Below are 225,525 nucleotides of genomic sequence, written 5' to 3' on the forward strand. Positions count from 1 at the left end.
CGCCGCGGCCGGCCCGGGAACATCCGCCACCAGGGCCGCAAACGCTGAGTCGCCGTTCGCCGATGGCGTGAGTGCGTTCGTCGCTGGTCGAAGCCACAGAACTGCAAAGGCAGTTCGTCGATCCGCGGCCTTCGACGGGGACGTTTCCCTGCTCGTCAGGTGGTCAGGCGGCTGATGGCCCGCGCTAGGCGCCACCCCTAGGATTCTCCTTGTTCAACAGGAGATGGATCGTGGTCAGCAAGTTCGCAATCGTCGCTATTTTCGGCGCCACCATGGCGGCCGCCCAGCCGGCTACCCAGGCCCCGGCGCAGGACGCGCCAAACACGTCCGCCAAGCCTGATGCCGCCGAAAAGAAGATCTGCCGCAAGCTGGTGACGACCGGCACGCGGCTTCAGAAACGCGCCTGCCTGACCCAGAAAGAGTGGGAAGAACTGGATCAGGAGAACCGCTGAACGCGGCGATGGCGCCGGGCCCTGACCGCGGATCGAGCGCTCATGCTTGGTTATGCGGTCAGGGCTCGAACCTTTCGCAATGGCTCGCGGCAACAACCGATTTTTGCTAGTTGCACCCCTCCCGAAGGGGAAACAGGGGTGAACTGATCATGGTCAAAGCATTACGGTGGGCCGGGTACGGCCTTGCCGGCGTGGCGGGCCTTGCTGTGCTGGCGGCGGCAGGCGTGTGGGGGATGTCGGCCTATGCGCTGTCCCGGACGGTCGAGCCACGGCCGGAGCATATCGTCATGGCGGGCGCCAGTGCCGCGCGCGGTCAGCACCTTGCGCAGACCGCCACCTGCCTCGATTGCCACGGCCAGGATTTGCGGGGGAGCAAGTTCCTCGAAGAACCCGGGCTCGCCACGCTCAACGCCCCCAATCTCACCCTGGTCGCCGCAAAGGCCAGCGACGAGCAACTGGCCCAAGCCATCCGCCAGGGCATCGGCCATGACGGGCGGTCGCTGTTCATCATGCCATCGTCCACTTACGCGGCCTTCACCGACCAGGAAGTGTCCGACCTGATCGCCTTCATCCGCTCGCTTCCACGCGGCGGGAGCGAACTGCCGAAGATGACCCTCGGGCCGATCGGGCACATTGGCGTCGCCCTCGGCAAGTTTCAGACCCAACCCGCGCTGATGGCCCGCTACCGGGAGCATCCGGCGCTCGACGTCGGGCCCCAGCATGTTGCGGGACGCCACCTCGCGATGACCATCTGCGCCGATTGTCACGCGTCCGACCTCACCGGCCAGGAGGTCAAGCCCGGGACCGTGTCGCCCGACCTCACGGTGGTCGGCAGCTACGACAAGGCGCAGTTCGCCGCCCTGATGAAGACCGGCCTCCCGCCCGGCGGCCGCCACCTCCAGATGATGAAGGACACCAGCCGGAATAGTTTCAGTCACTTCACCGACCAGGAGGTGGAGCAGCTATTCGGCTACCTTCAGGCCCGCGCCGCCAGGCTTCAGGCGCGAAGCGCAAGCACGAGCTGAACGCAGGCGGTCACAACCGCGTGCCCTCTACCGCAGGCCAGCTGTCGGCTGCTACGGCCGCCCGGCAAAGCGAGCAATCGCGACCAGCTGCAGAGGAGCCTCCATGCCCAAGACCATCGCCGTCCTTCGCGGTAGCCCGCGCGCCGAGAGCCTGACCGAGAAGCTTGCCCGCGGGATCGAGCTTGCGGTCGGCGATCGCCTCAGCTTCCGCGACATTCCGGTACACGGCCTGCCGCTCTACAATCCCGACCTCGAAAAGGACGCCGACCACCCCGAGTGGACCGCCTTCCGGCAAGCGGTGAAGTCTTGCGACGGCCTGCTGTTCGTGACGCCCGAATGGAACCGCTCGGTCCCCGGCGGGCTCAAGAACGCGATCGACATCGGCTCGCGGCCCTATGGCCAGGGCGTGTTCCAGAAGAAGCCTGCGGCGGTGGTCACGCAGTCGACGGGCGGCACCGGCGGCTTCGGCAGCAACCATGCCCTGAGGCAGAGCCTCGTCCACCTCGATGCTCACGTCCTGGGGCAGCCCGAAATGTATGTCGGCAACCTTTCCGCCGACAAGTTCGGCGACGACGGGCGGATCAGCGACGAGGGGCTGGCCAAGCTCATCGACGGCTTTGCCGACAGCTTCGTCGCCTGGGTCGAGCGTTTCTAGGGAGCGGCTGCGAGCCGTCGTCGTTCCTCGGCGACATTGATCCTGCTACAATGATCTTCTCTCACGGGCAGGGCAGCAGATGGCGCACAAGTTCGTGATCAAGAAATCCTCGAACGGCGAATATGTCGCCAGCTTCGAATATAATGGCGAAAAGGTCTTCTGGACCGAGACCTACAAATCAAAGGCCTCGGCTCAGAACGCCATCGACTCGATCAAGAAGAACGGCCCCATGGCCGAGGTTCACGACGCGACCTGACACTGCCGCGCCCTTGCGCACCGCTCCTCTTCTCGTCACGTTGCGGGTGATAAGAGGAGAGCGCGGGATATGGCGACGGCAGCAGCGGCACTGACGGCAAGGGCGCGCCGCCACATCCAGCATGTTTTCTTTTCAGCGGACGCGGTTCGCCCCGATCGTGCGGTCGCGTTCGAGCCGCAAAACGGCTTCGAGCGGCGGCAATTCGAGGAGCTGAGGAGCGGCGGCGCGATCCACGAGAGCCAACCCGGCCGATATTGGCTCGATCTTCCGGCCTTTGACCGGCTGACCCAGCAACGCTTTGGACGACTCAGGATCGCCTTGGCACTGGTCGCCCTGATCGCGCTTGCCGTCGGCCTGCTCGGCATCAACGGCGCCTTTCCCTGATCAAAGGCGCGGCAGGGTGACGCCCTTCTGCCGCTGATACTTGCCGGCGCGGTCGGCATAGCTGACCTCGCACGGCTCGTTGCCCTTCAGGAACAGGAACTGACACGCGCCCTCGTTGGCGTAGATCTTGGCCGGAAGCGGCGTGGTGTTCGAAAATTCGAGCGTGACGTGCCCCTCCCACCCGGGCTCGAGCGGGGTCACGTTCACGATGATCCCGCAGCGCGCATAGGTCGACTTGCCAAGGCAGATCACCAGCACGTCGCGCGGCACCCGGAAATATTCCACCGTCCGCGCCAGCGCGAAGCTGTTGGGCGGGATGATGCAGACGTCGGTCTTCCGGTCGACGAAGCTGTTGGCGGCAAAGTCCTTGGGGTCGACCACCGCCGAATCGACGTTGGTGAAAATCTTGAATTCGTCGGCGACCCGCGCGTCATAGCCGTAGCTCGACAGGCCATAGCTGATGCAGCCGTCGCGCCGCTGCGCCTCGACGAACGGTTCAATCATGCCCTGCGTCTGGGCCTGTTCGCGGATCCAGCGGTCGGAAAGAATGCTCATGAGCGCTGGCTTAGCCTTGCGCCGAACGGTTCGTCGAATCTCGGCTCGCGGAATTCCGGGAAGCCCACGTTATCCTCGTTATCCACAGCTTGGCGTCCTCGCGGAAAGGCGTATCAGCCATGCCCATGGCCGAAATCCTCCTTCATCCGGGCGCCGGGCCCAGCGAGCCCCCGGTCCAGCAGCTGCCCCACAACGTTGAGGCCGAGGCCGCGCTGCTTGGCGCCTTGCTGCTCGACAACCGGCTAGTCGAGGACGTTCAGCTAAAGCTCCGCTCGGACCATTTCTTCGAGCCGCTGCACGGCCGCATCTACGAGGCGATCCTCCGCCTCACCGATCGCAGCATGATTGCCAACCCGGTCACGCTCAAACCCTTGTTCGAAGCCGACGAGGCGATGAAGCAGGTCGGCGGCCCGTCCTATCTCGCCCAGCTCACCGGTTCGGGCGCCGCGCTGATCGCCGCGCGCGACTTTGCGTCGCAGATCTACGACCTCGCGCTTCTGCGCAGCCTGATCGGTGTCGGCCGCGACCTCGTCACCAGCGCGCTCGACACCAGCGAGGATGTCAAGCCGCTCGAGCAGATCGAGCGCGCGGAAACCGAACTCTACAAGGTCGCCGAGCAGGGCGGGGGCGAAGGCAAGGTCAAGACCTTCGCCGACGCCTCCAAGGAAGCGCTGCTGATCGCGGAAGCCGCCCTGACCAACGGCGGAAAGCTGTCGGGCATCACCACCGGCTTTACCGAAGTGAATGCGCGGATGGGCGGCATGCACCGCTCCGATCTCATCATCCTCGCCGGTCGTCCGGGCATGGGCAAGACCTCGCTTGCCACCAACATCGCCTTCAACGCTGCCCAGCGGATGCTTCGCGACATCAGCGACGGGATCGATCCTGCTCGCTCGGCCGGCGCCGCAGTCGCCTTCTTCAGCCTCGAAATGTCGGCCGACCAGCTGGCCACGCGTGTCCTTGCCGAACAGAGCAACATCCCCGGCTCGCAGATCCGCAGCGGCAGCATGAACCTCAACGAATTCCGCGAATTCGCGCGGGTCGCGGGCGAACTGAACAGTCTGCCGCTCTACATCGACGACACGCCGGGCCTGACCATCGCCGCGCTTCGCACCCGCGCGCGCCGCCTCAAGCGCCAGAAGAATATCGGCCTTATCATCGTCGATTATCTCCAGCTGCTGTCCGGCAGTTCCAAGGGCGGCGATGCCAACCGCGTGCAGGAGATTTCCGAGATCAGCCGCGGCCTCAAAAGCCTCGCAAAGGAACTCCATTTGCCGGTCGTCGCGCTTTCGCAGCTCAGCCGTGCGGTTGAGCAGCGCGAGGACAAGCGCCCGCAGCTCAGCGACCTTCGCGAATCCGGCTCGATCGAGCAGGACGCCGACATGGTCTGGTTCATCTATCGCGGCGATTATTACCTGCAGGCGAAGGAGCCGCCCGTCGACCACGCCGACTTCGCCGCCTGGCAGGAGGAGATGGGCCGCATCTACGGCAAGGCGGAACTGATCATCGCCAAGCAGCGCCACGGCGCGACTGGCAAGGTCCCGCTGCGCTTCGATGCGCGCATCACCAAGTTCAGCGATCTCGTGGAAGAAGGCCAGACGCCCGACTTCCACTGACCGGGGCCCGGGAGGGGGCTGCGGGCCGGAGCGCTTTCAACAGCTGCTCCGGCCCGCTTTGCCCCTTCAGTCGCCCAACATATTCGGATCGCGCAGGCCTTCGTTGATCGAAGCCCGCGCGATTTCCGCTTCACTGCTGGTGACCGGATAGGCGCAATAATCGGCCGCATAGGCCGCGCTCGGCCGGTGATTGCCGCTGAGGCCCACACCGCCAAAGGGAGCGTTCGACGGCGCGCCGTTGGTCGGCTTGTTCCAGTTGATGACGCCGGCCCGGACTTCGCTCCAGAAGCGGTCGAACTGCTGGGGCGATCCGCCGACCAGGCTCGCCGCGAGGCCGAAGCGCGTGGCATTGGCCTCGGCGATGGCGGCGTCGAAGTCGGGCACCCGGATCAACTGCAGCGCGGGTCCGAAAATCTCCTCGTCGGGCCGGCTCGCGACCTCGGTCACGTCGATCAGGGCCGGCGTCAGGAACGGCCGACCCTCCTGCGGGCGGTCGAGCCGGCGGATCACCCGCCCGCCGCTGATCATGAGGTCGAGGAATTGCGATTGCACCTGGTCCGCCGCGGCATTGTCGATGACCGGCCCGAGGAACGGCTGCGGCCTGGCGAGAGGTTCATCAAGGATCAGCCGGTCCATCAGCTTCAGCATGGCGCGGACGAGCTGGTCTGCGGTCTTGCCGTCCCGCACGATCAGCCGCCGTGCGGCGGTGCAGCGCTGACCCGCCGAAAGATAGGCCGACTGAACCGCGATGGTCGCCGCCGCGCCGACATCGGCCGCATCCCAGACGACCAGGGGGTTGTTGCCGCCCAGTTCAAGCGCAAGGATCTTGTGCGGCATCTCCGCGAACTGGCGGTGCAAGGCCTGACCGGCGCGCGCCGAGCCGGTGAACAGCAGGCCGTCGATGCCGTCCTGACCGGCCAGGGCACGGCCTTCCTCGGGACCGCCCACCAGCAGCCGGATCGCGCCTTCCGGCACGCCAGCCTCATGATAGAGCCGGACCAGCATTTCCCCGACGGCCGGGGTCTTCTCCGAAGGCTTGAACACCACGCAATTGCCGGCCAGCAGCGCCGGAACGATGTGCCCGTTCGGCAGGTGCGCGGGAAAATTATAGGGACCGAGCACCGCCAGCACGCCGTGCGGCTTGTGCCGGACCGCGATCTTCGATCCCAGCGCCGCTTCCTGCCGCGTGGTTCCGGTCCGCTCCATATAGGCGCTGATCGAAATCTCGACCTTGTTCACGACCGCGCCGACTTCGGTAATCGCCTCCCACAGGGGCTTGCCTGTTTCCCGCGCGATCAGCTCTGCAAATTGCGCCTCGTTTGAACGGACGACATTGGCGAACCGGCGGAGGGTTTCTGCGCGGTATGTGACCGGCTGGGCAGCCCAGGCGGGAAACGCATCACGGGCACGCGCGACTTCGGCGGCGGCGTCGCCGACCTCCCCCGACCAGAGCGTGGCGCCGGTCGCGGGTTCGTAGGAATAAAGGGACATGGGGCTCCTTCGACTTGCGGCCAACAAGACCAGCGCGGCAGCCTCGTCAACCCTCGCCCATCGCCTCGCCCATGCGGCGGATCGCCGCCACCTTGGCCTCGAACGGAGCCCAGTCGTCGCGCTCGGCAATCGCCGACCAGATCGCCTCGACCTCGTCGATCAGCATGGAACAGGGCTCGGTGTCCGACCAATATGGGTGGTCCCGCGTCCCGCGCCGGTCGCCGATCGCGTCGGCCAGCGCAGCAAAGGTGGGATCGGCATAGCTTTCGCCCGTCGGCTTCTCGCCCCCGCGCCAGTCGAAGAAGAAGCGGTCGATGCCGCACGCTTTGGTCGAGAGCGCCTTCACGGCGGCCCTTGCGACCAACCTGTCCTCATCGCCGCCGCGCGCGGGAAGGCCAAGCCGTCGTACCATCCCGGAAGCCAACGCCGCGTGGAATTGCCCGGCAAAACCTTCGAGTATTTCCTGCAGCCGCTCATGACCCTCGGTCAGCAGGGCGAGGCAGCCGGCCAGCTGCGCCAGGTTCCACTGGATCGCTTCCGGTTGCCGTCCGAAGGCGTACAGCCCCATGTGATCAAAATAGGCGGCGGTGAATGCCGGATCCCACTCCGGCGCCCACCGCCACGGGCCATAATCGAAGCTCTCGCCGGTGATGTTGATATTGTCGGTGTTGAGCACGCCATGGACGAACCCCGCGACCATGTAGGATGCCGCGAGAACTGCCGTCCGCTCGGTCGCAAGCGCGAACAAGCGCTCCGCACCGCTGTCGGGGGCCTCTCCGTACAGATGCTCGAGGCAATAGCGGACCAGCCTGTCCAGCCCCTCCACATCCTCGTGGAAGGCAAGCCGCTGGAAGCTGCCGATGCGGATGTGGCCATGGCTCAGCCGCGTCATCACCGCGGCCCGGGTGGGGGAGGGCTCGTCGTTGCGCTCCAGCTCCTCGCCCGTCTCGAACAGGGCGAAGGTGCGGCTGGTCGGCACGCCCAGCGCCTCAAGCATTTCGGTCGCCAGTACTTCGCGAACTCCGCCCTGCAGCGTCAGCCGCCCATCACCGACACGGCTCCACGGGGTCTGGCCCGACCCCTTGGTACCAAGGTCCATCAACCGGTCGGCCTGGTCCCGCAGCTGCGCAAACAGGAACCCGCGCCCGTCGCCAAGGTCGGGATTGTACGAGCGGAACTGATGCCCGTGGTAGCGCAGCGCAAGCGGAGCGGGGAGATTGCCGTCCAGCGGCTCGAACCGGCAGAAATGCCGGGCCCAGTCGACATCCTGAAGCCCCACTTCCTGCGCCGCCCGAAGGTTCAGGAACCGCGGCGTGCAGCCGGGAAAGACCGCCGCTGCCACGGGGTCGTAGAAGCTGTCCCCAAGCTCGAGGATGCGCGGATCGGGGCGATAGGGTTGCGGAAGCGTCATCTTCACCGGATAGAGGGCATGGCACTAGCAAGGAGTAGCCGAGTGGGGCGGTACGAGGACCGACATTACAACAGCACGGACGGCCTTCGGCTCCATTATCGCGATTATGCGGGCGGAGACCATGACCAGCCTCCGATCCTCTGCCTTCCGGGCCTGACCCGCAACGCGCGCGATTTCGAGCCGGTGGCCGAGCGCTTCGCCGGCGATTGGCGGGTGATCGCGCTCGACTTCCGCGGCCGCGGTGGCAGCGCCGCCGATCCCGACCCGTCCCGCTACATGCCGCCGACCTATGCGCGCGACGTGATCAAGCTGCTCGACCAGCTCGGCATTGCCGAAGCGGTGTTCGTCGGCACCTCGCTCGGCGGCCTCGTCACCATGCTGATCGCGGTGATGGAGAATGAGCGGATCGCCGGAGCGTGCCTGAACGACATCGGTCCCGAAGTCGCGCCGGGCGGCATCGAGCGTATCCGGACCTATGTCGGAAAGCCGATCGCCTGGGTCAGCTTTGCCGAAGCCGCGGCGACCATGATGGAACGCGCCGGAGACGTTTATCCCAATTGGGGTCCGGCCGAATGGGAGCGCTTCGCCCGTCGCTGCTGCCGCGACGAAGGCGGCCATGTGGTCTACGATTATGACATGCGGATCGCCGAGCCCTTCGCGGAAGCGAACGAGGCGACGCAGCCCAACCTGTGGCCGTGGCTCGACTATCTGAAGGGTCGCCCGGTCACGATCCTTCGCGGCGCCCTCAGCGACCTCTTCACCGAGGCGACCGCCGACCGCATGGTGAAGGAACTCGGCGGCGATGCCGAACTCGTCACCATCGAGGACGTGGGTCACGCGCCAAGCTTTGACGAACCCGAAAGCATCGCGGCGGTCGAACGGCTGCTTGCACGGGTCAAGAACTGAAAAGTTTTGCGGTGCCAGCGGGGGTCAGGCGCCGTGCTGACCCCACATCTCAGGCCTGAACCAGGAGCAGACGAGGCCTGGCTTTGCCGCCTTCAGTCCCTCGAATTGCTCTTTCGACGCGACCTGCGCAATTCCCAGGAATTCGAGTTTGAGACAGGTCGCAAGCGGCTGCAAATCCTGGTCCGCCAATGCGGTGGACACGCCCAGAAATGCCTTCAGCTCTGAAAGGCCTGCAAGGGGCGCAAGGCTGGGGATTTTCTGCGTAGCGAAGGTGCCGCCTTCGATGCCGACAACCTCCAGCGCATGTGCGTCGCTCAGCCAGCGAAGATCCTCCATCAATTTCGCATCGGTGAGGATAAGGGTTCGAAGCGAGGGCAGCTCGAGCAGCGAAGCGAAACTGGAGATGTGACGCGGGCTATCGATGCTGAGGAAGCGAAGCTTCGGCAGCGCGAGCAAGGGCGACAAATCCCTGGCGACCATCGGCCATTCGAGCTCGAGCCGCTCAAGCTGGGTCAGGCATCCGATCTCTTCGAGAAAAGACTGGTCGACATTGCCAGCGATGAGATGGGTGAGCGACTTCCTGTCTCGAATGCCGCGATAATTGAGTTTCTTGCGGCCGATCCATGCCTTGGTCGCGGCCGCGGATATATCGCTTGCCTGTTGATAGGCGTGCTCGTCGGCCCAAACCATGAAGTCGCGATCGTCATGGCCGCGGAAGCGGTCGTTCATCGCGCGCTCAAGATCCGCATTGGCTTCGATCACTGGCAGGCCTCGGTCGACAACATCTCTGACGCGGATGGCAGCTTGACCTTAATATTCGATCACAAGTTGCGGCAGACCGCCGCTTTCCGTCGCCTCAGGCCGTGATCCGCCGCAGCTTGTCCAGCGCGGGTGCTTCGCTTTCTTCCTGCGCGATAGTTGACACGAACTTGCCGTCGCGGCCGAATAGCAGGACCTGGCTTCCGTGATCGACCGTATAACCGCCCTCGGCCTCCTTGTTGGGGACCTTGGCCGAATAGATGGCATGCTGCCTGGCCACCGCCGCGACCTCGGCCTCGCTTCCGGTCAGGCCGATGATCGGGGTGCCGAACAGGCCGACATAGTCGCCGACGACCTTGGGGGTGTCACGTGCCGGATCGACCGAGACGAAGACGATGTCGAACGCTCTGTCGCCCTTGCCAAGCTCGCGGCGCAGCTTGGCCAGCTTGCCGAGCGTGTTGGGGCAGACGTCCGGGCAATGGGTGAAGCCAAAGAACATCGCATAGGGCCGGCCCTTCAGCGCCTTGTCGCTCACAAACGGCTTGCCGTCGCTGCCGGTCAGCGTGAATGGGCCGCCGAGGCTGAAGCCGGGCATTCCGGGGTCGGCGCGGCTGGTGACGGTCGGGGCATCAGGACGGACGAGCAGCAGCCAGGCGAAAGCAATCGCGGCAAGCCCGACCAGCGACCACAGGGTCAGCCGAAGGACCTTGAGCTTGGGCGAAGGGGAGGGCGAGGGCGGCTCAATGGCCATGATGGGCCTCCGCCGCCGCAGGACCCTGCGCACCGGGCGGCAGGACCGGAAGGCTGGCCCGAACCAAACCCGCCTTTTCAAAGCGCAGCACCAGGGGCAATCTGGCGCCCGGCCGCAGCGGGGACTTGAGGCCCATCACCATCAGATGCAGGCCGCCCGGCTTCATCGCGATCATCGCGCCTGGGGCCAGGGTCTGCGGCCCCGCGGCCCGCATCCGCATCACGCCGCCGGCATTGCTCGCCTGGTGGATGGTGACGCTCGATGCAGCCGGGCTGCTGGCGCCGAGCAGGCGGTCGGCCTTGCTCCCGCCATTGTGGACAGTGACATAGGCGGCGCTGCCGCTGATCCCGGCATTGGCATAGCCCTGGACGTGAAGGTCGCCCGGGCTTGCCATGGCGGGCGTCGCCAGCAGGGCAGCGATGAAAAGGGTCGCGGTTCGCATCGGCGGGCATTTAGGGGTGGCGCCGGCGCCGGTCCAGCCGTCCTCGTGGCCGTGCTTGCCAGCAATCGGGTGCGGCCGCATAGCTTGCACGGGGGTGCCGCCATGACCGCAAGTCTCGACCGGCCGAAGATCACCCGCGGCGGGATCATCGCCGTCGGGCTCGGCAATGCACTGGCCTTTTACGACCTTATCATTTTCTCGGTCTTCGCGGTCCAGATCAGCAAGACCATATATCCGACCGGCGACCCGTCGACAGAACTGTTGCTGACCCTCGGCACCTTTGCGATCGGCTTCCTGACCCGGCCGATCGGGGCGCTGGTGATCGGCCGCTACGGGGACCGCCGCGGCCGCAAGCCGGCGATGTTATTGTCTTTCAGCCTCGCCGGGCTTGCCGTCTTCGGCCAGGCATTGGTCCCGTCCTATGCTGCCATCGGCATGGCAGCGCCGATACTCATGCTGCTGTTCCGGCTGATCCTCGGGTTCGCCATGGGCGGGGAGGTCGGTCCGACCACCGCCTATCTCGTCGAATGCGCACCGCCCCGCCATCGCGGCACGGTGGTGTCGGTGCAATATGCGACGCAGGAACTGGCCTCGCTGGTCGCGGGCATCGTCGGCTTCACGCTGGCCGCCCTGCTGACCGCCACCGCGCTCGAAAGCTGGGGCTGGCGCGCGGCGATGCTGCTCGGGGCGCTGATCGTTCCGTTCGGCCTGTTCGCCCGCTCGAAGCTCGAGGAGACACTGGAGTTCGCCCATGACGAACCCGACAGCGTCGCCGTGCACGGCCGCTCGCCGCGACGTCTCGCCATCCTCGGTTTCGTGATGATCGCCAGTGCCACCATCCCGACCTATGGCCTGCAGTATCTCAATGTCTACGCGCAGCGGAACCTCGGGCTTCCCGCGCAGGAGGCGTTCACCGCGACGATTTTCTACGGGATCGCGGCGGTGATCTTCAATCTTGCGGGCGGCTGGATGTCGGACCGGCTCGGGCGCAAGCCGGTGATGATCGGCGGCATGGCAATCCTCGCTTTGTCGCTGCTGCCGGGTTTCATGCTGCTTCAGGCCTCGCCCACCACCATGACGCTGATGGTGGTCAGTTTCTGGCTGTCGCTGTTCAACGCCATCGGTCCCGCTGCCGGCGTGGTGTGCCTGACCGAGGCTTTGCCGCCACGGGTGCGCTCGGGAAGCCTGGCGATTTCCTACGCTTTGGCGGTGGCGGTGTTCGGCGGCACCGCGCAATTCGCCATCACCTGGCTGCTCAAGGTGACCGCGGACCCGCTGGTCCCGGCTTACTACGTGCTGGTGGCGGTGGTCATCGGGATAGTCGCCATGGCGATGCTTCCCGAGACCGCGCCGATCAAGGCGCGGCGGCCGGCGGCCGAGCCTCCGCTCAGTCCTCCGGAGCCACGGTGACCTCGATTTCGTCGAGGGTGGCGGCGAAGGGGATCTGGCAGGACAGTCGGCTGTTGGCCTGGCGTACGCCGCTGGTCGACAGAAGATCGTCCTCGTCGTCGCTCATCGGCGGCAGAGCGGACAGCCAGTCGTCCGCGACGAAGACGTGACAGGTCGCGCAGGAACAGCATCCGCCACACAAGGCGAGAATCTCCTCGATCCCGCCGCCCCGTAGGTTCTCCATGAGCGAGTCGCCCTCGCGGCCTTCGATCGCCTTGGTCAGTCCGTCGCGGGTCGTCACGTTGATGATCGGCATTGTCACTCCACCAGGCTCTTGAGCGGCCGGCCCGGATCGGTCAGCACCTTCGCCGCAACCACGGTATCGCGCTCGATCAGCAGCCGCCCCTGGACATAGTCGCGCACCATGTTGACGCAGTCGAGGGCAATCACCTTGCCCTGTCGGCGATAAAGGACGCTGAAGCTTCCCGACGCAGGGTCGCCCCGCACCAGTTCCTCGTCATGGTCGTGGCTGAGGCCAACCGTCTGAAGCTTGAGCGCATATTGGTTGGACCAGAACCAAGGCATCGCGCCGTACGACTTGGGGGCGCCGGCGATTGCGCGGGCGACGGTGGCGGCATGGTCGGTCGCATGCTGGACGCTCTCGATGCGGATCGGGCGATCGGGGCCGAAGCGATTGCGGTGCAGCGCCACATCCCCCGCTGCCCAGACGTGGGGCAGGGACGTGCGGCCAAGTTCGTCCACCAGCACGCCGTCACCGCCCTCGGCCCCAGCCTCGAGGAGCGGCACGGTTTCCGGCTCGATGCCGATGCCGGCGATTATCAGGTCGAACCCGGCAGGGTCGGGGGACGGGCTGCCCACGAACACCTCGACCCCGTGCCGCTCGTGCTCGTCCTTGAGGAAATCGGACAAAGCGCGCCCCGAACAGCGGGCAAGCAGGCGCGGCTCGCGCTCGGACAGGGTGACGGACTTGCCGAGCTTGGTCAGCGCGGCCGCCGCCTCGAGCCCGATCCAGCCGCCGCCGATCACCAGCACGCGACTGGCGCTTTCCAGCTGTTCCTTCAGCCGATCGACATCGGAAAGCGTGCGGATCGCATGCGCACCCGAAAGCCGCCGCGCCCGCCCGCCGGCACACCATACCAGATCGCCATAAGTGATGGGACGACCAGACGCGCAAAGCACCTCGTGAGCCGCCGGATCGACCGCCACGACCCGCTCGCCAGCGATCAGCGCAATGCCTTTCTCCGCCCAGAAGGCTGCAGGGCGGAAACGGAAGCTTTCGCGTTCGCGTGCTCCCGCGAGATAGTCCTTGCTGAGCGGCGGCCGCTCGTAGGGAAGCTCGTTCTCCTCACCCAGCAGGGCAATACTGCCGGCAAATCCCGCCTGCCGCAGATGCACCGCCGCGGACACGCCCGCGTGGCCGGTGCCGACGATGAGAACGTCGAAGCGGTCCAGTTACAGCGCCTCGACGATGGTCACGTTGGCAATGCCGCCGCCCTCGCACATGGTCTGCAGGCCGAAGCGCTTGCCGCGCTTGCGAAGCGCATGGACCAGCGTCGCCATGAGCTTGGTGCCGCTGGCGCCCAGCGGATGGCCAAGGCTGATCGCGCCGCCATTGACGTTCATTCGCTCAGGATCGCCGCCAATTTCGCGCAGCCAGGCCAGCGGGACCGGCGCAAAGGCCTCATTCACCTCGTACAGGTCGATATCCTCGATCCGCCGGCCCGAACGCTCCAGCGCTCGGCGGGTGGCGGGGATTGGCTCCATCAGCATGATCACCGGGTCGCCGCCGGTGACCGTCAGATGATCGATCCGGGCGAGCGGGGTCAGGCCATGCTCCTTGAGCGCGCGTTCGCTGACGACCATCACGCCGCTCGCGCCGTCGCAGATCTGGCTGGCGTTGCCGGCGGTGATCACGCCATCGGGCTTGAGCGTCTTGAGCGCGCCCAGTCCTTCGAGCGACGCATCGTAGCGGATGCCTTCGTCGCGGACATGCTGCTGCTCGTTGCCATCGGCATCGACGATGGTCAGGGGCACGATCTCGTCCGCAAAGTCGCCGCGTTCGGTGGCCGCCGCCGCGCGGCGGTGGCTTTCGAGCGCAAAGGCGTCCAACTCACCGCGGGTCATCTGGTAATTGTGCGCGATCATCTCGGCGCCGGTGAACTGGCTGAATTCAGTGACGCCGTAGCGGTCCTTGATCGACTGCGGCCAGGGACCGATTCCGATACCCGCCTGCAGCGGCAACAGCACCGGGAGGCCCATCGGCACCCGGGTCATGCTCTCGACGCCCGCGGCGATGACCACATCCTGCGTCCCGCTCATCACCGCCTGCGCCGCGAAGTGGACCGACTGCTGCGAGGAACCGCACTGGCGGTCGATCGACACCGCCGGCACGCTGTCGGGCAGCGAGGAGGCGAGGACCATGTTGCGGCCGATGTGGAAACTCTGCTCGCCGATCTGGCCAACGCAGCCGGCGATGACGTCTTCGACCGCGGCAGGGTCGATTCCGGTGCGTTCGACGAGGCTGTCGAGCACCTTCGCGCCAAGGTCGGCCGGGTGCCAGTCCTTCAGCGCTCCGCCCCTCTTGCCCCCGGCGGTGCGGGCGGCGGCAACGATATAGGCTTGCGGCATGAGCGACCTCGTGACTGTGCACCACCGTCATTGCGAGGAGCGCGGCGACGACGCAACCTCTTCGTCACGGGTTGGAGAATTCGGCTTCGCCCGCCCGTCACTCGGGGATCGGCTTCACCCCGGTCGGCACGCTCTCAAAACCCGAAGGCCGCGAAATCCCTAGACGGCCTCGACCGTCTCGACCTCGGGCACGTAATGCTTGATGAGGTTCTCGACACCGCGCTTCAGCGTGATGGCTGAACTGGGGCAACCGGCACAGGCGCCCTGCATCGCAAGGAACAGGGTCCCCGCCTTGTAGCCGCGATAGACGATGTCGCCGCCGTCCTGCGCGACCGCCGGCCGCACCCGCGTCTCGAGCAGCTCCTTGATTTGCGAAACGATCTCGGCGTCGGCCGGATCGTCATCATATCCCGCCTCGTCGTCCGCCGCGACGTGGATGCCGCCCGCGCTTCCCGCTGCGAACAGCGGCGCGCCCGAGACGAAATGGTCGAGCAGGATCTGCACCACGTCGATGTCGAGCCCGGCCCAGTCGACGTCGGGTGCCGCCGTCACCGATACGAAGTCGCGCCCGAAGAACACGCCTTCAACTTCGCCCGTCTGGAACAGGGCAGCGGCGAGCGGGCTCGCCTCGGCACTCTGCGCATCGGGAAAGTCGCGGCTCCCGGCTTCCATCACCGGCTTGCCGGGCAGGAACTTGCGGGTCGACGGGTTGGGGGTCAGTTCGGTGGTGATCAGCATGGCGCCCATGTGGCCCGCTTTGCCTGCTCCTTCAACCGTGCGCGCTCAGCGCATGCTCCGCTTGAGCAGCGACCAGTAGCCGACCGGCGCGATCCGCTCGATCAGCGCCGCGATGCGCGCGTCCTTGCCGACGAGGATGCGGGCGCGCTCTTTCTCGATGCCGCTGACGATGATCTCGCCGGCGTCGAACGGCGACAGGCTGAGGAGCTTCTCGAACCGCGCCTTGTCCGCCAGCATCGCCTTCGCCTCCTCGCTGCTGATATACCGCGGCGGGCGGGCGTTGCGGGCGATGCTGGTGGCGACGCCGCCGGGATGAACGATACTGACCCCGACGCTCGACCGAGCTTCCTCGAGCTCGCGGCGAAGCGATTCCGAAAAGCCGCGCACCGCGAACTTGGCGGCACAATAGGCGCTCTGTCCGGGCGGGGCGATCAGTCCGAACAGGCTCGACATATTGACGATCCGCGCCTTGTCGCTCTGCTTGAGGTGGGGCAGGAAAGCGCGGGTCAGCCGCACCACGGCGTGAAAGTTGACCTGCATCAGCCAGTCGAAATCAGCCTCGTCGACCTGCTCGAAGGTGCCGCCGATCGCGACCCCGGCATTGTTGACTAGGAGATCGACGCGTCCATGACCCGCAAGCACCGCGGCCGGCAGCGCAAGGCAGGCCTCACGGTCCGTCACGTTGAGCACGTGCGTCGTGACATGGACGCCCTTCAGCAGCGCCGCCGTCTCGGCGAGGCCTGCCGCATCGACGTCGGCGATCGCCAGGTGGCAGCTGCGGCGGGCGAGGGCGAGCGTGATCCCCCGGCCGATTCCGCTCGCCGCGCCCGTCACCACCGCCACGCGCTCGCACAGGTTCATGACATTCCTCCCGCAAGCGCAGGGGAGGGCGGCTCACGCCCCGCCGCCCCCGAAAAGCGCATCGCCCCGTCCTCGAGTCTGCCATATTTGAGAGCCGCGAGATCGAGCGCATAATTCTGGTGCAGCTTCCACGGGGCGCGATCGCCTTGCGTGGGCAGGACGTCCTTGGCGCGCTGCACGTAGCCCGAGCTGAAATCGAGAAACGCAACCGGCTTCACCTCCGCGTCGGGCTTGGCGACGGCGGTCGTCTGTCCCGTCGCCGCCAGTCGATTGAGCAGCCGGCAAAGGTAGAAGGAAGTAAGATCGGCCTTCAGCGTCCACGACGCGTTGGTGTAACCGAAGCTGTAGCTGAGGTTCGGCACGTCGGCGAACATCATCCCCTTGTAGGTCATCTTCCCGTTGAGGCGCACCGCCCGCCCATCGATGCTGAAGGCGACGTCCGCCAGCAGCTTCACCTTCAGTCCCGTCGCAGCCACGACGATGTCCGCGGGCAGATCCCGGCCGCTCTTCAGGCGAATTCCCTGGGGGGTGAAGCGCTCGATTTCGTCGGTCACCATTTCAGCCCTTCCCGACCGGATCGCGGTGAACAGGTCGGCATCGGGCACCAGGCAGAGCCGCTGATCCCACGGATCGTAGGCAGGGTTGAAGTGCGTCTCGACCTCGTAATCGGGCGGAAGCGCCTTCATCACGCCCTTGCGGATCATCTTCCGGACCAGCAGCGGCCGCCGCCGCGCAAGCTGGAAGAACAGCTGCTGGAACAACACGCTGCGGGCACGGATGACGCGGTACACAAGTTTCGGGCCAAGCGCCCGCCGAAGCGCATTGGCGACCTTGTCCACGGCCGGCAGGCTCATGACGTAGGTCGGCGATCGCTGCAGCAGGGTGACGTGCGCGGCACCGCGCTTCGCGAGTTCCGGGACCAAAGTCATCGCGGTCGCGCCGCTGCCGATGACGACCACACGCTTGCCGCGATACTGCAGGTCTTCCGGCCAGAATTGCGCATGGAAGAAGGCGCCGGCAAACTCCTCCTGTCCTGCAAAGCGGGGCAGGTGGGCCTCGTCATAATCGTAATAACCGGTGCCCATGTGCAGCCAGCGGCAGGTCATGACCTGCCGTCCCGCCGCCGTCTCCAGCGTCACCGTCCAGCGTGCCGTCGCCCGGTCGAAATCCGCGCTGACGACCTTGTGCCCGAAGCGGATGTGCGGGCGGATCGCATATTTGTCCGCGACCCGGTTCAGATAGGCGAGGATCGTCGCCCCGTCCGCAATCGACCTCTCGTCGGTCCACGGCTCGAAACTGTAGCCGAGCGTATACATGTCGCTGTCGGAGCGGATGCCGGGATAACGAAACAGGTCCCACGTTCCGCCGATCGCCGCCCGCATCTCGACCAGCGCGAAAGTCCGCTCCGGACAATAGCGCTGCAGGTGCCAGGCCGTGCCGATGCCCGACAGGCCGGCGCCGACGATCAGGACGTCGAAATGCTGGGGTGCCGTGCTGTCCATTCCGCTCGCCCGCTTGTGCGGCGGGGCAAGCGGAATGTCACTCCTACCTCCTGGGCGCGACGTTCAGCCCGATGTCGCGGATGAATGGCGCGTCATGACCGTGCGGCTTGGCATGGCCGCCACCCCGCAAATAGTGCTGGTCGAGCTTGGCGATTACTTCCTGCGCCTTCTCGCCGCCGATCATGCGCATCATCGCATCGACCTTCGCTTCGAGCCGGTCGCCGCCTTCCTTCGACGAAGGCGATCCGACGTAGAGAAAATAGGCCAGGCCAACGACCTGCCAAAGCAACTGCAGGAAATCGGACTGCCAGTTTTCAAAGGTGTCGCGCAGCATCTCGTGGAGATAGGCCGAGGTCTGAAGCGCCTCGCCGTGGCTCTTCGCGTCATCTGCCGCGGCCTGGTACCCGAACCACCAGTGAAGGATCAGGCTGACCAGGAAGAACCCCAACGTCAGCCAGGCGTAATTGTATTTGCGCATGAATCATGCACTCCCACCTTGTTGCTTCCCTGCCGTTGCGAACGGCAAAAAGGGCGGGCGGGTTGCGTCGATTTCAACGATCGGGGCTGATATCCACCCGGCGGTTCTGGATTTCGCGCACCCCGTCGGCAGTGGGGAGGAAGGGGTTGTCCTCGCCTTGGCCCTCGACCGTCAGCGTGGCCACCGCGACGCCGCGAGCGACAAGGGCGTCGGCGACCACGCGCGCCCGCTCGAGCGACGTGCGGCGGTTGCCCGAGGCGCTTCCCGAACGATCGCTATGGCCTACGATCCTCAGCCGCGACCCCGCCGCCGCGGCCTTCGCCGCTTCGTCGAGCACAGGCTCCCATTCCTTGCGGATTTCCTTCCCGCCGCTGTCGAAGAAGATCATCATCGGGGCGGGCGTCGGCGCCGTGACGGGCGCGGGCTGTACGGCGGCGGAGGCAGCGAGAAGCAGGCTCAACATGCGGCCACTATGTCAGAGCAGGCGAACCAACGCCATGGCGGACCGATAGCGGTCCGAAACGATGCCTGTTTCAGGCGGCCGAAGCGGTGAGATTAGTCTCGCAGTCGGCCGCACGGGCGGCGAACTGGTGCGCAAGCTTGGCATGCCATTCACGGGCCGCGGTGGTGATCGCACGCGCTGCGGCCATCCGCTCTTCGGCGGCGCGACGGGCGTAATAGCGCTGGTTCGACTCCATCGTTTCGGCTCCACAAACGCAAACGAGTGGCACTGTTCGACGCTTGGTGTGCGGGCGAAAAATGGAGGAAGGGTTAATATCCACATTCGTCCCGCCCCGGCACAAGGCGTTGCAGATGGGTGACACGAACGCGGTGAAAGCAGATCGTCGCTGAAACCGAACGACTCGCCGCTCGTTACTGACCTGAACCTAATCACTGGAGCGAGGGGACAGCCCATGCTGACTTCGAGCATTACGACGATGAAAAGCTACAATCCGGCCCTTCGCGGCTACCACGCGGTGTACCGCGAAAATGCGGTAAACCATTGCCCCGGCTGCGGTCGCACGCACTGGCTGATCGGACGCATGCTGGCCGAATGCGGCTTCTGCGGAACTGCCTTGCCCTTGTCCGAAAGCTATTCGCGCGGCGCCGCCGCGCCGCTGTTCCGTCACGGGACCGGAGGCCTCAAGAGCGCTGCCTGATCGCTCGCGAACCCGGCCGTTTTCTGCTACAAGGCAGGGATGGTCGGGGTCGCACTCCTGCTTGCCTTTGCGCTCAGCACGCCGGGACCGTTCACGCTGGTCAACCGGGCTGGCGTCACTCTCGAAAATCTGTCGATCCGCCCGTCGGACGGGAGCAGCGCCTGGCGCGCGCTCGGCTCCGGGACGGTGGCTGCCAATGGCCGCGCGGACATGCCGTCGCCCGGCGGTTTCCTGTGCGCCTTCGACCTTCGCGCCCGGCTGAACGGGACCCAGGCCACCTGGACCTCGGTCAATCTGTGTGACGTGAAGACCGTGACCCTGAACCGGCGCCCGGACGGGACGCTGTGGGTCGATTACGACTGAGCGGCTGACGCAGCCGGCGTGACGACGCTCGGACGAGGGCAGGGCGGCGGACCCGCGCCAGCTCGGGCTCGAGGCGAGTCGCGTCGAGCAGCTTGGCGCCGGCGACGAATACCACTGCACAGCAGATGGCGAAGAACATCCACCCGATCGCGCCCGGATAGATGGCGAGGTAATGCTTGCCCCGCTCGGCGGCGCCGAGCGCGATCGCCCAGGTCACGGCCCACGCCTCCCAACGCGTCTTGATCACGAACAGGCGGCCAAGCCGCTGCGCTGCAGTCCTGAGTTTCATCGACATTGGTTAAGCAACGGCCGTGCCAATGGCCGTGTTCCGCGCTTTATTCCTTAACGGCGATGGTTATCTGTCAATTAAACCGACTCCTTTGGCCCGAGGTCACTTTCGCATGGACCCCACAGCGCCTAAGTGCTCGCTCGAAGCCCATGTCCAAATCCGCGCCCCCCTCACCTGAATTTGAAAAGAAGAAGGTCGTGGCCGAAAACCGGCGCGCCCGCTTCGACTATTTCGTCGAGGACCGGTTCGAAGCGGGGATCGCGCTGCAGGGCACTGAGGTGAAGGCGCTTCGCAACGGCGAAGGCTCGATCGCGGAAAGCTATGCCACGGTCGAGGATGAGGAAGTGGTCCTCATCAACAGCCACATTCCCGAATATAAAAACGGCAGCTGGATGAACCACGAGCCGCGCCGCAAGCGCCGGCTGCTGCTCAAGAAGCGCGAGATCGGGCGGCTGATGGGCGCCATCAATCGCCAGGGCCTGACGCTCGTCCCGCTCTCCATCTACTTCAATGGCAAGGGGAAGGCGAAGGTCGAACTGGCCCTCGCCCGCGGCAAGAAGGTCCACGACAAGCGCGAGACGATCAAGGAGCGTGACTGGAAACGCGAGCAGCAGCGACTGCTCAAGGATCGCGGCTGAGGTGCAGCAGCCCTCCTTCTTCCGCCGCCTGGCCGACAAGGCCACGCCATCGCGCGAGGAGGTGCTGGCGAGCCGCTGGCTGAAGCCGTTCGGCAAGCGCGTCCGCCAGTCCGACCTGTGGCGCTTCACCCGCCGCTCGGTCCCGCGGGGGGTCGCCGCCGGGTTGTTCGTCGGCATCTTCCTGATGGTGCCCGGGCTTCAGATCGTTGGCGCGGCGGCGCTTTGCATTCCGCTTCGGGGCAATATCCCGATCGCAGCGGCGATGACCTTTCTCAGCAATCCCGCGACCACGCCCTTCTTCCTGATCGCCGCCATCGCACTCGGCAACAAGCTCGGCTTTCATGCCGATCTCGCGGCTTTCGACCAGCTCTACGCCAGCGGTGCCGGGGCCGGTCGCTGGATCCAGTGGCTGCTCAGCGATGCGGCCCCGGCAATGGTCAGCGGGCTGTTCCTGATCGCCCTTGCCTGTGCGTTCGTCGGATATGCAGTGTCGATTGTCGTCTGGCGCTGGTGGATCGGCGCGAAGTGGCGCAGGCGCGCGCGACCGGAGCTTTTCCGCCGCAATCCGTGAACAGGAAGCCTAACTTCATGAATCGATTGATGATCTGCCTTGCAGCCTCGACCATTCTGGCCGGCTGCGCGACGACTGACGACCGGGTTGCGGCGACCGATGCCGCTCCGGTCGCGAACGTCCCCATGACGCACGCCGCCGCCCCCGCGCCCAAGCCCGAGCTTGGCACCTATGGCTTCGATGCCGCCGGCATGGATGCCGCCGTGCAGCCGGGCGACAATTTCTTCGAATATGCCAACGGCACCTGGCTCCGGAACACCGCCATCCCCGCCGACAAGAGCGGCTACGGCATGTTCACCGTCCTCGACGATCTTTCCAAGCAGCGCACCCGTACGCTGATCGAGGAGTCCGCCAAGGATCCCAACAGCCGCATCGGCGCCGTCTATGCCAGCTTCACCGACCAGGCCGCGATCGACGCCAAGGGCCTTGCGCCCATCACGCCGTGGCTCAACCAGATCAAGGCCCTGAACAGCCGCGCCGCGCTTCCCTCGCTCTATGCCGAAGCTTACAAGAACGGCGTCGGACTGCCCTTCTCGAGCGGCGTCCGCCAGGACAGCAAGAATCCCGACGCTTACATCTTCGGCCTGTCGCAGAGCGGCCTCGGGATGCCCGACCGCGACTATTATCTGTCGAACGACGCGCGGCTGACCGAAATTCGCGCCAAGTACTTGCAGCACCTCACCAACATGCTGACGCTGGCGGGTGAACCGAACGCCGCCGCCCGGGCCCAGGCGCTGCTCGCCTTCGAGACGGAGATCGCCAAGGTCCACTGGACCCGGGTCGACAGCCGCGACGCGACCAAGACCTACAACAAGCTGACGCTTGCTGACCTCAAGAAGTCCGCTCCCGGCTTCGACTTCGCACGCATGTTCCGCGACCTCGGCGTCACCAACGTCGACACGCTGCTCGTCTCGCAGCCGAGCGCGCTGACCGGTACCGCCAAGCTCCTCGCAAGCGCCCCCCTCGGCGTTCTTCGCGACCAGCTGATGGTCCGCTCGCTCAACAGCTTCGCCTCCGTCCTGCCGAGCCAATTCGATCGCGAGCAGTTCGCTTTCTACGGCACCACGCTGAACGGCACGCCGCAGCAGGAAGCCCGCTGGAAGCGCGGCGTCGATTTCACCGTCGGCACGCTCCAGGACGACGTCAGCAAGCTTTATGTCGAGCGTTACTTCCCGCCGGAAACCAAGGCGGCCGCCGACGAGCTGGTGAAGAATGTCGTCCAGGCCATGGGCCGCCGCATCGACGGTCTGACCTGGATGGCCCCCGAAACCAAGCAGCGCGCCCGCGCCAAGCTTGCCAACTTCACCACCAAGATCGGCTTCCCCGACCAGTGGCGCGACATGAGCGGCCTCGAAGTCGCGGGCGACGACGCCTTCGGCAATGCGCTTCGCTCGCGCCGGTTCGAGCGTGCCTACAATCTCAACAAGCTCGGCAAGCCGATCTACCGTTGGGAATGGGGCATGACCCCGATGACGATCAACGCTTATGCGAATTTCTCGATGAGCGAGATCGTCTTCCCGGCCGCGATCCTCCAGCCGCCCTTCTTCGATCCGCACGCCGATCCGGCGGTCAATTATGGCGGCATCGGTGCGGTGATCGGCCACGAGATAAGCCACCACTTCGACGACCAGGGTTCCAAGTATGACGAGACCGGTCGCCTGGCCGACTGGTGGACGCCCTCCGACGTGACGGCGTTCAAGGCTGCGACCGACAAGCTGGCGGCGCAGTATGACGCGTACGAACCGTTCCCGGGCACCAAGGTCAACGGCCGGCTGACGCTGGGTGAGAATATCGGCGATCTCGCCGGTCTCACGGTCGCCTACGACGCCTACAAGCACTCGCTGAATGGCGCCGAGGCACCGGTCATCGACGGCACCACCGCCGACCAGCGCTTCTATCTCGGCTGGGCCCAGGTGTGGCGGGCCAAGTATCGCGAAGCGGCGGCCCGCCAGCGGCTCCTGACCGATCCGCACAGCCCGTCTGAGCAGCGCGTCTCGGTCGTTCGCAACCTCGACCCCTGGTATCAGGCCTACAAGGTGCAGCCGGGCCAGAAGCTTTATCTGGCGCCCGAGCAGCGCGTTCGCGTATGGTAGGCTGATGCTCCACGCCAGGCTCGCCGCGATCGACGCTCAACCCGTCCCTCGCGGCGAGCCGTGGCTGGTGCCGCTGCTGCTTGCGGCGACTTTTTCCGGACTGACCTTGATCGCGGCGGTCGCGGGTTTGTGGGTGGCTGCATTGCCGCTCGCGATCCTCGCGGTCGCCGCTGCCTTGCTCGGATGGTTCAGGCGCGCTCCACGGCTTGTGGCGGAAGCCGGTCCGGTTGCGGCGATCCCCGATTTCGCGGTGGTCGCTGCCGGGCTCAACCTCTGCAACGATCCCGCGGTGCTGACTGACAGCCAGGGCCGCCTGCTCAGCGTCAACCGCGCCTATCAACTTCGCTTCCCGCAGCTTCCCCATCCCCTGGCGCTCGGCCTCGGAAGCGAGGCCGACGCCGCGCTTCAGGAGGCGCAGGCGCTCGCCTATCGCGACGGCCAGGGCTGTGCTTCGGCGTCGCCTTCCACAGACGAGCCGCTCTCGGTCTCGATCGATCGGGTCGGGCAGGGCCGCGACCTGCTGCTGTGGCGCTTTCCCCGCCCGCGCCAGTCGCCGCTTGGCGTGATGGCCTCGCGCATGGCGGGGATCGAGGGTGAATTGCTTGGCGGGGCCGGCGTCCTAGCCGCGGCCGTCGATGGCGATGGCGCGCTCATCTCCGCCAACCACCTGTTCCTGCGCCGCACGGACCTCGAATCCTACGCCGGCGTCCGCCTCGACAGTCTCCTCGAAAATGCCGGCGAGGGCAGGGTGCGGCTCGCTGCCGAAGGGACCGATGGCCCGCTGCTCCGCCTGCTGCACGTCCCGGTCGAGCCCGGCTCCGGCGTGCCCGCGGGACTGGCCTTGCTGTTCGCCACTGGCGAAACACCCAGCCTGTCCGAGCCTGCCAGCCTTCAGGCGCTGCTCGACCTGCTTCCGCTCGGTCTCGCGCTGGTCGATCGCGATGGCCGCTTCCTCACCAGCAACCGCGCCTTCCGCAACGCCGCCGCCCTCGGCGAGGCAGCGCTTCCCGCCTTTCCGAGCGATCTCGTGGTCAAGGAGGACAAGGCCGCGGTCGCCGATGCCGTCCGCCGCAACAGTCGCGGTCCGGCGATGTCGGGCGACCTTGCGGTGCGTCTCTCGCACCAGCCGGCCGAACCGGTCGCGCTGACAATCGCCGGGCTTCGCAACCTTGGCGAAGCCAGCGTCCTCCTCCTTCTCAAGGACAATAGCGAGGAAGCCAAGCTCAAGCGCCAGGTCGCGCAGGCGACCAAGATGCAGGCGGTGGGGCAGCTCGCCGGCGGCGTCGCGCACGACTTCAACAACATCCTCACCGCCATCATCGGCCATTGCGACCTCATGCTGATGCGGCACACGCCGGGCGACAGCGACTACGACGACATCCAGCAGATCAAGTCGAACTCCAACCGCGCCGCGGGCCTGACCCGCCAGCTGCTCGCCTTCTCACGCCAGCAGACGCTGCGCCCGCAGGTGCTTCAGCTTCCCGACGTCGTCAGCGAAGTCAGCCACCTTCTGAAACGCCTGCTCGGCGAAACCGTGGTGCTGCAGGTCAAGCATGGCCGCGAACTGGGGGCCGTCCGCGCCGATCCGGGCCAGCTCGAACAGGTGATCGTCAACCTTGCCGTCAACGCCCGCGACGCGATGCTCGGAAGCGGAGGGGGCAAGCTCACCATTCAGACTTATGCCGTGCGCGCCGATCAGGTGGCCGAACTCGGTTCCGACATCCTGCCGACCGCCGACTATACTGCGCTCAGCATCTCGGACACCGGCTGCGGCATCCCCCCGTCGGTGCTCGGCAAGATCTTCGAACCCTTCTTCACCACCAAGGAAGTGGGCAAGGGCACCGGCCTTGGCCTCTCCACCGTCTACGGCATCGTCAAGCAGTCGGGGGGCTTCATCTTCGCCGACAGCAAGGTTGGCGAGGGGACCAGCTTCGTCATCTATCTTCCGGTCCACCAGGAAGATCGCCCGGCCGCCGTCCGCGCCGTCGCTCCGCCGCCCAAGGCCGAAGAGACCTGGGGCACCGGCACCGTCCTGCTGGTCGAGGACGAGGCGATGGTCCGCACCGTCGCCGAACGCGCGCTCACCCGGCAGGGCTATACGGTGCTGACCGCGTCCAACGGCGAGGAAGCGCTCGAAATCGTCGGGCGCGGCGATCCGATCGATCTCCTCATCACCGACGTCGTCATGCCGATCATGGACGGCCCGACCATGGTCCGCGAGGCGCGCCAGACCCGTCCCGACCTGCCGATCCTCTTCATGTCGGGCTATGCCGAGGAACAGCTGCGCCGCTCGATCGACTTCGAAAATGTCGCGTTCCTGCCTAAGCCATTCTCCGTGCAGCAACTTTCCGAAGCCGCCAGCCGGATCCTTGCAAGCCGCTGATAAGTATTGCCTTACCCGTTACGACCTGCGATTGCGGCCAGTGTGAGCAAGGGGCGTAACATTCTCGTCGTCGAAGACGAACCGCTGATCGCGATGATGCTGGAGGATTTCCTCGAAACGCTGGGTCACCGCATCCACGCCAGCTGCGATAATCTTTCCGATGCCCTCGAGGCATGTGCGGGGGGCGGCTTCGATCTCGCCATCCTCGACGTGAACCTGAAGGGCGAACTGGTCTGGCCGGTCGCCCAGGCACTGCGCGACCGCGGCGTTCCGTTTGTCATCGCCAGCGGTGGCCATGTCGAACCGCCGCCCGCCAGCTTTGCCGAAGCACCCCTGCTCGAAAAGCCCTATACCATCGACCGCATCGGCCCGGTGCTGGAGGAAGCGGCAGGCTGAGGACCCGTTTGCGGCGGATTGTGACAACGGTTCACTTGCCGGACAGTCCATCACCGGTAAAAGACTTCCGAAACCATTGGTTAACGGGGATCTCCGGGTGAACAAGCTCCTGCTTTCGACGACTATCATGGCGCTCTTGGCGGTGCCCGGCGCTGCCGAGGCGCGCAAGAAGCCCAAGCCCGTGCCGGCGCCTGCACCGATCGTACGGGTGGCCCCGACCGATCCGGTCGAACTCTTTTATTTCCAGCGCAGCGACAGCCCCATCTGGCTCCGCAACGAAGCGACCCGCGCGGCGGCCGGGCGGCTGTCGGCGATCCTCCGCCGCGCTCCGATCGACGGCTTTGCCGCTGGTCCGGCGCTTGCTGCCGATGTCGATGCGGCGCTTGCGGCTGCGACGCCCGGGAATGTCCAGGCCGCCTGCGCCGCGGAACTCCGCCTCAGCAAGGCGTGGGTCGCCTACATGCAATATCTGCGGACCCCGCCCAAGGGCATGGTCTACGGCTATGAGATGCTCGCGCCGCACAGCCGGCCCGACCAGATCCTGCTGACCACGGGCGCCGGAACCGATCTTGCCGCGACGCTCGACCGGATGGCCGACGTCAATCCCATCTATCGCTCGCTGCGCGATGCCGCGATCGCCAGCGGCGTGACCGCCGCCGATCCGGCCCTGCTGTCGAACCTGGAGCGGGCGCGCGTTCTTCCCGCCACCGGCCGCTTCGCGCTCGTCGATACTGGCAATGCGTCGCTCACCATGTTCGAAAACGGCCAAGTAGTCGATCGGATGAAGGTCATCGTCGGAACCCCCGAAACCCCGACGCCCATGATCGCCAGCATCGTCCACTACGCCTACCTCAATCCCTATTGGGAGGTCCCGCCGGCGCTCACCAAGAAGATCGTCGCGCCCGGCGTGCTGAAGGGCGGCGACGCCTATCTCAAGCGCAACGGCTACGAGGTCATGACCAACTGGACCAACGACGCCACGGTGGTGCCGAGCGGCGAGGTCGACTGGGCCAAGCTTGCCAAGGATCCGGGGCTCGTCCGCGTGCGCCAGCGTCCGGGGCCGCTCAACAGCCTCGCCAGCCTCAAGGTGCCTTTCCCGAGCGGTCAGGACATCTTCCTCCACGACACACTCGACAAGACGAAGTTCCTGAAGCCCGACCGCCACCTGTCCAACGGCTGCATCCGGCTCGAGGACGCGCAGCGTTTCTATCGCTGGCTCTACGGAAGCGCGGCCGCGCCGACGACCAAGGACGCGGACGTCCTCGTCAAGCTGCCGCAGGGCGTGCCCATTTACCTGACCTACCTCACGCAGGAAGCGGCTGACGGCAAGCTTGCCTCACGCGGCGATCCCTACGGCTGGGATGGTCGTCCTGACCGCCAGCTGGCGGCGTCGGTCTACACCAGCCCGACCCGCGGCGCCCCGTAAGCACGGGCGCCCACAGCGCTACAGACATCAGGAAGGGCGGGGCGCGATCGGCGCTCCGCCCTTTTTCATGCGCGCTTGTCCTGGCGCGCGAAGCCCTCTGCCACCTGCGTGGCGCACAGAAAAACGGGGCGGAGCCTAAGCTCCACCCCGTCTTCCTTAGCCTTGCCGTGGAAGCAGGCTCCCGAAGGAACCTGCGCCCTCGCGCTTAGCCGCGAACCGGAGCAACCGGCGGCGGCGGCGGCGGCGGCGGCGGCACCGGGCACGCGTCCGTCGCCAGGATCACCGAACCATCCGGGCAGGTCTGCGTCGGCGGGGGCGGCGGGGGCGGCGGGGGAGGCGGCGGCGGCGGCGGCGGCGGCGGCGGAGGCGGCGGCGCACCGAAGTTGAAGCTCAGGCTGGCGAGCAGCGAGTGCGACCGGAACCGGGTCTCGGCGTTGCCGCCGACAGTCGTCACCGGAGCAAAGCTCAGCGTGTCCGACAGGTCCTGGTTGAAGAAACGATACTTCAGGCCGAAGTCGATGTTGTCGCTGACCGGGTAACGCACGCCGGCAAGCAGCTGCCATGCGAAACCGCTGTCCTTCAGGCTGCGGCCGGAAAGGGTAGCAGTCTGCAGCTGGACGCGGGTGCGGGCAAAGCCCACGCCACCGCCGACAAAGCCCTGCCAGCTGTCGTCAGCGCCGAAGTCGAGGAGCAGGTTGCCCATGACGGACAGCGAGGTCGACTTGCCGCTGGCATCGAGAACCACACCGTTGACGGTGTAGTCGTCGTGGCTGGCGCGCTTGTAGGCCACTTCGGCTTCGGCGCGGACTGCACCGAAGTCGTAACCGGCGTTGACGCCGACGTCATAGCCATACTTGTGATCGCCAATGGCGTAGTCCGGGTACGAATTGGCCCCGTTGGTGATGTCAATCTTGACGTCTTCGACCAGCAAAGCACCAAGATCGACGCCGACATAGCCCGATCCATCGCGGGCTAGTGCCGGCGAGGTGATGGCAGCCGCTGCGACGGCCGCCAGGAGGTATTTGCGCATGCTTTCCCCTTCTCGCTCGAGAGTTAGTGTTGATGGCGCCCCGAACCTGTAGAGCAGGCCATTAGTTTCGCTCAAGCGAAAGCTGACCGGGGATCCACACTCAGGTGTGGCGTTTGTGCAACGGTCGAAACCCGGACAGGCCGTGCTTATTTATAGGCAAGATACGGGACTGAAACGAAAATTCGGCCATCTGACAGGTGTCCGATGGCATTCGGGTCAGGACAAATCTGCCAAAGCGCCATCTGGTGCGTTGGGTCGTCAGGTAAGAGCCCTGCAAAGTTCTCGCCACCGGACAAGCGGCGGTGTAGTGCCTCATGGGCAGGGGAAGCACGGAGGAGCCTATGCTGGCTTCGATCGATGAAGAACGTCTGGTGGAAACGGTGGGGTTCAGCCCCATCGCAACCGTGCTCAGCAACCCTCGCAAAAGCGACAATCCGCTGGAAGTCGCGAACGAGGCCTTCTGCGAGCTGACCGGTTATTCGGAAAGTGAGATCCTCGGCCGCAACTGCCGGTTCCTGTCCGGGATCGCGACCGAGCCCTGGCTGACCGAGCGGATCCGCGAGGGCGTCCGCAACCGCAAGTCGGTGCTGGTCGACATCCTCAACTACAAGAAGGATGGCTCGCCGTTCCGCAACGCGGTGCTGGTGACCCCCTTGTTCGATTCCAACGGCGAACTCAGCTGGTTCCTGGGAAGCCAGGTCGAGCTCGGCACCGAAAGCACGGCAGTCTTCAGCGGCCGGCGCGAACGCGCCATCATCGCGGTGAACGGCCTTCCGCCGCGTCAGCGCCAGGTGCTGGAACTGATTGCCAAGGGCCTGCTCAACAAGCAGATCGCGTGGGAACTCAAGATCAGCGAGAAGACGGTGAAGATGCACCGCGCGTTGTTGATGGAACGCCTCGGCGTGCCGACCAGCGCCGACCTGATCCGACTGGCTGTCGAAGCCGGGCTCTAGCAGCCCGCTTTGGTACATCCCTTAGCCTAGCTGTTTTTGCGGCGCTCAACACCGCATTTAGCGATCATCCCGCTTGGCCGGCGCGCTTCCCCCTTGAGCGCTGGCTGAGCGAACTGAGCCACGCTTCCCCGTCGCTCAGAAGGTAAGTGCCGGCCGCACGCCCGCCTGCGGCCGGCACCAACCCACCCTCATTCGCAAATCTATTTCAGGATGCCCTGGCCGACGCCAGGGCCTGACTGACCAGCTCATCGATCCGCTCGCCGCCGGGAAAGCCTTCCGCGACCCAATCCTCTTCGATCGTCTTGAGCGTTCGTGCGACCGTCGGGCCGGGGGCCAGGCCACGTTCGATCAGCTGCCCGCCGCCGACCGGCAGGCGCGGGGCCTGCCAGCCCTCGAGGGCAGCAGCGTCGTCAAGTCTTCCCGCAAGCAGCAGACGATCCTGCGCTTCCGCCACGCCGATGCGATAGGCCAGTGCCCGCGGCACCTCGCCGGCATAGGGGATCGCCGCCAGGCCCAGGCGCTTGCGCTCCTTGTTGCTGAGTTTCAGCCGTGCCGCGACCTTGTCGCAAAGCGTGGCATCGCCGGGCAACAGCGCCGCGAAGCGCCGCAGCGGGTGGGGCGTCAGCCCTGCGGCCTGCTCCGCCTCGACAAGCGCCGCGAGCCGCGCCGGCGCTTCCGCCGTGATTTCGGGCAGCACCGGGGCCAGCAGGCCATGTTCGAGCATCAGCGCGACCGTGGCGACCGGTTCAGGAAGAGAGAGGAGCTTCACCCATTCGTCGGCGATGCGTTCGCGCGACAGGGCCATGAGGTCGTTCGCGCGCGCCGCGCAGGCGGCAAGGCCCGCCTCATCCACACCGGCACCGAACCGCGCGGTGAACCGAAAGAAGCGCAGGATACGCAGGTGATCCTCGGCGATGCGCTGCAACGGTTCGCCGATGAACCGCACGCGCCCTGCCTTCAGGTCGGCAAGCCCGCCGAAATAGTCGTGCACCTCGCCCGAGGAAGGATCGAAATAAAGCGCATTGATGGTGAAATCGCGCCGCGCCGCATCCTCGCGCCAATTGTCGGTGAAAGCGACGGTCGCATGGCGGCCATCGGTCGTCAGGTCGGCTCTCAGCGTCGTGATCTCCAGCGTTTCGCCGGCGCTCAGTGCGGTCACCGTGCCGTGCACGATGCCAGTCGGGATCGTCCTGATCCCCGCCGCACCGCACCGGCGCATCACCTCATACGGGCTGAGCGGGGTCGCGACGTCGACGTCTGCGACCATCGCGCCCAGCAGCCCGTCGCGAACGGCGCCGCCGACAAGCCTTGCCTGGCCGTCCCCGAGTGCCTTGAAAACTTGGACGACGCCCGGCCGTGCGACCAGCGCCTGCAGCGCGGACACATCGATCATGCGCCAAGCCGCCGGGTCAGGTTCACCAGCATGGCCGCAGTCGCGCCCCAGATGCGGCGGCCTTCCCAGGCAATCTCGTAATAATGGCGGCGCGCTCCGCGAAAGTCGGCTGACATGCGGCGCTGATTGGCGGGGTCGAGCAGAAACGCAAGCGGCGCCTCGAACAGGTCGGCCACTTCCTGCTCGTGGGCAAGCAGCGGCAGATCGGCATCGACTTCGCCGACCACCGGGATGACGCGGTAGCCGGTGACGGTGCGATAGGGGTCCGCCATCCCCCATACCGTGACCGCGGAGCGCGGGAGGCCGATCTCTTCCTCCGCCTCGCGCAAGGCGGCGGCGGCGATATCGGCGTCTTCGGGGTCGACCCGTCCACCGGGAAAGGCGACCTGCCCGGCATGGGTGCGAAGATGCTCGCGCCGGACGGTCAGCAGCACGCCAGGCTCCGGCCGCCGCGTAATCGCGACCAGGACCGCCGCCGCGACATCATCGCCTTCCTCGCCGTCCAGCAGGTCGCCGGGCAGCAGGTCGCCCGGTGCAGGCGCTTCGAGCGCGGCCCGCAAGCGGTCGGCGAGGGTCACGAAGCGGGAAAGGGGAAAAAGACGCCGCTGCTCCACACCCCGGGCGGGTCGTCGGCCAAGGCCAGTTCGGCCAGCTCGTACCAGACAGGCCGCTCGAGGCTCGCCTCGATCCCGCCGCGAACGGTCACCAGCGGCAGTCCATCGACGAAGCGCAGGGGATGCCCGCCATCGAGAATGATCGCGCTTCCGTCGCTGACCTGGAAGGCGATGCGCCGCGTCTTGCCGTCGCCCTCATGGGTCATGGCGATGATCCGCAGCGCCGCCAATTCGACCTCGATGTCGAGCTTCTCGACCGGGGTGACGAGCACGTGGCTGCCATCGGCCTCGCGCCGCAGCACGGATGCGAACAGGCGCACCAGCGCCTCGCGCTCGATCCTCTTGCCTTCGTGCCACCAGCGACCCTCGCGGTCGATGCGCATGCCGCTGTGGCCGCAATGGGTCGGGTTCCAGCGATCGACCGGCGGTCCGCCACGGATCACGGCGGCCGCCGCAATCTCGTCAAGGCTGCGCCCGGCAAGCTCCAGCGGTGGGCGGGTCTCCGGCATCGGCTTGGCAGATAAGCCAGCCACCTGTTTGCGCAAGGTGCATGGGGGCGATCCCCGCCGACACCGCCTTCTCGCCCCTCGACTCTCCACGGGGGCACCGGCAAAGCTGCTGGCCATGAGCAGGGTTGCGATCGTCACCGGAGCTGGCAAGCGGGTAGGGCGGGTCCTTGCCGAAGGGCTGCTGCACGACGGCTGGACGCTCGTCGCCCACGTCCGGCGCGAAAGCGACGAGGTGCCCGAAGGAGCGATCCGGGTCGCCGCCGACCTTGCCGACGGAAATGCCGCTGCCGAAGCGATCTTCGCCGCCTGTCCGGCCCCGCCAAAGCTGCTGGTCAACAATGCCGCGCGGTTCGCGGTGGACGGTCTCGATGCCTTTTCCCCGCAGGAACTCGCCGCGCACATGGCGGTCAACGTCGCTGCGCCGGCGCTCCTCACCGCGCGGTTCGCCGCTGCGGCGGCAGGCGAGGGGGACCGGCTGGTCGTCAATATCCTCGATGCGAAGCTGTCGGCGCCCAATCCCGATTTCCTGAGCTATACCCTCTCCAAGGCCGCGCTGGCCGCGTTGACGACGCTCAGCGCGCAGGCGCTCGGCGGAAAGGGCATCCGGGTCAACGCTATCGCGCCTGCGCTGATGCTCCTGTCCGAAGGGCAGAGCGGTGAAAATTTCGCGGCCACGCACGCCTTCAATCCGCTCGGCCGCGGGGTCGAGCCTGCCGACGTCCTCCGGGCAATCCGATTCCTGGTGGACTCTCCCTCCCTCACCGGCGAGACGCTCACCCTCGATGGCGGGCAGCGCTTCTGGCGCCTCCCGCGCGACGTGCAATTCCTGGAGCCGTGACCGACCGATGACCGATGTCGTACCCTTCACCCCGCGCCTCGACGGCATGGTCCCGCCCCATCTCGCGGTGAAGTCCGCCAAGATCCACCTCGATCGGCTGGCGGTGATGACCGACATCGGCTTTCACGATTTCGAGGTCGGATCGCCGCAGCGGCTGCTGGTCAGCGTCGAGGTGTGGCTGGCCGATCTCGGGATGCCGGACGGCGATCATGCCGCAAATGCCTGGAACTACGATCATCTTCGCATCGAAATCGAGCGAATCGCCTCCACTCGCCGGTACAACCTCCAGGAAACCCTCGCCCGCGAAATCTACGACTGGATCGCTGCGCGGGGCGGGGTGGCGGCGCTGAGGGTCACCACCTCCAAACCTGACGTTTATGCCAACGCCGAGGGAGTGGGGGTTGAAATTGCCAGCTTTTCCGGATCAGTTCCGTAACGAGAGCAGCCAACGGTTGAGAAGGCGGAACAATATGATTGCACCGCCATTGAGGCCACATTAAGGAAGCGCGCCGACCCCGCCGATGATATGTTGAACCATCGGCCCATCAGATCGGAACCGCTTTGCTCTTAGCGGCGCCGGACCTGGAGGAAGGTCACCCCTGAGGAGAATTGCGGCAGGATGTCTTACGCCAATCGCAGGCAGATGAGCGGGAACAGGACGGTTTCGATCGTCATTGTCGCCTTGCTGCATGTGCTGCTCGGATATGCGATCATCACCGGCCTCGCGTACAATGTCGTGAAGAAGGCCGCTGAGGATTTGAAGACCTTCGACGTGGAGGAGGAGCCACCGCCCCCGCCCGAGGAACCGCCGCCCCCGCCGGAACAGCCGCAGCAGCAGGTTCCGCCGCCGGTCGTCTCGCCGCCGCCGCTGGTGCGTACCAACGCTCCGCCGCCGCCGGTCACGACGGTGAATGTCGCGCCGCCGCCGGTCATCACGCCGACTGCGCCGCCGGCCCCGCCTGCGCCGCCCGCTCCGCCGCCGCCCCCGCCTGCGCCTGTGAAGGTCCAGCCGGCCAAGGCTCGCGCGAATCTTGCGTCCTATTTCTCGGATGACGACTATCCGCAGGACGCGATCCGTAACGAACAGCAGGGCACGACCGGCGTTCGCCTGGACATTGGTCCGGACGGCCGTGTGACCAACTGCGTCGTGACCAGCTCGTCTGGTTCCAGCTCGCTCGACAACACCACGTGCCGCCTGCTCCGCAGCCGCGCGCGGTTTACCCCGGCGACGGACAACACTGGTCAGAAGACGGCGGACTCCACGACTACTCGTATCGTCTGGCGTCTGCCCGCGGATTGATCGTCCACGACCTTTAACTCAACGGTTTCCACTTAAGGATACGCACTATGACCTTCGTCTCTCTCATGGCCGCCGCCGCAGCCGCCCCGGCCGGGGACAATCCCTACGGTCTCGTCCAGGCCCTCAAGGAGGGTGGCGTCATCTCGATCGGCACCTTCGTGATCCTGGTCGCGATGTCGATCGGCACCTTCTACATCCTGTTCACCAAGTTCTTCGAACAGCAGAAGATCATCAGCCAGGGTAACAAGGTCCGCTCCAGCTTCTGGAACTCGACCAACCTCAAGGAAGCTTCGGGCAAGCTCGACCAGAAGAGCGCCTATCGCGCGATCGTCGACGACACGATGGTTGCCCAGGAGCAGCACGGCAAGCTGACCAACCCGGTCGACCAGCATGACTGGATGGCCAACAGCCTCGCCCGCTCGCAAGGTGGCATCGGCGCCCGTCTCGGCGAAGGCCTCGCCTTCCTCGCGACCGTCGGTTCGACCGCGCCGTTCATCGGCCTGTTCGGTACCGTCGTCGGCATCTACCGCGCGCTGATCAAGATCGGTGCGTCGGGTCAGGCCTCGATCAGCACCGTCGCCGGTCCGGTCGGTGAAGCGCTCATCATGACCGCCCTCGGCCTGGTCGTCGCGGTTCCGGCCGTGCTCGCCTACAACTGGCTGATCCGTCGCAACAAGTCGATCATGGAAGACCTCGCGGCCTTCACCAACGACCTTCATGGCTATGTCATGTCCGAGGGCAAGGTGAAGCCGGCCATGGTCACCGGTGCCGCCACGGCTCCGGTCGCCAAGGGCGCGCAGACCCGTTCGGCTGCTGCTCCGACCCCGGCCGGCACCCAGCCGCTGACCACCGGTCAGACCTCGACCGGCCAGCAGGCCGGCACCACGGTCGATCGCCGCTAAGCCTGGGTTCAACGTGGGCCGGCTACTCCCGCAGTAGCCGGCTCCGTTCCCGGCCAGCGCGCCAATCATTTTACGACAAGGGAAGTATCACCCCATGGCAATGAGTGTCGGCAAGGAAGACGGCGACGACGTCCCGATGTCCGACATCAACACCACGCCCCTCGTGGACGTGATGCTGGTGCTCCTGATCATCTTCCTCATCGCGGTTCCGGTCGTGGTGGAAACCGTTCCCATCTCGCTTCCGGCGACTGCCTATGAAGCCCGCGAGACCAAGCCGGAAAACGTCGAGCTGACCATTCGCGGCGGCCCGGGCGGCACCTGCGAAGTCTATTGGGGCATGACCCCGATCGACAGCCAGACGCTGCTCGACCGCTCGGTCAAGGTGTTGGAGGACGCGATCGCCAAGGTTGGCGGCGCCGAGAACCTCACCGACGAGACGATGCCTGAAGCGCATCTGCGCGGTGACGTGAATACGCCGTACAAGTGCATCGGCGGGACCATCTTCACCATGCAGCGGGCTGGTTTTGCCCGTGTCGGCTTCGTGTCGGAGCCGCCTCCCGGCACCGGCGTGACGCGGCTGTAAGAAAAAGGAACTCGCCCCATGGCGATGCAGACGACTTCGAATAACTCCGAAGGCGAGCCGATGATGGAGATGAACACCACTCCGCTCATCGACGTGATGCTGGTGCTGATCATCATGCTGATCATCACCATCCCGCCGCAGACCCACGCCGTGAAGCTTGACCTGCCGCAGGGTGACAATCCGAACCCGCCGGCGGTCGATCCGGTCAAGAACAAGATCGTCGTCACCACCAACGGTGCGATCCTGTGGAACGGTGCCCCGGTGAACCAGGTGCAGCTGCGGCAGTATCTGGACATCACCCAGCAGATGAACCCGGTCCCCGAGCTGCACCTGCAGCCCGAACCGGACGCCCGCTACGATCTTGTCGATCAGGTGCTGGTCGTGACCAAGCAGGCCAACGTCTCCAAGATGGGCTTCGTCGGTAACGAGGCGTACGGAAAGGCTTTCTGAGCCTGACGACTAACTCTTTCGGGAACCATCCCGAATGATCCTGGGCGGCCTTCCAACACTGGAAGGTCGCCCTTTTTTCTTGGCCGCGCGTTAGACCGCCTGACGTCGCCCACGACCCGGAGAAAGAATGAAGATGCGCAAGCCGTACCACCTCGGCCTGATCCTATCGGCCATTGCCCCGCTCGCCGCCTGCGCCACGCCGACTGACGCCCCGGGGACCGCCACGTCTATGCCGCTCCTCGGCAGCGCTGGGCAGCAGGTCGGCACGGTCCGGATGTGGGAAACGCCCGGCGCGGTCAGCTTCCGCGTCGAAGCCAATGGCCTGACCGTCGGTCGCCACGGGATCCACGTCCACGCGGTCGGTCGCTGCGATGCCCCGGCCTTCACGACCGCCGGGTCGCACTGGAACCCCGCTTCGTCCAAGCATGGCCTGTCGAACCCGCAGGGCCCGCACGCCGGCGACCTTCCCAACGTGCCCGTCGCCGCCAACGGCACCTTGCGCGAAACCGTGGTGCTGAGCGGCGCGAGTCTCGCGGCCCTGCGCGATGCGGACGGTTCGGCCCTCGTCATCCATGCCAAGGAGGACGACAACATGACCGATCCCTCCGGGAACAGCGGCGACCGCATCGCCTGCGCAGTGCTCAGCCCCGCTGGCTGATGGTTTACTGGGCGCGGTGCCTCAGAGGTTCCGCGCCCCGGCCTGCCCGATGGTCCGTAGCGGCCTTGTTCGCCGATCTTCGTTGAAAGGTCAGCGGACCAGAGCCGCCGGTCCAGTAAAGCAGGAGCAGATCATGCCGCAGCGTTTCGTCGCCACCGAGAATGCCTTCGACAAGGGCATCGAGAACACTACGCCCAAACAGGGTGCCAAGCTTGCCGGCGAATGGGCCGAAGCGGTGCGCAAGGCCGACTTCACCGGCGCCAAGGGCCTCGCGTCCGAGCTCGAGCGGCTGGAAAAGCTGCTGAATGCGGACGAGCCCGATATCGAGAAGCTCCAGCCGCTCCTCGAAAAGATCGGCCAGGACACGGCCAAGGCGGCCGACCGCGCCGAAGATCCGAAGGTCGCGGAAAAGGTTCGCAAGCTGGCGGACGCGATGGGCGCCAAGCAGACCGCCTGAACATTCGAGAGACAGGGAAGGGGCGGGATAGGATCTCGCCCCTTTTCGTCGTCCAGGCTCGCGCCCTCCGACCTAGGTCAGCGGAAGGTCGATATGCTCCTGGAATTGCGCGATCAGCTGGCGGTAAAGGTCGCGCTTGAACGGCACGATAAGATCCGGCAGCGCGGCTGCCTCGACCCATTTCCAGGCATCGAACTCAGGGTGTGCCGTCGCGATGTCGACATCGCTGTCGCGGCCAAGGAAGCGGCACAGGAACCAGTCCTGCTCCTGGCCCCGCCACTTGCCGCCCCATAACTTGCCCTTGAGCTCCTCGGGCAGGTCGTAGCGCATCCGCTCGGGACAGTCGGCGATCCGCTCGACGAGATGCGGCGGAATGCCGGTCTCCTCCTCCAGCTCGCGAAGCGCGGTTTCCCACGGCTCCTCGCCCGCGTCGATCCCGCCCTGCGGCATCTGCCACGCTTCGTCGGTGCGATCGATCCTCCGTCCGACCCACACCTTGCGGTCGGTGTTGAGGAGCATGACGCCGACTCCGCGGCGATAGGCTTGTTTCTCGGTCATCGCCGCTGTCTGTCAGGTCGGGCCCGGTCCGCCAAGCCGGCAGTCCGGGCCCGAACCTCGTTACCTTCAGTAGGTAGTGGTGGCGGTTTCGGTCGAGCTCATCCGCGTGCGGGTCGAGCTATGCCCGCCCGAACGGTAGAGCACGTCCTCGACCTGGGCGCGATCGAAGCTGCCGCGGCTCGCATCGACCGACACGAAGATCCCGCCGTCGTTGATCCGTTCACCGTAATAACGGCTGTCCTCGTCGCTCACGCCATGCTTGCTCAGCAGGTCGCCAAGGCCGCCCGCTGCGGCACCCACGGCGGTCCCGGTTAGTGCTGCGCCCGGCACTGCGGCCGCGGCGATCGCACCGGCTGCCGCAAGCGGACCGACGCCCGGGATCGCCAGCGCGGCGACACCCAGCAGGGCACCGATGCCCGAACCGGCAGCGGCCTTGGCGATGAAGCTGGTCGGCTCGTCGCTATGGCCCGTGGTCGTGGTTTCGCCGCGCGTGTCGCTGAGCCCGTCCTCGTCGCGGCCGACGATCGAAATGGCATCGTTGTCGACACCAATCGTGCGCAGCTCCTGGATCGCGCGCTCGGCTTCGGCGCGGCTGTCGAACACCGCGGAAATGACATTACCCTGCATGATTGCTCCTCCTGACACAGGGCGGCCTTTGCGCCGCCGCCAGTTCAGCGAAGGGCCGGGTCGGGTTGTTCCGCCCTATGCGACAGGGCGATTCAGCCAAAGCATGAGCTGCGCCACCGCCCGCTCGATGTCCCCTTGCGCGCTCGGCAGCGCCTTCCTGAGGTTGACGAAGCCGTGGATCGTTCCGGCGCATTCCTGGTAGACCGTTTCCACCCCCGCCGTGACGCAGGCCGCCGCGAACGCCCGTCCCTGGTCACGGATCGGATCGAGCGAAGCTGTCACCACCAGCGTCGGCGGCAAGCCAGCGAGGGGCTTGGCCAGCGGATCATAGCGCCAGTCTTCCTTGTCCGGCGCATAGCAATCCTCGAACCACTGCATGGACTCGCGGGCTAGGAGATAGCCGTCGCCATAGGCATCGATGCTCGGATAATATTTCGTCGGGTGACCCGCCGGATAGAAGGGCAGCTGCGCCAGCACGGGCACCGCCGCCGGCTCGTCTCGCAGCGCAATTGCCGCGACGATGGCGAAATTGCCGCCCGCGCTGTCGCCGCTCAGCACGAGCCCGGTGACTTGAAACCCCAGCCCGTCCGGGCTTTGCGCGATCCACCGCGCGGCCGCGATCGCGTCGTCGGGACCGGCGGGGAAGGGGTGTTCGGGCGCCAGGCGATAATCGACGCTGACTACCGGCAGGCCGCTCAACCTCGCCAGTTCCGCGCAAATCGGCTCGTGCGTGTCGAGGTCGCCTAACACGAACCCGCCGCCATGATAGAAGATCAGGCACGGCCCAGCGCCGCGCTCCCCTTGCGCATCGAACAGGCGCATCGGGCAGGGCCCGCCCTCGATGTCCCGCTTCACCGCCAATTCGCCGACCGGGGCATCGAACAATTGCTTGCTCGCATGCATCATCGCCCGCGCTTCGGGCAGGCCCACGTCCACCGCCCGCTTGCCACCGGGGCCATTGGCGATCTCGAGCAGGGCGGCGACATCAGGGCGGACAAAGGGCTCGTTGCTCATATGTTGTCATTGCGAGGAGCGGAGCGACGAAGCAATCCGCTCCTGACGAATGCGTGGATTGCTTCGCCATGCTCGCAATGACGAACAAGAGCCGCTAGATACCTCTCCAACCCCTTTCCCTTCGCAGGACGCGTCATGGCCACGGCCACCCACATGCTTACCCCCGAGGAGGCCCACGCCGACCTCGTTCCCGAAAATGTCGTGGTCCGTTTCGCCGGTGACAGCGGCGACGGCATGCAGCTGACCGGCGGGCAGTTCACCCTGTCGACCGCGCTCGCCGGCAACGACCTCGCGACCTTCCCCGACTTCCCGGCCGAGATCCGTGCGCCGCAGGGAACGACCTTCGGCGTCTCGGCCTTCCAGATCAACTTCGGCTCCGCCTCGATCGAAACCGCGGGCGACCAGCCCGACGTGCTCGTGGCGATGAACCCCGCCGCTTTGAAGGTGAACGTCGGCCAGCTTCGCGACGGCGGCCTGATCATCGCCGACGAAGGCGAATTCTCCGCCCGCAACCTTACCAAGGCGGGCTATGACGCGAACCCGCTCGACGACGGCAGCCTCGCGCGCTGGCAGCTGATCAAGTTCAACATCTCGCAGCTGACCCTTGATGCCGTGAAGCCGTTCGGCCTTGGCAACAAGGAAGCGCTGCGCTGCAAGAACATGTGGACGCTCGGCCTTGCGCTGTGGATGTTCGACCGCGACCGCGCGCCGATCGTCGAATGGCTCAAGACCAAGTTCGCCAAGGCGCCCGTCCTCGCCGAAGCCAATATCGCGGCCTTGAACGCCGGCCACGCCTATGGCGACACGATCGAGATGGGCGCCGCCTTCCGCCCACATCACATCGAAGCCGCCCCGGCCGAGCCCGGCCTCTACCGCACCGTCACCGGTGCCGAGGCGCTCGGTCTCGGCCTCGTCGCGGGGGCGCAGCTCGCCGACCTGCCGATGTTCTTCGGCGGCTATCCCATCACCCCAGCCTCGGCGCTGCTGCACCACCTCAGCCGCCTCAAGGAATATGGGATCACCACCTTCCAGGCCGAGGACGAGATCGCGGCCATCTGCTCGGCGATCGGCGCCAGCTATGCCGGAAGCCTCGGCGTCACCTCATCCTCGGGCCCCGGAATCGCGCTCAAGACCGAGGCGATGGGCCTTGCGATCATGACCGAGCTGCCCCTCGTCATCGTCAATTCGCAGCGCGGCGGTCCCTCGACCGGCCTCCCGACCAAGACCGAGCAGAGCGACCTCTACCAAGCGGTCTACGGCCGCAACGGCGACGCCCCGATGCCCGTCCTCGCCGCCCGCTCGCCCGCCGACGCGTTCGACTGCGCGATCGAGGCGGTGCGTCTCGCGGTCCGCTACATGACCCCCGTCATGCTGCTGACCGACGGCTATATCGCCAACGCCGCCGAACCGTGGCGCGTCCCCGACATGAGCGGCTACGCGCCCTTCCCGGTGACCCACGCCAACGAGAACAGCGCGCCGCGCGACGAAGCCGGCAAGCTGCTTCCCTTCGCCCGCGACGAGAAGCTCGCCCGGCCGTGGATTAAGCCCGGCACCCCCGGCCTGCTTCACCGCATCGGCGGGATCGAAAAGCGCCCCGGCACCGGCGACATCGACTATTCGCCGCAGGCCCATGCCGAGATGACCAGGCTTCGCGCCGACAAGGTGCGCGGCATCGAACGCGACATTCCCGACCAGCAGGTCTGCCTCGGCCGGCCCGGCGCCAAGGTCGCGATCGTCGGCTGGGGGTCAACCTTCGGGCCGATCCACCAGGCGGTGAAACGCCTCCTCGCGCAGGGCCACGACGTCGCCCACGTGCACGTCCGCCACATCTGGCCGCTCCCCGTCAACCTCGGCGAGCTGCTGCGCGGCTTCGGCACCGTCATCTGCCCGGAAATGAACACCGGCCAGTTCAAGACCCTCTTGCGCGACCAGTATCTGGTCGACGTGCAGAGCCTGACCAAGACCAGCGGCCAGCCCTTCAAGATCGCCGAGATCGAGGCTGCCGCCCGCAAGGCGCACGGCGGCGCACTCGCCCCTGACGCGACCCAGCTCCCCGAAGCTGACAGCGGCCGCGACGAGGGCCACCCGCACGCTGCCGAGGTGCGCTGAGCGCCATGAAGCCCATCAGTCCCTTTCCCTACATCGCCATGCTGATCCTGGTGCTGGGGATGGTCTACCTTCTGTACGGACGTTGAAATGAACGAGCTTACCCCGATCGAGAAGACCACCGCCAAGGACTGGGCAAGCGACCAGGAAGTGCGCTGGTGCCCGGGCTGCGGCGACTATGCCGTGCTGAAGGCCGTGCAGCGGACCATGCCCGACCTCGGCGTCGCGCGTGAAAAGACCGTGTTCGTGTCCGGGATCGGCTGCTCCAGCCGCTTTCCCTATTACATGGAGACCTACGGCTTCCACACCATCCACGGCCGCGCGCCCGCCTTCGCGACGGGCATCAAGCTGGCCAACCCCGACCTCGACGTGTGGATCATCACCGGCGACGGCGACGCGCTCAGCATCGGCGGCAACCACACGATGCACCTGCTGCGCCGCAACCTGAACTGCCAGGTCCTGCTCTTCAACAACGAGATCTACGGCCTGACCAAGGGCCAATATTCGCCCACCAGCCGGGTCGGCACGCGCAGCCCGTCGACCCCGTTCGGGTCGGTCGATCGGCCTGCACGGCCCTGCGCCTTCGCGCTCGGCGCCGGGGCCCGCTTCGTCGCCCGCGGGATCGACGTCCACAAGTCGCTTCCCGACGTGCTCAAGGCAGCTCACGCTCACAAGGGCGCCGCCTTCATCGAGATCTTCCAGAATTGCGTCGTCTACAACGACGACGTCTTCGCCCCCTTCACCGCCCGCGACGTCGCGAGCGAGATGCAGCTGTGGCTGATCCATGGCGAGAAGATGCTGTTCGCCGGCGGCACCAAGGGCATCGCCCTCGATAGCGAGACGCTCACGCTCAAGGTCGTGCCCGGCGACGATCCGAACGTCATCGTTCATAACGTCCGCAACCGCGCGGTTGCCCACATGCTGGTCGAAATGCCGGTGGTCGGCTTCCCGGTCGCCTTAGGCGTCATCTACGACCATCCCGCGTCGACGTTCGAGGCAGCCGTGGTCGAGCAGAACGAAACGGCAGCGCAGGGCAAGAAGCCCGACCTCCAGGCGCTCGTCGCCAAGGGCCAGAGCTGGATGGTCGAGAAGGAACCGCGCGCTGAATAGTCTGCGGGGCGGGGCATGATCCCTCGCGTCCATCTCGCCACCGCCCGCATCCCGGACGGTCCCGAGATGCATCTCTACAGCCGCGGCGGCGATCACATGATCCTGGTCGACCGCGACGAGCTGATGAGCACCCGCATGTCGGGCTCCGAAGAAGCGCTGGCGACGATGACCGCCCAGCGCCTCGGCAATCGCCCGAGGCAGCGCTGGCTGGTCGGCGGTTACGGCATGGGCTTTACCCTCCGCGCCGCGCTGCGCTCGCTCCCCGCCGACGCCGAGATCATTGTCGCCGAACTGGTGCCGGAGATCATCGACTGGGCGAAGGGGCCGATGGCCGAGCTGACCGCTGGCTGCCTCGACGACCCCCGCGTCCGCATCGTCAACGGCGATGTCGCGGGTGAGATCAAGAAGGGCGGCTGGGACGCCATCCTCCTCGACGTCGACAATGGCCCCGATGCGCTGGTGCGGGCGCTCAACCAATGGCTCTATGAGCCGGGTGGCCTCGCGGTGGCGAAAACCGCGATCAACCGCGGCGGCATCCTCGCCGTCTGGTCGGCCGCGCCCGACACGCACTTCAGCAAGATCCTCGCCCGCGCTGGCTTCTCGGTTGACGAGGAAGTCGTCCGCGCCCGCCAGAATGGCAAAGGCCCCCGCCACCACATCTGGTTCGCGCGGGCCTAGGACACGGTCGGCGGGGCGGGAATGGACAATCTAACCCACAGCCTCGCCGGCGCCCTCCTCGGCCAGATGGGCCTGAAGCGCGCCAGCCGCTTCGCGATGGCGGGCTGCATCCTCGGCGCCAACGCCCCCGATATCGACGTCGTCGCCCCCTTCTTCCTTCCGGTCGACAATATCGCCTTTCACCGTGGGCCGACGCACGCCCTGTTCGGGCTTCCCGTCATGGCGGCCGGCACCGTCGCCCTGCTTTGGCTGCTCCACCGGCTGTGGCCGGGCAGGGAAGGGATCGCACCTTTTCGCGCCGGACCCTTGTTCCTGATAACCCTGCTCGCCACCGCGACCCACCCGTTCCTCGACTGGCTCACCACCTACGCCGTCGCCTTCTTCGCACCGGCGGGAGACGGCTGGTACTCGGCCAACGCCATCTTCATCATCGACTGGGTCTACTGGATCATCCTCGTCGCCGGCATCTGGCTCTCGGCCCGCCGCTGGAAACAGGGATGGGACCATCCCGGACGCCCGGCCCGTGTCGCAGGCGCAATTCTCCTCGCCTACATCGCCGCCAACGTCGGCTGGAGCCTGCATGCCGAACGCAGCCTTGCCGCCGCCCTGCGCCAGCGCGGGATCGAACCCCGGCTGATCGTCGCCAGCCCGCCGCCGCTCGCCTTCTGGGAACGCAGCCTCGCCTGGCGCAGCGCCGACCGCTGGGGCGCCGCAAGCTTCTCGCCGACGGGTGGGCTCGCTCTCGAACCCGCCAGCTATCCGCTCGGCCTCGATGATCCCCGCTTCCTGCGCGCCCGCAAGGAGCGCCGCCTGGTCCGCTCCTTCCTCTACTGGTCGCGGATGCCGATCGTGGTCGATGTCGCCGGCCGGCCCGTGCTCACCGACCAGCGCTATTTTCGCGCGCTCAGCGACGATCGCGTCCCCGCCGCCATCCGCCGCCGCGCGCCGACCGGCCAGTTCCAGATCCCGCTCGACCTGCCCTCAGGGCCATAGTGCCTTTGCCCGTCCAAGCGCGTTCTGGTGACCGATGACCTCCCCGCAACTCGTCTGGTTTCGCCAGGATCTCCGCACCGCCGACCAGCCCGCGCTCACCGCCGCGGCGGAGAAGGGGCCGGTGGTCGGCCTTTATGTCCTCGATGACGACACGCCGGGCAAATGGAAGGTCGGCGGCGCGCAGCGCTGGTGGCTCCATCACAGCCTTGCCGCTTTGTCCGACGAACTGGAAAAGCTCGGATCCGCCCTGATCCTGCGCCGCGGACGCTCCTCGAAGGTCGTGCGCGAAGTCGCCGAGGAGCTTGGCGCCGGCGGGGTCCACGCCACCCGCCATTACGAACCCTGGTGGCGCGAGGCCGAGTGCGAGCATGGCGACTTCGTCATCCTCCACGACGGCGACGTCCTCCACGAACCCGCGTCGATCCGCTCGGGCGCGGGCAAGCCGTTCAAGATCTACGGTCCTTTTTATCGCGCGCTCGAAAGCCACATGCCCCCGCCTCGGCCGCTTCCCGCGCCAAGGCTTACCAGCCCCTCGAAACTCCCCAGGAGCGACAAGCTCGCCGACTTTGACCTCCTGCCGACCAAGCCCGACTGGTCGGGCGGCTTTTCCGAATGGGAGCCGGGCAGCAAGGGTGCGGCAAAGCAGCTCCGCCGCTTTCTCGACCACGCCAGCGACTATGCCTCAAGCCGCGACCTGCCCGCCGTCGACGCGACCAGCCGCCTTTCGCCCCACCTTCATCATGGCGAAATCAGCCCGCGCCAGCTGTGGCACGAACTCGGCCGCAAGGGCGGCGAGAAAATCCGCCGCGAACTCGCCTGGCGCGATTTCAGCCGGCATGTCGCCTTGTCCGACCCGGACGTCGGCGAGAAATCGCAGCGCCCGATCGGCCTTCGCACCCGCCACGGCAAGGCCGCCGACGCCGACTTCGCCGCCTGGACCCGCGGCCGCACCGGCTACCCCCTGGTCGACGCGGGCATGCGCCAGCTCTGGCACAGCGGCTGGATGCACAACCGCGCCCGGCTGGTCACCGCCAGTTTCCTCTGCAAACACCTGCTCCTCGACTGGTGGCGCGGGGCCGACTGGTTCTGGGACTGCCTGGTCGACGCCGATTATGCCAACAACAGCCAGAATTGGCAGTGGGTCGCCGGCACCGGCTTCGACAGCCAGCCCTTCTACCGCATCATGGCCCCGCTCGGCCAAAGCGAGAAGTTCGACGCCGCCGACTACATCCGCCAGTGGGTGCCCGAACTGGCGCGATTGTCCGACGCCGACATCCACGACCCGTGGGGGAGGGGCGCCGCGCCGTCCGATTATCCCGAACCGCTGATCGGCCACCGCGAAGCCCGCGAACGCGCGCTCGAGGCCTTTCGCAAGCGAGGATCCTGACGCTAGAAGGCCCCATGGCCACCCGCGGTTCGCATCTTCTCACCGCCGACCGCGGATTTCTCACCGGCGCCGGCATTCCTGGCCGCCTCGCCGCGCCCGCCTTCGCCCGCATCCTCGACCTCCTCGACGAGCGGCTGCGCGAAGGCGGCATCCACGGCATCCTCCCCGACGGCACCCCGCGCCGCATCGGCTTTCACGCCCCCGGTCCCGAACCGGTCGTCCACCTCAAAAGCTGGCTCGCCCTCGTCCGCGTCGCCACCAGCGGCAGCGTCGGCTGGTACAAGGCCTGGGCGCGCGGCGAATGGTCCTCGCCCGACCCTGTGCCCCTGTTCGACCTCTTCATGCGCAATGCCGCCAGCCTCGGCGGCGCTGCCCGCGCCAAGGGTCCGTTTCGCCTCGTCAACCGGCTCGCCCACCTGTGGCGCGACAATGCGCCCGGCCAGGCCCGCCGCAATATCGCCGCCCACTACGACCTCGGCAACGACTTCTACGCCGCCTGGCTCGACCCGAGCATGAGCTATTCGAGCGCCCTGTTCCGCTCACCCGCCGACAGTCTCGAACAGGCCCAGGCCGCCAAGATCGACGCCATCCTCGACCGCCTCGCCATCACCGAGGGCACACGGCTGCTCGAAATCGGCTGCGGCTGGGGCAGTCTTGCAATCCAGGCCGCCCGCCGCGGCGCCCACGTCACCGGGCTCACCCTCTCGACCGAACAAAAGGCATGGGCCGAGCGTGCGATCGCCGAGCAGGGCCTCACCGACCGCATCACCATCCTGCTGGAAGACTATCGCGATCACCGCGGCACCTATGACGCGCTCGCCTCGGTCGAGATGGTGGAGGCGGTCGGCCAGCGCTGGTGGCCAACCTATCTCGACGCGGTCGCCAGCGCGCTACGCCCCGGCGGCCGCGCCGCGCTGCAATATATCTCGATCAGGCCCGAACTGTTCGACGCCTATGCCGCCAGCGCCGACTTCATCCAGACCTACATTTTCCCCGGCGGGATGCTGCTCCACGAACCGCGCTTCCGCACGCTCGCCGCCGACCGCGGCCTCGCCTGGAGCGACCCCCACGCCTTCGGCCTCGACTATGCTGAAACCCTGCGCCGCTGGCGGATCAACTACGACGCCGCGGCCGGGGACGGCCACCTCACCGGTTTCAGCCCCGAATTCCACAACTTGTGGCGCTATTATCTGATGTATTGCGAAGGCGGATTCCGCGGCGGCGGCATCGACGTTGCGCAGGTCACTCTGTTGAAGGCCTGAACTCCGCCGACCCTTGCTGCGTGGCATCCTGCGATTGCTGATCCTGGCCGCGCTCCTGCTCGATCAGGGCCTGGCGATCGCGCTCTTCCTTGGCGAAATCCCGTTCCGGCATCTGGGCGAGCATCTCCTGCCGCGTATCCTCGAAACCGTTGGCCATGTACGCGGCCGAGAACTTCTTCACGAGCGGCACGAGCGTGGACTGGTCGAAGGAGCGGCGCTCGATTTTCGCCATGACCGCCTCGCGATACATCGGTGTGGCGTCTTCCTTGAGGATCACGCTCAGGTCCTGCTGCGCTGCCGACGACAAAGTTCGCTGAAGGTCGACGAAGTCCACGTCCACGATGCTGTTGGCGCCAGCCGGCGTGATCCGGGCCACGACCTGGCCCAATTCCTCTCCCTTGTGCCACAATCGCCAGGTCATCGTTCGATTGTTCTCGTCCCGCTGCACCACGGGCTCGACGCCTGCCAGGGTCAGGGCCGCAGCCATTCCGGGTGTCTGGTCGACGAACTGGAGGTTTGACCAGGCAGTAGCGGGATCGACCTTGATTTCGTCCTTCCCGCACGCGGCCAGTCCGAACGCAAGCAAGCCCAAGACCACAAGACGCAACATCGATCACGCTCCCTTTCGGCAGGGCGTGGCATAGTCGGCTGTCACTTAAATATTGGTAGCGGAGGGGCCCCTCAGGCCTCCACGCGCACCTTTGCGCCGCTCTCGCGCTCTTCGCCAAGCAGCGCCAGCAACCGCTCCGCCACCACTTCGGGCGCCTTCACGTCGGCCGGATCCTCGCCCGGAAAGGCCTTGGCGCGCATCTGCGTCCGCGTCGCGCCCGGGTCCAGCACCGTCACCCGCAGCCGCCCGCTATGTGCGGTCTCGTCGGCATAGGCGCCAAGCAAGGTTTCCAGCGCCGCCTTGCTCGACCCATAGGCGCCCCAGAACGCCCGTGGGGTCGCGCCGACGCTGCTGGTCACCGCCACCACCTCGGCCTTGTCCGAGGCCTTGAGCAGCGGATCGAACGCCGCCAGCAGCGCCTGCGGGGCAAGCAGGTTCAAATTGATCAGCCGCGTATATTCCTTGACGTCAATATGCTCGACCGGGGTCAGCGAACCGAGCGTCGCGGCGTTCAGCACCAGCACGTCGAGCTTGTCCCAGCGCCCCGACACCGCCTGCGCCAACTTGCCGATGTCTTCCGCCTTGGTGAGGTCGAGCGGCGCGATGGTTGCGGTCCCGCCCGCGGCGTGGATCCGCTCCTCGACCTGTTCCAGCCCTGCCGAAGTCCTGGCGGTCAGGATCACGTGCGCACCTTCGCGCGCCAGGCTTTCGGCGATTGCCGCGCCGATCCCGCGGCTGGCTCCGGTGACGAGGGCGAGGCGGCCTTGCAAACTGCTCATGGGACCGCGCCCTAGCCGAGCGGCCCGCGTCGGCCAAGCACCGCCTCTCGCAGCGGCGCCAAGCCTGGCCCGCAAAGATTGTGCGCGGCCGCGCGGCGGGTTAGTTCTACCTCTGTTCTCGTGAGTGAAGGTGGGGCGAATCGTGCAGGCGTCGATGATGGTGGGAATGGTGGTGGCCCTCGTGGCAGGGCTGGTGATCGGCTGGCTCGCCGGCCGCGCCGCGCTTGCATCGCTCCGTACCGAACTGGCGATCGCCGCCGAACAGGCGCGCCGCTTGCCGCAGACGGAAGAAAGCCTGCTCGCCATCACCGAGGAGCGCAATCGCGCCCGTCAGGACCTCGCCCGCCTCCAGCCGCTCGCCGATCGCGCCGCCACGGCCGAAACCGAACTCGATCGCCTGCGCGGTGAAGTCCGCACCCTGGCCGAGGCGAAGGCCGCGTTCGAACAGGGCCAGGCCGAACGCGAACGCGCCTTCACCCAGCAACTCGCGCAGGTGAAGGAGCTCGAGGCGAAACTTGAAACCCGCTTCTCCGAACTCGCCGGCAAGGCGGTCGAAACCGCCCATGACAGCTTCTTGAAGCGCGCCGGCGAGAAACTCGACCACGAACGCAAGGAACATCAGGCCAGGCTGCAGAACCTCCTCCAGCCGGTCGAAGCCACGCTCAAGCGCTACGAGGAAGGCCTCCAGCGCGTCGAGGCCGAGCGCAAGGACAGCTACGGAGAGTTGCGCGGCGTGCTCGGTGAATTGCGCAAGGACAACGGCCAGGTCCGCGACGAAACCCGCAACCTCGTCAACGCTTTGCGCTCAAGCCCCAAGGCGCGCGGCCGCTGGGGCGAACAGTCGCTCCGCAACGTCCTCGTCCAGGCTGGCCTTACCGAGGGCATCGACTTCGAGATGGAGGTCAGCCTCGAAACCGCCGACGGTCGTCTCCGCCCCGACGTCGTCGTCAACCTCCCCAGCAACCGCAAGCTGGTGATCGACGCCAAATGCTCGTTGAACGCCTTTCTCGACGCCTGCGACGAGGTCGACGAGGAGAAGCGCCAGGCCTGTTTCCGCGCCCATGTCGCTTCGATCCGCACCCACGCCCAGCAACTTGGCGGCAAGGACTATTGGGCGCAATTCGGCGAAGCCGCCGACTATGTGATCATGTATATCCCGGGCGAACATTTCCTCACCGCCGCGCTCGAACAGGATCCGCAATTGTGGGACTGGGCGTTCGAACGCCGCGTGTTGCTGGCGACCCCGACCAACCTCGTCGCCATCGCCCGCACCGTCGCCAGTGTCTGGCGGCAGGAAAAGATCACCGAACAGGCCGAGGTCATCGCGGCGCTCGGCAAGGAACTCCACAGCCGCATCGCCACCATGGCCGACCATGTGGTGCGCATGGGGCGCAACCTCGCCACCGCCAACGATGCCTACAACAAGATGGTCGGCAGCCTCGAAACCCAGGTCTTCACCCAGGCCAAGCGCTTCGAAGGCCTTGGCTCGGGCAGCAACAAGGAAATCGCCACCCCGCCACTGGTCGAAGTGGCCCCGCGCCCGCTGACCAAGCTCGCCCCACCGGCCGCGAACGACGAGGTCACGGCGGCGGAGTGATCCCGCGCTAGTTTGCCCGCCGCAGCACGATCCTGCCGGCGGCATTGTCGATCGACAGGCGCCCATCCGGCCCCCACGACAGTTGCGCAGGCGATTGCAGGATGCGGCCTGCCTCGGTCTCGTCGCGCATGTCGGGACAGGCCATCCGCGTCATCGCCAGCCCGCCGGTCACCAGCTGCGCTCCTTCCTGCCGGGCCGAACCGCTGATGCTGTTGCAGCCGAATTTCGCCTGCATGGCGTCGTTCGTGAAACGCACGAAATAGCGCTCGCCGCCCGCCACCGTGCGTCCGTTCACGCTATCAACCAACCAACTGGTGCCGGCGATGCTCGGGGCCGTGGCGACCTCGCCGCCACAGCCTTCGAACGCCCTTCCATCGACCCGCACCTGAACCCGGTCCGCGTAGACCCGGTCGCTCATCCCGTCGCTGCAGCGCTGGCCGTGGACGATGTTCACGTTGATCCGCCGCCCCTGGTAGATATCGCCGGCAAAGCCGTGGATGGCCTTAGGCTGCGGCTCGATCACCGGCACGCCGCTTCCGGCCTCCGAAAAGACCATCTGCCGGCCGTCCAGTTTCAACGCCCAGAAAGGCTCGGTTCCGACCGCCTTGTAGCTCGTATCGCCTTCGACCGGCGCGGCGGGAAGGGTCGCGCAGCCGCTTAGCATGGCGGCGGCGGCGGCAAGGGCAAGAGCACGCATCGGATCAACCTCCCACAAGATCATGACACCTGTGTAACGCTGGCAAGATGAACGGAGCTGGACCTTCGCTTGCAATGTGGGATTCTGACTGTCACCGTGCCCCTGGGGTTAATATTCAAGGAAGCGGCGTAGGAAATCGCGGGGTAGGGAAGGCGGGCAAACTTGACCCCGCGACCCTGTCAACTTCGACAACTTCGCGCCCGATCGGGTGGCCGCTCAGCGCCAGCTCGCCCGCACGTGAAAGGCCATCACCGCCGCCGCCACCGCCGCGTTCAGACTGTCCGCGCGACCCAGCATCGGCATCTTGACCAGGAGGTCGCACTCGGCCTCATAGGCGTCGGGCAGTCCCGCCTGCTCGTTGCCGATCAGCAGGAAACAGGGCTTTTCGTAAGTCGGGTCGAGATAGTCGTGGTCGGTCTGGAGGCTGGTTCCGACCAGCTGTCCGGGCCCTTCGCGAAGCCACGCCAGGAACGTCGCCCACGGCACCCTGACGATCTTCTGGGTGAAGATCGCGCCCATCGACGCCCGCACCGCCTCGACGCTGAACGGGTCGGCACTGTCGTCGATCAGGATCAGCCCGCCCGCCGCCACCGCGTCGCCGGTCCGCAGGATGGTGCCGATATTGCCGGGGTCGCGCAGTTTCTCGGCCACGAACCACAAGGGTGAGGCGTTTCGGTCGAGGTCGGCAAGCGCGATGCGCGGCTGGCGATAGGCGCCAAGCAGCAGCGGTGGATTATCCTTGCCGCTCATCTTGGCCATGATCTCGTCCGGAACGACGATCGCCTCGGCTCCCGCGGCCTCGGCCTCGGCGACGATCTCGGCCGCCAGCGGGTGGAGGTCACCCTCGGCGCAGGCAACCACCTCGGGCAGCACGCCGGCGTCGCGCGCCTCGGCCATGATCCGCAGGCCCTCGGCCAGAAACAGCCCCTCGAGCCGCCGCGCCTTCTTCTCGCGCAGCGAGCGGAGCCGCTTCACCGTGTCGTTGGAAAAGGAAGTGATGGACCGGGGCAGGGGTCAATCCTCCCCGAACTTGTCCTCGACCAGCTGGCTCAGCTGCGCCACTGCCTCGTCGGCCCCGTCACCGCTGGCGCTGATCTCGATCGAATCGCCTCGTGCGGCGCCCAGCATCATCAGTCCCATGATGCTCGTCCCGCAGACCTTGTTGCCATCCTTGGCGACCTCGACCGGGGTCGCGAGCTGGCTCGCCAGCGTCACGAACTTGGCGCTCGCCCGGGCGTGCAGCCCGCGCTTGTTCTCGATCCGGACGGTGCGGCTGACGGCGGCGCTCAAGCGGCGGCCTCGCCGAGGATCTCGGACGCGACCGAGATATACTTGCGCCCCGCTTCCCGCGCGGCCGCGACCGCCGCCCGCACGTTCATCGACTTGCGCGCGCCCTCCAGGCGGATCAGCATCGGCAGGTTGACGCCCGCGATCACCTCGATGTCACCCGACTTCATCAGGCTGATCGCAAGGTTCGACGGGGTCCCGCCGAACAGGTCGGTGAGGATGATCACGCCCGACCCGCTGTCGACACGGGCGATCGCGTCAGCGATGTCCTTGCGACGCGCTTCCATGTCGTCGTCGGGGCCGATGCAGATGCCCGCAACCGCATCCTGCGGCCCGACCACATGCTCCATCGCCACGATGAACTCGGCCGCAAGACGGCCGTGGGTCACCAGCACTAATCCGATCATCTCAGCTTTTCTCAGGTCCTTCGATACGCGCCTGGCCGAGTTCCAGAGAATCATCCGGGCGACGCGCTAGGTCTCGGTGACGGATATTCGGCGAAAAGCCCCGCGCACGCAACCGCTCCCCCATGGCAAGCGCCGCGGCGACCGAGCGGTGCCTTCCACCGGTGCAGCCAAAGGCCAGTCCGACATAAGTCTTGCCCGCCGCCCAGTAGCGCGGAAGGAGGAAGGCGAGCATCTCCTCGGTGCGGGTCATGAACTCGTCCCAGCCTTCCTGCGCGGCGACGAAGTCGGCGACCGGCGCATCCGCCCCGGTCAACGGGCGAAGCTCGTCGATCCAGTGCGGGTTGGGCAGGAAGCGCAGGTCGAAGACGAGGTCGGCAGTCCGGCTGATCCCCCGCGCAAAGCCGAAGCTGGTAATGGTCAGGACCAGCTCGTCGCCTTCTTCGCCATAGCGGCGGCGCAGTTCGTCGCGAAGGTCGGCGGGTTTGAAATCGGTGGTGTCGAGCACTGCGTCGGCGGCAAGCCGGAGCGCAGCGGTTAGGTCACGCTCGCGGCCGATGCCGTCTTCGGCCGGCCGGTCCTGGGCCAGGGGATGGCGGCGGCGGGTCTCGCCATAGCGGCGAATGAGTTCGGCCCCGGTCGCGTCGAGATAGAGGATTTCGGGCCGCACGCCGGGAACCGAGTGGACGAGGTCGGGCAGCGCCTGCGGGTCGAAGCCCCGGCTGCGCGCATCCATCCCGACCGCGACATGGTTGGTGGACCGTCCGGGGGCATGCACGAAATCGTGCAGCATGCCGGTCGGCAAATTGTCGACAATGTCCCAGCCCATGTCCTCAAGCGCATCGAGGACGGTCGACTTGCCCGCCCCGGACATGCCCGTGACCAGCAGCAGTCGCGGCAATCGGTGCCTGCCTGATCGCCGCCCGTCGGTCATTTCAGGCCGAAGCGATCAAGCGCCAGCGAGACCTTGGACGGCGCCGAAGCGGTTTTCGCATCGACGCTGATGAGCGGCACGGGCGAGCCGCAAATCACCCGTTCGCGGGCATCGCTCGGATAGCGCTGGATGTCGCTCGCAAGCTCCACCACGAGCGCGACCGGAATGTCCTCGACCACCGGCATCTCGACGATCCCCAGACCACGGATCTCGAGCTTGCCGCGGATGGTCGCCGGGGCGGCAGCGTGGAGGCGATTGCCGCGCTTCTGGACGATGGTCTGGTCGTCGGCGACGAGCGTGAAGCCGCGGTCGATCAGCTGCAATGCAAGATCGGATTTGCCCGCGCCCGAAATGCCCGTGATCAGCACTGCCCGGCCGCCAAGGGCAACGGTGCTGGCATGCAGCGTTTCGCTCGACAACCGCAGGCTCATGCCACCGCTCCTTCGACGGGCGCGGGTGCTGCAGGCAGGCGGATGGTGAAGCGGGCACCGGAAGGCGCATCGTCGCGATCGGTCACGTCAATCTCCCCGTCGTGGCCCTTCACGATCGCACGCGCGATCGCAAGGCCGAGGCCAGAGTGACGGCCGAAGTCGTCACTGTCCGGCCTTACTGAGACGAAGCGGTTAAAGATCGCCTCACGGGCGGCGGCGGGAACGCCCGGTCCCTCATCCTCGATGCGGATGAGGATGTCGTCACCGACCGCTGAAACCGCGACTTCGACCAGGCCGCCGGCAGGTGAGAAGCTGACGGCGTTGTCGACCAGATTGTCGATCGCGCGGGCGAGCCGGCCCGGTTCGGCCATCACGATTGCGGAGGCGGCGCGGGGGCGGGCAAAGGCGATGCGGACGTCGCCGGTCAGCCGCCGTTGCTCCCAGCCGCTGCAGATCTGTCCGACCAGGCTGCCGAGGTCGACCGGCTCGAACGCTGCCCGGGCGAGCTCGGCATCGGTCCGGGCGGCTTCACCGATGTCGCCGATAAGCCGGTCAAGCCGGCGCACGTCCTGCCGCACCACGTCGAACAGCTGGCAGCGAAGCGCCGGGTCCTCGATGCGGTCCAGCCCATCGATTGCGCTCCGCAGGGAGGCGAGGGGGTTCTTGAGCTCGTGCGTCACGTCCGCAGCGAAGGCGTCGAGGCTGTCCATCCGCTGGCGCAGCGCCTGGCTCATGTCGCTGACCGCGCGGGCAAGGAGGCCGATCTCGTCCTTGCGCCGGTTGAAACGCGGGACATTGACCTCGCGCGATCGTCCGAGCCTGACCCGGTGCGCGGCAAGCGCAAGGCGCCGCAGGGGCCGGGCAATGGTGCGGGCAAGGAAGAAGGAGAGAAGAAAAGAAAACAGCGCCGCGGCGAGCAGGCCGGCGGCAAGCTTGGTCCGCTCCTGCCGCACGGTGCGGGTGAAATTGCGGTCGTTCGCCGTGACCAGCACCACCTCGCCCCGCGTCGTGCGGGAGGCGGCGGACAGGACGGGGGTCATGTCGGGCGCATTGCGCACCTCGGCGACCGTCTGCCCCGAGGAGAGCGCCTGCCGCGCTTCTGGCCATGATTCCACGCGATCGACCGCGGGTTCAGCGAAGTCCGCCAGGCTGCGCTCCCCGACGATGAAATTGAACGCGCGGTCGAGCGCGCGCGCGGCTTCCTTGCCCCGGCCTTGCGTCGACGGATCGCGCAGCCGGTAGCTCGGCTGGCTGCCCCGCCAGCTGTCGTAGCGGAGCGTCCCGTCGGCGGCATAAAGGCGCACCCGCGCGCCGGTCGCATTGCCGATGTCCTTGAGGAGCAGCGGCACGTCCTCTTCCCCGATCTTGGGGACGGCGGTCGCCGCAAGCTCGGCGAGACTGCCGGTCTGGCTCCGCCGTTCATCGCGTAGCTGGTTGCGGAAGCTGTCGAGGAACAGCAGCGCCAGCGCCAGCACCAGCAGGATGATGAGATTGACCCCGAGGATGCGGTGCGAAAGCCGCCAGCGCATGGCGCGTCCCGGGATCGACCGCTCGTTGCCGTCAGCCATCGCTGAACCGGTAGCCAACGCCATACAGGGTCTCGATAGCGTCGAAGCTCGGGTCCGCCGCCCTGAACTTGCGGCGGATGCGCTTGATGTGGCTGTCGATGGTGCGGTCGTCGACGAACACGTCTTCCTGGTAGGCGACATCAAGCAGCTGGTTGCGGTTCTTCACCACGCCAGGCCGCTGCGCGAGCGTTTCGAGGATCAGGAATTCGGTCACGGTCAGGGTGACCGGGCGACCGTCCCACTTCACCTGGTGCCTGGCCGGATCGAGCATCAGACGGCCGCGCTCGATGACGGCGGCGGCGCTATCCTCTTCGCCCGACGCGAGGGTCGCCTTGACCATGTCGGCACGGCGCAGGATGGCGCGGATGCGGGCGATCAGCAGCCGCTGGCTGAACGGCTTGGCGATGTAATCGTCGGCGCCCGCGGCAAGGCCGTGCGCTTCGTCCTGCTCTTCGTCCTTGGACGTCAGGAAGATGACCGGCATGGCCGCCGCCGCCCCGCCGCGCGAACGCAGCGCGCCGAGCAGCGCAAGGCCATCCATTCCCGGCATCTTGATGTCGAAGACCCCAAGATCGGCCGGATTGTCGCCCAGCGCTTTCAATGCGCTGACGCCATCGGGATAAAGGCGGGTCACGAAGCCCTCCGCCTGCAGGGCGATCGAGACCGAAGTCAGGATGTTCCGGTCGTCGTCGACCAGCGCGATCACCTTTGCGGTCATGGATCCAGCGCCTAGCCGAAGGGCCAGTGTACCTTCAAGGGACGGGGTCTCGTTTGACCGTGGCAACCTTTTGCGGGCATAGGCGCTTGACCTCACCGCATACGTATGCGGCGGCGGCTCCCGGTGGGGGCCTGTCGCCGCTCGGTCATGAGCGAAAGGGATTTAAATAGTGACGAACCGGGTTCCTTCTTTCGGCCTCGACTCGCAGGGTATCGCGACGTCGGCCACCATTCACTGGAATCTCGTCACCGCGCCTCTCTACGAAGCTGCCCTTCGCCGCGGCGAAGGGATGATCGCCAAGGACGGGCCGCTGGTGGTCAAGACGGGCAGCCACACCGGCCGCAGCGCGCAGGACCGTTTCATCGTCCGCGACGACACGACCGAGAACAACATCTGGTGGGGCAAGTCGAACAAGCCGATGGATCCGGCCGCCTTCGACCGCCTGCACGAAGACTTCCTCGCAGCGCTGGGCGAAAGGGACGAACTGTTCGTCGCCGACCTGTTCGGCGGCTCGCAGCCCGAGCATCGCGTGAACGTGCGCGTGATCAACCAGTATGCCTGGCACAACCTGTTCATCCGCACGATGCTGGTCCGTCCCGAAGCGTCGGAACTGGGGGCTTTCCAGCCCGACTACACCATCATCGACCTGCCGAGCTTCCGCGCTGATCCCGAGCGCCACGGCTGCCGTTCGGAAACCGTGATCGCGATCAACCTCGCCAAGAAGCTGATCCTGATCGGCGGCACCGAATATGGCGGCGAGATGAAGAAGTCGGTGTTCGGCCTCCTCAACTACCTGCTGCCCGAAGCCGGCATCATGCCGATGCACTGTTCGGCCAACATCGGTCCGGATGGCGACACCGCCGTCTTCTTCGGCCTCAGCGGGACCGGCAAGACGACGCTTTCGGCCGATCCCAACCGCACGCTGATCGGCGATGACGAGCATGGCTGGTCAGACACCGCGGTCTTCAATTTCGAAGGCGGCTGCTACGCCAAGATGATCCGCCTGTCCGAAGAGGCCGAGCCGGAAATCTACGCCACCACCCGCCGCTTCGGCACGGTGCTCGAGAATGTCGTCATGGACCCCGAGACGCGCGAGCTCGACCTCGACGACAACAGCCTCGCCGAAAACAGCCGCGGCGCGTACCCGATCGACTTCATCCCCAATTCTTCCGAAAAGAACATGGGGCCGGTGCCGCAGACGATCATCATGCTGACCGCCGACGCGTTCGGCGTGCTTCCTCCGATCGCGCGGCTAACCGCGGACCAGGCGATGTTCCACTTCCTGTCGGGCTACACCGCCAAGGTCGCCGGGACCGAAATCGGCGTCACCGAGCCCGAAGCCACCTTCTCGACCTGCTTCGGCGCGCCGTTCATGCCGCGCCACCCGAGCGTCTACGGCAACCTCCTCAAGGAGCGCATCGCCAAGGGCGGCGTGTCGTGCTGGCTGGTCAACACCGGCTGGACCGGCGGCAAATACGGCACCGGCAAGCGTATGCCCATCAAGGCGACGCGCGCCCTGCTCAACGCCGCGCTCGACGGCAGCCTCAACAATGCGGAATTCCGCAAGGACCCGTATTTCGGCTTCGAAGTGCCGGTTGCGGTTCCGGGCGTCGACTCCGCGATCCTCGATCCGCGTTCGACCTGGGCCGACAAGGACGAGTTCGACCGCACCGCGGCCAAGCTGGTCGACCTCTTCTGCGACAATTTCGAGCAGTTCGCCGAGCATGTCGAGGAAGGCGTCCGCCAGTGCCAGCCTAAGGTGGCGCAGGCCGCCTGACAAAAGGGGGAGGCGGCTAGATTCCGCCTCCCGCCTTCGGCCTCAGAACAGCCGGGTCAGATAGTAGATCACCGCCGCGACCGAAGCGCTGGCGGGAATGGTGATCAGCCAGGCCATGATCACGCTTTGCGCGACGCCCCAGTTCACCGCGCTCTCGCGCCGCGCCACGCCCGCCCCGATGATCGCGCCGGTGATGGTGTGGGTCGTCGATACCGGAATGCCGAGCAGGCTTGCCCCGAACAGCATCACCGACCCGCCGGCCGAGGCCGAGAAGCCCTGGTGCTGGTCGAGCTTTGTGATCCGGCTTCCCATCGTTTCGATGATCTTCCAGCCGCCGGTCAGCGTGCCGAGGCCGATCGCGATATAGCAGCTGATCGCGACCCAGTGCGGGACCTCGAATTCGCCCTTCAGATAGCCGGTCGAGAACAACAGCACGGTGATGATGCCCATCGTCTTCTGCGCGTCGTTCAGCCCGTGGCCGAGCGAATAGGCGGCCGAAGAGACGAGGTGGAGCTTGCGGAACAGGCCTTCCGCGCCGCGGTTGCTGGCCCGCCGCGCGAGCCAGGACGACAGCAGCATCACCAGCATCGCCATCGCCATGCCGAGCAGCGGCGCGAGCGGAATGAACAGCAGGGTCTTGCTGACCCCGCTCCACTGGATGGTGCCGATACCCGCGGACGCCAGGCCAGCGCCGACGATCCCGCCCACCAGCGCGTGGCTCGATGACGAGGGAATGCCCTTGAGCCAGGTGACGACGTTCCAGAACATCGCGCCGACCAGCGCCGCGAACACCACGGAGGGCGTGACGAGGTTCTTGTCGATCAGGCCCTTGCCGATGGTGTCGGCCACCTTGTGCAGCGCGGGAAAGGCGAGCGTCAGGAAATAGGCTGCGAAGTTGAAGAAGGCGGCAAAGGCTACCGCCTGGACCGGCCGCAGCAAGCGCGTCGCCACAACGGTCGCGATCGAATTGGCCGCATCGTGCAGGCCGTTCAGGAAATCGAATGCCAGCGCGACCAGGACCAGGCAGACCAGCAGGGGAAAGGCAAGCTCGTGCATCAGGCGTGGTCGATAACGATGCTGTCGATCTCGTTGGCGACATCCTCGAACGCATCGACGATCCGTTCGAGGTGCTTGTAGATTTCGCGGCGCACCGTGAATTGCATGGCGCTGCCCTGGACATGACCGAAGCGCTGGAAGGCGACCTTGAGGCCGGCCCGGTGCAGTTCGTCGGCATGGCCTTCCATCCGCACCAGGCGCTCGGTCAGCTCGTGCAGACGCCCGGCATTGCCGGCGACATCGCGCAGCAGCGGCAGCGCCTCGGCGAGCAGGCGACCCGAATCGATGATGATCCCGACCATGTCGCGCATTTCCGGCTCGAACTCGGTGAATTCGTAGATATCGACCGCGTTGGCGGCGCCCTGCATCTCGTCGATCGCATCATCCATCGCCGAGATGAGCGAAGTGATCGAACCGCGATCGAACGGGGTCAGGAAGGTGCGGCGGACGGTCGACAGCGTCTCGCGGATGATGTTGTCCGCGTCATGTTCGCGCTCGGAGATTTCGCGGATGTGCTCGTGGCGGGCCGACCCGTCGTTGAACAAGCGTCCAAGCGCCATCGACGCCGCGCAGACGCTTTCGGCATGGGCTTCGAACAATTCGAAGAAATTGCCGGTCTGCGGCAGGAGTTTCTGAAACCAGGCGAACATCGGACCTACCTTGGATTTTTCAGCGACAACGGAGAGCAGGCTCCGGCGCCGGGTGGCACTGTGAAACTCGGCGGCATTGAACGAGCGAATGAGGTGCGCGAGATCTTCCTCCTCGACCGCATCGGCGGCTTCGGCGAGGCTGAACCATCGGCGCGTGCGCTCCCCGGCTTCCTTCCACTCGGCAAGCTCCTCGCCGACCGCGAGCGGGTAGACGTCGACATCGAACATCAGGCTCGCGCCCGTCTTGCGCCGCTTGCGGTAGCGATAGGAGCCGAGCGGCGTCGGGCAGACGGCGCCGCGCACTCCTGCCTCTTCCTCGGCTTCCAGGGCTGCTGCCAGGTGCGGCGACAGCTTGGGCGCGGGATTGCCTTTGGGAATGACCCAGCGACGGCTTTCGCGCGACGTCACGAGAAGCACGGACACCGGCGCGTCGAGCGCGGGTCCTCCCGAACGATAGGGCAAGGCGGCAATCTGGCGAATGGTTGGAAAAGCCCGTCAGTGATGAGCATCCGGACGGCCGCGCGCCGCCCGGAATGTTACAGCCCCATTACCGTCCGATGACAGGAATCCAAGCCCCGCGCGCGGCTCAGGCCCGTCCGCCGTTGACCCGAATATACTCGCCGACGTTCAGCGCCAGCACGTCCATCGGCACGTTGCCGCCGAGCAGCAGCGCGTCGTTGAACGTCTTGATGTTGAACCGCGACCCAAGCGCCGTCTGGGTACGGGTGCGCTGGCGGTTGATGGCGGTATGGCCGATCTTGTAGCCGCAGGCCTGGCCGACCCAGCTGCAATAACGATCGACCTCGGACCGCGCTTCGGGCTCCTTGGTACCGTTCTCTTCCATGAAGAAGCGCACCGCCTGCTCGCGGCTCCAGCCCTTGGCGTGGAGGCCGGTGTCGACCACCAGCCGGCAGGCCCGGAAAGCGATGCCCTGAAGGTATCCCAGGCGCCCGGCCGGGAAGTCGTCGTACAGGCCGAACTCGTCCGCCAGCTGCTGTGCGTAGAGTGCCCAGCCCTCGGAATAGGCATTGAACGCGAGCAGCGAGCGGATGACCGGCAACTTGCGCGCGAACGAGCCCTGCCAGACGTGCCCGGGGATCGCCTCATGGTGGGTGAGGTCGGGCAGGTCGAACTTGGTGTGCAGTTCGGTGGTCCGAAGGTTGATCCAGAACTTGCCGGGAATGGTGCCGTCGATCGACCCGCCGCCACCATAGGCACCGGGCGCGCCGGGCTCTTCCTCGGGCGGAAGGCGGCGCACCTCGAGGTTCGCGGGCACCAGGGTGTTGAACATTTCGGGCAGCTTGGCGCGGACCAGCCGCAGCCGCTCCTGAATGAAGGCGAGGATCTCCGCCCGGCCCGGGTCGCCCGGAGCGAACTTGTAGCGCGGGTCCGCGCCGAGTGCCGTCATCCGCTTACCGACCGAGCCTTGCGTATAGCCGAGGCTGCGCAGGATCGGGTCCATCCGGCCCTGAAGCTCGCGCAGCTCGGTGAGCCCGATCTGGTGGATCTCGTCCGGGGTGAGGCTGGTGGTCGTCGAGGCCTTGAGCGCCCAGCGGTAGAAGTCGTTGCCCGCAGGCCGCGCACTGATGCCCGGTGCGCCGATCGCGACGGCGCGCTGCCGTTCGAGTTCGGCAATCTGCCGTTCGAGCGCTGCGGCATAGGGCCCGGTGGCGATAGCGCGGGCGCGCGCTTCCCAATCGCCGGCGATCTTCTTCTGCGCGGTGCGGCGGGTGATGGATTCAACGAGGCCGCCGCCGCTCTTGGCGCCCTGCAGCGACTGGCGCATCTGCACCAGCGCCTTGTCGATCAGGAAGTCAGGAGGAACCAGCCCCTTGCCGCGGGCCTCGGCAGCGCGCGCGGTTTCACCGTCGAGTTGCGCAGGCCCGGAGGCGAGGCGCGAGAGATAGGCCTCGGCATCCGCCGCCGTCTCGATCTGGTGGTCGGCGTCGAGAAAGCGGGGAAGGTCGAGATATTCGCCGACATTCTGGATCACGACGTAGGGCGTGTTGCGCCACCCACCGACGGTGATGTTGCCATAAGGCATCGCAAAGCCCTCAAGCGCGGTCGAATAAGCGCTTCGGACCACTTCGATATTGGTGCGGTTGGCGGGCGTCAGCGCGGAAAGGTCGACCCCGTTCACGCGCTGCAGGTCGGAGCGGAGCGTGGCGGCGACCCGCGCCTGCCCGGCGGCGGTGCGGTCGTCGAGCCGCGAGCGGAGGGCGGCGCGGGCGTCCTTGTCGATCCCGAGCCCGGTGGCGCTCTCCGGCTTCAGCGCGAGCAGGTTGTCGGTGAGGGAATCGAGCAATGCCGACGCCTGCGCGTCGTCGATGCGCGGACCTGCCGAGGCACTCGCGACCCCGGCTGGTGATCGCATGGTGCAGGCCGACAGGGCGGTGGAAGCGGCGGTGGCGGCCAGCAGCTGGCGGCGGGTAAGAGCGGTCATTGCGCCAGCTTAGGCGCGGCCTCCACGATCAGGCAATTGCCTTCGACGCCGATGATCTCGACCCGCTCACCCTCGGCGGCAGGACCGCCCCGTGCGCTCCATTCGCTGTCACCCAGCCGGACCCGCCCGTCATGGCTGTCGACCGCCCGCACCACCACCGCGCCGCGGCCGACCAGTTGCGCCGCGCGGTCGTTCAGATGCTTTGCCGAGGCGGCGACCGGCCGGTTCGCATAGACCTTTCGCCCGGCATAGACCGCCAGCGCTGTGTAGATGGCGAACAGCGCCAGCGCGGGGGCAAGGCCAAGGCCGAGCAACAGCACGAACAATCCGGTCAGGACCGCCGCCGCACCAATGAACAGCAGGAAGATGCCGGGCGCGACGATCTCGCCGATCAGCAGCGCCAGGCCGCCGATGATCCACCACCAGCCGGGTTCGAGCGTGCCCAAGGGGATCAGGCCTGCGGAATGCCGGGAACGACGCGCGGCTTGGTCGGCGCCGCGGGCTTGTCCGGACCGCTGTCGCTGAACGCCGCCTTGGCCAGCTCGCCGATTCCGCCGAGGCTGCCGATCAGCTGCGTCGCTTCCACCGGGAACAGGATCGTCTTGGCATTCGGCGAGGTCGCGAACTGCGACAGGGCTTCGACATACTTCTGCGCGATGAAATAGTTGATCGCCTGGGTGTTGCCGCCAGCGATGGCGTCGCTGACCGACTTGGTCGCAGCAGCTTCGGCCTGGGCGGAGCGCTCGCGCGCCTCGGCCTCGCGGAAGGCGGCTTCCTTCATGCCTTCGGCCGACAGGATCTTGGCCTGCTTCTCACCCTCGGCACGAAGGATCTCGGAGGCGCGCATGCCCTCGCTCTCGAGGATCGCCGCGCGCTTCTCGCGCTCAGCCTTCATCTGGCGGGTCATGGCGTTGACGATGTCGGCGGGCGGGCGAATGTCTTTCAGTTCGACGCGGGTGATTTTCACGCCCCAGCTCTCGGTCGCGTGATCGACTACCTGCAGCAGGCGGACGTTGATCTCGTCGCGCTTGGACAGCGTCTCGTCGAGGTCCATCGAGCCCATGACGGTCCTGAGGTTGGTCGTCGAAAGCGCCATGATCGCCGCGTAGAGGTCGCTTACTTCATAGGCCGCCTTGGCCGGGTCCAGCACCTGGAAGAACACCACCCCGTCGACCGCCACCATGGCATTGTCCTTGGTGATGATCTCCTGCCCGGGGATGTCGAGCACCTGCTCCATCATATTGATCTTGCGGCCGACGCGATAGAAGAAGGCGGGCACGAAGTTGAAGCCGGGGTCGGCTACGCGAACGAAGCGGCCGAAATGCTCGATGGTGTAGCGATAGCCCTGGTTGACGATCTTGATGCTCATCATGACGAAGAGCAGGACCAGCGCGACCAGGAAGGTTAAGGCTTCGATCATGAGATTCCCCCAGCGATATGGCCGTCATCATGGCCGAGCCTGCCGCGCGCCGGAAGCGAAATCGGCATGAGCCCCAGCCTCTTCGGTCGCCCCGCGGTGCTGTTCCTGCCCGCCAGCCGGGCAAGCGCAATCGCCCGGGCGCGGGACAGCGCGGCGGACATCATCTTCCTCGACCTCGAGGATGCCGTCGCGCCGGAACTCAAGGACGAGGCAAGGGCGGCGGCGGTCGCTGCCGTGGCCGACCCCTTCGGCGTGCCCGCCGCCATCCGCGTCAATGCTTCGGAAAGCCAGTGGTTCGACGCTGACTGCGAGGCCGTGCGGGATAGCCGCGCCGATCTCGTCATCGTGCCGCGGGTCGAAGCGCCCGAAGTGATCCGCGACGTCGCCGAGCGGACCGGCAAGCCCGTCGCCGCGATGATCGAAACGCCGCTCGGGATCCGGCGATGCTGGGACATCGCGGAAGCCAGCGCCGCGCTAATCGCGGGGACCAACGACCTTGCCGCGACGCTTCGCCTTCCGACCGGCGCCGGGCGCGCGCCGCTGCGGACGGCCTTGCAGACGATCGTCCTTGCCGCGCGGGCGGCGGGCAAGCCCTGCTTCGACGGCGTCTTCAACCGGCTCGAGGATGCCGACGGGCTGGCGGCGGAGGCGGCGGAGGGGCGCTCCTTCGGCTTCGATGGCAAGACGCTCATCCACCCGGCCCAGATCGCGGCCTGCAAGGCGGCCTGGACCCCGACCGAGGCGGAGCTTGGCCGTGCCCGCCGGCTGGTCGCCGCGGCGGCGGGCGGGGCGCAGCGCTTCGAAGGCGAGATGATCGAACGGATGCATGTCGAAGCGGCGGAGCGGCTGCTCGGGCTTTAGGCCCCTTGCCGAATCGCCCTTCAGCAGCCAAGTGCGCGCATGGCCGACTTCCTCCATACGAACGATATCCCGCTCGGGCTCACCTTCGACGACGTGCTGCTGCAGCCGCTCGAATCAAGCGTGTTGCCGTCCGACGCCGACACCAGGACGCAGCTGACCCGCGGCATCGAGCTGCGCATCCCGCTCTCCTCCTCCGCGATGGACACCGTGACCGAAACCGACATGGCGATCGCCATGGCGCAGCTGGGCGGCATCGGCGTCCTTCACCGCAACCTCACCGTCGAGCAGCAGGCCGACGCGGTTCGCAGCGTGAAGCGCTTCGAAAGCGGCATGGTGGTGAACCCCTTCACGCTGACCCCCGACCAGACGCTGGCCGAAGCGCTGGAACTGATGAAGCACCACAAGATCAGCGGCGTTCCGGTGGTCGAGAAGGGCGGCCGGCTGTGCGGCATCCTCACCAATCGCGACGTGCGTTTCGCGGAAAACCCGCGCCAGCCGGTGTCCGAACTGATGACCCGCGACAATCTCGCCACCGTCTCGCCGGGGACCAGCCGGCAGGAAGCACAACGGCTGCTTCACCAGCGCCGGATCGAGAAGCTGCTGGTGGTTGACGAGGCCGGGCGCTGCGTCGGCCTCATCACGGTGAAGGATATCGAAAAGGCGGTCGCGTCGCCTCATGCCACCAAGGATGGTGAGGGCCGGCTGCGCGTTGCCGCCGCTTCGACCGTCGGTGACAAGGGCTGGGAGCGTTCCGAAGCGCTGCTTGCGGCCGGCGTCGACTGCATCGTCATCGACACCGCCCACGGCCACAATATCGAAGTGGCGCGCGCCGTCGCCCGGGTGAAATCCGCTTCCAACAGTGTGCAGGTGATCGCCGGCAATGTCGCCACTGCCGCCGCCGCCAAGGCGCTGGTCGATGCCGGTGCGGACGCGATCAAGGTCGGGATCGGGCCGGGCTCCATCTGCACCACCCGCATCGTCGCCGGCGTCGGCGTGCCCCAGCTGAGCGCGATCATGGCCGCCGCTTCCGCGGCGCGTGACAGCGGCGTTCCGGTCATCGCCGACGGCGGCATCCGCACCTCGGGCGACCTTGCGAAGGCGCTTGCCGCGGGCGCGTCGAGTGCAATGGTGGGATCGCTCCTCGCTGGGACCGACGAGACGCCCGGCGAGCAGTTCCTCTATCACGGCCGCGCCTACAAATCCTACCGCGGCATGGGCTCGCTCGGCGCCATGAGCCGCGGGTCGGCCGACCGCTATTTCCAGCAGGACATCAAGGATTCAATGAAGCTGGTGCCCGAGGGCATCGAAGGCCAGGTGCCCTACAAGGGCCCGGTCCGCGACGTCGTCCACCAGCTCGTCGGCGGCGTGAAGGCGGCGATGGGCTATACCGGCTCGCGCACCATCGCCGAGATGCAGGTTCGCGCGAAATTCGTTCGGATCACCGGTGCGGGCCTTAGCGAAAGCCACGTCCATGACGTCGCGATCACGCGGGAAGCGCCCAATTATCCGACGCGCTGAGCCGTGATCCCGCAAGCCCGCGCCCAGGCCGCGATCGAGATCCTGGACCAGGTGATCGCCTCCGCCCTGGAGGACGGACCACCGGCCGACGCGCTCGTTTCGGCCTATTTCAAGACGCGGCGCTATGCCGGATCCAAGGACCGCCGAGCGGTGCGGGAACTGGTGTTCCGGGCGATCCGCCATTCGGCCGAGGTGCCGGCCAGCGGGCGCGCCGCACTGCTCCCGCTGGCCGAGGAATTGTTCGACGGACACGGCCATGGCCCGGTGCCGGTCGAGGAAGGCGAACCGCGCGCCGCCGCGGGAGTGGTGCCCGGCTGGATCGTGCCTGAATTGTCGTCGCTGGTCGGCGAAGCGGAATGGCCCGCGCTGATCGAGCGCGCGCCGGTCGACCTTCGCGCCAATCTCGCCCGCACCAGCCGCGACGCGATGGTCGCGCATTTCGGCGCCCGGCCGACGCCGCTCAGCCCGTGGGGGCTGCGCCTTCCATCCGATAGCGCGGTGACCAGTGATCCGGCCTTCGATGGCGGGCTGGTCGAGGTGCAGGACGAGGGGAGCCAGCTGATCGCGCTCGCCTGCGACCCGGCCGGGCAGGGCCTAATGATCGACCTGTGCGCCGGCGCCGGCGGCAAGGCGCTGGCGCTTGCGGCAGCCAATCCGGCGGCGCGCATCATCGCGTGCGACACCAACAAGGCCCGCCTGATGAAGCTCGGCCCCCGCGCCGAGCGCGCGGGCGCTGAGATCGAATGGCGCCTCCTCGACCAGCCGCGCGAGGCAGAGGCGTTGGTCGAGTTCCAGGGCCAGGCCGACGTGGTGCTGGTCGATGCGCCCTGCTCGGGCTCGGGCACGTGGCGGCGCAATCCCGAAGGACGCTGGCGGCTGACCGCCGACCGGTTCGATCGCATCGCGGCCCTTCAGGCGCGCGTCCTCGATCTTGCGGCGCCGCTGGTCCGGCCCGGCGGAAGCCTCGTCTACGCCGTCTGCTCACTGCTGGCCCGGGAAGGGCGCGACCAGGCCGACGCCTTCCTCAGCCGCCATTCAGGCTTCGCCCAGCAGGATATTCCCATGGACGTCGGGCGTTTGGACGGAGTGGGCCGGTTGTTGACGCCGGGTCATGACGGCACCGACGGCTTTTTCATTGCGCGGTTCCGTGCCACATGAGCGGGAACGCCGCCTGGGAGACGATGATGCGTTTGCTTCCGATTGCCATTGTCCTGGGGATTGCCGGCGCGACCATTGCCTCCTCGGGCGAAACGCAGGTCCCGGACGCGCAGATCAGCCCGCAGTCGCTGCAATGGCAAAAGGCGGGTGAGACCGCGCTTGCGGCGGGCCAGTTCCAGGCTGCCGACGACGCGCTCGAAACCGCGCTGATCATCGATCCCCGCAACCGCGGCGCCTTTATCGCACTTGCCCGCGTCGCGCAGCGGCAAAAGCTCTATGGCCAGGCGATCCGCTTCACCAGCAAGGCCCTCTCGCTGGAACCGAACGATCCCGTCGCCCTCGGCGTCCAGGGGGAAGCGATGGTGGAGCAAGGCGCGACCGCCCGTGCCCAGCAGAACCTCGCCAAGATCAAGAGCCTGTGCGGTGCCAACGCCTGCGCGCCGGCCGACAGCCTCGCCGCACTGATCCAGCGCGGTCCGGCAATGGCGGTCAAGGCGCCTGCGGCGGACGCTCCTAAGAAGAACTGAGCGTCCGGGCGAGGGCGACCCATTCGTCCACGCTGACCGTTTCCGCCCGCCGCTCGGCCGCGATGCCGAGCGCGGGCAAGGCATCGAGAGCGCCGCTCACCCCCTTAAGGCTCTGGCGCAGCATCTTGCGGCGCTGGCCGAACGCCGCAGCAGTGAGGCGTTCAAGGACGCCCAGGCTGACGCCCTGCGGCTCGGCGGCCGGAACGATGTGGACCACCGCCGAAGTAACCCTTGGCGGCGGCACGAAGGCCGAGCGATGGACGGGCAGCGCGATGCGCGGGGTGGCGCGCCACTGGGCGGCGACGGCAAGCCGGCCGTAGGCGTCGTCCCCCGGCCTCGCGACGATCCGCTCCGCCACTTCCTTCTGGAACATCAGCGTCAGGCTGTCCCACCACGGAGTCCAGTCCGCCGCCAGCCAGCGCAGCAGCAGCGCGGTGCCGACATTGTAGGGGAGGTTTGAAACGATGTGCGCGCCGCGTCCGACCAGCGGTTGTTCATCGACCTTCAGCGCATCTTCTTCCAACAGGGTAAGCCGGCCGGGGAACAGCTCCTGCAACTCCGCCAGCGCCGGGAGGCAGCGACGGTCGCGTTCCACCGCGGTGACCCGCGCGCCCGCGTCGAGCAGCGCGCCGGTAAGGCCGCCGGGACCCGGCCCGACCTCATAGACTGCGCGGTCCTGAAGGTCGCCCGGAATGGCCGCGATCCGCGCCAGCAGCTGGCGGTCGAGGAGGAAGTTCTGGCCAAGCGCCTTGGACGCGCTGAGGCCATGGCGGGCGATCACGTCGCGCAGGGGCGGAAGGTTGCTCAACCGTGGAGGGCGCGGTGGCGGGCGCAGCTTGCCGCCATCCGGATCGCCGCCGCCATCGCCCGCGGATCGGCGCGGTCCTGCCCGGCGATGTCGAACGCGGTGCCGTGGTCGGGCGCGGCGCGGACGATCGGCAGCCCCAACGTCAGGTTCACGCCCTCTTCGAAATGCAGTGCCTTGAGGGGAATGAGCGCCTGGTCGTGATACATGCAGAGCGCCGCATCGTAGCGCGCGCGGGCGGACGCATGGAACATCGTGTCGGCGGGATAAGGCCCGGTCACGTCCCAGCCCTCTTCACGCAAGGTGGCGATCGCGGGCTCGATCACTTCCTGCTCCTCGCGGCCCAGCGCGCCATTCTCGCCGGCGTGGGGGTTGAAGCCGGCGATCGCCAGGCGCGGGTGGGCGATGCCGAAATTGCGCTGCAGCCCGCGCAAGGTGGCCCGCGCCCGCGCTTCGATCAGCGGCGCGCTGAGGACGTCCGCGACGTCGCGCAGCGGCATGTGCGTAGTGACCGGCACCGTCCGAAGCGTCGGCCCGGCCAGCATCATCGCGACATTGCCGGGCGACACCCCACATCGCTCGGCCACGAATTCGGTCTGGCCTGGATGGTTGAAGCCGATCGCGTACAGCTGGTGCTTTGCGACCGGCCCGGTGACCACACCCGCGCAGGTGCCCGAACGCGCAAGGCCGACGGCAAGCTCGAGGCTGTCGAGGCTGCAATGCGCGCCGGCGGTGGTCGGTTGTCCGGGCAGGCTTGCAGCGGCGGCCGGAACGGCGAGCAGGGGCAGGCCGTGGTCGAACGCGTCGACCGCCTCGGCCGGGTTGGAAAGTACCGCGATCGGCCCGTCCCACACTTCCGACAGGCTGCGCGGATCGCCGACCGCGACGAACGGCGGGACCGACAGCGCGCGGCGGCTGTCCCATGTCTTGGCAACCACTTCGGGGCCGATCCCGGCCGGGTCGCCAAGCGAAACGGAAAGCAGGAGGGGAGGAAGGCTCATTCAGCTCCTCCCTGTCATCGCGGGCGCAGCGAGGCAATCCACGAGCGGGATCCCGGACTGCCTCATGCTGCTGGCGATGACGAGGGGATGATCAGCGATAATCGATGACGGCGTCGCGGCGAAGGTCGCGCAGATAGCGGCGCGCGCGCAAGTTGACCCGCTCTTCCTGAAGCTGGGCGAACACGGCGTCCGGGTTGGGCGCATTGGCACTCTGCTCCTCGTCGCGGCCGCAGATGACCAGGACGCGGACGCCCTCGCCGATGCTGCCGAACGGGCGCGTCGCCTGGCCGACCTGCATCGGGAGCATCATCTCCTGCAGCGCGGCCGGAAGGTCGCGGAGCTTGACGCCGTCTGACTGGACGACCTCGCCCTTGAACTCCGCCGCCGTCTTGTCCGCGCCGCCGCACCCGCCGATGTTCTGCGCCGCCGCGGCAAAGCGCTGCAACGTCGGCTCGGCCGCCGCTGCGGTCGTGCCCTTGGGGAAGCTGATCGAAAGCTGCTTCAGCGACAGCACGGCATTGCGCGGATCGGCGGTCAGCACCTTGCGCGTGTCCTGCACCGCGATGATCGAATAGCCGCCCGGAACGGCAATCGCCTGGCTCAGCTGGCCCGGTCCCATCTGGCGGAGCACGGAGGCGAGCTGGTCGGGAAGCTGCTCGGGCTTAACCCAGCCAAGATCGCCGCCGACCGCGGCCGTCGACGCTTCGGAATATTGGCGGGCATAGCCGGCAAAGCTCGCGCCCTGCTGAAGCGCGCCGATGATCTGCTGCGCTGCCTGGGCGACCTGCGCCTGATTGGCCGGCGTGGACGACAGGTAGATCTCGCCGACGCGATATTCCTGCGTACCCTTGGACGCGTTGAGGCGGTCGATCACCGCCTTCACCTCGTCGTCACCGACGCTGATCTGGCTTTCGATCTTCTGACGCTGGAGGCGCTGCCAGGCGATCTCGCCCTGGATCTGACGGCGGATCGAGCTGATCGAGCTGCCATTCTGCTTGAGATAGGTCGCCAGTTCGGCCGGGCTGCGCTTCACGCCCTGCGCGACCCGCGCGACGGTGCGGTCGATGTCGATCGGGGCGACCTTGATCTCGGCAGCTTCCGCGGCCTGGATCTGCAGCGTTTCGTCGATCAGGTTGCGAAGCACCTGGACGCGCAGCCGCTCTTCCTCGTCCTTCGGGATCGGAGTGTCGTTCGAAATCGCGAGAAGCGCGAGGCGCTGGTCGATGTCGGTCTGGGTGATGACCTCGCCGTTGACGATCGCGCTCGCCTTGACGACCGCGGGGATCGGACGGCCGAACACGGTCACCGTATCCGGCAGGTTGAGGGCAGCCGTGGTCTTGCGCTCGCCCGGTTGCGAAGTGGCAGGCGCGGCCTGGGCGGTCGTCGCCTTCGCGGTCGATGCCGTGGCGGCGGTGGTGGCCGCGGGCTTGGTGGAACGCGTCGGCGCAACGGCCGTCTTGCTTGCCGCAGCCTTCGGGCGCGGTGCCGGCTGGACAGCCTTCGGCGCAACCTGCGCGGCCGCGACCCCGGCGAGCGAGGCGATCAGGGCGGTCGTGAAAAGCGTCTTCGCCTTAGCCATGGAAAGCCTTTATATCCCTTGTCATTTCAACCAGTTCACGCGTGATTGCCGGATACGCGCTGAACCGGCGATGAGCGCCTGTTAGCGGCTCAGCCCCTTCAAGGACAGGCGGAAACTAAAGGTGCTGCCCTCGGCACGGTCGCCCAGCCGCTCGTAATCGCGCCGCCAACTGATCCCGAACGACAGGCAGTCGTCCTCGTAATCGAGGCTCAGGCGATGCCGGACCGAGTTGATTCCGTCGGAAATGTTGAGCGGGTCTTCGTCGCCGTTGGTGAGGTCGAGCACGGTCGCCCCGAACACCGACCAGAAGCGATGGAATTTCCACCTCCCGGCAAGCCGCAGCTCCTCCTTGTCGCGCAGATCTTCGACCTTCTGGTCGACGTTGCGGTTGAGGCGGAGGTAATCGATCCGGGCGTAGGTCTCGGTCGTGCCGACGGTCAGGTCGAGCTCGTTGCGGCGAACCGCGAAATTGTCCTTGTCGAGCCGGAACCGGTGGGTGAGGTCGACGAACCGGCCGACCTTGACCCGCGTCCGTCCGACAAAGTCCGACCAGCGGTCGGTAAGGCCGGTGCCGTTGGGAAAGATCTGCGCGTCGCGGTTGAAGCGATACGACTGGCCGATGTTGCTCGACACCGCCCAACCCGGCCGGTCGAGGTTCCAGTCGACCCCATAGGTGAGGCGGCTGCCGTCTTCCCACCGGTCGTAGCCGGGGAAGCGGTTGAGGGCGAAGAGGTTGCTGTCCTCGAGGTCGACCGCCCGGCTGTCCTCGTTGGGCAGGCTGATGTTGGCAGTCGGCGGGGTGACCACGATCTGCGCACGCGGGGTCAGTCGCTGGACGCCGCCGAGGAGTTGACCGGCGAATGGCCAGCGGACCTCGGCGGCGGCAGCGGCGATTCCTCGCCCGCGCCAGCCTTTTTCGCCGCGATAGATAGCCGCGCTGGTCAACTCGTTCTGCGCGCTGTGGTAGATGTCGCCGCGGGCATAGCCGGTGAACAGCAGCTCCTGCCCGAACGTCGTCAGCTTCCTCAGGTCCCAGCGGGCGCCGGCAAAGGCGCGCTGGCTGTCCTGGCCCTCGCGGCGGAATACCGCCAGGCTGTTCGCCTGAAGTTCCACCCGTCCGCCGAGGATCGGGTCGGCCAGGCGGATCCGCGCGTCGATCGCGGGCAGCGCGAACGGGATCCGGCGCTGGATGTCGTTCTGGCGCACGCCCTGGAAGGCCCAGCCGGCGATGCTGACATAGCTGTCGAGGTCGATCCGCTCGAGATCGAGGAAGTTGCGATAGCGGTCGTCGCGATTGATGTCGTAGAAGCGGGCGACGCTCTTGTCGGTGGCGGCGCGCAGCTGCCCGGTCAGGCTCCACAGCGGCGAGAACTGGAACTTGCCATTGCCCTCGAAATAGGCCCGCACGCCCTTGTCGGAGCGGCTGTCGTCATAGCTCGTCCGGTCGCCGTAGGTGACGAACGCGCCGAGCGAGAAGGCGCCCAGCCGGTTGAGTTCGCGGTAGCGGCCTTCGACGCCCGGCGCGACCGAGGTGTAGAGGTGCGGCGTGACCGTCAGGTCGCGGTTTGGCGCGAACTTCAGCTGGTAGGGAAGGGACAATTCGGCCCCGAGGCGCCGGCTGTAGCGAAGCTCGGGCAGCAGGAACCCCGAATAGCCTTGGCCGCCGTTGCCGGTGCCGAGGCTGAACACGGGCAGGAGGGGGAGGGTGATGCCGAACAGTTCGAACCGGCCGCGCTCGAAGCGAATGCGCTCGGCCTTCTGGTCGTAGCGGACGCGGGCTGCGAGGATGCGCCAACTCGGCCGGCGCGGGCAGCCCGCCTCGTTGTCGATGCGGCACGGGCTGTAGACCGCGTTATCGAGGGTGGTGATGTCGCCGACCCGGGTGGCGCGATCGGCCGCCAGGCGCCCGCCGCTTTCCAGCACGACCAGCAGATTGTCGATGGTGGCGTCGCGAAGCGCATCGTCGAGCACCACGCGTTCGGAAATCAGGCGGTCGCCCTGCGGCTGGACCACGACCACATTGCCGGTCGCGATCACCTCGCCGCTGCGGCGGTCCCAGCGAACCTGGTCGGCGGCGACGAAGGTGCCCTGGCGATTGACCCGGACCTTGCCGACGGCGGTGACCACCTCGGCATTGCTGTCATATTCGACCCGGTCGGCGGTGAAGGCGAGTTCCTGGTCGCCCGCGGCAAGCGGCGCGGTCTCCGCCGGGCCGGGCTGCGTGCTCGCGGGAAGGGGCGCAGGCTGCTGCTCCTGCGCTGCGGCCGGCACTGCAGCCAAGAGGACCAGCGGTAGCGCCGTCCAGGCCGTGACGCCGTATCGCACCAGGTATGTCCGCCTTGATCCGCTGAACCGTTTCGAGAAGCGCCGCCTATTGCAGCCTTCTGGGGCCGGGGCAACGGGCTTGGCAGCGCGGGGGGCGCGGGCTTAAGGACGCCGCAACTCGTTCCAACATGCCAGCAGGTACCTCCCCCATGCAGATCCGCTTCGCAGACGCCCTTCCTTCCGGCAGCTACGCCCTCGTCCTCCCGGTCGCCGGCGCTGAACGAAACAACCTCGCCTCGCTCGGCGATCATCGCGCCGCCGTCGAGGCTGCTGCGCGCGGCCAGCGCTTCGAAGGTGAGGCCGGCGCGGTCGCGGAAAGCTGGATCGGCGGCAACGGCGAAGCGCAGGTCCGCCGGCTTCTGCTGGTCGGTACCGGCACGGCCAGCGATGGCGCCGCGGCCGAACGGCTCGGCGGGACGATGGTCGGCCGCCTGCTGACCTCGGGCGAGAAGACCGTCGCGATCGACCTCACCGGAACGCGCTTCGACGCGGAAGCAGCGGCGCGGCTGGCGCTTGGCGCGGCGTCGCGGGCGTGGCGCTATGACCTTTACCGCACCAAGCTCAAGGAAAAGCAAAAGCCGACCGTCGAGGAATTGGTGATCGTCGGGGCACCGGGCGGGGCCGAGCAGCGCTGGACCGAGCGCTACGAAGGTGTGCTGGCCGGCGTGAAGCTGACCCGCGAACTGGTCACCGAGCCGGCCAACATCATTTATGCCGAGACCTTCGTCGAGCGGGTCAGGAAGCATGCTGAGGGCACCGGGCTCGAGATCGAGGCGCTGGGCCAGGCCGAGATGGAGAAGCTCGGCATGGGCTCGCTCCTTAGCGTCAACCAGGGCACCGTTCGCGAACCGCGATTGCTGGTGATGCGCTGGAACGGCGGCGGCCACCCGACCGACAAGCCGCTGGCACTGATCGGCAAGGGGGTCACCTTCGACACTGGCGGCATTTCGATCAAGCCGGCCGCCGGCATGGAAGCGATGAAGTGGGACATGGGCGGCGCAGGCGCGGTTGCCGGCGCCATGCTCGCGCTTGCCAGCCGCAAGGCCAAGGCCAACGTCATCGGCCTGTGCGGGCTGGTCGAGAACATGCCGTCGGGCAGCGCGACCCGGCCGGGCGACGTCGTCACCTCCATGAATGGCCAAACCATCGAGGTCATCAACACCGACGCCGAAGGCCGCCTCGTCCTTGCCGATGTCATGACCTACGCGCAGCGCGAACTTGGCGTGCGGCGGATGGTCGACCTTGCGACGCTGACCGGCGCGATGCTGGTCGCGCTCGGCCACGAACATGCGGGCCTGTTCTCCAACAACGACACGCTGGCGGGCGAACTGAGCGCAGCCGGGACCGAGACCGGCGAGAAGCTGTGGCGGATGCCGCTCGGCGATGCCTATGACCGGCTGATCGACAGCCCGATCGCCGACATCAAGAATGTCGGTCCGCGCGAAGGTGGCTCGATCACCGCCGCGCAATTCCTCCAGCGCTTTGTCGAGGAGGGCGTCGAATGGGCCCATCTCGACATCGCCGGCACGGTGTGGAGCGACAAGCCGGGCAGCACCTTCGACAAGGGCGCGACGGGCTTTGGCGTGCGCCTCCTCGACCGCTTCGTGGAACTGACCGCCGAGTGAACCCTGCTCGTCATTGCGAGCGTGGCGGAGCAATCCAGCGCCGGGTGGATTGCTTCGTCGCTTCGCTCCTCGCAATGACGACGGCATGAGGGTCGACTTCTACCAACTCGCTGGCACCCCGCTCGACGAGGTCGTGGCGACCCTTGCCCGCAAGGTGCTTGAGGGCGGCGAACGGCTGCTGGTGGTCATGGCGGACGAAGGCGCGCTCGCGCGGCTCGACCGCATGCTGTGGGAGCAGGGGGAGGCCGATTTCCTCGCTCATGGCATTGCGGGCGGGGGCGAGGATGCGCGCCAGCCCATCCTGCTCTCGACCACGCCCGACCCAGCGAATGGCGCGCGCAACCTGCTGATGGCGGACGGCGAATGGCGCGAAGCCGCACTCACCTTCGAACGCGCCTTCCATCTGTTCGACGAAGCCAGCCTCGGTGAAGCGCGCCAGGCATGGAAACTCCTGTCGGGTCGCGAGGGGGTCGAGCGCAATTACTGGGCGCGCGAGGACGGGCGCTGGGTCCGCAAGGTCTGACCGCGGACCAGCCCGGCGCTTGCCACTTTCCCGACCTCCCGCTAGGGGCGCGCGCAATCCTTTACCCCACCACTTTCATCAACGGAGCATTCCCGTGGCCGTCACGCGCACCTTCTCGATCATCAAGCCCGATGCCACCCGCCGCAACCTCACCGGTGCGGTCACCAAGATGCTGGAAGAGGCCGGCCTTCGCGTCGTCGCTTCCAAGCGCATCCACATGACCAGGGAGCAGGCCGAGGGCTTCTACGGCGTGCACCGCGAGCGTCCCTTCTTCAACGACCTCGTGTCGTTCATGATCTCGGGCCCGGTCGTGGTCCAGGTACTCGAGGGCGAGGATGCCGTGAAGCGCAACCGCGACATCATGGGCGCGACCAACCCCGAAAACGCCGACGCCGGCACCATCCGCAAGGAACTAGCCGAATCGATCGAAGCCAATTCGGTCCACGGTTCGGATTCGGACGAGAACGCCAAGATCGAGATCGACTATTTCTTCAAGCCTGAGGAAATCGTCGGCTGAGCCACAAGCTCCTTCCGATCTTTGGGCCCGTCGGAGCATCTCCGGCGGGCCTTTTTCGTGCGGACATGACAGGGGCGTAACGGAACCGCCACCGATTGCCACGCGTAGCGCCTTTCATGGCAGATCAGGTTCTTTCCGGCGGCGCCGACCGCCCCCGCTCCGCCGCCGTCACGGCCGGCCGCCCCTTGCACGTCCTGTTGTCGCCCTATGCGACCACCTGCTTCGTCGGGGCCTTGCTGACCGACATCGCCTATTCGCGCTCCGCCAACATCCAGTGGGCGAACTTCTCCGCCTGGCTGCTGGTCGCGGGACTGGTTTTCTGCGGCCTGTCGATCCTCGTCGCGCTGCTCGGCCATTTCAGCCACCGCGGGGCGCCCGGCAACAAGACGCTCGGCATCGCGCACGGGGTGATCAGCATCTCGATCTTCATTGTCGAACTGTTCAACAGCTTCGTTCATGCGCGCGACGGCTGGACCTCGGTGGTACCGACCGGCCTCACGCTGTCGGTAATCGCGGTGATCCTGATCGCCATCAACGGTTTCGTCGGGTTGCGGCTGGAACGCGACCCCGCAGTGAGGATCGGCCGATGAATCTGCGCCAGACGCTCCCCTTCCTGCTGGCCGGAACGCTTGCCGCCTGCGGCACCGGCGAAGCGATCAATCCGGTCGACCAGACGGGTCCCAACCCCACGCTTCCGGCGATCCAGCAATATCTCTTCCCGCCGATGAAGATCGCGCCGCCGCTCGGCTGGAAGCAGGGGCAGAAGCCGACCGCGCCCGCGGGCTTCGCGGTGCAGGCGCTGGCGACCAACCTCAAGAACCCGCGCTTCCTCTATCCGCTGCCCAACGGCGACATCATCGTGGTTGAAAGCACGGGTCCCGCGCTTGAAGGGATCAACCGGCCCAAGGACCTCTTCATGGGCTATTTCTTCGGCCGTGCGCATGGTGACGTGCCGGGCGAGGGTCCGTCCAACCGCCTGCTGCTCCTGCGCGATACCAATGGCGACGGCGTGATCGAAGGCAAGTCGGTCCTGATCGACCATGTCGCCTCGCCGTTCGGGGTCGTTTACGCCGACGGCAATCTTTACGTCGCCAGCCACGAATCGGTGCTGCGCTATCCCTTCACGCCCGGGCAGACCCGGATCGACGCGCAGCCGACGGTGCTGACCGAACTTCCCGGCGGCCCGATCGACCACCACTGGACCAAGAGCCTGACCATCAGCCCCGACGGACAGCGGCTTTATGCGACGGTGGGGTCCAATTCGAACATCGTCGAGAATGGCTTCGAGGCCGAAAAGGGCCGCGCCGCCGTGTGGGAGATCGATCGCCAGAGCGGGCGCTCGCGCGTCTTCGCGACGGGTCTTCGCAATCCCAACAGCCCGACCTTCTACCCTGGCACCAACACCTTCTGGGTCGTCGTCAACGAACGCGACGAGATCGGCCAGAACCTCGTCCCCGACTATATGACGAGCGTCAAAGACGGCGGCTTCTACGGCTGGCCCTACAGTTATTACGGCCAGCACGTCGATCCGCGGGTGCGGCCGCAACGGCCCGACCTCGTCGCCAGGGCAACGCCGCCCGACTATGCGCTCGGCCCCCACGTCGCGGCACTCGGGCTGACCTTCTACACCGGGGCGAGCTTCCCCGCGCAATATCGCGGCGGCGCGTTCGTCGGCGAGCATGGCAGCTGGAACCGCACGCAGTTCAATGGCTACAAGGTGGTGTTCGTCCCCTTCGCCAACGGCCGCCCAAGCGGCAAGCCGCAGGACTTCCTGACCGGCTTCACCGACGGGGAAAACGTCTTCGGCCGCCCGGTCGGAGTCGCGCAGGACCGGACCGGCGCGCTGCTGGTCGCCGACGACGCGGCCAACACCGTCTGGCGGGTCGCACCGGCCCAGAACGCGCGGGTGGCCAGCCGCTAACCGCTTCATCATCGGTTCAGGGCCGGAATGACATTCTGTGCCCTATCTGATGGGAGGCCCGTGATGATCGGACTGGTGCTGGCGGCAATGATTGGGTCGGGCCCGCTCGCCGGGACGATCCCGGTCCAGGCCCGGCCGCTGCCGTCCTACAATCCTGCGACCAGTGCCGACCTCGGGACCATCCGCCGCGACGTCCGCAAGGGCCGCGAGGAAGGTTCGCTGTCGCGCCGCCAGGCGAGGGAGCTGCGGCGCGAAAGCCGCGAAGTCGCCATGCTCGAGGAGCGCTATGCGGCAGGCGGTCTCAGCACGGCCGAACAGGCGGAGCTCAAGGCCCGGATCGAGGTGCTGCGCGCACTGACCCGCGGCAAACGGCTCGGCACCATCAAGTAAGGCGCGGCCCCGCCACCAGCCAGCCAAGCAGGCCCAGCTGAACCAGGGCGATCAGGTACAATTGTGTCGAAAAAGGCTGCTTGCGCGTCTTGTGGCGAAGCAGCTGGCGCGCGGCAAAGGCCGCCGGTGACCCGCCCAGGAAGGCGAGCGACAGGAGCTCGCTTTCGGACACCCGCCACTCGCCGCGCCCCGCGCGTTCCTTGTCCTGCCAGAACCGCAGGAAGGTGAGGGCGTTCACGGCGGCAAGCCAGGCGACAATGACAAGCGGCGACAAGGCTCAGAACTCGTCCGCGGCCCGCATCAGCCTGGTCAGCCGGGGCGGGGCACAGGCGCGCCAACTCCGCTCGAGCCAATCGCGCACCTCGTCCCAGTCGGTATCCGGCCGGTTGAGCCTGAACCCCAGCCAACCGCTCGCACCATAATATTTGGGCCAGTAGTAAGTCTCGGGCCGCGCCTCGATCAGGCCGGTCATCTCGTCCGGGCCGCTCGCCTTGACCAGCAACCCGATCGCGTCCTCGCCATGATGACGATCGGCCAGAATGGCAAACAGCTTGGCCGATTTCTCGCTGCCCACCGCCCAGCCGGGAGAGCCGTGGCTGGTCTTGCGCAGCACTTCGGGAAAGGTGGCGGCAATGGCGTCGACCTGGCGTTCGATCCAGCCCGCATCCTGGTGGCGCGAGACATAGGCGGCAAGCGTGGCCGGATACAGCTGGTGCTCGGCAAGCCGCACCCGCTGCGCAAGGCTTTCGGCGGTGTCGCCCGCGCGGATGGCGACCGGCAGCTGTCCCAGCACCTCGCCAGCGTCGACCTCTTCGGTGACGAGGTGGACGCTGCACCCGCCATGGCTGTCGCCGGCGTCGAGTGCCCGCTGGTGCGTGTCGAGGCCGCGATAGTTGGGCAGCAGCGAGGGATGGATGTTGAGCAGGCGCCCTTGCCAGCGCTCCACGAACGCCGGCGTCAGGAGGCGCATGTAGCCCGCCAGCGCGACCGCATCGGGGCGAGCGGCGGTGAGTGCCTCGTGCAAGGCCTCGTCGAACTCGTCGCGTGCGACGCCCTTGTGGCTGAGCGACCAGGTCGGGACCCCTTCGGCCTCGGCCAGTGCAAGCCCCGGCGCTTGCGGATTGTTGGAGGCGACCAGCACGATCTCGAACACCGAACCCGGCAGCCTGCTGGCATAAAGCAGCGCCGCCATGTTGCTTCCCTCGCCCGAGATGACGATCGCGACGCGGGCCTTCAACACCGGTCCTCGTTCGCCCTGAGCGAAGTCGAAGGGCGCTGGTGCATGCGTGCTTCGACTTCGCTCAGCACGAACGACACCCTTGTGTCCGCGGCATCACCCATGGTTGTGGGTGGCGCTCCAGGCGCCCTTCGCGCTCCAGCTTTCACTAGGCCCGCGCACGGTGCAGCCGCGGGGCCCTTCCTCGATATGACCGATGCGGTGCACGGTCTCGCCGGCGGCGGAAAGCGCGGCGGCGACGGCCTCGGCATTCTCCTCCCGGACCACCACGACCATCCCGATCCCGCAGTTGAAGGTGCGGGCAAGTTCCTCGGGTTCGATCGACCCCCCGGCCTGCAGCCAGGAGAACAGGGGCGGCAAATCCCAGGCGTCGGCCTGCACCACGGCATGGCAACCGTCGGGCAGGACCCTCGGGATGTTCTCGAGCAATCCGCCACCGGTAATGTGCGCCAGCCCCGCGATGCGTGCCGCCCGGATCTCGGGCAGCAGGCTCTTTACATAGATTCGCGTCGGCTCGAGCAGCAGGTCGCCAAGCAGCCGCTCGGGTGCGAAGCGGGCAGGGCGGTCGAGCTTCCACCCGTTCACCTCGATCAGGCGGCGGACGAGGCTGAAGCCGTTCGAATGGACACCGCTGCTGGCAAGGCCGAGCAGCACGTCGCCCGGACGGATGGCGGCCCCGGTCAGCTGTTCCCCGCGCTCCACCGCCCCGACGCAGAAGCCTGCAAGGTCATAATCACCCGCCGCATACATGCCCGGCATCTCCGCCGTCTCGCCGCCGATCAGCGCGCAGCCGGCCTGTAGGCAGCCTTGCGCGATCGACGCGACCACTGCTTCGGCGACCCCGTTGTCCAGCTTCCCGGTCGCGAAATAGTCGAGGAAGAACAGGGGCTCGGCGCCCTGCACGACAAGGTCGTTGACGCACATCGCGACCAGATCGATGCCGACGCCCTCGTGCCGATCGAGGTCGATCGCCAGCTTGAGCTTGGTTCCGACCCCGTCATTGGCCGCGACCAGCAGCGGATCAACGAAGCCCGCGGCTTTCAGGTCGAAGAAGCCGCCGAAGCCGCCGAGATCGGCATCCGCACCCGGCCGGCGCGTCGCCTTGGCGAGCGGCGCGATGGCCTTCACGAGCGCGTTGCCGGCGGCGATGCTGACGCCTGCCTGTTCGTAAGTAAGCCCCATGGCGCCCGCCTAGCCGAGAAGAGCCTTGGAAATCGAGCCCCAAGCTGCTTTGAGGGCGACGGTATGCCGCGCCTCCCTCTGCGATTATTGTTTGTCGCCCTGCTCGGCTGCGCCGGGCTCGGCACCGCCGTCTTCGCTCAGCTTGAGAGCGGCGACCGCGGCATCCCGCCCATCGACAGTGCAAGCACGCTCGAAATCGGCGGGATCAAGGTCGATGTCGCGGCCAAGGATGCGGAGACCGCGCGCCTTGCCGGCTGGCGCATGGCGCAGCGGCAGGGCTTCGCCAAATTGTGGGCGCAGATGCACCGCGCCCCCGAAAGCGAGGCGCCCAAGCTCCCCGATTCGACGCTCGACGGGATCGTCAGCTCGATCGAGATCGAGGAGGAGCGCATTGCGCCCGGCCGCTACATGGCGAGTCTCCAGATTCTGTTCGACCGCTCCCGCTCGGCCGCGCTGCTCGGCGCGTCGGGGCCGGTGCGGCGGTCGGCACCGATGCTGCTGATCCCGGTGATGGTCAGCGGCGGCACCGCCACGACGGTTGAACTGCGCAATCCGTGGCAGCGCGCCTGGGCCGAATATCGCACCGCCAACAGCGCGATCGATTATGTTCGTATCTCTGGGCAGGGGATCGACCCGTTGATCGCCACTGCCGCACAGGTCCGCCGGCCGGGCCGGGCAATGTGGCGCAACCTCGTCGATTTCTATGGCGCGTCCGACGTGCTGGTGGCGACCGCGCAGGTGCGGCGTCTCTATCCCGGCGGTCCGTCGGTCGCGACCTTCACCGGAAGTTTCGGCCCCGACCGCCAACTGCTCGGCAGCTTCACCCTGCGCGCCGACAGCAGCGCCGACCTGCCGCGGATGATGGCCGAAGGCGTGCGGCAGATGGACGCGCTCTACACCAGTTGGCTGGCGAGCGGGGGCCTGCGCCCCGATCCGAGCCTGCTGCCGCCCCCGCCGCCGGTCGAGGAATTGGTCGAGGAGGAAGCGCCGCAGGCCCCGACCGAGCAGGTGATCCAGATATCCGTCACCTCGCCTTATTCGCCGGTCGGCTGGCTCCGCTCGATCCCGGGGGTCGCCTCGGTCCAGGAAATCGGCAGCCAGGTCCTCGTGGTCCGCTTCAAGGGGTCGCAGGGCCAGCTCGCATCGGCCCTCAATTCGCGCGGCTGGCAGACCAGCAGCGCAAGTGGCGTGTTCACCATCACCGGCTACGCGCCGCCCGCCCAGCCGCAGCCTGCCGCGCCGCCGCCCGCTCAGCCGGCCGCCCCGGCATCGCCTCAGCCGCAACCCCAGCCGGCCCGCCCCGCGCCGCCGCAGCAGCGCGCCCCGGCCGAACCTCTGGTCCCCGTGACCACCAGGCGGCCCGGTGCCTGAGATGCGCGCGCCCGACCAGATCGCGCTCCCGCTCGACTGGCCGCAGGGGAGCGATGAAAGCCGGTTCATCGTCAGCTCCGCCAACGAAGCGGCGTTCGAGCATTTCCGCCGCTGGTCGAGCTGGCCGGTCAAGGCGACCATCCTCACCGGCCCGCGCCGCTCGGGCCGGTCGCTGTTGGCACGCAATTTCGTGGCCCGGGTCGGTGGCCGGTTGTTCGATCCGGCCGACAGTCATGACGAGGAAGCGCTGTTTCACGCCTGGAACCAGGCGCAGGAAACCGGACGGCCGGTGGTGATGATTGCCGACCGCGCCCCGCCGCACTGGCAGGTGAGCCTGCCCGACCTTCGCACCCGGCTTGCGGTGACGCCGGTGATTGCGATCGAGCAACCCGACGACGCGCTGTTCGCCTCGCTGATCCGCCGCCTGTTCGCCGACCGCGGGCTGCATCTTCCCGACGATGCGCTGCGTTACACCTGCGAGCGCGTCACGCGCGATTACTGGACGGCGGAGCGGGTGGTGGATGCCATCGACCGCTTCGCCATCGCGGCCAGTGCCCGCCTGACGGTGCCCACGGTCCGCCGCGCGCTGGTCGCTGGCGGACTGATCGAGGGAGGGCAGGAAGAATGAACGCGCCGGCCGACATCAAGGTCAGCGCCTTGCCGGAAGGCGAGAGCCGCTACTTCAACCGCGAAGCCTCGTGGCTGGCGTTCAACCGCCGCGTGCTGGAAGAAGCCGCCAACCCCGCCCACCCGCTGCTCGAACGCCTCCGCTTCCTGTCGATCAGCGGCTCCAACCTCGACGAATTCTTCTCGGTCCGCGTCGCCGGCCTCAAGGAACAGCAGCTCGAAGGCGTCGAGGAGCGCAGCTACGACGGGCAGACCCCGACCCAGCAGCTCGAAAAGATCAGCGCCGAAGCCGACGCCCTGATCGCCGAACAGCAGCGCACCTGGCTTGAACCGACCGCGCTCCTCGCCCTGTCCGGGGTCGAGGTGGTCGCGCCCGACGCGCTTCACGCCGACGAGAAGAAGTGGCTGCGGACCTTCCTGTCCGAGCAGATCCTCCCGGTCCTGACCCCGCAGGCGGTCGATCCCTCGCACCCGTTCCCGTTCGTCCCCAACCTCGGCTTCGCGCTCGTCTTCGCGATGGTCGACAGCGCGGACAAGGAGCCGGTCAACGAAGTGCTGATGATCCCGGCCTCGGTCCCACGCTTCCTCCCGCTGCCGGGCAAGAAAAGCCGCTTCGTCTCGATCGACGCGGGCATCGCCGCCCACCTCGACGTGCTGTTTCCGGGCTTCGAACTGATCGCGGCCGGCGCCTTTCGCGTCCTTCGCGACACCGACATCGAGATCGAGGAGGATGCCGAGGACCTCGTCCGCACCTTCCGTTCGGCGATCAAGCAGCGCCGCCGCGGCCGTGTCATCCGCCTCGAATTTTCCCACGGCACGCCGGAAAACCTCGAAAACCTGGTCCGCGAAGGGGTCGGCGCCGAACATGCCCTGATCGCCGAAAGCTCGGGCTTCATCGGCATCGCCGACCTTCAGCAACTGGTCGACGTCGAGGGCCATCCGGCGCTTCGCTTCGCCCCCTACACCCCGCGCTTTCCCGAACGGGTGAAGGAGCATGGCGGCGACTGCTTCGCGGCCATCCGCGACAAGGATTTCGTCGTCCACCACCCGTACGAGAGTTTCGACGTGGTGGTCGCCTTCCTCCGCCAGGCCGCAAGCGATCCCGATGTCGTCGCGATCAAGCAGACGCTCTACCGCGCGGGCAAGCAGTCCGCGATCATCGACGCGCTGGTCGCCGCCGCGGAAGCGGGCAAATCGGTCACCGCTGTGGTCGAACTCAAGGCGCGGTTCGACGAGGAACAGAATATCCTCTGGGCCAGCCGGCTCGAACGCGCCGGGGTCCAGGTCGTCTACGGCTTCACCCAGTGGAAGACCCACGCCAAGGTCTCGATGGTGGTCCGGCGCGAGGGCGGATCGTTCCGCACCTACTGCCACTTCGGGACCGGCAACTACCATCCGACCACCGCGCGGTTCTACACCGACCTCAGCTTCTTCACCGCGTCGAAGCGTGCGGCGCGCGACGCGGCCAAGCTGTTCAACTTCATCTCCGGCTACGTCCCGCCCAAGGGCCTCGAACTGCTGGTGATGAGCCCGGTCACCCTGCGCGAAAAGCTGACGCAGTGGATCGACGCCGAAATCGCCAACGCCAAGGGCGGCAAGCCCGCCGCCATCTGGGCCAAGATGAACAGCCTCGTCGATCCACGGATTATCGAGAAGCTCTACGAGGCGAGCGAAGCGGGCGTGAAGATCGAGCTGATCATTCGCGGCATATGCTGCCTCCGTCCTGGGCTTCCCGGACTGTCGAGCAACATCCGCGTGAAATCGATCGTCGGCCGCTTCCTCGAACACAGTCGTATCTGGTGCTTCGCCAACGGGGCGCGGATGCCGCACGCCAAGGCGCGGGTGCTGATCTCTTCGGCCGACTGGATGCCGCGCAACCTCGACCGCCGGGTGGAAGTCGCCGTCCCGCTCGAAAACACCACCGTCCACGCGCAGGTGCTCGACCAGGTGATGGTCGCCAACCTCATCGACAATCAGCAAAGCTGGGTGCTCGAAGGCCTGACCGGCCGTTACGACCGGGTCCACGACAGCAAGAAGCCGTTCAACCTCCACACCTACTTCATGACCAATCCCTCGCTGTCGGGCCGCGGCCAGTCACTCGAGGGCAAGAAGGTCCCCAAGCTCAAACTGGAACAGGGCGGATAATATAAGATGGCAAAACGCCCCTTTGGCCCGGTCGGAATTATCGACATCGGCTCCAACTCGATCCGCTTCGTCGCTTACGCAGGCTCCGAACGAGTGCCCTCGACCCTTTTCAACGAGAAGGTCTCGGCCGGGCTCGGGCGTGAGCTGTCGGCGACCGGCCGGCTGTCCGACAAGGCAATGGACGAGGCGATCGAAGCGCTTGCCCGCTTCCGCCTGCTTGCCCGCGAAATGAAGCTCAAACGCCTCGACGTGGTCGCCACCGCGGCCGTCCGCGAGGCCGACAATGGTGACGATTTCCTCGCCCGCGCCCGCGCCGCCGGGATCGAGCCGCGGGTGATCACCGGCGAGGAAGAGGCCAGGCTCGCGGCGCTCGGCGTCATCTCCGCTATTCCGCACGCCCGCGGCGTGGTCGCCGACCTTGGCGGCGGCAGTCTTGAACTGACCCCGGTCGCGAACGGAAAGGCCGGGCCCGGCATCTCGCTTCCGCTCGGCGTGTTGCGCGTGGGCTCGGAAGCCAGCGCCAAGCAGCTTGCCGCGACTTTGCGCAAGGCGATCCCGCCTGCGATCCTCGCCGCCGGCGCTGAGCGCACGCTGTACCTCGTCGGCGGGTCGTTCCGCGCCTTCGCCCAGCTCGACCAGCAGGAAGCCGGCTCGCCGCTGCATGTTGTCCACGGCCATTCGATCGATGCCGAACGCGCACGCGAACTGCGCGATCTCATCCGCAAGATCTCACCCGAGCAGCTCAAACAGCGCTTCGGCCTGTCGACCACCCGCGCCCAGACCGCCCGCCCGGCAGCTGCCGTGCTCGACGCGCTGTTCCGCGTGCTCGAACCCGCCCGCGCGGTCGCCAGCGCCTATGGCCTGCGCGAAGGCCTGCTCTACGATCATCTGGCAGAGGAGCGCCGGGCCGAGGACCCTTTATTGGCTGCGACGCTTGAAGCGGGCGAAAAGCTCGGCCGCTTCGGGGATCATGGCGCCGAACTCGATCAGTGGATCGCACCGCTGTTCCCCGACGACGATGCGGCGGCGGAGCGCCTCCGGCTCGCGTCCTGCCTGCTGGCAGACGTCGCCTGGGAAGCGCATCCCGACTTTCGCGCGCTGTGGGCGGTCGACATGGGCGTCCACGGCAACTGGGTCGGGATCGACGCGGAAGGCCGGACCATCATCGGCCGGACCCTGTGGGCGGCCTTTGGCGGCGACGGCCCCTTCAACGAAAGCCTGGCGCAGCTTGTTGACCAGCGAGTCCTCGACCACGCCGGCCAGTGGGGCGCCGCGATCCGGCTTGCCCAGCGCTTGTCGGGCGGGACCGAGAAGCTGCTCGCCCGCTCGCGCATCGAAGTGGAGGGCGGCGCGGTCGTCCTGCGCCTCGCCCGCAAGGATCAGGGCCTCTACAGCGACATCGTCGCGCGCCGGCACAAGCAGCTTGCCGGCCTGATGGGGCTGACCGCCAGGCTGGAATTGGCCTAGCTAGCCTGGCCTAGCCGCAGCTGAGGCGCTGCACCTTGTTCGCAGTGTCTAGGTACACGCGCACCCGGTCCTCGCGGTAATCCATCGTGACCATCGAACCCGCGGCCACCCACTGCAGGGTCTTCGCCCCGGACACGCGCTGGATCGCAGCGCCGAGGTCCGCCGTCGCCGGCTGGCCAACGAACTGCTGCAGCGCATCGTTGCTGCACATGCCTCCGCTATCGCCTGGGTTGGCCACCGGCTCCTCCTGCTGCACCGTCGCGCAAGCGGCCAGCAGCGGCAGCACCAGGCCTGCCAAGATCACCTGCTTCACGCTTCCTGCTCCTCTGTCGTGCGGGTCATCTTGAGCTTGCCGCCGCGGGTCGCGAACGCCAGCCGCCCTTCGACCAGGTCCAACGCGTCGCGTCCGAATTCGTCGAACCGCCAGCCCGACAGGATCGCAAGGTCCCGTCGCACCCCTGCCGCCAGCGCTTCCAGCTCGTCAGAGCGCGCGATCAGCTTGGCCGCGACGCCCGTTTCCTTGGCCTTGATCTTGAGCAGCAGTTTGAGGAGGTCCGCGACCAGCGCGCCGTCCTTGGTCAGTCCCGGCCGGCTCGGACCCCGTTCGGGCAGTTCGTCGGGCGACAGCGGCTGGGCATTTTCCAGCGCCGCCATCATCCGCGCGCCGATGTCGTTGTTCCGCCACCCCGCCGACAGCCCGCGCACCTTGGCGAGATCGTCCTGCGTCTTGGGCGGGTGCCCGGCGATATCGGCCAGCGTGTCATCCTTGACGATGCGCCCACGCGGAAGGTTCTTGCCGCGCGCTTCCTTCTCGCGCCACGCCGCCAGCACCTTCAGCCGGCCGAGCACCTGCGGGTTGCGGCTCGGCAGCTTCAACCGCTTCCACGCATCCTCGGGATCGAAGGCGAAGCTCGACGGATCGGCCAGCCGCTCCATCTCCTCATCAAGCCACAGCCCGCGACCGGTCTTGCGCAGCTTGCTCACCATCCGTGGGAAGATGGTCGCCAGGTGCGTCACGTCGCCGATCGCATAATCGATCTGCCGCTTGTCGAGCGGCCGCCGGCTCCAGTCGGTGAACCGCGCACCCTTGTCGAGCGCGTGGCCGAGCATGCTCTCGATCAGGTTCGAATAGCCGACCTGCTCACCATACCCCAGCGCCATCGCCGCGATCTGCGTGTCGAACAGCGGCTGCGGCGTCTTGCCCGTCACGTTGTAGACGATCTCGAGGTCCTGCCCGCCGGCGTGAAAGACCTTCAGCACGTCTTCATTGTCGACCAGCAGGTCCCACAAGGGCGTGAGGTCGATCCCGTCGGCCATCGGATCGATTGCCGCCGCTTCCTCGGGCGAGGCGATCTGGATCAGGCACAGTTCGGGCCAATAGGTGTTCTCGCGCATGAACTCGGTGTCGACGGCGACGAAGTCGTGCGTGGCGAGGCGAGCGATCAGCGCGGCAAGCGCGTCACTGTCGGTGATAAGCGGGTGAATCTTCATCTTGTCCGGCCTGTAGCGGGCATCCCCCAAGTTGACAAAAGGGGAGGGGTGGGGAAAGCGCCGCGCCATCCATTCACCGTCGCGACGACCAACCCGGACACCCACCATGCACGCCTATCGCACCCACCATTGCGGCCAGCTCCGCGGCACCGACGTCGGCAGCGACGTCCGTATTTCGGGCTGGATCCACCGCAAGCGCGATCATGGCGGCGTCCTGTTCGTCGACCTTCGCGACCATTATGGCCTGACCCAGGTCGTGGTCGATGTCGACAGCCCGGCACTCGCCGTCCTCGAGAAGCTGCGGGTTGAAAGCGTCGTCACCATCGACGGCAGCGTCAAGGCGCGCGCGGAAGGTACCACCAACGCCAACCTGCCGACCGGCGAGATCGAGGTCTACGCCCGCGGCGTCACGGTCCAGTCGAACGCCGCCGAACTGCCGATGCCCGTCGCCGGCGAGCAGGAATATCCGGAGGAAATCCGCCTCCGCTATCGCTATCTCGACCTCCGCCGCGACCGGCTCCACGCCAACATCATGCTGCGCTCGAACGTCATTGCGTCGATCCGCCGCCGCATGGTCGATCAGGGCTTCACCGAATTTCAGACCCCGATCCTGACCGCGTCGAGCCCTGAGGGCGCGCGCGATTATCTGGTCCCGAGCCGCGTTCACCCGGGCAAGTTCTACGCGCTCCCGCAGGCGCCGCAGATGTTCAAGCAGCTGCTGATGGTCGCGGGCTTCGACCGCTATTTCCAGATCGCGCCCTGCTTCCGCGACGAAGACGCCCGCGCCGACCGCTCGCCCGGCGAATTCTACCAGCTCGACTTTGAAATGAGCTTCGTCACGCAGGACGACGTCTTCAACGCGATCGAGCCCGTGCTCGCCGGCGTCTTCCGCGAATTCGCCAACGGCCGCCAGGTCACCGAAGGCGCTTTCCCCCGCATCCCCTACAAGGAAGCGCTGCTGAAGTACGGCTCGGACAAGCCGGACCTGCGCAACCCGATCCTCATCAGCGACGTCGGCAGCCACTTCACCGGCTCGGGCTTCGGCCTGTTCGCTTCCATCGTCGACAAGGGCGGCTTCGTCCGCGCCATCCCGGCCCCGAACACCGCCGACAAGAGCCGCAAGTTCTTCGACGAAATGAACGACTGGGCCCGCGGCGAAGGCTTCGCCGGCCTCGGCTATGCGACCCGCAAGGGCGGCGAATGGGGCGGCCCGATCGCCAAGAATCACGGCACCGAAGGCATGGACAAGCTCGCCGCCGAGCTCGGCCTCGGCCCCGACGACGGCCTGTTCTTCGCGGCCTCGAACAAGGAAGCCGAAGCCGCCAAGCTTGCCGGCGCCGCCCGCACCCGCGTCGGCACCAGCCTCGGCCTCATCGACGAGAACCGCTTCGAATTCTGCTGGATCGTCGATTTCCCGATGTTCGAATATAACGAGGACGCGAAGAAGGTCGACTTCAGCCACAACCCCTTCTCGATGCCGCAGGGCGAGCTCGAAGCGCTCGAAACCAAGGACCCGCTCGACATCCTCGCCTGGCAGTATGACATCGTCTGCAACGGCGTGGAGCTCAGCTCTGGCGCGATCCGGAACCACCGCCCGGACATCATGTACAAGGCGTTCGAGATCGCCGGCTACACGCAGGAGCAGGTCGACACCAACTTCTCGGGCATGATCAACGCCTTCAAGTACGGCGCGCCTCCGCACGGCGGCTCGGCCCCCGGCATCGACCGCATCGTCATGCTGCTGGCGGGCGAACCCAACATCCGCGAGGTCGTGGTCTTCCCGATGAACCAGAAGGCCGAGGACCTGATGATGAACGCCCCCGCCTTCGTCACGGCCAAGCAACTCAAGGAACTGTCGATCAAGGTGGTGGGCGAAGCGCCCAAGGCCTGAGGCCTGACGATACCGCCACCCCGGGCTTGACCCGGGGTCGCGCTTCTTCCTTCCTGCAGCCGTGATCGCGCCCACAACCCTTCCCCGAAGCCTCGGCTTGTGGGGCATCCTCTTCCTGACCCTGTCGATCACCACCCCGGCCTCGTCGCTGTTCGTGATCGCGCCGGGCATCCTCCACGAGGCAGGCACCGGCGCGGTATGGGCGCTCGCCCTCGCGGCGGTCGTGTCGATCGCCACCGCCTACGTCTATGCCGAGCTCGCTTCGGCCTGGCCGGTCGCGGGCGGGGAATATGTGTTCGTCGGGCAGACGCTGGGGCAGGGGCCTGCCTTCGTCATGCTTGCGATCAACCTCGTCAGCAACGTGCTGATCGCCCCCGTCCTCGCGCTCGGGGTGGCCGAGGTGATGGCGACCTTCATTCCCGCCCTGCCGGCGGTCCCGGTCGCAATCGCCGTCCTGGCGCTGGCGACGCTGATCGCGGTGCTCAACATTCGGCTGAACGCGCTGATCACCGGCATTTTCCTTGCGGTCGAGCTTGCCGCTCTCGCCCTTGTCGCGGCGCTCGGTCTGTTCGAGCCGGTCCATCCGCTCGCTCTCCTTGCCGCTCCGATGGTGGCCGACGGCGGAACGCTCGCCCCGCTCACGCTGGCCGGCTTCGGCACCGCGGCATCGATCGCCATCTTCGCCCTGAACGGTCCCGGCTGCGCCATCTACTTCGGCGAGGAACTGCACGAAGCGCCGCGCCAGATGGGCCGGGCGATCCTCATCTCGTCCGGCCTCACCATCCTCAGCATCGGGCTGCCGCTCGTCGCCGCCCTGCTCAGCGCGCCCGACCTCATCGCCTTCCTGTCCGCCGACGATCCGTTCGGGGCGTTCGTGGCGGCGCGCGGCGGATCGACGCTCGCCGCGCTCGTCGGCGGCGGGATCGTGCTGGCGATCGTCAACGCGGTGATCGCCACCATCCTCGCCTGCGCCCGCTTCCTCTACGGCACCGCCCGCGACCGCAGCTGGAACCTGCCGCTCGACGAGTGGCTGAGCGCCCTCCACCCGCGCTGGGCCTCGCCGTGGCTGGGAACCCTGCTGGTCGGCGCGGTGATGATCGCCTGCTGCTTCCTGCCCCTGTCGTTCCTGCTGGTGGTGAGTGGCGCAGGGCTGATCGTCATCTACGCCGGCATCGCCGCCGCAGCGCTTGTCGGCCGCCGCCGCGGACTGACTGGCGGGGACACCTACCGGATGCCCCTGTTCCCGCTGCCGCCGCTGGTGACGCTGGCAGCGCTCACCCTCATCCTCTGGGCTACCTGGCTCGATCTGGAGGAAGGCCGCCCTGCGCTGATCGCCACCGCGGTCCAGATCGGCTGCGCCTGGCTTTACTGGCGCCTGATACTGGTAAGGAGGGGGTGGAAGGCGAGCGTGCCGATGTAAGGACGTCGGCGCATGTCAGCCATTCCGCATCCCGCGACCGACTGATCGTCAATGCGAAAAAGGGCGCAACCCTGTCAGATCGCGCCCCCTTCGAAACTCAAGGATTTGCCTCAGGCAGCCTGCAGTAGGCCAGTCTTCCGGCGCCGCATCGACACGCCGATCGCGCCAAAGCCCAACAGCATCAACGCCCAGGTCGCCGGCTCTGGAACAGCCGCCATTGCGGGCGAAGCACGTGCGGTCACGAACCCCGTACTCAGGCCGCCGGCGTTGACCCGATATTGCGTGCCGTTGGTGACGAACAGGTTGACCGACGAACCCGCCGCCGTGCTGAAGCCAAGGCCGTTACCGTCCACGAAAAAGGGCCCGGTAAGATAGAAGAGATTATTGGACCCCGTGACATTGGCGAGGCCGGTGATCTGCGATCCGTTGAAGGTGCCGGTGATGCCGGTGATCGTCTGATAGGTGTAGCCGTTCAGCGAACTGACCTGTGACACGTCGCTGGTTGTCAGGGTGCCGGTTCCAATCAGCGGTTCACCGAAGAACAGCCCGGTCCCGGAAAAATTGAAATCATATACCGCAGCGCAAGCCGGCGTGGCGCCGATCATGGCGATGACCGCGCCAATGACGCCCAGGTGTTTCCTGAAATTCGTACGCATCCCATTCTCCTTCTGGAACGCCACAGCGACGGCCATCAGAGAAGGTACGGAGCGTCGGCGGAGACAGATGCTTAACGTACGATAAATATTTGCGCGCTCGACCTCACGGCGGGGCTCTGACGCCGCCGTTACGGGCACGAAGGACAAGGCTGCGCGTCGCATTCACGCAAAGTCGGCTATCGACCCATTGCGGACATTGGCTGAACGATGTGCCCGCCGGCAGAGCGGTCTAATCCTTGAACCCCTGCCTGAAGTCCGTGTGCACAAGTTCTTGGGCAGGGGTGATGTCTGCGGCGTATTTCACTCCGGTAATGGATACCAGCCGGAACCCTTGATCGGTCAGCCAAGGCAGAAAATCCCGCAGTCCATCAGAGACTGGGAGCTTGGTGCGGGTGACGCGAACCGCCGTAATCGACAGCGCCGCCGGATCGACGATTGACACGGAGGCGGGATCGCTGCTGTCGCGAAAACGGACGATGAGCGGCCAATCCTTGCGAGGAATATCTCCCGACGGATCTCGCCATGCGCTCTTGACGTCACCCATCGCGTTCCAGAATTGCTGGTGACCGCCGCAACCTACACAATCAGCCATTGCGAACACGGCAGGTCCGGCCAGCAGAGCGGACGATACAGGTCCTCCCGGCTTCAAGGTCATAAAGAGAAGTCCCCTGCGTCCGTTCTCATCGAGCGCGAGTGCCTCACCCTTCAGGCGGATCGACAGTTGGGCAGCAGATTCCAAGAGCGAGGGGGTTTCGCGAGCCGTTACGCTCATTACCGATGAGCCCAGGACTTTTTCCCCGGCATAGACGTCGATGCGAAAGGCGACGGTGCGCGAACCCGTCAACATGCCGCAAGCCGCGATCGACAGGCTCGTCAGGGCGACACTTATCATCCGGCCCACATGGCGAGGCACCGTAAGGCTTCCTGCCGACCCAGACGGGCCCTTCCTTCGATGCGGGTCCACGGCGCGCCTCACTACTTCAGACCCCTGCTGAACTCCGCTTGCGACAGGTGGTTGGAGAGAGGCTTACCCAGCGCGCTACTCCGCGATCCATCGAACATCCTGTCGTAATAATTCGGAAGCCACGGCAGGCGGGTGAGTATTCCTCGGGTCACGTCGTCATCGGTGATCTCGACGCTCACCGCAATTCTGCGACCCGGAGCAGGATCGAACCGACGCACGCTTTCAGCCCTGCCGGGTTCGGCAAATTCCACCAGCATCGGGCACCAGGACGGATGCCTGTCACACGGCACCTCCGCCCGTTCACCGAGCCGCCCGGCAATGTCGCGAAGGTCGGCAATGCGGTCGCCGCCGTGGAGCAGTTCCTCGCCCCTGAACGAGCGACCGATGTCGCCGAAGAGATGTTCCGGCATCATCGACGCCATGTCGTGACTACCGCTCCTCCCGCGCAGGATCGCATAAACCACCCGGCCGCCTGGCAACTCGATCGGGATCGCCTCGCCTTGGAACTTGCCGCTATACGGGGTTGCCAGGGCCGCCGTAGGTTTTTCCAGGCGCCACGACCACACACCCGAGCCGCTTGCTTTGCCTTCGGGGCCATCGATGGCGACAGTCACACGATAATTGACCTTCGCTGCGTTCGAGAAAATGCTGCAGCCGAACGTAAGCGCGGCGTAGGCCGAGATGGTAAGGGCGCGGCGCCAAGATGAAGGTCGGCGAACGCTCATGTTTGCTCCTCGGCGTGCATCGAGCAAAGACACTAGAGCCAGCTGGTTTAGCCTTCGCTAATACCCCGGAGATGGAGACGACGTGTAGGTCCGCCTTCGACCCCTTGCGGACGTTAGGAAGTGCGGTAGCGCAATCCGTTGCTGGCCATGAAACCCTTAGGGTCGAAGCTGCTCCACACCTCGCCCCAATCAAGCTTCGCGTTTAGGCCATCGCGCGCCAAGGCATCGCGAACGAAGGCAACTTCCCTGTCGATGGCTTCTCGCGTGGGCCAGCCTCCGTCCATTGGCGCGTCAGGAAGCTGGACGCTCCAAGACGCTTGTTCGAGCCGCCCAAGGTGAAAGCAGAGGCCCACGGACGCGGGTTGTCCGCCAAAAATCAGCCCCGTGAGGTAGAGCCACTCAAAGCCGTTCCCGTGGTCTCGTGAGCCTTTGACCAACTGGGCAACTTGCGGTTCGACTTCTAACTTCGATTGCAGTGGCCGCAACCGAACATCACCAACACCCAAGTTGCCCGTTTGCGGGTCTATTGTGAACTGCGCTTCCATGCCGGAACCATCGACGCGTTTGGTCCCTGCCGCAATGTCCGCTTCCCACCCAAAGCAGACCTTAACGCTAGAATTGCAAAGTAGGATTTCAACTGATCTAATAACCAATATGGTTCGCTTATCCAAGAGTCGCCTGGTCGTCGTGTCGCTTCAGGACGTGTATCGCCACCGCACCGCGGACCCCGGACCGTGTCAACTTCGACAACTTCGCAGTCAGGCGGGATAGTCGATGGTGACGACTTCCCAGCTTTTCTCTCCCGCCGGCAGCCGCACCGTCCGCTCGTCGCCGACCCGCGCGCCGACCAGGGCACGGGCCATCGGGCTGCCCCAGGCGATTCGTCCGTTGGTGGCGTCGGCCTCGTCGTCGCCGACCAATGTGAAGGTCCGCCGCGCATCCTCCTCGTCGGCCAGTTCGACCGTCGCGCCGAAGCGGATCACGTCGCGGTCGGGCTGGACCGCGGGGTCGACCACCTTGGCGTTCTTCATCACTTTCGACAGGTAACCCAGCCGCCGGTCGATCTCGCGCAGGCGCTTGCGGCCGTAGATATAGTCGCCATTTTCCGACCGGTCGCCATTCCCCGCCGCCCAGCTGATCGTCTCGACCAGCTTGGGGCGTTCCTCACCGAACAGCTGCCCATATTCGGCGCGGATGCGGGCAAGGCCCTGGGGGGTGATCAGGCGGGGACGGTCGGCCATGCTCCGACTTCTAGCCGAGGCGCGACTTGCCGAGGAAGTGACTAAGCTGGCGCGGCGGCTCGGCCCGCGGGTTCATGCGGTCGTAGACCACCGTATTCTCCAGCACCCGCTGCACATAGCCGCGGGTTTCGGCGAAGGGGATGTCCTCGATCCACGCCACCACGTCGGCCCCGCTCGCCCGCGGATCGCCGTTGCGGGCGACCCACTTGCGGACGTTCCCCGCACCGGCGTTGTAGCTCGCCACCGCAAGGACGTAATTGCCGCCCCACTGGTCGAGCAGCCGGCGGAAGTAGGAGGATCCGAGCATCACGTTATAGGCTGGATCGGACGTCAGGCGGCCAAGGTCGTAGCCGACCCCGACCTTGCCCGACTGCTCCTGCGCGGTGCCGGGCATCAGCTGCATCATCCCGCGCGCCCCGACGCCGCTCATCGCGGTCCGGTCGAAGCTGCTTTCCTGGCGGGTGATCCCGTGGCTGATGCTCCACAGATCCTCCCCGCTGATCCCGCCGCCAAGCAGCGGATAGGCGGCCCGGAAATAGAAGGGGTCGCCGCCATTGCGGGAGGAGCGGGCGGTCCACACCGCCAGGTCCTGGCGCCCGACCTGGTCGGCCAGCTCGGTCGCGAGGAGGCGCTCGGCACTGTCGCCCAAATTCTCGGACAAGGCCCTCACGAACAGCGCCTGCTCGTCGCGGCGGTTCTGGCTGCCTAGCAGGCGCACGGCGCGGACCAGCGCCTTGTTCTGGAAGGCGCTGCGCTGGACCGGGGTCACCAAAAGCTGCGGGCTTCCGAGCGGGGCGGGGATCGCGCGCCCCAGCCGCTCATGCGCCAGCTGCCCATAGAACAGGTCCGGATAGGCCGCGGCCTTGGTGAAGTGGGCGGTGGCATTCTGAAGCTGCCCGGACTGCGCCGCGGCCCGCCCGGCCCAGTAGGCACCCTTGGTCAGCACCTGCAGCGAACGCCCGCCCTGGCTGTACTTGTCGAACAGCGACACGGCATCGGCCGGCCGGTTGAGCGCCCGGATCGCAAGGCTTCCGGCGAGCCAGGTGAGATTGGTATATTCGTCGCGGACCTGCAGCGGCTGGTCGACCAGGCTTGCGCCCGGCGCCAGCGCGTCATCGACCTGCCGCGCGATCTCGTAGGCGAGGCTGAACTGGCGGTCGGCCGCCGCTTCCTGCGCGACCATGCGTTTCAGTTCATACCATTTGCCCGGGTCGGCCGGGAGATAGGTGAACTGGTGGGGGCGGGCGAGCAACTGGCGCGCCGCGCTCTGCCAATTGGCTTCGCGCAGATAGCGGGCGCGGTCCTGCATCAGCCCCGCATCCTGCGTCACCTGCGCCATTACCGCAGTGTAGAGCGCCTCCACGTCGGGGGAGCGCTGCTGCATGGCAATGCGGGCGGCAAAGGCGGGACGCCGCGCCGCGCTGGTCGATGCCAGCATACGCGCCGCATCGGTCGCGTCGCGGTCGACCAGCAGGCGATCGACGCGCGCATCGTGGTCAGCCGTGGTGAAGCTTGCGCCGAACCGCTGGTACAGGGCGATCTCGTCCATCGCGGACAGGTCGGACGCGCTCCACGCCTTTCGCGCGGCCGCCAGTGCCTCAGCCTGGCGGCCCTGTGCGGCATAGGCATCGGACAGCCGGGCAAAGCCGGTCGCCGAGACCGGTGGTTTGGTCCTGAAGAAGGCGATCACCGTGGCGGCGTTCTCGCCCACCTGCATGTTCTTCTCGGCCGACCGGCGCATCGCGGCGTCGCCCGGCCATCCTGGATAGGCGATCAGGAAGCGGGCATAGTCGGCGAACGACCAGGTCGTCCCCTGGCGCAGCCGCCGCCAGTCGTTGAGCGCGTAACCGACGTCGTTGGCCGGCGCCAGCGCGGCGGCCGGCGGCGCGACGCTGACCGGTGTCAGCTGGGCTGATCCGGCGGTTGGAGCAACCAGAACCAGGGGAAGGAGGAAAGCCACTCGTCGCATGCTGGACATGATTGCGGATAAGTCCTTATCAGCCGCTGAACGTACGCGGTGCCAGTCTAGCCGCACGGACCTCAGAATATAGAGGAAGCAGGTATGTTCTCCGGGTCGATCCCCGCACTCGTGACACCGTTCACCGCAGGCGAGGTCGATCTCGCGGCGCTGCGGGACTTCGTCGACTGGCAGATTGCCGAGGGCTCCAGCGGACTGGTCCCGTGCGGGACGACCGGCGAAGTACCGACTCTGACCGCCGACGAACATGCGGCGGTCGTCCGCACGACCATCGAGGCGTCGCGCGGGCGGGTTCCGGTCATCGCCGGCTGCGGCAGCTATTCGACCGCCGAATCGCTCCGCAAGATGAAGGTGGCGAGGGAGCTCGGGGCGGACGCGGCATTGGTGGTCGTGCCTTATTACAACCGGCCCAGCCAGGCGGGCATCGCCGCGCATTTCCGGGCGCTCGCCGAGGGCTGCGACCTGCCAATCGTGGTCTACAATGTCCCCGCGCGGACGGTTGCGGACATTTCGGTCGAGACGCTGGGCGAGATCGCCAGGCTGCCGGGCGTGATCGGGATCAAGGATGCGACGGGCAATCTCGCGCGGGTCACCGCGCAGCGGCTCGCTTGCGGAAACGATTTTTGTCAGCTTTCGGGCAACGACGACATGGCGGTCGGTTTCAACGCCCATGGCGGCGTCGGCTGCATCTCGGTCACCGCCAACGTCGCCCCGCGCCTCTGCGCCGAGCTGCAGAAGGCGACGCTGGACGGCCGGTGGGATGAAGCGCGCGCGCTCGCCGACCAGCTCTACCTGCTGCACGAAGCGATGTTTGCCGATGCTTCGCCGGGGCCCGTGAAATATGCCCTCGGGCGGGTGCGGCCGGGCTTTCCGCAGGAACTTCGCCTCCCCCTGATCGAGGCCAGCGAGTTGGCTCGGGAACGTGTGGACGAGGGCCTCAAGGCCGCGGGCCTCGTCTAGAGCAGCTCGCTCAAGCTGCAGCTGTCGAGCAGCGCCGCACGGGCGGCTTCGATGTCGCGGATCAGGGCGGGGTTGCCGAGTTCGGCCACCTCGATCTCCTCCGGCCAGGTCCGGGCGATCACCTTTGCCAGTGCATCGAGCTTGCCTTCATCGACGAGGAAGCGCGGATCGACCGTAGCGGGGTCACAAACGACCCGCAGGCGAAGACAGGCGGGGCCTCCGCCATTGGCCATCGACTGCCGCACGTCGACGACGCGAACGTCCCGGATCGCACCATTGCCGGCGAGATGGCGCTGAAGCCATTTCCACACCGAGGGTGTTTCGCGCGCTTCTTCGGGTACGATGAGGGTGGTTCGGCCGTCGGGCGGGGTGACCAACTGCGCGTTGAAGAGATAGGATCGGATCGCATCCTCGAGGCTGACCTCGGCCGCAGGAACTTCGACGAAGTCGAGGTCGGGGAAACGACTTTCCAGCTGACCGAGGAATTCCTCGCGCTCGGCAAATGCCTGTTCGTGGGAAAACAGGACGCGCTCGTTCGCCACCGCGACCACGTCATTGTGGAAGGCCCCCGCCGCGATCGCTTCCTCGGACTGGGCGACGAACAGGGTTCGGTCGGGATCGAGGTGGTGGCGGCGAGCGATCGCACGGCAGGCCTCGATATGCTGCCGCGCCGGAAAGGGCCCGCCTGCAACGCCATAGACAAAGACTTCCACGCCGGGCTGGTCGTGAGCCGCGCAAAGCCGCATGTGGTTGGCGGCGCCCTCGTCACCGAAGGTAAGCGGAACGGGGTCGTGGACGGCAAACGCCTCGTTCGCGAAGGCAATGCGGAGCTGCGCCAGGGTGGCCGCCCATTCGTGGCTGCGGTGCGCCATGGTCCGAAGGTTGGCGACGGTCAGATGTGTGCGGCCGTCGGCGGTATCAACGGCCGGGCTGACGGTTGCAGCATTGGCGGCCCACATCGCGCTTGCGCTCATCGCATTGGCAAGGAGGGCCGGATCGGCCTGTTCAGGACTGGTCCCAAGCTCGGCAAGCCAGGCGCGCGCGGGGCGTGGCTGTGGCAGGAAGATGCCCTGCGCCAGGCCAAGCGACAGGTTCGCGCGCATCTTTTCCAGCCCCTGCAGGGCCGCGGCGCGCGGATAGCTGACCTTGCCGAGATTTCGGGCCGACGCGAGATTGCCAAGGCTCAGGCCGCCGTAGTTGTGGCTTGGCCCGACAATCCCGTCGAAGTTGATTTCGCGGACGCTCATCGGCCGACCATCAGCACCTTGGCGCCAACGCCGATCTCGAGCAGGTCGGCGGTCTCCTGGCTGATGGAAATGCCCTTGCGACCGGTCTTGCGTACCTCCGCGCGGGCGCAGCGGAATTCGCGCAGTCGTCCGGCCGCCAACAGCACCTTGGTCTTGCCGGGCTCGCCGCCGATCTCGGTCACTGTCTCCTCGCCCGCCTCCCGGATGGTGCGGACCTGGTCGGTCGGGGCGGTCACGGTCGGGCCGCCGTCGAAGATATCGACGTAGCGGTCGAAGGTGAGCCCTTCCTCTTGCAGCATCCGGAGCGCGGCGCGGCCGCTCGGGTGCGGCTGGCCCATTACCGACTTCGCGCTGTCGGGCAGGAGCGAGACGTAGATCGGGGTCTTGGGCATCAGGTCGGCAATGAACTGCGTGCCATTCACCGCATTGAAGCCATCGGCCTCGGGAAAGGTCATGTCGAAGAAGCGGCCGGCGAGGGCGTCCCAGAAAGGCGAGTTGCCCGCCTCGTCCATGACGCCGCGCAGTTCGGCGAGCAAGCGGTCGCCGAAACGCTGGCGGTGCGCCTTGATGAAGAGATAGCGGCTGCGCGCCAGGAGCATTCCCCAGCCGCCCGCTCGCAGATGCGGATGCAGGAACAGACCGCCGACCTCACTCGACCCTTCAAGATCGGTCGTCAGCGTCAGCATCTGGTTGCGGAAGGTCTTGCCGAGTTCCGGGCTCCACTGGGTCAGCGTGGAAAGGTGATAGGAATAAAAGGCCTGCGAGGTGCCGACCTTGCCGAATACCTGACAGGTCCCGCGGATCAGTTTCTCGCGCGGATCTTCGAGGACGAAGATGAAGCAGTCGCTGCCCTGCACCTCCTCGACTTTGTCGAACGCAAGCTCCGACCGCGCGAGCTTTTCGACCAGGGTGCCCTTGTCGGCGGGCAGGTTGGTAAACCCCCCTCCGGTCAGCTTGGCCATTTCGTAAATGGAATCAAAGTCGTCCGGATGCGCTGGACGGATTCGAAAGCTCACAGGGCGCCTCCGGCGAGGCGGGCGATGACGAGCGCAGAGAGGGACGCACGCTCGGCCAGGGACTCGGGGATCAGATATTCCTCCGTGCTGTGAATGGCGCCGCCGCGAACGCCCATCGTGTCGACCACGGGGATGCCGCAGGCGGCGATGTTGTTACCGTCGCAGACCCCGCCCGAATCCTTGCGGCCGATGGTCTGGCCGAGATCGCGCCCGGCCTCTTCGACAAGGCCGAACAGGCGCAGAGCCGGTGGGTCGAGCGGTTTTGGCGGGCGGCCGAAGGCGCCGTGGCTATGGATGGAAACGTCCCGCGTGGCTGAGACGTGCTGCACCGCGGCGGCAATGCCCTCGCGCGCCGCGGCCTCGAGCGCGGGCGTCCGTGGCCGCAGGTTCACGCGCAGGACGGCGAGATCGGGCACTACGTTGTTGGGCGAGCCGCCCTCGATGCGGGCGACGTTGACGCTGAGGCCGTCGCGGCGGAGCGCCTCAAGCGCCAGCGCCAGCTCGGCCGCCGCGGTGATGGCGTTGCGACCCTCTTCGGGATTGCGCCCCGCATGTGCCGAGCGGCCGCTGACGTGAAAGGAGAAATTGCCCGATCCCGGCCGGGCCCCGGCAAGCGTGCCGTCGGGCAATGCGGATGGCTCATAGGTCAGTGCCGCAATCTTGCCGCGGGCGGCCGCTGCGATCAGCGCGGCCGACGAGGCGGAGCCGACTTCCTCGTCGCTGTTGATGACGACTTCATAGCCGAGGCTCGATGCGCCCGGATGCTTCTCGAACGCCTGGAGTGCGGCGATCATCACCGCAAGCCCGCCCTTCATGTCGGCGACGCCAGGACCGTTCACGCGCCCGTCCGGCAGGTCGCGCACGGACTGGAACGGATGATCGGCCGGATAGACGGTGTCCATGTGACCGGTCAGCAGGATCTGCCGCGGTGCGTCCGGGCGGACGATGAGGTGGAGGTGCTGTCCATGGCAAAGCGGAATCTCCTGCCCGCCGCCGTCCATCGCGGTAACCGGCGAAGGGTCGACCAGTGTCAGTGTGCCCGGAAGGATTGCCATGCGGTCGGCGAGCAATCCGGCCATGGTGTCGAGGCCGGCAAGATTGGCAGAACCGCTGTTGACCTCGGCCCAGGCCCGGACCTCATCCAGCCGGCAAAGCTCGGCCGCCTGCGTCACCAATGCTCGTTCGAGGCTCGACATTTCCCCCATGGCGGGACGCTTAGCGGGGCGCGGCGGGGAAGGCGAGGGGCAGCGGGCCCCAACAAAAAGCCCCGGCGTTGCGGCCGGGGCTTGTTGGTAATTCGCTGATCGCAGAAGCGCTTACGGGCTGACCGAGATCTGCGCGCCCGAGTTGTTCTCGCTTCCCAGCAGCAGGGCTGCAAGGCCGCCGATGGCAGCCAGGCCAAGCAGCAGCGGAAGAACGCCGATCGCGGCAGGACCAACGGCTGCGGCAGCAACCGGGGCAACCGGCGCGGCTTCGGCGGCGGGAGCAGCAACCGGAGCATCAACCTGCGGGAAGACACAGCCGGAGGGATTGGCCTGAGCGGACGAGGAAGCCGCCGCGCCCGCAGCCGCTGCAGCAGCCGCGCCGCACAGCGCCTGGCTCGACGCCGGGGCCGCAAAAGCGGACAGGGACGCCCACGGGCTGTAGGAGGCCGTCTGCGCGCCGACCGCCGCGGAGGCGGGTCCAGCAGCTACGAAAGAAGCCGCACTGACCACCAGGGCCACACGTGCTGCAAAGCTCTTCATCCTACACCAACTCCCAGATTCATCCCGCACATGCCCAAGACAGTCGAGTTTGCCAAGCTCTTTCGTCAGACACGCGCTGCCGTCAGCTCCGTTGCCGAAGCCATCAATGGCGACACCGCCACCTGAGATTCCTGAACGCACGATAAGCGATCAAGATCAAATTCTTCCTTAAAGCGAATTCCGAAGCAGTCGCGCTGCGCCCAGCGGATGGTTCCGGTGACCGGCCCGACCCCGACGATGTCCATGATGACGGAGGCCCCTGGTGTGACCGGATGGCTGCATTCCACCAGCGCGCCGACCGCTGAGATATTGCGGAGGCGGACCTCGAGGCGTTCCCCGTCAAGGCCGATCAAGGCACGGCGCAGCGTGCGCTGGCGTGTTTCGAGGCTGAACAGGCCGTCGCTTTGATCCGCCATCCTGCGGTGGGCAAGGCTCATCGCTTCGCTCATCGGAAGCGGCTTGCCGAAGAGATAGCCCTGCACCTCGCTGACGCCCAAACTGCGCATGAGCTGGAGGTCGTCGTGGGTTTCGATGCCCTCGGCGACCGTGTCCATGCCAAGGCTTTCGGCAAGGGTCACGATTGCCCGGATGATCGCTGCATTGCGGCTTTCGTCGACGCCGGCTCCGCGTACGAAGCTGCGATCGATCTTGATCTTGTCGAACGGCGCCTTCTTCAGATAGCCGAGCGAGGAATAGCCGGTGCCGAAGTCGTCCAGCACCAGCCGGACGCCAAGCTCCTTCAGCTTGGTGAAGGTGGCATCGGTGGTGTCGCAATCGGTAAGGAAGACGCCCTCGGTGATTTCAAGTTCAAGTCGCGATGGATCGACCCTGGCGGCAGCAAGCGCGGAGGCGACCATTTCGACCAGCCGCGGATCGTTGAACTGAACCGGGGACAGGTTGATCGCAAGCCGGAAGCTGGCGGGCCATGAGTGGACCGCCTGCAGCGCCTCCACCATCACCCACTCCCCAATGACGCCGATCAGCCCGCATTCCTCGGCGAGGGGAATGAATTCGGTGGGGGAGACGAGGCCGCGTTTCGGGTGCTGCCAGCGGACGAGCGCTTCGAATCCGACGACATCTTCGCCAGCAGCCCGGAAGATGGGCTGGAACACCACCGACAATTCGTCGCGCTCCATCGCGCCGCGCAGGTCATTTTCGAGCATTTGCCGGTTGGCGGCATTGTTGTGCATCGATGGTTCGTAAAAGCGGTAGCGGCCGCGACCGGCGGCCTTGGCGGCGTAGAGCGCGAGGTCGGCATTGCGAATCATCGAGTCCGCGCATGACCGCCACGGATCGCCGATCGCCACGCCGACCGAGGCCCCGATGCTGATCCGGTGCCCGTCGAGCATGTAGGGTCGCGACACTTCCTCGATCAGGTTCGACGCGATCTGGCCCAGCAGGTCGGTGTCGATCGTGCCCGGGATGACCGCCTTGAACTCGTCACCGCCAAGGCGGCCTACCTGTCCGTGGTCGCCGACCGCGCGGGTCAGCCGCTGGGCGACCTGCTTAAGCAGCGCGTCCCCGGCGGGATGGCCAAGGGTGTCGTTGACGTTCTTGAAGCGGTCGAGGTCGATCAGGAGAAGTGCACAGCCGCGCTGGCGGTGCTTGGCATTGCGCAAGCCTTCGTCGAGCGTCTGGCGCATCATCGCCCGGTTCGGCAGGCCCGTCAGCGAATCGGAGCGGGCGAGGCGGCTGATTTCCTGTTCAGTCCGCCGCTGCTCGGTGAGGTCGGTTCCGATCCCGCGGAATCCGTAAAAGCGGCCGTTCTGGTCGAACACCGGATTGCCCGACAGCGACCATTGCACGTCCTCGTCGCTAGCTGGGCGGACCACGACGTCGGAAAAGGGGAAGCGCGCGGAAAGGTGGAAGCCGAGCGTTCGTTGTTCGCGCAGATCCTGGTTGCGGCCGTTATCGACCGAAAGCAGGTCGGTGAACTGGCGGCCGAGCAGGGCTTCGGGCGTGGTCTTGAAGTCGTCTGCCAGCTGCTGGCTGACATAGGACAGGGTGCCGGCGGCATTGGTCTCCCAGAACCAGCCGCGCCCGCTGTTCTCAAATTCCTCGACGAAATTGAGGGCTTTCTTCGCCTGCCAGTCGACGGCCATGCGGCGGCGGCTGTTGGCCAGCATCATCTGGGTGATGATGATCGAATAGGTGGCGGTGAGCAGCCCGAGCAACGGGATCGCCGCGCGCAGCAACGGATCGCTGGAGAAGAGGTAAACACCGATCGCCGCGAACAGGGCATTGACGATCGCTGCCGGTGGGGAGCCGATCGACAACATCGCCTTGATCGCCAGCCCCGATCCGAGGGCCAGCGGAAGGAAACTCTCGTCCTGCAATCCGCCATAAGCGGCGCCGCCGAACAGGACCCAAAGGATGCCAGTCGCCGCGAACCAGCAATGGATGAGCTTGGCCGTCACCACCGGAGAAATTCCAAGGCGCGGGCGGGCGAAGAGAAGCAGGCCAGCGGCAGCATCGAGCAGGACGGCGATCATCACCGGGGTCAGGGCAAGCGCCAGCTGGGCGCCGTCCATGTTGCCCTGTTCGCGCAGGATCAGGATACTGCCGATGATGAGGTGGGTCGCGGCAAGCAGCGCAGGCGCATAGGACCACAGGGCAATCCGCTTGGCCTGGAGGATTTCGTCCTCGTCGGTGCGCGGCCGGAGGATGTCGAAGGTCATCGCCTCGCGTACCGATGCGCGGCCCTTCTCTCCCCCGGCCATATTCGCAAAATCAAGTCGTGGGTGACACATCGCTGGTTCCTGCCCGTCCCCCGAGCAGGACCAGTTATACCAATCCGAGTTAATGCTTTCTCTAGAATGGACCCTTAATCGGCGTTCAACCCTGTTCGGGCAGGAAGTCGGGGACCGACAGGTACCGCTCGCCCGTATCGTAATTGAAGCCGAGGACCCGCGGATTGGGTCCGAGCTCGGGAAGCTTCTGGGCGATGGCGGCAAGGGTCGCGCCCGAACTGATCCCAACAAGGATGCCTTCTTCCCGGGCCGACCGGCGGGCCATTTCCTTGGCGTCCTCGGGGGCGACCTGGATCACCCCGTCGAGCACGCTCATGTCGAGGTTGGTCGGAATGAAGCCCGCACCGATGCCCTGGATCGGGTGCGGCGAGGGCTGTCCGCCCGAGATGACCGGCGACAGGGTCGGTTCGACCGCGAACACCTTGAGCTTGGGCCAGCGCTTCTTGAGTTCGCGGCCAGCGGCGGTGATGTGGCCGCCGGTGCCGACGCCGGTGATCAGAGCATCGAAGCCGCGGTCGTCGTCGCCGAAATCGGCGAGGATCTCGGGCACGGTGGTGCGGACGTGGACGTCGATGTTGGCGGGGTTATCGAACTGCTGCGGCATCCAGGCACCCGGCGTTGCGGCAACGATCTCCTCGGCGCGGGCGATCGCGCCCTTCATGCCCTTTTCCCGCGGGGTGAGGTCGAAGGTCGCGCCAAAGGCCAGCATCAGGCGGCGGCGCTCGACGCTCATGCTGTCGGGCATGACCAGGATCAGCTTGTAGCCCTTCACCGCCGCGACCATCGCGAGGCCGACGCCGGTGTTGCCGCTGGTCGGCTCGACGATGGTGCCGCCCGGCTTCAGCGACCCGTCACGCTCGGCCGCCTCGATCATGGCGACGGCGATACGATCCTTGACCGAGCCGGCAGGATTGGACCGCTCGGACTTGATCCAGACTTCGGCGCCCGCGGGGAACAGGCGGTTGATCCGGATGTGCGGGGTCTGGCCGATGGTGGCCAGGATGTTGTCGGCCTTCACGCAGGTTTCTCCTCTTGGACTGCTTGGGCGAGCACTTCTGGAGGCGGATCGAAGGTCTTCGCGCGCCTCAGTTCGGGGAAGAGATAGGACCACGCCCCCGCAATACCAATGGCTGCAGCGCCGCCGGCGACCACGGCCCCCGCTGGGCCGAGCAGCGCGGCGGCAAGCCCCGATTGAAGCTCGCCAAGTTCATTGGAGGCGCTGATGGCAAGACCGCTGACCGCCGACACCCGTCCGCGCATCATGTCGGGGGTGTGAAGCTGGACGAGGCTCGAGCGGACATAGACGCTGAGCATGTCGGCGGCACCGAGGATCGCCAGGGCACCGAGGCTGAGGAGGAAATTGGTCGACAGGCCGAAGATGACCGTCATCAGGCCAAAGGCGGCGACCGACCATAGCATCTTGATGCCGACATTGTTCCGGAGTGGCGCCCAAGCGAACCAGCCAGCGACCAGCGCCGCGCCGACCGCCGGCGCCCCGCGCATCAGGCCGAGGCCCTGCGTTCCGACTGGCTGGCCATCGATGAAGAGGATGTCGCGGGCGAACACCGGCAGCATCGCGGTTGCCCCGCCCAGCAGCACCGCGAACAGGTCGAGCGTGATCGCGCCGAGAAGGAAGTTGTGGCGCCGCACATAGGTCAGCCCGTCGACCATCTGCCGGATCGGGTGCGTGCTGCCCTGCATCGGCGGCGGCATGATCCGGCGAACCGGGGTCAGGAGCAGGATCGCCACCAGCATCAGCGCTGCCGCCGACCAGTAGGGTAAGGGTGCGCCGGCAGCATAGAGGAAGCCGCCGAGCGCAGGGCCGGCGACCGAGGCCGACTGCCAGGCGATCGAGGACAAGGCGATCGCCTTGGGCAACAGCTCGGCAGGGACGATGTTGGGCGCGATCGCCGACATGCTCGGGCCGACGAAGACCCGCGCGACACCGTGCAGCGCGGCCAAGATAAACAGCAGCGGCAGGCTCAGCACGTCGGCGTAGGTGACGAGCCCGAGCGTCAGGGCGACGAGCATGTCGATCGCATTGGCGAAGCGCGCCACGGTCCGCCGCTCGAAGCGATCGGCGGTCCAGCCGGCGACCGGGGTCAGCAGCGCCAGCGGCACGAATTGCACCGCGCCGAGGAGGCCGAGCATCAACGAGGCCTGGCGGATGCTCATGCCATAGTCGGAGCGGGCGACGTCGTAGACCTGGTAGCCGATGATGACGACCATCCCCATGGTCGCCAGCACCGCTGCAAAGCGGGCGCACCAGTAGAGACGGAAGTCGCGGATCTGCAGCGGGGAGGTGAGGGGCGTGTTCACTGTGCCGCGGTGTCGTAGAGCGCTTGGGCGAAGTAAAGCCCCTCGGCGGGCGCGTTCAGCCCAAGCGCCGCGCGGTCCTTCGCTTCGAGTGCGCGCTTCATGTCTCCGGGCGACCATTGGCCAAGCCCGACGAGGCTAAGGCAGCCGACCATCGAACGGACCTGGTGGTGGAGGAAGGATCGAGCGGCGGCGTGGACGTGAACCTCCGCGCCGTTCGCCTTTACGTCCAGCCGGTCGAGCGTCTTCACCGGGCTGTCCGACTGGCAATGGACCGATCGGAAGGTAGTGAAATCGTGATGGCCGACGAGATGGGCGGCAGCTTCCTGCATCCGTCCGACATCGAGGGGCTTGGCGATCCGCCATGCCCGCCCCCGATCGAGCGTCAGCGGGGCGCGGCGGTTGGCGATGCGATAAAGGTAGCGGCGGCCAAGGCAGGAGAATCGCGCGTGCCAGTCGTCGGCAACCGGCTCTGCCGACAGTACCGCGACCGGATGCGGGCGAAGAAGGGCGTTCAGGCCCTCGGCCAGCCGGTGCGCGTCGACCGGCTTGGCGATATCGACGTGCACTGCCATGGCGAGGGCGTGGACCCCCGCGTCGGTGCGGCCGGAGGCATGGGCGGTGACCTGTTCGCCCGTCATGCGGTGCGCGGCTTCCTCAAGCGCGCCCTGCACGGAAGGGCCGTGGTCCTGGCGCTGCCAGCCCATGAACGGCGCGCCGTCCCATTCGAGGATCAACTTCCAGCGGGTCACGCGAGGCGGGTGCCCTGAGGCATGGGAAAGCCGCGGAGAAGCTGAGCGGTCGGCATTGCGCGGCCTCCTGCGCGCTGGACGAGAGTCGCCCTGATCGCTCCGGTGCCGCAGGCGATGGTCAGGTCGTCGGCGATGACGGTGCCTGGGGGCGCAGCGACGCCTTCGACCAGTTCCGACGCGAGAAGCTTGATGCGTTCGCCCGACGCTTCGAACCAGGCCCCAGGAGCGGGCGCGAAGGCGCGGACCTGGCGCTCCGTGAACGCAGCGGCGCGCGTCCAGTCGATGCGCGCCTCCGCCTTGGTGATCTTGGGGGCGAGCGTGACACCTTCCTCCGGCTGAATCCTCGGCGACGAGGGGGAGGCGAGTTCCTCGATCATCAGCCGCGCACCCATCTGCGCCAATTCGTCGGTCAGTTCGCCGACATTCTTGGTGCCGATGGTTGTGCGCCCCTCCCGCAGCATCGGGCCGGTATCGAGGCCGGCTTCCATCTGCATGATGGTGACTCCGGTCTCCTCGTCTCCGGCAAGAATGGCGCGATGGATCGGGGCCGCACCGCGCCACCGCGGGAGCAGGCTGGCGTGGACGTTGAGGCAGCCCAGCTCCGGCGCATCGAGGATCGCCTGCGGCAGAAGGAGACCATAGGCGGCGACCACCGCTGCGTCGGCGTTAAGGTCGGCGAAGGCCTGGTGCTCGTCGGGAGAGCGCAGCCGCTCGGGGATGCGGACGGGAAGGCCAAGGGCGTCGGCACGCTGGTGGACGGCGGTCGGCTGCAGCTTCTTGCCGCGCTGCGCCGGGCGCGGCGGCTGGCAGTAGACCGCTGCAATCTCGTGCCCGGCCGCGATCAGCGCGTCGAGCGTCGGCACCGCAAAGGCCGGTGATCCCATGAAGATGAGCCGCATGGCCCGGGCTATGGCGGAAACAGGCCGCTTTTCCTATCTGGATTGCTTCGTCGCTGCGCACCTCGCATTGACGGTCTTTCATCGTCGTCGAGAGCGAAGCGAAGCAGTCCATTGGCCTCCCAGGAAATCGAAGCCCTCGCCAACGCGCTGGCCCGCCTACCCGGTCTCGGCCCGCGTTCGGCCCGCCGCGCGGTGCTGCATCTGATGAAGCGGCGCGAAGGCGCGTTGCAGCCGCTCCTCGCGGCCTTGCAGACGGTGTCGGAGCGCCTGTCGGTCTGCTCGATCTGCGGGAACGTCGATACGCACGATCCCTGCACCATCTGCACCGACCCACGCCGGGACGAGAAGAGTCTTTGCGTGGTTGAGGAAGTGTCCGACCTGTGGGCGCTTGACCGCTCGCGGCTGTTCCCCGGTCGCTTTCATGTGCTTGGCGGCAAATTGTCGGCTCTCGAAGGCGTACGACCCGAAGACCTTTCGATCGAGCAGCTGCTGCGCCGCGTGGCTGCCGGCGGTATCGACGAGGTGGTGCTGGCAATGAACGCGACGCTCGAGGGGCAGACCACCGCGCATTATCTGACCGAGCGCCTGGAGAAATATCCCGTTCGCCTGACCCAGCTTGCGCATGGCCTGCCGGTCGGGGGCGAGCTCGATTACCTCGACGAAGGCACGCTGGCGCAGGCGCTTCGGGCCCGGCGCCCCGTCGCCTGAAGCAGAGCATGCGTGACCGCGATCTCGTCCGGCTGCACTGGCCAGAATCGCGTCGACGGGCGTTTGATACCGCACTCGCGTTGGACGATCGGCTTGCGGAAATTGCGCTTGGGGCGGCGCAGCCCGCGCTGGCCGCGATCAAGCTTGCCTGGTGGCGGGACCAGCTTGCGGCGCTCGACACTCAGCCCCCTCCGCCCGAACCGTTGCTTGGCCAGATAACGGCCGAACTGATGGTTGCGGGCCCTACCGGCGCCGATTGCTCCGCGCTTGCCGAGGGGTGGATGGGCGTGATTGAGGAACAGCCCGATCCGGGGCCGCGCGGAAGGGCGCTGTTTGCGCTGCTGGGCAAGCTTCTCGGACAAGGCAACGTGCCTGGCGGAGAGACCTTTTCCCGTGCCGACCTGGCGCGGCGATCGGGCAATCCCGAATGGCTGCGCAAGCTCGTCCCGCCACCGGCGGCGCGGCCCGTGCGCCCCATCACCATGCTCGATGCGCTCGGCCGCCGCGATGCCGTCCGCTTCTGGCCGCCCGAAGCCGAGGCGACGCCCGGGCGAAGCTGGACGCTGATCCGTCACCGCCTGACGGGGCGTTGACGAGCCCGGCGGAAAGTCGGACAAGGCCAGCGCCGGATCGCTGATTATACGGGAGGTCGTCATGACCCGCCTAGTCGCCGGCGCCATCGCTGCCCTGCTTCTCTCTTCGGGCGCGATCATCTTTTACACCAGCAGAGCGGACACCGCTTCCGCCGTTCCCGCTGCGCCACCGGTCACGCGCAATGCGCCCCTGATCGCAGCCGCGGTTCCGACCGCCGACTTCCGCGCGCCGCCGCTCGCAAGCCCGAAGAGCCGCGAAGAGAAGCGGTTCAATCGGGCGGACAAGGATGACGACGGGCGGATCACTTCCGCCGAACTGTTCGAACCGAGGCGCAAGGCCTTCGCTAAGCTCGATCGCGACGGGAACGGTGCGCTGAGCTTCGAGGAATGGGCGGTCAAGACCGTCGACAAGTTTGCTTCTGCCGATCGTGACCGCTCAGGTTGGCTGACGCCTGCGGAATATGCGCTGACTGCGCCGAAGCCGGCCAAGCGCAAGGCGGTGTGCAGTTGCTAGGCGCGGGCACTTCGGATCGTCGCGGGCAGAGCGCGGCTGTCGGGTATCCGACACTAAGCCCTTAACTTGGCAAGATAATGTCGGCGCGATATGCTTCTGGCGGACCGTTCGGTCCGGAAGGCCTGCATGCACTATCTCAGCATTACCTACACGAGCCTCGCGGCGCTCGACCTTACGGCCGAGCAGGTCCACGACATCCACCAGTCTGCCGAAGCGCTAAACGGTGTCGACGGGATCAGCGGGATCCTGATCTTCAACGGCACCCACTTCCTGCAGATCATCGAAGGTCCGCCCGACGCCGTTCGCGAGCTGCTCGAGCGGATCAGGCGCGATCCCCGGCACAGCGGGATCGAGATCCGTGACGAGCGGATGGTGGACGAGCGGCTGTTTGGTGGCTGGCTAATGCGGCTGGTTCGGGTTCGGTCGCGCTACACCCTCGCGCAGGAAGACGTGATCGCCCAGCTGCCAGAGGAGCTGTCGCCCGCCATCCGCGATCGCATCCTTTCGATGATCGGCCAGATCAGCGAGGACGTGGGAAGCTAGGCGGCAACCGCACAGGCCTGCTGGCCGGTCTCCGCCACCCAGTCGGCGAAGGCGGCGCGTGCACGGTCGGTGTAGGCCTTCTTGCGATCGGCCTTGCGGAACCGCTCTGGAAGGGGCGGCATCAGCCCGAAATTGACGTTCATCGGCTGAAATGTTTCGGCGTTGGCATCGCCGGTGATATGGCCGAGCAGCGCGCCGAGGGCCGTCGTGTTGGGCGGCGGTGCGAGGGTTTCCCCGCGCGCCTCTGCGGCGGTGAAACGCGCTGCCATGAGTCCTATCGAGGCGCTTTCGACATAGCCTTCGCAGCCGGTGATCTGCCCGGCGAAGCGGACATTCGGCCGGCGTTTCAATCGCAATTGGCGGTCGAGCAGGTCGGGCGAGCGGATGAAGCTGTTACGGTGAATGCCGCCGAGCCGCGCGAACTCGGCGTTCTCAAGGCCGGGGATGGTGCGGAAGATGCGCACCTGTTCGGCATGCTTGAGCTTGGTCTGGAAGCCGACCATGTTCCACAAGGTACCGCTGGCATTGTCCTGCCGCAGCTGCACGCAGGCATAGGGCCAGCGCCCGGTGCGCGGATCGTCGAGTCCGACGCCTTTCAGCGGCCCGAAACGCAAAGTCAGGGGGCCGCGCTCCGCCATCACTTCGACCGGCATGCAGCCTTCGAAATAAGGGGTGTCTTTTTCCCACTCCTTGAATTCGGTCTTCTCGCCGTCATTCAGGGCGGCGACGAAGGCCTCATATTGTTCGCGGGTGAGGGGGCAGTTGATGTAATCATCGCCGCCCTTGCCCCAGCGCGCGGCCTTCCAAGCCACCGACATATCGATGCTGTCGCCATGCACGATCGGGGCGATGGCGTCGAAAAAGGCGAGGGCGTCCTTGCCGGTTTCCGCCGCAATCGCCTCGGCGAGAGCCGAACCGGTGAGCGGGCCAGTGGCGATGATGCAGGGATGGTCGGGGAGGGCATCGACCCGCTCGCGCACCACCGTGACGTTGGGATGCGCGTCAAGCGCCGCGGTCACCCGCGCTGCAAAACTGTCGCGGTCGACCGCGAGGGCCGAGCCCGCCGGGACCCGCGTCGCATCGGCACAGCGCATGATGAGGCTGCCGAGGCGCCGCATCTCCTGGTGGAGCAGGCCGACGGCATTGTTGTCGGCATCGTCCGAACGAAAGCTGTTGGAGCAGACCATCTCGGCCAGCTGGTCGCTGTCATGGGCTGGGGTGCTATCGCCGCCGCCGCGCATTTCGCTGATACGGACCTTGAGCCCGGCTTCAGCGAGCTGCCATGCGGCTTCCGAACCGGCAAGGCCGCCGCCGATGATGTGAATGGTGTCGGTCATGGCGCGCCTTTAGCGACAGGCGGCGCGCGATGCACTGAATACGTGTGCAGTGGCTGGCGGGCCGCACCGCGTCATGCTTCACTGCCGACCATGAAGCGCCTCATCCTTGCCGCCGCCCTGGCCACCGCCGTCCTGCCGTCCGCCGCCGTTGCCGGTCCTTGGGCGCCGAAGGACTTGAGCGGGGTCAGGCATCCCGACTGGACCAGGGATGCGGTCATCTACCAGATCAACACCCGCCAGTTCACGCCTGAAGGAAACTTCAAGGCGGCGGAGGCACAATTGCCGCGGCTGAAGGCGATGGGCGTCGATATTCTGTGGGTGATGCCGATTCAGCCGATCGGGGTGAAGAACCGCAAAGGGACGCTGGGGTCTCCTTACAGCGTGAGGGACTATCGCGCGGTCAATCCCGAGCTTGGCACCCTTAAGGACTTCAAGAGCTTCGTCCGCGCGGCGCACGGGCAGGGCATGAAAGTGATCATCGACTGGGTCGCCAATCACAGCGCGTGGGACAACCCGCTCGTGACCCAGCATCCCGACTGGTACGATCGCGACTGGAAAGGCGATTTCCGGCCTACCCCGTGGTGGGATTGGTCGGACATCATCGACTTCGATTATTCGAAGGAAGGCCTTCGCCAATATATGGCGGAATCGATGCTCTATTGGGTGCGCGAGGCCGACATCGACGGCTTCCGCGCCGATGTCGCCGCCTACGTCCCGCTCGACTTCTGGGAGAAGGTGCGGGCGGAGGCCGACAGGATCAAGCCGGTCTTCATGCTTGGCGAAGCCCAGATGCGCGACCTTCACTACAAGGCGTTCGACGCGACCTATGGCTGGGGCTGGTACAACGCGCTGGCCGACATTGCGCAGGGCAAGGCCGATACGGGCGCCTTGTTCGGCTATTTCAGCGAGAATGAAAGCGCATGGCCGGCCGGTTCGATGCGGATGGTCTATGCCGAGAACCACGATCAGAATGCCTGGCACGGCACCGGTGAAGAAGTGTTCGGGCCAGCGCTCAAGAACGTCCACGTGCTGGCCTTTGCCGGCGAGGGCATCCCGCTGATCTACAATGGCGAGGAAGCGGGTAATACGAGGCGGCTGAAATTCTTCGAAAAGGATCCGATTGCCTGGCGGGAGCATCCCAACCGGGAACTGTTTACCCGGCTCGCCGCGCTCAAGACCCGAAACCGGGCGATGTGGAATGCCCCGTGGGGCGGGCGGATGGTCGGAGTGGTGAACGACAAACCGCAGAAGGTCTTCAGCTTCCATCGCCAGGCCGGACAGGCGCGGGTGTTCGGTGTCTTCAACTTCTCGGCCGAGCCGCAGACGGTGCACTTTACCGAGCGGCTGGCCGACGGCAGCTACCGCGACTTCGACGGCGGACAGACGGTCAAGGTCGACGCGGCGACGAGCATGACCCTCGCGCCGTGGAGCTACCGCCTGCTCACCAGGGAATAAGCCGTCAGCGGGCCCCGAAGCCGGTCATCATCGTCTTCACCGTCTTGAACAGGATCAGGACGTCGAGGAACGGCGAGAAATATTTGATGTAATAGAAGTCATACTGCAGCTTGCGGTGGATTTCCTCCACCTCGGCCACGTGACCCTGATTCGTCTGGGCCCAACCGGTGATGCCGGGCTTCACCACGTGGCGGTAGCGGTAGAAGGGGATTTCCCCGACATACCACAAGCTCAGCACCTGGGCTTCGGGCCGCGGGCCGATCCAGCTCATTTCGGCCCGCAGGATATTCCAGACCTGCGGCAATTCGTCGATCCGGCTTTTGCGGAGGAATGCCCCGACCCGGGTGATGCGGGGATCGAAGTTGCCGGTCATCGCCGCCTGACGAGCATCCACCCCAGCGTCTCGGGTTTCGACCCGCATCGTCCGGAACTTCACCACGTCGAACGGGGTGCCGCGATGGCCAATGCGCCGCTGGCGGAAGAAGACCGGACCGCCATCGTCAAGCAGGATGGCGATGGCCGCGCCCACCATGACGGGGAGCAGGACCGGGAGCGACATCAGTGCTGCAAGAAAATCGATCAGGGTCTTGAGGTGGAAGTAGCCGCGGGCCGGCACCAGCGAACCGAAGCTGTTTTCGGACAGGTGATCGATCTCCACGCGCCCGGTGAGCGATTCCGCCAGCGGCTTCACCTGGTAGACGATGAGCCCCGCAAGCGCCGCGTCGGCGAGGAATGCTTCCCACGTCGGCGACAGGTCGGCGGAAAAGTCGGCAACGATGGCGTCACACCGGGCGGCGAGTTCCATCTCGGGCTGGTCGAGCTTGATCCACGATACCCCCTCAAGCTCCACCAGTCTGGTCCAGGCGCCGAGCGGGACGACTCCGATCTGCAGGATCGTCCGGCGCTGGACCGCGAAGTAGACGAAGTAGAACCAGGCTACGTGCAGCGCGAAACCGGCAATGAAGGCGACGCGGTCGTAGGGCAGGCGGGTGAAGAAGAAAAACGCCAGCACCACGCCATGCGCCGCCGCGCAGGTCGGCAGGATGACGAGGCTGGAGCGGATCCCGGGATAGGGTTCGACACTCAGACGCAGCCAAAGGGCCAGGCAGACCGCGACCAGGTTCGCCCAGAATGCGTTGAAGGAGGAAATCCACAGCGCGTCGGGCGTGACGACCAGCCTGAAAAGCAGCGGCAGTAGCGCCGCTACCAGCAACGCGCCGAGAAGCTGGACCCGTCGACGTCCAAGCCAGCTGGCGCGGCGCACGTGTGAGACGGGTGTGAAGCTGAGCATTCAGTCGGCGCTCCGGGCGAGAAAGGTCCTACAGGGTCCAGGCATCTTGTCCCGATCCTTGCGCCCATGGCCACAGTCGCTTGAGGTCGGCGACCTGTCCGTCCTGCTTCAGGAGTGCTCGGACCTGCTCCTCGCTCCAGCCCTTGTAATCCGCGTGCGCGACGGCCCCGAGAACGAGATCGGCCTTGTCGTCCATTGCCGCTGGATCGACGAGCGTGAGGCCATATTCATGCGCGGCTTCCGCCGTGTCGGCCAGCGGGTCCGCCACCAGCACCTCATGCCCGAGCCATTGCAGGCGGCGAACGACGTCGATGACCCGGCTGTTGCGCAGGTCGGGGACGTTCTCCTTGAAGGTCAGCCCGAGTACGAGGACGCGGCCCAACTTGTTGCCGAGCCGCTCATGGAGGCGATCGGCGACCCAGGCGCCCATGCCATCGTTGGTTTCGCGCCCGGCAAGGATGATGCGCGGCTCGTGTCCCAGTTCGCGGGCCCTGGCGGCGAGGTAATAGGGATCGACGCCGATGCAGTGACCGCCGACGAGACCCGGTTCGAACGGCAGGAAGTTCCATTTGGTGCGCGCCGCCTCGAGCACGTCCCAGGTGCTGAGGCCGAGCTTTGCGAAGATCTGCGTGATCTCGTTGATGAAGGCGATGTTGATGTCGCGCTGCGCATTCTCGATCACCTTGGCGGCTTCGGCGGCCTTGATCGAAGCGGCTTCGAAGATCCGACCACCATTCATCGCGCCGTACATGGCGGTGAGCAGCGCGGTGGTCTTCGGATCCTCGCCCGCCACGACCTTGGTGATCCGTTCCACCGTATGCTCACGATCGCCGGGATTGATCCGTTCGGGGCTGTAGCCGAGCGTGAAGTGGGTCCCACGGCCAAGCCCCGAGACGCGTTCGAGTTCGGGGCCGCACAATTCCTCGGTGACTCCGGGATAGACGGTGCTTTCGTAGACCACGACCGCCTTGCGCGCAGGATCGAGCATGGCAGCGACGCTGCGGGTCGCCGCAAGCACCGGGCCGAGGTCGGGCTGGTTTGCGCTGTCCACCGGGGTCGGGACGGTGACAATGTAGACGTCCGCCCCGCGCGTTTCCGAAGGGTCGGCAGTCAGCGCCAGCGAGGAGGCTGCGAGGCGCTCGGGCTCGACTTCGCGGGTGCGATCTTCGTGACGGCGCAGTTCCTCGACCCGGCCATGATCGATGTCGAAGCCGGTGACCCGCATGTGCCGGGCGAGCGCGACGGCCAGGGGCAAGCCGACATAGCCGAGGCCGACGACGACAACATGCTGATCCTGCAACAAAGAAATCTTCCCCCGGGGCTTTTGTATGGTCATAAGGTCGAGGGCGGGCACCGCAAGCGCTTCGCTGACTCACTGGTGACTAAATACGAATGCAACTTCATTACGGGGTCGTGAGTTATTTTCTGTGCATTCGTCTGCCTGACAGGGGGGCGAGGCTGAATAGAACCTTCAGGTGGGGAGTGCTGCTATGACCAAATTCTCTTTGATTGCCGGGATCGCCGGTGCCGCGCTGTTCGCGACTGGTGCCGCCGCCCAATATGTACCGGGTTCGGAAATCGTCGGTCAGACCGTTCAGGTCGAGACCAACGGCGTCGTCAACAACGTGACGTTCCAGCCGGGTGGCGCAGCCAGCATCACGACGCCGAGCGGCAATGTGGTTCCGGCGAGCTGGACCGCCAGCGCCGGGCAGCTTTGCCTGCGCACGGGCACCGCTTCGGAATGCTTCCCGTACAACCAGCCGTTCCAGGCCGGCCAGCCGGTGACCGCGACGTCGAGCTGCGGCGCGACCAGCCGCTGGCTCGCCAACGCCACCAACCAGCCCGCTGCCCCGCAGCAGCGCCAGGCTGGTGAGCGCGGCTAAGCGCTTGAACTGACATCAGGGGAGGGGGCTTGGCCATGGGCCAGGCCCCCTTTTTCTTGTATCCTAGCGGAACGGCGGTTCGTCGAAGCTCCGCAACTTGCGGCTGTGCAACGCGTCACCCTCTTCCTTGAGCAGGTTCAGCGTCTCGATCCCGATCCGCAGGTGCTGGCTGATCGCGCGCTCGTAGAAGGCGTTGGCCTGCCCGGGGAGCTTAAGCTCACCGTGGAGCGGCTTGTCGGACACGCACAGCAAGGTGCCGTAGGGCACGCGGAAGCGATAGCCCTGGGCGGCGACAGTCGCGCTTTCCATGTCGATGGCGACGGCCCGGCTCTGGTTGAAGCGGATCGCGCTGGCGGTGTAGCGAAGCTCCCAGTTGCGGTCGTCGGTGGTGACGACCGTGCCCGTCCGAAGCCGCTTCTTGAGGCTGTCCTCGTCCTCGCCCGTGACCTTGGCGGCAGCGTTGAAAAGGGCGGTCTGGACCTCGGCGATCGGCGGGATCGGAATTTCGACCGGAAGGATGCCGTCGAGCACATGATCGTCGCGCAGATAGGCGTGGGCGAGGACATAGTCGCCGATGGTCTGGCTTGGGCGCAGGCCGCCGCAGTGCCCGATCATCAGCCACGCTTCGGGCCGCAACACCGCGATGTGATCGCAGATCGTCTTCGCGTTGGACGGGCCGACCCCGATATTCACCAGGGTGATGCCGTCGTCACCGTTCGGGCCGATGAGGTGATAGGCGGGCATCTGGAACCGGCGCCACGAGCCGGAGGCGATCTCCTCTTCCGCACCATCGAGTGAGCCGCGGTCATAGCGGCCACCGGGGACGCTGAGGCCTTGGTAGAGGCTCCCTTCCGAGCGAAGGGTCTCGGCGGAAAAGCGAACGAACTCGTCCACATAGCGGACATAGTTGGTGAACAGGATAAAGCGCTGGAAATGCTCGGTCGGTGTGCCGGTGTAATGGCGCAGGCGAGCCAGGCTGAAGTCGGTACGCGGACCATCGAACAGCGCCAGCGGACGGGCCGAATGACGGCTCATGTCCCAGTCGCCATCGGCGATCTCGTCGCCGATGTGCACCAGTTCCGTGGTCGGGAACCAGCGGCCGAGCTCGCCGGACTGGATCCCGCCGAGCTTCAGGTCATCGCCCGCATCAAGGACGTAAGGGTAGGGGATCTCGCTGGCGGAACGGCCGACGCTGATCCTCACGTCATAGTCGTCCGACAGGTGGCGAAGCTGGGTGCGCAGATAGTCCCGGAACAAGCGGGGCCGCGCGATGCTGGCGGTGTAGATGCCCGGCTGGTTCAACCGTGCGAACGCGCGCGCGGGCAGCGGGGGCGGCGTTTCTGGATCATAGTCGATCCGCAGTTCGGGATAAGCGAAGCAACCGTCCGCACGGGCCTGCGGGGCCGGCCTGATGCCGTCGTCGACATAAGCGGCCAGGGCATTGCGGAGGTTGAGGACCGAGCGGTCGAAAATGGTTTCGAGCTCGTCGAGGATTGTCTCGATATCTTGCATGGCGCCATGTAGCCGATTGGCGCGGCGGAGCAAGACTAGGCTCTGGACATGGCTGGAGCGGGTAGCGGGAATCGAACCCGCGCGTAAAGCTTGGGAAGCTTTCAGGCTACCATTACATCATACCCGCGGTGCCAAGCCGGCCGATTGCCACAGGGCACGGGCGGAGACAAGGCCTCTGGCGCCGCATCCGAGACAAAGAAAAAGGGCGCCGCTCGTTCGAGCGACGCCCCAATTCCTTGACCTGGCCCTGGCTTAGAAGCCGAGGTTCAGCGACGCGATGAAGGTGCGCGGCGCGGCCGGGGTGAAGTTCGGGTTGTCGGCGGCCCGGATCTGGGTCGAGATGTTCCCGAAATAGTATTCGTTGAACAGATTGGTGACGTTCAGCTGAAGGAAGCTGTCCTTCATGCCGATCGCAGCCAGGGCGAAACGCAGGTCCGCATCGGCGGTGGTGTAGCCCTTGACCTTGATGTCGTTGGTGTCGGTCGCGAAGCGCGAGCCCACCCGCTTGAACTGGAAGCCCAGCTCGACCGGGTTGAAGTCGAGGTTCACGCGACCACCGAACTGCCACTTCGGCGTTTCGGTAACCTGCTTGCCGGCGGTCGGAGCGCAGGTGATCGCGGTGGCGGTGCCGGTCGGCGCGGCGCCACAGAAGATCAGCCCGGCCGGCAGCGCAGCCGCGGTCGAACTGCCGATCTGGACGTTCGACTTCAGTTCGGTGTCGATATAGCTGACGAGACCGATCAGGCTCAGGAACTTGACCGGCTGCCAGGCGAAGTTCGCATCGATACCGCGGCTGTCGACCCGACCGACGTTACGGTCGAGGCTGATGCCGAGGTCCTGGTTGAAGGAGCTGACGATCCGGTTCTTGTAGTTGATCTGCCACGCCGACAGCTGCGCCTGGACGTTGCGGCGGGTGAAGCGGGCGCCAAGGTCGAAGGCGTCCGTTTCTTCCGGATCGAGCGTCACGATCGGAGCGCGATACAGGTTGTCGGTACGCGGAGCCGAGAAACCCTTGGCCCAGCTGCCGAAGACGCTGAGACCGGCCAGCGCATCGCTGAAGTTGTAGGTGAAGCCGACGTTCGGGAGCAGCTTGCCGAACTTATAGTCCGCCTTGAACGGACGATAGTAGGGAGTCGCGCCGGTGGCCGGAACCGGATCGGTCGGGTTGATATACAGCAGGTTGGTTTCGCTGGTGCAGTAGGCGAAGCCCGAACCACGCGCTTCGATCGGGCAGAAGGTCTGCAGCTCGCGCGAGAAGAACGGACGGCGCACACCGACCTCGACGCGCAGGGCGCGATCGAAGAAGCGGCCGATATACTGACCGGCGATCTGGTTCAGCGCCGCGACCGACAGACGGTCACGCTGCTGGATCTTGAAGCCGGTGGCGTCGGTGACCGGAAGACCGTCGCGACCCGACATGATGTTCTGCGGATCGCCGTTCGGCAGCAGGAAGCCCCACTCGCCGGTCTGCTTATGCCGACCGCGGTCGTAGGTGTAGGCGACGCGGATGCGGTTCTCGCGGTTGATGTCAAAGATCAGCGAACTGGTCAGGCCGAAGCGGTTGGTGTTGGTGATGTTCGGCGTGAAGAAGCGGATGGTGTCGAGGAAATCGCCGTCGCGGTTGAAGTCGACGCCCGGCGAAGTCGGCAGACCGCCCTTGGCGCGCGCGCTGTTCTCGGCCAGCGTCGTGCTGCCGCCACCGTGCGCCAGCGTGTACTGGAAGCTCGGGTCGATGGTCAGCGTCAGCGCGTCGGTCAGCTTGAAGCGCGAATTGATGCGGATGTTGCCCGTGTTCGACGGGTTCACGCGCACGTTGAAGTAGTTCGAGCAGCTCGACGAGTTGAGCGGGTTGTTGGCAGTGCTGCCGTTGATCGCGGGCGCATTGGCGCCGGTGCCGTTCGGGCCGGTGCCGCCATTGTCGTTCTGCACGCCCGGACCCGGGATGGTACGGTTGCAGTTCGCCAGGTTCTCGATCGAATTGATGAGATCGCCCTGGGCATTGTCGTAACCGCCAAGGACCAGCGGTGCTTCCGGGGTCGCCGTGGTCGGGACAACGGTCGAGCCGAGGACGTTGCGGAGGTCGGTCAGCGTCGGGTTACGGTAGAAATTGTTGCGGTTGATGTTGAGGTGGCCGGACACCGACACGAAGTCGCCGTTGGTGCCGATCGGCTGATAGATGCGCGCGTTGAGCTGGCGCTTGTAGATGTCGCCCGGGCCCTTCCACTTGTCGTTGCGGGCAACGCTGCCCGAGACGAAGGCGCGGGTGCCGCTCGAGTTGATGTCGCCAGTGTTGATGAGCGCGAAGACGCGGCGGAAGTCGAAGCTGCCGAGCGAACCCGTCACGCGGGCGCTGACGTCGCGGGTCGGCAGGATCGTGCGATAGTTGATGGTGCCGCCGGCGGCCGAAGCGGTCGGCGAATCGACGTCGGTGACGCCAAGGTTCACGTTGACCTGCTCGATCAGCTCGGGATCGAGCTGCTGGTTCGAGAAGATGGCATAGTTGCCGGTGTCGTTCAGCGGCAGGCCGTCGAAGGTCAGGCTGATACGGTTGCCGTCGAAGCCGCGGATACGGATGTTGCCGCCCGAGCTGCCGAATGCGTCATTCTGCGTGAAGTTGACGCCCGGGACCAGGTTGATGGTGTTGAGGATCGTCTGGCCGGGGCTCTGCTTGGCGATCAGCTCCTGGCTGATGACGGCCTGCGCCTTGGTGGTGTCCGGAATGGTCACGCCTTCGACACTGCGGGTGCGCGTGCCGGTGACGATGATCGCCTCTTCCTTCTCGGTCTCAAGCGTACCGGTGGACTGGGCGAAGGCGGCGGTCGGCACGAATGCGGCCGCGGTCGAGCAGAGCAGGAGAAGCTTCTTCACGTGGGAATTCCCCGATGGTGGATGACTGACTGACGTTTGTTCGTGCAGTTCATCGGGGCGGCTAGGGCCAGATTAAGACAAAAAGGTGACGTCCCGGAGGATGCCACCAACTGTCCTAATCGGTGTTGTTGCAATGCAACGCTCAGCCGGTCGCCACCCCGCGACTCGGGCGGCGTAACAGCAGTTTAATGCGCGATTTTCAAGTGGCGGCGCCGTCCATCCGGCGTCCCATCCGTACGAAAAGTAGAATGAGTGGCGGCACGAACACGATCGAGAGCACAACCTTGGACAGCATCTGCCCGGCCAGCAGCGAGGCGATCGGGAAGATGCCATAGAAGGCGACCGTGATGAAAATCATGGTGTCGACGATCTGGCTGAGCGCCGAGGCGACCGCCGAGCGGAAATAGAGCAGCCGGCTGCCTTCGCGGCCCTTGAGCGCCGAGAAAATGGTGACGTTCAGCGCCTGGCTGGTGCCGTAGGCGATGAGGCCTGCAAGCCAGATACGAAGGTTCGACCCCATGATCGTCTCGAATGAGGACAGGCGCTCAGGTTCCATCTTGTCGGAAGCGGGAAGGGCGAGGACCAGCACCGTCAGCGCCGCCGACATGAGCAGGGGGACGAACCCCCACAGCACCAGCTTGTTGGCGATGGCGCGGCCATGCAGTTCGGCAACCGCGCTCGACGTCACGACCAGGAGCAGGAAAGCGAAGATCCCGGCTTCGACCGCCAGCGGTCCAAGCGCGACCTGCTTGTTGCCGAGCACGCCGGCAATACAGACCATCCCGCCATAAAAGATGCCGAAGGCAAAGAGGGACGGGGCAATGAGGCGGCCGGACGGCGAAGTGTCGGTGGTCATGGCCGCGAGGGGTTAGCGAAGCGGACGGGAAGTGCAACCGCCCGAGGCCTTGTGCCACCGCGGGTCCGTGACCACCTGCGCGGCCAAGGTAGCAGATCAGGAGTCCGGCGCATGAAGACCAGCGGCAACACCATTCTTCTCACCGGCGGTGGATCGGGCATCGGCCGTGCACTTGCGCAGCGCTGGCACGATGCCGGCAACCTGGTCATCGTCGCCGGGCGCCGGCTCGAAGCTCTGGAAGAAACCGCTAGCGGGCGCGACAACATTCATGTCGAGCAGCTCGACGTCGACGACGTGGCGGGGCTCGAGGCCAATATCGCAGCGATCATCGCGCGGCACCCCGACCTCAATGTGCTGGTCAACAACGCCGGCATCATGCGCTTCGAACATCTCGACCGCGGCCGTGACCTTGCCGACGCGGAGGCGATGATCGCGACCAACCTCCTCGGGCCGATCCGGCTTACCGATTCCCTGGTCGGGCATCTCGCCGGGCAGGCCGATGCGGCGATCATCAACGTGACGTCCGGCCTTGCCTTTGTGCCGCTGATGGCGACGCCGACCTACAGTGCCACCAAGGCTGCCATCCACAGCTATACCCTGTCGCTGCGCGAGGCGCTGCGCGGCCGCGTCGAAGTGATCGAGCTTGCTCCTCCCGGCGTCCAGACCGACCTTACCCCCGGGCAGTCGACCCGCCCCGGCTACCAGCCGCTCGACGACTTTGCCGACGAGGTGATGGCGCTGTTCGCCCGGCAGCCAACGCCTGAGGAAATCCTCGTCAATAACGTGCTGCCGCTGCGCCAGGCCGAGCAGAAGGGAAAGCTGGGCGAGGCGCTGGCGATGCTGACGGAGCACAGCCGGGCCGCGCTTGCCGGATCGCACTAAACCATTGAGGCAACGCGGTGCGGAAGGTTGACCGGGGCCTTTCGCATGCCTAACCGCCCGCCCTCGTGACTTCCCCGCCTCATGCCACCGACATTCTCGCCATGGGCGACGCGCTGGTCGACGTCATCGCGACCTGCGACGACGACTTCCTGACTCGCTTCGACCTGCCCAAGGGCGCGATGCAGCTGCTCGACGAGCCGCAGGCGCTCGCGCTCTACAGCGCGATGGGAACGGCGCGTGAGACGAGTGGTGGGTCGGCGGCCAATTCGATGGCCGGTGCGGCCGCGATGGGCGCGAACGTCGCCTTCGTCGGGCAGGTCGCGGCCGACCAGCTCGGCACCATCTTCACCCATGACATGCGCGCGCTCGGCGTGCGGTTCGAAACGGCGCCGTTGACCGAGGGGCCATCGACCGGTCGCTGCCTCATCCTGGTGACGCCCGATGGCGAGCGGACCATGAACACCTGCCCGGGCGCCGCGCACTGCCTGCCGACCGCGGCTGTCGACGAAGCCGCCGTGCGGGCCGCCTCCATCCTCTACCTCGAAGGCTATCTGTTCGGGCCCGAGCGGTCGCGCGCGGCGATGCTGAAGGCGATCGACATCGCCCATGCCGCCGAGCGGACCGTTGCCTTCACCCTGTCCGAGAGCGTCTGCCTGCCGGGCCGCAAGGAGCCGCTGCAGCAGCTCATCGCGGCAGGCGGAATCGATCTCATCTTCGCCAACGAAAGCGAAGCGCTGCAGCTGGCGGGCGCTGCCGACCTCGACGGCGCGATCGCGCGACTGTCGTCACAGGTCGGAACGCTGGTCTTCACACGCGGCCCTGCCGGGGCGGTCGCCTATGAGAATGGCACCAAAACTGAGGTGCCCGCGATCTCCGTTCCGCAGGTCGTGGATACGACCGGTGCCGGCGACCTGTTCGCCGCAGGCTTCCTAGCGGCGCGCTGCAGGGGGCATGGTGTTGAACGACAGCTTAAGACCGGCGGGATCGCAGCGGCCGAGATCATCTCTCACTTCGGCGCCCGACCGGTCGCCGACCTTGCGGAGCTGGCAAAGCTGTGACCATCAAGCGCATCGCCGTTTATTGCGGCTCGGCACCGGGCAACGACCCGCTATTCGCCGACGCCGCCGTCGCCCTGATCCGCGAGATGGCCGAACGCGGCATCCACCTCGTCTATGGCGGCGGCAAGCTTGGGCTGATGGGCCTCATCGCCGACACCATGCTTGAGGCGGGCGGCGAGGTGCACGGGGTTATTCCTGCCGCGCTCGTCGACAAGGAAGTCGCGCACCATGGCCTCACCGAATTGCATCAGGTCGCCGGCATGCACGAGCGCAAGGCGAAGATGACCGAGCTGTGCGATGCCTTTGTCTGCCTGCCCGGCGGGATTGGTACGCTCGACGAGCTTTTCGAAGCCTGGACTTGGAACGCGCTGGGCTATCACGCCAAGCCATTCTGCCTGCTCAACGTCGCAGGATTCTGGACCGGGCTTGGCACGTTCATGGATCATGTCTCGGCCAAGGGCTTCCTGTCGCCGGCGCGCCGTGCGCAGCTGCTGATGGCCGACAGCCCGGCGCAAGCGATCGACAGGCTGGACGAAGCAGCGCGAAGCGCTACGCAGGGCATGGTCTGGTAAGCAGGACGAAAGTTCGTCATTCGATCCTTCGGGTTCGCGATGACGCCGGGGTGGGGAAGCGTTGAATGAGTCACTGGTTCGGTCTGCTCGGGATCGTCGCGATCCTGTTGGTCGCCTTTCTTTTCTCCAGTGACCGCAAGGCGATTCGCCTGCGCGTTGTCGGATCTGCCTTCGCGCTGCAGGCCGTGATCGCCTTCCTCGTACTCTACACGCCGTGGGGCCGGGCCGCGATCCAGGGCATGGCGCAGGGGGTGGCCAACCTGCTCGGCTATGCCGGCGAAGGAACGGCCTTCCTGTTCGGCCCGCCCGACAAGAACCCGGCACTCTACCAGACCTTTGCGCTCGGCGCCCTTCCGGTGATCATCTTCTTTGCCGCTTTGGTCTCGATCCTCTATTATCTCGGTGTCATGCAGCGCGTCGTGCGCTGGGTCGGCGGGGCGATCGGCTGGATCACCGGGGTCGGCCGGGTCGAGGCGCTTGGCAGCGCCGCCAATATCTTCGTCGGCCAGTCGGAAAGCCCGCTGGTTGTGCGGCCCTACCTTGCGGGCCTGACACCGCCGCAGCTGTTTACCCTCATGGTGGTCGGCATGGCCGGCGTCGCCGGGACCATCCTCGCGGCTTATGCGAGCCTGCTTGGCGAGACTTATCTGCCCTACCTCCTCGCCGCCGCCTTCATGTCGGCGCCAGGCGGCATCCTGATGGCAAAGATCATTATGCCGGACGCACGCGATCTCACGGCGCCGACCACTGCCGAGGCCCGCGCCGAAGCTGGCCCGCCGGCCGAGACGATCGAGATCGCCGAGACTTTCGAAGAGGGCGAGAAGCCCGCCAACATCATCATGGCCGCCGCCCAGGGCGCGCAGACCGGCGTCAAGCTGGCGGTCGCGGTCGGCGCGATGGTGCTGGCCTTTGTCGCCCTGGTCGCGCTCGCCAACGGAATCCTTGGCGGAGTGGGCGGCTGGTTCGGGCTGCAGGATCTCAGCTTCCAGCGGCTGGTCGGTTTCCTGTTCCAGCCGATCATGTACCTGATCGGCGTTCCATGGACCGAGGCCGGGACCGCTGGCGGCCTGTTCGGGACCAAGATCGTCCTCAACGAATTCGTCGCCTTCATCGAGCTTGGCAATGCCGGCGGCCCTGCGGCGCTGCTCAGCGACCGCAGCCGGGCGATCGTCACCTTCGCGCTCTGCGGCTTTGCCAACTTTTCTTCCATCGCGATCCAGATGGCGGTGACCGGCGGGCTTGCCCCCAACCAGCGCCCGGTGATCGCGCGGCTTGGCCTCAAGGCACTGCTCGCGGGCAGCCTCGCCAACCTGATGAGCGCGGCGCTGGCCGGGATCATGCTGCCGTAAGCACTTGATTTCTGTCATTGCAGGCGTAGCGAAGCATCCATGACCGCGCGGCTGGATCGCTTCGCCGCGCTCGCCAACGACGGGACTTCTATGACCACGGATATGCTCGACAACATCGCTTCGGTTTCCCTGAAGGAAGCCGAGGCCGACCGCGACGCCTTCGCCCAGCATCTGGGCAAGAGCTTCGAGGAATATGGCTTTGCTGTCCTTGCCGACCACGGAATCCCCGACGATTTGATCGCGCGGGCCGAGGAGAAGGCGAGGGCTTTCTTCGCGCTGCCGGAAGAGGTGAAGCGCAGTTATGCCCTCGGGAGCGGCGGGGCGCGGGGCTATACCCCGTTCGGGATCGAGACTGCCAAGGGCGCCAAGGCCCATGACCTCAAGGAATTCTGGCATGTCGGCCGCGAGCTGACCCCGGGCCACAGCTTCCGCGACGTCATGGCCGACAACGTCTGGCCGGACGAGGTGCCGGGGTTCAAAGAGACGTTCCTCGAGCTCTACGACACGTTCGACCGGACGGGCGTCACCGTCTTGAAGGCGATCGCGCGCTACCTCGGAATCGACGAGGATTATTTCACCGACACCGTCCGCGACGGCAATTCGGTGCTTCGCCTGCTGCACTATCCGCCGCAGAAGGAAGCGACCGGCGAGCATATCCGCGCCGGGGCGCACGAGGACATCAACACCATCACCCTGCTGCTCGGTGCCGAGGAAGCGGGCCTCGAGCTCAAGACCCGCGACGGGCGCTGGATCCCGGTGTCGCCGAAGCCCGGCGAATTGGTCATCAACATCGGCGACATGCTGCAGCGGCTCACCAACGGGAAGCTCCGTTCGACCCCGCACCGGGTGGTCAACCCGACCCCCGACCGGGCCAGCAACGCGCGCTATTCGATGCCCTTTTTCCTCCACTTCCGCCCCGATTTCACTATCGAGGCCCTGCCCGGCACGGTGCCCGCGGGCGAGGAGCCGAAGTGGCCGCCGATCAGCAGCCACGATTACCTGTTGGAGCGGCTGCGCGAGATCAAGCTCGCCTGAGTAATTGCGCCCGCCGCACGACTGACGTGCGGCGGGCGCATCTGAGAAATTAGCAATCAGTCGCCGCGGTGATCGACGATGTACCAGGCGTCGTCATCGCGATCATATTCGCACTGCCAGTCGTCGTGGAATGTGCTCTGCGCCGCGCCAATGGTCTTGAAGATGCCGAGCGCCACCAGCCGTTCGCGGTCGCGCTTGGCGGATTCGGCCGCGGCCGCTTCGCATTCGCCGCGCGAGGCGTAGGCGACATTGGTCGGGTGTGCGATGACCGGCAAGGTGCCGCAAAGTGCCGCAAGCGCGGCGATCGTGATCAGCTTCTTCATGAGCGTTCTCCTGTTGCGAGGAGGACGGCTTGCTGTGCGCCGGGCCGGTTTGCCATGATCATCTTATGATGCAAAGCTGATCGCCAAGGGGACCTGTCTCGCTTGCTCACGACGTCTGACCTTCCCGCCCAGAATGATTTCTCGATCGGCGACCTGAAGATCAGCCCGTCGCGCCGGCTGGTCGAAGGACCCGCGGGCAAGCACAATGTCGAACCGATCTTCATGCGCGTCTTCCTGCGGCTGCTTGCAGCCGAAGGGCAGGTGGTCACCCGCCGCGAGCTGTTCGAGGAATGCTGGGGCGGGGCGAGCGTCGGGGACGACAGCCTCAACAGGGCGATTGCGGGGGTGCGGCAGATCGCCCGGGCGGTGGGCAGCACGGCGATCGAACTGGAGACCATTCCGCGCACCGGATACGTATTGCGCCGGAATATCACCGAGGCAGGTCCGCACGGGCCGGGGGCACCAATGGAGGAAGCCGCCGCCGCCGCCCTCGATTGCTGGCGGATCGGCCTTCCCGTCGCTGACCTGGACGCGATCCGGGCGCTCGATCGTGCCCTTGCCGAAGAGCCTGGCGACGCGCGCGGCTGGGGCTTGAAGGCGCTACTGCTGCGCAAGGCCGTGGAATATGCCAAGCCCGATCAAAGCGCGGAACTGCTGCAGGCCTGCGAGGCCGCCATTCGCCGCGCGCTTTCGATCAATCCGGCGCAGAGCGATGCGCTGTCCGCGCGGGCCGGCGTAATGCCGATGTTCGGGGACTGGAAAGCGGCGCGCGGACGCCTGCTGGGCGTGCTCGAGCTCGATCCCGGGCATGTTCCGGCCCGGCACGATCTTGCGATGCTGGAAATGATGACTGGGCGCCCCAGCGCGGCGCGGCCGATCATCGCGGAACTGATCGAGGCCGATCCGCTGGCCGCAACCTTCTACTACAAGCGGATGTATCACCTGTGGAATTTCGGCGAGGTAGAGGAGCTTGAGCGGGTCGCGATGCGCGCGCTCCAGCTTTGGCCGCGCCATCCCGGCATCTGGCTTGCGCGCTACTGGACCCTGCTGTTCACGGGCCGTGGGGGCCAGGCGCTGCGCCTGGTCGATGACGAGCGGATGCGCCCGCCGCTGCCACAGCCGATGGTCGACCTGCTGCACGGTGTGGCCGCGGTCCAGGAGCGGCCGGTGTCGGACGAAGAGTGCGAACGGCTCGCCGAGCGTGCCAGCGCTATGGTCGCGCGGGGGCCGGCGATCGCGGTTGCGGCGCTGATGGCGCTGCTGTCGCTGGGCGACACCCGGCGGGCGCTCGATCTGGCTTACGCCTATTACCTGGGGCGGGGGAGCGCGGCGACGCCGATCTGGACCGGGCCGGAGGACGCCCGCGTTTCTGACCAATTCCGGCGAATCACCCAGTTCCTGTTCCTCCCTTGCGCGCAGGATTTGCGCGCGTTGCCAGAGTTCGCCGGACTGTGCCGCGACCTCGGCTTTTCCGCCTATTGGGAGGCGACCGGACTAACGCCCGATTTTTGCGATGAAGCAAGGCGCCTGCCTGCCCGGCGTGATGGGCAGAGCGCAGCCTGACGTCAGCCGAATAAGGTGAGCGGCCGTAAAAGGCGCACTTGCAGCCACCTCTATTGGCTGTCAGCTTGTCCCCAATAGACGCGCCCGGGGGCACCGGCGCTGAAAATCCAGGGGGCAGCAATGACAAGGCAAGTCTTTCGCATATCGTGGTTGTGCGGCGTATCGATGATTGCCTGTGCACCAACACAGGCGCAGGCGGCGCAGCCGGTCTCGACGCCGACGGGCACCCCTTCGGCCGCCGAGCAGAAGATCGAGAATGCGCAATCCACCGCGCAGCCGGTCGAGACGCCTGCCGAGCAGGAGATCGTAGTCGTCGGCACCCAGATCCGCGGGGCCGAGCCGACCGGCGCGCTGCCGGTCACGGTGGTCGGACAGGATCGCATCGACGCGGTCGGTTCGGTGTCGGGCGACGACCTGTTCCGGTCGATCCCGCAGGCTGGCGACGTCCAGTTCCAGGAAGCGCGAACCACGGGCAACCTCAACGACGCGCGCGGCGACAATACGTCGATCAACCTGCGCAGCCTTGGCACCGGCAACACGCTGGTCCTGCTGAACGGGCGGCGGATGGTGCCGACGCCGGGTACCCAGACCGAGAATTTCGTGCCCGTGCAGACGGCCAACACCAACGCCATTCCGCTTGGCGCGACCAAGCGGGTGGAAGTGCTGCGCGACGGTGCGGGCGCGATCTACGGGTCTGACGCGGTTGCCGGCGTGGTCAACATCGTGCTCGACACGCGCTACGAGGGGCTTCGACTGGACGGCCGTTATGGCTTTGCCGACGGGACCGACGAGACGACGTTGGGCTTCAAGGCCGGGACCAAGCTCGGCTCCGACACGCGGGTGATGCTGTTCGGAAGCTATACCAAGCGCACACCCCTGTTCGCCAGCGAGCGCGACTATACCGCCAGCGAAGATCATCGCGCGCGGGTCGCGGACACGCCCTATGCTGGCGACACCGCGTTCGACAATCGCTCGACCTCCTCGCCGTTCGGCTCATTCACGGTCATCCCGACGAGCACCGCGGTGCGCCAGGGAACGGTTGCGCTGACGACGTCGGGCGCCTTCCATGTCGAACCGGTGTCCAACACGGCAGCGGGCTGTTCCAGCACGGTCTACAACGGCAACCTGTGCCTGCGTTCTGGCGGCATTACTGGCGCGACGTCGCGCGTGCTGCGATACGACGAAAACCCTGACCGCACGATCCGCGGCGGGCTCGACCGGTACAATCTGTTCGGTACGGCGAGCCACGACCTCGGTAATGTCGAACTGTTCGCCGAAGCCGGCTATTATCGCGCCGTCCTCGACGGGCAGCGCGAACAGTCGGCTCCGCTGTCGAGCGCGCAGATCAGCATTCCGGCAAGCAACTATTACAATCCGTTCGGTGCGACCACGATCAACGGCGTCGCCAACCCGAACCGGCTGCCCAACCTCGTCAACGTACCGACCGCCGGGTTGCCGCTGACGATCGTCAATTACCGCCCGGTCGATACCGGCCCGCGCACCTTTACGGTGACCGACGATTCGGTCCGCTTGCTGGGCGGCGCGCGCGGCGACTTCGGCAATTTCGACTGGGAATCGGCGCTCAGCTATTCATGGGCGCGGACCGACGACAATACGAAGAACGCGGTCAGCAACACGCTCTTCCAGCAGGCGCTCGCGAAGTCGACGCCCGATGCGTACAACCCGTTCAACGGCGGCTCGCAGCCAAGCTTCTCGCTTGGCGATGCGACGCCCAGCGACCTCGCCACGATCCGCTCGTTCCTGGTCGACGTCCACCGGATCAGCACCACCTCGCTGGTGACGGCGGACGCCAAGATCTCCAACGCCCGGCTGTTCGCCTTGCCTGGCGGCAACGTCGGCTTCGCGGCGGGGGTCGAGCTGCGCCGCGAGACCTACCGTGACGATCGCGACGCCCGGCTCGACGGGAGCATCACCTACACCGACATCGTCACCGGGCGTAAATACGGGACCGACATCCTCGGGGCGAGCCCGGCGCCGGACGTCAGCGCCAATCGCACGATCGCTTCGGCCTTCCTCGAATTCGCAGTGCCGTTGGTATCGCCCGAAATGCGGGTTCCGCTGATCCGCTCGCTCGACCTCCAGCTGGCCGCGCGTGACGAGCATTATTCCGATTTCGGCAATGTCCTGAAGCCCAAGGTGGCGGCGAGCTGGGACCTGTTCGAAGGGGTAAGATTGCGCGGGTCGTGGTCGGAAAGCTTCCGCGCGCCGAACCTGCCGCAATTCTACAGCGCGGGGACGCAGGTGGCGAACACCCGCACCGACTTCGCCTTCTGCCGCATCACCAATCTGAGTGCCCCATGCACCGGGGTCAGCACGCTTGAGGTAAGGTCGGGCAACCGGAATCTCCGGCCCGAAGAAGCGAGCAACCTGTCGGCCGGCATCGTGCTCCAGCCGCCGCCGCTCCGCGACCTCGTGATCACCGCCGACTATTGGCAGATCAAGCAGCGCGGCGTGATCGGCATCCAGGGCGCGCAGAACCAGATTCTCTATGACCTGCTGCTGCGCCGGACGGGGTCGAGCAATCCAAACGTGGTGCGCCTCGCGCCGGCGGCAGGGCAGACGGTCGGGCAGCTCGATTATGTGCAGGACGATTATTTCAACCTGCAGCCGCGCACCATCCGCGGCTACGACCTCGAACTCAGCTACCGGCTGCGTGATACGCCACTCGGCACCTTCAACATCCAGTTGGCGGGCGCTCGCCTGCTCAAGCTGCAGCAGCAGCCGTCCGACATCCAGGCCAAGCTGATCGAGGCCAATGCGGCGGGGTTGCTTGGACCGGGGATCACGATCGCCGGTGCGAACAGCCTACTGCGGCAGAACGGCAATCCGCTGTGGCGGGCGAGCGGTAACCTGACCTGGCGCGCGGGGCCGCTGCGGGCGGGTGTGCTAGTCAATTACGTAAGCTCGGTCGTGGATACCGGCCCAGCGCCGGTGGACGGGAAGCTCTTCACGCTGCCGAGCTGGACCACGGTCAGCACCTATGGGGAGATCGTTCTGCGCAAGGATGCATTCGGTGGCGAGACGCGCTTCCGGGTCGGGGCGCGCAACCTCTTCGACAAGGACCCGCCGGTCTATTCCAGCAACTTCGGCTTCCTAGGTTCGCTGCACAATGCGATCGGGCGGTTCGTCTATATCGAGCTGTCGAAGAGCCTTTGAGGGTGAGCGGCGCCGGCAAGGCCATGCTGCTGGTGGCGGGGACGGTGCTGTTGACCAGCTGCGCGTCGGTAGGCCCGCAGCCGGCGCCGCTCGACCTCCTGATCGTCGGCGGGACGGTGATCGACGGGACGGGCGCCACGGCGCGGCGCCTCGACGTCGGGATCAGCGGGGAGCGTATCGCCTTCCTCGGCGACGCCGGGCGGGAACGGCGGGCGGCGCGGCGGACGATCGATGCGCGCGGGCTGCTCGTGACGCCCGGGCTGATCGATCCGCATACCCATTCGGCAGATGATCTGTCCGCCGGCGACGCCGGGCGGAGGGCCGCGCTCAACCACCTGATGCAGGGGGTGACCACCGTGTTCGTCGGGAACGACGGGTCGGGCAGCCTCGGGCAGATGGACGCGCTGGCGCGAAGCGGCGGGACGGGCGTCAATGTCGCGAGCTTCATCGGATTTGGATCGGTTCGGCGCGAGGTGCTGGGCGACAACGGCCGGGCGCCGACGACGGCGGAACTGGAGCGGATGAAGACGCTGGTCGCCCGCGGCATGTGCGCGGGCGCGCTCGGTTTCTCGGCAGGGCTTTATTACGCGCCGCAGAGCTTTGCGAAGACCGACGAGGTCGTTGCCCTGGCACGCGAGGCGGCGTCACGCGGCGGGCTTTACGAGACGCACCTGCGCGACGAAGGCTCGGACAATATCGGGCTCGAGGCCGCGGTCGGAGAGGCGATCGCGATCGGGCGGTCGGCGGGGCTTGCCGTCCACATCGCCCACATCAAGGCGCTTGGCGTTGACGCGCACGGCAAGGCGCCCGCCGTCATCCGCCAGATCGAGGCGGCACAGGCAAGCGGGGTGCGGGTCACCGCGGATCAATATCCGTGGACCGCATCGGGCACCCGGATCACCAGCGCGCTTGTCCCGCGCTGGGCGCTCGAAGGCGGGCGCAGCGAACTTGCCACGCGGCTCGCCGACCCTGCGCTGCAAGGGCGGCTGCGGAGCGCGATGAGCGACAATCTACGGCGGCGCGGCGGCGCTGGCAGCCTGCTGATCATCGGCGGCAAGCAGCGCGGGCGTCGGCTCGACGCGGTGGCGGCCGAGTGGAAAGTCGACCCGGTCAGCGCAGCGGTGAGGATCCTCCAAGAGGAAGGCGACGCGCCGGTCGCCTCGTTCAACATGATCGCCGCCGACATCGACGCCTTTGCGCGCCAGCCATGGGTGGTCGGCAGTTCGGACGCGGTCGATGGCCACCCGCGCAAGTTCGGCAGCTTCGCGCTGCGCTGGCAGCAGTTCGTGGCGGAGCGCAAAATGCTGAGCCCAGAGGTTTTCGTGAACCGGACGAGTGGCCTCACCGCGTCGATCTTCGGACTTCCGGCGCGCGGGACGATCGCCATCGGCAATGCCGCCGACGTGATCGCCTTCGATCCCCGCCACTATGCGGCGCGCGCGACCTATGACGAGCCCGAAGCGCTGGCCACGGGCGTCAGCACGGTGGTCGTGAACGGGAAGCTGGCGGTCGATGGCGGACAGCCGACCGGGGCGCTTGCCGGTCAATTCCTTCGCAAACCGCGGCGTGCCGACTGGGCGTGTCCCGTTTGATCCTTCTGAATGGAGCCAACATGTTCATAGGCCGCGTCCTAATCGTTCTTGCCTCGCTTTCGCTGGCGATCTCGCCCGCGGCCGCGCAGCAGAAGCAGCTACTCGAATATCCGAGCATCCATTCGCCGACGGTCGGATCGCGCGGGATGGTCGTCTCGCAGAACGGCATCGCAAGCGACGTCGGGGCCGACATCCTGCGGCGGGGCGGCAATGCCGTGGACGCGGCGGTCGCCATTGGCTTCGCCCTGGCGGTCTCGCTGCCGCGGGCCGGCAACATCGGCGGCGACGGCTTCATGACCCTGTACGACGCCCGAACCGGCAAGGTGCATGTGATCGACTTCCGCGGCGTCGCGCCGCGGGCGGCGAAGCCTGAACTGTTTATCGATGCCAAGGGCAAGGAAAGCGCCGGTGCGAGCCGGGGTTATCTGGCGCCGGCTGTCCCGGGGACGGTCGCGGGCCTCTATCTCGCGCAGACCAAATACGGGCGGCTGCGGTGGGCGCAGGTGGTTCAGCCGGCGATCGACCTTGCCGAGAAAGGCATCGTTCTGTCGCACGACGAAGCCTTCGTGTTCGGGTGGGGCAAGGAAAGGCTGTCCACCAGCGCGGCTGCCAAGGCAGCCTTCTACAAGAAGGACGGCAGCCTTTACGCACCGGGCGAGCGCTTCCGTCACCCGGCGCTGGCCTGGACCCTGCGCCAGATCCAGAAGGGCGGCGCCGATGCCTATTACCGGGGCGAGGTCGCCAAGCGCTTCGCCGCCGACATGGCGCGCCACGGCGGGATCATCACGCTGGAGGACCTCGCTTCCTACCGGGCGATCGAGCGCGAGCCGCTGGTGGGCAGCTACCGCGGCTACAAGATCGTCACCACGCCGCCGGCCAGTGCAGGCGGAGCGACCCTTATTAACATGCTCAACATCCTCGAGAACTTCGACCTGAAGCCGCTCGGCGCAGGTTCCGCCGCGTCGCTGCACCTGATGGCCGAGGCGATGAAGCTTGGTTATGCTGACCGCTATCGTTCGCTGGGCGACCCCGCCTTCGTCACCGCACCGGTGCGCGGGTTCACGTCGAAGGCCTATGCGGCTGAGCGCGCCCAGATGATCGACCGGGCTAAGGCCCGGTCGGCCAAGGAGATGGGGGCGGGCGATCCGTTCCGCTTCGAAAGCAAGGAAACCACCCACTTCTCGGTCGCGGATGGGGACGGCAATGTCGTCAGCACCACTTACACGCTGGGGTCTGACTTCGGTTCGGGCGTGATGATCGAGGGGACCGGAATTCTCCTCAACAACCAGATGAACAATTTCAGCCACGAGGAGGCGGTCGAGGCGCGAAAGGCCGGCCTTCCCCCACCGCTCAACGCCATGCAGCCGGGCAAGCGCATGCTGTCGACCATGATGCCGACGATCATCTTCAAAGGTGACAAGCCGTGGCTGGTCACCGGAACGCCGGGCGGAAGCACCATCATCAACACTGTGCTGCAGCTGGTGGTCAACACCATCGACTTCGGCCTGAACGTCGCGGAAGCCACCCACCAGCCACGTATCCACCAGGGCACCACCGACACGCTGATGGTCGAGCCCAATTTCAATCCGGATACGGTGGTCTCGCTGAAGGCGATGGGCCACCGCATCAAGTCGGACGAGACGATGGGAAGCGCCCAGTCGATCATGATCGACAAGGGCCTGTTCCTCGGCGGTGACGATCCCCGCCGCCCGGGGGCGAGGGCGGTCGCCCGCTGAACCCGTCGGGAGGGCTAGGCCATCTCGACCCGGTTCCGGCCGTTCCGCTTGGCGCGATAAAGGGCTTCGTCGGCGCGTTCCAGGAGAAGAGACAGGTCCATCCCTCCGCTGGCCGGCGTCAGGCCGATGCTGGTGCTGACCGGCAGGCAGGTCGGTTGACCAAGGGCACTGATGGCAAGGCGGATGCGGTCGGCGATGCTGTGCGCGCCGGCGGTATCGACGTCGGTGAGGAGAATGCCGAATTCCTCCCCGCCGATGCGGCCGAACAGATCGCCCTTGCGCATGATCGCCGCAACGGCCGCGCCAACGCTGCGCAGGACCTGGTCGCCCGCCGGGTGACCGTGCGTGTCGTTGATCGCCTTGAAGTGATCGAGGTCGAACAGCAGCAGTGCCGACCCCGCGCCGTCGGCAGCGCGCCCGCGCAGCGCGGCTTCGGCCAGTTCGAGAAAGGCGCGGCGGCTGAGGCAGCCGGTCAGGCAATCGCGCTGGGCGAGGGTGCGCAGCTCGAGCTGGTTGATGACGAGGCCGGCAAAGCGCTGGAGGAGGGCGATCTCGTCAGCCTGGAACAGGCGTGGGCTTGCGCCGAGCACGCACAGCGCGCCGAGATTGTAGCCGTCGGGCGTCGTCAGCGGTGCCCCGGCATAGCTTCGGATATGCGGTTCGCCGGTGACAAGCGGATTGTCGCTCAGCCGGTGGTCCTCCCGCGCGTCGGGGATGATGAGGACATCGCGGCTGCGGATGGCGTGATCGCAGGGCGCGTGGACGCGGGGCAAAGCCTCGGCCGTTCCGGGGCTGCTCTTGGCGTGAAAGAATTGCCGGTCGCCATCGAGCAGCGAGACGCCGCACACATCGACCCCGAGAACGTCGCGGACCAGGGAGGTCAGGGCGTGGAGGGCCGGGTCGTCGCTGTGATCCTTGAACACAAACCGCTGGAGGGCACGCAGCCGGCCCGGTTCGTCTTGCAACGCACGCTCATTCACTCGCTTGCCCTTTCGCTAAGCAGAAGGGCGCTTAGCGACGATTTGGTAAACGAGCCATTAGCCAGCAAGTGAGTGCGAAAGTATCCGGGCGAGCGTTACCGAGCGGACGCATCGGCAAGGCTGGCAGGGCCGAAACCATGCGGAATGAGGGTCGAAAGCGTGAGCCGCTGATGCGTGCTTCCATCACCGCTGGCGCAGATGATCTCGAAGTCTCGGCCCGCAAGCTGGCTTGCCTCGAGCAGGGCTTGGCGGCAGCCGCCGCACGGGGTGACGCTGTGCTGGCCGGTCAAGGCTTCACCCGAACCGTCGCCGCCCGCGACCGCGATGCGGGCGATGTGCTGGAGACCGAAGGCATGCTGCGCGGTGGTGAGCGCGCTTTGTTCTGCGCAGATGCCCAGCCGGTAGCAGGCGTTTTCCATGTTGGCGCCGGTCACGAGCCGGCCGTCGGTGCTGAGGATCGCGCAGCCGACCGAGAAGCCCGAATAAGGGGCATAGGCCTTGAGGGCAGCGGTGCGGGCGGCTTGGATGAGGTCGGCGTCGGTCATGCGGGCTGTTTAGGACTGGCCTCTCCTTTCGTCACCCCGGGCTTGACCCGTTGCCGTGCTTCCATTTTTCCTGCGGCGACAGCGTGACGGGGTAGGCAGCACATGAAAGAAGTCGAAAAGGTCGAAGCGGCGAGCCTGCACGGGCGTTCCTTGCGCTATTTCGACCTGGTCATGGCGGCGTTCGTCAGCATCCTTCTGCTGTCGAACGTGCTTGGCGCAGGGAAGGTGGCGCAGATCGACCTGCCGATGGTCGGGCTATGGCCGTTCGGCGCGGGCATCCTGTTCTTTCCCCTTGGGTATGTGATCGGCGACATCCTGACCGAGGTCTACGGCTATGCCCGGGCGCGGCGCTGCATCTGGGTGGGAACGGCGGCATTGCTGTTCATGGCGTTCATGGCGTGGGTCGTGGTCGCGCTTCCGCCGGCGCCCGACTGGACCGGGCAGGGCGCCTACGAACAGGTGTTCGGGCAGGTGCCGCGGATCGTGTTCGCCTCGATCATCGCTTTCTGGGCGGGCGAGTTCGTCAATTCGCTCGTCCTGGCGCGGATGAAGGTGTGGACCGGCGGCAAGCATCTGTGGACGCGCACCATCGGCAGCACGATCGCGGGGCAGGGGGTGGACAGCCTGATCTTCTATCCGCTCGCCTTCTGGGGCGCGGCGGGGTGGACCAATGATCTGGTCATCAAGGTGCTGCTGACGCAATGGGCGCTGAAGGTGAGCTGGGAGGCGATTCTCACGCCTGTCACCTATGTCGTGGTAGGGGCGCTCAAACGCCGCGAAGGACTGGACGTATTTGATGAACGGACGAATTTCACGCCTTTTGCTGCTCGCGTCTAGCGCTGGGCTGGCGGCCTGCGCGACGGTCGAGCGGCCGTCCGCCCCGGTTGCCGCAGTGGCGACGGCGGCAGCTGTCGAGGTGCAGATTCTGGGGCTGAACGACTTTCACGGAAACCTCGAAACCCCGCGCGATCCGGTTCCGCTGCGAAATCCGGACGGGACCACCACGAAAATCCGCGCGGGCGGCGCGGCGCAGCTGGCGGCGACGCTGAAGCGGCTGCGCTTCGGGCAACAGAGCGTGACGGTGGCGGCGGGCGACCTCATCGGGGCGACCCCGCTGGTGTCGGCCTATTTCCTCGACGAGCCGACGATCAAGGCGATGAACATGGTCGGCCTAGAGATTGCGGCGGTCGGCAACCACGAGTTCGACAAGGGCAGCGCAGAGCTGCTGCGAATGCAGAATGGCGGCTGCGAGAAGCTCACCACGCGGGTGCCATGCGCGGTCGAGCCGCACGACGGAGCGAAGTTTCGCTATCTTGCCGCCAATGTGCTGACGCAGGGCGGGACCAGCCTGTTTCCGGCAAGCGTCATTCGCCAGCTGGGGCCGGTCAAGGTCGGCTTCATCGGCTTGCCGCTGAAGGACACAGCGACGCTGGTGACCCCGGCTGGGGTTGCGGGGCTGACCTTCGCCGACGAGGCGGCGACCGCCAATGCCGAGGTGCCCAGGCTCAAGGCCGAGGGCGCGGACCTGATCGTGCTGCTGATTCACCAGGGCGGCTACGTGAAGCCCATCTATGACGCCACCGGGTGCGACGGATTGTCGGGTGACATCCTGCCGATCCTCAGCAAGCTCGATCCCGCGATCCGGGTGGTGGTGAGCGGGCATACGCATCACGCTTACGCCTGCGAGCTTGAAGCGAACGGTGCGCCGCGGCTGCTGACAAGCGCGGGCAAGAACGGCTATCTGGTAACCGACATCCGGCTCAACTTCGATCCCGCGACCAGGCAACTGGTCGCGGCGCGGGCGAACAACGTGCCCGTCCTTGCCGAGCGTGATCCGGAAGTGCAGGCGCTGGTCGATCGCTATGCCGCGGCGGCGCGGCCCGCGTCGGAGCGGGTGGTCGGGCGCCTGTCCGGACCCGTGCTCAAGGACTCCGACGATGGCGACAGCCCGGCGGGCGAACTCATCGCCGATGCGCAGCTGGCCGCCACCCGCGCACCGGGCAAGGGCGGGGCGGAGATCGCCTTCCTCAATTCGGGTGGGGTGCGCACCGATCTCGTCCCCGGGCCGGACGGAAGCGTCACCTTTGGCCAGGCGTTCGCGACCCAGCCGTTCGGGAACAGCCTGGTATCGAAGACGCTGACCGGGGCGCAGCTGAAGGCGCTGCTCGAACAGGGCTTCCGCGAGGTCAACGGCAAGGTGCTGGCGACCTCGCTGCTGATCCCGTCACAGGGCTTCACCTATCGCTTCGACCGGCGCCGGCCCGACGGGCAGCGGGTGCTGGCGATGGCGCTGAACGGCAAGCCGATCGACCCGGCGCGCAGCTACCGGGTGACCGTGAACAACTTCCTCGCCAGCGGGGGCGACGGCTATACCGTGCTTGCCTCGGGCAAGGATGCGCAGGACGGCGGCCTCGACCTCGATGCGCTGGAGGCATGGCTGGCGACCAATCCGAAGGTGCCCGAAGGCAAGCGCATGATCGAGGTGAAATAAGCTCCCTAGCGCGGCTTTACGAAGCGCAGGGTCATGCGGTCGCTTTCGCCGATGGCGAGATATTTGGCGCGGTCCTTGTCGCCTAGGCGGAGCGTCGGGGGCAGGGTCCAGACGCCATCGGGCCAGTTTGCCGTGTCCTTGCGATTGGCGTTGATTTCGCTCGATCCCGCGTAACGGAAGCCGGCTTGTTCGGCGAGGCGACGGACGGTCGAGACCTTGAGGTAGCCGCTCGCCTTTTCCCGGGCGCTGTCGGCGCTTTCGGGCAGGCGATGCTCCTCGACGCCAAGCACGCCGCCGGGCTTCAGCATGGCGAAGATCTGCTTGAAGGCGACGTCGGCGTAAGGCTGGTCGCCCATAGCCCAGTTGTGGACATTGCGGAAAGTGAGGACGACGTCGGCGCTGCCGTTCGGAACGCCGGCCTGGCCCGCCTGCATGACCGGGAAGGTGACCTGACGCGCGCGGCCGTAGAGCGCGGCGTCCTTTTCGACGAGGCGCTTGAAGCCGCCGAGTGCGCGGTCGTTGGGAGCGGCGACATAATAGGTGCCGCCGCCGTTCAGGACATAAGGCGCGATGACCTCGCTGTACCAGCCGCCGCCGGGAAACAGTTCGACCACCGTCTGCTTCGGGCGAACGCCGAAGAAGGACAGGGTCGCGGCGGGACTGCGATACTTGTCGCGGGCGCGGTTCGCATCGCTGCGCGCGGGGTTGGCGACGGCTGCGGCAAGCGCCTTCTGCTCAGCCGCCGGCAGGCTGGGCGAGCGCTGCAGGGCGGCGGTGGCCGCAGTCGCGGCAAGGGCGGCGCTGGCGGCAAGCAGGAAAGTGCGGCGCATTCGGTTTCCCCTGGAAAAATCGTTCGGAAAGGTCGGGGCCTTGTTGCTGCCTTCGCACAGGGCTGCAAGCACCCGCGACGAAAGTCCATCATCAGTCGTCGAGGAAACAGATGTTTAACGCCTTGGCCTTCATAGCATTAGGCCATGCCAGCGATAAATCTCCGCGCGTTAAGGCCATCGCCGCCCTTATGGGCGGATGGCGCGCAGTTGCTGGACGCCCTGCCGATCCCGGCCGCGATCATCGAATGCAGTTCCGGAAAGCTGTCCATATCGGCGCATAACAGCCGTTTTTCCGATGCCGTGGCGATTTCGACCGCGGGCACGCTGGAGGCGGTGAGCGCGCAATGCCTGGCGGGCGAAGGCCTGGTCTACCGGCACCTTGCGGCCTGGTTTGGCGATGACGAAGGCGCGAAATCCGACCTCGACATGCGCGATGGTTCGGGCGTCGCCGCACGGTTCTACCAGCTGAAGCTGGCGCCGCTGCCGTCAAACGGCGAATGCCGGCGGGCCCTGTTGTCGGTGGTCGATCGCACGGCCGAGGAGCAAGCCGAGCGCACCCTGCGCGCCGAGATGCTGCGCGACAGCCTGACCGGGCTGCCAAACCGGCTTGCCTTTACCGAGGTGGTCGAAGCGGCTGCCCGCGAAACCCCGCCCGATTGCGTCGGCCACGCGGTGCTGGTGGTCGACATGCTGCGCTTCAGCCGAATCAATGAAAGCATGGGAAGCCTAGCGGGCGACGAACTGCTGATCACCTTTGCGAGGCGGCTGATTTCGGCGCTGCGGGCGGGGGACAGCCTTGCCCGCACCGGCGGCAACGAATTCGGGATAGTGGTCGCGCTGCGGCGGGGAACCGGCGACGCGCTGAAAGCGGCGACTCGGATCCAGGATGCGATGCACGCGCCGTTCCGGTTGAGCGAACTGGAGATCAAGGTCGATTGCGCGATCGGCCTGGCGCTGATGCAGCCCGACCAGGATGCCGAGGAGCTGTTCCGCAACGCCCAATTCGCGGTCAAGCAGGCCAAGGCGAGCGGGCGGCCCGAGGTCTACGAACCCAAGGAGGCGAGCCTCGCAAGGCGGCGCTTCTCGATCGAGACCGAACTTCGCCGCGCGATCGAGAGCGACCAGCTGGCCATGAGCTACCAGCCGCTGGTCAACCTCAAGACCGGCGAGGTGTCGGGGTTCGAAGCGCTGGCGCGCTGGAATCACCCCGATCGCGGCGAAATCAGCCCGACCGAATTTATCCCGGTGGCGGAAGAAAGCGGGCTGATCCTGCATCTTGGCCGATGGGCGATGAACAAGGCGACCGAGACGCTGGCCGGGTGGGACGCGGAAGCCCGCGAGCGGCTGCCGTTCAACATCGCGGTAAACCTGTCGGCGATCCAGATCGCGCGCGACGACATAACCGAAATGGTCGGCGGCGCCCTCCGGGCGAGCGGACTGACCGGCGACCGGCTCACGCTGGAGCTTACCGAAAGCGCAATCGTCCAGGATCCGCGCCGGGCGACGCGGGTGTTCGACAAGCTGAAGGCGCTCGACGCGCGGGTCGCCATGGACGATTTCGGCACCGGCTATTCGAGCCTCGCCTATCTCCAGCGGCTGCCGATCGACGTCCTCAAGATCGATCGCAGCTTCGTGTCGGGAATGATGACCGATCCCGACAGCGTGGCGATCGTTCGCGCTGTGCTGAGCCTTGCCGAGGCGCTGGGCATGTCGACCACCGCCGAAGGGGTGGAAAGCCGGGAACTGGCGACGACGCTGGCCGCGCTCGGCTGCGTGTCGGGCCAGGGCTATTTCTTCGCCCGTCCCCTTGAGCAGGCCGAGGCGCTGCCCTTCTGGCTCAGCCGGCTGCGGCCGGCGGCGTCAAAGCGCTACTGATCGCGCGGCGCCGCGGCGCGCGCCAGCCGGTCGTTGATCGCAATTCCGAGACCCGCATCGGGAATGGGAGCAACCGCAATGGCCGGCGCCGGGCCAGAGTCCGCCTGATGAAGCAGGTCGAACAATCGCGCGGCCGCTTCGGCGAGATCGCCTGACAAGCTGAGGCTGACGTCCCCTGCAATGTCGCCGAAACCGATCAGCCACTCGCCTGCGTTACTGGCGGTCGCGCCGAGGCGGAGCGGCTTGGCCGGGGCGTAATGGCTGGCCAGCATGCCGGGAGCCTCGATCGAGCTTGATGTGACCGAGACCGCGCCGGGCACCTCGACCGGGCCGGGGCGGAGCAGTCGCGGCTGGTCACCGGTCAAGGCGATGATCGTGCTTTCGAGGCCATGCGCGGACGCGCCGCCGTCGATGATTAGCGGAATTCGCCCCCCCAGCGAGGCAAGGACATGGTCGGCCCGGGTCGGACTGATCCGGCCACTGGCATTGGCGCTTGGCGCGGCGAGCGGGCGGCCGCTTGCCTCGAGCAGAGCACGCATCGCGGGGTGGGCGGGGACCCGCAACGCGATGGTCGGAAGGCCCGCGGTGACGAGGCTCGCGACCGGGCTGTCCTCAGCCAGTGGCACGACCAGGGTCAAGGGACCGGGCCAATGCTGCTCGGCAAGCGCGCGGGCGGCGGCGTTCAGCGACCCTAGGCGCATTGCTGCGGCGAGATCCGGGACGTGGACAATCAGCGGGTTGAAGCTCGGGCGGCCCTTGGCTTCGTAAATACGGGTCACGGCGCGCGGGTTGGTGGCGTCGGCGGCAAGACCGTAGACCGTCTCGGTCGGGACCGCGACCGGCTGCCCGTCGCGGATCAGCGCGGCGGCGACGGCGATCGCCTCGGGCCCGAACGGCCGTATCTCGGTGCTCTTGCCCGCCATGACGCCGCCGCTATGGCAAAGGATGAGGCTTCACAAGGGAATGACGGATAATGGCGCTTCGCTGCCCGGTAGAAGAACAGCGCTTCGTGCTGGAGCATGTGGTCGGGATCCACGAGCTCACCAACGATAGCGATATCGTCGACGCGCTGCTCGAGGGCGCCGCCCAATATGCCGAGGGGGAGGTCGAGCCCCTCAACCGCATCGGTGATACGGTGGGCGCGAAATGGTCGCCGGACGGCGTTGCGATGCCACGGGGCTTCCACGAGGCGTACCGCCAATTTGTCGAGGGCGGTTGGGGCACAATCAGCGCGCCGGAGGAAGCGGGCGGGCAAGGGCTGCCATTGAGCCTTGGGGCGGCGGTGATGGAGGATCTCAACGCCGCCAGCCTTGCCTTTGCGCTGTGCCCGATGCTGACCATGGGCGCGATCGAGGCGATCGGCGCACACGGCTCGGACGAGCAGAAGCGCGACTATCTCCCGAAGATCGTCAGCGGCGAGTGGCCGGCGACGATGAATCTGACCGAGCCCCAGGCGGGTTCGGACGTCGGCGCCCTGCGCACCAAGGCGGCGCCCAACGGCGACGGAAGCTGGGCCATCACCGGTTCGAAGATCTACATCACCTATGGCGAGCACGACCTTGCCGACAACATCATCCACCTGGTGCTGGCGCGCACGCCCGATGCGCCTGCGGGAACGCGGGGGATTTCGCTGTTCTTGGTGCCCAAGGTGCTTCCGGACGGTTCGCGCAACGATCTTCGCTGCGCATCGATTGAGCACAAGCTTGGCATCCACGCCTCGCCGACCTGCACCATGGCGTTCGGGGACGAGGGCGGCGCCATGGGCTGGCTGATCGGGCCTGAGCATGGCGGGATGCGGGCGATGTTCACGATGATGAACAATGCGCGGCTGAACGTCGGGCTGCAGGGCGTCGGCATCGCCGAGGCAGCGACACAGCGCGCGGTGGCCTATGCGCTTGGCCGAGTGCAGTCGGCGCGGGCCGGGGGAACCAGCAGAAATCCGGTGGCGATCGAACAGCATCCCGACGTGCGCCGCATGCTGATGCGGATGAAGGCGCTGACGATGGGGGCGCGGGCGCTTGCCTATTACGCCTTTGGGCAGATCGACCGCGGCCACCGCGGTGATGCGCAGGCAGCGATGCGCGGCGACGTTTTGACGCCATTGGTCAAGGCCTGGGGTACCGATGTCGGCTGCGAGGTGGCCAGCATCGGTATCCAGGTCCACGGCGGCATGGGCTTCGTCGAGGAGACGGGGGCCGCGCAATATCTTCGCGATGCGCGGATCGCGCCGATCTATGAAGGGACCAACGGGATTCAGGCCGCGGACCTAGTCGGGCGCAAGCTCGGGCTTGATGGCGGGCTGGCGTTCGACGGCCTGATCGCCGACATCCGGGCCGAAATCGAAGCGCCTTCGCTGGTGGCCCTGGCCGATGCGGTCGAACTGGTTGCGACGACCTTGCGGGCGGCGGATCAGGACGACCGGCTGGCGGGAAGCTATCCGTTCCTTACCATGTGTTCGGTGCTGACCGCTGGCTGGCTGCTCGAGCGGCAGGCCAGGATCGCGACGGGAGATTCGCCGTTCGAACGGACCAAGCGGGCCGCAGCGGGCTATTTTCTGTCGGTGGTCGTGCCCGAAGCGCTGGGGCTTGCCGCAGGGGCCGAAGCGGGGGCCGCGCTGCTTTACAGTGTCGAGGCCGAAGCGCTCGCCTAGCTGCGTTCGAGCAATTCGGCGGGGTCGATGCCCAGTTGCTCCATGCGGGCGCGGACGGCGGGCCATTCCTGGCGGATGAACTGTTCGCGCTCGCTGTTCGAAAGACGTTCGCGGGCACCGGCGGCGACGAACATGCCGACCCCGCGGCGAACGACGATCAGGCCTTCATCCTGGAAGCCCTGATAGGCCTTGGCGACGGTCAGCGGGTTGGCCCCTTGCTCGGCCGCAAAGGCGCGGACCGAGGGGAGTGGCGCGCCGTCGGGGAATTGGCCGGAAAGGATCGCCTCGGCGATGATGTCGCGGAGGCGAACGTAAACGGGCTTCATGTCGGAGCGAGCGCGGAGCGTCATGCTGTTCTAATACGGTGCGGCGCGAGAAAAAGCAACCGCCGAGCAGACGTCACAAGGGTGGTATCCAGCGGTGCGTCACCACCGCCATGTCCGGTCGCGGCCGCTCCTCGAGTTCGCGGCCGGGTGAGCCGATGAAAAAGAAGCCCGCGATGCGCTCGCTATCGGCGGTGCAGAAGGCCTTGCGGACGAGCGGGTCGTAGGCGGCCCAACCTGTCAGCCAGCTTCCGACATAGCCATGGACGTGGGCTGCATGGAGGAGGTTCATCGCTGCCGCGCCGACCGACAGTTCCTGCTCCCACAGCGGGATCTTGTGCGGGATGACCGGGGCGGACAGCAGCACGACCAGCGCTTCCCCCTGCCGAGCGAATTCGTCGGCCTTGGTGCGGTGGGCGTCGGTCGCATCGGGATCGTTTTTGGCGAGCGCGCGCGCAAGCAGCGCGGCAAGATCCTCGCGCTGGTCGGCGCCGACGACAATGAAGCGCCAGGGGTTGAGCTTGCCGTGGTCGGGCGTACGCGCGGCCAGCGCCAGGATGGCGCCCAGTTCATCGGTGCCCGGCCCCGGCCCGACCATGTCGCGCGCCCGGCCGGAGCGGCGGCTGGCGAGATAGGAGAGCGGGGTGGCGAGGTCGTTGAACATGTCGCTGGGCAGATAGGACGGTCACCTGTCAGTCACAATGCGCTTGGCAATGGGGATTTGCCGCTTAAGGTGCCGCCACTTTTTGCATGGGGTCGCCGCAAGGCGCCCGCAAGTCACGGGAACAGTAGATGAAACCAATGGATCTCTGGCAGGAAGGCGAGTGGATTACCGCGATCGCCGTCTTCCTTCTGATCGTCTTCCTCGCCATCGGTGGCAAGATCGCCGCTCAGAAGGATCCGGAATTCGCAGGCCATCCCAAGGGCCTGTACATGCTGTTCTTCGCCGAAATGTGGGAGCGTTTCTCCTACTACGGCATGCGCGCGCTGCTGATCTTCTACCTGACCAAGCACTGGCTGTTCACCGACAGCAAGGCGTCGCTGGTCTACGGTGCCTACACCAGCCTGGTGTACATCACCCCGGTTCTCGGCGGATATCTGGCCGATCGCTATCTTGGCCAGCGCAAGGCGGTGCTATTCGGCGGCCTGCTGCTGGCGATCGGGCACAGCCTGATGGCGGTCGAGGGCGTCGGCGGCCAGAACGATCCGACGATCAACGTCTTCTGGGCCGCGCTAGCCTTCATCATCGTCGGCTCGGGCTTCCTCAAGGCCAACATTTCGGTGATGGTCGGGCAGCTCTACAACCTGACCGATGTCCGCCGCGACGGCGCCTATACGGTCTTCTACATGGGCATCAACGTCGGTGCCGCGCTTGGCACCATCCTCGTCGGCTACCTCGGTGAGACGCTCGGCTGGGGCTATGGTTTCGGCCTCGCCGGGATCGGCATGCTTGCGGGCCTGGTCGTCTTTGTGATCGGCAAGAAGGCGCTGAATGGCGCCGGCGAGGCACCGGTCCCGCTAAGCAAGAACAAGGAGTTTACGCTTTACGGGATCGGCGTCGCCGCCGTGGCGGTGATCTGGGCGCTGGTCCAGTATCAGGACGTCATCCAGGGCCTGCTGGTCGTGTCGGGTGTCGCGCTGCTGGGATACGTCCTGTTCGAAAGCTTCAAGCTGCCCAAGGAGCCGCGCGAGCGGATGTTCGCCATCCTGTTCCTGATCAGCCTTAATCCGCTGTTCTGGGGCCTGTTCGAGCAGGCTGGCGGTTCGATGAGCCTGTTCACCGACAAGTTCGTCGACCGCGGCGGGGTTCCGGCCTCGCTGTTCCAGTCGATCAATCCCATCTTCATCATGATCATGGCGCCGGTCTTCGCCGCGCTCTGGGTGGCGCTGGGCCGCAAGGGCGCGGAGCCGTCGGCACCGGCCAAGTTCGGCCTTGCGCTGGCGCAGATGGGCCTCGCCAACCTCGTGCTCGTGTGGGGCGCGCAGGCGATCGGCGTCGCCGCGATGACCCCGGTCATCCTGGTGTTTGCTTACTACTTCTTCGCCACCACCGCGGAGCTCTGTCTGTCGCCGGTCGGCCTCAGCGCGATGAACCGGCTTGCGCCCAAGTTCCTCGCGTCGCTGATCATGGGCGCCTGGTTCTACATGACCGCGGTCGGCAACTTCGTCGCGGGCAAGATCGGTGAAGCGACCGGCGGCGAAGGCGGCGAAATCAGCAAGCAGGGTCTGCTCGACATCTACAGCATGTTCGGCTGGATTTCGGTCGGTGCGGGTGTCGTCGTGCTGTTGCTCTCACCGATCGTCAGGAAGTGGATGCACCTCGACACGCTGGGCAAGGACGACCTTGCCGGGCGCGCCGAAATGGGCGGCGACCATGGGCAGGACCCGGGTCTCTTCCCGCAGGGCGAGACCGCTCCTTCTTCGCCGCGTCAGGCGTAAGGGGCATGAAACAGGGGATGATCGCAGCGGCCCTGTCAGCGCTTGCGCTGGCAGGGTGCGCCACCACTGGCGACAAGGGACCCGCGACGGGCGAGCGGATCCGGGTCGCGGAGGATCCGTTTCCATCGACCTACCAGCGATATTCGGGCGCGCCGGTGGTCATCACCGGCGTGACCGTCCTCGACGGCGAGGGCGGGCGGATCGACAATGGCCAGGTCTATCTTGCTGACGGCAAGGTGCAGGCGGTCGGCCAGTCAATCAGCGTGCCGGCCGGCGTGCAGGTGGTCGACGGAACCGGCAAATATGTGACGCCGGGCGTGATCGACGTGCACAGCCACCTTGGCGACTATCCCTCGCCGCAGGTGGAAGCTTTGTCCGACGGCAACGAGGCGACCGCCCCGGCGCGGCCCGAGGTGTGGGCCGAACATAGCGTCTGGCCGCAGGATCCGGGCTTCAGCCGCGCGCTCGCCAATGGCGGGGTCACCGCGCTGCAGATCCTGCCGGGTTCGGCCAATCTGTTCGGTGGCCGCTCGGTCACGCTCAAGAACGTGCCGGCGCGCACGGTGCAGGGGATGAAGTTCCCGGGCGCACCGTATGGCCTCAAAATGGCGTGCGGCGAAAATCCCAAGCGCGTTTACGGCGACAAGGGCGGTCCTGCTACGCGGATGGGCAACATCGCTGTCACCCGCCAGACCTGGCTCGACGCCAAGAAGTACAAGCGCAAGTGGGACGCCTACGAAGCCGGGGAGGGCGACCTTCCCGATCAGGACCTTGCGATGGACACGCTTAAGGGCGTGCTCGACGGCAAGATCCTTGTGCACAACCATTGCTACCGCGCCGATGAAATGGCGGTTATGATCGATCTGTCCAAGGAGATGGGCTACAAGATCACCGCCTTCCACCATGCGGTGGAGAGCTACAAGATTGCCGACATCCTTGCCCGCGAAGGCATCTGCTCGGCGATGTGGGCGGACTGGTACGGCTTCAAGATGGAAGCCTATGACGCGATCCGCGAAAACATCCCGTTCGTCGACCGGGCCGGCGCCTGCGCGATCATGCATTCGGACGACCCCAACGGAATCCAGCGCCTGAACCAGGAAGCGGCCAAGGCGATGGCGGCGGGGCGGCGCGCGGGCATCCCGATCACCGAGGAACATGCCTGGACCTGGCTGGCGATGAACCCGGCCAAGGCGCTCGGCATCTTCGACCAGACCGGCAGCCTCAAGGCCGGCAAGAATGCCGACGTCGTGCTGTGGAACGGCAACCCGTTCAGCACCTACACCCGTCCGGAACGGGTGTGGATCGACGGGGCGCTGATGTACGACGCCAACAATCCCAAGCTGCGGACGGTCAGCGATTTTGAGCTTGGGCAGCCGGGCGAAGGGGATGTGAAGTGAAGCTCCCATCAGTTCTGAGCTCGGTTGCGGCGGTGCTCGCAGCGGCTTCCGCGCCTGCCTCGGCCCAGACCATCGCCGTCACCGGCGGCACCGTGGCGCTCGGGGATGGCTCCGCACCGATCGTCGGTGGCACCGTCGTCATCCGCGACGGTCGCGTGGTGGCGGCGGGGCAGGGCGTTGCCGTGCCTGCGGGAGCGCAGGTTATCGATGCCACCGGCAAATGGGTGACGCCGGGCATTGTCGCTGGTTTCTCGCGGCTCGGCCTCGTCGATGTCGACGGTGTCCGGGCGGCCAATGACGAAAGCTCCAGCGGGGCGTTCAGCGCCGCGCTCGACGCGACAACGGCGCTCAATCCCGCGGGCGCGCCGATTGCCGTCAACCGCGCCGAGGGCGTGACTCGTGCAATCGTCGCCCCGTCTACCGGCAAGAATATCTTTGCCGGGCAGGGCGCGCTGATCGACACTGGTGCGGACAGCGAACCGGTCACCCGCGCGCGATTGTTCCAGTTCGTCGAGCTGGGCGAGAATGCGGCCGAGATCGCCGGGGGAAGCCGCGCTGCGGCCCATGCCCTGCTTCGGAACGCCTTGCGCGAAGCCCGACAGATCGCTGGTGGCAGCGGCGCTTCGCCCAGCACGGCCGCACGTGGTTCCGATGACCCGTCCGCCGATCCGGTCGTCGCCAATCCGAACGAAAGCCGCTCCTACGACGCGCGGCGCAACAATGACGTGCTGCTGACCCGCTACGACGCGGTGGCGCTGGTGCCTGTGGTGCAGGGACGCCAATTGCTGGTCGTCCATGCCGAGCGTGCGGCGGATCTCAGGCAGGTAATGGCGCTCAAGCGCGACTTTCCTCGGCTGAAACTCGTCATCGTCGGCGCGGACGAAGGCTGGACGGTAGCGCGCGACCTCGCCGCCAGCGGCATCCCGGTGATCGCGTCGGCGCTCTCCGATCTCCCGGCGCAGTTCGAGCAGCTCGCCGCGACGCAGAGCAATGTCGGGAGGATGCGCGCGGCGGGCGTCAAGGTCGCCATCGGCACCATCAATGACGACGAGCAGCGGATGGCCTTCCGTGCGCGCTGGTATGCCGGCAACCTGGTCGGCCTGTCGAAGGTGCCGGGTGCCACGGGCCTCAGCTGGGGCGAGGCGCTGGCCGCCATCACCTCGGGTCCCGCCGAAGCGATGGGCCTTGGCGGCGACGTCGGCAGCCTTCGCCCGGGACGGCGCGGCGACCTCGTCATCTGGAACGGCGATCCGCTCGACAATTTGAGCGCGGCGGAAGCGGTGTTCATCGACGGTGTCCGGCAGCCCCTCGAAACACGGCAGACCAAGCTGCGCGACCGCTACCGGTCGCTTGAGCGGGGCGCGTTGCCGGAGGCGTACCGGCGGTGAGTGCGGCCGCGCTGACCGCTGCATTCGGCGCAGCGTTCGTCGCGACCCACCTGCTCCTGTCCCATCCACTGCGGCAGCCACTTGCCAAGCGGCTGGGCGCGAAGGCCTTCCAGGGGCTCTACTCGCTGGTCGCGCTGGCGACCTTCGGCGCGATGATCTGGGCGCGCAAGGGTGCCGGAGCCGAAGGCTGGCTGTGGCAGCCGCCGGCCTGGGGTTGGCCGCTGGCGGCGGTGCTGACGTGGTTCGCGACCATCCTTCTGGCTGGCTCCTTCGTGCGCAATCCGGCGATGGTGACGTTCGGGCCGGGGAGCGAAATCGTCATCGGTGAGCCACGCGGCGTGATGCGCATCACCCGCCACCCGATGATGTGGTCCTTCGCGCTTTGGGCGGTGAGCCACATGCTGGTCCATCCAGAGCCGTCCGCTCTGGCGGTCGCTATCACGGTGCTGGTGATGGCCCTCGTGGGATCCGCCGGGCAGGACGTGAAGAAGCGCCGCCACCTGGGCGACGCATGGGCCACATGGGTGGCGCGGACCAGCTTCGTGCCGTTCGGGCGCGGCCTTGCGCTGCCGGGCTGGCCGGCCTTCATCGGCGGCACCCTGCTGTTCCTCGCGGCGACCTGGCTGCATCCGCTTCCGGTCGGGGTATGGGCACTGTCCTGAGCCCGCGCTAAGGGCGAGGGATGGCACGCAAATTCTTCGGCACCGACGGTATCCGGGGCCTTACCAACAAGGCGCCGATGACGGCCGACGTCGCGCTCAAGGTCGGGCAGGCGGCGGGCGCGCATTTCCTTCGCGGCGACCACCGCCACCGGGTGGTGATCGGCAAGGATACCCGGCTGTCGGGCTACATGATGGAAAGCGCGCTGGTCGCGGGCTTCACCAGCGTCGGCATGGACGTGGTCCTGCTGGGGCCGATGCCGACACCCGCCGTTGCGATGCTGACCCGCTCGATGCGGGCGGACCTGGGCGTGATGATCTCCGCCAGCCACAATCCCTTTCATGACAACGGCATCAAGCTGTTCGGTCCCGACGGCTACAAGCTCAGCGACGAGGATGAGCTGGCGATCGAGGCGCTGCTCGACCAGGATGCGGAGCTGGTCGACGCCAATCGCATCGGTCGGGCCAAGCGGATCGACGATGCGCGCGGTCGCTATGTCCATTTCGCCAAGTCGACCTTTCCTGAAAAGCTGCGGCTCGACGGGCTGAAGATCGTGGTCGATTGCGCCAATGGCGCGGCCTACCATGTCGCACCCGATGCGCTGTGGGAGCTCGGCGCCGAAGTCATCCCGCTCGGCGTCCAGCCCAACGGCACCAACATCAACGATGCATGCGGATCGACCCACCCGCAGCTGCTGCAGGAAACGGTGGTGGCGAGCGGCGCGGACATCGGCCTTGCGCTCGACGGCGATGCCGACCGGCTTATCGTGGTCGATGACAGCGGCAAGGTGATCGACGGGGATCAGCTGATGGCGTTGATCGCCCTCGACCAGCAGCGGCAGGGGCTTCTGCGCGGCGGCGGTGTCGTGGCGACGGTGATGAGCAATCTCGGGCTGGAGCGACGGCTGGCCGAGGAGGGTCTGCAGCTGCACCGGACCAAGGTCGGCGATCGCTACGTGCTCGAGGGCATGCGGTCACGCGGCTGCAATGTCGGGGGCGAGCAGTCGGGGCACATCATCCTGACCGATCATGCGACCACCGGCGACGGGCTGGTGGCGGGGCTTCAGATCCTGGCGGCGATGGTCGGGCAGGAGCGCCGCGCGAGCGATCTTCTTCAGCAGTTCGAGCCCGTGCCCCAGCTCCTCCGCAACGTCCGCTTCAAGGCCGGAGCGCCGCTTGAGGCGACTGCCGTTAAGGACGTCATCGCCGATGCCGAAAAGCAGCTCGACGGGCGTGGGCGGCTGGTCATCCGCAAGTCAGGGACCGAACCGCTGATCCGGGTCATGGCCGAGGGCGACGATGCCGCCGAGGTCGAACAGGTCGTGGCGCGTATCTGCGCCGCGGTGGAAGAGGCAGCGGCCTGATGCTGGCGATGAAAGATGCGTGCGAGCGCTGCGGCGAAGCTCTGCCCGCGCACCTGCCCGGCGCGTTCATCTGCAGCTTCGAATGCACCTTCTGCGCGCCTTGCTCCGAGGAACTCGACGAAACCTGCCCCAGCTGCCGGGGTGAACTGCTCGACCGCCCGACGCGTTCAAAGGCCGCTGCTGCCAAAGCGAATTCTTAAGGATGGCGGCGGCAGGGCAGGGGTTATGACCGGCAAGGCGATTCCGCGAATCCTGATCATCGCCGGCTCCGACAGCGGGGGCGGCGCGGGTATCCAGGCCGACATCAAGACGGTCACCATGCTTGGCGGCCATGCGATGACCGCGATCACGGCGGTCACGGCCCAGAACAGCCTCGGCGTCGATGCGGTGCATGCCGTCCCGGCCGAGATCGTCCTGGCGCAGATCGATTCAGTGGTCAGCGACTTTGGCGTGGATGCGATCAAGATCGGGATGATCGGCTCGGCCTTCACCGCGCGGATGGTCGCCGAGCGGCTAGCGGCGATGGAACCGCGGGTGCCCCTGGTGTTCGATCCGGTCATGATCGCGACCAGCGGGGCGGCGCTGGCCGACGATGCCACGATCGCCGCTTTCGGGCAGCTGATGGACCTGGCGACGGTCACCACACCCAACCTTCCCGAACTCACCCGGCTGACCGGGAAGGAAGATCCGGTCGAAGGCGCGCTCGGCCTCGTCAGCAGGCATCGCTGCGCGGTGCTGGTAAAGGGCGGGCACGACGAGGGCGAAGCGGTGGCCGACGCCCTCATCGAGGAAGATAATCTCACCAGCTGGCAGGGTACCCGGATCGAGACGCCGCACAGCCATGGCACCGGCTGTACGCTGGCCAGCGCGATCGCCTTCGGCCTGGGGCAGGGGCTACGGCTCCCCGACGCGGTGGCGCAGGCGCGCAATTTCGTGCGGTTGTCGCTGCTCGAAGCGCCGGGTCTTGGCCAGGGGCATGGGCCGATGGGGCAGGGTCAGGTCCGCCTCGACGTCGGCGGCAGCCCGCGGCTCAACCAGGTCACGGTGACCGGCAAGGATTACGCCAAGCAGGTCGCTTTCTACACCAAGCTTGGCCTCAGGCAGATCGTCGACAGCCCGGTCAACGGCTATGCCCGGTTCGAGACGTGGGGCGGAGCGACGTTTTCGGTCCAGATCGATCCCGACGAGGAGATCGCGCCGACCACCGCGGTCTATTTCGAATGCGATGATCTCGACAATCGGGTCGAGGTGCTGGCCCGCTCCGGACTGGTCTTCGAGCACGGTCCGCGCGACCAGCCGTGGTTGTGGCGCGAGGCACGACTGCGCGATCCGGCGGGCAACATCATCTTCCTCTATCGCGCGGGCGAAGCGCGTCGCTTTCCCCCGTGGCGGATGACCGAGGGCTGAGCTAAACCGGGCGGATGCAGCCCAGCGATACCGAGATCGAGGTTCCTTTCGACGCCGCTCTGTCGGAGCGATACCTCGTCTATGCCCTGTCGACAATCACCGCCCGTTCCTTGCCGGACGTGCGCGACGGGCTGAAGCCGGTCCACCGCCGGCTGCTGTGGGCGATGCGGCTGCTGCGGCTCGATCCCGCCGGCGCCTACAAGAAGTCCGCGCGTGTCGTCGGCGACGTCATCGGCAAGTACCATCCGCACGGCGACCAGTCGGTCTACGACGCGATGGTCCGCCTCGCGCAGAGCTTTGCACTGCGCTATCCGCTGGTCGACGGGCAGGGCAATTTCGGCAACATCGACGGCGATAACGCCGCGGCCTACCGCTACACCGAAGCCAAGCTGACCACGATCGCGGCCCAGCTGATGAACGGCCTCGACGAAGGCACGGTCGGATTCCGGCCGACCTACAACGGCGAGGAAGAAGAGCCCGAAGTCTTCCCGGGCCTGTTTCCCAACCTGCTGGCGAACGGGGCGAGCGGGATCGCGGTCGGCATGGCGACCAGCATCCCGCCGCACAATGTCGGCGAGCTGATCGACGCGGCGATGCACCTCATCGACAATCCGGCCGCCGAGACCCGCGACCTGATGGACTTTGTGGCGGGACCCGATTTCCCGACCGGCGGGCTGGTGGTCGATGCGCGCGAGACCATCCTTGCGGCCTATGAAAGCGGCCGTGGCAGCTTCCGCCTGCGGGCGCGGGCCTCGCAGGAAAAGGAAAAGGGCGGCGGCTGGGATCTCGTCGTCACCGAAATCCCCTACGGCGTCCAGAAGGCCAAGCTGATTGAGCAGATCGCCGAACTGATCGGCAACAAGAAGCTGCCGATCCTTGCCGACGTGCGCGACGAAAGCGCTGAGGATTTGCGCATCGTTCTCGAGCCGCGCAGCCGGACGGTCGACCCGGCGCTGCTGCTCGAAAGCCTCTACCGGCTCACCGACCTCGAAATCCGCTTTCCGCTGAATTTGAACGTCCTCGACCAGCATCGCACGCCCGGCGTGATGGGCCTGAAGAGCTGCCTGACCGCCTGGCTCCAGTTCCAGATCGAAGTGCTGCTCAACCGCTCGCGCACGCGGGTCGGCAAGATCGAGGACCGGCTGGAACTGCTCGACGGCTTCCTGATCGCCTATCTCAACCTCGACCGGGTGATCGAAATCATCCGCACCGAGGATGAGCCCAAGGTCGTGATGATGGCCGAATTCGGCCTCACCGACCGGCAGACCGAGGCGATCCTCAACATGCGGCTGCGCAGCTTGCGGCGGCTCGAGGAGATGGAGATCGCCAAGGAGCGGACGTCGCTCGCCAAGGAGCGCGAGGATCTGCTCGGCCTGATCGAAAGCCCGCGGCGGCAGCGCAACCGGCTCAAGAAGGATTTGGAAGGGGTCAAGGCCAAGTTCGCCGACCCGCGCCGCACCACCATCGAGGAGAAAGCGCTCGCCGCCCGCGCCGAGATCGACTGGTCGGCGATGATCGAGAAGGAGCCGATCACCGTCATCCTCTCGGCACGTGGCTGGATTCGGGCGATGAAGGGGCATCTCGCGCCCGAAGAATTTGCGACGCTCAAGTTCCGGGAGGGCGACGAGCTGTGGGGACGGCCGCTCCATGCGCAGACTACCGACAAGATCCTGATCGCGGGCGAGAATGGCCGCGTCTATACGCTGGGGGGCGACAAGCTTCCCGGCGGCCGGGGCTTTGGCGAACCGGTGCGATTGTCGCTCGACCTCCCGGCGGAAGTCGAGATCGCCGCGATGCTTGTGGTGAAGCCGGCCGCGCGACTGATCGCGGCGAGCAGCGACGGGCGCGGCTTCCTCACCAGCGGCGAAGCGGTGCTGGCCGAGACCCGCAAGGGCAAGCAACTGATGAACCTGCGTCCCGGCGCAAAGCTGCAGCTGCTGCGGCTGGTGCCCGAGGGCGCGGAGGCGGTCGCGGTGATCGGCGACAATCGCAAGCTGCTGGTCTTCAACCTGTCCGAACTGCCCGAAATGGGCCGCGGATCGGGGGTGCAGTTGCAGCGCTATCGTGACGGCGGGCTTGCCGATGTCGCCATGCTCAAGGCCGGCGAGGGGCTGAGTTGGTCGATGGGCGGCGACAGCGGACGCACGCGGAGCGAGAACGACCTTACGCCGTGGCGCGCGATCCGCGGCGCTAGCGGGCGCATGGCCCCGCTCGGTTTCCCTCGCAGCAATCGCTTTCAGGGGGACTGATTTAGGTTAAACTGCCATTTCGACTCGGTCGAACAGGGGAATTTAACCATGCGCTCGATGCTTCTAGCCGCCACTGCTGCTGCCTGCCTTTTGACTGGGGCCGCGACGGCTCAATCGAACGTGCCGATCATCCCTCGCGATGTCCTGTTCGGCAATCCGGAGCGCGCGGCCGGGCAAATCTCTCCCGACGGCATGTGGCTGACATGGACCGCGCCGGTGAACGGCGTGATGAACGTCTGGCTGGCGCCGGCCGCCAACCCGGGCGCAGCCAAGCCGATCACCAGTGAAAAGGTGCGCCCGATCCGCCAGTATTTCTGGGCGCCCGACAGCAAGACCGTGCTCTACATCCAGGACAAGGGCGGGGACGAGAACTTCCTGCTTTACGGCGTCGACGTTGCATCGGGTGCCGAGAAGCTTCTCACCCCGTTCGAGAAGACCCGGGTCCAGATCGTCGGAATCTCTCCGCTTGTTCCCGGTCGCATCCTGGTCGGCGTCAACAATCGCGATGCGAAATGGCACGACGTTCACAGCCTCGACCTTGCCACGGGCAAGCTGACCCCGGTGCTGATGAACATGGGCGATTATGCGGGCTTCGTCGCCGACGGTAATCTCGTGGTGCGCGGCGCGCTAAAAAGCCGGACCGATGGCGGGTCCGACTATTACCGCGTCATCGACAACAAGGTAGAGGGCAAGCCGCTCGAGCAGGTCGCGCTCGACGACAGCCTCACAACCAACCCGCTCGGTTTCACCACCGATGGTAAGACCCTCTACTGGACCGATAGCCGCGGCCGGAACACCGCGGCGTTGATCGCGCAGGACGTCGCTACCGGGGCCAAGAAGGTCGTTGCGCAGGACGCCAAGGCGGATATCGGCGACGTGCTGACCAATCCGTCGACCGGCCAGGTCGAAGCCTACACGGTCGATTACCTGCGGCAGGACTGGAAACCCCTCGGCAGCGCGGTCGCAGCCGACGTCGCGCTGCTGAACAAGCAATTCCCGGGCGACTGGGTCGTCACCTCGCGGACCCGGGCGGACGACAAATGGGTGCTGGCGGCCGTCGCCTCCGACAAGCCTTCGACGACCTATCTCTACGATCGCAAGTCCAAGAGCCTGACCCCCCTGTTCGAATCGCGGCCCAAGCTGGCGGGTGCCCCGCTGGTCCCAATGCAGCCGGTGGTGATCAAGAGCCGGGACGGGCTCGATCTCGTTTCCTACCTGACTCTTCCGGCCAGTTCGGACGCCAACCGCGACGGCAAGGCCGACCGTCCTGCACCGCTGGTGCTGTTCGTCCACGGCGGCCCGTGGGCGCGCGACAGCTATGGCTTCAACAGCTACCACCAGTGGCTCGCGAACCGCGGCTATGCGGTGCTGTCGGTGAATTACCGGGGCTCGACCGGGCTCGGCAAGGACTTCACCAATGCGGGCAATCTTCAGTGGGGCCTGAAGATGCACGACGACCTGCTCGACGCAGTGAACTGGGCGGTCAAGCAGGGCGTGACCGCGCCCGATAAGGTTGCCATCATGGGCGGCAGCTACGGTGGCTACGCGACGCTCGCCGGGATGACCTTCACGCCTACGACCTTCGCCTGCGGCGTCGATATCGTCGGTCCCTCGAACCTCGAAACCCTGCTCAAGACCATCCCGCCCTATTGGGAAGCGGGCAAGGTCCAGTTCTACAAGCGGATGGGCGATCCCACCTCGGCCGAAGGGCTGGCGCTGCTCAAGGCAGCCTCACCGCTCTACAAGGCTGACAAGATCCAGCGGCCGCTGCTGATCGGGCAGGGCGCCAACGATCCGCGGGTCAACCAGGCCGAGAGCGAGCAGATCGTCGACGCGATGCGCAGCCGCAACATTCCGGTCACCTATGTCCTCTTCCCCGACGAAGGGCATGGCTTTGCGCGCCCGGTCAACAACATCGCCTTCAACGCGGTGACCGAGAACTTCCTCGCCAAGTGCCTCGGCGGGCGGGCCGAACCGATCGGTGACACGATCGCCAAGTCGACCGCCAAGGTCCCGCATGGCGCGGAATTCTCACCGGGGCTGAGCGAGGCACTCGGCGGCAAGTAACGCTTCCGCTCACACGACGAAGCGATCCGCGGCGCTGATGATGCGCAACGGATTGCTTCGTCGCCGGGCTCCTCGCAAGACATGGGAATGAGTGATCATCCCTCCCTTGCCGCTGTCGTTGATTCCCTGTCGGGAAGCCCGTTGTCGCTCGACGCTCCGCCAAGCTGGAGCCAGGGGCGGACCCTTTACGGCGGCATGACCGCCGCCCTCGGCTGGGCAGCGACAGTGCGCGAATTGCCCGACCTGCCGCCGCTTCGGTCGGTGCACGCGGCCTTCGTAGGCCCTGCCGCGGGCCGCCTGACGCTTGCGCCACAGGTGCTTCGGCGCGGCAAGTCGGCGACCACGATCGGCGTCGATGTGCATGGCGACGCCGGGCTGGCGGCGCGGCTGACCTTCTTTTGCGGCGCCGCGCGGGAATCGAAGGTGACGCACGAGCGGGTAGCAGTGCCGGCCGCGCCCGGACCCGACGATCTCCCCGCGGTGCTGGAACAGGGGCAGGGGCCGACCTTTGCCGCCAATTACGACATCCGCCACGTCTCGGGCGGGCTGCCCTACAGTGGCGGCGATCCCGAATTCCTGATGTGGGCGAGGATGCGCGACGCGGACGGGGCCGATCCCTTGGTCTCGCTGATCGCGCTGGCGGATGTGCTGCCGCCCGCGTCCATGCCGGTGTTTCCCGAACTCGGGGTCATCAGCTCCCTCTCGTGGAGCTTCGATCTCGACCGCCGGCCTGACGACGCCGCCGCCTGGTACCTGTGCCGCGCGACCTCGGAGAGCACGGGCGAGGGCTATTCGCGCCAGGCGATGGACCTCTGGGACGCTTCGGGCCGCCGCATCCTTGCGGGCCGGCAGACCGTCGCCATCTTCGTCTGAAGGCGCTGCTTCGTTGCCCAAAAGGCGGCCGCCTTCTATGGCGCTCCACATTCTCCTCTAGTTGAAGGCTTACGCTCATGGCTCGCCGCCGCCAGATCTACGAAGGCAAGGCCAAGATCCTCTACGAGGGTCCGGAGCCGGGCACGCTGATCCAGTATTTCAAGGACGATGCGACCGCCTTCAACGCGCAGAAGCGCGGCACGATCAGCGGCAAGGGCGTGATCAACAACCGCATTTCCGAGCATATCTTCACCTCGCTTTCGACAATCGGGGTGCCGACGCACTTCATCCGCCGCCTCAACATGCGCGAGCAGTTGATCCGCCAGTGTGAGATCGTGCCGATCGAGGTGGTGGTGCGGAACGTCGCCGCCGGCTCACTGTCCAAGCGCCTCGGCATCGAGGAAGGCACGCAGCTGCCGCGCACGATTATCGAATATTACCTCAAGGACGATGCGCTTGGCGATCCGATGGTCGCCGACGAGCATATCGCCTGCTTCGGCTGGGCCACGCAGGAAGAAATGAACGACATCGCCGACATGGCGATCCGCGTGAACGACTTCATGGCCGGCCTGTTCGCGGCGATCGGCATTCGCCTGGTCGATTTCAAGCTCGAATTCGGGCGGGTGTGGGAGAATGATTTCTCGCGCATCATCCTTGCCGACGAGATCAGCCCCGACGGCTGCCGCCTGTGGGACATGCGGTCGGGCGAAAAGCTCGACAAGGATCGCTTCCGTCAGGGATTGGGCGGCGAGGCAGAAGCCTATCAGGAAGTCGCGCGGCGCCTTGGCCTGCTCGAAGGGCAGGAAGGCGAGAACAGCGTGCTCGACTTCGACAGCCATCGAAAGAAGCGCGGCAAGTAACATCGATGTGCCTGGAAAGCTGAACCTGTGTTCATGTTCGGCGGTTCGAAGATGAACTGATGTTCATCATCGTGGCAGCGGCAAGGTATTTGCCTTTCGCTTTCATTAACGGCGCAACTTCTTCTCCTGTTCATCTTTACATCAGGCTCGCGGCACCAATCTTTGCCGTGAGCAGTGAGTTGCTTTGGGCTGCTCCAATGAAAAGATCAGGAGAATATCTGTGAACAAGTTTGTCGCGCTGACCGCTGTTGCCTCTGCTGCCCTGGCCGCCACTCCGGCGCTTGCCCAGGCCCCGCAGGGCCCCCGCGTCGAAGCGCTGGTCGGCTATGATGCGCCGCGCATCAACGTCAACGAGAACGGCATCAAGGGCACTTTCAAGGACGAAGGCGTCGCTTACGGCGTCGGTGCAGGTTACGACTTCGCGCTCAGCAACGGCGCGTCGCTCGGTATCGATCTCGAAGCCGCCGATTCGACCATGAAGGAGCGCAACGCGGCCGGAACCCTGCGTGCGGGCCGTGACCTGTACGCCGGTGGCCGCGTCAGCGTCCCGCTGGGCGCCGACGGTAGCAACGTCTACCTTAAGGGCGGCTACACCAATGCCCGTTTCGAGGCCGAAAGCGGCACCCTTCGTGCCAAGCAGGACCTCGACGGCTATCGCATCGGCGCCGGCGCGCAGTTCGCGCTGATGGGCAAGGCCTATGTCGGCGGCGAATATCGCTTCAGCGACTATGAGCAGGACGTCCGCCGTCATCAGGTCGTGGCGACGCTCGGTACCCGCTTCTAAGCGAACGACCCTCTTCCAGGGGTCTTGAGAAGGGCGTCCGGCTGGTCCGGGCGCCCTTTTTCATTTCTGGCGGATTTCTGCTATGGTTTCGTCTCCGATCCCGGGAAAGGGCAGGCCATGGTCGAGGACAGCCGCATCTATTTCGCGCGCCGCGCCGCCGAGGAGCAGGAGCGGGCGGAGAAGTCGACCGACCCGGTCGCTGCGGGCGTTCACCGGCGCCTCCAGCGGGTTTACGTCGAACGCGCGAGCGTGGGCGAACGCTGGCCCGAACGCGACGTGGTCGGCTGAATTCTCGCGGCTACAGCAGGGACTTGCGGGCAGCTTCGAGGGCGGAGGCTGAAGCCTTGCGCCGCTCGGCGCGCAGGCGGGGATAATCGGTCGCCGCTTCCTCGGACAGGGCCCGGGCGAAGCCATCGCTGCGCAGTTCGCTTAGCATCGCCGCCATCCTCGTTTTGACCGCCCCATCGACCACCCGCGGCCCGCCCAGCGTGGCGCCGAATTCGGCCGTATTGCTGATAGCCTCGCGCATGCCGGCGATTCCGCGCGCCTCGACGAGGTCGGCCAGCAGCTTCAGTTCCTTGACGCATTCGAGATAGGCGAGCTGGGGGTCGATCCCGGCATCGACGAGGGTTTCGAACCCTGCTTCGAGAAGCGCAGGGACCGCGCCCCACACGACGGCTGCTTCGTTGAAAAGGTCGGACACGGTTTCCTGCTCGAAGGTCGAGCGGACAACACCGGCACCGGCACGGCCCGACCCAAGTGCCTTGGCATAAGCGAGTGCAAGCGCCCACGCCTGGCCCGTCGCATCCTGCGCGACGGCGGCCAGCGCCACCATGCCACGGCCTTCGGTATAGAGCCGGCGAAGCGCCGCGCCGGGCCCCTTGGGCGCGACCATGATGACGTCGAGGTCGGGGCGGGGCGTGATGAGGCCATAGTGGACGCACAGGCCATGCGCGAAGCCGAGCGCGGCACCCTGCTTCAGCGCGGGGGCGATCTCGGCGTAGATGGCGGGCAGATGTTCGTCCGGCGCGAGAAGCACGACGATATCGGCTTCCCCCGCGGCCTCGACCGGCGTCAGTACCGTCAGGCCCTCCGCCGCAGCATCGCCCGCGCGAGCGCTGCCGGGGCGCAGGCCGACCCGCACCGCGATGCCGCTGTCGCGCAGGTTCAGCGCCTGGGCCCGGCCTTGGTTGCCGAAACCGATGATGGCGACGGTGCGGCCCTTTATTGGCGCGGGATCGAGGTCGGCATCGTTCAGCATTACCGTTCCTTGGCGAGCGCAAGCAGCCTCGGCAAGGCGGCGTCGGCATCGCCTTCGAGCGGAAGCCCAAGCTCCTGACCTCGAAACCAGGTCCGCTGCCGCTTGGCATATTGCCGCGTCGCGCGCTGGCCGGCAGCGATCATTGCACCAAGATCGAGGTCACCCTGCAGGTAGGCGGCAATTTCCGGAACCCCGATCGCGCGCATGACGGGCAGGGAAGGCGACAGGTTGCGGGCGAGGAGGTTGCGGACTTCGTCAAGCGCCCCGCCGTCGATCATCTGGGAGAAGCGGTGATCGATCCGCGACGCGAGAAGCGCTGCATCGGTCATCAGTACCGTCCCGAACAGGCCTACGTCGTCGCGAATGCCGCCGACCGTGCGCCCCTGCCAGCTGCTGAGGGTCGCGCCCGATGAAAGCACCACCTCCAGCGCGCGGGCGACGCGGACGGTGTCATTGGCATGCAGGCGAGTGGCTGCCTCGGGGTCGTGTTCGGCCAGGCGCCGGTGGTTGTCGCCGACCGCCGCGGCCCGGACCTCGGCGCGGATCGCGGGGTCGATCGGCGGGACCTCGGCGATGCCGTCGAGCAGGGTGCGAAGGTAAAGGCCGGTGCCGCCGACGAGGATCGGCAGCTTGCCGCGCGCCCGCAGGTCGGCGATCGCCGCCTTCGCCTCGCTCGCCCAGGCGGCGGCGCTGCAGGCGATCGCGCCATCGCGGTGGCCGAACAGCAGATGTTCGACCCCTTCCATCTCCGCATCGGAGGGGCGCGCGCTGAGGATGCGGAGGTCGCGATAGACCTGCGCGCTATCGGCGTTGACGATCGCGCCGTTCGTGCGTTTGGCAAGTGAAACGGCCAGGGCCGTCTTGCCGCTCGCGGTTGGCCCTGCGATGACGCAAAGAGGAGGAGCGCCCTTGTTCATTGCCACGCTGATAGCAGCAGGACGGCTGGGAGACGACGATCTCGCCCGCGCGGTGGAAGTTGCCGGCGGCGGCGAGGTCAAGTGGATCGATCCCGGCGATGCCGCCGACCTGCTGCTCGGCCCGGTCGACGACTGGCGCGCCCTGCGCGACCGGCTCGAAGCCGCGCTTCCCGGCATCGACGTGGTCGTCCAGCTGGCCGAGGAGCGGGAGAAACGACTGCTCGTCGCGGACATGGATTCGACCATGATAGGCCAGGAATGCATCGACGAGCTGGCCGACTTCGCGGGCAAGAAGGCCGAGATCGCCGCCGTCACCGAACGCGCGATGCAGGGCGAGATGGACTTTGAAGAAGCGCTCCATGCCCGGGTCGCCGAGCTGAACGGCCTTGGCACCGCCTGCATCGAACGCTGCCGGACCGAGCGTGTCACCCATAACCCCGGCGCCCGTACCCTGGTGCAGACCATGCGGGCGCGGGGCGCTCGCACCTTGCTGGTGACCGGCGGGTTCCACGATTTCGCTGATCCCGTGGCGTCCGAGCTGGGCTTCGAAGAGGTGAGGGCCAACCATCTTGAAAGCATGTACGGTCACCTCACCGGCCGGGTGACCGGCGCCATCGTCGATGCGTCGGCCAAGGCGCAGGCGCTGGTCGAGCGGCGCGAGCAGCTTGGCCTCGCCAACGCGGAGGTGCTCGCGGTGGGCGACGGCGCCAATGACGCGCCGATGATCGTCGAAGCGGGGCTCGGCGTCAGCTTCCGCGGCAAGCCCAAGCTTGAGGCGCAGGCCGCGGCGCGGATCCGGCACAACGACCTGACCGCGCTTTTGTGGGCGCAGGGCATTCCCAAGGCGGAGTGGGCCGCCAGCTGAGGGCTAGCGCGCGGGCACCGGGAAACAGGGCTGCGGCCTCAGCGCCGCGCAGGCGGCAGCGGCGTCTGCACGCGTTGCATAGGGACCTGCCTGAAGGCGCGTCATCGTCCCCGACGGCACCAGTGTCATGCGCGCGCCCCTGAGGCTGGCTCCGAGCTGTCCGAACAGCCGCTGCGCCGCCGCCGGCGTTCCGAACGCGCCCAGCTGGATGCGAAAGGCACCACTCGCGGCCGGGCCCGGGGTCCCCGGAACAGGCGGCTTTGCTGCAGGGGCAGCGGCAACCTTGGCCGGCGCGGTTTTGGTCGGCTTGGCCGATGGCCCGCCGCTATTCACCAGTCGCTGCGCCATGGCGACGCCCTTTTGCCGTTCCTCCAGCGGGATCAGCTGGTTCATCTCGTCGAGCGTGGCGCGCGCCGGGGCCAGTCCCTGCGCGGCGGCGCGGCTGACCAGGGCATAAGCGCGGACGCGGTCCTCGGCAACGCCGTCTCCGTTGAAGAGCGCGGTGCCATAGACCAGCATGGCACGCGGTTCGCCGCTGTCGGACGCGGCCTTCAGCCAGCGCAGCGCCGCGGTGCGATTGCCATTCTGGAACAGGAGCAGGCCAAGGCTGGTCTGCGCTTCGAGGTGGCCGGCCTTGGCCGCCTGCTCGTAATAACGCTGCGCCTCGGCAAGGTCGGCGGGAACGCCGCGCCCGAGCTTGTAGGCCTGGCCGAGGTTGAAGGCGGCATCGGCCTGGCCTTTGGCGGCGAGCGGGCGCCAGATGGCGACGGCCTCGTCGGGCTTGCCCGCGGACCAGGCATCGATCCCGGCGCGCACGCTCTGTGCAGGAGCGGGGGACGCGGACGCCAGCAGCACTAGCGCGAGCAACAAGCCATTACGCATTCACCTCTCCCCGATCCGTCGCCGAGCCTAAACCAGCGCCGCGCCGGCGTTAACCTGATTTTAGGTCTGAAGGGCCATTTCGGACGGAGCACACAAGCACCTTACCCGAGGGGATCGGAATGCGCGTTCTGGCTTTGGCATCGCAGAAGGGGGGATCGGGCAAGACCACGCTCTCCGGCCACCTGGCGGTGCAGGCGCAATTGGCGGGCGCGGGCCCGGTCTGCCTTATCGACATCGACCCGCAAGGCAGCCTTGCCGACTGGTGGAACGAGCGCGAGACGGAAATGCCCGCCTTCGCGCAGACCACCGTCGCCCGGCTCGCCAGCGACCTCGAGGTCCTTCGCCAGCAGGGCTTCCGCCTGGCAGTGATCGACACGCCCCCGGCCATCACGATGGCGATCCAGAGCGTGATCGCGGTGGCCGAGCTGATCGTCATCCCGACCCGTCCAAGCCCGCACGACCTGCGCGCCGTCGGCGCCACGGTCGATCTTTGCGAACGCGCCGGAAAGCCGCTGATCTTCGTGGTCAATGCGGCGACGCCCAAGGCCAAGATCACCTATGAAGCGGCGGTTGCGCTGTCGCAGCATGGCACGGTGGCCCCGGTCACGCTTCACCACCGCACCGATTTTGCCGCCTCGATGATCGACGGCCGCACGGTCATGGAAGTCGATCCCAAGGGCAAGTCGGCCAACGAGGTCGTCGAGCTGTGGGAATATATATCCGACCGGCTCGAGAAGAATTTCCGCCGCACGGTATTTGCCGCCCCGGGCGCGTCGCCCGGCATCGGCGCGGCAGCACCGCGTCCCGTCGGTGGCTTCGGCCGCCGCGTGGTCGGCTGAGTAGGGGCGTACATCCCATGATGAAGAGCGAACCCAAGCCCTTCGCCTCCCTCTCGTCGGGCCTGCTCGCCCGCAAGGGAGCCGCGCGGCCGGCCATGCGACCCCAAGGCTTCGGCCAGATGGGCAGCGGTCTCGAAGACCTCGGCTGGAACGACATGGGCTTCGAACCGCCGCGGCCCGTGCTGCAGCCGGTCGTCAACGGCGAGGACAGCCCGGTCATGCAGCGCGCCAATCCCGCGCTTGGCCTGACCCCCGCCAGCCCAGTCCATGCGGTGCAGGAAGAACTTGTCCAGCGACTGGTCAGCGAACCGGTCGAGGACATGGACGACACCGCCGAACCGGTGCCCGCCGATGTTCCGCCGCTCAGCGAAGTGCTCCGTAGCGATTTCGCACACGAGGCCGAAGCCGAAGCCGAAGCCGAAGCCGAAGCCGAAGCCGNTCGAAGCCGCACCGGTCATGCCGGTGCTGCAGGTGAAGCCCGAGCGCGCGCCGGTCGCCGCTCCTGTCTTCGCAAAGCCCGTCGCGGCCGTCCCGCAGGTCCCGCGCAGCCGCGCGTCGGCCGGCAAGGCCAAGGCAGCCTTCACCCTGCGCCTCGACCAGGATCGTCACCTCAAGCTTCGCCTTGCCTGCGCGGTCACCGGCACCTCCGCGCAGCAGCTGGTCACCCGCGCTCTCGACGAGCTGTTGGCGTCCATGCCCGAACTCGATGCCATGGCCAGCCGCGCTCCCGAGCGCCTGGCGAGTAAAGGATAACCGACATGGTCACCCCCAAGTCCGCACTTCTGGCCGCTTCCAGCATCGTTCTGGCCGTCGCCGTCACGGGTTGCGCCATGGGCGGTGGCAAGAGCCACTTCGGTGGCATGGCCGAGAACAGCAATGTCGGCATCGCCACCCGCGCACAGCTCGCGCTGCAGCAGGGTGACACGGCAAGCGCGATCAGCCTTGCCGAGCGCGCGGTCGAAAAGAGCCCCGACGATGCGGCATTCCGGGCACTGCTCGGCAATGCCTATCTGGCGGCAGGTCGCTTCCGCTCGGCCGAGGCGGCTTTCGCCGATGCGTTGGCGATGTATCCGAACCAGGTCGGCGTTCCGCTCAAGCTCGCGCTGGCGCAGGCCGCCCAAGGCCGCGGTGAGGCCGCTGCCGCGACGATCGACACCTATTCGCAGGTGATCAGCCCGGCCGACGCCGGTCTTGCCCTTGCGCTTGCCGGTCGTCCGGGGGTGGCCGTCGACATGCTCGAAGCCGCCGCTCGTGGCGGCGAGGCCGATGCGCGCGTCCGGCAGAACCTCGCGCTGTCCTATGCGCTCGGTGGCGACTGGACCAAGGCGCGGCAGGTCGCGGCACAGGATCTTTCGGGTGACCAACTCGAACAGCGGATGGCCGAATGGGCGACCTTTGCCCGTCCGGGCGCGTCGGCGACGCAGGTCGCCTCGCTGATCGGCGTAAGCGCACCTGCCTCGGTCGATGCCGGGATGCCGGTCCGCCTCGCGCTTCGTGCGCCCGCTAGGGCCGAAGCCGTCCGCCTGGCCGAAGCACCAGGCGCTCCCGTGCTTGCAGCGGCCGATCCGGCTCCTGCCCCGATGGTCGAAGCTGCAGCCCCGCCCGCACCGGTCGAGATGGCCGCAGCCGAACCTGCCGTGCCCGCAATGCCTGCGGCCGAGCCCGCTGCGCCCGTCATGGCCTCCGCGCCCGACGTCGGCGCAATGGTCGACAGCCTTCGGGCCGAGCGTGTGCGGGCCGGCAACAGCCTGCCCAAGGTCGCCGAACTCCGCCGCTCCGCCGCCAGGCGCTTTGGCGACAGCAAGACGGTGGTGCAGCTTGGCGCTTATGGCAGCGAAGCCTGGGTGAAGATCGCCTGGTCGAAGATCGCGCGCCAGCACAAGGGCCTGTCGGCGTACATTCCGGCCAGCGCCCGCTTCAGCGACACGCGCGGGACCTTCTACCGCCTCAGCCTCAAGGGTTTCGCCAGCGACGGCGAAGCGCGTCAGCTCTGCACGCAGCTGAAGGCCAAGGGCTCGACCTGCTTCGTCCGCAGCGCCGCGGGTGACGCTCCGGTGCGTTTCGCCAGCCGCTAAGCTTCGCTGACCAGCATTTCCAGAACGGCCATGCGCATCGCGACGCCGTTCGCGACCTGACGCAGGATAAGTGAGCGTTGCGCGAGGTCGGCGACCTCGTCGGCGATCTCGACCCCGCGGTTCATCGGCCCGGGATGGAGGACCACCGCCTCGGGCCTGGCGAGCGCCAGCCGCTCCATCGTCAGGCCGTAGAGCCGCAAATATTCGCCCGGCGCGTCGCCGAGATCCTCGTCCATCCGCTCGCGCTGGACGCGCAGCATCATCACCGCGTCTGCCCCGTCGATCGCTTCGTCGATCGCATGGCTTTGCGTATCGGCCGGGAGGAGCGCCGGGGGGCCCGCGACCCGCACCGTCGCACCAAGCCGCGGCAGCAGCAGCGCGTTCGAATGGGCGACCCTGCTGTGCTTGATGTCGCCGACGATCGCGACCGTGCGGCCCTCGAGCGTCCCGAAATGCTGCTGAAGCGTCAGGGCATCGAGCAGGGCCTGGGTCGGATGTTCATTGGTGCCGTCGCCGGCATTCACCACCGGACAGTCGACCAGCGCCGCCACCTCGTCCGCAGCGCCGTTCTGACGGTGCCGCAGGACCAGGGCGTCGGGCCCCATCGCGCCGAGCGTGCGCGCGGTATCGGCCAGCGTTTCGCCCTTCTTCACGCTCGAATGTTCGACCGACAGGGTGATCGCCTGCGCGCCGAGGCGAGCGGCGGCCTGCGCGAAGCTCATCGCGGTGCGGGTGCTGTTCTCGTAGAAGCAGTTGAATACCGTGCGCCCGGCGAGGCGACCCCGCCCGGCGTTGCGATCCGAGGCATAGTCCTGCGCGTCGGCGAACAGCCGCGAAAGCTGCGCGTCGGTCAGCGATGAAACGGAAATAAGGTCCACGAGGCGCTCTGCTAGACCGCTGGGGGCAACATGCAAAGGGCATCGAGCGCGCCCTGCAGGATATGCGCGGCGGCGAGCTTGTCGACCGCTTCCGAACGCTTGGCGCGGCTGACGTCGGCGGCGATCATCGCCCGCTCCACCGCCTGCGTCGACCAGCGCTCGTCCCACAGCAGCAGCGGCAGATCGAGGGGCCCGAGATTGCGGGCAAAGGCGCGGGTCGACTGCGTGCGCGGCGAATCGCTGCCGTCCATGTTGAGCGGAAGGCCGACGACCAGGCCCTTCACCCCGTGCCGCGCGATGAAGGCGCGCAACAGCTGCAGGTCGGCGGTGAATTTCGTCCGGCGGATGGTTTCGGCAGGGCCCGCGAAGCTCCAGCCTGCATCGCACAGGGCAAGGCCGATGGTCTTGGTTCCGACATCCAGCCCCGCCAGAACGCCGCCATCGGGCAGCGCGGTGCGGAAGTCGGCGGCTGCGCTGGTGATCATGGCTTGAAGGCGTTGACGCGGCCCCGCGCGTCGGCGCGAATGTTCGCCCAGAACAGGGCGAAATCGTAGACATGGTAGTTGTTGCCCGGCAGCACGTAAGGGCCAAGGTCCGGCAACTTGTCGTCGTGCCCCGCGATCAGCAGGAAATTGTCGCGGCACAAGGCGCCGACCTCTCCCTGCACCAGGTTGGCGTCGCTGAGGGTCGTGTCGATCGGGACCAGCGTCCCGTCGTTGCGGCTGAAATTGCCGATCTCGCCGGTCACGCCCGAATCGTCGGAGCCGCTGAGCGGGTTGTAGCAGATGATGTCCTGACGCCGGCGCTGCTGGCCGTTGAAGCCGGTCGTCTTCTCGAACGCGCCGGTGATGAGGTCGGTGTTCGCAGGCTCGGCATAGGTCTGCCACGACACGAGGCAGCGATTGTCGAGATTGTTGCGGCAGGCACCCAGGCCCATCGCGGGCAGGTCCGCGGCCCGGCTGACGGGCCAGCCGACGACATAGGCGGCGACGATGCGCTTCTGCAGCGCCGGGTCCTTCGCCACCCGGTCGCGGAGCAGGCGGGTCAGGTGAAGCGCGCCCTGACTGTGCCCGGCAAGGATGATCGGGGCGGTCGGCTCCTGCAGCAGGAAGCGGTCGAAGGCGCGCAGGATATCCGAATAGGCAAGGTCAAGCGCGGCGGTCGCGTCCTCGCCGGAGTCGAGGAATGCGCCGAATGCCGCCTGCCGGTACTTGGGCGCGTAGACACGGGTGAAGTTGAACGCGCTCGCCTGGCTGCGCACGAACAATTGTGCACGGGCCTGGCTTTCGCGGTCGCCGAGCAGGGCGTTCCAGCGATCCCGCTGCAGGTAGGTGGTGGGATGAATGTAAAAGGTCGCTGCCTCGACCTTGCCCGCGGGCTCGGCACCGATGCCCTTGGGCAGCCATTCGGCAGAGCCGGGCGGCACCGTGTCGGGCAGGTTCAGCCAGTTATCGACCTGCACATAGTCAGGACCACTGGCGGCCGGGGGAGCCTCGAATGGCACGGTCGGAAGCGCCTGCTGGCGCAGCACCGTTCCGCCGAACTGGAACACCGCAAAGGCGCCGGCGACGACCAGCAGGGTGAGGAGGAAGATGATGATGAGGAAGCGACGCGCGCACATGGCGGGGCAGGTAGGGGAGGGGAGCGCCAAAGCCAAGTTGACTTGAAGGCCGGGTGCGGCTTGGCTTCGCGGCGATCAAGTGAAAGGCACCCATGTTCAAGAGCAAGCTTTCCGCCCTTCTTCTCCTGACCACCGCTGCCTGTTCGACGGCCCCGCGCGAGGCCGCGATCGAGACGCCCGCGCCGCCGCCTGCGCCGATCGTCGCCGCGCCGGCCAGCGATCCCGCTGCCGAGGACCAGAAGCTCACCGCTTTCCTCGATGCCGCCTATGAAGAGCGCGTCGCCCGCTCGCCCCAGGGGCTGACCAGCCTTGGCCGCAAGGACCGCTACGGCGAACTCAACGATTATACCGATGCCTTCTCGGAACAGGGCCAGGCGCTGGCGCAGCGCCAGCTTGCCGCGATGCAGGCGCAGTTCGATCCCGCCAGGCTCAGCCCCAGTGGGCTGCTCAGCTACCGGTTGTTCGAATCGGACATCAAGCAGAGCCAGGAGAATTATCGCTGGCGGCGGTACGGCTTCATCGCCAGCACCAACGGCAGCCCGACCGGCAACATTCCGGTCTTCATGATCAACAACCACCGGATCGACAGCGTCGCCGATGCCGAGGCCTATATCTCGCGGCTGCGCGCGGTCGAGCGGGTGATGAACGAGATCAGCGCCAACATGCAGGCGCAGACCGCAGCGGGGATCGTCCCGCCAGCCTTCAACTTCGCGCCGGTCCGCCGCGATGCCGAAAAGGTGCTCTCGGGCGCTCCCTTCACCAAGGGTGCCGACGCCCCGGTCTATGCGGACTTCCGGGCCAAGGTCGGCAAGCTCGACGTGCCGCAGGCGGAAAAGGATCGCCTGCTCGCGTCGGCGCGCGACGCGCTGACCGGGCCGTTCCAGAACGGCTATCGCACCTTCCTCGCGACCTGGAACCAGACCGAGAAGCTCGCCAAAGACAACAACGGCGCGTGGAGCCTTCCTGACGGCCAAGCCTATTACGCCAACCGCCTCCGCAACTCGACCACCACCGAGATGACGGCAGAGCAGATCCATCAGCTTGGCCTTCGTCAGGTGGCGAGCATCCAGGGCGAGATGGAGCGGATCAAGAACGCGGTCGGCTTCAAGGGCACGCTCCGCCAATTCTTCGATGAGCTGCGCACCAATCCCAAGTATCGCTACTCCAACGACGATGCGGGCCGTGCCGCCTACATCAGCGATGCGCAGGGCTTCATCGCGCAAGCGATGGCCAAGGCGCCCGACTATTTCCGCCGCCTTCCCAAGGCACCGCTCGAGGTGCGCGCGGTGGAGAAGTGGCGGGAGGGAACGGCCTCGGTCGCTTTCTACAACCAGCCTTCCGAAGACGGTAAGCGCCCGGGCATCTATTATTCCAACCTCGCCAACATGGCGGACGTATCGAAGCCTCAGCTCGAGGCGCGCAGCTATCACGAGGGCGCGCCGGGCCATCACTTCCAGATCGCGCTGGCGCAGGAACTGCCCGCGATCCCCAAATTCCGCCGGTTTGGCATCTATGGGGCCTATGCCGAAGGCTGGGGCCTCTATGCCGAGGGCCTCGGCAAGGAGATGGGCTTCTACAAGGATCCGATCAGCGAATTCGGGCTGCTGTCGACGCAGGTCTGGCGCGCGGTGCGGCTGGTGGTCGACACCGGCATCCACGACAAGAAATGGACCCGCGAGCAGGCGATCGACTATTTCATGGCCAATGCGCCGCTGTCCCGCGCCGACGCGGTCCGCGAGGTCGAGCGCTATTTCAACAATCCGGGGCAGGCGACCAGCTATATGGTCGGCCAGCTGAAGATCCTCGAATTGCGCGAAAAGGCCAGGCGCGAGCTTGGCGACCGGTTCGACATCCGCGATTTCCACGCCGCGGTGCTCGAAAATGGCGCGCTTCCGCTCGATGTGCTGGAAAGCCAGGTGAACGCCTACATTGCGGCCAAGAAGGGCTGAGCGCGGGGCGCTGACGAACAGACGGGGACACTCCAGTTCACCTCCGGTTCAAGCCGATGGGCCGAGGCAGGACGCAGGCCGGGGGGCTGTACGGAGCGTTCCCATGTCCCTTGTTCGAAATCTGGCGCTGGTCGCCGCGGGTGCCGTAGGCCTGTCGGGCTGCGCGACCCTTGATCCCTATTATGGCGCCTCGGTGGGTGTCGGGTCGGGTTACTACGATCCCTACTACGGCGGCGGTTACGGCGCCTACGGCTCGCCCTACGGCACCTACGGTACCTATGGCGCCTACGGTTCGCCCTATGGCGGTTATTCGCAGCCTTACGGCGGCGGCTGGTACAACAATTATTATTATCCGGGCACCGGCGCCTATGTCTACGACCGCCAGCGCCGCCCGTATCCGATCAGCGACAGCCAGCGCCGCTACTGGGAACAGCAGCGGGTCCTGCGCAGCCGCAATCCCGCCGTGCGCGAAAACTATCGTCAGTATCGGACCGAGCGACGCGACGATCGCCGCGACTATCGGGTCGAGCGGCGCGAAGATCGCGGCGCGCTGGAAGCCGGCCAGGTGACCCGCGAGCAGTATCGCGCCGACCGCCGGGAGGACCGCCGCGACTATAATCGCGACCAGCGTCAGGATACCCGCGAACTGCGGCGCGAGAACCGCAAGGATCGCCGTCCGCGCTGACGCTCGGCGCCCCTGCTTGGCAAGGGGGAGTTGAAGGCTCGGCTCCCTCTCGCTAACGCCCCGGACATGTCCGTCGATACCGCCACCGTGCGGCACATCGCCAAACTCGCGCGGCTCGCCATGAGCGACGCGGAAGTGGATGCGTTGGTGCCCGAACTGAACAACATCCTCGGCTGGGTCGAGCAGCTCGGCGAGGTCGACACCTCGGGCATTGAGCCGCTCGCCACGGTGATCGACCAGAAGCTTCGCCTGCGCGACGACGTGATCGACGCCGATCCGCTGACCGGCGGCAACGTCCGCGACAAGGTGCTGCTCAACGCGCCCGACGCGCAGCATGGCTTCTTCGCGGTGCCGAAGGTGATCGAATAGTGGCCGACCTTACCACCCTTACGCTGACCCAGCTTCGCGACGGCTTTCGCGCCGGTGACTTCTCCGCGCGGGAGATCGCCGAGAATTTCAACGCCGCGGTGGCGGCCGCCCGGTCGCTCAACGCCTATACGGTCGAAACCCCGGACGATGCGCTGGCCTGCGCCGACGTTGCCGATGCGGCGCGCCAGTCGGGCGACCTCAAACCGCTGTCGGGCATTCCGCTCGGCATCAAGGACCTGTTCGCGACGGTCGGAGTCGACACGACCTCGGGCAGCAGGATCCTAGGCGGGTTCAAGCCGGCCTATGAGAGCACGGTGTCGGGCAAGCTGCGCGACGCCGGCGCGGGCATGCTCGGCAAGCTCAACATGGACGAGTTCGCGATGGGCTCGTCGAACGAGACCAGCGCCTACGGTCCGGTCATCAGCCCGTGGAAGCGCAGCGATGGCGGCAATGCGGCGCTGACCCCGGGCGGAAGCTCGGGCGGTTCGGCGGCGGCGGTCGCGGCAGGCCTCGCGCCAGGGGTCACCGGGACCGATACCGGCGGTTCGATCCGCCAGCCGGCCGCCTTCACTGGCATCACCGGCATCAAACCGACCTACGGCCGCTGCTCGCGCTGGGGCATCGTCTCCTTCGCTTCCTCGCTCGACCAGGCGGGGCCGATGTCACGCACGGTGCGCGATTGCGCGATCCTGCTCGAAGCGATGAGCGGGTTCGATTCCAAGGACGCCACCTCGATCGACGCGCCGGTTCCGGCGTGGGAGCAGGGATTGTCGAGCGACCTCAAGGGCAAGCGGGTCGGTATTCCCAGGGAATATCGCATCGACGGCGTGCCGGGCGAGATCAACGCGCTGTGGGATCAGGGCATAGCCTGGCTCAAGGACGCGGGCGCCGAGGTGGTCGAGATCAGCCTTCCGCACACCAAATACGCGCTTCCCACCTATTACATCATCGCTCCCGCCGAAGCTTCGTCCAACCTCGCCCGCTATGACGGTGTGCGTTACGGGCTGCGTGAGACGCCCGAGGGCGGCAACCTCGACGCGATGTACGCCGCGACCCGCGCCGCCGGCTTCGGCGCCGAGGTGAAGCGCCGCATCATGATCGGCACCTATGTGCTGTCGGCCGGCTTCTACGACGCTTATTTCACCAAGGCGCAGCGCGTCCGCGCGCTGATCAAGCGCGACTTCGCCGAGGCGTTCGAGAAGTGCGACTTCATCCTTACCCCGACCGCGCCGAGCGCGGCCTTCGGGATCGGGGAGAAGATGAGCGACCCGCTGGCGATGTATCTGAACGACGTGTTCGCGGTGCCCGCCAGCCTTGCCGGGCTTCCGGCGATGAGCGTTCCGGGCGGGCTCGACTCGCAGGGGCTGCCGCTTGGCCTGCACCTCATCGGGCGCGAAATGGACGAGCAGGGCATTCTGAACGCCGGCCTCGCGATCGAGGAACGCGCAGGCTTTACCGCCCGTCCCCAAAAATGGTGGTGATCGGCGCCCTGTTCGATGTCGTGGTTCACGCCCTTGCCGTCGCTGCGGACAGGGAAAGGCGCGGCCGGGCGGGACAGCAGGGCCTGTGATCCGAACCTGCTTCGTCGGCTGATCTGCCCGAAGTGCCCGTGACGCCGCCCGACTGGTCACGCGAACGCAAGCGCAGCCTGTTCGAATGGGCGCCCTACAAGTCGCTGCTGGGGGCCATTCGCGCCTACCAGGCCTCGCGCGATCGATCCGGGCCCATCGCCTTTCTCCGCTGGACCTCGGCCTTCTTCCGCTGGCGCTTCTGGTCGGTGGTGAGCGGCGCCTCGATCCCGCTTCGCACCCGGATAGGCGGGGGGCTGCAGATCCCGCATTGCCAAGGAGTGGCGATCAATGTCGCTTCCCGGATCGGCTGCAATTGCGACATCTTCCAGGGCGTCACCATCGGCGAATATCGCGGCCAGGCACCCACGATCGGCGATGGGGTCCAGATCGGGCCGGGGGCGACCATCCTTGGCGAGGTGACCATCGGCGATGGCGCGCGGATCGGCCCGATGGCCCTCGTGATGAGCGATGTTCCGGCCGGCGGTGCGGCCTATGCGCCCCGCGCGGAGATACGCGGGCCTTGACCCACGGCCCCAGTGCCGGAAAGAGCATCGCCCATGGCCGACGCACACGCACCGTATCGCATCAAGGGTGAAACCGGGGACTGGGAGGTCGTGATCGGCCTCGAAGTCCACGCCCAGGTGGTTTCCAACGCCAAGCTGTTCAGCGGGGCCGCCACGGCCTTCGGCGCGGAGCCCAACACGCAGGTCAGCTTGGTCGACGCCGCCATGCCCGGCATGCTCCCCGTCCCGAACCGCGAGTGCATCCGCCAGGCGGTTCGTACCGGGCTCGCGATCGATGCGCAGATCAACAAATGGTCGCGCTTCGACCGCAAGAACTATTTCTATGCCGATTTGCCGCAGGGCTACCAGATCAGCCAGCTCTACCATCCGCTGGTAGGTGAGGGGTCGATCACCGTCCTCACCGACGAAAAGGACGAAGCCAGCGCGCGGACGATCGGGGTCGAGCGCATCCACGTCGAGCAGGACGCCGGCAAGCTGATGCACGATCAGCATCCGACCATGAGCTACGTCGATCTCAACCGCTCGGGTGTGGCGCTGATGGAGATCGTGTCCAAGCCCGACCTGCGGTCGCCGGCCGAGGCGGGGGCCTATCTTCGCAAGCTGCGCGCCATCCTGCGCTACGTCGGCTCATGCGACGGCAATATGGAGGAAGGCTCCATGCGCGCCGACGTCAACGTCTCGGTGCGCAAGCCTGGCGAGGAATTCGGCACCCGCACCGAAACCAAGAACGTCAATTCGGTCCGCTTCGTGATGGCGGTGATCGAGCATGAAGCGCGCCGCCAGATCGAGATCCTCGAAGAAGGCGGCTCGATCGTTCAGGAAACCCGCCTTTACGATCCCGACAAGGGCGAGACGCGGTCGCTGCGCTCGAAGGAAGATGCGCACGATTACCGCTATTTCCCCGATCCCGATCTGCTGCCGCTGGAGCTCGACGACCAGTTCATCGAGGACTGCCGCGCGTCGCTTCCCGAACTGCCCGATGCCAAGCGCAAGCGCTACGAGGCGACCGGCATAACCGCCTACAATGCGGCCGTGCTCACCGCCGAAGTCGAGACCGCGCGCTGGTTCGATGCGCTGCTGGACGCCGGTGCCGAGCCGGTCCGCGCCGCCAACTGGGTGGTGGCCGAACTGTTCGGCGCGCTGAACCGGCTGGGCAAGGACATCGCCGACTGTCCGGTCTCGCCGGCACAGGCCGCCGAACTGCTCGGGCTCGTCGCCGACGGCACGATCAGCGGCTCGATCGCCAAGACCGTGTTCGAGAAGATGCTCGAGAGCGGGGACGGCGCAGCGGCGATCGTCGAGCGGGAGGGGCTGAAGCAGACCAGCGACACCGGCGCGATCGACGCCGAGATCGACCGCATCCTCGGCGAAAATGCCGACAAGGTCGCGCAGTATCGCGACGGCAAGGTCCAGCTGTTCGGCTTTTTCGTCGGGCAGACGATGAAGGCAATGGGCGGCAAGGCCAATCCCGGCGTCGTCAACGAGCGCCTCAAGGCCAAGCTCGGCTGACCAGCGCGGGGGCGACCGTCGGGAGTGCCTTTCTTCTGCAATAAGAGGTGATTAAGGCGGGCGCGCCCCGGCTTGGCGTCGGGGCGCTGTGGGAGTTTCCATGCGTCTGTCCGTGTTCACCGCCTTTGCCGCTGCCGCTTCGCTTGCCGCTCCCGCCGTCGCTCAGCCCAAGGCAGCCCCGCCAAGGCTGATCATCGCGATTTCGGTCGATCAATTGTCGGCCGACCTGTTCGATACCTATCGCCCCCACTTCACTGGCGGGTTCAAGCGGCTGGTCGACCAGGGCGTGACCTTCGTCAATGGCTACCAGAGCCATGCCGAAACCGAGACCTGCCCCGGCCACTCGACGCTTCTGACGGGTCATCACCCGGGCGTCACCGGGGTGATCGCCAACAACTGGATCAACCAGGGCGCGCCGCGTGCCGACAAGAAGGTCTATTGCGCCGAAGACGAGGCGGCGCCCGGATCAACCTTCCAGAATTATCAGGTCAGCCCGGTGCACCTCAAGGTGCCGACGCTCGGCGAGCTCCTCAAGGCGCGCGATCCGCGCAGCCGCAACGTCGCCGTCGCCGGCAAGGACCGGACGGCCGTGATGATGAGCGGGGCGCGGGTCGACCAGCGCTGGTACTGGAACGGCAAGGACTGGGTGAGCGACCTCAAGGATGCGCCGGTGCCGGCCACCCTGCCGCGCTTCCGCGCCGCCTTTGCCGCCCAGTTCGCGCAAGCCCGCCCGCCGCTCGTGCCGCCTCCCTTGTGCCAGGCGCGCGCGACGCCCTACCAGCTGACCCCGACCCTGACGGTCGGCAACGGCACGCTCGGCCGGGCCGCCGGGGACGAGGAGGGGATGCGCACCTCTCCCGAGCATGACGGCGCGGTGCTGGCGCTTGCCGCCGGCCTTGCCAGCGAACTGAACCTCGGGCGCGGTCCGGCGCCCGACGTCCTCGCCGTCGGCCTTTCCGCAACCGACCGGGTGGGGCACAGCTACGGCTGGGGCGGGCAGGAGATGTGCCTCCACCTCCTTGCCCTCGACCGTGAGCTTGGCGACTTCCTATCGGTCATGGATCGCCGCGGCGTGCCCTATGCCGTGGTGCTGAGCGCCGACCACGGCGCGGCGGACCTTCCCGAACGCCTGCGGGCGCAGGGCGACACGCGGGCGCAGCGGGCCGATCCGGCACTTGGGGCCGACGCGATGGGCAAGGTCATTGCCGCCGACCTCGGCCTCTCGCGGCCGGCGCTCCTCGGAGATGGCATCGGCGGCGCTGTCTGGCTCGACCGCGAGATCGAACCGAGCCGCCGTCCCGCCGTCCTCGCCGCGGCCTTGGCGCGCTACCGGGCCCACCCGCAGGTCGAGACGGTGATCACCGCCGAGGAATCGGCCCGGCTTCCGATGCCGACGGGCGACTCCAGTCGCTGGACCCTTGCCCAGCGTGTCCGCGCCGGTTTCGACCCCCAGCGGTCGGGCGATTTCTATCTCGTGCTCAAGGCGGGGGTCGCGACCAAGACGAGGCCGACCAAGGGCGGCGTCGCCAGCCACGGGCTGCCCTGGGACTATGACCGCCGCGTGCCGATCCTATTCGTCGCCCCCGGCCACAAGCCGGCCAGCCCGACCGCGGCCGCCGACACGGTCGACATCCTGCCGACGGTGGCAAGCTGGATCGGGCTCAAGCTCGCGCCGGGGAGCGTCGATGGCGTGTGCCGGAGCGAAGCCGCGACCTGCCGCTGAGGGTCAAGCCCCCCCGGGCGCGATCCCGGCGAGGATCCGGCCCAGGGCACGGCCCGCCGCCTGATCGGAGAAATGGTCGGCGGCATAAATCCGCGCCTTGTCGGCCAGCGCGGCTCGCAAGGGCGCGTCGGACCAGAGGGCGGTGATCGCATCGCGAAGGGCGGCCGGATCGCCGCCGTCGACGAACAGCGCGGTCTCCCCATGCTGCGCATAATCGGTCGTGCCGGCCGAGCGGGTGGCGATGACCGGCCGGCCGCTCCGGCCCAGTCGCCGGCCCTGAGTCTGTCCCGACGCGACCTCGACGTCGGCGAGCGGGATGACGCTCAGCCGGGCGCGGCCGACCAGCGTCAGGCATTCGGCATGCGAAAGGTCGCGCAGGAGCGTGACTTCGCTCGGCACGGCGAGGTGGCTGACGCAGCGTTCGGCCGCGACCACCACCAGCGGGATGCCGGTGCCCGCGATCGCCCTGAACAGGGTCGCATAATCGCGGTTCGCCGATCCCATCGAGAGGATGAAGGGATTGGCGGTGTCTTCGGGCGCGACTTCGTCGAGGCCGCCTTTCTGCAAGGGCACGAACGACACCTTGCCGGCCGGGATGTCGAACCACGAGCGCACAAGCTCCACCTCGCGGGTCGAGTGGACCACCACATGATCGGCCGCGCGGAAAGCCCAGCGGCCGAGTAGCCGGCGTACCTTGGAAGGCGGCGCGCCGACATTGAAGCACCACGCGACCAGAGGATTGCGCGCGCCGGCCAATCTTTTCTGGATCGCCGCAACGAGGGCAAGCTGGGGAAAGACGGTGATGATGCCGCCGTCGGGGCCCGCCGCTGCCCGCGCCCGCGCCGCGTGGCCCCAGTAGGACTTCCAGCCACCGAGCCCGGTGTCGCGCCGCTTGCGGCTGTGCCAGCCCGGCTCCGCCGCAACCGGGGCGGGCCTGACCTTGGCGAAGGTGAAGCGGGGATCGTCGACGAAATCGTCGAGCCAGCGGTCCGGGCCATCAGGAGCAGGCGTGAAGAAGGGAGCGGCGACGACCCACTTGCCGGTGGCGGGCTTCACCTCAGGCGATCCGCGGAGCAGCGGCGACCGGGCCGCGAAGGTGTCGAAGTTGACGGGGTGCGGCCTTGCCGGGGCTGCGAAGTTGTCGAAGTTGACACGGTCCGCGCCTCGGTTCGGGGCTGCCCACCATCTTTATGGCCGCGGATTTGCCCAGGGCGGGCAAGCGGCGGGGCAGGGTGGAGGGGAGCGCCATCGTCCTTATCGTAAATCAGCCGCAATCCTACATTGCAAGGGGCGCCGCCCTTGCCCGCGCGTCAGTCGCCAGCGGGCGTGTCGAGCTTTGCGGCGACCATGCGGACGAGGCGGTCGGTGGGGTAGGGCTTGGGCAGGAAGGTGCCGCTGTCGGGGAGCTGCTCTTCGGGCACCGACACTGCGCCCGAGGTGACGATCAGGCCGACGTCGGGGCGGCGCTGGTGGACCTCGTGGGCGAGGTCGAGCCCGTCCATGTCGCCCGGCATGTTCACGTCGGTGAAGACGAGGCCGATAGCGGGATGCTCGTCGAGCATCGTCAGCGCCTCCGCCGCATCCGCCGCCTCCCACGCCATGATCCCCCCGTCCGCCAGCGCATCGGCCGCGTTCATGCGGACGAGCGGCTCGTCCTCGACGACCAGGACTTCGCGGGGGATGGTTGGTGACATGGGGGCGTGAACAGGTGGGGGAGGGGGAGTGTTCCGGTTTTTGGGGTGCGCAAACAGGATTGGTCTACCTTCCAAGCCATTTGGTTGATCTGCGTTGTGCTGAATTTCGATGAGCGTAAGCTGCCTGCTTCATCACAAGGGGGACTCGTGAGATGGGGCAGCTTTGGACTGTTTTCGCGATCATGCTGGCAAGCGGCAGCACTTCTGCGATGGCCGCATCGGTCCAGTCTCCGCCGACTGCGCAATCAGCGTCTTCCTTGTCCGCCACCACTACCTCTGGCGCGACGTTCACCCTGTCTCCCGGGTGGACCAAGAAAGCAGACGGAAAGATCGTCGAACTGGAAGCGCCTGAAGGCGATTACAAAATCGCGCTCGTGGACGTCGGTCCCGCCGCGGACGCCGCTGCAGCGATCACAGCTGCGTGGAATCTGTGGGCGCCGCAGAACGCGCGTCCGGCCAAGCTGATCACCGCGCGCCCGGCTCGCAACGGCTGGGACGATCGGCAGGTCGCATCCTATGAGACTTCTCCGAACGAGAAGCGCGACCTTTATGCAGTGGCTTACCGCCGCGGTGCCGACTGGACCGTGATCATTGCCGATGGCGCCGAGGCAACCGGGGAGAAAAGGCTGGCCGCCATTGGGCTCGTGCAACAAAGTCTTCGCCCTGCCGGGTTCAAGCGCGAGAGCTTCGCCGGCGTGACCGCAAAGCCGATGGACGCAGCGCGCATCGCTGACCTTCGGTCATTCGTGGAGCAAGCGGCCAAGGAGCTTGGTGTGCCGGGCGCGGCAATCGCCGTCACTGATCGCACTCGCACCCTCTACGCCGGTGGCGTAGGCGTGCGCAGCCTTGGCGATCCCACGCCGATCGACGGCGACACCAGCTTTGCCATCGCCTCGAATACCAAGGGCATGGCGACCTTGCTGCTTGCCAAGTTGGTAGACGAGGGAAAACTGAATTGGGATCAGCCGGTCACGCAGGTCTACAAGCAGTTTCGGCTGGGCAGTGACGAGACAACGTCCAAGGTTCTCGTCAGGCACCTTGTGTGCGCCTGCACCGGCTTGCCGCGCAAGGACCTGCAGGTCATCCTCAACAGTGATCCCAAGGCGGCGGCCAAGGACACCTTTGCGCAATTGGCAGCGACCGAGCCGACGAGCGGATTTGGTGAGGTCTTCCAGTATAACAATCTGATGGCGTCGGCCGCCGGCTACATCGGTGGTTATCTGAGCTACCCCGGCGTCGATCTCGACCGCGCCTTCGACCAGGCGGTGAACGGCAAGGTCTGGAAGCCGCTCGGCATGACGCGGACGACGCTGGACTTCGCCGCGGGGACGAGCGGCAACTGGGCGCGCCCGCATGCGATGAACATCGACGGCAAGCCCGAGCTGATCCTCGGTAACGGGCAAAAGCTGAACTATGCCTTCACCCGCTATGGTGCAGCCGGAGGCGCCTGGTCGACAGCCAACGATCTCGCGCGTTACGTCCGATTCGAGCTGAACGAGGGCAAGCTCGACGACGGCCGCCAGTATGTCTCAGCTGCCAATGTCCTGCGCCGGAGGGCCGCGAACGTGCCGGTCGGCGAGGACCGCGTATACGGCATGGGCATGCAGGTCGACAGCGATTACGGCATCGATGTTGTGCATCACGGTGGCAGCCTTGGCGGCTACAAGAGCGACATCATCATCATTCCGAGCGCAGGCATCGGCGCGGTTTTGCTCACCAATGCCGATGACGGGCAGTCGATGCTGCGACCCTTCATGCGGCGACTGCTCGAGATCCTGTACGACGGCAAGCCGGAGGCAGCCGCCGACGTGACCGCGGCAGCGACGCGGATCAAGGCCGAGGTGCTGAAGGAAGCTCAGTCGGTCTCGCGCGTGCCTGACGGCACCGCCGTCGCTGCCTTGGCCGCTTCCTACGAAAATGCCGACCTTGGTCCGCTGAAGGTCATCCGCGACGGCAAGGGCGTGAACTTCGCCTTTCGCTCTGCGAGCGTGCCATTCGGGACCAAGAAGAATGAGGACGGTACGACCAGCTTCGTCGCGACTGATCCGACGTTTCTCTTCTTTCCAATGGTGGTGGGCACCAAGGATGGAAAGAAGACGCTAACGGCGCGCGACAGCCAGCACGAATATGTTTTTGTGGAGCGCTGAGGCCAGATACGAACGCGGCCGGGTCAGCTGGTTGAAGCTGCCCGGCCACGATAGTCATTGAGTAATGGTCACATGGTTGGCGCGGAGGTTGTGTCGTCGCCAAGCATGTGGCTGACTACTGATCCAGGAAGCTCCGCATCTTCCTCGACCGGCTCGGGTGCTTCAGCTTGCGCAGCGCCTTCGCCTCGATCTGGCGGATGCGTTCGCGCGTCACGCTGAACTGCTGGCCGACTTCCTCAAGGGTGTGGTCGGTGTTCATGCCGATGCCGAAGCGCATGCGGAGCACACGTTCCTCGCGCGGGGTCAGGCTCGCCAGGACGCGGGTGACCGTTTCCTTGAGGTTGGCCTGGATCGCGGCGTCGACCGGGATGACGGCGTTCTTGTCCTCGATGAAATCGCCGAGGTGGCTGTCTTCCTCGTCGCCGATCGGCGTTTCGAGGCTGATCGGCTCCTTGGCGATCTTCATCACCTTGCGGACCTTCTCCAGCGGCATGGAGAGGCGCTCGGCGAGTTCTTCCGGGGTCGGCTCGCGACCGGTTTCGTGGAGGAACTGGCGGCTGGTGCGGACCAGCTTGTTGATCGTCTCGATCATGTGGACCGGGATGCGGATGGTCCGCGCCTGGTCGGCGATCGAGCGGGTGATCGCCTGGCGGATCCACCAGGTCGCGTAGGTCGAGAACTTGTAGCCGCGGCGATACTCGAACTTGTCGACCGCCTTCATCAGGCCGATGTTGCCTTCCTGGATAAGGTCCAGGAACTGCAGGCCGCGGTTGGTGTATTTCTTGGCGATCGAGATGACGAGGCGGAGGTTCGCTTCGACCATTTCCTTCTTGGCGATGCGGGCTTCGCGCTCGGCCTTCTGGACCTGGTTGACGATGCGCCGGAATTCGCTGAGCGCCATGCCGGTGGCCTGGGCGATCTCGCCGATCTCGGTGCGGATGCGATTGACCGTGTCGGCCTCGGTCGCGGCGAAGGCGGCGAACTTCTTGTCGATGCCGGCGACGCGCGCCAGCCAGCTGTCGTCGAGCTCATGGCCCATGTAGCTGTCGAGGAACGCCTTGCGCGGCACGCGGTGACGCTCGGCAAGGCGCAGCATCTGCCCGCCGAGCGCGGTCAGGCGGCGGTTGTAGGCATAAAGCTGCTCGACCAGATATTCGATCTTGGCGTTGTGGAACTGGACGCTTTCGACCTCGGCGGTCAGCGTCTCGCGCAGCTTCTGATATTCCTTCTCCTTGGTCGGGGAGAAGGGGGTGCCGGCGGCCATGCAGGCGAGGCGGGCGTCCTGAAGCTTGGCGAACTTGCGATAATGGTCGGTGATCGCCGCGAACTTCTCGAGCGCCGACGGCTTCAGCGTTTCTTCCATCTGGGCGAGGGAAAGGGTGTTGTCCTCTTCCTCTTCCTCAGCGGGCTTGGGCGCGCGATTCTCGCGCAGTTCGTCCTCGTCGTCGCCATCGGCGGAGGGTTCTTCGGGCTCTTCCTCTTCCTTGATGGTCGGGCCGGCGGCGGCAGCGGTCACTTCGCCTTCGCCTTCCTCGTCGTTCTCGGCGGCGTTGAGCTGCTCGGCCGACGGGCCCTTGGACAGCATCGCCTCGAGATCGAGGATCTCGCGCAGCTGCATCCGGCCTTCGTTCAGGGCCGTCGACCATTCAATGATCGCGTTGAAGGTGATCGGGCTCTCGCACAGCCCCCAGATCATCGTGTCGCGGCCGGCCTCGATACGCTTGGCGATCGCGATCTCGCCCTCGCGGGAAAGCAGTTCGACCGCCCCCATCTCGCGCAGGTACATGCGGACCGGATCGTCCGTGCGATCGGTCGGCTCCTTCTTGGTCGCCGCGGCTGGACGCGGACCGCCGTCGTCGAGGGGATCGACCTCGTCGTCATTGGCGGTTTCGGTCTCGGCTTCCTCGTCGTCGTCGCCGGATTCTTCCTTTTCGACGATCTGCACGCCCATGTCGTTGAGCGCGGACATGATGTCCTCGATCTGCTCGGACGACATCTGGTCCTGCGGAAGGGCTTCGTTCAGCTCATCGATAGTGATCGTGCCGCGCTTCTTGGCGCGCGCGATCAGCTTCTTCACCGAAGCATCGTTGAGGTCGATCAGCGGGGCGTCGCCGCCGTCCTGTTCGTCGTTTTCGAGGGGTTCTTTGGCCATGGTCAAGGGTCGCTTAGTCGCTGGCGCTGTAATCTGCCAGTCTCTTGGTTGTTTCCTGATTCGCAAGCAACAGTCGGTGTTGCTCGGAAATAGCTTCCGGGTCGTCCAGCAGCCGCGACGCCACCTCCGCCAGTCCCTGCGCAATCTCGTGACGAGCACCGAGCAGTTCGATCACTGCACGGAGGTCGGCCTGCGCCTGGACCGGGTCGGTATCCGAACGGTTGAAGGAGAAACCCTTGCCGAAACCCCCGAGCGCTCCTTCGAGCAGCCGGGCGATGTCGGCTTCGTCCAAGATGGGCGCGAGCGCCGCCGAATCAAGGGAGCCGCGGCGCAGCGCCTCGTCGAGTAGCCGGCGCTTGAGGCGCTCGGCGGCGGGATCGGCAAAGGGGAGGGCCGCGAGGATGCCGGCTTCCTCCACCACCAGGTCGGGAAAGCGGGCAAGCCCGGCGGCAAGCGCGCGGGCGGTGTGGGGGTCGACGCCCGACGCGCCGATCGCGCGCGCCTCGGCGCTGGCGGGAGGCTCGGGCGGAACGAAGCCGCGCCCGCGAACGAAGCTGCCCGGGCGCTGCTGCGGCGCGTTGGGCGAGAAGGCGGGACTTGTCCGGCGGGTGAGCGCCGAAAAGCGGTCCATCCACTCGTCGCGGTAAAGCTGTGACAGGCTGCGGTCGCCGATCGACGCGGCGTGGGCGAGAAGCCGCTGGCGCAGCCCCGCGCGCTGTTCGGGCGTGGCGAGCGGCCCCGAGTCGCGCTCGTGCCGCCACAGGCGATCGACCAGAGGTTCGGGCGCCTGCAGCAGGGCTTCGACCGCGTCTCGGCCCCCGGCGTTGACCAGGTCGTCGGGGTCCTGACCCTCGGGCAGGGCGATGAAGGACAAGGTTCGCTCGGCCCCGAGCAGGGGGAGAGCGCGGGTGGCGGCGCGGATCGCGGCCTTCTCGCCCGCCGCATCGCCGTCGAAACAAAGGATGGGCGAGGGGTCGAGCCGCCACAGCAATTCGAGCTGCCGTTCGGTCAGCGCGGTGCCGTTGGGAGCGACCACCTCGGTGATCCCGCCGCGGTCGAGGCCGATCACGTCCATATAGCCTTCGACCACGATCAGCCGTTTCGCGGCCCGCGACGCAGGTGACGCGCGGTCGAGGTTGTAGAGGGTAGAGCCCTTGTCGAAGAGCGGGGTCTCGGGACTGTTGAGATATTTCGGCTCGCCCGCCCCGAGGATCCGCCCGCCAAACCCGATCACCCGGCCCCGCGCGTCGCGAATCGGGATCATCAGCCGCCCGCGGAAGCGGTCGTAAGGTTCCTTCTCCTCGACCTGGATCAGGAGGCCGCATTCGATCAGCTTGGCGTCGGTGTGCTCGGCCAGCGCCTTGCGCAGCCCGTTGCGGCGGTCGGGCGCGAAGCCGATGCCGAACCGCTTGATCGCCGCCGCTCCGATCCCGCGCCGCTGGCAATAGGCGCGTGCCTCCGCGCCCTCGATCGAATCGAGCTGCTCGGCGAACCAGCCCTGCGCCGCCGCCATGACGTCATGCAGCGTCGCCTGCCGCTCGGCCCGCGCCCGGCTGCGCGGATCGGGGGCGGGGACCTCCATCCCGGCGGACGCCGCCAGTTCCTTCACCGCGTCCATGAAGGGCAGGCCGCGATTGTCGGTCAGGAAACGGATCGCATCGCCATGCGCGCCGCAGCCGAAGCAATGATAGAAATGCTTCTCGTCGTTGACGGTGAAGCTGGGGGTCTTCTCGTTGTGGAACGGGCAGCACGCCTTCCACTCGCGGCCAGCGCGGGTGAGTTTCACATGCGGCGCGATGACGCTGGACAGCGTCACGCGGGCGCGCAGTTCGTCGAGGAAGGCGGGGGAGAGGGTCATGTGGCGGCATGCCCTTCGACTTCGCTCAGGGCGAACGGACCTTTGGCGCCGGCTCCATCCTCGTTCGTGCTGAGCGAAGTCGAAGCACGCTCGCGCGGTGGTTTCGACAGGAGCTTGATCTCACTCCAGTCGCCCCTGATCAGCGCTTCCTTCTTGGCCCGCGTCCAGCCCTTGATGCGCCGTTCAAAGGCGAGTGCCTCATCACGGCTGCTCGTGGCTTCGGACCAGACCAATTCAACAGGCCTCCTCTTTCGCGTATGCCCTCATGCGTGCCGATCTGATGCTCGTGCAGGCGGCGCTCGAGATCGTCAGTGTGGCCCACGTAGAAAGAGCCATCGCGACAGCGCAGGAGGTAGACCCAAAAATGCAACTGCATCCGTAGGCGTTCGCGCCTGCGCCCTTCGACTTCGCTCAGGGCGAACGATGGTTTGTATGTGGGATCAGCGCAAGCGCCCTTCGACTACGCTCATGGCGAACGATGGTTCGTACGTGGGGTAAGCGCCCGCGCCTATGACTTCGCACAGGACGAACGATGACGATCGAGTTCAACCAGTCGCGTTCGTGCTGAGCGAAGCCGAAGTACGAAAGACTAAGCGAGCGCCCCCTTCACCAGTGCGCTCGCCCGTGCCGGTTCGATGCTGGTGCCGAGGCGCTCCTTCACCGCGGCCATGACGCGGCCCATGTCCTTCATCGAGGTGGCGCCGAGTTCGGACACGATCTCGCGGATCTTGGCGCCCGCGTCCTCGTCGCTCAGCTGGGCGGGGAGGAAGCGCTCGATGACGGCGATTTCGGACTCTTCCTGCGCGGCGAGTTCCTCGCGGTTGCCCTGGCGGTACATGGTGACCGATTCGCGGCGCTGCTTGATCATCTTCTGCAGCACTTCGGTGACCAAGGCATCGTCGTCGGCCGGCGCGGTACCGGTGCGAAGTTCGATGTCGCGGTTCTTGATGGCGCTCTGGATGAGGCGGAGGGTGGCGGTGCCGGCCTTGTCGCCGCCCTTCATGGCGGAAACGAGGGCGGTCTTGATGGTGTCGCGGATCATGGAGCGGGCAGTTAAATGCTGGCGCTCCGGTTGACCATCCCGCCATTTGCGCTTAGCGGCGGCGGCTTAGCGACATCGTTGCCAAACCCTGCAAAGGAGCCTTCTCCCCGATGGCCAATCCTGTGTCCACGTCTGCGCCACAAGGAGCGACCGGTGCGCTCGTCTTTGCCGATGGGCGCGTTGTGTGGGGACAGGGGTTCGGAGCCGAGGGCGCGGCGGTGGCGGAGCTGTGCTTCCACACCGCGATGACCGGCTACCAGGAGATCATGACCGATCCCTCGTTCAGCGGTCAGGCGATCTGCTTCACCTTTCCGCACATCGGCAATGTCGGCGCCAACGACGAGGACGTCGAGGCGGACGACCCCCATGCGGTCGGCGCGATCGTCCGCGAGCCGGTGACCAGCCCGTCCAACTTCCGCTCGAACATCGACTTCCCCGAGTGGATGAAGCGCAACGGCCGCATCGGCCTGGCCGGGGTCGACACCCGCGCGCTGACCAAGCTGGTGCGTCGCGAGGGGCCGCCGACGGTGGTGATCGCCCATGCCGCCAATGGCGAGTTCGACCTGCCCGCGCTGCAGAAGATGGCCGCCGACTGGCCCGGCCTTGAAGGCATGGACCTGGCAAAGGAAGTCTCCTGCGAACAGCTCAAGACCTGGTCGGGCGGCAAGTGGGAGATCGAGCTCGGCTATGCCGACAAGGGCCATGAAGCCGATCGGCCGCACGTGGTCGCGATCGACTATGGGTCCAAGCGCAACATCTTCCGCAACCTGGTCGAGGCCGGCGCGCGGGTGACGATCCTTCCGGCGACCGCCACTTTCGACGAGGTGATGGCGCACCAGCCCGACGGTTTCTTCCTGTCGAACGGCCCTGGCGATCCGGCAGCGACGGGGGAATATGCCATTCCGGTGATCAGGCAGATGCTGGACACCGGAAAGCCGCTGTTCGGCATCTGCCTCGGCCACCAATTGCTCGCGCTGGCGGTCGGCGGCCGGACCAGCAAGATGTTCCAGGGACATCGCGGCGCCAACCATCCGGTCAAAAGGCTGGCCGACGGGCAGGTCGAGATCACCAGCATGAACCACGGCTTCGCGGTCGAGCGCGAGGGCCTGCCGAACAATGTGCGCGAAACCCATGTGTCGCTGTTCGACGGGTCGAACTGCGGGATCGAGCTTGAGGATCGCCCGGCGTTCAGCGTGCAATATCACCCCGAAGCAAGCCCCGGCCCGCAGGACAGCTTCTACTTGTTCCAGCGTTTCGTGGGCATGTTATGACACTGGCGTCTGCGGGCGGCGTGCGCTCGCGGGCTGACGGCTTTGGCAGGAAGGAGATCGGCATGTCTCGACTGGCAATATTGAAGATGGCGGCGCTGATCGGCGCTGCGGCGCTGAGCGGTCCCGCGGGTGCCGCCGACAAGCAGCGCTGGCAGATGCCCGAGGGGCAGGTCCGTTACGCCCCGATCTGTCCCAGCTACGCAGCCCCTGTGCTGGGCGAGGTGCCGAAGGGTGGTCTGGTCCCGGTGTTCCTCTTTTCGATCAAGGGCGCTTCACCCGAGCAGGAGGCGCAGCTTCGCGGTGCGCTTGCCAGCAACAGCATGATCGTCGCGCCGGGGACCACCCGTATCGCCGGCACCCGCATCCTGTTCGCCGCGGGCGACGGCCGGGTGCGCGAGCAGAAGACGGCGGACGCGGTGTTCAAGGCGATGTGCCGGTCCGAAACGCCGAACATCCGCCTGGTCCATGCGCGCTACAATCTGCCTTCCGACGTCAATCGCATGAACTGACCCGAGCCTCAGCATCGAGCCCGCGCCAGCCGCGGATCGGTGGAGGAGTATCAAGGGGCGGCGATCCGATGAGGGTCTCCCGCCCCGCTGCTTGCACGAACGACTTTAGCGCTAGGAAATTGAATGCCCCGCCGCACCGACATCTCCTCCATCCTCATCATCGGCGCCGGCCCGATCGTCATCGGCCAGGCGGCGGAGTTCGATTATTCGGGCAGCCAGGCGGTCAAGGCGCTGAAGGCCGAGGGCTATCGCGTCATCGTGGTCAATTCGAACCCGGCCACGATCATGACCGATCCGGAGCTGTGCGACGCGACTTATATCGAGCCGATCACGCCCGAGGTGGTCGCCAAGATCATCGAGGCCGAAAAGCCCGACGCGCTGCTTCCGACCATGGGCGGGCAGACCGCGCTCAACACCGCGCTGGCGCTGTTCAAGGACGGGACGCTCGACCGCCTCGGGGTCGAACTGATCGGTGCAAATGCCGAAGCCATTGAAAAGGCCGAGGACCGCCAGAAGTTCCGCGATGCGATGGACCGTATCGGGCTCGAAAGCCCCAAGTCGGCGATCGTCCACACGCTCGAGGAAGCGCTCGCGGCGCTCGACACGATCGGGCTTCCGGTCGTCATCCGGCCCAGCTTCACGCTCGGCGGGACCGGCGGCGGGATCGCCTACAACCGCGACGAATATATGCACTTCGTCCGCACCGGCCTCGAAGCCTCGCCGACGACCGAAGTGCTGATCGACGAAAGCCTCGTCGGCTGGAAGGAATATGAGATGGAGGTGGTCCGCGACCGTGCGGACAATGCCATCATCATCTGCTCGATCGAGAATGTCGACCCGATGGGGGTCCATACCGGCGACTCGATCACCGTCGCCCCGGCGCTGACGCTGACCGACAAGGAATATCAGCGGATGCGCTCGGCTTCGATCGCCGTGCTGCGCGAAATCGGTGTCGAAACAGGCGGTTCCAATGTCCAGTTCGCAGTCGATCCCAAGACCGGCCGGATGATCGTGATCGAGATGAACCCGCGCGTGTCGCGGTCCTCGGCGCTGGCGTCCAAGGCGACCGGCTTCCCGATCGCCAAGGTCGCGGCCAAGCTGGCGGTCGGCTACACGCTGGACGAGATCGCCAACGACATCACCGGCGGCGCGACCCCGGCGTCGTTCGAGCCCACCATCGACTATGTCGTGACCAAGATCCCGCGCTTCACCTTCGAGAAGTTCGCCGGCTCCCCGGTCGAGCTGTCGACCGCGATGAAGTCGGTCGGCGAAGTGATGGCGATCGGGCGGAGCTTTGCCGAGAGCCTGCAAAAGGCCCTGCGCGGGCTGGAGATCGGGCTGTGCGGGCTCGATCGCGTCCGCCATCTCGAGACGGCGAGCATAGAAGAAGTCGAGGCAGCGCTGGCGGTTTCCACCCCCGACCGCCTGCTGGTCGCCGCCGAGGCGCTGCGGCACGGCCTGACGGTCAAGCGGATCCACCAGATCGCCGGCTTCGACCCCTGGTTCCTCGAGCGGTTGGCCGAGATCGTGCGCGCCGAAGGGCAGGTGCGCGCCTTTGGCTTGCCCAACGATGCGGCGGGCATGCGCCGGCTGAAATCCATGGGTTTCAGCGATTCGCGGCTGGCGCAGCTCAGCCTCCGCTCGACCGGGATGAAGCGCGGCATGAGCGAGCTCCAGGCGGGCGGCGGCGGGATCGTCCACGAAGCGATGCGCGCGATGACCGGCGGCGTTACCGAGGCCGAAGTGCGTTCGCACCGGCTGAAGCTGGGCGTCCGCCCGGTCTACAAGCGGATCGACAGTTGCGCGGCCGAGTTCGACGCCTCCACCCCCTATCTCTATTCGACCTACGAAGCCCCCCTGTTCGGTGAGCCCGAGGACGAAGCCGAGATCAGTGACCGGACCAAGGTCGTGATCCTCGGCGGCGGGCCGAACCGGATCGGGCAGGGGATCGAGTTCGATTATTGCTGCTGCCACGCCGCCTTCGCGCTGCGCGATGCGGGGTTCGAGACCATCATGGTCAACTGCAATCCGGAGACCGTCTCGACGGACCCGGACACGTCGGACCGACTGTATTTCGAGCCTTTGAGCCACGAAGACGTGCTGGAGATCCTTACCCGCGAGGCCGAAAAGGGCGTCCTCAAGGGCGTGATCGTGCAGCTGGGCGGACAGACCCCGCTCAAGCTTGCCGAAGGGCTGCAGCGCGCCGGCATTCCCATCCTCGGCACCTCGCCCGATTCGATCGACCTTGCCGAAGACCGCGAGCGGTTCGCGGCGCTGGTCGCACGGCTTGGGCTGAAGCAGCCGGAAAACGGCATCGCCCGAAGCCGCGAGGAAGCCCTCAAGGTCGCCGAGCGGATCGGTTATCCCGTGCTTCTGCGGCCCTCCTACGTGCTTGGCGGGCGGGCGATGGAGATCGTCGACGGGCCGACCCAGCTTGAACATTATATCGCCACCGCGGTGCAGGTGTCGGGGGACAGCCCGGTGCTGGTCGACCGCTATCTGCGCGACGCGACCGAGGTCGACGTCGATGCCATCTGCGACGGCGAGAAGGTGGTCGTCGCCGGGGTCCTCGAACATATCGAGGAAGCCGGCGTGCACTCGGGCGACAGCGCCTGCTCCATCCCGCCGCACAGCCTGCCGCCCGCCATCATCGCCGAGATCGAGCGGCAGACCGAGGCGCTTGCGCTGGCGCTTCAGGTGCGCGGCCTGATGAACGTCCAATATGCGGTGAAGGACGGCGATCTTTACCTGATCGAGGTCAATCCACGCGCCAGCCGCACCGTGCCCTTCACCGCCAAGGCGATAGGCACCCCCGTCGCCAAGATCGCCGCGCGGGTAATGGCGGGCGAGAGCCTGGCCAACCTGCCGGTGATCGACCGCGCCATCCGCCACGTCGCGGTCAAGGAAAGCGTATTCCCGTTCGCCCGCTTCCCCGGCACCGACCCCGTGCTCGGACCGGAAATGAAGAGCACCGGCGAAGTCATGGGAATCGCGGACGATTTCGAAATGGCCTTCGCCAAGAGCCAGATCGGCGCGGGGACTGTCATGCCGGCCGGCGGCACCCTGTTCGTGTCGGTCAAGGACAGCGACAAGGACGGGATCGTGCCCGCGGTCGAAGCGATGCTCGAGCTTGGCTTCGAGGTCATCGCCACCGGCGGCACGCACGATCATCTCGCCGCGCGGGGGCTGCCGGTGACCCGGGTCAACAAGGTCGCGCAGGGGCGGCCCCACATCGTCGACCGTATCGTCGATGGCGGGGTGCAGATCGTCTTCAACACGACCGAGGGCTGGCAGAGCCTGAAGGACAGCCAGTCGATCCGCGCCACTGCGCTCAATCGCAAGGTGCCCTACGTCACCACGGTGGCCGCGGCGCAGGCGATGGCGCGGGCAATCCGGGCCAGCCAGGGCCGGTCGCTTGAAGTCCGCTCCTTGCAGACCTATTATTCCGCCCGCGTATAAACCTCTCCCCATCGTTCCGGACCGACCCGGCCCGCGTCATGCGGGGGAGGCAGACTTTTGAAAAAGGACAGGGGCATTCATGGCGAGTGAGAAGGTGCCGATGCTGGCCGAAGGCTATCGGCTGCTCGAAGACGAACTGAAGCGCCTGAAGACCGAACGGCCCGAAGTGGTCGAGGCGATCGAGGAGGCGCGCGCCCACGGCGATCTCAGCGAAAACGCCGAATATCATGCCGCCAAGGAGCGGCAGGGCCAGATCGAGGCTTATATCGCCGACATCGAAGACCGGCTGGCGCGCGCGCTGGTGATCGACCCCACGACCCTGTCGGGCGACAAGGTCGTGTTCGGCGCCACCGTCAACCTCGTCGACGAGGACGACAAACCGGTGCGCTACCAGCTGGTCGGCCAGCAGGAAGCCGACGCCAAGGTCGGCCGCATCAGCTACAACAGCCCGCTCGGCCGCGCGCTCATCGGCCGCCAGGTCGGCGACGAAGTCGAGGTCGCGACTCCCAGCGGCGACCGTTATTACGAAATCGCGGGAATCGAATTTGTCTGATCGCCGCCGCGGGCCAAGGCTTGTTCCACCGCTCGCGCTGACGATATCGGCCTGATGGCGAACATCACCCGCACCGCGACCTTCTGGATTGCGGTCCTGACCGTGCTGGTAAGCATCTTCACCGGCCTCGGCTCGCTTGGCGTGCATGCCCCGCTGTCGCTCGGCTTCGTACCCGCGCGGGTGAGCGGGCTCGCTTTTCCGTTCGAAGCGGTGCCGGTGTTCCTGACCCCGCTGACCGCGACCCTGGTCCATGGCGGGGTGGCCCACCTCGGCTTCAACCTCCTGATGCTGCTGTGGTGCGGAGTCGCGGTCGAGCGCGTACTCGGGCGCGGCGGCGTGATCTTCCTCTACGTGGTGAGCGCCTATGTCGCGATGGCCGCGCAATGGGCGACCGATCCGAACGGCATCGGCCCGGTGATCGGCGCCAGCGGAGCGATCAGCGGCCTGATCGGCGCCTATGCGCTGAGCTTCGGCCGCCCGCGGCTGGTCAGCAAGAACATGAAGCTGAACCGCTGGATCCACATCGTCTGGCTGGCCGCTGCGTGGACCGTCTTGCAGGTCGTGGTCGGCTGGTCGGCGGGGCAGCAGGGGATGCTGCTGGCGACCCCGGCGCATGTCGGCGGGTTCCTCGCGGGCCTGATGCTCCAGCGCCCGCTTTTGCTGTGGCGGTACCGGAAGGCTTAACGCGAGGGCCGGCCCGTCCGATAGGCAATGGCCGAAATAGTCAGAATCCCGATGAGATTGGGGACAAACCCGAGAAGGATGCGGACGAAAAGGTTCACTCCTTCGGTCGCGCGCATCACAGCGAAGAACGCCGCGATTGTCAGCAGGATACCGCCCAGAAGCACGGCCCAGCCCTGCCAGCTGGCCGGCATGGCGCGAAAGCGGCCCGGCTCCTTCCTGTAGATGAACCAGGGCTCACCCGGCATGAGAGGGCCTATGCCTCGGGCTCCAGCAGCCGGTGCAGGTGCACCACCACATATTTCATCTCGGCGTCATCCACGGTGCGCTGGGCATTGGCGCGCCACGCTTCCTCGGCGTCGGCATAATTGTCGAACAGGCCGACCACGTGGATGTTCTTGAGATCGCTGAAGTTCAGGCCCTGGGGGTCGGCGACCTTGCCGCCGAAAACGAGGTGGAGCTTGCTCATGGGCGGGCGCCTAGCATGAGCGGCGGGCACAAAAAACCCTCCCGGTTGCCGGAGGGACCGGCCCGCGCGAGGGTGAGCGAGGCGGGCCTGCCGATCGCAGGCCCACCTCCACCTGTCCCCCCGCCAGACGGGGGTCAGCGCCTGTCAGGCGTCGGCGGTGCCCGTCGAGCTTGCGCCGAGGAATTCGCGCAGCTTGTCGCCGGCCATTTCGTCGAACTTCTGCTTGGCCATGCCGCGGCCGCGATCGAGCGCGCCGGTGCCGGCTTCGCTCAATTTGCGGCCATAAGGCCCGAGCAGCTCGCGCTCCTTGTCGCTGCCCGGAAGCACGGCGCCGAGCACCGCGCCCAGCGCAAGGCCTGCGCCAAGCGCGATGAGCGGCGAGCTGTCGATCTGGCTCGACGCGGTCGTGCCGAGGCCCGAAAGGCGTCCGCCGGCTGCAGTGCCGGTGTCGAGATCGTTCTGGTAGGTGTCGTTCTTAGCCATTGATCTTCTCCATGGCGCCGGCCTTGCGGCGGGGCGCTTCATCGTCATCTTCCGGCCCCGCATCCGGGCTGCTGAACAACCCGCGGACGGCCGCGAACAGGGGTTTGCGGGCAATGTAGAGTGCGGCCGCGGTAGCGATTCCGGCGGTCAGGCCGGGTCGCTCCTTGACCGCGGCGACCGCTTCGTCGGCCACCACGATGGTCTTGTCCTTGGCCGACTGCACCGCGTTCGAGGCGAGCCTGCCTGGCGCGAGCTTGGCCTTCACTTCCTCGATGGTCGCGATCAGCCGCGCCCTGGCCTGGTCGGCGTCACCGCGGGCACGGGCGATCCGAACATGCGACGGTCCGCTCATTTCGCATCCTCCAGGCCCTTGGTCGCCTTGGCATAGGCGAGGTAGCCGAGGCCCCCCGCCGCCGCGAGGCAGATCACCAGGGTCACCACCCCGGCCAGCGCATCGCTCATCAGCGAGGCGAGACCGACGAAGATGGTGGCGATCAGCACCAGGAAGGCGGCATGGGCGAACAGGATCGCCAGCAGGCCGAGAATGACCGGCGCCTTCAGGGCGTTGGCCTTTTCGGTGCCAATCGCCTTGAGGTAGCCGACCTCCGCCCGGGCATAGGCCTTGGCGTCCTCGACCAGCCGGTGGACGAGGTCGCCAATTCCTTCGGGTTCGCCCTTCACGGTCTCGGTCCGCTTCAGCATCGGATCACCGGGTGGTGCTGGCTCGGTTGCCCTGACGGTTACCGGTTCCATTGCTGTCTTCCTCCGGCAGGCCGGCCTTGATCAGCCGAATGAGGCCGAAACCGAGGATCGCCGCGCCGGTGATCGCCACCGCCGGGCTCTTGCGGATCAGGCTGCGCGCATCGTCCACCAGCTCGTCGGGATCCTTGTTCTCGAGCGTGCTGGCATAGCGCTGGATCGTCTGGCTCGCGGAGCGGGCATAGTCGCCATATTGCGGCCCGAGGCGCTCGCCGATCTGCTCGACGGTGTCCTCGATGATCCCGGCGATGCTGCCAAGGGTGTTGGAGCTGCTTTTCAGCCCTTCGCCGACGAACCCGCGGGCGCGGCCGAGCGCTTCGTCCTTGGCCTTGCCGGTGACGGTGCCCACCATGCCGCGGATCCCGCCGCTGCTGCCGGTCTCGCTGTCGCTGTCGCCCGTGTCGCGGGTGATCAGCGCATCGGTCTGGGTGTCGCTGCTGGTGGCCGAGGTGCGGCCGCCGGTCGCGCTCGTCGTGCCTGCGCCGGCGATGCCGGTCGTGCTGCGGCCGTTGCCGCCGGTGTCGATCACCGTGTCGGTGCCTTCGGGCAGCTTGTTCGTGGTGTCGGCCATTAGCCTTTCTCCTTCGTGACGCTGGAAAACTTGGGTCTGGGCCGATAACGAGCCGCTACCGCCGCCGTTCCGGCCTTCGACGTTCAGGAGGAACATGGGACTCCCGTTCGACGTCCGCAACGGCTGCGTAACGAAATAGCATGACGGAGTGCATCACCCAATGACCGCCATCCTCGACATCCACGCCCGCACCATTCTCGACAGCCGGGGCAATCCGACGGTGGAAGTGGACGTCACGCTGGAGGATGGCAGCATGGGCCGCGCCGCGGTGCCGTCCGGCGCTTCGACCGGGGCGCATGAAGCGGTCGAGCTGCGCGACGGCGACAAGGGCCGGTGGGGTGGCAAGGGCGTGTCGAAGGCGGTCGATGCGGTGAACGGCGAGATCGCCGAGGAAATGCTCGGCTTCGAGGCCGAGGACCAGGCCGAGATCGACGCCGCGCTGATCGCGCTCGACGGGACCGAGAACAAGAGCCGGCTGGGCGCCAACGCCATTCTCGGCGTCAGCCTCGCCGCGGCGCGCGCAGCGGCTGATGCGCGGGGCCTGCCGCTCTATCGCTACGTCGGCGGGGTCGCGGCCGACACGTTGCCGGTGCCGATGATGAACATCCTGAACGGCGGCGCCCATGCCGATAATCCGATCGACTTCCAGGAATTCATGGTGATGCCGGTCGGCGCGCCGAGCTTCGCCGAAGCGCTGCGCTGCGGGGCGGAGATCTTTCACGCGCTGAAGGGCAAGCTGCACGCGGCGGGCCTTTCGACGGCAGTCGGCGACGAGGGCGGGTTCGCGCCCAACATCGCCTCGGCCCGCGCCGCGCTCGATTTCATCGGCGAGGCGGTCAACGCCGCCGGCTACACGCTCGGCGACGATGTGCTGCTGGCGCTCGACTGCGCCGCGACGGAATATTTCAAGGACGGGAAGTACGCCATGGAAGGCGAGGGGCTGAGCCTTTCGCCCGAGGATAACGCGCGCTTCCTCGCCGACCTTGTCCGCGACTATCCGATCGCCTCGATCGAGGACGGCATGGGCGAGGACGACCAGGCCGGCTGGAAGGCGCTGACCGAATTGCTCGGCGACCGGTGCCAGCTGGTCGGCGACGACCTGTTCGTCACAAATTCGGCGCGGCTGGCCGAGGGCATCCGGGACGGCATCGCCAATTCGATCCTGGTCAAGGTCAACCAGATCGGAACGCTGTCGGAAACCATCGCCGCGGTGCGGTTGGCGCAGACCAGCGGCTATACGGCGGTGATGAGCCACCGGTCGGGCGAGACCGAGGATTCGACCATCGCCGACCTCGCCGTCGCGCTCTCCTGCGGGCAGATCAAGACCGGCAGCCTGGCCCGCAGCGACCGCACCGCCAAGTACAACCAGCTGCTGCGGATCGAGGAGGAGCTCGGCGATGTCGCGCGCTACCCCGGCCGCGCCGCGCTCAAGGCCTATCGCCGCTAACCGCCTGCAGCACCCGTCATTGCGAGCGAAGCGAGGCAATCCAGCGACACTGCGCCATGGATTGCGTCGCCGTCGGCTCGCAATGACAAGGTAATCGCATTATTTGTTACATTACCGCCACGAACCCCTTGCGCTCATGACTCACATCTGATTCTGTCTCCCCATGGGACGGGGAGCAGTGAGCCAGGCGCAAGGCCTGATCCGCAGGGCGATGTGGCCCGCGGTATCGCTGCTCATCATCGGCACTTTTGCAGGCCATGCGGTGGCCGGGCCCAACGGCCTGCTCGCCTGGGGCGGCTATCATCGCGACCTGTCGTCGAAGAAGCAGGAGCTGGTGAAGCTCGAGGCCGAGCGGCAGGCGCTGAAGCATCGCTCCGCGCTGCTCGATCCGCGCAAGGCCGATCCCGACATGGCCGACGAACTGGTCCGCAAGGATCTCGGCCTCGTCCGCCCCGACGAAGTGATCGTCACCCTGGAAGACTGATTTCCACGTCATTGCGAGCGAAGCGAAGCATTCAATGCCGCATCGCTTGTAGGTGGATTGCTTCGCTGCGCTCGCCATGACGAAATGAGCAGGCCGCCCGCATACGTAATCGCTCGCGCGCGAAGGTTGCCCTAGCCTGCGGCACGCTCCTATAGAGCGCCCATTCAGCAAGACGAGGTAACCAGTGGCGCGTACGCCCAAGGCCGCGGCTTCGGCCGTTCCCCTGATTTCGAATAGCGACACCGAAGCGTCCCCGCTTCTGGCCAACAGGGAGCGTCCGCCGCAGCCGCAGCGCTACCAGGCGAGCAAGGAAGAATTGCTCGGTTTCTACAAGCAGATGCTGCTGATTCGCCGCTTCGAGGAGCGCGCCGGCCAGCTTTATGGCCTCGGCTTCATCGGCGGGTTCTGCCACCTCTATATCGGCCAGGAAGCGGTCGCCGTCGGCCTTCAGTCGGCGATGACCGTCGGCCGCGACAGCGTCATCACCGGCTACCGCGACCATGGCCACATGCTGGCCTACGGAATCGACCCCAAGGTCATCATGGCCGAGCTGACCGGCCGCGCCGCCGGCATCTCCCGCGGCAAGGGCGGTTCGATGCACATGTTCTCGGTCGAACATGGCTTCTACGGCGGGCACGGCATCGTCGGCGCGCAGGTGTCGCTCGGCACCGGGCTGGCGCTCAAGCACAAGTATAGCGAAGATGGCGGGGTCAACCTCGCTTACTTCGGCGACGGCGCGGCGAACCAGGGCCAGGTCTATGAAAGCTTCAACATGGCGAAGCTGTGGGACCTGCCGGTGATCTACGCGATCGAGAACAACCATTATGCGATGGGCACCAGCGTCGAGCGTTCGGCGTCCGAGCCCGATTTCTACAAGCGCGGCGAAAGCTTCCAGATCCCCGGACTGCAGGTCGACGGGATGGACGTGCTGGCGGTTCGCGGTGCGGCCGAAGTCGCGCTCGAATGGACCCGCTCGGGCAAGGGCCCGATCATCCTCGAACTCAAGACCTACCGCTATCGCGGCCACTCGATGAGCGATCCCGCCAAGTACCGCACCCGCGAGGAAGTGCAGAGCTACCGCGAGAACCAGGATCCGATCCAGCGCGCCGAAAAGGAGCTGGTCGCGCTGGGTGTCGCCGAGGAAGACCTCAAGGCGATCGACAAGGAGATCAAGGACATCGTGGTCGAAGCTGCCAAATATGCTGAAGAGGCTCCCGAGCCCGAGGCGGCCGAACTGTTCACCGACGTGCTGGTGGAGCGCTACTGATGGGCGTTGAACTGAAGATGCCGGCGCTATCCCCGACCATGGAGGAGGGCACGCTCGCCAAGTGGCTCGTCAAGGAAGGCGACCAGGTCAACGCCGGCGACATCCTCGCCGAGATCGAGACCGACAAGGCGACCATGGAATTCGAAGCCGTCGACGAGGGCATCATTTCCAAGATCCTGGTGCCCGAAGGCACCGACGGGGTGAAGGTCGGCACCGCGATCGCGCTGATGGGCGGCGATTCAGCCGAAGAAGTCGTGCTCTCGCAGGCCGGAACCTCTGGCGGCGAAAGCGATCCGGCGACCGAGGCCCCGGCCCCCGCCGGGGCGACGACGCCTTCCGATCAGGCGGCCGAAGCCGAAGCGCCCAAGAAGGCCGAGACGGGCACCACCCAACTGGTCAAGCCGCAGGCGGTCGACCCCGAAGTGCCCGCCGGCACTGCCATGCAGAAGCTGACGCTGCGCGAAGCGCTGCGCGATGCGATGGCCGAGGAAATGCGCCGCGACGAGCGCGTGTTCGTGATGGGCGAGGAAGTCGCGCAATATCAGGGCGCGTACAAGGTGACCCAGGGCCTGCTCGACGAGTTCGGCGCCAAGCGCGTCATCGACACCCCGATCACCGAATATGGCTTTGCCGGGCTTGGCACCGGTGCGGCGATGGGCGGCCTCAAGCCCGTGATCGAGTTCATGACCTTCAACTTCGCCATGCAGGCGATCGACCACATCATCAATTCGGCGGCCAAGACCAACTACATGTCGGGCGGCCAGATGCGCTGCCCGATCGTGTTCCGCGGTCCCAACGGCGCCGCCAGCCGGGTCGGTGCGCAGCACAGCCAGAATTACGGACCGTGGTACGCCAGCGTGCCGGGCCTGATCGTGATTGCGCCGTACGACGCCGCGGATGCCAAGGGCCTGCTCAAGGCCGCGATCCGCAGCGAGGATCCCGTGGTCTTCCTTGAGAACGAGCTGCTCTACGGCCAGACTTTCGAGCTTCCGGCGGTCGATGATTGGGTGCTGCCGATCGGCAAGGCCCGCACCATGCGCGAGGGCAAGGACGTCACCATCGTCAGCTATTCGATCGGTGTCGGGGTCGCGCTCGATGCGGCGAATACGCTGGCGGGCGAGGGGATCGACGCCGAGGTCATCGACCTGCGCACCCTGCGCCCGCTCGACAAGCAGGCGGTGCTGACCAGCCTTGCCAAGACCAACCGCGTGGTGGTCGTCGAGGAGGGCTGGCCGACCTGTTCGATCGCCAGCGAAATCATCTCCATCTGCATGGAGGAGGGCTTCGACGACCTCGATGCGCCGGTCCTTCGCGTGTGCAACGCCGACGTCCCGCTGCCCTATGCGGCCAATCTCGAGAAGATGGCACTGATCAAGGCCGCGGACGTGGTCGAGGCGGTGAAGAAGGTGACCTACCGCGGCTAAGCGCAAGCGCGCTTCGACTTCGCTCGGCACGAACGGGAGTTTTCGCGACTTCTCGTTAGCCCTGAGCGAAGTCGAAGGGCGGTAAGGTAAGCGCTGGCTTTCGCCGACGCACAAACCGCACTATCTGGCCCCGCATGGCCATCCTCCCCATCGTCTGCATTCCCGATCCGATCCTGCGCGAGACCTCGACTCCGGTCGAAACCTTTGACGCGGAATTGAAGACTCTCATCGCCGACATGTTCGAGACGATGTACGACGCCCCTGGCATTGGCCTTGCCGCGGTGCAGGTCGGCGTGCCCAAGCGCCTGCTGGTGATCGACCTTCAGGAAGAGGAGGATGCCGACGGCAAGCCGGTCAAGGACCCGCGCGTCTTCATCAATCCCGAGGTGCTGGAAGAGAGCGACACCTTCGTTCCCTACAAGGAAGGCTGCCTGTCGATCCCCGACCAATATGCCGACGTGCTCCGCCCGGATCGCATCCGCGCCAAGTGGCAGGACGCCGAAGGCGGCTGGCACGAGGAGAAGATCGAAGGCCTGCTCGCGGTCTGCCTCCAGCACGAGATCGACCATCTGAACGGTGTGCTGTTCATCGACCACCTCTCGCGCCTGAAGCGCGAGATGCTGCTCAAGAAGCTCGCCAAGGGCCGCAAGGACGGCACCATCGCGATGTAACGGCGCTGCCCGGTTTCGTTGGTCCTGAGCGAAGTCGAAGGACCTTGGCGCGACGTCCTTCGTATTCGATCAGCCGACCGCGGCCAGCTTCAGCCCGCTTTCCTCGCTCTTCTTCTCGGTCAGGTCCGTCAGCCGCGTCGGGTAGTCGCCCGTGAAACAGGCATCGCAGCGCTGCGGCATCTCGGCGCTGCGCTGGTCGCCGAGCGCGCGGTACAGGCCGTCGATCGAGATAAACGCCAGGCTATCGGCGTTGATGTACTTGGCCATCGCCGCGACATCCATCTGCGCGGCGAGCAGCTTGGCCCGCTCGGGCGTGTCGACGCCGTAAAAGCAGCTGTGCCGGGTCGGCGGCGAGGCGATCCGCATGTGGACTTCTCGGGCGCCTGCATCACGCATCATCTGCACGATCTTGAGGCTGGTGGTCCCGCGCACGATCGAATCGTCGATCAGGACCACGCGCTTGCCCTTGATCAGCGCGCTGTTGGCATTGTGCTTGAGCTTGACGCCGAGGTGGCGGACTTCCTGGCTCGGCTGGATGAAGGTCCGCCCGACATAGTGCGAGCGGATGATCCCGAGTTCGAACGGAATGCCGCTCGCCTGCGCATAGCCGATCGCCGCGGGCACGCCGCTGTCGGGAACGGGGACGACGATGTCGGCTTCGATCCCTGCCTCCTCGGCCAGCACTGCCCCGATGTTCTTGCGCGATTCGTAGACCGAGATGCCGTCCACCACGCTGTCGGGGCGCGAGAAATAGACATGTTCGAAGATGCACGGCCGCGGGTTCAGGGCCGCGAACGGGCGGAAGCTGCGGATCCCGTCATTGTTGACGATGATCATCTCGCCCGCCGCGACATCGCGTTCGTAGCGCGCGCCGATCACGTCGAGCGCGACCGTCTCGCTGGCGAACACCACCGTATCGCCGATCCGGCCCATCACCAGCGGGCGAATGCCGAGGGGATCGCGGCAGGCGATCAGCCCCTGCTCGGTCAGCATGAGGAGGGCGTAGGCGCCCTCGACCTGGTTCAGCGCATCGACGATCCGGTCGAGCATCTGGGTCTCGCTCGAGGTCGCGACGAGGTGGATGATCACCTCGGTATCGGAGGTCGACTGGAAGATCGAACCGCGCCGGTTGAGCGTGCGGCGAAGCTTCATCGCGTTCGAGATATTGCCGTTGTGCGCGACCGCGAACCCGCCCTCGGCGAGCTCGGCGAACAGCGGCTGGACATTGCGCATCGCCGACGAACCGGTGGTCGAATAGCGCACGTGGCCGATCGACGTCCGGCCGGGGAGGGCGCGGATCACCTCATCCTTGTCGAAATTGCCGGCGACATGCCCCTGCGCGCGGTGGGTGTGAAAGCCCGCGCCGTCCATCGAGCTGATCCCGGCCGCTTCCTGCCCGCGATGCTGGAGGGCATGGAGGCCAAGCGCGACGAAGCTGGCGGCATTATCGGCATTCCAGACGCCGAACACGCCGCACTCCTCGCGCAGCTTGTCGTCGTCGAAAGGATTGGTGGTCAGCATGGGTCCGCCCGGCTCCTTTGGGATGGCGGGCATATAGGGCGGCCTCATCGCTTTGTCGCCCTTGCTGTTGGGATCGGCGGCGCTTGAACAATAGGATTGCGGCTGGCACCGTCGGCGCCGCATGTCCCAGCGCTTCTCCCCCGACCAATCCGGCACGTCGTCCTGGCGGGGGACGAAGTGGACAAAGTGTAATCCAAGGCAGATTCTCTTTTCCGCAGCGGCGACGCTGCTGCTCGCCTCCTGCAGCAACAGCGCCGAGCAGGCGGCTGACCCGCCGGCGGCGGCCGCGGACCAGGCCGCAGATGCCGTGGCCGGCAACTGGGCAGCTGGGCGCGACCGCCTGTGCCTTGCGAACGGGCGCGGCGGGCTGATCACCTACGCCGCGCAGGGCGGTTCCAATTGCATGATCCGGGGCAGCGCGGTCCGCAGTCAGGGCGGTTTCCAGCTAAAACCCGACGGGGAAGAGGCCTGCACGATCGACATCAGGACCGACAAGAGTGCCGTGGTGCTCGGTCAATCAAACGCCGCATGTGCTTATTACTGCGGGCCAAATGCCAGCTTTGCAGACAGAAGGATGGAGCCCACATCGCTTCCTCCGGCAACGGACCTGGCAGGCGACCCGCTTTGCTGACATTCTTGTTGATAGGGTCGGCCTAGCCACCTAGAGCTTGGACACGCTGCTTCTTCGGAGACGACTAGAGATGCCCGTCTACAACGCCCCCGTCCGCGATACCCGCTACGTCCTCGACCACATCGTCGAGATGCAGAATTACGGCAATCTGCCGGGCTTCGCCGATGCCACTCCGGACCTCATCGAAGCGATCCTGACCGAAGGCGCGCGCTTCACGCAGGAAGTCCTGCTCCCGCTCAATCGCATCGGCGACGAGGAAGGCTGCACTCGCCACGAGGACGGATCGGTGACCACGCCGAAGGGCTTCAAGGACGCCTACAAGCAATTCTGCGAGCTTGGCTTCACCAGCCTGTCGGCGCCGGCCGAATTCGGCGGGCAGGGCCTGCCGCACGTGCTGGCAACCGCGCTCAGCGAATATGTCCTGTCTTCGAACCAGAGCTTCGAGATGTACCATGGCCTGACCGCCGGCGCGATCGCGTCGCTGCTGGTCAAGGGCAGCCCCGAACAGCAGCAGATGTATGTGCCCAAGATGGTGTCGGGCGAATGGACCGGCACCATGAACCTGACCGAGCCGCATTGCGGCACCGACCTTGGCCTCCTCAAGACCAAGGCCGAACCCCAGGCCGACGGCAGCTACAAGATCTCCGGCACCAAGATTTTCATCTCGTCCGGCGAACACGACATGAGCGAGAACATCATCCACCTGGTGCTCGCCAAGATCACCGGCGCGCCGGACAATGTGAAGGGCATCAGCCTGTTCGTGGTGCCCAAGTTCCTCGTCAACGAGGACGGCACCCCGGGCGACCGCAACAGCCTCGCCTGCGGCTCGATCGAGCACAAGATGGGCATCCACGGCAATTCGACCTGCGTCATGAACTACGACGGGGCGACCGGCTGGCTGGTCGGTGAGCCGGAGAAGGGTCTCGCCGCCATGTTCATCATGATGAATGCGGCGCGCCTCGGCGTCGGGCTGCAGGGCCTCGCGCAGGGCGAGATCGCCTATCAGAACGCGGTCGCTTATGCGAAGGATCGCCGCCAGGGCAAGGCGATCAACCCCGCCATGCGTGATCCCAATGCTAAGGCCGACAATCTGTTCGTCCACCCCGACGTCCGCCGCATGCTGCTGGAGGCAAAGGCCTTCAACGAGGCGGCCCGCGCGCTCATCCTGTGGGGCAGCCTGCAGGTCGACCTCAGCCGCAAGGGCGCGACCGAGGAAGAGCGCCAGAAGGCCGACGACCTCATCAGCCTGCTGACCCCGGTCATCAAGGGCTATCTCACCGACAAGGGCTTCGAGGCCACGGTGAACATGCAGCAGGTGTTCGGCGGCCACGGCTACATCCGCGAATGGGGGATGGAGCAGTTCGTCCGCGACGCCCGCATCGCCCAGATCTACGAGGGCACCAACGGCATCCAGGCGATGGACCTGGTCGGCCGCAAGCTGGCGCAGAACGGCGGCCGCGCGGTCCGGCTGATGTTCGAAACCATCGGTGCCGACATCGCCGAGGCGCGCAAGAACGGTGACCCGGCGGGCGTCGCCGATCCGCTCGAAAAGGCGCTCGGCCATCTCCAGGCCTCGACCATGTGGCTGGCGCAGAATGGGATGCAGGATCCCAACCACGCCGGTGCTGGCGCGGTGCCGTACATGCACCTCATGGGTCTCGTGACGCTCGGCTGGATGTGGCTCAAGATGGCCGACGTCTCGGCCCGGCTCGAGAATGATCCGAACGAGGACGCAAGCTTCCACCAGACCAAGCTCGCCACCGCCCGTTTCTACGCCCAGCGCGAACTGCCCAAGGCGAGCGCCTATCGCGGCCAGATCGAAGCTGGCGGCGACTCGCTGATGGCGCTGGCCGAAGAAGCTTTCTAACCCGCTCCGAAGGTCGCCACGGGCTCGTGATGGGCGCCGTGGCGGCCGAGCTGGCTTTCGAACAGGGTGAATGTCCGCACGGTCCACGCCGCGGACGCAAGCGAGCCGTGCCGCGTCAGCCACGGTTGCAGTTCGGGCGCAGGCCCGCTCCACCGCGCCAGCGTCACGTGCGGCACGAACGCCCGCCCTTCAGCCGGCAGTCCCGCCATGACGACCGCCCGCTCGATCCGCGCCGCAAGCGCGGCGACCGGCGCTCGCGGCTCGACCCCGGCCCACAAGGCTCCCGCCCGCCGATGGTGGAAATGACCAACCCCCTGCAGCCGCAGCTCGAACGGCGCGAGGTGAAGCGAGGAAAGCGCGGCCGCGACGTCCTCCGCCGCAGCGCCGTCCACCTCACCGATGAACCGCAAGGTCAGGTGCAGGTGGTCGACCGCGCTCCACCGCAGCCGCTCGGGCCCGTCCATCAGGTCGAGGAGCGGCTCGGCAATGTCGTCCGGCACGGGCAGGGCAACGAACAGGCGGTGCATCGCCTGCGCAACCTACAGCGCCTGCCGACGGGTTCCACCGGCGGCCGGTCGTTTGCCGAAGCGGCGAGGCCGTTCGCCGTTCGCCCGTGGTAAAGGATCACCGCTTCGCCAGCATCCATCTGCTTTATAAACCGGGGGTAATTCATGACCATTCGCAGCTTGTTCCTGGCCTCGGCGGCGTTGCTCGTCGCCGTGCCGCCTGCCGCCGCTCAGACCGCTCCAGCCGCGCCAGCCGCACCGGCCGCAGCGCCCGATCTCAGCACCCCCGCCGCGATGACCTTCCCCGACTGGGGCATCGACCTCAACTGGATCGATCGCTCGGTGAAGCCGGGCGACAATTTCGATGCCTACGTCAACGGCAAGTGGAAAGCCGCGACGCCGATCCCGGCGAAATATCCCTATTACGGCGTCAGCCAGAACCTCAAGATCGTCTCTGACGCGGCGGTCCGCCAGGTCGTCAATGAGGCGATCGCCGCCAAGGCGCAGCCGGGCACCGTCGAGCAGAAGGTCGCCGACTATTATCTGAGCTTCCTCGACCGGCCCGGTATCGACCAGGCCGGCCTTGCCCCCGCCAAGCCCTATCTCGACAAGATCCGCGGCGCGGCGACCCTTTCCGACCTGATGCTGATGATGGCCGACGTCGAATATGCCGGCGCGGTCGGCGCGGGCGTCACCATCGATCGCGATGATCCGACCCGCTACATGGCTGCCTTCAGCATGGGCGGGATGGGCCTTCCGTCGCGCGACAATTACCTGGTCGACAACCCCCGCAACATCGCGCTGCGCGCCAAATATCTCGAATTCATGGCCGCCATGCTCGACAAGGCCGGCTATTCCGACGGCAAGGCCCGGGCCGAGAAGATCTACGCCTTCGAAAAGGGCATCGCGGTCAACGAGTGGGACCCGGCGGTCGCGCGCAATCCAGCGCTCAGCAACAACTACATGACCCGCGCGCAGATCCAGGCGCTTGCCCCCGACCTTCCCGTCAGCGCGATGATCGACCGTGCCGGACTGGCCGGGGTAGACCGGTTCCTGGTCCCGCGGATCAAGCCCAGTGCAGCCCTGCTCGACGAGCAGAAGGTCCCGGCCGAATTGCGCGCCAAGATCGGCGACGGGCTCCCGGCCCAGTTCAAGCTGCTGCAGGACACGCCCATCGACATTCTGAAGGACTGGATGACGGTTCGCTTCCTCGGCGCGAACGCCTCCATCCTTCCGAAAGAGTTCGACGACGCGGCCTTTGCTTTTGCAAGCACGCTCAGCGGCACCAAGGCGCAGCCGCCGCGGCATGAGCGCGCCCTCAATTCGGTCAACGGGACGCTGGGCGAGGCAATCGGCCGCATCTATGTCGACCGCAACTTCCCGGCGTCCAGCAAGGCTTCGATGGTTGAACTGGTCGACAATCTTCGCAAGGCAATGGCGACCAACATCGCCGAGGTCAGCTGGATGTCTCCCGCCACGAAGGAGGCCGCCAAGGCCAAGCTCGACGCGCTCAACGTGAAGATCGGCTATCCCTCGAAGTTCGAAACCTATGAAGGCATGGACATCCAGCCGGGCCGGGCGCTCGAGAACCGGCTGAGCGCGCTTCGCTGGGCACGCGCGGACTCGCTGAAGAAATTTCCCAAACCGGTCGACCGCGAACTGTGGCTGATGACCCCGCAGACGGTGAACGCCTATTACGCGCCGCCGCTGAACGAGATCGTCTTCCCGGCCGCCTACCTCCAGGCGCCCAATTTCAGCCCCAAGGCCGACCCGGCGGTCAATTATGCGGCGATCGGCTCGACGATCGGCCACGAAATCGGCCACGGCTTCGACGACCAGGGGTCGCGCTATGACGGCAAGGGCCGCCTGCGCGACTGGTGGACCGCCGAGGACAAGGCCAAGTTCACCGAATTGGGGACGCGGCTTGCCGATCAATATTCGAAGAATTGCCCGCTCGACGACGGCAAGACTTGCATCAACGGGCGGCTGACGCTGGGCGAGAATATCGGCGATCTGTCGGGCCTCGACATCGCCTATCGCGCCTACAAATTGTCGCTCGGCGGCAAGCCCGCGCCGGTGATCGAAGGGCTGACCGGCGACCAGCGCTTCTTCATCGCTTATGCGCAGAAATATCGGAACAAGTGGTCCGAGCAGCTGCAGCGGGTGGTGATGGAAAGCGATCCGCACGCCCCGGATCCGGCCCGCGTCAACGAAGTGCTGCGCAACTTCGACCCCTGGTACAAGGCGTTCAACGTCAAGCCGACCGACGCGCTCTACAAGGCGCCCAAGGACCGCATCAAGATCTGGTAGGTCGCTACAGACAAATGGAGGGCCGCGGTTCCACGAACGGGACCGCGGCCTTTCGTTTGTCTTGGCGAACGCTTGCCGGGCGAAGGCTATTCGCGCGGGGGCCGCTCGTTTCCCCTGTCGAAACGCCTTGAAACCTATGGCATGCTCGACGATATAAGATCACGTGGACGGGCCACCTCGGCCCGCCGACGATGGAGCCTCTAGAATGTCGAACTGGTCTGACCCGCGCACCACGACTGCCTTTGACCCGGCGGTCTCGGTCGGCGTTCCGCGCGCCGCTCGCGATGCGGGCCTGCGGTCCTACATGTTGAGCGTTTACAATTACATGGCTTCGGGCGTGCTGCTGACCGGCATCGTCGCCCTGCTGTTCGCCTCGAGCGGCCTTGCCGAACAGGTGCTGACGACCCCGCTGCGCTGGGTGATCATGCTCGCCCCGCTCGGTTTCGTCATGGCGATGAGCTTCGGCCTCAATCGCATGTCCACCGGCACCCTGCAGCTGCTCTACTGGGCATTTGCGGTGGCGATGGGCCTGTCGATGAGCTCGATCTTCCTCGTCTACACCGGCACCAGCATTGCCCAGACCTTCTTCGCGGTCTCGGCGGCTTTCGCCGGCCTCAGCCTCTGGGGCTACACCACCAAGAAGGATCTGTCGGGCTTCGGCACCTTCCTGATCATGGGCGTGGTCGGCATCTTCGTCGCGATGCTCATCAACCTGTTCCTGCAGTCGAGCGCGCTGCAGCTTGCGATCAGCGCCATCGGCGTCCTGCTGTTCGCCGGCCTGACCGCTTACGACACGCAGAAGATCAAGAGCATGTACGCCTATGTCGCCGGCACCGACATGATGGGCAAGGTCGTGATCATGGGGGCGCTGAACCTCTATCTCGACTTCATCAACATGTTCACCTTCCTGCTGCAGTTCCTCGGCGACCGCCGCTAAGCTTCGGCAGACACGAACCAGAAAGGGCTCGGCGGGCGACCGCCGGGCCCTTTCTCGTTGCCGGGGGTTGGTGGCGAGCCGACAGGACCGGCACGGAGGTGAACATTGCGCGGACTGGATTTCAGTAGCTGGCAGGGCCTGTTGTCGACTGTGCTCGGGCTGGTCCTGATCACCCTCCTCGGCGTCGGCATCCGGCTTCTCCTCATGATGACGCTCCAGCAGCGCCGTGAGCGGGAGAACCGCCAGATCAATGAGCGCCTCCGGACGTTGATCGCGGCTTATCGCAGCCTCGGCGGGTCGTTCACCGGCGACCTTTCGGTCGATCCCACCCATCTTCGCGACCTCGTGCCGAGGGACCAGGACGCTGCAACGCCGGCCAGCGGAGGATCCGACCGGACGCGCCGGATGCGCGACGCGGTGGAAGCCGCGCTCTCCGACATCATCCTGCTCGGGACCGACGACCAAGTCCGGCTGGCCGCCAGTGCCGCGGCCGAACTTGCCGACAAGCGCCCGGTGCATACCGCCGAACTGGTGGTTTCGCTGCGGGATTTCATTCGCCAGGCGCTCGGGCTCGCGCCGATCCCGAGCGACGTCAAGATCCCGCGGCAGGGCCCGACGCGCCCGTCGTCAGGGGGTGGCGGGCGCGAGCGTGGCGGGGACCGGGACGCCGGCCGTGGCGGCGGCGGTGGCGGCGGCGGTATGGGCGGAATGGCCGCCGGCATGGGCATGGGCGGGGTCGGCCTCGGCGTCGGCCACAGCCTGTCCAGCGACGACCCTGCGGCGACCGATGACCCGGGCGCGTCAGCCCGGCCCTGATCTCAGCCGAGGTTGCGTTTGAAGAAGGCGAGGGTACGCTGCCAGCTCAGCTCGGCCGCGGCCTTGTTGTAGCGTTCGGCCGACGTGTCGTTGTGGAAGGCATGGTTCACCCCATCGTAGAGATGGAAGGTGACCTTCCTGCCCGCCGCACGCAGCGCCTCGACCCATGGAAAGGCGGTCTGGTTCACGCGGGTATCGAGGCCTGCACAGTGGATCAGCAGCGGTGCCTGGACCCGCGTCGCCTGGCTCGGCGAGGGTGCGGTTCCGTAATAGACCACCCCGGCATCTAGGTCCGAGCCCGCGTCCACCGCCAGCCGGTTCACATAGGCGCCGCCCCAGCAGAAGCCGACCGCACCGACCTTGCCGCCGCGGCTGCCTTTTGCCAGCTCGCGCGCCATTGCGACCCCCGCGGCGGAGGCCTGAGCGAGGTCGAGCTTGCCGATCAGCTCGCGCGCCTTGTCCTCGTCCGCTGGAGTGCCGCCAAGTGGGGTCAGGAAATCAGGCGCGACCGCGCGATAGCCGGCGACCGCAAGGCGGCGCGCGACGTCGCGGATGTGGGCGTTGAGGCCGCGGTTCTCGTGCACCACGATGACCGTCGGCTTGAGACTGCGGCTGCGCGGTTCGGCAACATAGGCGCGGGTCCCGGCGACCACCTGCTCGCGGGTGGTGAGGCGGCGGTCGTCCTCGGGGACGATGGCGGCGGCCGCAGGTGAGGCGCTGATGCTTCCGACCAGTGCCTCGGCGGCGGCGAGGCTTCCGGTCAGGGCGACCATCCGCGCCATGAACTCGCGCCGCGGCAGCCCTTCGTGGGTGAAGCGGTCGTACAGGTCGATGGCTTGCTGGCGAAGGTCAGGGGTCATTCGGCATCCTCTCCAGGGATCAGTCAAAGCTCACACGATCGTAACGCCGATCGGGCGAGGCGCGACCCCGGCTCAAGTCCGGGGTCCCGGTCAGGACGCCGCCGGCGCCGCCTTGATCGCTTCGGCGGCCTCGGTATCGATCTGCTTGGCGCGGCGGTAGGCGTCGCGGTCGGTGCAGCGGGCGACATAGGCCTTGAGCGTCTCCGAGCCTTGAATCATTCCGAACATCATCATGAAGCCGAGCTGCGAGGCGAGCACCAGGTCGGCGGCGGAGAAGCGGTCCGTCACATAGTCGCGGTCGCCGAGCATGACGTCGAGCGCCGCGAAGACCAGTGCCTCGCTGCCGTGTCCGAACATGCGCTGCTTGTCGGCAGGCGGATCGTACTGGATCGCCTTCAGGCTGAACGTCATTTCGAGCGGACCGCTCGAAAAGAAGATGTAGCGATAATAGTCCGCGCGGTCGGTCAGCGCGGGGGCGAGGCCGGCGTCGGGGAAGGCGTCGGCGAGATAGGCGCAGATCGCCGCCACCTCGGTCACCACCTTGCCGTTGTGGCGGATCGCCGGGATCTTCATCATCGGGTTGATCGCGCGATAGGCGTCGCCTTTCAGCGTCGTCGCATAGTCGAGGATTTCGGTCTCGTAGGGCGCGCCGACCTCTTCCAGCATCCAGCGGACGATCTGCCCGCGCGACTGCGGGTTGGTGTAGAAAGTAAGCTCGGCCATCGATCTGCTCTCCCGTGGGTGAGTGGCCGTCCCGGTGATGGCCGGGACGGCTTGCATCGTTACCCGCGCTCGCCCGGACCCTTGGCGGACGGCGCACCACGCTCGGACGCGCTGGCGTCGCGAGCCCCGCGGAATTCGCTGTCAGCGCTCCAGTTCGGCCAGGCGGTCGAATTGGCGAGATCGCGGCCGACGCGGTGGAGCAGGCTCATGTCCTGAACCAGGCCCGTCAGATTCCAGCTCGGCGACCATTCGTCGTCCGGCTGGTGGTAGCGCTTGGCGGTGAACTCATCGTTCAGCGCCTTGCCGCGCGCGGTGCCGCCCTGGACAAGGTCGATCCCCGGGCGCCAGCTGATCGCCGGCACGCCGCGCTTGGCGAACGGGAAATGGTCGGAGCGGAAGAAGCTGCCTGCCTCGACCTTGGGATCGGGAATGAAGCTGCGGTTCTGCTTGGCGCCGTCCGCGATCAGCATGTCGAGGAGGTCGAGCTTGGCCAGTCCCGAGATCGAGAAATCGCGCGCGGGGCCGTAGATGCTGCCGCCGTCGGTGTTGAGGACGCCTGCCGTCTTGCCCAGCGGATAGAGCGGGCTCGACACATAATATTCGCTGCCGAGCAGGCCCTTTTCCTCGGCGGTGACCAGCAGGAAGACGATGCTGCGATCGGTCCGCGGCTCCTTCGCGAAGACCCGGGCCTGTTCGAGGATCTGCGCCGCGCCCGTCGCATTGTCGAGCGCGCCATTGTAGATCTTGTCGCCATTGGCATCGGGCAGTCCGACGCCAAGGTGATCCCAGTGCGCGCTGTAGATGACGGTCTCTTCGGGGCGCTTCTTACCCGGCAGCAGGCCGACGACATTGTAGCTGGTGATCGTCTTCGCGCTGGCGTTACCCGTGGCGCTGAGACGAACCGGAAGCTCGACCGGCTTGAAGTCGCGGCGGCGCGCGGCGGCCTTGGCCTGTTCCAGCGTCATCCCCGAAGCGGCAAAGATCTTCTCGGCGGTGGCCGAGGTGATCCAGCTTTCGAACGCCGTATGCGCCGCGGCCGGATCGGCGCGGACAACATCGAACATGGTGTTGGTGTTCGAATTCTTGACCGTCGCCCAGCCGTAGGAGGCCGGCGCATCCTCATGGACGATCACCACGCCCGCGGCGCCGAGCTTGGCCGCCTGTTCGTACTTGTAGGTCCAGCGACCATAATAGGTCATCGCCTTGCCGCCGAAATCGGGACCGCTGTCGCCGATCGGGCCGTAGAAATCGGGATCGTTGACGAACAGCACCAGGATCTTGCCCCGGACGTCCATGCCCTTGAAATCGTCCCACTGGCGCTCGGGCGCCTTGACGCCGTAGCCGACGAACAGCAGCGGGGCGTTGTCGATGCGTACCTGGCTCTGCCCGTTGAGCGGGGAGCGGACGGCGACGTCGGTGCCCTGCGTCAGGCGGCCGGAAGCGGCGCCGCCCTGCAGCGTGACGACGGGGTCGGCGGTCCAGCTCGACTGAAGCAGCGGCACCCGCTGGGTCCACTGGCGCTGGCCGTTCACCACTTCTCCGCCCGGCTGCACGCCCGCGGCCTTCAGCTGCTGGCTGAGATAGGCGACGGTCTTCGCCTCGCCCGGTGTCGCGGGGCCGCGGCCTTCGAAGCTATCGTCGGACAGGGTTTTGATATCCTGCGTCAGCCGCGGGATGGAGAAGGTCTGCGCGGCAAGCGGGCTGGCGGCGAGGCAGGTGACGGCAAGAAGCAACGCGGGTCGGATCACAGGCAGGGACTCCGGATAGGGTGCTGAAAGCGGCGCCCTTCATGGAACCTCGCGCCAAGGCTGCAAAGTGATTTCGCTGCGCCCCGGACGGCCCGGTCGGGCTTTCGACCATCTCAATATGCAAGCGGAACGATCTGAACGATCGGACGCTGACGAGCCCAATGGCTTTTACTCTTTCCCCGCCGACTCCTGCCGGGAGCAGCGCCCTTCGAATTCAGCTTTGTTACCTGTGGCGGCACGGCCGGCTGGCACGGCTGGCGCAGCCCCAGTTGCTCACCGAGTGGATCCAGCACCGCAAATTGAACGACCGCGATCCGCGGCTGCCGCGCCTCGCCGACAAGCTGCTGGTCAAGGCGGAGGTCGCCCGGCAGATCGGCGAGGACTGGCTGATCCCCACCTTGTGGTCGGGCGTCGCGTTGCCGGACAGGCCCCCGGTCGCCTTTCCGTTCGTGGTCAAGAGCCGGCACGGCTCGCAGCAGGTGCGGGTCGTCCGCGATGACGCCGATTATGCAGCGGTTCGCGAAGCGTCGAAGGCGTGGATGCAGCGCTCCTACGGCGCCTGGCTCGATGAATGGCTGTATGGCCAGATCCCGCGCGGCCTTCTGATCGAACCCTATGTCGGCACCGGGGACGTGCTTCCGGTCGATTACAAACTGTTCGTCTTCGGCGGGGAGGTGCGCTTCGTACAGGTCCACCTCGACCGCGCCGGGGAGCATCGCTGGGTGGTGATGGACCTCGACTGGCAGCGGGCATCGCCCGCCGACGGCTGGCCCGATCCCGAACGCCCCGCGACCCTGCCGAGCATGATCGCCGCCGCCAGCACGCTGGGGGCGGACATGGAATTCGTGCGGGTCGACCTTTACGAGGTGAACGGGCAGCCGCTGTTCGGCGAGCTCACCTTCTATCCCGGCAGCGGGCTCGAGAAGGTCCAGCCGCGCCGGCTCGACCTACACATGGGCATGCTTTGGGCGGCCGCGGCGGCGGCGAGCGAATGGGGTGAACCCATCGCCCGCCTCGCCGCCTAACCGGCCCTATTTCGAACGGTAGCGGTCGAACCAGTTGAGGATGGCGGTGACCCGCGCCGCCGCCTGGCTCGGGCGCCCGTCGAGGCTGTGATAGGCGCCCGGCACCTTGATCATCATCGCCGGCACGCCCTGGACGCGAAGTGCGCCATACCATTGCTCGGCTTCGGAATTGGGGGTGCGCAGATCCTCGCCGCCGACCACCACGAGGGTCGGGGTCTTGACCTTGCCGGCAAGGCTGAGCGGCGACCGCTGCCAGTAATTCTCGGGCTTCTCCCACGGCTCGCCGCCCATCCAGTAGCGCCCGAAGAAGCCGATCCCGTCCGCCACCAGCGCCTGGCTGGTCCAATTGATCACGGGCTTCTGCACCGCCGCCGCCTTGAAGCGATTGGTCTGCCCCGTCATCCACGCGCTGAGCAGCCCGCCGCCCGAGCCGCCGGTGATGAAGAGATTGTCCGGGTCGGCGATGCCGGCGGCGATCGCGGCATCGACCGACGCCATCAAATCCTTCTCGTTGGGCATCGGATAGGTCTTCTCGATCCCGTCGGCGAACGCCTCGCCATAGCCGGTCGATCCGCGCACGTTGGGGAACAGCACGGCATATCCGGCCGCGGCCATCTGCTGGTAGTCGGTCGAGAAATAGGGGCCGTAGCTGGTGTAGGGGCCGCCGTGGATTTCGAGGATGGTCGGGACCTTCTGCCCCGGCTGATATCCGGGCGGAAGCATGATCCAGCCCGGAACCGGCGTCCCGTCGGGGGCCGTGGCGTCGAGCGTGCGGACTTCACCGAGACGCTTGCCCGATAGCCACAGGTCGTTGAGCGACGTGACCCGGCGAGCGCTTGGCCCACGCCCGACCGACACGTCCGTCGGCCGCGTCGCCGAGCCGCTGGTGAAGGCCAGCGTTCCGTCCCGCGCCACGCTCCAGTCGCCGCCGGTATAGGGGCGACCAGCGGCCGCCGCAGCAAGATCGTAGGGGAGGGGGGTGACCGCGCCCGCAGGAGTGACCCGTGCGACGCGATAATGGCCCTTCTCCTCGTAGCTGACGAACAGCTGGTTGCCCGACCATTGCACATCGCCGATCGAACGATCGAGCCCGGCCGCGATCCGCCGCGCACCGCTGCCGTCGCGGTTCATCAGGTAGAGCCCGGTCTGGTTATAGGCCTGGCCGTCGTCGTCGGACCCCAGATAGGCGATGGTGCGCCCGTCGTCGGACACGACCGGCGAAGTGTCGGGACCCTTCCGCCGGGTCAGCTCGCGCATCTCGCCCGTGCTTGCATCGACCGCCAGCAGCTCGCTTTCCTGCGGCTGCTTTTCCCAGTCGGCGGAGCGGTTGCCGCTAAGGAGGATGCTGTCCCCCGCCCAGGCGATCGGCCCCGACATCGGGAAGCCGCCGCTGGTCAGCCGCCGCGGCGCGCCGCCATCGGCATCGACCACGAACAGCTGGCTGTTCCCGGGCTTCACATTGCCGCTGCCGTCGTTGCGATACTGCAAGCGGTCGAACACCTGCAGCGGTTCGGCCCAGGTCGCGCCCTCGGGCTTGGGCGGGGCCTTGGCGATCGCCGATCCATCGGCGGGAACGCGCATCAGATAGGCGATGCGCCGGCCGTCGGGCGACCAGGCGATATTGGTCGGACTGTCGGGCAGATTGGTGATCCGCGCCGACTGGCCGCCATCCATCCAGCGGATGTGGAGTTGCGACCCCGGTCCCTCGACCGCCGAGACATAGGCGAGCCGACGCCCGTCGGGCGACCAGCGCGGACTGCGATTGCCGCCGGGGCCTGCGACCAGCGGTTCCTGCCGGCCGGTCGCGACATCGACCAGCCAGATGCTCGGCAGATAGCGGTCGGTCATGACGTCGGCGCTCATCCGCACATAGGCGATGCGCTTGCCGTCGGGGCTGATCTGCGGGTCGGACGCATAAGCGATGTTGAAGATGTCGCCACCGGTGAAGAGCGGCGAGGGCGCCGGTGTTCCCGTCGCCGGGGCCTGCGCGGCCGCGGGCACCGCCGTGCCTCCCAGCAGCAGTGCAGCTACGGCAAGGCTCATCCTGTTCGTCATGCGTGTCCCCCTGATCGATTGCCGGAACAATCAACCACCTTTCACCGGCAAGCGCCAGCGCCCCGATTGACGGAAGATATACGGCGTATTACATCAGTAATACACCTTAAGGGAGGATATCAATGATGAAGCTCGCCGCCATCACGCCGCTGCTCCTGCTCGCTGCCTGCGACGCGGAAGTGAAGTCGCCGGTCGACAAGGACGAGGGGGTCCAGATGAAGGCCGATGCCGACGGCCGCGTCGCCTTCAACCTGCCCTTCGCCAAGGGGGAGATGAAGCTTCCCTCCGGCATGATGTCGAATGCCGATTTCGACATCGACGGCGTGAAGATGATGCCGGGATCGAAGGTCACCGGCTTCAACCTCGACGCCGGCAAGGACAAGCCGGGCAAGGTCGACATCAGCTTCACCGCGCCGGCGAGTCCGCAGGAAGTGTCCGCCTATTTCATGGATCAGTTCAAGGCCAAGGGCGTCGAGGCCAAGGTCAACGGCGACGTGTTGGAAGGCAGGAGCGACGACGGCGACACGTTCAGCATGCGCTTCGCGCCGCAGGGTAGCGGCACCAGCGGGACGATCGCGATCGATTCGAAGAAGTGATCCTGGCCGCGGCGGCCCTGGCGGTGGCGTCGACCTGCACGCCAGGCGCCGCCGACCGGGCGTGGATCGATGGGGCGATGGCTGCGTGGCGGCTGGAGCTTCGCCGCGTCCCGGCGTTGAAGCGGCCGCCAAAGGTGACGGTGATCCTCTTCGATGCGCGATGCCGCCTAGAAAGCCGCACGGCGCTGCAGACGAATGGCAAGGCGGCCTGGTCCGCAACCAGGCATGGCGGACAGGTGTTGCTGGCCGACGGCACCCGCATTCCCGCCAAGGTCACCAGCTTCGCCGGAGAGGGGAAAGCGGGCGGAACCACCTTCGTGATGGCGCTGCCAAGTGTCTGGGCGGCGGGCAAGATCCCGGCTGGCCAACTCGGGCTCGACAAGCTGACGAAGGCAGTACTGCTGCACGAGGCGAGCCACGTTTCCCAGACGATCCTGGTCAGGCGGGTCGGGAAGCTCGCCAGCGAGAAGGGTCTGCCCGAGGACTTCAACGACGACAGCGTCCAGGATCGGTTTGAAAAGGAACCGGCGTTTGCCGCGTCCGTGGAGAAGGAGACGGGCCTGCTGTTTGCCGCTGCCGCGGCCGGGGATGACGCCACGGCGCGCGATCTCGCCCGCCAGGCGCTCGCTTCGATGCAGGCGCGCCGCCTCCGCTGGTTCGTCGGCCGTGACGAGCGCCTCAGGGAGGCGGAGGACCTGTTCCTATCGATGGAAGGTGCCGGCCAATATGTCGGCTACAGCTGGCTGATCGATCCCGAAGGCGGGCAGACGCCGCGCGCGGAGGCGATGGCAGGGTTCGGGAAGCGCTCCAGGTGGTGGAGCCAGAAGCAGGGGCTCGCGCTGGTCCTGGCGGTCGAGCGGCTTGGCTTGCCCGGCTGGCAGACGCAGCTGTGGCAGTCGCCAAGGCTGATCGGCAGTCAATTGCTGCAAGCCGCATTGGCGCGGTAGCTTCGCCAGCAACGAAAAGAGGCCAGAAGCTTTCGCCCCTGGCCTCCTTTCTCTTGGACTTCGTCGACTTACTCGGCCGCTGGCGTCTCCGGCCTTTCGCCGCCCTCGGGGAGCTCGCCCGTGTCGGGCTGCGGCGGCTGGTCGCCGGCACGAACGGTCCGGCTCCGCGGGCTCTTGGCCTTGACCTTGCCTTTCGTCGCCTTGGCCGGCGCTGCGGGCGTGATCTCGAAGACGGGGTTGTTGTCCTTCAGCCGGACCTTCACCTCGCCGCCGTGGACCAGCTTGCCGAACAGCAGTTCCTCGGCCAGCGGCTGCTTGATCTTCTCCTGCACCAGGCGGCCCATCGGGCGGGCACCGTAGAGCTTGTCATAGCCCTTGGCGGTGAGCCACTCGCGCGCCTCGTCGTCGAGCTCGATATGCACTCCGCGATCCGCCAGCTGAAGCTCGAGTTGGAGGATGAATTTGTCCACGACCCGCGCGACGACCGCGGGCGGCAGGTAGCCGAACGGCACCACCGCATCGAGACGGTTGCGGAATTCCGGCGTGAACATCTTGCGGATCGCGTCTTCCTGCACGTCCTCGCGGCTCATCGCCCCGAAACCGATGCTCTCCCGCGCCATGTCCGACGCGCCGGCATTGGTGGTCATGATCAGGATGGTGTTGCGGAAGTCGACGGTCTTGCCGTGGTGATCGGTCAGCTTGCCGTTGTCCATCACCTGCAGGAGGATGTTGAACAGGTCAGGATGCGCCTTCTCGATCTCGTCGAGCAGGAGCACGCTGTGGGGCTGCTGGTCGACCGCGTCGGTGAGCAGGCCGCCCTGGTCGTAGCCGACATAGCCCGGAGGCGCGCCGATCAGCCGGCTGACCGAGTGGCGTTCCATATATTCGGACATGTCGAAGCGCTGCAGCGGGATGCCGAGGATCGAGGCGAGCTGGCGCGCGACCTCGGTCTTGCCGACGCCCGTGGGCCCTGAGAACAGGTAGTTGCCGATCGGCTTGTCGGGATCGCGCAGGCCCGCCCGGCTGAGCTTGATGGCCGAGGCCAGCCGCTCGACCGCCAGGTCCTGCCCGAACACGACGCGCTTCAGGTCCGCTTCAAGGTTCTGCAGCGTCTTCTTGTCGTCGGTGCTGACGCTCTTCGGAGGAATGCGCGCCATGGTCGCAACGACCTGCTCGACCTCCTTGGGCGTGATCACCTTCTTGCGCTTGCCAACCGGCACCAGCATCTGCATCGCGCCGACCTCGTCGATCACGTCGATCGCCTTGTCCGGCAGCTTGCGGTCGTGGATGTAGCGCGCCGACAACTCCACCGCCGACTTGATCGCATCGGGAGTGTAGCGAACCTTGTGATGCTCCTCGAACGAGGAACGCAGCCCGGCGATGATCTTGATCGTGTCCTCGACCGTCGGCTCGTTCACATCGATCTTCTGGAAGCGCCGGAGCAGCGCCCGGTCCTTCTCGAAGTGGTTGCGGAACTCCTTGTAAGTGGTCGAACCGATGCAGCGGATCGAGCCGCCGGACAGCGCCGGCTTGAGGAGATTGGACGCGTCCATCGCCCCGCCGCTGGTCGCGCCGGCGCCGATCACCGTGTGGATCTCGTCGATGAAGAGGATCGCGTGCGGCAGCTTCTCGAGCTCGCTGACGACGCTCTTCAGCCGTTCCTCGAAGTCGCCGCGGTAGCGGGTGCCCGCCAGCAGCGCGCCCATGTCGAGCGAATAGATGACCGCGGGCTTCAGCACCTCGGGCACGTCGCCCTCGATGATCTTGCGCGCGAGCCCTTCGGCGATGGCGGTCTTCCCGACGCCAGGATCGCCAACATAGAGCGGGTTGTTCTTGGACCGGCGGCAGAGGATCTGCACCGTCCGGTCGACCTCGGCCATGCGCCCGATCAACGGATCGACCTTGCCGTTCTTGGCCTTCTCGTTGAGGTCGACGGTGAACTGCTTGAGCGCGCTTTCCTTCTTGTCCGCGCCGGTCTTGTCCGACTTGGTCTCGGGCGCTTCGGCACCCGCGGCGGGCTGAGCGCCTTCCGCGCTTTCGCCCTTGCCGACGCCGTGGCTGATGTAGGTCACCGCATCCAGCCGGCTCATGTCCTGCTGCTGCAGGAAGTAGACCGCATAGCTTTCGCGCTCGGAGAAGAGGGCGACAAGGACGTTGGCGCCGGTCACCTCGTCGCGGCCCGACGACTGGACGTGGAGGATCGCGCGCTGGACCACCCGCTGGAAGCCGCTGGTCGGCGTCGGATCGGTACCGCTGTCGGCGACCAGCGCGCCAAGCTCTCCGTCGAGATACTGCTTGACGGTGGCCTTGAGCTCGTCGCGGTTGACGCCGCACGCGGTCATCACCTTGGAAGCGTGGGTGTCGTCAATCAGCGCCATGAGCAGATGCTCGAGGGTCGCATATTCGTGACGGCGGCGGCTCGCCTCTCCAAGCGCGTTGTGGAGGGTCTGTTCGAGCTCGCGGGCGAAACTTGGCATCAGGGAGAACTCCTTGGCCGGGAGCGAGAAGCACCCGGCATCCTACTTAACTTCTTATCTCGTGAGGCGTTGCAGCCGCTGCAAGGGCCTCACAAAGTCCGTGACCTTGGTATCTATCGCTTGAACAGCGCATCGGCCGCCGAGCGGTGCCGGAAGGCCGCTTCCTGGTGGGAGCGCACCCGCTCGATCTCGGCCTCCAGCGCGGCGATGCGCGCTTCCAGCTCATCCTGGCTGAGCGGGTCGAGGTCCTGCCGCGCCAGTTGCACCAGCGGGTCTTCGGGGCGTGACGAGAAGAAATCGTCGTCCATGAAGGGCAAGGTCGGATCGGCGGTCCAACAAGTCAACATGCCGCGGCGCAACAATCCCCAAGATTTCGCTTTGCCGTGCCGGCAGAGCGGCTAAGGGCAGGAGATCACAGCCAGGTTACGAGAGCGCGTGGGGACCCATGGACCTTCCTGACGTCATGACGGCGATCGAGATCAGCATGGCGGGGGGACCGGAGGTACTGGTTCCGGCCAGCCGGCCGGTGCCGCAGCCGGGCCCGGGGGAGCTTCTGGTCCGGGTCGCAGCGGCCGGGGTCAACCGGCCCGACGTGCTGCAGCGCCGCGGCTTCTACCCGCCGCCGCCTGGCGCAAGCGATATCCCGGGCCTCGAGATTGCCGGCGAAGTGGTCGCGGCAGGCGAGGGGGCTACCCACCACATCGGCAGCAAGGTCACCGCGCTCGTCGCCGGCGGCGGTTATGCCGACTATGCGATCGCCCCCGCGGCCACCGCGCTTCCCGTGCCCGAGGGCCTGTCGATGGCCGAGGCCGCGGCGATCCCCGAGACGCTGTTCACCGTCTGGGTCAATTTGTTCGAGCGCGGTTTCGCGAGCGAAGGCGACTGGGTCCTCGTCCACGGCGGGACCAGCGGCATCGGTACCATGGCGATCACCCTGTGCCGGCTGCTGGGGGTCAAGGCGATCGTCACCTGCGGCTTCGACGACAAATGCCAGGCCGCGCTGGCGCTGGGGGCGGCAGCGGCGATCAACTACAAGACCGAGGATTTCGCCGCCCGCGTCAAAGAACTGACCGGCGGCGCGGGTGCCAACGTCATCCTCGACATGGTCGGCGGCGACTACCTCCCGCGCAACTTGTCCTGCCTCGCCGACGACGGCCGCCACGTCTCCATCGCGACGCAGCGCGGGGTGTCGGCCGAACTCAACATCCTCGACGTCATGCGCCGCCGGCTGACCCTCACCGGTTCGACGCTGCGGCCGCGTAGCGTCGCCTTCAAGGGCCTCGTCGCCGAAGAACTCCGCCGCGAGATCTGGCCCTTCGTCGAAAGCGGCCAGCTCCGCCCGGTCATGGACCGTACTTTCCCCCTGCACGAAGCCGCCGCCGCCCATGCCCGGATGGAAGCGGGAGAACATGTTGGTAAGATTGTGCTGCTATCCGCCGAATGACGCAGCCGGCGGCGCCGTTTCAGCGCTGCTGGTCATCATGTCATGCAGGACCGGCGAAGAGGTCTGATTGCCCGCTGATATCCTCTTGCTGTTCGGCCTCAGCGCTCTCCTGAGCGTTGCTACAGCGTCCTATCTGGCAAGGCACCTGTCGCCCGAAACGGATGTCGAGCCGGCAGCACGTCGCATCGGGCACCTCGACGGGCTGCGCGGCTACCTTGCTGTATCGGTCCTTCTTCATCATTCGGCCATATACGTCATCGCCGCCCTCAACGGGGGCCGCTGGGCCACGCCCCATCCCCAGATACTCAATCAATTGGGCGCCGGCGCCGTGGCGCTTTTCTTCATGGTCAGCGGGACGGTTTTCTACCCCTTGGTGCTGAAGGGCGTTGAGGCCGACTGGCTCGGCTTCTTCGTGAAGCGGTTCTTCCGGATCGTCCCGCTGGTGACCATCAGCGTCGCTCTGGTCGTAGCCGTGCTGGCGGCGACTACTGGAAGCGCGCCCGGCAGCGAGGACATCGTGCCGTTCCTGACTTGGGTCTCCTCCTGGGCACAGCCGCCGCTGCTGGGCGTGATCGAAGCGAGATATCTGAATGCGCAGGTACTCTGGTCGCTGCAATGGGAATGGCTGTTCTACTTCCTGCTACTGCCCTTTTGCGCCTTGCTTCGCAGCCTTCTTCGCGCGGGCGACCTTCCGACACTATTTATCCCCGCGACCCTCCTCCTGCTGAGCATCGCTGGGCGCCTGCTCGGGTGGGAGGTGGCGACGATGACTGAGGCGACCTGGGTGAACACGCTTCCCTTGTTCGCGGCGGGAATGCTCGCCTTCGAATGCCGCAGCCGTCCGGCCTGGGAATCGCGCCTAGGCGGACTGCCAAGCTCTGCCGTCGCGGTAACCGGCCTCGTGGCCGCCGCGCTGTTGAGCCATAACGCCTACGGCTGGAGCATGCCGCTGTTTGGCTTCGCCTTCATCACGGTCGCATGCGGAAACAGCTTCGCCGGACTGCTAAAAAGCAAGGCGGCGCTGGCGCTCGGAGAACTGTCGTTCTCGATCTACCTCTTGCATGGGCTGGTGCTGTGGGTCGGCTTCCATGGTTTTGCGCCGATGATGGGCAAGGACGCGTCGGGCATTTTGTTGACGATGCCGCTTCTCGCAGCGCTCACCGTCGCATTGGCTTACGTCGCGAACCGTACGGTGGAGCGACCGAGCATGCTCGCCGGCGAGCGGATCGCGAAGGCGTTGGCCCGCGCCCGCGCGGCGACGGTGGTGAACGGCCTGGCTAGACTGGGCAGCTGATCCGAAGTGCCATGAGTGTCATGTCGCGAATCCCTGCAGTTGCGAAAGCCGATCCGCAGCGCTTTCGGCCTTTTGAGGTCGCAGCGCTTCTTGCTGCCTTCGCCTTGCTCATGGCTTTGCGTCTGCCGGGCACCTGGGAATATGGACGCTTCCTCGACGAGGAAGTGACGGTCTTCTTCGCCTATGCGTGGAATTTTGATCCTTCCAGCGCGCTGTTCCGACCTTTCGCCGGCTACTGGAACCTTGCCGCCAACGGGATCACCGCGGTCCTCGTCTCCGCGGTCAAAGCGGGCCTCATCAGCCTGGAAAACGCCCCCTACGTCACCATGCTGCTGGGGCTCGCGTCGCAGCTTCTGCCGATCGCGCTGCTGCTGACGGGGGAGGCGAACTGGCTTCGGAAACGCAGCGTGCGCTTCGTCGCCTGCCTTCTCGTGGCGTTGGCGCCCGGGGTTGACGAGGTCTACCTCAACGTCGTCCATATCCAGTTCCACCTCGCGCTGTGCGTCGGGATCATCCTCGCCCTCGATGCGCCGACCAGCCGCGCAGGCAAGCTTCTGTCGGGCACCATCCTGCTCACCGCGCCTCTTTGTGGACCCGGGGCGATCCTGTTCCTCCCGCTGTTCGGATTGCGGGCATTGCTTGAGCGCGACCGCGCCCGCTTCGTCCAGGTGGGAATCCTGGCTGCCGGCACCGCCATCCAGCTCCTGATCTTCTACACGCCGAGCGCGGCCCGTGGTGTTCCGATGGCGCCGGTTCTCCTCGGTGCGGCCTTGTTCGTGAGGATCGTGGTCCTGGCGGTCCTTGGACCGTTGATGGCCGTTGTCGTCGGTAACCTTGGGCAACAGGCCGAAATGGCCGGCAATCCGTGGATCCTTCCTTTGTTCGCAGGCGCGGCGGTGGCGGCATTCGCGGCCCTGGCTTGGTGGAGCCTGAAGCGCCGCGACGGCGCTGTCTGGCTGGTTGGATCCGCACTGCTGGTCGCCATCATCAGCTTCGGGCTGGGGGCCGCGGGTCAATCGTCTCTGCCGCACCGGTTCGCGCTGACGCCCTACAATGGGCCGCGGTACAACTACATTCCGCTGGTTCTCCTGGCCCTTGCGATGCTGGTATTTTCGACCCGGCCTGACGGACGTGGCCGGAAGATCGCTCGCGGCCTGGTCATTGTTTACCTTGTGATGGCCGGGCTCTCTTTCCGCATCGCGCTGCCCGAATATGCGAATGGGGTGTCGTGGCGCGGCGAAGTCGCCGCCTGGCGCGCCGATCCCGACTACAAGTTGCGAGCTTGGCCGCGCCAGGTGACAGCGGATCTGAGCGGGCGGCGCTACCCCTGTCCTGGGCGCTTTCCCGCTCACGGCAACCCTGCCGATCCGCGCTATTGCGAGAGTGGGTGGGTGTCTGCTTTCTATCCGAACGAAGCCAGGCAAAGGTAACTTGCCTTCACCCTGCATTCCGGAATAAAAGACCGCGATAACGGCCGCTCCTCATCGGGGCGGCCCTTTTTGTGTCCGGAGACTTTTCGACATGGCCCAGGCCCCTCAGGCAACCCCGCTTATGCCGCATGCGACCGCCGCGTGGCTGGTCGATAATTCGAGCCTCACCTTTGAACAGATTGCGGCTTTCTGCGGCCTCCACATCCTCGAAGTGCAGGCGATCGCCGACGACACTGCGGCGACCAAGCTGACCGGGCGCGATCCGCTCCGCTCGGGTGAGCTCACCCATGAGGAAATCGAGCGTGGTCAGGCGGACCCGAACTACACTCTCAAGATGTTTAAGGCGCCCGAAGCAGTGACCCGCACCAAGGGCCCGCGCTACACCCCGGTGTCGAAGCGCCAGGACAAGCCCGACGGTATTTCCTGGATCATCAAGAACCACCCGGAAGTGTCGGACGGCGCGATCGGCAAGCTGATCGGCACCACCCGCACCACCATCGCCGCGATCCGCGACCGCAGCCACTGGAACATCGCCAACATCCAGCCAAAGGATCCGGTGACCCTTGGCCTCACCTCGCAGCGCGAACTCGATGCCGCCGTCGCCAAGGCGCAGAAGGCAGCCGGGATCGAGCATGTGGATGACGGCCGCCTTGACACCGACCGCGCCAGCCTGATCGAGCAGCTTCGCGCCGAGCGCGAGCAGCATGCCCGTGAGGCCGAAGCGGCGGCCCTCGACGCCCAGCGCGACGAGCATGGCCTGGCCCCCGGCGAGATCGTCCCGGGCATCGCCGACCCGTTCCGCAAGGCCTGAGCAGGGCCCTTCGACTTCGTGCCCAAGGCACTGGGCCCAGGACAATCGATAACGTCGTCGGTTGTCCCGGGCGAAGTCGAAGGACGCTCTTGCTTGCTTCTCAGCTAAGCCAAGCTAATCCCTAGCCATGGCCGAAGGCACACCTGAAAATCTCAGTTTCGAAGCCGCGTTGCAGCGGCTCGAGGAAATCGTCCGTCTGCTCGAGCGCGGAGAAGCGCCGCTCGACCAGTCGATCGACCTCTATCAGGAGGGCGACCGGCTGAAGCGCTTGTGCGAGGAGCGGCTCAAGTCCGCCCAGGCCCGGATCGACGCCATCGCGCTAGGTCCTGACGGCCAGCCCGCCGGCACCCGCCCGTTCGAGGCGCAATGATGGCCTCGATAGCGGAAGCGACCGATCTGCTCGGCGAGGCGAAGCGGATCGCTGCCGGCGTCGACCGCATCTTCGAGCAGGCGCTGGCCGATCGCTGCGACGGCCGCGACCGGTTGTGCCAGGCGATGCGTCATGCCGCGATCGGCGGGGGCAAGCGGCTCCGCCCCCTGCTGACGGTCGCCGCTTCGCGGCTGTTCGGGCTTGACGAGGAGCGGGCATTGCGCGCCGGCGCCTCGATCGAGGCGATCCACGTCTACA

At 66.6% G+C, this 225,525-nt stretch carries 219 protein-coding genes, 1 tRNA gene and 2 pseudogenes (2 of these 222 only partly in view); 121 read left to right on the forward strand and 101 right to left on the reverse strand.

Annotated features, from left to right (window positions below; genetic code table 11):
- From rnr to ABD729_RS09790, 6 genes are all read left to right on the forward strand, one after another.
- Positions 1–48 carry the 3' portion of a ribonuclease R gene (gene rnr / locus ABD729_RS09765; protein WP_344710053.1) on the forward strand. Its footprint begins 2,226 nt before the window's first position, so the window shows 48 of its 2,274 coding nt (coding positions 2,227–2,274); its start codon lies beyond the left edge, outside the window; the stop codon is at positions 46–48.
- Between the two features lie 182 nt (positions 49–230).
- Positions 231–452, forward strand: a complete 222-nt coding sequence (locus tag ABD729_RS09770; protein WP_344710054.1) for a hypothetical protein — start codon at positions 231–233, stop codon at positions 450–452.
- A gap of 149 nt (positions 453–601) precedes the next feature.
- Complete coding sequence (locus tag ABD729_RS09775; protein ID WP_344710055.1) at positions 602–1,477, forward strand: c-type cytochrome; 876 nt, start codon at positions 602–604, stop codon at positions 1,475–1,477.
- Positions 1,478–1,580: 103 nt separating this feature from the next.
- A complete protein-coding gene (locus ABD729_RS09780) occupies positions 1,581–2,132 on the forward strand; it encodes an NADPH-dependent FMN reductase (protein WP_344710056.1) in 552 nt (183 codons plus the stop codon).
- Positions 2,133–2,211: 79 nt separating this feature from the next.
- Positions 2,212–2,388: a YegP family protein gene (locus ABD729_RS09785; RefSeq protein ID WP_344710057.1), complete on the forward strand. Its 177-nt coding sequence runs from the start codon at positions 2,212–2,214 to the stop codon at positions 2,386–2,388.
- 69 nt (positions 2,389–2,457) lie between these two features.
- Positions 2,458–2,772 (forward strand): hypothetical protein, encoded by a 315-nt coding sequence (locus ABD729_RS09790; RefSeq protein WP_344710058.1) that lies wholly within the window; start codon positions 2,458–2,460, stop codon positions 2,770–2,772.
- On the opposite strand, the gene dcd is transcribed toward ABD729_RS09790, so the two are convergent.
- The gene (gene dcd / locus ABD729_RS09795; protein ID WP_344710059.1) at positions 2,773–3,327 is read right to left on the reverse strand and encodes a dCTP deaminase; all 555 of its coding nucleotides are present in this window, start codon (positions 3,325–3,327) and stop codon (positions 2,773–2,775) included.
- A gap of 125 nt (positions 3,328–3,452) precedes the next feature.
- On the opposite strand from dcd, the gene ABD729_RS09800 reads away from it, so the two are divergent.
- Positions 3,453–4,943 carry a replicative DNA helicase gene (locus ABD729_RS09800; protein WP_344710060.1) on the forward strand — a complete coding sequence of 497 codons (1,491 nt, stop codon included), beginning with the start codon at positions 3,453–3,455 and terminating at the stop codon, positions 4,941–4,943.
- A 66-nt stretch (positions 4,944–5,009) separates the two neighbouring features.
- On the opposite strand, the gene astD is transcribed toward ABD729_RS09800, so the two are convergent.
- Positions 5,010–6,434 (reverse strand): succinylglutamate-semialdehyde dehydrogenase, encoded by a 1,425-nt coding sequence (astD, locus tag ABD729_RS09805; RefSeq protein WP_344710061.1) that lies wholly within the window; start codon positions 6,432–6,434, stop codon positions 5,010–5,012.
- A 46-nt stretch (positions 6,435–6,480) separates the two neighbouring features.
- Positions 6,481–7,845 carry a protein adenylyltransferase SelO family protein gene (locus tag ABD729_RS09810; protein WP_344710062.1) on the reverse strand — a complete coding sequence of 455 codons (1,365 nt, stop codon included), beginning with the start codon at positions 7,843–7,845 and terminating at the stop codon, positions 6,481–6,483.
- Between the two features lie 42 nt (positions 7,846–7,887).
- Between ABD729_RS09810 and ABD729_RS09815 the strand changes: the two genes are divergently transcribed.
- Positions 7,888–8,751: an alpha/beta fold hydrolase gene (locus ABD729_RS09815; protein ID WP_344710063.1), complete on the forward strand. Its 864-nt coding sequence runs from the start codon at positions 7,888–7,890 to the stop codon at positions 8,749–8,751.
- Between the two features lie 24 nt (positions 8,752–8,775).
- On the opposite strand, the gene ABD729_RS09820 is transcribed toward ABD729_RS09815, so the two are convergent.
- The 3 genes from ABD729_RS09820 to ABD729_RS09830 all read right to left on the reverse strand — a co-directional run bounded on the left by ABD729_RS09820 (position 8,776) and on the right by ABD729_RS09830 (position 10,784).
- The gene (locus tag ABD729_RS09820; protein ID WP_344710064.1) at positions 8,776–9,513 is read right to left on the reverse strand and encodes a leucine-rich repeat domain-containing protein; all 738 of its coding nucleotides are present in this window, start codon (positions 9,511–9,513) and stop codon (positions 8,776–8,778) included.
- A gap of 94 nt (positions 9,514–9,607) precedes the next feature.
- Complete coding sequence (locus ABD729_RS09825; protein WP_344710065.1) at positions 9,608–10,261, reverse strand: SCO family protein; 654 nt, start codon at positions 10,259–10,261, stop codon at positions 9,608–9,610.
- Positions 10,251–10,784 (reverse strand): copper chaperone PCu(A)C, encoded by a 534-nt coding sequence (locus ABD729_RS09830; RefSeq protein ID WP_344711401.1) that lies wholly within the window; start codon positions 10,782–10,784, stop codon positions 10,251–10,253. The genes ABD729_RS09825 and ABD729_RS09830 overlap by 11 nt, the downstream gene beginning before the upstream one ends.
- 21 nt (positions 10,785–10,805) lie before the next feature.
- Here ABD729_RS09830 and ABD729_RS09835 point away from each other — a divergent pair, with 21 nt between their 5' ends.
- On the forward strand, positions 10,806–12,113 hold the full coding sequence (locus ABD729_RS09835) for an MFS transporter (RefSeq protein ID WP_344710066.1): 1,308 nt from the start codon (positions 10,806–10,808) through the stop codon (positions 12,111–12,113).
- Here the strand turns inward: ABD729_RS09835 and ABD729_RS09840 are convergent.
- From ABD729_RS09840 to ABD729_RS09880, 9 genes are all read right to left on the reverse strand, one after another.
- Positions 12,091–12,408, reverse strand: coding sequence for a 2Fe-2S iron-sulfur cluster-binding family protein (locus ABD729_RS09840; protein ID WP_344710067.1), 318 nt, complete (start codon positions 12,406–12,408; stop codon positions 12,091–12,093). The two genes, ABD729_RS09835 and ABD729_RS09840, sit on opposite strands and share 23 nt — an antisense overlap.
- Before the next feature lie 2 nt (positions 12,409–12,410).
- Positions 12,411–13,565 carry an NAD(P)/FAD-dependent oxidoreductase gene (locus tag ABD729_RS09845; RefSeq protein ID WP_344711403.1) on the reverse strand — a complete coding sequence of 385 codons (1,155 nt, stop codon included), beginning with the start codon at positions 13,563–13,565 and terminating at the stop codon, positions 12,411–12,413.
- Positions 13,566–14,741, reverse strand: coding sequence for an acetyl-CoA C-acetyltransferase (locus tag ABD729_RS09850; RefSeq protein ID WP_344710068.1), 1,176 nt, complete (start codon positions 14,739–14,741; stop codon positions 13,566–13,568). It abuts the gene before it with no gap.
- A 159-nt stretch (positions 14,742–14,900) separates the two neighbouring features.
- Positions 14,901–15,479, reverse strand: a complete 579-nt coding sequence (locus tag ABD729_RS09855; protein ID WP_344710069.1) for a NifU family protein — start codon at positions 15,477–15,479, stop codon at positions 14,901–14,903.
- A 45-nt stretch (positions 15,480–15,524) separates the two neighbouring features.
- Positions 15,525–16,340 carry an SDR family NAD(P)-dependent oxidoreductase gene (locus tag ABD729_RS09860; protein WP_344710070.1) on the reverse strand — a complete coding sequence of 272 codons (816 nt, stop codon included), beginning with the start codon at positions 16,338–16,340 and terminating at the stop codon, positions 15,525–15,527.
- Complete coding sequence (locus ABD729_RS09865) at positions 16,337–17,842, reverse strand: flavin-containing monooxygenase (protein ID WP_344710071.1); 1,506 nt, start codon at positions 17,840–17,842, stop codon at positions 16,337–16,339. Before ABD729_RS09865 ends, ABD729_RS09860 begins: the two co-directional genes overlap by 4 nt.
- A 43-nt stretch (positions 17,843–17,885) precedes the next feature.
- Positions 17,886–18,320 (reverse strand): DUF6766 family protein, encoded by a 435-nt coding sequence (locus ABD729_RS09870; protein ID WP_344710072.1) that lies wholly within the window; start codon positions 18,318–18,320, stop codon positions 17,886–17,888.
- Positions 18,321–18,393: 73 nt separating this feature from the next.
- Positions 18,394–18,783: an OmpA family protein gene (locus tag ABD729_RS09875; RefSeq protein ID WP_344710073.1), complete on the reverse strand. Its 390-nt coding sequence runs from the start codon at positions 18,781–18,783 to the stop codon at positions 18,394–18,396.
- Positions 18,784–18,853: 70 nt separating this feature from the next.
- Positions 18,854–19,018, reverse strand: a complete 165-nt coding sequence (locus tag ABD729_RS09880; RefSeq protein WP_344710074.1) for a hypothetical protein — start codon at positions 19,016–19,018, stop codon at positions 18,854–18,856.
- 216 nt (positions 19,019–19,234) lie between these two features.
- Between ABD729_RS09880 and ABD729_RS09885 the strand changes: the two genes are divergently transcribed.
- The 8 genes from ABD729_RS09885 to ABD729_RS09920 all read left to right on the forward strand — a co-directional run bounded on the left by ABD729_RS09885 (position 19,235) and on the right by ABD729_RS09920 (position 27,639).
- A complete protein-coding gene (locus ABD729_RS09885; RefSeq protein WP_344710075.1) occupies positions 19,235–19,480 on the forward strand; it encodes a hypothetical protein in 246 nt (81 codons plus the stop codon).
- A gap of 39 nt (positions 19,481–19,519) precedes the next feature.
- Positions 19,520–19,843, forward strand: a complete 324-nt coding sequence (locus ABD729_RS09890) for a hypothetical protein (RefSeq protein ID WP_344710076.1) — start codon at positions 19,520–19,522, stop codon at positions 19,841–19,843.
- A gap of 438 nt (positions 19,844–20,281) precedes the next feature.
- Positions 20,282–20,770: an SsrA-binding protein SmpB gene (gene smpB / locus ABD729_RS09895; RefSeq protein ID WP_344710077.1), complete on the forward strand. Its 489-nt coding sequence runs from the start codon at positions 20,282–20,284 to the stop codon at positions 20,768–20,770.
- Position 20,771: 1 nt separating this feature from the next.
- Positions 20,772–21,341: a DUF2062 domain-containing protein gene (locus tag ABD729_RS09900; protein ID WP_344710078.1), complete on the forward strand. Its 570-nt coding sequence runs from the start codon at positions 20,772–20,774 to the stop codon at positions 21,339–21,341.
- Between the two features lie 17 nt (positions 21,342–21,358).
- The gene (locus tag ABD729_RS09905) at positions 21,359–23,434 is read left to right on the forward strand and encodes a M13-type metalloendopeptidase (protein WP_344710079.1); all 2,076 of its coding nucleotides are present in this window, start codon (positions 21,359–21,361) and stop codon (positions 23,432–23,434) included.
- A gap of 4 nt (positions 23,435–23,438) precedes the next feature.
- Positions 23,439–25,817, forward strand: coding sequence for a response regulator (locus ABD729_RS09910; RefSeq protein ID WP_344710080.1), 2,379 nt, complete (start codon positions 23,439–23,441; stop codon positions 25,815–25,817).
- Between the two features lie 42 nt (positions 25,818–25,859).
- Positions 25,860–26,213 carry a response regulator gene (locus ABD729_RS09915; protein ID WP_344710081.1) on the forward strand — a complete coding sequence of 118 codons (354 nt, stop codon included), beginning with the start codon at positions 25,860–25,862 and terminating at the stop codon, positions 26,211–26,213.
- A gap of 97 nt (positions 26,214–26,310) precedes the next feature.
- Entirely contained in the window at positions 26,311–27,639 is a 1,329-nt protein-coding gene (locus ABD729_RS09920; RefSeq protein ID WP_344710082.1) for a L,D-transpeptidase family protein, read from the forward strand.
- 205 nt (positions 27,640–27,844) lie between these two features.
- Here ABD729_RS09920 and ABD729_RS09925 read toward each other — a convergent pair whose 3' ends face one another.
- Positions 27,845–28,669 (reverse strand): outer membrane protein, encoded by an 825-nt coding sequence (locus ABD729_RS09925; RefSeq protein ID WP_344710083.1) that lies wholly within the window; start codon positions 28,667–28,669, stop codon positions 27,845–27,847.
- A gap of 341 nt (positions 28,670–29,010) precedes the next feature.
- Here ABD729_RS09925 and ABD729_RS09930 point away from each other — a divergent pair, with 341 nt between their 5' ends.
- Entirely contained in the window at positions 29,011–29,622 is a 612-nt protein-coding gene (locus tag ABD729_RS09930; protein ID WP_344710084.1) for a LuxR C-terminal-related transcriptional regulator, read from the forward strand.
- 205 nt (positions 29,623–29,827) lie between these two features.
- On the opposite strand, the gene ABD729_RS09935 is transcribed toward ABD729_RS09930, so the two are convergent.
- The 3 genes from ABD729_RS09935 to ABD729_RS09945 are packed head-to-tail and all read right to left on the reverse strand — an operon-like array spanning position 29,828 to position 32,138.
- Entirely contained in the window at positions 29,828–31,015 is a 1,188-nt protein-coding gene (locus tag ABD729_RS09935; protein WP_344710085.1) for a CCA tRNA nucleotidyltransferase, read from the reverse strand.
- Positions 31,012–31,593, reverse strand: coding sequence for a CoA pyrophosphatase (locus ABD729_RS09940; protein WP_344710086.1), 582 nt, complete (start codon positions 31,591–31,593; stop codon positions 31,012–31,014). The genes ABD729_RS09935 and ABD729_RS09940 overlap by 4 nt, the downstream gene beginning before the upstream one ends.
- Positions 31,590–32,138, reverse strand: coding sequence for a DUF1285 domain-containing protein (locus ABD729_RS09945; RefSeq protein WP_344710087.1), 549 nt, complete (start codon positions 32,136–32,138; stop codon positions 31,590–31,592). The genes ABD729_RS09940 and ABD729_RS09945 overlap by 4 nt, the downstream gene beginning before the upstream one ends.
- 115 nt (positions 32,139–32,253) lie before the next feature.
- On the opposite strand from ABD729_RS09945, the gene ABD729_RS09950 reads away from it, so the two are divergent.
- The 8 genes from ABD729_RS09950 (at position 32,254) to ABD729_RS09985 (ending at position 37,326) form a co-directional block, all read left to right on the forward strand.
- Positions 32,254–32,976 carry an SDR family oxidoreductase gene (locus ABD729_RS09950; RefSeq protein WP_344710088.1) on the forward strand — a complete coding sequence of 241 codons (723 nt, stop codon included), beginning with the start codon at positions 32,254–32,256 and terminating at the stop codon, positions 32,974–32,976.
- Positions 32,977–32,983: 7 nt separating this feature from the next.
- Positions 32,984–33,412, forward strand: coding sequence for a dihydroneopterin aldolase (locus ABD729_RS09955; RefSeq protein ID WP_344710089.1), 429 nt, complete (start codon positions 32,984–32,986; stop codon positions 33,410–33,412).
- 183 nt (positions 33,413–33,595) lie between these two features.
- Positions 33,596–34,276, forward strand: a complete 681-nt coding sequence (locus ABD729_RS09960; RefSeq protein ID WP_344710090.1) for an energy transducer TonB — start codon at positions 33,596–33,598, stop codon at positions 34,274–34,276.
- A gap of 65 nt (positions 34,277–34,341) precedes the next feature.
- Positions 34,342–35,178, forward strand: a complete 837-nt coding sequence (locus ABD729_RS09965) for a MotA/TolQ/ExbB proton channel family protein (RefSeq protein ID WP_344711405.1) — start codon at positions 34,342–34,344, stop codon at positions 35,176–35,178.
- A gap of 94 nt (positions 35,179–35,272) precedes the next feature.
- A complete protein-coding gene (locus tag ABD729_RS09970) occupies positions 35,273–35,761 on the forward strand; it encodes an ExbD/TolR family protein (protein ID WP_344710091.1) in 489 nt (162 codons plus the stop codon).
- A 24-nt stretch (positions 35,762–35,785) separates the two neighbouring features.
- Positions 35,786–36,211, forward strand: coding sequence for an ExbD/TolR family protein (locus ABD729_RS09975; RefSeq protein ID WP_344711407.1), 426 nt, complete (start codon positions 35,786–35,788; stop codon positions 36,209–36,211).
- A gap of 133 nt (positions 36,212–36,344) precedes the next feature.
- Complete coding sequence (locus ABD729_RS09980; protein WP_344710092.1) at positions 36,345–36,869, forward strand: superoxide dismutase family protein; 525 nt, start codon at positions 36,345–36,347, stop codon at positions 36,867–36,869.
- Between the two features lie 133 nt (positions 36,870–37,002).
- Complete coding sequence (locus ABD729_RS09985; RefSeq protein ID WP_344710093.1) at positions 37,003–37,326, forward strand: hypothetical protein; 324 nt, start codon at positions 37,003–37,005, stop codon at positions 37,324–37,326.
- A gap of 72 nt (positions 37,327–37,398) precedes the next feature.
- Here the strand turns inward: ABD729_RS09985 and ABD729_RS09990 are convergent, their stop codons facing one another.
- The 3 genes from ABD729_RS09990 to ABD729_RS10000 all read right to left on the reverse strand — a co-directional run bounded on the left by ABD729_RS09990 (position 37,399) and on the right by ABD729_RS10000 (position 39,525).
- Complete coding sequence (locus tag ABD729_RS09990) at positions 37,399–37,884, reverse strand: RNA pyrophosphohydrolase (RefSeq protein ID WP_344710094.1); 486 nt, start codon at positions 37,882–37,884, stop codon at positions 37,399–37,401.
- Between the two features lie 66 nt (positions 37,885–37,950).
- Positions 37,951–38,511 (reverse strand): general stress protein, encoded by a 561-nt coding sequence (locus tag ABD729_RS09995; RefSeq protein WP_344710095.1) that lies wholly within the window; start codon positions 38,509–38,511, stop codon positions 37,951–37,953.
- 75 nt (positions 38,512–38,586) lie between these two features.
- Positions 38,587–39,525: an alpha/beta hydrolase gene (locus ABD729_RS10000; RefSeq protein WP_344710096.1), complete on the reverse strand. Its 939-nt coding sequence runs from the start codon at positions 39,523–39,525 to the stop codon at positions 38,587–38,589.
- 135 nt (positions 39,526–39,660) lie between these two features.
- On the opposite strand from ABD729_RS10000, the gene ABD729_RS10005 reads away from it, so the two are divergent.
- From ABD729_RS10005 to ABD729_RS10030, 6 genes are all read left to right on the forward strand, one after another.
- Complete coding sequence (locus ABD729_RS10005) at positions 39,661–41,634, forward strand: 2-oxoacid:acceptor oxidoreductase subunit alpha (RefSeq protein ID WP_344710097.1); 1,974 nt, start codon at positions 39,661–39,663, stop codon at positions 41,632–41,634.
- A gap of 87 nt (positions 41,635–41,721) precedes the next feature.
- Positions 41,722–42,741 carry a 2-oxoacid:ferredoxin oxidoreductase subunit beta gene (locus ABD729_RS10010; RefSeq protein ID WP_344710098.1) on the forward strand — a complete coding sequence of 340 codons (1,020 nt, stop codon included), beginning with the start codon at positions 41,722–41,724 and terminating at the stop codon, positions 42,739–42,741.
- Between the two features lie 15 nt (positions 42,742–42,756).
- Positions 42,757–43,419, forward strand: coding sequence for a spermidine synthase family protein (locus ABD729_RS10015; protein ID WP_344710099.1), 663 nt, complete (start codon positions 42,757–42,759; stop codon positions 43,417–43,419).
- Between the two features lie 21 nt (positions 43,420–43,440).
- Complete coding sequence (locus ABD729_RS10020) at positions 43,441–44,412, forward strand: metal-dependent hydrolase (RefSeq protein ID WP_344710100.1); 972 nt, start codon at positions 43,441–43,443, stop codon at positions 44,410–44,412.
- Between the two features lie 34 nt (positions 44,413–44,446).
- A complete protein-coding gene (locus tag ABD729_RS10025; protein WP_344710101.1) occupies positions 44,447–45,799 on the forward strand; it encodes a cryptochrome/photolyase family protein in 1,353 nt (450 codons plus the stop codon).
- Positions 45,800–45,813: 14 nt separating this feature from the next.
- Positions 45,814–47,061 carry a class I SAM-dependent methyltransferase gene (locus ABD729_RS10030; protein WP_344710102.1) on the forward strand — a complete coding sequence of 416 codons (1,248 nt, stop codon included), beginning with the start codon at positions 45,814–45,816 and terminating at the stop codon, positions 47,059–47,061.
- Here the strand turns inward: ABD729_RS10030 and ABD729_RS10035 are convergent.
- Together ABD729_RS10035 and ABD729_RS10040 are read right to left on the reverse strand one after the other, a co-directional pair.
- Complete coding sequence (locus tag ABD729_RS10035; protein WP_344710104.1) at positions 47,042–47,671, reverse strand: hypothetical protein; 630 nt, start codon at positions 47,669–47,671, stop codon at positions 47,042–47,044. The genes ABD729_RS10030 and ABD729_RS10035 overlap by 20 nt on opposite strands.
- A gap of 71 nt (positions 47,672–47,742) precedes the next feature.
- Positions 47,743–48,450: an SDR family NAD(P)-dependent oxidoreductase gene (locus ABD729_RS10040; RefSeq protein WP_344710105.1), complete on the reverse strand. Its 708-nt coding sequence runs from the start codon at positions 48,448–48,450 to the stop codon at positions 47,743–47,745.
- 142 nt (positions 48,451–48,592) lie between these two features.
- On the opposite strand from ABD729_RS10040, the gene ABD729_RS10045 reads away from it, so the two are divergent.
- Positions 48,593–50,047 (forward strand): DNA recombination protein RmuC, encoded by a 1,455-nt coding sequence (locus ABD729_RS10045; protein ID WP_344710106.1) that lies wholly within the window; start codon positions 48,593–48,595, stop codon positions 50,045–50,047.
- 7 nt (positions 50,048–50,054) lie between these two features.
- Here the strand turns inward: ABD729_RS10045 and ABD729_RS10050 are convergent, their stop codons facing one another.
- From ABD729_RS10050 to ABD729_RS10085, 8 genes are all read right to left on the reverse strand, one after another.
- A complete protein-coding gene (locus ABD729_RS10050) occupies positions 50,055–50,744 on the reverse strand; it encodes an META domain-containing protein (protein WP_344710107.1) in 690 nt (229 codons plus the stop codon).
- 216 nt (positions 50,745–50,960) lie between these two features.
- Positions 50,961–51,755: a TrmH family RNA methyltransferase gene (locus ABD729_RS10055; protein WP_344711409.1), complete on the reverse strand. Its 795-nt coding sequence runs from the start codon at positions 51,753–51,755 to the stop codon at positions 50,961–50,963.
- A gap of 3 nt (positions 51,756–51,758) precedes the next feature.
- A complete protein-coding gene (locus tag ABD729_RS10060; RefSeq protein ID WP_344710108.1) occupies positions 51,759–52,034 on the reverse strand; it encodes an HPr family phosphocarrier protein in 276 nt (91 codons plus the stop codon).
- A complete protein-coding gene (locus tag ABD729_RS10065; RefSeq protein ID WP_344710109.1) occupies positions 52,031–52,438 on the reverse strand; it encodes a PTS sugar transporter subunit IIA in 408 nt (135 codons plus the stop codon). Before ABD729_RS10065 ends, ABD729_RS10060 begins: the two co-directional genes overlap by 4 nt.
- Before the next feature lies 1 nt (position 52,439).
- Positions 52,440–53,336: an RNase adapter RapZ gene (gene rapZ, locus ABD729_RS10070; RefSeq protein WP_344710110.1), complete on the reverse strand. Its 897-nt coding sequence runs from the start codon at positions 53,334–53,336 to the stop codon at positions 52,440–52,442.
- A 29-nt stretch (positions 53,337–53,365) separates the two neighbouring features.
- Positions 53,366–53,800 carry an HPr kinase/phosphorylase gene (locus tag ABD729_RS10075; protein WP_344710111.1) on the reverse strand — a complete coding sequence of 145 codons (435 nt, stop codon included), beginning with the start codon at positions 53,798–53,800 and terminating at the stop codon, positions 53,366–53,368.
- Positions 53,797–55,368 (reverse strand): sensor histidine kinase, encoded by a 1,572-nt coding sequence (locus ABD729_RS10080; protein WP_344710112.1) that lies wholly within the window; start codon positions 55,366–55,368, stop codon positions 53,797–53,799. The genes ABD729_RS10075 and ABD729_RS10080 overlap by 4 nt, the downstream gene beginning before the upstream one ends.
- Complete coding sequence (locus tag ABD729_RS10085; protein ID WP_344710113.1) at positions 55,361–56,086, reverse strand: response regulator transcription factor; 726 nt, start codon at positions 56,084–56,086, stop codon at positions 55,361–55,363. The genes ABD729_RS10080 and ABD729_RS10085 overlap by 8 nt, the downstream gene beginning before the upstream one ends.
- A gap of 169 nt (positions 56,087–56,255) precedes the next feature.
- On the opposite strand from ABD729_RS10085, the gene ABD729_RS10090 reads away from it, so the two are divergent.
- Complete coding sequence (locus ABD729_RS10090; protein ID WP_344710114.1) at positions 56,256–57,863, forward strand: phosphoenolpyruvate carboxykinase; 1,608 nt, start codon at positions 56,256–56,258, stop codon at positions 57,861–57,863.
- Positions 57,864–57,905: 42 nt separating this feature from the next.
- Here the strand turns inward: ABD729_RS10090 and ABD729_RS10095 are convergent, their stop codons facing one another.
- The 5 genes from ABD729_RS10095 to ABD729_RS10115 all read right to left on the reverse strand — a co-directional run bounded on the left by ABD729_RS10095 (position 57,906) and on the right by ABD729_RS10115 (position 63,432).
- The gene (locus ABD729_RS10095) at positions 57,906–58,919 is read right to left on the reverse strand and encodes an inorganic phosphate transporter (protein ID WP_344710115.1); all 1,014 of its coding nucleotides are present in this window, start codon (positions 58,917–58,919) and stop codon (positions 57,906–57,908) included.
- Complete coding sequence (locus ABD729_RS10100) at positions 58,919–59,992, reverse strand: DUF47 family protein (protein WP_344710116.1); 1,074 nt, start codon at positions 59,990–59,992, stop codon at positions 58,919–58,921. Before ABD729_RS10100 ends, ABD729_RS10095 begins: the two co-directional genes overlap by 1 nt.
- Positions 59,993–60,155: 163 nt before the next feature.
- Positions 60,156–62,012, reverse strand: a complete 1,857-nt coding sequence (locus ABD729_RS10105) for a DUF885 domain-containing protein (RefSeq protein WP_344710117.1) — start codon at positions 62,010–62,012, stop codon at positions 60,156–60,158.
- Positions 62,009–62,458 (reverse strand): NfeD family protein, encoded by a 450-nt coding sequence (locus ABD729_RS10110; protein ID WP_344710118.1) that lies wholly within the window; start codon positions 62,456–62,458, stop codon positions 62,009–62,011. The genes ABD729_RS10105 and ABD729_RS10110 overlap by 4 nt, the downstream gene beginning before the upstream one ends.
- A gap of 5 nt (positions 62,459–62,463) precedes the next feature.
- Positions 62,464–63,432: an SPFH domain-containing protein gene (locus ABD729_RS10115; RefSeq protein ID WP_344710119.1), complete on the reverse strand. Its 969-nt coding sequence runs from the start codon at positions 63,430–63,432 to the stop codon at positions 62,464–62,466.
- Between the two features lie 66 nt (positions 63,433–63,498).
- On the opposite strand from ABD729_RS10115, the gene ABD729_RS10120 reads away from it, so the two are divergent.
- Genes ABD729_RS10120 through ABD729_RS10135 form a run of 4 tightly spaced genes read left to right on the forward strand, consistent with a single transcriptional unit; the run spans position 63,499 to position 67,496 of the window.
- A complete protein-coding gene (locus ABD729_RS10120) occupies positions 63,499–64,293 on the forward strand; it encodes an HpcH/HpaI aldolase/citrate lyase family protein (protein WP_344710120.1) in 795 nt (264 codons plus the stop codon).
- Positions 64,294–64,332: 39 nt separating this feature from the next.
- Entirely contained in the window at positions 64,333–65,811 is a 1,479-nt protein-coding gene (gene guaB / locus ABD729_RS10125) for an IMP dehydrogenase (RefSeq protein WP_344710121.1), read from the forward strand.
- Positions 65,812–65,814: 3 nt separating this feature from the next.
- Positions 65,815–66,969: an RsmB/NOP family class I SAM-dependent RNA methyltransferase gene (locus tag ABD729_RS10130; protein ID WP_344710122.1), complete on the forward strand. Its 1,155-nt coding sequence runs from the start codon at positions 65,815–65,817 to the stop codon at positions 66,967–66,969.
- The gene (locus tag ABD729_RS10135) at positions 66,966–67,496 is read left to right on the forward strand and encodes a tetratricopeptide repeat protein (protein ID WP_344710123.1); all 531 of its coding nucleotides are present in this window, start codon (positions 66,966–66,968) and stop codon (positions 67,494–67,496) included. The genes ABD729_RS10130 and ABD729_RS10135 overlap by 4 nt, the downstream gene beginning before the upstream one ends.
- Here ABD729_RS10135 and rsmA read toward each other — a convergent pair.
- The 4 genes from rsmA to ABD729_RS10155 all read right to left on the reverse strand — a co-directional run bounded on the left by rsmA (position 67,483) and on the right by ABD729_RS10155 (position 73,206).
- Positions 67,483–68,304 (reverse strand): 16S rRNA (adenine(1518)-N(6)/adenine(1519)-N(6))-dimethyltransferase RsmA, encoded by an 822-nt coding sequence (rsmA, locus tag ABD729_RS10140; RefSeq protein ID WP_344710124.1) that lies wholly within the window; start codon positions 68,302–68,304, stop codon positions 67,483–67,485. The two genes, ABD729_RS10135 and rsmA, sit on opposite strands and share 14 nt — an antisense overlap.
- Positions 68,301–69,302: a 4-hydroxythreonine-4-phosphate dehydrogenase PdxA gene (gene pdxA / locus ABD729_RS10145; protein WP_344710125.1), complete on the reverse strand. Its 1,002-nt coding sequence runs from the start codon at positions 69,300–69,302 to the stop codon at positions 68,301–68,303. Before pdxA ends, rsmA begins: the two co-directional genes overlap by 4 nt.
- A 91-nt stretch (positions 69,303–69,393) precedes the next feature.
- On the reverse strand, positions 69,394–70,881 hold the full coding sequence (locus tag ABD729_RS10150; RefSeq protein WP_344710126.1) for a peptidylprolyl isomerase: 1,488 nt from the start codon (positions 70,879–70,881) through the stop codon (positions 69,394–69,396).
- 81 nt (positions 70,882–70,962) lie between these two features.
- Entirely contained in the window at positions 70,963–73,206 is a 2,244-nt protein-coding gene (locus tag ABD729_RS10155) for an LPS-assembly protein LptD (protein WP_344710127.1), read from the reverse strand.
- Between the two features lie 149 nt (positions 73,207–73,355).
- Between ABD729_RS10155 and ABD729_RS10160 the strand changes: the two genes are divergently transcribed.
- The 6 genes from ABD729_RS10160 to ABD729_RS10185 all read left to right on the forward strand — a co-directional run bounded on the left by ABD729_RS10160 (position 73,356) and on the right by ABD729_RS10185 (position 78,182).
- Complete coding sequence (locus tag ABD729_RS10160) at positions 73,356–74,831, forward strand: leucyl aminopeptidase (RefSeq protein WP_344710128.1); 1,476 nt, start codon at positions 73,356–73,358, stop codon at positions 74,829–74,831.
- Between the two features lie 85 nt (positions 74,832–74,916).
- Positions 74,917–75,354: a DNA polymerase III subunit chi gene (locus ABD729_RS10165; protein WP_344710129.1), complete on the forward strand. Its 438-nt coding sequence runs from the start codon at positions 74,917–74,919 to the stop codon at positions 75,352–75,354.
- 94 nt (positions 75,355–75,448) lie between these two features.
- Positions 75,449–75,871 (forward strand): nucleoside-diphosphate kinase, encoded by a 423-nt coding sequence (gene ndk / locus ABD729_RS10170; RefSeq protein WP_338504757.1) that lies wholly within the window; start codon positions 75,449–75,451, stop codon positions 75,869–75,871.
- Between the two features lie 116 nt (positions 75,872–75,987).
- Positions 75,988–76,461, forward strand: a complete 474-nt coding sequence (locus ABD729_RS10175; RefSeq protein WP_344710130.1) for a DUF2231 domain-containing protein — start codon at positions 75,988–75,990, stop codon at positions 76,459–76,461.
- Positions 76,458–77,792: a PQQ-dependent sugar dehydrogenase gene (locus tag ABD729_RS10180; RefSeq protein WP_344710131.1), complete on the forward strand. Its 1,335-nt coding sequence runs from the start codon at positions 76,458–76,460 to the stop codon at positions 77,790–77,792. Before ABD729_RS10175 ends, ABD729_RS10180 begins: the two co-directional genes overlap by 4 nt.
- 60 nt (positions 77,793–77,852) lie before the next feature.
- Entirely contained in the window at positions 77,853–78,182 is a 330-nt protein-coding gene (locus tag ABD729_RS10185; RefSeq protein ID WP_344710132.1) for a hypothetical protein, read from the forward strand.
- On the opposite strand, the gene ABD729_RS10190 is transcribed toward ABD729_RS10185, so the two are convergent.
- From ABD729_RS10190 to purM, 3 genes are all read right to left on the reverse strand, one after another.
- A complete protein-coding gene (locus ABD729_RS10190) occupies positions 78,175–78,420 on the reverse strand; it encodes a DUF1294 domain-containing protein (protein WP_344710133.1) in 246 nt (81 codons plus the stop codon). The genes ABD729_RS10185 and ABD729_RS10190 overlap by 8 nt on opposite strands.
- A 39-nt stretch (positions 78,421–78,459) precedes the next feature.
- The gene (purN, locus tag ABD729_RS10195; protein ID WP_344710134.1) at positions 78,460–79,422 is read right to left on the reverse strand and encodes a phosphoribosylglycinamide formyltransferase; all 963 of its coding nucleotides are present in this window, start codon (positions 79,420–79,422) and stop codon (positions 78,460–78,462) included.
- 93 nt (positions 79,423–79,515) lie between these two features.
- Positions 79,516–80,601 carry a phosphoribosylformylglycinamidine cyclo-ligase gene (gene purM / locus ABD729_RS10200; RefSeq protein WP_344710135.1) on the reverse strand — a complete coding sequence of 362 codons (1,086 nt, stop codon included), beginning with the start codon at positions 80,599–80,601 and terminating at the stop codon, positions 79,516–79,518.
- A 63-nt stretch (positions 80,602–80,664) separates the two neighbouring features.
- On the opposite strand from purM, the gene ABD729_RS10205 reads away from it, so the two are divergent.
- From ABD729_RS10205 to ABD729_RS10220, 4 genes are read left to right on the forward strand one after another with little or no spacing between them, the layout of a single operon-like run.
- Positions 80,665–81,972, forward strand: coding sequence for a heavy-metal-associated domain-containing protein (locus ABD729_RS10205; RefSeq protein ID WP_344710136.1), 1,308 nt, complete (start codon positions 80,665–80,667; stop codon positions 81,970–81,972).
- Between the two features lies 1 nt (position 81,973).
- Positions 81,974–82,600, forward strand: coding sequence for an HdaA/DnaA family protein (locus tag ABD729_RS10210; RefSeq protein WP_344711411.1), 627 nt, complete (start codon positions 81,974–81,976; stop codon positions 82,598–82,600).
- Positions 82,597–84,744 carry an RNA degradosome polyphosphate kinase gene (locus ABD729_RS10215; RefSeq protein ID WP_344710137.1) on the forward strand — a complete coding sequence of 716 codons (2,148 nt, stop codon included), beginning with the start codon at positions 82,597–82,599 and terminating at the stop codon, positions 84,742–84,744. The genes ABD729_RS10210 and ABD729_RS10215 overlap by 4 nt, the downstream gene beginning before the upstream one ends.
- Positions 84,745–84,750: 6 nt before the next feature.
- Positions 84,751–86,211, forward strand: coding sequence for a Ppx/GppA phosphatase family protein (locus ABD729_RS10220; protein WP_344710138.1), 1,461 nt, complete (start codon positions 84,751–84,753; stop codon positions 86,209–86,211).
- 10 nt (positions 86,212–86,221) lie between these two features.
- Here the strand turns inward: ABD729_RS10220 and ABD729_RS10225 are convergent, their stop codons facing one another.
- Together ABD729_RS10225 and rnd are read right to left on the reverse strand one after the other, a co-directional pair.
- Entirely contained in the window at positions 86,222–86,524 is a 303-nt protein-coding gene (locus tag ABD729_RS10225; RefSeq protein WP_344710140.1) for an I78 family peptidase inhibitor, read from the reverse strand.
- Positions 86,521–87,702 carry a ribonuclease D gene (gene rnd, locus ABD729_RS10230; RefSeq protein ID WP_344710141.1) on the reverse strand — a complete coding sequence of 394 codons (1,182 nt, stop codon included), beginning with the start codon at positions 87,700–87,702 and terminating at the stop codon, positions 86,521–86,523. Before rnd ends, ABD729_RS10225 begins: the two co-directional genes overlap by 4 nt.
- 106 nt (positions 87,703–87,808) lie before the next feature.
- Here rnd and aspS point away from each other — a divergent pair, with 106 nt between their 5' ends.
- Together aspS and ABD729_RS10240 are read left to right on the forward strand one after the other, a co-directional pair.
- Entirely contained in the window at positions 87,809–89,593 is a 1,785-nt protein-coding gene (aspS, locus tag ABD729_RS10235; RefSeq protein WP_344710143.1) for an aspartate--tRNA ligase, read from the forward strand.
- Positions 89,594–89,654: 61 nt separating this feature from the next.
- On the forward strand, positions 89,655–91,013 hold the full coding sequence (locus tag ABD729_RS10240) for an APC family permease (RefSeq protein ID WP_344710144.1): 1,359 nt from the start codon (positions 89,655–89,657) through the stop codon (positions 91,011–91,013).
- A gap of 110 nt (positions 91,014–91,123) precedes the next feature.
- On the opposite strand, the pseudogene ABD729_RS13860 reads toward ABD729_RS10240, so the two are convergent.
- The 6 genes and pseudogenes from ABD729_RS13860 to ABD729_RS10270 all read right to left on the reverse strand — a co-directional run.
- A pseudogene (locus ABD729_RS13860) lies at positions 91,124–91,231 on the reverse strand (PEPxxWA-CTERM sorting domain-containing protein); the annotation flags it as partial.
- Between the two features lie 667 nt (positions 91,232–91,898).
- Positions 91,899–92,516, reverse strand: coding sequence for a hypothetical protein (locus tag ABD729_RS10250; protein WP_344710146.1), 618 nt, complete (start codon positions 92,514–92,516; stop codon positions 91,899–91,901).
- A gap of 128 nt (positions 92,517–92,644) precedes the next feature.
- A complete protein-coding gene (locus tag ABD729_RS10255) occupies positions 92,645–93,358 on the reverse strand; it encodes a hypothetical protein (protein WP_344710147.1) in 714 nt (237 codons plus the stop codon).
- A 113-nt stretch (positions 93,359–93,471) separates the two neighbouring features.
- Complete coding sequence (locus ABD729_RS10260) at positions 93,472–93,903, reverse strand: hypothetical protein (RefSeq protein WP_344710148.1); 432 nt, start codon at positions 93,901–93,903, stop codon at positions 93,472–93,474.
- A 213-nt stretch (positions 93,904–94,116) separates the two neighbouring features.
- Positions 94,117–94,599, reverse strand: a complete 483-nt coding sequence (gene greB, locus ABD729_RS10265) for a transcription elongation factor GreB (RefSeq protein ID WP_344710149.1) — start codon at positions 94,597–94,599, stop codon at positions 94,117–94,119.
- A 10-nt stretch (positions 94,600–94,609) separates the two neighbouring features.
- The gene (locus ABD729_RS10270) at positions 94,610–96,577 is read right to left on the reverse strand and encodes a lytic transglycosylase domain-containing protein (RefSeq protein WP_344710150.1); all 1,968 of its coding nucleotides are present in this window, start codon (positions 96,575–96,577) and stop codon (positions 94,610–94,612) included.
- 84 nt (positions 96,578–96,661) lie between these two features.
- On the opposite strand from ABD729_RS10270, the gene dapA reads away from it, so the two are divergent.
- Complete coding sequence (gene dapA, locus ABD729_RS10275; protein ID WP_344710151.1) at positions 96,662–97,537, forward strand: 4-hydroxy-tetrahydrodipicolinate synthase; 876 nt, start codon at positions 96,662–96,664, stop codon at positions 97,535–97,537.
- Here the strand turns inward: dapA and ABD729_RS10280 are convergent.
- The 9 genes from ABD729_RS10280 to fmt all read right to left on the reverse strand — a co-directional run bounded on the left by ABD729_RS10280 (position 97,534) and on the right by fmt (position 108,262).
- Positions 97,534–98,784 (reverse strand): N-succinylarginine dihydrolase, encoded by a 1,251-nt coding sequence (locus ABD729_RS10280; RefSeq protein ID WP_344710152.1) that lies wholly within the window; start codon positions 98,782–98,784, stop codon positions 97,534–97,536. The two genes, dapA and ABD729_RS10280, sit on opposite strands and share 4 nt — an antisense overlap.
- Complete coding sequence (locus ABD729_RS10285; RefSeq protein ID WP_425564887.1) at positions 98,781–99,800, reverse strand: arginine N-succinyltransferase; 1,020 nt, start codon at positions 99,798–99,800, stop codon at positions 98,781–98,783. The genes ABD729_RS10280 and ABD729_RS10285 overlap by 4 nt, the downstream gene beginning before the upstream one ends.
- Complete coding sequence (locus ABD729_RS10290; RefSeq protein WP_344710154.1) at positions 99,797–101,005, reverse strand: hydrolase; 1,209 nt, start codon at positions 101,003–101,005, stop codon at positions 99,797–99,799. The genes ABD729_RS10285 and ABD729_RS10290 overlap by 4 nt, the downstream gene beginning before the upstream one ends.
- A gap of 111 nt (positions 101,006–101,116) precedes the next feature.
- Positions 101,117–101,545, reverse strand: a complete 429-nt coding sequence (locus tag ABD729_RS10295) for a hypothetical protein (protein WP_344710155.1) — start codon at positions 101,543–101,545, stop codon at positions 101,117–101,119.
- Positions 101,546–101,610: 65 nt separating this feature from the next.
- On the reverse strand, positions 101,611–104,265 hold the full coding sequence (locus tag ABD729_RS10300; RefSeq protein WP_344710156.1) for a putative bifunctional diguanylate cyclase/phosphodiesterase: 2,655 nt from the start codon (positions 104,263–104,265) through the stop codon (positions 101,611–101,613).
- A gap of 115 nt (positions 104,266–104,380) precedes the next feature.
- Entirely contained in the window at positions 104,381–105,313 is a 933-nt protein-coding gene (gene cysK, locus ABD729_RS10305; protein ID WP_344710157.1) for a cysteine synthase A, read from the reverse strand.
- On the reverse strand, positions 105,310–106,614 hold the full coding sequence (locus tag ABD729_RS10310) for an MFS transporter (protein ID WP_344710158.1): 1,305 nt from the start codon (positions 106,612–106,614) through the stop codon (positions 105,310–105,312). The genes cysK and ABD729_RS10310 overlap by 4 nt, the downstream gene beginning before the upstream one ends.
- Entirely contained in the window at positions 106,611–107,363 is a 753-nt protein-coding gene (gene truA, locus ABD729_RS10315; RefSeq protein ID WP_344710159.1) for a tRNA pseudouridine(38-40) synthase TruA, read from the reverse strand. Before truA ends, ABD729_RS10310 begins: the two co-directional genes overlap by 4 nt.
- Positions 107,360–108,262 carry a methionyl-tRNA formyltransferase gene (gene fmt / locus ABD729_RS10320; RefSeq protein WP_344710160.1) on the reverse strand — a complete coding sequence of 301 codons (903 nt, stop codon included), beginning with the start codon at positions 108,260–108,262 and terminating at the stop codon, positions 107,360–107,362. Before fmt ends, truA begins: the two co-directional genes overlap by 4 nt.
- Positions 108,263–108,373: 111 nt before the next feature.
- On the opposite strand from fmt, the gene recR reads away from it, so the two are divergent.
- The 4 genes from recR (at position 108,374) to ABD729_RS10340 (ending at position 110,620) form a co-directional block, all read left to right on the forward strand.
- Positions 108,374–108,970, forward strand: a complete 597-nt coding sequence (gene recR, locus ABD729_RS10325) for a recombination mediator RecR (protein ID WP_344710161.1) — start codon at positions 108,374–108,376, stop codon at positions 108,968–108,970.
- 80 nt (positions 108,971–109,050) lie between these two features.
- Entirely contained in the window at positions 109,051–109,563 is a 513-nt protein-coding gene (locus ABD729_RS10330; RefSeq protein ID WP_344710162.1) for a hypothetical protein, read from the forward strand.
- Positions 109,564–109,624: 61 nt separating this feature from the next.
- Positions 109,625–110,077, forward strand: coding sequence for an EF-hand domain-containing protein (locus ABD729_RS10335; RefSeq protein WP_344710163.1), 453 nt, complete (start codon positions 109,625–109,627; stop codon positions 110,075–110,077).
- A 126-nt stretch (positions 110,078–110,203) separates the two neighbouring features.
- Positions 110,204–110,620, forward strand: coding sequence for a BLUF domain-containing protein (locus tag ABD729_RS10340; protein ID WP_344710164.1), 417 nt, complete (start codon positions 110,204–110,206; stop codon positions 110,618–110,620).
- Here ABD729_RS10340 and trmFO read toward each other — a convergent pair.
- The gene (trmFO, locus tag ABD729_RS10345) at positions 110,617–111,957 is read right to left on the reverse strand and encodes a methylenetetrahydrofolate--tRNA-(uracil(54)-C(5))-methyltransferase (FADH(2)-oxidizing) TrmFO (protein ID WP_344710165.1); all 1,341 of its coding nucleotides are present in this window, start codon (positions 111,955–111,957) and stop codon (positions 110,617–110,619) included. The genes ABD729_RS10340 and trmFO overlap by 4 nt on opposite strands.
- Positions 111,958–112,047: 90 nt before the next feature.
- Between trmFO and ABD729_RS10350 the strand changes: the two genes are divergently transcribed.
- Entirely contained in the window at positions 112,048–113,412 is a 1,365-nt protein-coding gene (locus tag ABD729_RS10350; RefSeq protein WP_344710166.1) for an alpha-amylase family glycosyl hydrolase, read from the forward strand.
- A 4-nt stretch (positions 113,413–113,416) separates the two neighbouring features.
- Here the strand turns inward: ABD729_RS10350 and ABD729_RS10355 are convergent, their stop codons facing one another.
- Both ABD729_RS10355 and ABD729_RS10360 read right to left on the reverse strand, forming a co-directional pair.
- Positions 113,417–114,703: a sugar transferase gene (locus ABD729_RS10355; protein ID WP_344710167.1), complete on the reverse strand. Its 1,287-nt coding sequence runs from the start codon at positions 114,701–114,703 to the stop codon at positions 113,417–113,419.
- A 28-nt stretch (positions 114,704–114,731) separates the two neighbouring features.
- Positions 114,732–116,006: a nucleotide sugar dehydrogenase gene (locus ABD729_RS10360; protein WP_344710168.1), complete on the reverse strand. Its 1,275-nt coding sequence runs from the start codon at positions 116,004–116,006 to the stop codon at positions 114,732–114,734.
- Here ABD729_RS10360 and ABD729_RS10365 point away from each other — a divergent pair.
- The gene (locus ABD729_RS10365; protein ID WP_344711464.1) at positions 115,899–116,120 is read left to right on the forward strand and encodes a hypothetical protein; all 222 of its coding nucleotides are present in this window, start codon (positions 115,899–115,901) and stop codon (positions 116,118–116,120) included. The genes ABD729_RS10360 and ABD729_RS10365 overlap by 108 nt on opposite strands.
- 73 nt (positions 116,121–116,193) lie before the next feature.
- On the forward strand, positions 116,194–116,586 hold the full coding sequence (locus tag ABD729_RS10370) for a hypothetical protein (RefSeq protein ID WP_344710169.1): 393 nt from the start codon (positions 116,194–116,196) through the stop codon (positions 116,584–116,586).
- A 63-nt stretch (positions 116,587–116,649) separates the two neighbouring features.
- Here the strand turns inward: ABD729_RS10370 and ABD729_RS10375 are convergent, their stop codons facing one another.
- From ABD729_RS10375 to ABD729_RS10390, 4 genes are all read right to left on the reverse strand, one after another.
- A complete protein-coding gene (locus tag ABD729_RS10375) occupies positions 116,650–118,098 on the reverse strand; it encodes an AMP nucleosidase (RefSeq protein WP_344710170.1) in 1,449 nt (482 codons plus the stop codon).
- Between the two features lie 53 nt (positions 118,099–118,151).
- Positions 118,152–118,225: transfer RNA gene (locus ABD729_RS10380), tRNA-Gly, on the reverse strand.
- A 125-nt stretch (positions 118,226–118,350) separates the two neighbouring features.
- Complete coding sequence (locus ABD729_RS10385; RefSeq protein WP_344710171.1) at positions 118,351–120,966, reverse strand: TonB-dependent receptor; 2,616 nt, start codon at positions 120,964–120,966, stop codon at positions 118,351–118,353.
- Positions 120,967–121,165: 199 nt separating this feature from the next.
- Entirely contained in the window at positions 121,166–121,822 is a 657-nt protein-coding gene (locus tag ABD729_RS10390; protein WP_344710172.1) for a queuosine precursor transporter, read from the reverse strand.
- Positions 121,823–121,933: 111 nt separating this feature from the next.
- Here ABD729_RS10390 and ABD729_RS10395 point away from each other — a divergent pair, with 111 nt between their 5' ends.
- From ABD729_RS10395 to ABD729_RS10415, 5 genes are all read left to right on the forward strand, one after another.
- Positions 121,934–122,704 carry an SDR family oxidoreductase gene (locus ABD729_RS10395; RefSeq protein WP_344710173.1) on the forward strand — a complete coding sequence of 257 codons (771 nt, stop codon included), beginning with the start codon at positions 121,934–121,936 and terminating at the stop codon, positions 122,702–122,704.
- A gap of 65 nt (positions 122,705–122,769) precedes the next feature.
- The gene (locus ABD729_RS10400; protein ID WP_344710174.1) at positions 122,770–123,762 is read left to right on the forward strand and encodes an adenosine kinase; all 993 of its coding nucleotides are present in this window, start codon (positions 122,770–122,772) and stop codon (positions 123,760–123,762) included.
- A gap of 2 nt (positions 123,763–123,764) precedes the next feature.
- Positions 123,765–124,334, forward strand: a complete 570-nt coding sequence (locus ABD729_RS10405) for an LOG family protein (protein WP_425564909.1) — start codon at positions 123,765–123,767, stop codon at positions 124,332–124,334.
- Between the two features lie 65 nt (positions 124,335–124,399).
- Positions 124,400–125,683 carry a NupC/NupG family nucleoside CNT transporter gene (locus ABD729_RS10410; RefSeq protein ID WP_344710176.1) on the forward strand — a complete coding sequence of 428 codons (1,284 nt, stop codon included), beginning with the start codon at positions 124,400–124,402 and terminating at the stop codon, positions 125,681–125,683.
- Between the two features lie 102 nt (positions 125,684–125,785).
- Positions 125,786–126,718 (forward strand): isopenicillin N synthase family dioxygenase, encoded by a 933-nt coding sequence (locus ABD729_RS10415; protein ID WP_425564910.1) that lies wholly within the window; start codon positions 125,786–125,788, stop codon positions 126,716–126,718.
- Positions 126,719–126,774: 56 nt separating this feature from the next.
- On the opposite strand, the gene ABD729_RS10420 is transcribed toward ABD729_RS10415, so the two are convergent.
- Positions 126,775–127,041 (reverse strand): hypothetical protein, encoded by a 267-nt coding sequence (locus tag ABD729_RS10420; protein WP_344710177.1) that lies wholly within the window; start codon positions 127,039–127,041, stop codon positions 126,775–126,777.
- A gap of 102 nt (positions 127,042–127,143) precedes the next feature.
- Here ABD729_RS10420 and ABD729_RS10425 point away from each other — a divergent pair, with 102 nt between their 5' ends.
- From ABD729_RS10425 to ggt, 4 genes are all read left to right on the forward strand, one after another.
- Positions 127,144–128,604 (forward strand): tetratricopeptide repeat protein, encoded by a 1,461-nt coding sequence (locus ABD729_RS10425; RefSeq protein ID WP_344710178.1) that lies wholly within the window; start codon positions 127,144–127,146, stop codon positions 128,602–128,604.
- Between the two features lie 165 nt (positions 128,605–128,769).
- Positions 128,770–131,781, forward strand: a complete 3,012-nt coding sequence (locus ABD729_RS10430) for a TonB-dependent receptor domain-containing protein (RefSeq protein WP_344710179.1) — start codon at positions 128,770–128,772, stop codon at positions 131,779–131,781.
- Between the two features lie 2 nt (positions 131,782–131,783).
- Positions 131,784–133,373: an N-acyl-D-amino-acid deacylase family protein gene (locus ABD729_RS10435; protein ID WP_344710180.1), complete on the forward strand. Its 1,590-nt coding sequence runs from the start codon at positions 131,784–131,786 to the stop codon at positions 133,371–133,373.
- A 20-nt stretch (positions 133,374–133,393) separates the two neighbouring features.
- On the forward strand, positions 133,394–135,109 hold the full coding sequence (gene ggt, locus ABD729_RS10440) for a gamma-glutamyltransferase (RefSeq protein WP_344710181.1): 1,716 nt from the start codon (positions 133,394–133,396) through the stop codon (positions 135,107–135,109).
- A gap of 14 nt (positions 135,110–135,123) precedes the next feature.
- Here the strand turns inward: ggt and ABD729_RS10445 are convergent, their stop codons facing one another.
- Together ABD729_RS10445 and ABD729_RS10450 are read right to left on the reverse strand one after the other, a co-directional pair.
- On the reverse strand, positions 135,124–136,074 hold the full coding sequence (locus ABD729_RS10445) for a GGDEF domain-containing protein (protein ID WP_344710182.1): 951 nt from the start codon (positions 136,072–136,074) through the stop codon (positions 135,124–135,126).
- Positions 136,075–136,184: 110 nt separating this feature from the next.
- Positions 136,185–136,634, reverse strand: a complete 450-nt coding sequence (locus tag ABD729_RS10450; protein WP_344710183.1) for a cytidine deaminase — start codon at positions 136,632–136,634, stop codon at positions 136,185–136,187.
- A 102-nt stretch (positions 136,635–136,736) separates the two neighbouring features.
- On the opposite strand from ABD729_RS10450, the gene ABD729_RS10455 reads away from it, so the two are divergent.
- Together ABD729_RS10455 and ABD729_RS10460 are read left to right on the forward strand one after the other, a co-directional pair.
- On the forward strand, positions 136,737–137,471 hold the full coding sequence (locus ABD729_RS10455) for a queuosine precursor transporter (RefSeq protein ID WP_344710184.1): 735 nt from the start codon (positions 136,737–136,739) through the stop codon (positions 137,469–137,471).
- Positions 137,431–139,125, forward strand: a complete 1,695-nt coding sequence (locus ABD729_RS10460) for a bifunctional metallophosphatase/5'-nucleotidase (protein ID WP_344710185.1) — start codon at positions 137,431–137,433, stop codon at positions 139,123–139,125. Before ABD729_RS10455 ends, ABD729_RS10460 begins: the two co-directional genes overlap by 41 nt.
- Positions 139,126–139,130: 5 nt before the next feature.
- Here the strand turns inward: ABD729_RS10460 and ABD729_RS10465 are convergent, their stop codons facing one another.
- Positions 139,131–139,955 carry a class I SAM-dependent methyltransferase gene (locus ABD729_RS10465; protein ID WP_344710186.1) on the reverse strand — a complete coding sequence of 275 codons (825 nt, stop codon included), beginning with the start codon at positions 139,953–139,955 and terminating at the stop codon, positions 139,131–139,133.
- Positions 139,956–140,255: 300 nt separating this feature from the next.
- Between ABD729_RS10465 and ABD729_RS10470 the strand changes: the two genes are divergently transcribed.
- On the forward strand, positions 140,256–141,830 hold the full coding sequence (locus ABD729_RS10470; RefSeq protein WP_344710187.1) for a putative bifunctional diguanylate cyclase/phosphodiesterase: 1,575 nt from the start codon (positions 140,256–140,258) through the stop codon (positions 141,828–141,830).
- Here ABD729_RS10470 and ABD729_RS10475 read toward each other — a convergent pair.
- On the reverse strand, positions 141,824–142,753 hold the full coding sequence (locus tag ABD729_RS10475; RefSeq protein ID WP_344710188.1) for an L-threonylcarbamoyladenylate synthase: 930 nt from the start codon (positions 142,751–142,753) through the stop codon (positions 141,824–141,826). The two genes, ABD729_RS10470 and ABD729_RS10475, sit on opposite strands and share 7 nt — an antisense overlap.
- Positions 142,754–142,803: 50 nt before the next feature.
- Between ABD729_RS10475 and ABD729_RS10480 the strand changes: the two genes are divergently transcribed.
- Positions 142,804–144,480 carry an acyl-CoA dehydrogenase family protein gene (locus tag ABD729_RS10480; protein ID WP_344710189.1) on the forward strand — a complete coding sequence of 559 codons (1,677 nt, stop codon included), beginning with the start codon at positions 142,804–142,806 and terminating at the stop codon, positions 144,478–144,480.
- Here the strand turns inward: ABD729_RS10480 and ABD729_RS10485 are convergent.
- Both ABD729_RS10485 and ABD729_RS10490 read right to left on the reverse strand, forming a co-directional pair.
- Positions 144,477–144,830, reverse strand: a complete 354-nt coding sequence (locus ABD729_RS10485) for a GntR family transcriptional regulator (protein WP_344710190.1) — start codon at positions 144,828–144,830, stop codon at positions 144,477–144,479. The genes ABD729_RS10480 and ABD729_RS10485 overlap by 4 nt on opposite strands.
- Before the next feature lie 49 nt (positions 144,831–144,879).
- The gene (locus tag ABD729_RS10490; RefSeq protein ID WP_344710191.1) at positions 144,880–145,467 is read right to left on the reverse strand and encodes a nitroreductase family protein; all 588 of its coding nucleotides are present in this window, start codon (positions 145,465–145,467) and stop codon (positions 144,880–144,882) included.
- A gap of 128 nt (positions 145,468–145,595) precedes the next feature.
- Between ABD729_RS10490 and ABD729_RS10495 the strand changes: the two genes are divergently transcribed.
- From ABD729_RS10495 to ABD729_RS10560, 14 genes are all read left to right on the forward strand, one after another.
- Positions 145,596–147,242, forward strand: coding sequence for a peptide MFS transporter (locus ABD729_RS10495; RefSeq protein ID WP_344710192.1), 1,647 nt, complete (start codon positions 145,596–145,598; stop codon positions 147,240–147,242).
- Between the two features lie 5 nt (positions 147,243–147,247).
- Positions 147,248–148,639, forward strand: a complete 1,392-nt coding sequence (locus ABD729_RS10500) for an amidohydrolase (RefSeq protein WP_344710193.1) — start codon at positions 147,248–147,250, stop codon at positions 148,637–148,639.
- The gene (locus ABD729_RS10505; protein WP_344710194.1) at positions 148,636–150,027 is read left to right on the forward strand and encodes an amidohydrolase family protein; all 1,392 of its coding nucleotides are present in this window, start codon (positions 148,636–148,638) and stop codon (positions 150,025–150,027) included. Before ABD729_RS10500 ends, ABD729_RS10505 begins: the two co-directional genes overlap by 4 nt.
- Positions 150,024–150,689 carry an NnrU family protein gene (locus ABD729_RS10510; protein ID WP_344710195.1) on the forward strand — a complete coding sequence of 222 codons (666 nt, stop codon included), beginning with the start codon at positions 150,024–150,026 and terminating at the stop codon, positions 150,687–150,689. The genes ABD729_RS10505 and ABD729_RS10510 overlap by 4 nt, the downstream gene beginning before the upstream one ends.
- 20 nt (positions 150,690–150,709) lie before the next feature.
- Positions 150,710–152,050, forward strand: coding sequence for a phosphoglucosamine mutase (gene glmM / locus ABD729_RS10515; protein WP_344710196.1), 1,341 nt, complete (start codon positions 150,710–150,712; stop codon positions 152,048–152,050).
- Positions 152,050–152,250, forward strand: coding sequence for a DUF1272 domain-containing protein (locus ABD729_RS10520; protein ID WP_344710197.1), 201 nt, complete (start codon positions 152,050–152,052; stop codon positions 152,248–152,250). The genes glmM and ABD729_RS10520 overlap by 1 nt, the downstream gene beginning before the upstream one ends.
- A gap of 25 nt (positions 152,251–152,275) precedes the next feature.
- Entirely contained in the window at positions 152,276–153,457 is a 1,182-nt protein-coding gene (gene thiD / locus ABD729_RS10525) for a bifunctional hydroxymethylpyrimidine kinase/phosphomethylpyrimidine kinase (RefSeq protein WP_344710199.1), read from the forward strand.
- A gap of 14 nt (positions 153,458–153,471) precedes the next feature.
- Positions 153,472–155,706, forward strand: a complete 2,235-nt coding sequence (gene parC, locus ABD729_RS10530; RefSeq protein ID WP_344710200.1) for a DNA topoisomerase IV subunit A — start codon at positions 153,472–153,474, stop codon at positions 155,704–155,706.
- Positions 155,707–155,826: 120 nt separating this feature from the next.
- The gene (locus tag ABD729_RS10535) at positions 155,827–157,773 is read left to right on the forward strand and encodes a S9 family peptidase (protein ID WP_344710201.1); all 1,947 of its coding nucleotides are present in this window, start codon (positions 155,827–155,829) and stop codon (positions 157,771–157,773) included.
- Between the two features lie 87 nt (positions 157,774–157,860).
- Positions 157,861–158,646 (forward strand): thioesterase family protein, encoded by a 786-nt coding sequence (locus ABD729_RS10540; RefSeq protein WP_344710202.1) that lies wholly within the window; start codon positions 157,861–157,863, stop codon positions 158,644–158,646.
- A gap of 77 nt (positions 158,647–158,723) precedes the next feature.
- Complete coding sequence (gene purC, locus ABD729_RS10545; RefSeq protein WP_344710203.1) at positions 158,724–159,506, forward strand: phosphoribosylaminoimidazolesuccinocarboxamide synthase; 783 nt, start codon at positions 158,724–158,726, stop codon at positions 159,504–159,506.
- Positions 159,507–159,565: 59 nt separating this feature from the next.
- On the forward strand, positions 159,566–159,730 hold the full coding sequence (locus ABD729_RS10550) for a hypothetical protein (protein WP_344710204.1): 165 nt from the start codon (positions 159,566–159,568) through the stop codon (positions 159,728–159,730).
- Entirely contained in the window at positions 159,727–160,290 is a 564-nt protein-coding gene (locus ABD729_RS10555; RefSeq protein ID WP_344710205.1) for an outer membrane protein, read from the forward strand. The genes ABD729_RS10550 and ABD729_RS10555 overlap by 4 nt, the downstream gene beginning before the upstream one ends.
- A 117-nt stretch (positions 160,291–160,407) precedes the next feature.
- Complete coding sequence (locus ABD729_RS10560) at positions 160,408–160,578, forward strand: hypothetical protein (RefSeq protein WP_344710206.1); 171 nt, start codon at positions 160,408–160,410, stop codon at positions 160,576–160,578.
- A 10-nt stretch (positions 160,579–160,588) separates the two neighbouring features.
- Here the strand turns inward: ABD729_RS10560 and ilvC are convergent, their stop codons facing one another.
- Positions 160,589–161,551: a ketol-acid reductoisomerase gene (gene ilvC, locus ABD729_RS10565; protein ID WP_344710207.1), complete on the reverse strand. Its 963-nt coding sequence runs from the start codon at positions 161,549–161,551 to the stop codon at positions 160,589–160,591.
- Complete coding sequence (miaA, locus tag ABD729_RS10570; RefSeq protein ID WP_344710208.1) at positions 161,551–162,468, reverse strand: tRNA (adenosine(37)-N6)-dimethylallyltransferase MiaA; 918 nt, start codon at positions 162,466–162,468, stop codon at positions 161,551–161,553. The genes ilvC and miaA overlap by 1 nt, the downstream gene beginning before the upstream one ends.
- Here miaA and serB point away from each other — a divergent pair.
- Entirely contained in the window at positions 162,461–163,333 is an 873-nt protein-coding gene (serB, locus tag ABD729_RS10575) for a phosphoserine phosphatase SerB (RefSeq protein WP_344710209.1), read from the forward strand. The two genes, miaA and serB, sit on opposite strands and share 8 nt — an antisense overlap.
- 3 nt (positions 163,334–163,336) lie before the next feature.
- Here the strand turns inward: serB and ABD729_RS10580 are convergent, their stop codons facing one another.
- Positions 163,337–164,215 (reverse strand): SPOR domain-containing protein, encoded by an 879-nt coding sequence (locus tag ABD729_RS10580; RefSeq protein ID WP_344710210.1) that lies wholly within the window; start codon positions 164,213–164,215, stop codon positions 163,337–163,339.
- 119 nt (positions 164,216–164,334) lie between these two features.
- Here ABD729_RS10580 and ABD729_RS10585 point away from each other — a divergent pair, with 119 nt between their 5' ends.
- The 3 genes from ABD729_RS10585 to ABD729_RS10595 all read left to right on the forward strand — a co-directional run bounded on the left by ABD729_RS10585 (position 164,335) and on the right by ABD729_RS10595 (position 167,129).
- Positions 164,335–165,054 (forward strand): AAA family ATPase, encoded by a 720-nt coding sequence (locus tag ABD729_RS10585; protein ID WP_344710211.1) that lies wholly within the window; start codon positions 164,335–164,337, stop codon positions 165,052–165,054.
- Between the two features lie 456 nt (positions 165,055–165,510).
- On the forward strand, positions 165,511–165,807 hold the full coding sequence (locus tag ABD729_RS10590; RefSeq protein WP_344710212.1) for a hypothetical protein: 297 nt from the start codon (positions 165,511–165,513) through the stop codon (positions 165,805–165,807).
- A gap of 5 nt (positions 165,808–165,812) precedes the next feature.
- Complete coding sequence (locus tag ABD729_RS10595; protein WP_344710213.1) at positions 165,813–167,129, forward strand: tetratricopeptide repeat protein; 1,317 nt, start codon at positions 165,813–165,815, stop codon at positions 167,127–167,129.
- Here ABD729_RS10595 and ABD729_RS10600 read toward each other — a convergent pair.
- The 3 genes from ABD729_RS10600 to ABD729_RS10610 are packed head-to-tail and all read right to left on the reverse strand — an operon-like array spanning position 167,126 to position 169,628.
- Positions 167,126–168,007 (reverse strand): aspartate carbamoyltransferase catalytic subunit, encoded by an 882-nt coding sequence (locus ABD729_RS10600; RefSeq protein WP_344710214.1) that lies wholly within the window; start codon positions 168,005–168,007, stop codon positions 167,126–167,128. The genes ABD729_RS10595 and ABD729_RS10600 overlap by 4 nt on opposite strands.
- Before the next feature lie 11 nt (positions 168,008–168,018).
- Positions 168,019–168,492 carry a Holliday junction resolvase RuvX gene (gene ruvX / locus ABD729_RS10605; protein WP_344710215.1) on the reverse strand — a complete coding sequence of 158 codons (474 nt, stop codon included), beginning with the start codon at positions 168,490–168,492 and terminating at the stop codon, positions 168,019–168,021.
- The gene (locus ABD729_RS10610; RefSeq protein ID WP_344710216.1) at positions 168,489–169,628 is read right to left on the reverse strand and encodes a DUF3089 domain-containing protein; all 1,140 of its coding nucleotides are present in this window, start codon (positions 169,626–169,628) and stop codon (positions 168,489–168,491) included. The genes ruvX and ABD729_RS10610 overlap by 4 nt, the downstream gene beginning before the upstream one ends.
- Positions 169,629–169,720: 92 nt before the next feature.
- On the opposite strand from ABD729_RS10610, the gene ABD729_RS10615 reads away from it, so the two are divergent.
- The 7 genes from ABD729_RS10615 (at position 169,721) to ABD729_RS10645 (ending at position 177,958) form a co-directional block, all read left to right on the forward strand.
- Positions 169,721–171,577, forward strand: a complete 1,857-nt coding sequence (locus ABD729_RS10615) for a DUF885 domain-containing protein (protein ID WP_344710217.1) — start codon at positions 169,721–169,723, stop codon at positions 171,575–171,577.
- A 103-nt stretch (positions 171,578–171,680) separates the two neighbouring features.
- Complete coding sequence (locus ABD729_RS10620) at positions 171,681–172,262, forward strand: hypothetical protein (protein ID WP_344710218.1); 582 nt, start codon at positions 171,681–171,683, stop codon at positions 172,260–172,262.
- A 66-nt stretch (positions 172,263–172,328) separates the two neighbouring features.
- Positions 172,329–172,631 (forward strand): Asp-tRNA(Asn)/Glu-tRNA(Gln) amidotransferase subunit GatC, encoded by a 303-nt coding sequence (gene gatC / locus ABD729_RS10625; protein ID WP_344710219.1) that lies wholly within the window; start codon positions 172,329–172,331, stop codon positions 172,629–172,631.
- Positions 172,631–174,112, forward strand: a complete 1,482-nt coding sequence (gatA, locus tag ABD729_RS10630; RefSeq protein WP_344710220.1) for an Asp-tRNA(Asn)/Glu-tRNA(Gln) amidotransferase subunit GatA — start codon at positions 172,631–172,633, stop codon at positions 174,110–174,112. The genes gatC and gatA overlap by 1 nt, the downstream gene beginning before the upstream one ends.
- Before the next feature lie 128 nt (positions 174,113–174,240).
- Positions 174,241–174,726, forward strand: coding sequence for a serine acetyltransferase (locus tag ABD729_RS10635; protein ID WP_344710221.1), 486 nt, complete (start codon positions 174,241–174,243; stop codon positions 174,724–174,726).
- Positions 174,727–174,759: 33 nt separating this feature from the next.
- Positions 174,760–176,235: an Asp-tRNA(Asn)/Glu-tRNA(Gln) amidotransferase subunit GatB gene (gatB, locus tag ABD729_RS10640; protein WP_344710222.1), complete on the forward strand. Its 1,476-nt coding sequence runs from the start codon at positions 174,760–174,762 to the stop codon at positions 176,233–176,235.
- 100 nt (positions 176,236–176,335) lie between these two features.
- The gene (locus ABD729_RS10645) at positions 176,336–177,958 is read left to right on the forward strand and encodes an alkaline phosphatase family protein (RefSeq protein ID WP_344710223.1); all 1,623 of its coding nucleotides are present in this window, start codon (positions 176,336–176,338) and stop codon (positions 177,956–177,958) included.
- 3 nt (positions 177,959–177,961) lie between these two features.
- Here the strand turns inward: ABD729_RS10645 and ABD729_RS10650 are convergent, their stop codons facing one another.
- Together ABD729_RS10650 and ABD729_RS10655 are read right to left on the reverse strand one after the other, a co-directional pair.
- Positions 177,962–179,014, reverse strand: a complete 1,053-nt coding sequence (locus ABD729_RS10650; RefSeq protein ID WP_344710224.1) for a glycosyltransferase — start codon at positions 179,012–179,014, stop codon at positions 177,962–177,964.
- A 254-nt stretch (positions 179,015–179,268) separates the two neighbouring features.
- Positions 179,269–179,652 (reverse strand): response regulator, encoded by a 384-nt coding sequence (locus ABD729_RS10655; protein WP_344710225.1) that lies wholly within the window; start codon positions 179,650–179,652, stop codon positions 179,269–179,271.
- A 257-nt stretch (positions 179,653–179,909) separates the two neighbouring features.
- Here ABD729_RS10655 and ABD729_RS10660 point away from each other — a divergent pair, with 257 nt between their 5' ends.
- Positions 179,910–181,799 (forward strand): serine hydrolase domain-containing protein, encoded by a 1,890-nt coding sequence (locus ABD729_RS10660; protein WP_344710226.1) that lies wholly within the window; start codon positions 179,910–179,912, stop codon positions 181,797–181,799.
- A 115-nt stretch (positions 181,800–181,914) separates the two neighbouring features.
- Here ABD729_RS10660 and rpoD read toward each other — a convergent pair whose 3' ends face one another.
- The 4 genes and pseudogenes from rpoD to ABD729_RS10685 form a co-directional block, all read right to left on the reverse strand.
- Positions 181,915–183,951 carry an RNA polymerase sigma factor RpoD gene (rpoD, locus tag ABD729_RS10665; RefSeq protein ID WP_344710227.1) on the reverse strand — a complete coding sequence of 679 codons (2,037 nt, stop codon included), beginning with the start codon at positions 183,949–183,951 and terminating at the stop codon, positions 181,915–181,917.
- A 13-nt stretch (positions 183,952–183,964) separates the two neighbouring features.
- Positions 183,965–185,809, reverse strand: coding sequence for a DNA primase (dnaG, locus tag ABD729_RS10670; protein ID WP_344710228.1), 1,845 nt, complete (start codon positions 185,807–185,809; stop codon positions 183,965–183,967).
- A pseudogene (locus tag ABD729_RS13865) lies at positions 185,806–186,185 on the reverse strand (GIY-YIG nuclease family protein). The gene dnaG and the pseudogene ABD729_RS13865 overlap by 4 nt, the downstream one beginning before the upstream one ends.
- A 213-nt stretch (positions 186,186–186,398) precedes the next feature.
- Positions 186,399–186,851 (reverse strand): GatB/YqeY domain-containing protein, encoded by a 453-nt coding sequence (locus ABD729_RS10685; RefSeq protein ID WP_344710231.1) that lies wholly within the window; start codon positions 186,849–186,851, stop codon positions 186,399–186,401.
- A gap of 110 nt (positions 186,852–186,961) precedes the next feature.
- On the opposite strand from ABD729_RS10685, the gene carA reads away from it, so the two are divergent.
- From carA to ABD729_RS10710, 5 genes are all read left to right on the forward strand, one after another.
- The gene (gene carA / locus ABD729_RS10690) at positions 186,962–188,122 is read left to right on the forward strand and encodes a glutamine-hydrolyzing carbamoyl-phosphate synthase small subunit (protein WP_344710232.1); all 1,161 of its coding nucleotides are present in this window, start codon (positions 186,962–186,964) and stop codon (positions 188,120–188,122) included.
- Between the two features lie 62 nt (positions 188,123–188,184).
- Entirely contained in the window at positions 188,185–188,631 is a 447-nt protein-coding gene (locus tag ABD729_RS10695; protein WP_344710233.1) for a hypothetical protein, read from the forward strand.
- A 123-nt stretch (positions 188,632–188,754) separates the two neighbouring features.
- The gene (carB, locus tag ABD729_RS10700; RefSeq protein WP_344710234.1) at positions 188,755–192,090 is read left to right on the forward strand and encodes a carbamoyl-phosphate synthase large subunit; all 3,336 of its coding nucleotides are present in this window, start codon (positions 188,755–188,757) and stop codon (positions 192,088–192,090) included.
- Between the two features lie 79 nt (positions 192,091–192,169).
- Positions 192,170–192,643, forward strand: coding sequence for a transcription elongation factor GreA (greA, locus tag ABD729_RS10705; protein ID WP_344710235.1), 474 nt, complete (start codon positions 192,170–192,172; stop codon positions 192,641–192,643).
- Between the two features lie 54 nt (positions 192,644–192,697).
- On the forward strand, positions 192,698–193,327 hold the full coding sequence (locus ABD729_RS10710; protein ID WP_344710236.1) for a rhomboid family intramembrane serine protease: 630 nt from the start codon (positions 192,698–192,700) through the stop codon (positions 193,325–193,327).
- Here ABD729_RS10710 and ABD729_RS10715 read toward each other — a convergent pair.
- The 6 genes from ABD729_RS10715 to ABD729_RS10740 form a co-directional block, all read right to left on the reverse strand.
- Complete coding sequence (locus tag ABD729_RS10715; protein WP_344710237.1) at positions 193,324–193,572, reverse strand: hypothetical protein; 249 nt, start codon at positions 193,570–193,572, stop codon at positions 193,324–193,326. The genes ABD729_RS10710 and ABD729_RS10715 overlap by 4 nt on opposite strands.
- An 8-nt stretch (positions 193,573–193,580) precedes the next feature.
- Positions 193,581–193,793 carry a DUF4170 domain-containing protein gene (locus ABD729_RS10720; protein WP_344710238.1) on the reverse strand — a complete coding sequence of 71 codons (213 nt, stop codon included), beginning with the start codon at positions 193,791–193,793 and terminating at the stop codon, positions 193,581–193,583.
- A 144-nt stretch (positions 193,794–193,937) separates the two neighbouring features.
- The gene (locus tag ABD729_RS10725) at positions 193,938–194,276 is read right to left on the reverse strand and encodes a hypothetical protein (RefSeq protein WP_344710239.1); all 339 of its coding nucleotides are present in this window, start codon (positions 194,274–194,276) and stop codon (positions 193,938–193,940) included.
- On the reverse strand, positions 194,269–194,628 hold the full coding sequence (locus ABD729_RS10730) for a DUF3618 domain-containing protein (protein ID WP_344710240.1): 360 nt from the start codon (positions 194,626–194,628) through the stop codon (positions 194,269–194,271). Before ABD729_RS10730 ends, ABD729_RS10725 begins: the two co-directional genes overlap by 8 nt.
- Complete coding sequence (locus ABD729_RS10735; RefSeq protein WP_344710241.1) at positions 194,625–194,978, reverse strand: phage holin family protein; 354 nt, start codon at positions 194,976–194,978, stop codon at positions 194,625–194,627. The genes ABD729_RS10730 and ABD729_RS10735 overlap by 4 nt, the downstream gene beginning before the upstream one ends.
- A gap of 4 nt (positions 194,979–194,982) precedes the next feature.
- Positions 194,983–195,606 carry a hypothetical protein gene (locus tag ABD729_RS10740; RefSeq protein ID WP_344710242.1) on the reverse strand — a complete coding sequence of 208 codons (624 nt, stop codon included), beginning with the start codon at positions 195,604–195,606 and terminating at the stop codon, positions 194,983–194,985.
- A 160-nt stretch (positions 195,607–195,766) separates the two neighbouring features.
- On the opposite strand from ABD729_RS10740, the gene eno reads away from it, so the two are divergent.
- From eno to def, 5 genes are all read left to right on the forward strand, one after another.
- On the forward strand, positions 195,767–197,053 hold the full coding sequence (eno, locus tag ABD729_RS10745) for a phosphopyruvate hydratase (RefSeq protein ID WP_344710243.1): 1,287 nt from the start codon (positions 195,767–195,769) through the stop codon (positions 197,051–197,053).
- Between the two features lie 163 nt (positions 197,054–197,216).
- A complete protein-coding gene (locus ABD729_RS10750) occupies positions 197,217–197,537 on the forward strand; it encodes an FtsB family cell division protein (protein ID WP_344710244.1) in 321 nt (106 codons plus the stop codon).
- A gap of 259 nt (positions 197,538–197,796) precedes the next feature.
- Positions 197,797–198,804, forward strand: a complete 1,008-nt coding sequence (gene pdhA, locus ABD729_RS10755) for a pyruvate dehydrogenase (acetyl-transferring) E1 component subunit alpha (RefSeq protein WP_344711415.1) — start codon at positions 197,797–197,799, stop codon at positions 198,802–198,804.
- A complete protein-coding gene (locus ABD729_RS10760; RefSeq protein WP_344710245.1) occupies positions 198,804–200,228 on the forward strand; it encodes a pyruvate dehydrogenase complex E1 component subunit beta in 1,425 nt (474 codons plus the stop codon). Before pdhA ends, ABD729_RS10760 begins: the two co-directional genes overlap by 1 nt.
- Positions 200,229–200,362: 134 nt before the next feature.
- The gene (def, locus tag ABD729_RS10765; RefSeq protein ID WP_344710246.1) at positions 200,363–200,899 is read left to right on the forward strand and encodes a peptide deformylase; all 537 of its coding nucleotides are present in this window, start codon (positions 200,363–200,365) and stop codon (positions 200,897–200,899) included.
- Between the two features lie 69 nt (positions 200,900–200,968).
- On the opposite strand, the gene purF is transcribed toward def, so the two are convergent.
- Positions 200,969–202,420: an amidophosphoribosyltransferase gene (gene purF, locus ABD729_RS10770; RefSeq protein WP_344710247.1), complete on the reverse strand. Its 1,452-nt coding sequence runs from the start codon at positions 202,418–202,420 to the stop codon at positions 200,969–200,971.
- Between the two features lie 121 nt (positions 202,421–202,541).
- Between purF and ABD729_RS10775 the strand changes: the two genes are divergently transcribed.
- Both ABD729_RS10775 and ABD729_RS10780 read left to right on the forward strand, forming a co-directional pair.
- Positions 202,542–203,051, forward strand: a complete 510-nt coding sequence (locus ABD729_RS10775) for a hypothetical protein (RefSeq protein WP_344710248.1) — start codon at positions 202,542–202,544, stop codon at positions 203,049–203,051.
- A gap of 70 nt (positions 203,052–203,121) precedes the next feature.
- Entirely contained in the window at positions 203,122–204,918 is a 1,797-nt protein-coding gene (locus ABD729_RS10780; protein ID WP_344710249.1) for an acyl-CoA dehydrogenase C-terminal domain-containing protein, read from the forward strand.
- Here ABD729_RS10780 and thpR read toward each other — a convergent pair.
- The gene (gene thpR / locus ABD729_RS10785; RefSeq protein WP_344710250.1) at positions 204,915–205,445 is read right to left on the reverse strand and encodes an RNA 2',3'-cyclic phosphodiesterase; all 531 of its coding nucleotides are present in this window, start codon (positions 205,443–205,445) and stop codon (positions 204,915–204,917) included. The genes ABD729_RS10780 and thpR overlap by 4 nt on opposite strands.
- A 144-nt stretch (positions 205,446–205,589) precedes the next feature.
- Between thpR and ABD729_RS10790 the strand changes: the two genes are divergently transcribed.
- The 3 genes from ABD729_RS10790 to ABD729_RS10800 all read left to right on the forward strand — a co-directional run bounded on the left by ABD729_RS10790 (position 205,590) and on the right by ABD729_RS10800 (position 209,487).
- On the forward strand, positions 205,590–207,734 hold the full coding sequence (locus ABD729_RS10790) for a M13 family metallopeptidase (RefSeq protein WP_344710251.1): 2,145 nt from the start codon (positions 205,590–205,592) through the stop codon (positions 207,732–207,734).
- 205 nt (positions 207,735–207,939) lie between these two features.
- Entirely contained in the window at positions 207,940–208,671 is a 732-nt protein-coding gene (locus tag ABD729_RS10795) for a Bax inhibitor-1/YccA family protein (RefSeq protein WP_344710252.1), read from the forward strand.
- A 150-nt stretch (positions 208,672–208,821) separates the two neighbouring features.
- Positions 208,822–209,487: a hypothetical protein gene (locus ABD729_RS10800; protein WP_344711417.1), complete on the forward strand. Its 666-nt coding sequence runs from the start codon at positions 208,822–208,824 to the stop codon at positions 209,485–209,487.
- 2 nt (positions 209,488–209,489) lie between these two features.
- Here ABD729_RS10800 and ABD729_RS10805 read toward each other — a convergent pair whose 3' ends face one another.
- From ABD729_RS10805 to ABD729_RS10815, 3 genes are all read right to left on the reverse strand, one after another.
- Positions 209,490–210,347, reverse strand: a complete 858-nt coding sequence (locus tag ABD729_RS10805) for a dienelactone hydrolase family protein (RefSeq protein WP_344710253.1) — start codon at positions 210,345–210,347, stop codon at positions 209,490–209,492.
- Positions 210,348–210,437: 90 nt separating this feature from the next.
- Entirely contained in the window at positions 210,438–211,070 is a 633-nt protein-coding gene (locus ABD729_RS10810) for a glutathione S-transferase family protein (protein WP_344710254.1), read from the reverse strand.
- 59 nt (positions 211,071–211,129) lie between these two features.
- Positions 211,130–212,818: a M28 family metallopeptidase gene (locus ABD729_RS10815; protein WP_344710255.1), complete on the reverse strand. Its 1,689-nt coding sequence runs from the start codon at positions 212,816–212,818 to the stop codon at positions 211,130–211,132.
- A 161-nt stretch (positions 212,819–212,979) separates the two neighbouring features.
- Between ABD729_RS10815 and ABD729_RS10820 the strand changes: the two genes are divergently transcribed.
- Positions 212,980–213,843, forward strand: a complete 864-nt coding sequence (locus ABD729_RS10820; RefSeq protein ID WP_344710256.1) for an ATP-grasp fold amidoligase family protein — start codon at positions 212,980–212,982, stop codon at positions 213,841–213,843.
- 6 nt (positions 213,844–213,849) lie between these two features.
- Here the strand turns inward: ABD729_RS10820 and ABD729_RS10825 are convergent, their stop codons facing one another.
- Complete coding sequence (locus tag ABD729_RS10825) at positions 213,850–215,898, reverse strand: prolyl oligopeptidase family serine peptidase (protein ID WP_344710257.1); 2,049 nt, start codon at positions 215,896–215,898, stop codon at positions 213,850–213,852.
- A 122-nt stretch (positions 215,899–216,020) separates the two neighbouring features.
- Here ABD729_RS10825 and ABD729_RS10830 point away from each other — a divergent pair, with 122 nt between their 5' ends.
- Both ABD729_RS10830 and ABD729_RS10835 read left to right on the forward strand, forming a co-directional pair.
- Entirely contained in the window at positions 216,021–216,494 is a 474-nt protein-coding gene (locus ABD729_RS10830) for a hypothetical protein (protein ID WP_344710258.1), read from the forward strand.
- Complete coding sequence (locus tag ABD729_RS10835; RefSeq protein ID WP_344710259.1) at positions 216,491–217,441, forward strand: hypothetical protein; 951 nt, start codon at positions 216,491–216,493, stop codon at positions 217,439–217,441. Before ABD729_RS10830 ends, ABD729_RS10835 begins: the two co-directional genes overlap by 4 nt.
- Positions 217,442–217,509: 68 nt before the next feature.
- On the opposite strand, the gene clpA is transcribed toward ABD729_RS10835, so the two are convergent.
- Both clpA and ABD729_RS10845 read right to left on the reverse strand, forming a co-directional pair.
- Positions 217,510–219,918, reverse strand: coding sequence for an ATP-dependent Clp protease ATP-binding subunit ClpA (clpA, locus tag ABD729_RS10840; RefSeq protein ID WP_344710260.1), 2,409 nt, complete (start codon positions 219,916–219,918; stop codon positions 217,510–217,512).
- Between the two features lie 113 nt (positions 219,919–220,031).
- Complete coding sequence (locus ABD729_RS10845; RefSeq protein ID WP_344710261.1) at positions 220,032–220,226, reverse strand: DUF1192 domain-containing protein; 195 nt, start codon at positions 220,224–220,226, stop codon at positions 220,032–220,034.
- 137 nt (positions 220,227–220,363) lie between these two features.
- Between ABD729_RS10845 and ABD729_RS10850 the strand changes: the two genes are divergently transcribed.
- The 6 genes from ABD729_RS10850 to ABD729_RS10875 all read left to right on the forward strand — a co-directional run.
- Positions 220,364–221,362, forward strand: a complete 999-nt coding sequence (locus tag ABD729_RS10850) for an NAD(P)H-quinone oxidoreductase (RefSeq protein WP_344710262.1) — start codon at positions 220,364–220,366, stop codon at positions 221,360–221,362.
- A gap of 67 nt (positions 221,363–221,429) precedes the next feature.
- Positions 221,430–222,656 carry an acyltransferase family protein gene (locus tag ABD729_RS10855; RefSeq protein ID WP_344710263.1) on the forward strand — a complete coding sequence of 409 codons (1,227 nt, stop codon included), beginning with the start codon at positions 221,430–221,432 and terminating at the stop codon, positions 222,654–222,656.
- A 110-nt stretch (positions 222,657–222,766) separates the two neighbouring features.
- On the forward strand, positions 222,767–224,086 hold the full coding sequence (locus ABD729_RS10860) for a hypothetical protein (protein ID WP_344710264.1): 1,320 nt from the start codon (positions 222,767–222,769) through the stop codon (positions 224,084–224,086).
- 121 nt (positions 224,087–224,207) lie between these two features.
- The gene (locus ABD729_RS10865; RefSeq protein WP_344710265.1) at positions 224,208–224,897 is read left to right on the forward strand and encodes a cell cycle transcriptional regulator TrcR; all 690 of its coding nucleotides are present in this window, start codon (positions 224,208–224,210) and stop codon (positions 224,895–224,897) included.
- A gap of 127 nt (positions 224,898–225,024) precedes the next feature.
- Entirely contained in the window at positions 225,025–225,267 is a 243-nt protein-coding gene (locus ABD729_RS10870; protein ID WP_344710266.1) for an exodeoxyribonuclease VII small subunit, read from the forward strand.
- A protein-coding gene (locus ABD729_RS10875) for a polyprenyl synthetase family protein (protein WP_425564889.1) crosses the window boundary here: on the forward strand, positions 225,264–225,525 show its beginning. Its footprint extends 647 nt past the window's final position; 262 of the gene's 909 nt are visible here — the first part of the coding sequence; it begins with the start codon at positions 225,264–225,266; its stop codon lies beyond the right edge, outside the window. The genes ABD729_RS10870 and ABD729_RS10875 overlap by 4 nt, the downstream gene beginning before the upstream one ends.

This window comes from Sphingomonas humi (genome assembly GCF_039536725.1).
Lineage (GTDB): Bacteria > Pseudomonadota > Alphaproteobacteria > Sphingomonadales > Sphingomonadaceae > Sphingomicrobium > Sphingomicrobium humi.

Excerpts from the sequence above, each read along its gene's own strand:
- ABD729_RS10620 (WP_344710218.1), top strand. The coding sequence starts at position 171,681 with ATGTCCCTTGTTCGAAATCTGGCGCTGGTCGCCGCGGGTGCCGTAGGC.
- ABD729_RS10585 (WP_344710211.1), top strand. The coding sequence starts at position 164,335 with ATGCGCGTTCTGGCTTTGGCATCGCAGAAGGGGGGATCGGGCAAGACC.
- ABD729_RS09835 (WP_344710066.1), top strand. The coding sequence starts at position 10,806 with ATGACCGCAAGTCTCGACCGGCCGAAGATCACCCGCGGCGGGATCATC.
- guaB (WP_344710121.1), top strand. The coding sequence starts at position 64,333 with ATGGCCGACTTCCTCCATACGAACGATATCCCGCTCGGGCTCACCTTC.
- ABD729_RS10740 (WP_344710242.1), bottom strand. The coding sequence starts at position 195,606 with ATGGCCGACACCACGAACAAGCTGCCCGAAGGCACCGACACGGTGATC.
- ABD729_RS10350 (WP_344710166.1), top strand. The coding sequence starts at position 112,048 with ATGAAGCGCCTCATCCTTGCCGCCGCCCTGGCCACCGCCGTCCTGCCG.
- ABD729_RS10500 (WP_344710193.1), top strand. The coding sequence starts at position 147,248 with ATGAAACAGGGGATGATCGCAGCGGCCCTGTCAGCGCTTGCGCTGGCA.
- ABD729_RS10850 (WP_344710262.1), top strand. The coding sequence starts at position 220,364 with ATGGACCTTCCTGACGTCATGACGGCGATCGAGATCAGCATGGCGGGG.
- glmM (WP_344710196.1), top strand. The coding sequence starts at position 150,710 with ATGGCACGCAAATTCTTCGGCACCGACGGTATCCGGGGCCTTACCAAC.
- ABD729_RS09860 (WP_344710070.1), bottom strand. The coding sequence starts at position 16,340 with ATGAACCTGTGCGAGCGCGTGGCGGTGGTGACGGGCGCGGCGAGCGGA.
- ABD729_RS09955 (WP_344710089.1), top strand. The coding sequence starts at position 32,984 with ATGACCGATGTCGTACCCTTCACCCCGCGCCTCGACGGCATGGTCCCG.
- ABD729_RS10020 (WP_344710100.1), top strand. The coding sequence starts at position 43,441 with ATGGACAATCTAACCCACAGCCTCGCCGGCGCCCTCCTCGGCCAGATG.
- ABD729_RS10710 (WP_344710236.1), top strand. The coding sequence starts at position 192,698 with ATGGCGAACATCACCCGCACCGCGACCTTCTGGATTGCGGTCCTGACC.
- ABD729_RS10580 (WP_344710210.1), bottom strand. The coding sequence starts at position 164,215 with ATGCGTAATGGCTTGTTGCTCGCGCTAGTGCTGCTGGCGTCCGCGTCC.
- ABD729_RS10300 (WP_344710156.1), bottom strand. The coding sequence starts at position 104,265 with ATGGCCGGGGGAGAGAAGGGCCGCGCATCGGTACGCGAGGCGATGACC.
- ABD729_RS10550 (WP_344710204.1), top strand. The coding sequence starts at position 159,566 with ATGTTCATCATCGTGGCAGCGGCAAGGTATTTGCCTTTCGCTTTCATT.
- ABD729_RS10030 (WP_344710102.1), top strand. The coding sequence starts at position 45,814 with ATGGCCACCCGCGGTTCGCATCTTCTCACCGCCGACCGCGGATTTCTC.
- trmFO (WP_344710165.1), bottom strand. The coding sequence starts at position 111,957 with ATGACCGACACCATTCACATCATCGGCGGCGGCCTTGCCGGTTCGGAA.
- ABD729_RS10450 (WP_344710183.1), bottom strand. The coding sequence starts at position 136,634 with ATGACCGACGCCGACCTCATCCAAGCCGCCCGCACCGCTGCCCTCAAG.
- ABD729_RS10165 (WP_344710129.1), top strand. The coding sequence starts at position 74,917 with ATGAGGGTCGACTTCTACCAACTCGCTGGCACCCCGCTCGACGAGGTC.
- ABD729_RS10120 (WP_344710120.1), top strand. The coding sequence starts at position 63,499 with ATGAGCCCCAGCCTCTTCGGTCGCCCCGCGGTGCTGTTCCTGCCCGCC.
- ABD729_RS10295 (WP_344710155.1), bottom strand. The coding sequence starts at position 101,545 with ATGAAGAGCTTTGCAGCACGTGTGGCCCTGGTGGTCAGTGCGGCTTCT.
- ABD729_RS10415 (WP_425564910.1), top strand. The coding sequence starts at position 125,786 with ATGCTCGACAACATCGCTTCGGTTTCCCTGAAGGAAGCCGAGGCCGAC.
- ABD729_RS09875 (WP_344710073.1), bottom strand. The coding sequence starts at position 18,783 with ATGTTGAGCCTGCTTCTCGCTGCCTCCGCCGCCGTACAGCCCGCGCCC.
- ABD729_RS10340 (WP_344710164.1), top strand. The coding sequence starts at position 110,204 with ATGCACTATCTCAGCATTACCTACACGAGCCTCGCGGCGCTCGACCTT.
- ABD729_RS10010 (WP_344710098.1), top strand. The coding sequence starts at position 41,722 with ATGAACGAGCTTACCCCGATCGAGAAGACCACCGCCAAGGACTGGGCA.
- ABD729_RS09985 (WP_344710093.1), top strand. The coding sequence starts at position 37,003 with ATGCCGCAGCGTTTCGTCGCCACCGAGAATGCCTTCGACAAGGGCATC.
- ABD729_RS10790 (WP_344710251.1), top strand. The coding sequence starts at position 205,590 with ATGACCATTCGCAGCTTGTTCCTGGCCTCGGCGGCGTTGCTCGTCGCC.
- ABD729_RS10290 (WP_344710154.1), bottom strand. The coding sequence starts at position 101,005 with ATGGGGGAAATGTCGAGCCTCGAACGAGCATTGGTGACGCAGGCGGCC.
- ABD729_RS10355 (WP_344710167.1), bottom strand. The coding sequence starts at position 114,703 with ATGCTCAGCTTCACACCCGTCTCACACGTGCGCCGCGCCAGCTGGCTT.
- greB (WP_344710149.1), bottom strand. The coding sequence starts at position 94,599 with ATGGCCGACCGTCCCCGCCTGATCACCCCCCAGGGCCTTGCCCGCATC.
- ABD729_RS10825 (WP_344710257.1), bottom strand. The coding sequence starts at position 215,898 with ATGACGAACAGGATGAGCCTTGCCGTAGCTGCACTGCTGCTGGGAGGC.
- ABD729_RS10490 (WP_344710191.1), bottom strand. The coding sequence starts at position 145,467 with ATGTTCAACGACCTCGCCACCCCGCTCTCCTATCTCGCCAGCCGCCGC.
- dnaG (WP_344710228.1), bottom strand. The coding sequence starts at position 185,809 with ATGACCCTCTCCCCCGCCTTCCTCGACGAACTGCGCGCCCGCGTGACG.
- ABD729_RS09855 (WP_344710069.1), bottom strand. The coding sequence starts at position 15,479 with ATGCTGATCACCACCGAACTGACCCCCAACCCGTCGACCCGCAAGTTC.
- clpA (WP_344710260.1), bottom strand. The coding sequence starts at position 219,918 with ATGCCAAGTTTCGCCCGCGAGCTCGAACAGACCCTCCACAACGCGCTT.
- carA (WP_344710232.1), top strand. The coding sequence starts at position 186,962 with ATGGCCAATCCTGTGTCCACGTCTGCGCCACAAGGAGCGACCGGTGCG.
- ABD729_RS10725 (WP_344710239.1), bottom strand. The coding sequence starts at position 194,276 with ATGGCTAAGAACGACACCTACCAGAACGATCTCGACACCGGCACTGCA.
- ABD729_RS10615 (WP_344710217.1), top strand. The coding sequence starts at position 169,721 with ATGTTCAAGAGCAAGCTTTCCGCCCTTCTTCTCCTGACCACCGCTGCC.
- ABD729_RS09850 (WP_344710068.1), bottom strand. The coding sequence starts at position 14,741 with ATGCCGCAAGCCTATATCGTTGCCGCCGCCCGCACCGCCGGGGGCAAG.
- dcd (WP_344710059.1), bottom strand. The coding sequence starts at position 3,327 with ATGAGCATTCTTTCCGACCGCTGGATCCGCGAACAGGCCCAGACGCAG.
- ABD729_RS10390 (WP_344710172.1), bottom strand. The coding sequence starts at position 121,822 with ATGACCACCGACACTTCGCCGTCCGGCCGCCTCATTGCCCCGTCCCTC.
- ABD729_RS10375 (WP_344710170.1), bottom strand. The coding sequence starts at position 118,098 with ATGCAAGATATCGAGACAATCCTCGACGAGCTCGAAACCATTTTCGAC.
- ABD729_RS09995 (WP_344710095.1), bottom strand. The coding sequence starts at position 38,511 with ATGCAGGGTAATGTCATTTCCGCGGTGTTCGACAGCCGCGCCGAAGCC.
- ABD729_RS10610 (WP_344710216.1), bottom strand. The coding sequence starts at position 169,628 with ATGTGCGCGCGTCGCTTCCTCATCATCATCTTCCTCCTCACCCTGCTG.
- fmt (WP_344710160.1), bottom strand. The coding sequence starts at position 108,262 with ATGCGGCTCATCTTCATGGGATCACCGGCCTTTGCGGTGCCGACGCTC.
- ABD729_RS10370 (WP_344710169.1), top strand. The coding sequence starts at position 116,194 with ATGACCAAATTCTCTTTGATTGCCGGGATCGCCGGTGCCGCGCTGTTC.
- ABD729_RS09870 (WP_344710072.1), bottom strand. The coding sequence starts at position 18,320 with ATGCGCAAATACAATTACGCCTGGCTGACGTTGGGGTTCTTCCTGGTC.
- ABD729_RS09880 (WP_344710074.1), bottom strand. The coding sequence starts at position 19,018 with ATGGAGTCGAACCAGCGCTATTACGCCCGTCGCGCCGCCGAAGAGCGG.
- ABD729_RS09975 (WP_344711407.1), top strand. The coding sequence starts at position 35,786 with ATGCAGACGACTTCGAATAACTCCGAAGGCGAGCCGATGATGGAGATG.
- ABD729_RS09950 (WP_344710088.1), top strand. The coding sequence starts at position 32,254 with ATGAGCAGGGTTGCGATCGTCACCGGAGCTGGCAAGCGGGTAGGGCGG.
- ABD729_RS10205 (WP_344710136.1), top strand. The coding sequence starts at position 80,665 with ATGCCGCGCCTCCCTCTGCGATTATTGTTTGTCGCCCTGCTCGGCTGC.
- ABD729_RS09885 (WP_344710075.1), top strand. The coding sequence starts at position 19,235 with ATGCTGACTTCGAGCATTACGACGATGAAAAGCTACAATCCGGCCCTT.
- ABD729_RS09910 (WP_344710080.1), top strand. The coding sequence starts at position 23,439 with ATGCTCCACGCCAGGCTCGCCGCGATCGACGCTCAACCCGTCCCTCGC.
- ABD729_RS10075 (WP_344710111.1), bottom strand. The coding sequence starts at position 53,800 with ATGAGCCTGCGGTTGTCGAGCGAAACGCTGCATGCCAGCACCGTTGCC.
- ABD729_RS10805 (WP_344710253.1), bottom strand. The coding sequence starts at position 210,347 with ATGACCCCTGACCTTCGCCAGCAAGCCATCGACCTGTACGACCGCTTC.
- ABD729_RS10460 (WP_344710185.1), top strand. The coding sequence starts at position 137,431 with ATGAACGGACGAATTTCACGCCTTTTGCTGCTCGCGTCTAGCGCTGGG.
- ABD729_RS10280 (WP_344710152.1), bottom strand. The coding sequence starts at position 98,784 with ATGAGCGTCCGCGAAATCAACTTCGACGGGATTGTCGGGCCAAGCCAC.
- ABD729_RS10720 (WP_344710238.1), bottom strand. The coding sequence starts at position 193,793 with ATGAGCAAGCTCCACCTCGTTTTCGGCGGCAAGGTCGCCGACCCCCAG.
- ABD729_RS10220 (WP_344710138.1), top strand. The coding sequence starts at position 84,751 with ATGGCAAAACGCCCCTTTGGCCCGGTCGGAATTATCGACATCGGCTCC.
- ABD729_RS10430 (WP_344710179.1), top strand. The coding sequence starts at position 128,770 with ATGATTGCCTGTGCACCAACACAGGCGCAGGCGGCGCAGCCGGTCTCG.
- ABD729_RS09890 (WP_344710076.1), top strand. The coding sequence starts at position 19,520 with ATGGTCGGGGTCGCACTCCTGCTTGCCTTTGCGCTCAGCACGCCGGGA.
- ABD729_RS10540 (WP_344710202.1), top strand. The coding sequence starts at position 157,861 with ATGAGTGATCATCCCTCCCTTGCCGCTGTCGTTGATTCCCTGTCGGGA.
- ABD729_RS10270 (WP_344710150.1), bottom strand. The coding sequence starts at position 96,577 with ATGTCCAGCATGCGACGAGTGGCTTTCCTCCTTCCCCTGGTTCTGGTT.
- ABD729_RS10050 (WP_344710107.1), bottom strand. The coding sequence starts at position 50,744 with ATGCGTGCTCTTGCCCTTGCCGCCGCCGCCGCCATGCTAAGCGGCTGC.
- purM (WP_344710135.1), bottom strand. The coding sequence starts at position 80,601 with ATGGGGCTTACTTACGAACAGGCAGGCGTCAGCATCGCCGCCGGCAAC.
- thpR (WP_344710250.1), bottom strand. The coding sequence starts at position 205,445 with ATGCACCGCCTGTTCGTTGCCCTGCCCGTGCCGGACGACATTGCCGAG.
- ABD729_RS09965 (WP_344711405.1), top strand. The coding sequence starts at position 34,342 with ATGGCCGCCGCCGCAGCCGCCCCGGCCGGGGACAATCCCTACGGTCTC.
- ABD729_RS10845 (WP_344710261.1), bottom strand. The coding sequence starts at position 220,226 with ATGGACGACGATTTCTTCTCGTCACGCCCCGAAGACCCGCTGGTGCAA.
- ABD729_RS10465 (WP_344710186.1), bottom strand. The coding sequence starts at position 139,955 with ATGCGCCGCACTTTCCTGCTTGCCGCCAGCGCCGCCCTTGCCGCGACT.
- ABD729_RS10410 (WP_344710176.1), top strand. The coding sequence starts at position 124,400 with ATGAGTCACTGGTTCGGTCTGCTCGGGATCGTCGCGATCCTGTTGGTC.
- ABD729_RS10115 (WP_344710119.1), bottom strand. The coding sequence starts at position 63,432 with ATGATCGAAGCCTTAACCTTCCTGGTCGCGCTGGTCCTGCTCTTCGTC.
- ABD729_RS10065 (WP_344710109.1), bottom strand. The coding sequence starts at position 52,438 with ATGATCGGATTAGTGCTGGTGACCCACGGCCGTCTTGCGGCCGAGTTC.
- ABD729_RS10085 (WP_344710113.1), bottom strand. The coding sequence starts at position 56,086 with ATGACCGCAAAGGTGATCGCGCTGGTCGACGACGACCGGAACATCCTG.
- ABD729_RS10795 (WP_344710252.1), top strand. The coding sequence starts at position 207,940 with ATGTCGAACTGGTCTGACCCGCGCACCACGACTGCCTTTGACCCGGCG.
- ABD729_RS10150 (WP_344710126.1), bottom strand. The coding sequence starts at position 70,881 with ATGGCTAAGGCGAAGACGCTTTTCACGACCGCCCTGATCGCCTCGCTC.
- ABD729_RS10105 (WP_344710117.1), bottom strand. The coding sequence starts at position 62,012 with ATGACCGCTCTTACCCGCCGCCAGCTGCTGGCCGCCACCGCCGCTTCC.
- purC (WP_344710203.1), top strand. The coding sequence starts at position 158,724 with ATGGCTCGCCGCCGCCAGATCTACGAAGGCAAGGCCAAGATCCTCTAC.
- ABD729_RS10595 (WP_344710213.1), top strand. The coding sequence starts at position 165,813 with ATGGTCACCCCCAAGTCCGCACTTCTGGCCGCTTCCAGCATCGTTCTG.
- ABD729_RS10655 (WP_344710225.1), bottom strand. The coding sequence starts at position 179,652 with ATGTCACCAACCATCCCCCGCGAAGTCCTGGTCGTCGAGGACGAGCCG.
- ABD729_RS09945 (WP_344710087.1), bottom strand. The coding sequence starts at position 32,138 with ATGCCGGAGACCCGCCCACCGCTGGAGCTTGCCGGGCGCAGCCTTGAC.
- ABD729_RS10810 (WP_344710254.1), bottom strand. The coding sequence starts at position 211,070 with ATGGCCGAGCTTACTTTCTACACCAACCCGCAGTCGCGCGGGCAGATC.
- ABD729_RS10025 (WP_344710101.1), top strand. The coding sequence starts at position 44,447 with ATGACCTCCCCGCAACTCGTCTGGTTTCGCCAGGATCTCCGCACCGCC.
- ABD729_RS10180 (WP_344710131.1), top strand. The coding sequence starts at position 76,458 with ATGAATCTGCGCCAGACGCTCCCCTTCCTGCTGGCCGGAACGCTTGCC.
- ABD729_RS10760 (WP_344710245.1), top strand. The coding sequence starts at position 198,804 with ATGGGCGTTGAACTGAAGATGCCGGCGCTATCCCCGACCATGGAGGAG.
- ABD729_RS10080 (WP_344710112.1), bottom strand. The coding sequence starts at position 55,368 with ATGGCTGACGGCAACGAGCGGTCGATCCCGGGACGCGCCATGCGCTGG.
- ABD729_RS10210 (WP_344711411.1), top strand. The coding sequence starts at position 81,974 with ATGCGCGCGCCCGACCAGATCGCGCTCCCGCTCGACTGGCCGCAGGGG.
- ABD729_RS09790 (WP_344710058.1), top strand. The coding sequence starts at position 2,458 with ATGGCGACGGCAGCAGCGGCACTGACGGCAAGGGCGCGCCGCCACATC.
- astD (WP_344710061.1), bottom strand. The coding sequence starts at position 6,434 with ATGTCCCTTTATTCCTACGAACCCGCGACCGGCGCCACGCTCTGGTCG.
- ABD729_RS10455 (WP_344710184.1), top strand. The coding sequence starts at position 136,737 with ATGAAAGAAGTCGAAAAGGTCGAAGCGGCGAGCCTGCACGGGCGTTCC.
- ABD729_RS09980 (WP_344710092.1), top strand. The coding sequence starts at position 36,345 with ATGCGCAAGCCGTACCACCTCGGCCTGATCCTATCGGCCATTGCCCCG.
- ABD729_RS09825 (WP_344710065.1), bottom strand. The coding sequence starts at position 10,261 with ATGGCCATTGAGCCGCCCTCGCCCTCCCCTTCGCCCAAGCTCAAGGTC.
- ABD729_RS10775 (WP_344710248.1), top strand. The coding sequence starts at position 202,542 with ATGTCCCAGCGCTTCTCCCCCGACCAATCCGGCACGTCGTCCTGGCGG.
- ABD729_RS10175 (WP_344710130.1), top strand. The coding sequence starts at position 75,988 with ATGGCAGATCAGGTTCTTTCCGGCGGCGCCGACCGCCCCCGCTCCGCC.
- ABD729_RS10015 (WP_344710099.1), top strand. The coding sequence starts at position 42,757 with ATGATCCCTCGCGTCCATCTCGCCACCGCCCGCATCCCGGACGGTCCC.
- ABD729_RS10040 (WP_344710105.1), bottom strand. The coding sequence starts at position 48,450 with ATGAGCAGTTTGCAAGGCCGCCTCGCCCTCGTCACCGGAGCCAGCCGC.
- ABD729_RS10255 (WP_344710147.1), bottom strand. The coding sequence starts at position 93,358 with ATGAGCGTTCGCCGACCTTCATCTTGGCGCCGCGCCCTTACCATCTCG.
- ABD729_RS09970 (WP_344710091.1), top strand. The coding sequence starts at position 35,273 with ATGGCAATGAGTGTCGGCAAGGAAGACGGCGACGACGTCCCGATGTCC.
- ABD729_RS09905 (WP_344710079.1), top strand. The coding sequence starts at position 21,359 with ATGAATCGATTGATGATCTGCCTTGCAGCCTCGACCATTCTGGCCGGC.
- ABD729_RS10395 (WP_344710173.1), top strand. The coding sequence starts at position 121,934 with ATGAAGACCAGCGGCAACACCATTCTTCTCACCGGCGGTGGATCGGGC.
- gatC (WP_344710219.1), top strand. The coding sequence starts at position 172,329 with ATGTCCGTCGATACCGCCACCGTGCGGCACATCGCCAAACTCGCGCGG.
- ABD729_RS09865 (WP_344710071.1), bottom strand. The coding sequence starts at position 17,842 with ATGGACAGCACGGCACCCCAGCATTTCGACGTCCTGATCGTCGGCGCC.
- ilvC (WP_344710207.1), bottom strand. The coding sequence starts at position 161,551 with ATGCTGAACGATGCCGACCTCGATCCCGCGCCAATAAAGGGCCGCACC.
- ABD729_RS10695 (WP_344710233.1), top strand. The coding sequence starts at position 188,185 with ATGTCTCGACTGGCAATATTGAAGATGGCGGCGCTGATCGGCGCTGCG.
- ABD729_RS10160 (WP_344710128.1), top strand. The coding sequence starts at position 73,356 with ATGCAGATCCGCTTCGCAGACGCCCTTCCTTCCGGCAGCTACGCCCTC.
- ABD729_RS09960 (WP_344710090.1), top strand. The coding sequence starts at position 33,596 with ATGTCTTACGCCAATCGCAGGCAGATGAGCGGGAACAGGACGGTTTCG.
- ABD729_RS10830 (WP_344710258.1), top strand. The coding sequence starts at position 216,021 with ATGATGAAGCTCGCCGCCATCACGCCGCTGCTCCTGCTCGCTGCCTGC.
- ABD729_RS10480 (WP_344710189.1), top strand. The coding sequence starts at position 142,804 with ATGGCGCTTCGCTGCCCGGTAGAAGAACAGCGCTTCGTGCTGGAGCAT.
- ABD729_RS10590 (WP_344710212.1), top strand. The coding sequence starts at position 165,511 with ATGCCGGTGCTGCAGGTGAAGCCCGAGCGCGCGCCGGTCGCCGCTCCT.
- ABD729_RS09925 (WP_344710083.1), bottom strand. The coding sequence starts at position 28,669 with ATGCGCAAATACCTCCTGGCGGCCGTCGCAGCGGCTGCCATCACCTCG.
- rpoD (WP_344710227.1), bottom strand. The coding sequence starts at position 183,951 with ATGGCCAAAGAACCCCTCGAAAACGACGAACAGGACGGCGGCGACGCC.
- ABD729_RS10005 (WP_344710097.1), top strand. The coding sequence starts at position 39,661 with ATGGCCACGGCCACCCACATGCTTACCCCCGAGGAGGCCCACGCCGAC.
- ABD729_RS10215 (WP_344710137.1), top strand. The coding sequence starts at position 82,597 with ATGAACGCGCCGGCCGACATCAAGGTCAGCGCCTTGCCGGAAGGCGAG.
- thiD (WP_344710199.1), top strand. The coding sequence starts at position 152,276 with ATGACCGGCAAGGCGATTCCGCGAATCCTGATCATCGCCGGCTCCGAC.
- smpB (WP_344710077.1), top strand. The coding sequence starts at position 20,282 with ATGTCCAAATCCGCGCCCCCCTCACCTGAATTTGAAAAGAAGAAGGTC.
- aspS (WP_344710143.1), top strand. The coding sequence starts at position 87,809 with ATGCACGCCTATCGCACCCACCATTGCGGCCAGCTCCGCGGCACCGAC.
- ABD729_RS10135 (WP_344710123.1), top strand. The coding sequence starts at position 66,966 with ATGAGCGGGAACGCCGCCTGGGAGACGATGATGCGTTTGCTTCCGATT.
- ABD729_RS10870 (WP_344710266.1), top strand. The coding sequence starts at position 225,025 with ATGGCCGAAGGCACACCTGAAAATCTCAGTTTCGAAGCCGCGTTGCAG.
- ABD729_RS10250 (WP_344710146.1), bottom strand. The coding sequence starts at position 92,516 with ATGTTGACGGGTTCGCGCACCGTCGCCTTTCGCATCGACGTCTATGCC.
- ABD729_RS10865 (WP_344710265.1), top strand. The coding sequence starts at position 224,208 with ATGCCGCATGCGACCGCCGCGTGGCTGGTCGATAATTCGAGCCTCACC.
- ABD729_RS10560 (WP_344710206.1), top strand. The coding sequence starts at position 160,408 with ATGGTCGAGGACAGCCGCATCTATTTCGCGCGCCGCGCCGCCGAGGAG.
- ABD729_RS10260 (WP_344710148.1), bottom strand. The coding sequence starts at position 93,903 with ATGGAAGCGCAGTTCACAATAGACCCGCAAACGGGCAACTTGGGTGTT.
- ABD729_RS10820 (WP_344710256.1), top strand. The coding sequence starts at position 212,980 with ATGGCTTTTACTCTTTCCCCGCCGACTCCTGCCGGGAGCAGCGCCCTT.
- parC (WP_344710200.1), top strand. The coding sequence starts at position 153,472 with ATGCAGCCCAGCGATACCGAGATCGAGGTTCCTTTCGACGCCGCTCTG.
- ABD729_RS10735 (WP_344710241.1), bottom strand. The coding sequence starts at position 194,978 with ATGCTGAAGCGGACCGAGACCGTGAAGGGCGAACCCGAAGGAATTGGC.
- ABD729_RS10520 (WP_344710197.1), top strand. The coding sequence starts at position 152,050 with ATGCTGGCGATGAAAGATGCGTGCGAGCGCTGCGGCGAAGCTCTGCCC.
- ABD729_RS09930 (WP_344710084.1), top strand. The coding sequence starts at position 29,011 with ATGCTGGCTTCGATCGATGAAGAACGTCTGGTGGAAACGGTGGGGTTC.
- ABD729_RS10730 (WP_344710240.1), bottom strand. The coding sequence starts at position 194,628 with ATGAGCGGACCGTCGCATGTTCGGATCGCCCGTGCCCGCGGTGACGCC.
- ABD729_RS10095 (WP_344710115.1), bottom strand. The coding sequence starts at position 58,919 with ATGCACGAGCTTGCCTTTCCCCTGCTGGTCTGCCTGGTCCTGGTCGCG.
- ABD729_RS10685 (WP_344710231.1), bottom strand. The coding sequence starts at position 186,851 with ATGATCCGCGACACCATCAAGACCGCCCTCGTTTCCGCCATGAAGGGC.
- ABD729_RS09775 (WP_344710055.1), top strand. The coding sequence starts at position 602 with ATGGTCAAAGCATTACGGTGGGCCGGGTACGGCCTTGCCGGCGTGGCG.
- miaA (WP_344710208.1), bottom strand. The coding sequence starts at position 162,468 with ATGAACAAGGGCGCTCCTCCTCTTTGCGTCATCGCAGGGCCAACCGCG.
- ABD729_RS10485 (WP_344710190.1), bottom strand. The coding sequence starts at position 144,830 with ATGACGCTCCGCGCTCGCTCCGACATGAAGCCCGTTTACGTTCGCCTC.
- ABD729_RS10750 (WP_344710244.1), top strand. The coding sequence starts at position 197,217 with ATGGGACGGGGAGCAGTGAGCCAGGCGCAAGGCCTGATCCGCAGGGCG.
- purF (WP_344710247.1), bottom strand. The coding sequence starts at position 202,420 with ATGCTGACCACCAATCCTTTCGACGACGACAAGCTGCGCGAGGAGTGC.
- ABD729_RS10645 (WP_344710223.1), top strand. The coding sequence starts at position 176,336 with ATGCGTCTGTCCGTGTTCACCGCCTTTGCCGCTGCCGCTTCGCTTGCC.
- ABD729_RS10000 (WP_344710096.1), bottom strand. The coding sequence starts at position 39,525 with ATGAGCAACGAGCCCTTTGTCCGCCCTGATGTCGCCGCCCTGCTCGAG.
- eno (WP_344710243.1), top strand. The coding sequence starts at position 195,767 with ATGACCGCCATCCTCGACATCCACGCCCGCACCATTCTCGACAGCCGG.
- gatB (WP_344710222.1), top strand. The coding sequence starts at position 174,760 with ATGGCCGACGCACACGCACCGTATCGCATCAAGGGTGAAACCGGGGAC.
- ABD729_RS10475 (WP_344710188.1), bottom strand. The coding sequence starts at position 142,753 with ATGGCGGGCAAGAGCACCGAGATACGGCCGTTCGGGCCCGAGGCGATC.
- ABD729_RS09785 (WP_344710057.1), top strand. The coding sequence starts at position 2,212 with ATGGCGCACAAGTTCGTGATCAAGAAATCCTCGAACGGCGAATATGTC.
- ABD729_RS09830 (WP_344711401.1), bottom strand. The coding sequence starts at position 10,784 with ATGCGGCCGCACCCGATTGCTGGCAAGCACGGCCACGAGGACGGCTGG.
- ABD729_RS09840 (WP_344710067.1), bottom strand. The coding sequence starts at position 12,408 with ATGCCGATCATCAACGTGACGACCCGCGACGGACTGACCAAGGCGATC.
- ABD729_RS10860 (WP_344710264.1), top strand. The coding sequence starts at position 222,767 with ATGGCTTTGCGTCTGCCGGGCACCTGGGAATATGGACGCTTCCTCGAC.
- ABD729_RS10715 (WP_344710237.1), bottom strand. The coding sequence starts at position 193,572 with ATGCCGGGTGAGCCCTGGTTCATCTACAGGAAGGAGCCGGGCCGCTTT.
- ABD729_RS10035 (WP_344710104.1), bottom strand. The coding sequence starts at position 47,671 with ATGTTGCGTCTTGTGGTCTTGGGCTTGCTTGCGTTCGGACTGGCCGCG.
- ABD729_RS09810 (WP_344710062.1), bottom strand. The coding sequence starts at position 7,845 with ATGACGCTTCCGCAACCCTATCGCCCCGATCCGCGCATCCTCGAGCTT.
- def (WP_344710246.1), top strand. The coding sequence starts at position 200,363 with ATGGCCATCCTCCCCATCGTCTGCATTCCCGATCCGATCCTGCGCGAG.
- ABD729_RS09780 (WP_344710056.1), top strand. The coding sequence starts at position 1,581 with ATGCCCAAGACCATCGCCGTCCTTCGCGGTAGCCCGCGCGCCGAGAGC.
- ABD729_RS10495 (WP_344710192.1), top strand. The coding sequence starts at position 145,596 with ATGAAACCAATGGATCTCTGGCAGGAAGGCGAGTGGATTACCGCGATC.
- pdxA (WP_344710125.1), bottom strand. The coding sequence starts at position 69,302 with ATGAGCCTTCCTCCCCTCCTGCTTTCCGTTTCGCTTGGCGACCCGGCC.
- greA (WP_344710235.1), top strand. The coding sequence starts at position 192,170 with ATGGCGAGTGAGAAGGTGCCGATGCTGGCCGAAGGCTATCGGCTGCTC.
- ABD729_RS09990 (WP_344710094.1), bottom strand. The coding sequence starts at position 37,884 with ATGACCGAGAAACAAGCCTATCGCCGCGGAGTCGGCGTCATGCTCCTC.
- ABD729_RS10335 (WP_344710163.1), top strand. The coding sequence starts at position 109,625 with ATGACCCGCCTAGTCGCCGGCGCCATCGCTGCCCTGCTTCTCTCTTCG.
- ABD729_RS10780 (WP_344710249.1), top strand. The coding sequence starts at position 203,122 with ATGCCCGTCTACAACGCCCCCGTCCGCGATACCCGCTACGTCCTCGAC.
- dapA (WP_344710151.1), top strand. The coding sequence starts at position 96,662 with ATGTTCTCCGGGTCGATCCCCGCACTCGTGACACCGTTCACCGCAGGC.
- ABD729_RS09935 (WP_344710085.1), bottom strand. The coding sequence starts at position 31,015 with ATGATCGATGTGTCCGCGCTGCAGGCGCTGGTCGCACGGCCGGGCGTC.
- carB (WP_344710234.1), top strand. The coding sequence starts at position 188,755 with ATGCCCCGCCGCACCGACATCTCCTCCATCCTCATCATCGGCGCCGGC.
- rnd (WP_344710141.1), bottom strand. The coding sequence starts at position 87,702 with ATGAAGATTCACCCGCTTATCACCGACAGTGACGCGCTTGCCGCGCTG.
- ABD729_RS10365 (WP_344711464.1), top strand. The coding sequence starts at position 115,899 with ATGATCGATGTCGAAGCCGGTGACCCGCATGTGCCGGGCGAGCGCGAC.
- ggt (WP_344710181.1), top strand. The coding sequence starts at position 133,394 with ATGTTCATAGGCCGCGTCCTAATCGTTCTTGCCTCGCTTTCGCTGGCG.
- ABD729_RS09800 (WP_344710060.1), top strand. The coding sequence starts at position 3,453 with ATGGCCGAAATCCTCCTTCATCCGGGCGCCGGGCCCAGCGAGCCCCCG.
- ruvX (WP_344710215.1), bottom strand. The coding sequence starts at position 168,492 with ATGATCACCAGCGCAGCCGCCGACTTCCGCACCGCGCTGCCCGATGGC.
- ABD729_RS10420 (WP_344710177.1), bottom strand. The coding sequence starts at position 127,041 with ATGAAGAAGCTGATCACGATCGCCGCGCTTGCGGCACTTTGCGGCACC.